This is a genomic window from Paenibacillus sp. FSL F4-0100 (assembly GCF_037993005.1).
Lineage (GTDB): Bacteria > Bacillota > Bacilli > Paenibacillales > Paenibacillaceae > Paenibacillus_AQ.
The window spans coordinates 1,180,344-1,411,029 of sequence record NZ_CP150303.1; the positions used below are offsets into that span (position 1 = coordinate 1,180,344).

Consider the following 230,686-nt stretch of genomic DNA (forward strand, 5'->3'; position numbering starts at 1 on the left):
GTTCCGGTTTGCGCGGCTCCTATTGGTTTCGGTTAAAATCACTCGAAAGCGTCGAGAATAAAGAAGCCAGCCCCGAAGGGGACTGGACGCGCTGATGAGGATATTATAGGTTGATAAAAGGATATGGCTCCAGCCTGAGGTAACAGACTGGAGCCTGCTGCATGATGTATGATGTTCGGATGATCACGCCTATGGCGACCTTCATACGTTTCTGCTAAACCAATTGTGTCAAATATCCTTCAATGATCAAGGAGACGGTGTTTCTGTGACTGACGGTACGGTTTAAAGTCTACCGAGCTACATAGATCAACGGCGACGTCTGCTTTTGCCGGACGGTCTGCGCGAGCCGGAGCGGCGCCGGCTTCCCGAGGAACGGCGGCGTCTTCTCGGTCTATATTCGTATTCGTCCTCATTCTGATCCGTAAATGCGCTTGGAGAGGATCCGCTTTTGCCTTTCTTCTTAAGTGCGCCTGCCAGCACGGAGAATATGGGTGCTAGCTGCTGGAAGCCCTGCATGAGCTTTTGTACCTTGCCAATGTTGTTGACGATGCCGTCGATGCCGCCCATCCGGTCGATGAGTCCCTTAACGTCGCTCATATTGTTGACCCCGAGCCCGCCGAGGAGCTTGCTTAATCCGCCTCCACTGCCGCTGCCGCTGCTGCCTCCTCCGCCAAGGAGACCTGCCAGGCCACCGCCGCCGGAATTCGTGGATGGAGCCAGAGCCGAAGCCGATGCCTCCATGTCCGTTACACCGTCGGTATATGGATATAACGCGGTTTCACCCACTTCCGGATAATCGCTGTATGGAGAGATGCCAGGGTATGGCGATGGCGCCTGCGGCAGTGATTCATTTTCAATGAGGGAGCGCTGGTTGGTGGATCGGCGGTGATAATAGTGAGAATGACGCGTCATGATATCACTTTCCTTTTTGAGTTAAGATACTATACTGTATGATGCGGGCGGGCGATGGGTTTAGGCGGATGTCCCGATTTTCGGGATAGGAGCGGAATCGGGCGATAGCCCAGGAAGATTTTGGCGAGCACTGGAGATGCGAAATGTGAGCGTGTATAAGGGATGCTGCCTCTGGGTAATGGTTGTCCTGTAGTGCGTGAAATCGTTAATGCTTGAAAATACTATATCCGCTCGGGTACAATGGGAGTGCGAGTGTTATACACAGTAACAATAGGGGATGATCATCCAGTGCAATTAAAGAAGCTAAATGATAAAAGCATCGATCAATTATTCGAAGCGATATTAACCCTGGGCAGTGTGGAAGAGTGCTATGTATTCTTCGATGATCTCTGCACCGTTAACGAAATTCAGTCCTTGTCGCAGCGGCTGGAAGTGGCGCGTATGCTGGGCAAGGGATGCACATACAACCAGATTGAAGCAGAAACGGGAGCCAGCACCGCAACGATTTCGCGTGTGAAGCGTTGCCTGAACTACGGCAATGACGGTTATAAAATGACGCTGGAGCGTTTAGGACGTTAAACTTATGACGAAGCCGGGTGTGCTGGTTATTAGTCATGGTTCACGTGAACAGAAATGGGTGTCGCTGGTGGACGAAGCCGTCCAGAAGCTGGCCTCTCATATGGATATACCAGTCGTAGCTTCGTACCTGGAGCTGGTAGAGGGCCGTCTGATTCAGGACGGCATTACGGACTTGGAAGACCAGGGTGTCACCGACATTGTGGTCATTCCTCTATTTGTCTCGTCCGGCAGCACACATGTCGACGAAATAGCTTATGCTATAGGAGCGAAGGACGCTCCGGACATGGAGACGGACCTGGCGCCGTTTCGGGTCCAGTCCCGGGTTCATTTTGGTACACCTATGGACGACGATCCCGAGATTGCGGCCATGGTATGGGATAAGGTAAAAGAGCTGTCCGTGAACCCGGCGAAGGAGGTTATTCTTCTCGTCGGACACGGCAGCCGGCATGATCTGTTTCGCAGCCGCTGGGAAAAGGGTATTAACTCTTTGGCACAGCGAGTTAGCGAGGTAAGCGGAACAAGCGCGGATTATGCCTTACTCAGTCCCGGCGATGTTCGGGACAAGGTGACAGCATGGATGGAGCGCGGCTGCGATGTGATCGTAGCTCCGCTTTTTTTAAGTGAGGGGTATTTTACGGAGAAGGTGATACCTGATCGGCTGGAGGGGCTGGAATGCCGATATTCAGGCAGAACCTTGCTTCCGCATCCGCTGCTGCCGCAGTGGATGGAGTCGCAGGCTAAACTTCTTCTTCTATCCTTGAAATCATAAGTAGGTGGCGTATCGTTAATGAGAAATGCAAGGTTAATCTATAACCCAACCTCCGGCCGGGAGGAAATGAAGCGTCGGCTTGCTGATATATTGAATCGTCTGGACAGTGCTGGCATCGAAACCTCCTGTCATGCAACAACCGGAGAGGGGGATGCGACCCGTGAAGCGGCGGATGCCGTCGAACGCGGCTACGATCTTGTGATCGCGGCCGGCGGAGACGGTACGCTCAATGAGGTCATTAACGGGATGGCTGGCAGGGATAACCTTCCGCCGCTCGGTATTTTCCCGCTGGGCACAACGAACGATTTTGCGCGGGCACTCGGCATCTCGAAGAACTGGGAGGAGTACTGCGATCTAGTGATTCGGGGCGAGACGCGCCCGATTGACGTGGGCAAAGCGAATGATCGTTACTTCATCAATATTGCAGGCGGCGGTACGCTGACCGAACTCACCTATGAGGTGCCAAGCAAGCTGAAGACGATGATCGGGCAGCTGGCGTATTATTTGAAGGGGATCGAGAAAATGGTCAGCCTCACGCCGCAGGAGCTCATCATCAACGCCAGCGGTCATCCGGCGATCCATGACGAATTCATGGTGTTCCTCATTGCGAACAGCAACTCGGTCGGCGGCTTCGACAAAATCGCGCCGGGCGCGAGCATCGACGACGGCTTGTTCGACGTCATTGCCCTGCGCAAGTGTAATCTGGCGGAGTTCGTGCGCGTGGCTACGCTAGCCCTGCGCGGCGAGCACATCAACGACAAGCGAGTCGTGCATTTCCGCACCGACTATATGGAGGTCGTCTCTCCGGGACCGGTTCAGCTGAACCTGGACGGCGAGTTCGGCGGCGTCCTGCCGGGCACGTTCCGCGTCCTGCCGCAGCATTTAAGGATTTTTGGCTGAGATGGGGCAGGTAGGGGCGATGGACCATTGAAAGAGATGGAACAGGTCGAGGATCGCCGCTTTGGCTCCGGGTTGTTGTAAGTAAATGAATGGATTTGCAGGCTGAATGGATTGAATAACATACGAGGCTCCCGTATAATGATGGACGTGAGCTTGTGCGCTAAGCTCCCTTGGGGGAGCTTTTTGTTGTTTAAGCGAATGAAGGTTAACGGAAGATCATCCGCTTCGATTATGGATAGGTCTCCGATAGGGAATATAGAGTAGTAGTAAGGGATAAGTTGAACGGAAAGAAGTGAACAGCACATCATGAAGAAGAACCGCAAGGGAAGCGACACGCGCCGCAGCGGCAAACCGGCGGCTTCGGCGGCCCTCCTGGACCTGCCGGTGGCGAAGAACGACGAGGTCGTGATCGATATTATAGGAATGAACCATGACGGGGAAGGGGTCGGCCGTGCCGATGGCTACACCCTGTTCGTTCAGGGCGCCCTGCCGGGCGAGAAGGCCCGGGTGAAGGTGCTCAAGACCAAGAAGCAGTATGGCTACGCCAAGCTGCTGGAGCTGGTCGAGCAGAGCCCGAACCGCATCGCGGCCCCGTGCCCGATCTACGACCAATGCGGCGGCTGCCAGCTGCAGCATATGAGTTATGCCGGGCAGCTGGAGTGGAAGCGCCAGCTGGTGGTGGACAATCTGGAGCGGATCGGGAAGCTGCGGGTGGTGCGTGAGGCGGAAGGTGCTGGGGAGACGCGTGTGGACGACGAGCGGAGTGGCACAGATGGTGGAGGGGACATTGAGATTTCTGAAACCAATGGGGCCAATCCTGCCGTGTCCGGCGTTGAATCAGATCAAGAGGGGATCCTCGTGCGGCCGACACTCGGTATGAGCGAGCCTTGGCGCTACCGCAACAAGTCCCAGGTGCCGATCGGCGTAACGGAAGGCGGCCTGGTCGGCGGTTTCTACACCCGGGGCAGCCACCGGATCGTGGACATGGAGACGTGCCTCATTCAGCATGAGCAGAACGACGAGGTCGTCAGCCGCGTCAAAGCCATCGGGCGGAAGCTAGGCATCACCGCCTACAATGAAGAGACAGGTCAGGGCCTGCTTCGCCATGTCGTGGTGAAGATCGGTTTTGCTACCCGGGAGATGATGATTGTGCTCGTCACGAACGGCGAGCGGATACCTCGCGTGAACGAGTGGATCTCTGCGATCCGTGAAGAGCTCCCGGCTGTAGTGAGCATCTGCCAGAACGTGAACACACGCAAAACGAACGTGATTTTCGGAGATGTAACCCGTGTCCTGTGGGGACGTGAGGTCATCCATGACTATATAGGCGATGTGAAGTTCGCCATTTCCGCGCGTTCCTTCTATCAGGTGAACCCTGCCCAGACCGAAGTACTGTACGGTAAGACGGTGGAGTATGCCGGATTAACCGGAGCGGAGACCGTGATTGATGCCTATTGCGGCATCGGAACGATATCCCTGTTCTTAGCCCAACATGCCAAGAAGGTGTATGGGGTCGAGATCGTGAAGGAAGCTATCGAGGATGCGCGTGCCAATGCGGAGCTCAATGGTATGAAGCATGTGGAGTTTGAAGTCGGCGCGTCCGAGGATGTGATTCCACGCTGGAAAGAACAAGGCATCGAGGCGGATGTGATCGTGGTCGATCCGCCGCGTAAGGGCTGTGATCTGCGACTCTTGGAGACCATTCTTGAGATGAAGCCGGAGCGCGTGGTGTATGTGAGTTGTAATCCATCCACGCTGGCAAGGGATTTACGTGTGTTGGAGGATGGCGGGTATCGCACGGTGGAGGTAACGCCGGTGGATATGTTTCCGCATACGGTTCATGTGGAGAGTGTGGCGGTGTTGGTGAGGGATGGTACAGAGGGCTGAGAATGAAGTGGTAGAGCGGTTGGGAAGTTGGACATATGAGATGGAAGTTTGAAATAGAGGCTTGAAAGATGTAGAGTTGACTGAATGTTGACGAAATAAATAGATTAATATGGAGATCCCTGATTCTTGAATCGGAGTGTTTTCAATTATTAGGACAGGGGTTCGACTCCCCTCACCTCCACCATGAGAACCCAGTCCGTAAGAGGACTGGGCTTTTCTATGTCTAATTTTTGTAGTCCAAATGTAGCCCAAGCTAAATCTACATACTTATATACTGCCTTGTCTGTAGTCCATTTGGCTACAGTCCATTCACTTACGTATTTCAATTGTACGTGCTACCATAGATTTGAGGTAGGGAGATCCCCTACGGTTAGAATGGAGAGGGTAGGATGGCAGGTAGCATTTCAAAGATCGGGACTAAGTTTAGGATTACCTTTGATTACGGAAGAGACAGCACCGGGAAAAGGATTCGGCAGTATGCTACGGCCTCAACAGAAGCTGAAGCAAAAAAAATTGCTAAGTGAGTTTGAATACAATCAACAACGTAATATTTTGGTCCAATCAACGAAAATGACGTTTTTCGAATTTTTAGAGCATTGGATGGAGAACTATGTTAAATATAACTGTGAAGACACAACGACATATGGTTATAACAATATAATCTACAAGCACATCGTACCGTTCTTAGGAAACTTCGAACTCCAGAAGCTACAGCCCGTGTTTATTCAGCATACTCCGAAGACGGTGATTACTGGCTATGCTTGAAGAATTATTATTTTGAGTAAAGTCTCTATGCTAAGAAGGAGATGTTGAAGTGAACTGTCAGAATGATGGGGTTATTTGCTTTGAGTGTACTGAATTAATTAAACCCTTGTGGTACAACATGATAAAAATTGAAGAGTTAAATCAAGCTCCAATTCATGTTGTGGGCTACAATCTGCCTACGGAGTACAGTTGCAAATGTTGTAATAGAAGCTTACAAAGCGGAGGTTTGTACTTCAATGATATTGTTGAGTATGATACTTTTATTCGGGGAGCCTTAGAAGCCATTGCATCCAGAATTTCAGAGGAAATTTACTCTTGTAATAATTGTACTGGAGGTACAATTCAAAGGCATGTTTACATGGTAAATAAAGATGAGCTACAAGATTTAATTGACGAAGAGAAGTATGGTACCTACATTGCTGCACTCCTAGAAGACAATTATCTCCCTGAGCATATGCATGAAGCTGTTTCCCAATTTCTTATTTGTCAAGAGTGTAGATATGGGACACCTGAATATCGCTTTGGAAATCCTGGAAATAACAAGTTTAATAAGTGGGATAAAATATATTATAAAGATGAAGTAAACGAGTTCTGGGGAAGTAACATCATTCAATTTGCAAGTAAATATGATATCTCTGTTAATGAACATGAACTTGATGAGTTTAAGGAATTCCTGATAAAGCAGCCCATGCTGGGTCTTCTGAACGAAACTGGAAAGAAGCTCTATGATGCTGTTAAGCAAAGTTTGATCTCAAAAGAGTTTATAGTTTTAGGGAAAAATGAAACTCTTTTTAGAGGAAGAGTACGACATCAGGATGAAACTATGTACTCAGTAGATGGATTATGGAGTCCTCCACAAGGTAGAGCAAGCCACGGAAGATATAATCCAATTGGTAAATCAGTTCTGTATTGTAGTGACCAGAAAGAAGTATTAGCATATGAGCTTCATCCAACCAATGGTCAGATAATTGACATTGTTAAATTTGAAACAAATTACGAATTGAAATTATTTGATATGGATAATGCTTTTGAAAGCTTTGAGGGGTTTATAGCCACGCAAAATGTAGAAAGCAACTTATTGAAACAAGCATACTTAATTACTAATTTTATTGGATCATGTTGTGAGGAAGTTGGTTACGATGGTGTTAAATATAGCGGTGTTGGAAATGATAAATTGAATTATTCTAACTATGCACTTTTTGAGAATGAAGAGCTTAGAACAGTTCTAGGTGTTGTAGATGATATTGAGCAATATAAGGTTAGAGTGGTTTACGAAAATAGTCAATATCGGCAAAAGAGTAACAGGAAATGATGAATTTGATAAGTTGAATTAAAAAGGATTTGATTGAACCATTCAATGATTGAAGTAAAGTCTCGTTAGCGTTTGACATCAGTTACCTAAGAAACATTTTAGCTGTGGCAATTAATGATTGAGTGCATCATCATCATGCTTTCATACAAGAGTTGGAATCATTTAATAAGAGGTGATATAAATGGATATTCGAAAGAATGCATTTGCCTTTTTAACGTTCGAAGATTTGTTTGGACGTAAATCTGATTATAATGAACTGGAACAAAAAATAGAGCGACAAGACAATATTGCGTATATGCTTCCGTTGTTATCACAATTAGCCTCTTTAAGGCCTAATTCAAATGACTATGCTTTAATAGTAAGTGACTTTATGAAGTACCTTGATTTTCTGATGAAAAGAGAATTGGATTCAGCTAAAGAACTATATCCTGAATTTGATGTTGCAGCTGGCATGAAGGAGATTCAAAGACGATTTAAAAATGTGATGAGGGAAAGGGTGTTTTCTTCACCACAAGTTAGCATGTTTTTAATGAAACATTTAATGGTCTTGGGTTCCTTTGATTCAGACAAAGAAATTGTAGATAGTCGCTTAGATTATATAGAAACAATTACAATGTTGCTGATGACAGCAGACCATACATCTCCACCAAGTATTAATGGAATCTTAGTTGAAGTATTTCGTTCATATATGTTTTACTCAATGAGTGAATTAGGAACTCATCTAAGTCGAACTCTGTATATTTACTGTGATTTAGCAAGGAAAGAAGAACTCTTTGGTAATGAGTTTGTTAATATTAATAAAAAGTTTGAAGAACAATTCGGTTGTTCTGTGGAGGATTATATCTTTATCCTTTTTGCCATGTATGTTTTGTTTCAAAAGAAACTCTTAGATAAGAGTCAGCTAACCTACAACTGGTTTCAAGATGTTGACTTTACCTTTAAACAAACCAAGCTTACAGAAGTTGCAAATGACATCGTAAAATCCATTTCATTTACATTTGAAGAAGCTAATGAGGAATTGAAGGAAACTTATAAGAACCCTTGGGAGTTTAAGTTTTTCATGGAGAAGCCACTGTTTAAGTTTAAAGATGAAGCTGTGTTTCCGGTTAACATGAAATTCCTTGAAGATAATTTTTATGAAGGACTCTTTTGGAAAATGAGAAGTTGTTATCCCGAAGATGATAGTTCATTTCAAGCCTTTTTTGGAAGACCATTTTGAGATGTATGGACAAAATTTAATTCATGAATCATGTAAGAAAAGCAATGTTCCATACGAGTTCATTCCTGAATTTGAATACACCAAGCCAGGTACAAGTTATAAGATTCTTTCTCCTGATATTATCGTTAGACTTGGAAGCAAATTGCTTGTAGTAGAATGTAAAGCTCAACGGATTAATTACACAGGCTCAATCATAAATGGAGACATGAATAGTATTGAAGCGGACAGAGTGAAAATGACTGTTAAACCCATGAAACAACTATACACAAGAATGACGGAACTATTAAATGGTGCTTCGGAGGAAGTTAAGTTTGATGGCATCAATGAGTTATTTCTGATTGTTGTAAATCAAGGCGTATTTCCAGTTCTCAAACCATTGCACGATAAGACACTTGAAGACTGGAAACAGCTTGAAGGTATCAATATAGAAACAAACCTCTATGTTATGGATGTTGAAGAATTAGAAATGCTCGCGTCAATAATTGAGAAGCAGAAGCCAATTTTCGGGATTCTCAAACATAAAAATCATTTTAAATATGCTCCGATTAAGAATTTCCTTTCTAAACAACATAGAACATTAAAACGTCCTCAAATTCTTTCTGAGGCATTAGATAAATTGAGTGAATTGAGTGAAGAAAGGTTTATTTGATGGTGAGCTGCTTAGTGTGAAGAGACTACTTTTTTAATTGAAGTGGTCTTTTTTATTTCCGCTTGACAGCCATTATTAACTATTAATATTATTTAGTTTTTGATTGGGGCGTTTGAAGCACTAGACTATAGAAATATAGTGACAGCTGTTTTTTTTATTTTGGTATTTGAATACCAAAATTAAATATTGATTGACTCGGAATATTCGCGGTGCTATATTTTATCTAATAATAGTGAGCTTTTTTGCAAGGGGGTTATAAAGATGCGTAACGACAAGCGGATAAACCATATTTGGAATCGTTATAATGCACTGAGGGGATATACTGCTCAGTCAGAGTTGCCTGGCGCATTGTTCCTTTTGAAAAAGACAAAAGAGGAGTTTGTATCAAATTCCAAAAAACCTACTGAGCACAAAGCTTATGAAGCGATGCTTTCAATAGCAGATAGTTACGGAATGAAAAATCCATATCCCGATTCAAGGACGTTTTTTGGTGCTTTTATGGCGATGGATGATGAAGATATTGATTGGGAAATGGCTCTTGCGTCTGTAGATCCTAAAGAGATGTTTTATATACCAAAAGTGTTGATTACCGAATTTGAAAAACACTTTAATCCAAACACTAACATGGTATTGATACCTGAAGCTGAAAAATTTGTACCTTACCTTACTGAATTAGTAAACCGACATTCTGATTGCGAATTCTTCATAACTACCATGAGTAGCGTGAGTAAAGTTCTTCTTGATGAAATGTTTAAGGAGCATGCGAATGTAATTGTCGAACAGACTAGTATTTATGATTACGAGTTTTCAGCAAGGAAGTTTGATTTAATTCTGGCGGTACCTGTATTTGGAGTAAGAGAACGCGGCGAAGTTAATGGAGATTTCATTTGTAGGGAATATGAAATGATAGCTGTAGAGAACTTGCTCTTACACTTGAATAGTTCGGGTGTATTAGTAATTGTACTTCCAGCTAGAATAACTTTTGCTGCTGGCTCGGTTAAGGACTTAAGAGATTTTATACAAGGCATGTATAAATTAGAAGAAATAGCTGAGCTACCAACTGGGATATTTGCATCTACCGCTATTAAGACCTATATGTTTACGATCACAACTGGCCGAACAGAAGATGTAATGATTAAAAGGTATGATGCTGATACAAGCAACATCAAAAAAAATGGAATCAATGAGCTGGTTCTCCTTGATGATACGTTTGTTATGCTGGAAGAGCTGAGTGAAATGGGTTATTGGAATGTCGATCATATCTTTGCAATGGTGGATGAAGATTGGCAACGGTATCAGAACTCAAACATAAAAAAAGAAGAGTTAGGTAATATTGCCGAAGTTTTTCGAGGAAAGGCGATCAACAAAAAAGATACTAATGGTAGCATTGGAGTAGTAAATATATCGAATCTAAATGATTTTGACATTGATTATGAGGGCCTTGATCACATCGATGAGGAAGAACGTAAAGTGGCGAATTACTTACTTAAAAATGGTGATTTATTATTGCCAGCACGGGGAACAGTGATCAGAATAGCAGTTTTCCAAGAACAGAGGTATCCTTGCATCGCGTCATCAAACATTATTGTAATAAGACCGAATGAAAAACTGCTTTTAGGGACGTACTTAAAAGTTTTCTTGGATAGTCCGATGGGGAACAAAGTCTTAGCAGGAAAGCAGCAGGGAACAGTCGTCATCAATATTAGCTATAAAGACTTGAAGTCGCTAGAAGTACCGTTGCTTAGGGTTGAAGAACAAAAAGTGATTGCAGAAGAATATGAACAGGGGCGTTCCAGATATGTAGAAAGCATTCGTCTTGCTGAGAATAGATGGAATGAAGTAATGGAGCGACTTCAAAATACTATTTTGAATGTGAAACAATAAAATATTTGACTTAGATAACTGTGATGTAATGGAAGAGTTATATAAATAGTCGGTAAAAAGGAATCGTATGCTGAGACTGACTTCGCGGCGAAAAGTATCAGCCCGGCACCAGGGGAGGAAATTACATGATCGGAGCTATAATTGGCGATATTGTCGGTTCCAGATTTGAATGGGATAATCATCGTTCGAAAGATTTTGATTTTTTAACATACAAGTGTTTTTTCACTAACGACTCGGTGATGTCATTAGCTATATGTGATGCACTTATGAGCTGTAAACGTGATTATAGAGACTTGGGTGACCAAGTTGTTAAATCCATGCAAGTTATTGGAAGACCATATCCAAATTGCAGGTATGGAGGGAGATTCTATAAATGGATGTATAGTGATACTCCTGAACCATACAACAGTTTTGGTAACGGTGCTGCAATGAGAGTAAGCGCCTGTGGTTATGTAGCTAATTCCATCGAAGAAGCTAAATTGCTTTCGCACAAGGTGACAGCTGTAACACATAACCATCCAGAGGGGATAAAAGGCGCTGAAGCTACTGCGGTTGCAGTCTATCTGGCTCGTAGCGGGAGAAATATCTTAGAAATTCGCGATTATATTGATAAGCACTACTACCCCATGAATTTCTCGCTAGATGGAATCCGGGAAACGTATCAATTTAACGAGACTTGCCAAGAAACAGTTCCGCAAGCACTTGTTGCATTCTTCGAGTCTTCCAATTTTGAAGACGCAATCCGTAACGCTGTCTCTATTGGTGGAGATAGTGATACGTTGGCTGCAATTACTGGAGGTGCGGCAGAAGCCTATTACGGAGTGCCGACAAATATCAGGAAACATGCACTGACATTTCTTGATGAGCGGCTTCTGAGGATACTGCTTGAGTTCGAAAACTTATATCCCGCAAAGATGGAAAAGATACAATCTTCAGGGAGCGTCAGCATTAAAGAAGAGGCTGTCGGAGCCAAAATAAAAACTGGAGGTAGAGAAGAAATGATCCAATCAGCAATGGATGCTGCTGATGAAGCACTAAAAAACAGTACATCAGAGTCTGAAGAAACAACAAGTCAAAAACTCTTTTCACACCTTTTTGAAGCCTGCAATATTCTGCGTGGTCCAATTAATCAGGATGAATATAAAAGCTATGTAACGCCAATTCTCTTTTTTAAACGATTATCAGATGTATATGATGAAGAAACTCAAGCCGCATTAGAAGAATCCGGGGGCGATGAAGAATTTGCTAGTTTTCCAGAAAACCATCGTTTCATTATTCCTGATGGGTGCCATTGGCAGGACGTTCGCGAAGTTAGTGAGAACGTCGGAGTAGCAATCGTCAAGGCAATGAATGGAATAGAACGTGCCAACCCAGATACGCTTAATGGCGTATTTAGCAGCTTTGACGATGCAAACTGGACAGATAAAACAAAGCTTTCGGATGAACGATTGAAAGACCTTGTTGAGCATATGTCAAAAATTAAAGTCGGAAATAATAACTATTCTGCTGATGTTATGGGCGACAGTTATGAATTCTTAATTAAAAAATTCGCGGACTTATCAAAGAAGAGTGCGGGCGAATTTTATACCCCACGCTCAATTGTAAAGCTTCTGGTTATGCTCTTGGCACCACAAGTTGGTGAATCTGTATATGATCCTGCATCTGGAACTGGAGGTATGCTCATTGAAGCTATCCATTATATGAAGGGTGATAAGCTCACTTATGGTCGTATCTATGGTCAAGAGAAGAACCTTGCAACTTCTGCAATTGCAAGAATGAACCTGTTCCTTCATGGGGCGCATGATTTCAAAGTTTCTCAAGGCGATACGCTACGATCTCCAAATTACCTGGAAGGCGGCAAGCTGAAGACCTTCGATTGTGTCATTGCGAATCCTCCATTTTCTTTAAAAAACTGGGGTGCTGAACAGTTTAGTACTGACATATATGGTCGCAATTTATGGGGATGCCCTACGAACTCTAATGGAGATTTTGCTTGGTTGCAGCACATGGTTAAATCCATGGATCCCAATAACGGGCGATGTGCAGTTGTACTTCCTCAAGGTGTATTGTTCCGTGGTGGTAAAGAAAGCGAGATCCGGAAACAACTTGTTGAATCCGATAAGTTGGAAAGCATTATTACATTAGTAGGTGGTGTTTTTTATTCAACAGGTGTTTCGGCTTGTATCCTACTTCTGAATAATAACAAACCGAATAAGCATAAAGGTCGAATATGCATGATTGATGCTTCAAGCATTTATACTCCTCAGCGTTCACAGAACATAATGACTGATAGCGACATCCAGAAGGTGTTTGATTACTACACTGACTACGAGGATGTAATCGAACACGTGAAGATAGTCAATATAGATGATATTCGCGGTAAGGACTATACGCTGGCAACCAACAATTATATTGAAAAGAAAGAAAAAGAGACTGTGTCGCCCGCTGAGGTTCGTAAAGAGTATTACGAAGCTTTTGACGAGATGGTTAAAGCCGAAGATAAAATGATGAAACTACTTCTGGAAGGAAGATATGTTAATGAGTAAGCGTATCACAATTGAAGAATTGCAGTCCTACCTTTGGAATTCTGCTGTTCTATTACGTACAAATATCGATGCTGGAGCTTATAAGCAGTACATATTTCCATTACTTTTCTTTAAGCGTATCAGCGATGTTTATGATGAGGAATGCGAACAAATTCTTGAAGAATACGGTGGAGATGAAGAAGCTTTAGAGTGGGAGGAGAATCACCGTTTCGTCGTGCCGAAAGGCGCTCACTGGCGTGATGTTCGAGCAGTATCAGAGAATGTTGGAGTTGCAGTTGTAAATGCTTTCCGAAAAATCGAAAATGCAAACTCTGACAAACTGCAAGGCGTCTTTGGCGATGGGGCCTGGACAAATAAAAATCGACTCCCTGATCGGTTACTGAAAGAGTTAATTGAACATTTCAGCACTAAAACGCTCTCTACTAGGAACTGCCCGGAAGATGAGCTCGGTCAGGGATATGAGTATCTGATAAAAAAATTTGCTGATGATAGTGGCCACACCGCGCAGGAATTCTATACGAACCGCACAGTGGTACACTTGATGACAGAAATGCTAAAACCCGAATCCGGCGAATCCATATATGATCCTACGTGCGGCAGTGCTGGAATGTTGATTTCAGCGATTGCCTACTTGAAGGAGCAGAAAAAGGAATGGCGCAATGTTGCGGTCTTTGGACAAGAGATTAATGCACTTACATCCGCCATTGGCAAGATGAATCTGTTTCTTCATGGTGTGAAAGATTTTGATATCGTCAATGGTGATGTATTAAAAACACCGGCTTTTATTGAAAAAGGTCAGCTGAGACAATTTGATTTGATCCTTGCTAATCCACCTTACTCTATCAGTCAGTGGGATCGCGAAGCATTCGCTAGCGATAAATACGGTCGGAATTTCCTTGGTATACCACCACAAGGACGTGCTGATTATGCTTTTTTGCAGCATATAATCAAGAGTCTTAACGAGGAGACTGGCCGCTGTGCAATTCTGTTCCCGCACGGCGTGCTATTTAGAAATGAAGAGAGTACAATGCGTGAAAACCTCATTCGCAAGGATAGGCTTGAATGCGTTATAGGGTTAGGACCAAATCTGTTCTATAACTCTCCGATGGAGGCTTGTATTGTTATTTGCCGTATGAATAAGCGGCCAGAACGTCGTGGGCAAGTTCTTTTCATCAACGCAGTCAAGGAAGTTGAACGCAAAAATGCGCAGAGTTTTTTGGAGGAAAAGCACATCCAAAAAATTGCTAAAGCTTACGACGATTATAAAACGGATAGCGATTTTGCTCGTGTTGTAACAATTCGGGATTTGGAAGAAAATAACTTCTCTTTGAGCATCCCGCTTTATGTTAAACATCCTGGTCAGGATATCGAAGTAGATGAGCGATCTTTGCAAGAATGCTATGAAGGTTGGAGAACCGCTTCTGAAATAATGAAATTACGCTATATGAAATTGAATGAAACACTTGGGAAGGAGGTTGGAAAATGATGAGTAGAGTACGCTTGGGTGATGTTGCCAAAGAACGTAGAGAAACTTGTAAGGTCAGAAAAGATGGATATCCGATTGTAGGCCTTGAACATCTGATACCAGAAGAAATTACATTGACAGCATGGGATGAAGGTAAAGAGAATACTTTTACAAAATTGTTTCGCAAAGGGGATATTCTCTTCGGGCGTCGTAGAGCTTATCTCAGGAAGGCTGCAGTTGCTCCGTTTGATGGTATTTGTTCGGGAGATATCACTGTTATCGAGACAATGCCTGAAAAGATACTTCCCGAATTACTTCCATTCGTAATTCAAAACGATGCATTGTTTAATTTCGCCGTAGGTAAGTCGGCGGGGTCCCTTTCGCCTCGTGTTAAATGGGAGAACCTAAAGAATTATGAATTTGAACTACCAAATATAGATAAACAGCGTGAATTGTCGAAGCTGCTATGGGCTATAGACACAACTAAAAAGACTTACTGTAAACTGCTGCAGAAGACAGATGAGTTGGTGAAATCTCAATTTATCGAGATGTTTGGGGATCCAACGAAGAATGAAAAAGGCTTTCCCTTACTTACTATAGACGATGTAATAAAATTTGAGGGAGGAAACCAACCAGAGAGAAAATACTTTGAAACTACGCCTTCAGAAGAAAATATTAGGCTTATCCAAATCAGGGACTATAAAACGGATGAGTACATTACTTATATACCAAAATCAATGGCTAAGAAATTTTGTACAGCTGATGACATTATGATTGGTCGCTACGGACCGCCAATATTTCAAATACTGAGAGGACTTGAAGGGGCTTACAATGTGGCATTGCTAAAGGCAGTTCCTAAAATAGGAAATTGCGACTTTGTTCGGGAATTTCTCAAACAAAAGCCTCTTTTTGACTACTTGGAGAGCTTGTCACAACGAACTGCAGGTCAAACAGGTATAGATATGGAAGCCTTGAAAAAGTACCCCTTTCCGTATCCCCCAATCGATCTACAAAACCGCTTCGCCGAATTCGTTCGTCAGAGCGATAAATCTAAATTTGAACTGGAACAAGCACTTAAAGAGCTGAATTCTACTTACAAGAGAATTATTTCCGAGAATCTCGGCTGACTGTAAAGCTATTTGATTTCCTCCTGATCTTGTTAATACAACATTAAGGAGGGAATTTTATGGTCGATAAGTTAATTGTAGGAATTAAGCAGGATCTGATCTAAACACTGAACTCCGCTCAACTTGAAGTGTTGGAAAAGGTGTTGAACAAGTCCTTAGCAACAGTTGTGGTAGATGAACACGCTGCAACTGAAAATGTACAAGCCGGGTTTCTGTCTTTGTTCATTGCTACAAACGAGTAGAAGGTTGCTCGGAGAAATACTCAAGATCAATGAAATATTATCAGCCATAGCGAAGCAGCAGTTCGACACATCAATATATGAAATGACTGAATGACCATAGAATATAGCAAGAATTACTGAACCAATATCGTCGACCATACCGTAGGTGACTCTTACTGGGAATACAATTATTTTCCGTGTAATCAATATCGATATTGTTATTAAGTTTGGGGGGCCCACTTGATGTTTAATGAGGACAATACGATTGAGCAAATGACGCTGACAACGCTCAAGAGCAACGGCTGGAAGTATATGACTGCCGAAGAATTGCAACGCGAATACTCCGATGTAATGGTTGAACCTATTGTGAAACAGGCACTAATTCGTCTTAATCCTGAAATTGCTGAAGAACCATCTCGCGCAGATGAAGTTATCTATAAACTGCGTACGTTAATATTGACGGTTCAGCCGCACAACCTAGTAACACAGAATGAACTCTTTAAGAAATTAATCTTTGAAGAGAATTCCTACCCGTTCGGAAAAGATGGACGCATGATTCCCATTCGATTCTTCGGAACGATGACCAAAGAAGATTTAGAGCTTAACGAATATGTTGTTACAAACCAATGGGTATATCCACAAAAAGAGAATGGTAAAAGGCTTGATATTGTTCTTTTGATTAATGGATTTCCTATGGTGATTGGTGAGTTGAAAACGCCGGTTCGTAATTCTATAACATGGTTGGATGCTGCTGGAGACATAGCTGCATATGAAAAGAGCATACCAGGCATGTTTGTAACTAACATATTCAATTTTGCCACAGAAGGAAAATGTTATAGATATGGTTCAGTTTGCATGCCAATTGGAATGTGGGGTCCCTGGCATACTCCGGATCATAAAAGTGAAGGGAGTCTTGCTGATGTAAAAAACAGTGTTGAAGATATGATTACACCTGAAAAGGTCATGGACATTTTTCAGTTCTTTACAGTATTTGCAACAGATAAAAAATATCGCAAATATAAAGTCATATGCCGTTATCAACAATTTGAGGGTGCGAATCTTATTGTGGAGCGTGTAAAGAGGGGATACCCAAAACAAGGTCTTATCTGGCATTTCCAGGGTTCTGGGAAATCATTACTGATGGTTTTTGCAGCACAGAAACTTAGAATGATACCTGAATTAAACAATCCAACAGTAGTTATAGTTGACGACCGAATTGATCTAGAGACACAGATAACTGCAACATTTAACGCATCTGATATTGCTAATCTCGTCAGTCTTGGCTCAAAGGATGATTTAGAATCCTTCTTTTTAGGGGATCAGAGAAAGATAGCAATTACAACAATCTTTAGATTTGGTGATATTGTAAAGGAATTAAACCCTAGAGACAATATCATTCTTATGGTTGATGAAGCTCATAGAACTCAGGAAGGTGATCTAGGTAGTAAGATGCGTCTTGCTCTTCCGAATGCATTTTTCTTTGGCCTTACAGGTACGCCAATTAATCGTATTGATAAAAATACTTTCAATACCTTTGGTGCAGTTGAGGATAAGAGTGGGTATATGAGCAAGTATTCATTTTCGGATTCAATTCGTGACAATGCCACACTACCCTTGAATTTCGAACCGGTACCAGTTGACTTGCATGTTGATAGAGAAAAGCTTGATGCTGAATTTGAAGCATTAACAGCGAGTTTATCAAAAGAAGATAAAGCAGAGTTATCACGAAGGGTCAACATGAAAGCAATTATGTATGACCGCAAGCGTATTAGAAAGGTATGTGAACATATATCAAAGCATTACCAAGGTAAAATTGAACCCAACGGATACAAAGGTCAAGTTGTTTGTTATGACAGACAGTGCTGTCTTATGTATAAAGAAGAACTTGATAAATTGCTAGGTCCGAATGCAACTACAATTGTTATGGACACCAACAATGACAAGGAAGACAAATATAAGGCATATAGACGTGATAGGGATGCAGAAGGAAAGATTTTAGATAGATTTAGAGAACCTAATGATCCACTGAAGCTTGTTATAGTAACATCAAAGCTTCTTACTGGATTTGATGCACCTATATTGCAGGCTATGTACCTTGATAAGCCAATGAAAGATCATAACTTGCTGCAGGCCATTTGTCGTACTAACAGAACCTATGATGAAGGTAAGACACACGGTTTGATTGTTGACTACATAGGTATTTTTGATAATGTAGCGACAGCTTTGGACTTTGATGAATCGAGTATGAAAAAGGTCATTTCGAATATTGAAGAGGTCAAAAAGCAGATCCCTGCACTAATGCGTAAGTGCTTGAGTTATTTCATGGGAGTAGACCGTACAATAGATGGTTGGGAAGGTTTGATTGCTGCACAAGAATGTTTGCCAACTAATAAAATCAAAGACGAATTTGGAGCCGATTATAAAGTGCTCAATAGAGCGTGGGATGCGCTATCACCAGATCCGTTTCTGAATACAATGAAATACGATTTTCAATGGTTAACAAGAGTATTCGAATCGGTGAAACCCACTGATGGAAGAGGCGGGTTGATTTGGGCTTCTCTTGGGGCGAAAACATTGGAATTGGTTCATGAGAACCTACATGTTGGAGAAGTACATGACGATATGGAAATTCTTACAATGGATGCAGATTTAATCGATGAATTTATTGAAAAACAGAAGGACTTAAGAAAGACAACGATTAAAGTTGAAATCGATTTGGTCGCGAAAATTCGAAAACACAGTAATGATGTTAAATTCGTTAAGTTGGGAGAAAAACTTGAAAATCTCCGTGAGAAATACGAACAAGGGCTAATAACCAGTATTGAGTTCCTAAAACTGCTATTAGAACTTGCGCGAGAAGCTGCAGAAGCTGAAAAAGAAGTAGTGCCTGAGGAAGAAGTGGACAAAGGCAAGGCCGCATTGACAGAGCTTTTTGATGGGTTGAGGAATTCGAAGACGCCAATTATCGTCGAGCGAATTGTTAGTGATATAGATGATATCGTTAAGATTATACGTTTTGATGGTTGGCAGGGTACAACTGCAGGAAAACAGGAAGTGAAAAAAGCTCTTCGGAGTGTTGTCTGGGTCAAATACAAAATTAAAGATAAAGAAGTCTTTGATAAAGCCTATCGGTACATTGAACAGTATTACTAATTCGGAGAAGTAAAGATAGAGAAAACGTGAACTTCCCTTATTTTGGTGAAACAGATCATTCAGTGATCAGTGGTGTTGTTGTTATTGAAGACTTGGTTGGAAGTCTCGAGGGTGTGTAAAATTTTCTGTGTAAACTCTCCAATCAATCTACTAGACTAATAGGAAAGGTTGGATTGGAAGGCTGAGCACAGTGGCCCCGAAGTTCTGCAAGGATCAAGTAAAAGCCTTCATCAAAGACAACGATCAAAAGACAATGGCGGATGTTCAGTCTGCTCTTAAGAGCTGTTTGCCGACACGTTGCAAGAGATGTTGGAGGCGGAGCTTGACCATGAACTTGGCTATGGGAAGCATGACGTAGCGAATAAGTTGACCACCAACAGCCGTAACGGAAAGAGCAAGAAGACGATTACCAGCGAGTACGGAGAGCAAGAGATTCGTGTTCCGCGCGATCCGATGATCGTGAAGAAGCATCAATCGAACGCAACCGGCATTGAGGACCAGATTATTGCGATGTACGCCAAGGGCGTAAGCACCCGAGACATTCAAGATCATCTGTCCAATGGGATTGAAGTGTCTCCAACGATGATCTCGAATGTAACGAACAAACTCATTCCCTTGATCAAGGAATGGCAGAATCGACCATTACAAGACGTGTATGCCGTCGTCTTTATGGACGCGATCCACTTCAAGGTAAAGCAGGATGGAGCGATCGTGAACAAGGCAGCTTACATGGTCATTGGAATCGATCTCGATGGAAACAAGGACGTCCTTGGGATGCGGATTGGCGAGAATGAGTTCTCAAAATTTTGGCTTAGTGTGCTCAAATAACCTCAGAAACCGAGGCGTGGGCGTTATTCTCATTACCTGCGTTGATAACCTCTCGGGTTTCTCTCAGGCCATTTCACATGTTTTCAGAAGACGGAGATCCAGAAGTGCGTAATTCATCAGATCCGTAATTCTACTCGCTACGTTCCGTACAAAAAGTGACGGCTGACCTCAAGCCAATCTACAAGGCTATTACAGAGGATATGGCCTTCGTTGAGCTGGATTGGTTTGAGGAAACCTGGAGAAGTAAATACCCGCTTCATCGTGCGTTCTTGACGCATGAACTGGGATGAGATTGCTACTTTCTTTAAGTACCCTCCAGAGATCCAGCTGATTTACAAGACCAATATGATCGAGAGCTACCACCGCCAGCTCCGAAAGGTGACGAAGGTAAAGGGTATAGGCGATGAAACAACTGATTGCTCGCGCACCTCGATCGCCACGACTGGATCTTTCATCGTCAATCTTTCGCATCCAATTATATCTGACGCCGGTTAATTTGATTCGCCGCACACCAGGCCGTTACTTTCTCGACGCTTTGTCGAAAGGCTGCAATTCGAGATTCCCAGAGCTGCCTTCGATCTGATTGCGTAGACATAAAAAAATCCTCCTCGCATCATTCTGAGGAAGATTATCTCATAGCTGTATCAGCAGCCATAGGTGGGGAGAGTTTAACGCTTACTTTGAAACCACATTACGATTGTAGTGTGGTTTGAACACACTCATTCTAATACGTCTGAAAGCCTTGATTTTATTGGGGTTTCGGGCTGAGGGGGTTTAAGTCGGGATTGAGTGCAGGAAGTTCTTAGGGGTAAATCTGTGGCTTTGGGAAAAGATATTAGTGAAACTGAGAACACGTATGGTTCGATCCTGAATTGTTAAGAAGCGGCCCCTTTTACCCAGAGGAATCCGCTTCTTATTATTTAGCAAATATAACCTTCAAATGGCTTCATAAGAGTAAGAAACATTATGTACGCCTTGAATAAGCTTAAGAGTTCGCTTGACATACGACTCTAATTCGATTTCGTTTATAGGTTCAGTATGTGAATAAGGATCTCTATCGTGGTGGAACCTTTTACTAAAGTCATTGATTTCTTCAAGATCAGTAAGATGAGGTTTCATTTGTAATAATGGCTCCGATGTAGCAGTTCTAACTTTTTTTATAAAATCCCCCAGCCATTCATTACTACTAAAATCTTCAGGAAATCTAATCCTAAGATTTCCTTCAATTAATGGACGAATGCTCATAGCGACAGATCTGAAATTGAGATCAGTTTTACCTCTTAAAAAATCCGCTAAAAGAAAATATCCTTGATAATAGTCTGAACGGGTTTCTTCCTCAACATCCCATGTATCGATCATGCTGTCGGAAAGACCATCGCGTTTAATACAAAGTTGGCTTAGTAATTTCTTTTCAGTATACTTTTCCCATAGCATTCTGGCAAAGTAAATATCATGAGTGAGAACTATAACTTGCTTAGCCTTGTTTGAATAACTTAATACCTGATCTGAAGTGTATCTTTTTCTATGCCTATCCAGGCTAGAAATAGGGTCATCAAAAACTATAGCCTTACTACTGATATCAGGGTCATTTTCCAGCTTTGCTAAAAAGAAAGCGAATGCAAGGCTGCTTTTGTCCCCCTCACTTAATGTATTTCGAAATGAAGCAGATGTTTGTGGTGTATTCTCTGATCCGATTTGAACAGTAACGTTATTTATTACGAAGGAAAAATTACTGCTAGGCTTACCTCCAAGAAAACTTGATTTGAAATCAGCTACTTTAAAATTGGCTCCGCAATTTACTAAATGGTGGTTAATGCGATGCTCATATTTACGGAAGATGGCTTCCGTATATTCCTTTAACTCATTACGGAGTTTCTCTTTATCATTATTATATTTGTTGATTGACGACGTTAGTTTATTATATTTATCTATAAATTCAACTTTGCTAGATTCATACCTTAACTTAATATTTTTAAGTCGCTGATGAGCAACTTGAATGTTTTGTAAGGTGTGTTGGTTTATTGAATTTTTTCTATCCTCGATGAGCTTGTTGACTTCATCAATATAATCATTGTAATTGGATATCTGTTGCAAACAGTTCAGATACATATCGATCTTTTGATTGATTTCATCAGGGACTATTATGCAATCAAAGGGAGAACGTTTTTTGTTTTCAATTAGCTCCCTTATTCCCGAAGTGAATTGTTTCCAAACGTCATTAAAATATTCTAAGTCTAAATTGTACAGATCTGGCAAAGTAATATACTGCTTCCAGAAGGTTGATAACTCAATATTAGTGTGTATTTTGGATTGAAAAGTAAGTAGATTCTCAATGTCGCATTTTTGATTAAACGCGACTGAGAGGCTTTCCACAAGTTTAATTGCTTTTTTATATTCCTCGCTAAAATAGGATTTAAATGCTTTAATAATTCCAATATCTGAAATGTCCTGCTCGCAGAAAGGACAACTATTATCATTAATCTTGTTGACACCATATTCTAGCCATTTTTCACCATTCAAATCTAACCTGTTTTTGATATGATTTTTTGTTGTTACTTCTGCTGTATCAAGAATATCACTAATCGTATGACCAGAAATACTCGATTTAAATTTTATTCGATCAAATGAAGGAAGTTCGACTTTAGACAAAAGAGCCTTGCTTTTAATTTCTGCTTCTTTAGAGTGAGCTAATAGAGTTTGTTGACATTTATGAAGTTCTTCATCGATGTTTTCTTTGAATGGAAGTTTTATAAAATCATCTATAGATAAAACTCCTTCTATTCCAACTCGAATATTTGTCTCAAACTCTTTTTTTGTACTGTTTGCTTTTTTTATTTCTGCATCAAGTTGGTCAAGCTGGTTGGCTTTTTCTACACCTGTTTTGCCGATTGTAAATAGGTAAAGTTGTTTTTTATGATCATGTTCTATAATTTTTGAATAAACATTTTGGCTTACAAATAACGAATCAAATATTTCAATTTCAAATTCTGGTTTGCTAAGCCAAGTATTGTTTTTGAATTGGTGCTTATTGGAATCTGAAAGTATTTCTAATGATTGCTCCCCAATACCGCCTAATGTTTTTCTACCAATAACAAGCTCAGGATTCTGTTCATTCAAGGAGCGAAGTACGGTTGAAAGTGTTGTCTTCCCCCTGCCATTTTCTGAATACACAATGTTCATTCTGTTAAATAGAACATCGCTCTTTGCAACAAATGATCTGAATTTTCCAGTGTTTTTTATGTTAATGATTTTTTTAATCATCGAATACGCCTCCGATAATCTTATTAAGATACTGGTTCTACAATATGGTTATATTTTCCTGCAAAAACGACACGGTTTTTGTGCTTAACAAGGAAAACAGACCTATCCTGTCGAATGAGTCCTTATAGAGCTATAGGAATAGGAAATCCAGGGTGAAGCTTGAAATGAGTACAGAATAGACCAGCCCATCGTGAGCATGCGGAAGTAAAACGTGCCGGTGGAATGATGTTTGAACGTAATCGTCGACGATGAAGACGGAGTGCCCACGATCCGCCGAGGTCAAGGCGTCCACTTTCTGCACGGTAGCCGTCCCGAGCAGAGTCAGGAAGTGACGCCAGGCAAAGCAGGTATGATTGAGAAAGCGATAAACGGCGTCCTTGCTGGGAAAGGAGTCATTTTCGCTGCTCTCCAACAAACGAAACTAGTTCTTCTGATGAAACAACAGCACGAAAACGAGTTGAAACAATCGGGCTGGGTTGAAGCCAAATCGTTTGCGAAATCCGGCTTGCTGCAGAAATTTCATGACGTTCAGTTCTTGAAAACAAGCTTTACTTCGTTTGGTAGTTGATTGAGACCGGGCTGATCGTTTATCATGATGACAAGACACCTCTTTTGTCTGGTAGTGATTGCTCGACACTCTCACTTTACCAAAGGAAGTGGTGTTTTTCTATTTTGCATGCCAGGTATCGAATTGCTTAGTATGCCTACCGCTGCAACGATTCAAGCCGATATTTGATCTGCGAAAGTAATAGTTAAGCAAGGAGAATGGCAATGCAGAAAGAATTAGACGAGATTTATGAGAAAATTGAGTCAGGGTATGAAAAAGTACAAGCAATGAAATAACCAAATTGGTCGAAATGATTAATCAGCGATTTACTCACAATGATATTATTTTGAACTCCTTATCTAAAGAGGAACTACTAAGAAATATTGATTATTTAACTAGGGCTACCTATGAGCTAACCAAAAAGGGAATAAATCGTTCAAAGCATTATATCCTCTCCAACTTATACAAGGGGAGCTATGGGCTAGATTCGAAATCAAGAAAGAAGATATTTGTTAAACAAAATATGATGGTTGAAGATGAGTTTGATTTTCGAAATAACTATATTAGTTTTAAATTTCTGATTCATGATAGAAACCCGTTATTGCTTATGAAGCATAATTACGGCTTTGGAAGTATAACAAACTGGGTTGAAAAAATTGTAGACCATATTGATCAACATTATTTGCAAGACTTAGGTTTTAGTGTAATTCTGGATAATTTATCGATCTACTATCGTGATGCTGTTCTTGGAAACGTTCCAAAGGTCTATGACAGGGTTGAATTCGCCGATAAGATTCAAGGGCCTGTCTGGACAGGCGTCGAAGCAGAATGGTTTGAGGCAATTTGGAATCAATATTCTATAGATGAAAACGTGATTAAAGAACCTCTGTTTTTTTTAGGTGATCTTGCATATAGTGCTAATAAGAAAATTAGAGAAATAATAATATCAGCTAAAAAAAAGATTATTATTATAGATCCTTATATTGATTCAACTATCTTTGAATTATTAGAGAATGCAAATAAAGAAGTAAATATTCAAATACATACAAGTAATTTAAAGGGGGATTCGGAATCTGTATATAAACTTTTTAAGAAAGAGAGAGGAAAAATTGAAGTATCAAAATATAAAAAACTCCACGACAGGTATATCATTGTGGATGAACGTAATTATTATTTATTAGGAGCATCAATTAACTCCTTTGGTGACAAAGCCACAACATTAGTACCTATTCACGAGCCTAAAATAAAAGATGAGATACTTTCGTTTTGTAATAATATTAAGCATGAAGGTAGCTCTTTATGAAGCACGAGTGCTAAAAGCGAGGTCATTTTATGATATTGGGCAATAAATTAAAAAAGCTTGAAGACTCTATTGATACACACGTTATTGATGTTTCAAAATATAATTATTCAGAAGTTCCAGTTGTGTTAGCCTTTTATGAGCTGGAAGGATATCCGAAACTTATCCTTGAATTGAATCGTGAAAGAAACGCATGCAAGTCTTATGAGGAAAAAGAACTTTTTCTTAATAAGTATAAAAAAGTTTACTTATCAGAAAGAAAGATGTACCGATGTATTCTAAAGAATTTGATTAATGGAACAGTTAAGATACGTTATTCAGAAACTCTTAGGGGGCAAGAAGAATATCTATTTGGAGCGCTGAACCGTTTCAAAAAGTTTGACAGACAGAAATCATTAAATGAAAATTTATGTGAATATATGAAAGCAAAACTGAGACAAAAAATTCATGATGTTAATCAGGAACTGTACAAGCTGCAAAATCATCCTGCTGACTATATTAATACTTTTAGCAAATTTATTGGTCCTAACTCAATTTCAAAATATCGGAAGGATATAATTGTTTATAAAGATGTGACGATTGCAGAAACTGAATCGAATAGTTATTCTGTCTTTTATAATGAAAACACTACTGAAGATACCAAGAATGCTTTGTTAAACATACTGGCATATTTCAACGGTAGTCCCTTTTTTTATTATACTGAGAACTACAATTTCAATAGAAAGCTTTTAGAACTCTATGAACAATTTGATTTATTAGATATGCTGAGGCTTAGAGAGAAAAACTTCTTTGACAGAAATAGAAAAGAGCCGTTCTATCTTGAACTTCCGATTTTAAAACAAAAGAATGATTACAATATCGTATCCATTCAAGATTCAGAACACGAAATGATTTTTGAATTATACCATGCATCACTGAAACAATTCGAGTCACTTCCAAGATGTGTATTTCTGTATAGGGTGATTGAGTTTGGTATTGTTAAGCATTATCAATCATTGATGAGACCCTCAGACTTCTCCCATGAAGAAGCTATAGAGTATTACGCTGATGAAATAATGGTTCATAGATTTAATCCTTTATATTATGTCGATTTTGGAACATATGAAAATGAAAATGGAACAGCGATTGTTAGAAAAAGGAGAGCAAAATACGTTAATTTAACTACAAAATTAAAAGAAGAAATCAAAAAAATTAAGTTAGAGTGGAGCAACCATTCTTATCTTAAAAATAAAAGTATCGGAAGTATTATCTATGGAACTGGGAGAAATGCAGTAGCCCATGGTGGGGGTGGTAGAGGGAATGCAAGGTATGACTATTCAATGAATTACAAACATATAAACGATGTGAATATATTTCTTGAACTAATTGCTAGGTATATTATTGAAAAGTTAAATCCACAGTTAATGAATATGGTTGAAAGAAGAACGAATTATTATATTCAGCATAATCAATATGGAGATATTTTTGTTCAAGAGAAAGATTAAGTGGATGAATTGAAAGAAATGTGGTTGGCTCTGCCTCATCTTTTGTTTAAAACGGCTCACCTGACACTTTTTAATGACCTGTCACTGTAATACTCTTACCCATTAAAAGGACACCAGAAGGGGAACCAGTAAATTTGATAAGGATAATTGAATCAAATATAGTGTTTCGCTATGAATTAAAGCTACAAAAGAAGCAGAGGACATCAAAACATTACGTGTATTATAGACGGATTTCCTGTCCGGTTTTTGTAGACGCATATAGACGGGAGCCTTAATACAAGGTGATTTTAGGTAGCGAGAGATAGGAAGATGACTGTTCAAAATCCTTATAGTTTAAGGCTTTTCGGATTTGATAACACGAATTAATAAAGGTTGAATTTTATGGGGATAGCAGTAAGACTCCTATCGGAGTATCCAATATTTGTTGACGCCTTGTTGACGAACATCGTCAACAAGCAATCAAACTCAATCCAAACTAACACATCCAAACTAACACATCCAAACTAACACATCTAAACAACGCCCGCTGCTCCCGCATACAGTGCATGTCCATCCTATGCTCCGTCTATATTTTGAAAATTATTTAATTGACCTCCAACTCCTTCTCATACCCCTCAATCAAAAGCCGAAGCCTAAACATGAAGCGCCCTTGTTAGCTTTCAATCGATTTTATAATCTTTGGTGATAACTCTAAAAAAGCTGATCGGAATCCGATCAGCTTTTTTAACTATTTCCATCAATCCGCCGAAAAATTTCAATTAGTATATTTCGGGCCATCTCAATATCTTTCGGATCTCGTTCTCTCAGTAAAGAGATAATATCTTTCATACCCGACTCCTCTGGCAATTCTTCTCGTTCTTTCAAATATGTAAAAAGCTCATACACTCCAACATCTAATGCACTAGCAATCTTCGCCAGATTCTTCATGGAAACATTACGTTCGGCACGTTCAATAAATCCTATATAACTTATATTGAAGCCAGCCTTTTCTGCTAATGCTTCTTGAGATAATCCTCTTAATTTACGAAGATCCTTTATACGTGCTCCGACTAATTTTAAGACATCAGGCATCGTTACACCTCTCTTTAATAGAAGTGTAGGGAATGTTTTGATTTGTAATAATACATAGATAATAAGTTATTTGAACAAATTACTACTATACAGTAATATTGTATGTAGTTTGTATTTATTTATTCATCCTAAGTGAGTTATTTATTTCTTTATGTTTACTCTTTTTGATGGATTGAGCTAGAACTACTTCTTATGCATCTGCAATTTTGGAAAGACCATTAAAGGAATTCAGTCGCAGTTGGGGTATCGCCAATAACCGAATAGGAGCTGACGTATGTGAATCATTTAACCTCCATCGATGAATGCAGAGATAGCAAAGATAGGCTGTTAAAAATTCAGGAATCCTCTATTCATTCCAAATCAATGATTAAGATGCAGCATTTCGTACAGATCTATATGAACTCAGCAGCCCGGTTGATGCACCCGATCTCTGCTCATGTATGTATCTTGTTTAGTGATCGCGCTTTAGGATGCATGCTCAAGGCATTGTATATGAAGGAGAATAATTGCATTTTTTCTCCATCTTACTTTTCGCTTCAGGATGTCATTCAGCTAACGGGACAGAATTCTATCCCGGATTTGGATAAGGTGATGTTTATTCATACTCTTAATTTTGTGGTCGGCTGCAATGATGTTTCAATTTTTCAACAAATGGACGCCTCGCAGCTTCAGAAGCTTCTGAACCGCGTGGACGATGTTCTGATTCACCTATCGGGTAGAGTAGCATCCAATCCTTCCGAGTTGTATCGCTCGATTTTTTAAAGATATGTCTTTAAATATTGAAAGCATGTTGAAACAAGATATCATTATACGTAGATACTGGAGGTATCTTCATTGATCATTCAACTTGGAAATTCTGAAGTGATTTCCGAATGAATGGTTGTCGTGTAATCAAAATATGAGGGGGATTTAGATGGGATGTCAGGGAGTTAATGAATTGCATTCAAGAAAGATTCTCTGATGTAGATAGATTTGAGCTTGAAGATCATCAAGAAATTAGAGATTTTGAAGATAGATTAGGGGTAAAACTACCACTATCGTTTTGTACTTTTCTAAGTGAATGCTCAAATGGTTTTTTTTACTTGCTTGTGAACCTATCGGTGGGATAAGCGAGGAATCGCCTTGTGGGGCAATATGTAAAAGTCATGTGATTCTTCTGGATCTCCCAGATAAAATACACATTCGAGAGAAAGATGAGCTCATTGATTCCAATCATCTAATTTCCTTTACTATGTTTGATGCTGTTGAGAACTCTAATGATCACTGGGCTTTCATATGTGAGGAAGGAATCCCTAATAACGAGTACAATAAAGAGCCAAGGCTAATGCAGCCATCAGCCTTGGCTTTTTTCTCCGTTCTCTAATTCACTGATATCCGATCACTCCACTCTCGAATAGATGTTAAGTTCATCTTGGGAGCCTTCAGCGGAAGTTAAGCTACCATAACACAAGAGCTCCTGCGAAGCTAAGGATGAATAAGAGTACCGCTAACTTTTAACTTATCTCGTATTTCAGCATACCTTTCTAGATCGTCATGATTTAGCTTAGACTGTATATGCTCAATGGTTGTGCAGCATCTTACGATGTTAATTTCAAAATTGATGGTGTATGAGAATTCTAAACTATCCAGTATATATTTTGATCCTTTTTGAATGTTACCCTTCCGTATATAATACATGCCGACATCGGTAAGGAATTTAGCAAATCGGTCATCAATTAGTTGTTCGTTATAACTGCCAACTGGTTCTCGTCGCTTGAGATGATCCCTGATCTGATGCTCAAATCTCTCGAGATATTCATCAATTTCAAAATGATACATATTAGCTGCTTGGATGATTTTAAATAAAGCCCTTAGTATTTCGTTCTCCCTGGAAGAGATATACTCGATGTATGGTTCAAGTACTTCTATGTTACCTTTCATTAGTTCATATAGATAACGGTTCCCTCTAGCCCATTCACGGAACTGCTCTTTGGTGCGTTCAGAGGATTCATCTGATTCTACAATCCAGGTTTGATCCTCATAACAGGATAAATAATAAAGTGCTTGATCATAATCATCGTTATCAGCAGCTATGGAGCCTAACAGCAAATCGGAGTATAAAATATATCCAAACAACGTTTTGGCTGGCTCTATAGGCTTCCTATGTGGCCTTTTTTTATTATGTTTTTGTGCATACAGCATTCTGGAGATGCGTCCCATTTCCTGAGCATAGTGCTTTGCTCTATTCCTTTTACGTAAGGACAACAACGTGTCAGTTAAGTCTTTTACAGCATCTAATTGAACCCCTTCAGGAAGTCGCTTGATATAAGTTTCAAATTGTATAGTACAGTTCAGATTATGCTCCTGATCCGAGTTTAGGGAGCAAGTAAATATCCTGTATTGACACAAACCTAATCTTTCGGCATGCTGGTGTTTTTCACTTTCGGCAACTTTTTTGTATATGATCAGAGCAGCTTCCCGATTTCCCTTGTGAAATAATGCCTCAGCGCTATCAAAGAGTAGGGAGGAATAAGCTGGGCTATCGATTATCAAATCCACAGCCTGATCAATGCAGTAGAGTTTCCCTAGCTCGGCACAACGCATGATAAAGGGGCCAAGTCGTCTCCAGTTCGGTGTTGATTCATTTACATATAGAGAATAAAAATATCCTTCTTCCAGATTCATGGCTTTAGTAATTAAATCAAGACTTGAAACGGAAAGGGGCTGGTTCCCATTGATAAAGCGGCTGAGGGTTCCAGAATTGATTCCCGATTTAATTGCAAAAGAGGAAATACTGAGTTTTTCCTTCTCCAAGTAACGTAATAGCTCCGTACTGATCGTTCTGTCTGTAGGTACCAAAGATATTCGCCTCCAGATCCACATACCATATTTAGGAAAACGACTTATATAAGTAAGTTAATGTATAAATATACGATGGGTCAATAACTTTGTAGTATGATTAGGGAGGCATCCTAAAATAAAGGGGAGAACGCAGCTAGTCATTAATTCTACTGAATGGAGTATACAGAGGAGTACATCGTCTCTTAAGGGAAGGATCGGATGAATCACCATTACATATAGAACGGAGCTCTCTTATGTTTGAAAAATTAAAGTCCTTGTTCAAATCTTCTGATAAGCCAAAAGGAAAGCCGGCTCAACAAACGAATAAAGCCAAAACATCAGGAAACAACGCCAAACCCAAGGTTCAACCTACCCGTATTGGTGAGCTGGGTGAGCATAAGATTAATATTCAACTAGACCAACTCCCCAAAGGATGTAGATATGTAAATGATTTAATGGTGACGAATTCGAAGTCCCGAACGGGTTATTCGCAGATCGACCATGTAGTGATCACGCCGCAAGGATTGTTCGTCATCGAGACGAAGAACTACACGGGAGAGATTAAGGGAACAAGAGAGAATAAGTCATGGACGGTAAGTAACCGGTTTAAAATGTATAATCCCTTTTTGCAAAATTACGGCCATATTCAAGCGATTAAAAGTTTGCTTCCTGACTACCAAAAGAGCCGGTTCATTTCACTGGTTTCTTTTACGATGCGTTGTAGATTCAGCGTTGATCCGGAAATGAGAAAAATCCAATCGGACGAATTGATTGTGTACGATGTTGAGCTGTCCGAATATATTCAGCGCAAAATGAATCGGATTCAAGCGGAGAAGGTGGATACCGTTTTGACAGAATCAGATATTCAGAAGATTTATCAATCATTGATCGAGGCTAATGTTACCGATCCGAAGATGCGGGCCGAACATGTGGATAAGGCAAAATTACGTTAATATCAGTGAAGATATGATAACACCGGAAATGAGGGCATATTTATGAAAGGCAAATTCTCTACAATGGCATTATTGCTTAGTTTCGCAGTTTTCTTTGCATTTACGGGTAGTGTCTCTGCTGCTGCAAAGAAACCTAAGGATATCCTTGCTGAAAAGTATCCTAATGAAGTGGTTAAGATCGTTAAAACCGATGACATTAACAATGACAAGAAAAAAGAATCGTTTATTCTCACTGAATCAGGTGATTTTTATCTAATTAACGCAAAGGGACATGTTGTTTTAATTAATACTGGCATTGTAAGTGATGAAGGCTTTGAACCACCGACGATCCAAGTGTTTACAGTATCGAAGAACGAGAAGCATGTGGCTGTTACGTACTCTTATTTCCCTCAAATACCCAGTTATATGTATATCGACTTCAGTATGGGACATTGAGTAAAGCTCTTCAATTAATGGGGGATCAGGGAGTTCACATTGATTCAAAGGGTAAAGTACATCAGTACTGGAAGAACTTCAGAGACGAAGGCGGCTGGGATCTGGCAGAGGGAATATTCACCTGGAGTACAAAGACCAATAAGTACAAAGGTTCGGGAAAATATGTGCAACAGGGTAATTCCTAAGGAGATACAGTGCATGTGGAATGTTGCTCTCTGTTCATCAGGAAAGACTAAGCGAAGCCTACACACTAAATACAAAATGAAAATACTAATTGATGTGGAATCCTTCGTTTCGCTCGGTCTTTCCATAGGGGGCTTCACTAAACTCGCCTTCCGTAGGTGTGAACGAACAGTGGATCTCCACATCCGCCCTTGAGGAACAGGTACATAAAGGCTTTTGTCCATCCGCAAATACGTGTTCCACCATCAGGTACATTGCCCCCAATTCATGAGAACGTGCATATGGGAAATTTGTAGAAATTTCGTTGATGTTTCGCCCTTTTCAGAAAAATTATAGCCCTATCGAGTCTTGCATGAAAAGTAGAACAGTCTTAGGTCCAGCATCCGTTCCAACATTGGTCGAGCTCCTCTAACCGACCATAGATCGATGATAAATTCATCTTGGTTTGTTATATTTGTTCGGTAAAGAAGCCGGAGCTAAAGGAGAAATGACTAGTGAAAGTTGTATTACGCATCACGATTTATCTCATCGTTTTTGTCGTTGTTGTGGGAGGGGCAGGAGCGATCGGATTCATCAACACAATGAATAACGGAATGTCGATTTACGATAAAGCCGTCCCCACATTAACGAATGTGCAGGTACCAAAATATGATGCCGGCAAACCGACAGTGGCTGTGCTACTGGCGAACGAAGTGACGGAAGTGTTCGACTTTCTCGTCCCGTACGAGATGTTTGCGATGACAGAGGCTTACAATGTATATGGCGTTGCACCTGACCGCGAAATTAAATCCCTAACCGGGGGACTCGATGTTGTCCCACATTATTCTTTTGATGAAATGGACGCGATGCTAGGCAAAAGTCCGGACATTATCGTCATTCCGTTTATGCCGATTTTGGATGATAATAAATATGTACCTGTCCGAGAATGGATTCGAAAGCACGCGGACGTTAATACGACATTGCTCTCTATTTGCAACGGAGCAGAAAATCTGGCGGATACTGGCTTGCTGAACGGCAAATCAGCCGCGACGCACTGGGGAGACATTAACCGGCTTATCAAAAAATATCCAGACATTCAGTGGGTGAAAGATCAGCGCTACGTTCCGCAAGGTAATATCGTATCTTCTGCCGGTCTGACATCAGGGATCGACGCAACGCTATATGTCATCTCTCAGCAGTTGGGCGATGCGGTTGCGAGAAAAGTAGCGGAAAATATGAATTATCCTTCTTACGATTACGTGACAAATCCGAAAATGGAGCCATTCAATGCCGGGTTGAGTGATATAACGTACGTACTGAATAATGCTTATCAATGGAACAAAGTCAAAGCGGGCGTGCTTCTCTATAACGGCGCAGATGAGCTGGATTTGTCAGCCGCATTTGACACGTATGCCGCTTCCGGTACGACAACCACACTAACGGTTTCCAGCAAGAATGAAGCCATCGTAACGAAACACGGCCTGAACCTGGTCGCGCGTTATCAAACAAAAGACGTGCCGAAGCTCGAGAAAATGATTGTCGTCGGTGCCGATGCCGAGTCTGAAGCTGCCGAGGATATCAAGCAGTGGAATAACAGCGGCAATAGTGCGAAGCTGATGTTCTTGCATCGTGATATGTCGGGCCGGTTTGCAATGGACCCTGCATTCGAGGATTTGGCAAAACAGGAGGATATCCAGACAGCGAAATTTGCCGCTAAGCGGCTTGAATATCGTGCCACCGACCACCTGAAGCTGGAGGGCCACCCTTTCTCCTTTGAAGCGTTTGGCATACCGATTTTGCTCGGTATCCTGTCTTTGCTTGTCGCTCGGTTCATCGATAGGCGTCTTATCGGCAGGAAAAAAGGATAGCTTGCGCATCGAGTGAAACGGTTCATCCGACAAAGGGCAGCCGGGGCAGGAGGCTGGTTGAAAGTCAGCGTTTCGTACATCTCAGCCAGATGGTTCGGTCTAAGCTATATGGGGTCAGTTAGAGCAACTGGGTTTCTTATGAGGGGAATCCGATATAGTGGGGGGAGCGAATAGTCCTTCCGGTAACACGAGTAAAACAACAAAAGCCGCCATGAAGAATCAGCCAAAGGATAGACTAGGACAAGCTGTAGTATCATTAATATTCGGTATATTCGGAATATTATTTTTCATAGTAGGAATGTTAAAGTTGGGCTTTGATTCCCAGTACAGCTACACGACTTCGACAGGTACTATGGCCACAATTCTCTTTGCTTTTATACTTAGTGTTGTTGGTTTTTTCTTAGGTATTATTGCAAGAAGATCTTCTAAAGGAAGAGGTATGGCGATAGCGGGGATTACCCTAACAACATTACCCGTTGTCGTCATGATCTTAATTATTGGTGGGGGACTGGTACTAAACTACATGAGGTGGTAAGGTGGGTCAAATTTTGATACACCCCCGTCAATTATTGAACGGACTATCTATCTACATATGACTAAAGGGCTTGATAGAACGGAGAATTTTGTTATGCAGGGGCGAATAGCTCCTGTAATTGTGCTTGCATTTCTGTATAATAAAAGGCGGCTATAGTTAGTCGCTCCATCATTGAGCAAATGCTATTCCTGTAATTTGTTATCACTGTCTACTCGTCACATGTGGAGTGTTGCGCATTGTTAGTGCGTTAGGTGTAGAACGCAATTAAGTCATCTCAAAGCCTATAAAGTCGTGTTATAGCCTAAAGTTGTGCCGGGCGAAATTCAGGTATCCACTCCTGTTTTTCCTCGGTTTTTTTATTGAATCCTTCCCCTTCATTTTTCCATAGTCTTTCTTCTGTTTTTAGCACGAATTTAATTGCCTGTTTGGTCCCGATCTTCATATCCTCCTACCGTATCATTAAAAAATTGTGGAATTAATTTAGAAAATGGAAATAAAGTAAGATAATAGTACAGCAAAAACCTGTGGCATGTCTCATGTAAGCGCTACAGATAAATAAAGAACAAGGAGGTTTGAAAATGACTAATAAAAGGTTTTCTTTTAAGCGCTTATCATTTTTGGTAGTTTTAGTAGTATTTCTATCCACATTTTTCGCAGCCTTACCGTCAGTAAACGCAGCCGCTAGAGGAGCATGGGCTCCAAATACTGCATATGCAGCAAATGACACAGTAACCTATAGTGGAAGCACTTATACCTGTCTTCAGGCACATACTTCTCTCGTAGGTTGGGAACCGTCCAATGTCCCTGCTTTATGGCAGAAAGGCGGTAGCGGCGGAACTACGCCACCGACAACAAACGGAGTGACGTTCTATGCAGATATAAACTATGGAGGAAAAGCAGTGACACTCGGGATAGGCAATTATACACTGTCTCAGTTGAACGCAAACGGAATTCCGAATGACTGGATGTCGTCTCTTAAGGTTCCAAGCGGTTGGACGGTTGAAGTATATGAGAATGATAATTTTGGAGGAACCAAGTGGACCTTTACTTCAGATTCTTCCTGGGTTGGCAACACGATCAATGACAAAATGTCATCGGTCAAGATTTATACGGGTTCGCCACCTCCTACAGTAACAAAGCCTGCCGAGGTTCCAAGCCATATATGGACATATGTCATGAATGCGGACAATGCCTATGGGAAAGGCGGAGATTTTGCTTTATTGTTAAGTGCTGTTATCAAAAAGGAAAGCAGCTTTGGAGCAGGTTTACCAGGTAGTCCATCGGCCGGCGACGGATTGATGCAGGTAGAACCAAACACACGCAATGCGTATTTATCTCAATTCAGCTCAAAATTTGGCCGTGCGTATAATCATAGCAGTGAACAAGATCAGGTATATCTGGGCGCGTTAATTTTAAATGAGAAGATTACGAAGTTTGGAAATATCTACAACGGATTATTACACTACAACGGTGGAGATAACTGGTATCCGGGAGCCACCGATTCTTATGGCCGTCCTATTCTGGCAGATCAATATGCAGATGCAGTTTACGCTACGTATAAGGGCTATGGCGGTAAGAATTAAGGTGTTACATTGATATGTAAATTGAAAAATAGCGAGACGTGAAAGGATTTTCTTGTTGAGTGGAAGGGTTTCCCTCGCCGCTCGCAAAAATGCTCAAAAGCCGACTAATCTACTTGATCATTAGTGGGAGCTTAGATTCTCCCTCCATTCCCTACATTCTATCAATATTAAGTATCCGTCCCATGTGGAGTGCCTAATATTGATAGTTCGCAAAGGAATAGATGAGATGCGGCAGGTAGTATTCTTTTCCCAAAACTGAGCCAACTTAGTGCAGGATCATCACATTAATCCATGAATCGAGAGAACGCCCCTTCAACTTCAGGGGCGTTCTCTTTTTAATGTAGATACTTTTCAAAAAAACCGATTTTCTGAACTTGATATGTCGGTCGCTGTAAGAATTATTCAAGGCATCCTGCATGTATATCAAAAAGATTAAGTCCTTATATGTTTTTCATATTTTTATTGTAGATAGCCACATGCTAACATATACAAATGCAGATTGAGGGGGAATTGGTATTCAGTTTTCAATTCATGGTTTTTATCCATTCGATATAGGTGGTCCTAAATGTTAAAGAAGTCAGCGTTTCCATTACTACTGCTCAACATGTTTCTCGCTAATCTAAGTATGGGTCTTGTCATTCCAATCATACCGGAACTTCTTGAGCAGTTTACGGCAAGCGGACAGGCCGCGGGCTATTTGGTCTCCTGCTTCGGCCTGACCCAGTTTCTGTTCTCACCCCTTGCAGGTAATTTGTCAGATCGATATGGCCGTAAACCCATGATTATCATAGGTTTGATCTTGTTCGCCATCTCCAACTTGCTCGCAGCGTTCGCGGGCGATCTAACTTTATTATTCGTATCGCGGTTGATTGGCGGAATAGGCTCAGCAGCCTTAATCCCGTCTATCATTGCTTATATTGCAGACATTACAGCAGATGAGCAGCGCAGCAAGGCCATGTCATGGTTAGGTGCGTCGATGACATCCGGGTTTATTATTGGACCGGGTGTCGGCGGATTGCTTGCGGAATGGGGCATTAAGATGCCCTTCTATGTATCCGCATGTGTAGGGCTGCTGGCGATGGTTTGCAGTCTATGGGGATTGCCTGAATCGCTGTCGGCGGATATTCGCCAGATGCGTCGTCAAGTGAAGGAGAAGAGCGAGAATGTATTCCGGCAAATCGTGCTTTCGGTTCGGTCTCGTTATTTTGTCCTGTTGCTCATTGTTTTCGCCATGACCTTTGGTTTAACGCATTTTGAAGCGATTTTCCCGCTTTTTGTCGTACAAGTCTACGGATTCACGACGCGTCAAATTGCTATACTGCTTACCGTATGTTCGCTCATCGGCACGTTGAATCAATTGTTGTTCACTGACCGGATCACACGACGATTCGGAGAAAAACGAATCATCGTTGCCATGCTGTTGTTATCCGCAGTATCCCTTGTATTCTTATTATTCTCAGGCCATTTCTATTATGTCATGGTAGTCACGATGTTGTTCTTTACGTTCAATAATATATTGCGCCCCACGATCAATACGCTGCTATCCAGAGTGGCCGGGGATGAACAGGGATTTGTTGCAGGGATGAATAACGCTTATACGAGTCTCGGTACGATATTTGGACCAATGCTGGCAGGTATTTTGTTTGAAGTCCATTTTGACTTGCCCTATCTGTTTGGTGGATTCGTACTGCTAGTGAGCAGCATTTTCACGGGAAGTCGATTGAGAAATATAATATCTTTTCAACGCGGCTGATGTGACCAATCCTCCACAAAGATCATCATGATCTGACTAATGAAAATGCCGACTTCATTGGACTGGATAAATATGAAGCAAAAACCGGAAGAGTAGTTGAAGAAAACCCTAAAGATCCCGGATCGCCATGATCCGAGGGTCTGCCTGGATGCAGTAGATGGCTTCCTACATACAATGGTTCGGGAAAATATGTACAACGTGGTAATACCTATTCTGTACGCTGTCGCCCTGAATCGTCGGATGAAACTTCGTCAAAAATGGAATCGGATCGACCTCGTTGCGGAGAAACGAATCGGGAGAGCTGAAAGGAGGTACTTAAAACGAACCAACATTCAAATAGCGTTACTGTTTAACGAATATTCCATTCTCTTCAACTATAACTTTCGTCGCTACATTAGTTTTGCTGTCATCATGCGCTATTTGAGAATCTTCAAGTTTAGAATAGTCGTAAGCGTCATTTCGTTTGAATTCACCGTATTCAGTTACAATTGTAGAGGCTTTATTTTCCAATTCAGTCAATTTTTCTGGTGTAACAACTTGTTGTTCCGAAAAACCGGGATTGGGATTGATAATGTCTTCTGCAAAAGTCTTCCCGCCTATCACAACTGAAATGCTAATAATACCAGCAGCAGTGACACCTAAAATCATAGACTTAGCCTTCATATGATTTGAATTCACCTCTCGATGTTAAAGTGTAATGTAACCGTTACCCATCATATCAACAGAACCACCAAATACATCGGCTTCATAATTATAAATTCTCACTTTGTAAGTACCTGCAGGTACGTTACTAAACGTATAAGAGTAGTTAGTGTGTGTGTAATTCTTGTTGACTATAACACTATCACTTATTTCGTTTCCTGTATCAACATTTACAAGAGTATAAAACGCTTTGACCGTCCCGTTTCCACCACTATATGGATATTGCACTAGTGTAAGTGTTGGTTTTGAACCAGCCGGTAACTTGAAAGAATTGATTGATGTAATTGTATTACCAGCAGACAACTTTTCAATGTTATAAGTTAATACAGCCGCTCTAAGGGAGATCTCGTTTGAATTGATCTCGTTAAAATTAGAATTGGTAGGGGCCAATTGTTTCAATTGATCCATTTTTTCTTCACGAATTTTTTCTTGAGGAGTGAATTCAGGATTTAAATTCGTTGTTTCATTTGATGGTTTGTTCAATTAGAAACACTTGAGGATTTGCTTGCTTTACAGAATAGATATGGACCATTGGAATTGACTTCTTCTTTTAATCATCATTTTAAAGTAATTAATATCCCGGATCATAATTAATGAACATTTACAAAGCAGACTTTTATGACAACAGATCGCATTATAATGGACGTTGTCTTTGTATTCACGATTATTATGGGAATTATAATAATTGCCATGATGTTTTATATTTTGTTACCTACTACGTGGTCTAGGTACGAAAAGAAGTTTGCGAGGTTATTCTCAAAGGATCGTCAATAATCAACTATATAAATCAGTAGCTGTTGTTTTTTTAAGACGACGAGGCGACAACCGAAAATCAGCAATCTGCTGGAAATCTTGTAGAAGACCTATTTAATATAGGAAGGAGAATCACTATATGAAAGTTTTTGAAACAATCTATGGAATGGGTGGTATAGAAACGGGCGGCTACTTCAGATCTTTAATCGCAGCAGACAGCGAGGAAAACATTACTGGGTTACTGTGCGAAGAACATGATGAGGAAGTGCTGATTACAAGAGTTAAGGAAATGAGTCAAACTACTGAGTACGAGCATGAGCATGTCTTGTCGACTAAAAGGGTTTAACTACACATTCCGAAAATTTAATGCAATAAGGAGGGGCGGTATGGCTTACGAAGCGCCTAAAAGTTGTGGAGTTAACATATGAAGTTGCTAAGATTGATTCCGGCCGACATGTTTAAGAGTAGACTTATTCGCACGTATAAAAGATGAAGATTTTCTATTTATTCCATATTGAAAGGCTAGGTGTCCTGTTTGACATTTGAAAAGCAAAAAGCTGAATTTGAAGCTTTAAAGAAGCTCCCGCCGTATGAAAGAAAGATGCTCCGCCTCCAATCTCAGATTGATTACGAAACCAACAAAAAGGGGTGGTTATTCGGGTTATCGATACGATGCTGAGCTGAAACTCGGTCGCTACACCATCGTTTGACTCTACATTTGACATTTGACTTACCAGCTATATATGCTCTCTAAATAATTCTGGAAATTAATAACTATATATGGTAGTATAATGCTATCACCAATATCTCCCAATAATGGGATAGGTGAATATCAACGTAAAATTGGAGGGAATGAAAGTGAGAAAATTCAAAAAGAGTTTTTTAGTTTGTTCCGTAGTAGTCGCATTAATGTCGTTGTCGTCCGTTTCAGCCCTTGCTGTTGAATCTCCACCACCATCTGTAACTACCGTAGACTCATCTCTTCCTGAAATCACACCATTCAGCGACACCTTAGTGATCGATAATGCGAATCTCAATAATGGTGGAAATTCTTGGACACAGCCATCTGGATACGATTATGCTAGAGTATTTATTTCCAATTCACAATCCCAAAAACTAAATGTCTACATATCATACAAATTAAATGGTAAGAAAGAAAATATCTATACTGGAACAGTTAGTGCAAACGGCACTTCGACTATTAATGTTACTAACGGAAGTGGGCATGTTTTTTATGTAGATTATAATACAGCTGATGGTACAGTAAGTGGAAAAATTAGCGTACGAGCATCTGACGTACCTCTTTAATTCAACTTCCAGTTTTTATAAACCAACTCAACTTTCGTACCTAATAAATCAATGTTAAAAAGAAGCTATCAGTCTGAACGGGGCTGTCCCAAACTACCATGGCCTAATAATGGCCACCACCATGAATGAAAATGTACTAGGCCTGTGAATCTGCACACTCCATAATGGAGTTGCAGGTCACAGGCCGTTACTTTTTTGCTAGGACGTACTCTGAGTCCCGAATCGGCCAACTGTATCCCGATTACACGGGAGCATTTGCCCCCTACGGCTACCGCAAGGACGAGCAGAACAAACATAAGCTGATTCCCGACGAACATACGGCTGCGGTTGTGCAACGTATTTTCAAGATTCGTATTGTACAATTCATCTCGTCATCTTCTCAATATAGAAGATGACGAGATGTGATATAATGCCGTTCCGTAAGGACAGAAAAACTTGTCATCTTCTATAAATGAGGGATTAACACATGTCGGAAATGTTTGATGTTTAACTTCAGAATCTTGATCGTAAAGGATTGGCCACTTCCACGATTAACAGTCTTGATATTTTATTGAATATTCTAGCTTTGGTGGACAGACGCGTTGGCAAAAAGCGGATGTAAACATGGCCAAGAAAATGAAGTTAAAGCATCCCATTTTGCAGTTTTTATGAACTACGGCTCAGTACGCTATGAAAATTACTGAATGTTAAGAAAAAGAATGCCCCGGTGAGGGCATTCTTTTTTTAGGCACCAAGGAACATGTTCATGTCATCTTCCACATTGGTAATGCCGCCGATCCCGAAGTTTTCCACAAGGACTTTGGCGACGTTAGGCGACAGGAAGGCAGGGAGCGTAGGGCCCAGATGAATATTTTTAACGCCAAGATAAAGCAGGGCAAGCAGCACGATAACCGCTTTTTGCTCATACCAGGCAATGTTATAGGAAATCGGCAAATCATTAATATCCTCAAGGCCGAATACTTCCTTCAGCTTCAATGCAATCACGACTAGGGAGTAAGAATCATTGCATTGACCAGCGTCCAGGACCCGCGGAATACCGCCGATCTCGCCTAGATCCAGTTTATTGTATTTGTATTTGGCACAGCCTGCAGTTAGAATGACCGTGTCTTTTGGAAGTTCAGCCGCAAAATCGGTGTAATAGTTGCGGGATTTCATTCGTCCATCGCAGCCGGCCATGACGAAGAAGCGGCGGATCGCCCCGGATTTCACGGCATCGACGACTTGATCGGCCACATTCATCACAGCGGCATGAGCGAAACCGCCGATGATCTCACCAGTTTCAAGTTCCGTTGGAACTGGGCATCCTTTCGCTTGCTCGATTAGTAGGGAGAAGTCTTTGGGAGCACCGTCTTTTCCTTCTTGAATATGGCGGACACCCGGAAAGCCTGTGTTGCCTGTTGTATAAATGCGGTCCTTGTAACTGTCTTTCGGCGGAACGATACAGTTGGTTGTCATTAGAATCGGTCCGTTAAAGTCTGCGAATTCGCTATTCTGCTTCCACCAGGCATTCCCGTAATTGCCTACAAAATGCTCATATTTCTTGAATGCCGGATAATAGTGGGCAGGCAGCATTTCACTGTGCGTGTACACGTCCACGCCGGTTCCTTCCGTCTGCTTCAGCAGCTCCTCCAAATCCTTCAGATCATGGCCGCTGATGAGAATGCCGGGCCGGTTTCTTACCCCGATATTTACCTTCGTAATTTCCGGATTTCCGTAAACAGAGGTGTTCGCTTCATCCAGCATCGCCATGGCGTTTACGCCGTATTTACCGGTTTCCATCGTCAAAGCTACCAGATCCTGCACTTCAAGGCTGTCGTCAAGCGTGGCGGCAAGCGCACGGCGCATAAAACGGTTTAATTCGTTATCATCCTTCTCCAGATGAAGCGCGTGGTACGTATAAGCAGCCATCCCCTTCAAGCCGTAAGTAATCAATTCGCGCAGCGAGCGGATGTCTTCATTCTTGGTCGAGAGGACACCAACCGTACGTGCTTTTTCATCAAAAGAAGCTTCGTTATCCGCTTGCCAGACGGCAGCATCAGGGAGATTGGCGGTTCCTTCCGGATATTGTTCGTTATAATAGGTGCGCACCTCGCCGCGGAGCTCTATCGCTTCCCGGATTCTTCCCACAAAAACCTCGCGGTCAAAGTTGGCGTTCGTAATTGTTGCAAACAAGGAGTCCATAATAAACAGCGATACGCGCTGTTCAAGCACCTCCGGCAGCTGGACATCCAGACTGAGAAAAGAGATACCTTTCAGCAAATAAATCAGTAAATCTTGCAGGTTTGCCACATCATGCGGTTTGCCGCATACTCCGACAATGGTGCAGCCTGTTCCTTTGGATGCTTCCTGACATTGAAAGCAGAACATGGACGGCTGATGATTTAAGGTCTCTTGGGCGTTGTTATTCATTATTTCTCCTCCAATTTCGTGATTATTTGTCGTAAGGTCAGTATAAGATTGCCTCGCAATTGGACTGTTGAAGACAGTATACTTCGCTCCCACAACCGACATAGTGATTGCAATCACAATTTTTTAAGTAGTGAGTTTAATCACAAACCCGGTCCGTTTCTTCTTTTAAACTGGAATTAATGAACTAAGAAGAAATGAGGAGAGAACATGTCGATTTTACCTCAAGAGAATGAACTGGGATTTTTCGAGATCCGTCTCGAATCCATCGGCGGGCTTGGCGCCAATCTGGCTGGAAAAATGCTGGCCGAAGCCGGGGTTACTGGCTCCGGACTTAACGGTTCGAATTTTTCCAGCTATGGTTCGGAGAAAAAAGGGTCGCCAGTGAAGAGTTTCGTAAGGTTCTGCGATTCCGAGGTGGAAATCCGCGATCACAGTCCCATTGAGCAGCCGCATGTCGTCGGCGTATTTCATGAAGCATTGTATAAGACGATAGATGTCATAAGCGGATTACAGCCTGATGGAACGGTGCTTGTGAATACGGCGCGAGACCTTTCCGAAGTGGCCGTTGATCTTAAAATGACGCAGGGAACGCTGGCCGTAGTGGATGCGCTGAAAATTTCCGTTGAGGAAAAAACCAAAGTGAATACGGCCATGCTGGGGGCTTTGTTCCGGATTTGCAGCTTCCTAAACCCGGACGATATGCGGCAAGTGATCCGCACAACATTTGAGAAAAAGCTGCCCCACCTCGTGGAAGCGAATTTGCGGACCTTTGACAGAGGATATAACGAAGTCCAGTTCCTTTCCTTGGGAGATGGCTCAGAGCTTATAGACCCAATCGCTTTTGCAAGACCGCAGCCGATTCTTGGATATGAAACGCAGGAGCTGGGCGGGATTCTGAACGTTACGGCGAACAGTGTCCTGAAGGATCTTAGCGGCTCCCGGCAGGGATATTTGCCAGAGTACAAGATCGAGGACTGCATTCACTGTGCCGCCTGCGATACGGTATGTCCGGATTTCTGCATCGTGTGGGAGAAGAAACCGGATAAGCGCGGCAACATGCAGATGTTTATGAAAGGTATCGATTATCAGTATTGCAAAGGCTGCCTGAAGTGTATCGAAGCTTGCCCGACCACCGCTTTGGCTGCCATGTTAGAAGAGCCGCAATATGCGGAGCAGCACCGTGTGCCGCAATCATTTCCCTATTTAACTGCGGAGGGAGTCAGATCATGAATATGCAAATTCAAGAAACAACGGAGAACAAGCTGGCTGCTGCTCAAACGGCAGTCTTCGAATCGGGCAACGAAATGGCTGCCATGGCGGCTGCCCAGATTAACTATCACATTATGGGTTATTTTCCGATTACACCTTCTACGGAAATCGCCCAATATCTTGACATGATGCGTACACGCGGCGAACATGACATCAAGCTGATTCCAGCTGACGGCGAACATGGATCGGCGGGGATTTGTTACGGTGCGGCCGCAGCCGGAGCAAGGGTATTCAATGCTACCAGCGCGAATGGTTTCCTGTATATGATCGAACAGCTTCCTGTGCAGGCGGGCACACGTTTCCCAATGGTCATGAATCTGGTGACGCGTGCGGTCAGCGGACCGCTGGATATTCGTGGTGACCATTCGGATCTTTACTACGGTCTGAATACCGGCTGGGTGATTTTGACCGCCCGTTCACCGCAGGCAGTTTATGACATGAATATCATGGCGCTGCGAATCGCTGAACATGAAGACGTACGCCTGCCGGTCATTGTAGCTTATGACGGATTTTTCACATCGCACCAGAAACGCCGGGTACAAATATTTACGAACCGCGAAACCGTTCAGGAGTTTGTAGGGGAAAAGGCGCCTGAATATCCACATGTGCTGGACGAGAACAACCCGATCGTTGTTGGGGCTTATATGAACGGCGACGATTTGATGAATAACCACTTCCAACAGTCAAACGCCATGTACCGTGCGGGCGAGGTGTTCGAGGAAGTGGCAGAGGAATACGCAGCTTTATCCGGAAGATCCTATTCGCCGCTTGATCTGTATCGCATGGAAGACGCGGAGGTGGCTTTATTCCTGCTCAATTCGGCGGCCGAATCCTCCAAAGACGTCGTGGATCGGCTGCGGGCGAAAGGAATTAAAGCGGGCGTAATCAGCCCGAATATTCTCCGGCCGTTCCCGGCGAGAGAAATCCGCGAGGCGTTGACAGATGTCAAAGCACTGCTGGTTGGCGAACGTGCCGATTCTTACGGTGCGCACGGGGCCAATCTGACCCATGAGGTCAAAGCGGCCCTGCAGGAAATCCGTGGTCCGCAGCCTATTGTGCTGTCCCGCATATTTGGTCTTGGCGGGAAAGACTATTACGCAGATGACGCAGAAGCTTTTTTTGCCTTGACGATCGAGGCCCTGGAGCTCGGTTATGCCAAAGTGCCGTTTGATTATTACGGCCAAACACCGGGAGCTGAGGAGCAAAGGTTGCAGCCGGTCATTGCCCCGATGAATGGAGACAGCTTTAAATCTGGCCTGATTACCGTAAAGGTAGATGAAGAGACAAGCAAACTATCCGTTAAAGTACCGCCGATGCGGGCGCTTGCCGCGAAACCGAAACGGTTTGCTTCCGGTCACGGAGCCTGCCCGGGCTGCGGTATTTTCCCGGCGCTGGAGCTCTTTTTCAAAGGGATCGAAGGCAATGTCGTTACTTTATTCCATACCGGCTGCGCTTATATCACAACAACGGGTTATCCGTATAACTCGCATAAGCAGAGCTTCATTCATAATTTGTTCCAGAACGGACCGGCTACTTTATCCGGCACGGTAGAAGCGTTCCTTGAGCAGAAACGCCGCGGGGAAATCGAAGTTCCTGAGGATTTCACTTTTGTGATGGTGACCGGCGACGGCGGCATGGACATCGGGATGGGTTCGGCCATCGGGACGGCGCTTCGGGGCCATAATCTGATCATTCTGGAATATGATAATGAAGGCTATATGAACACCGGTGCACAGCTTTCGTATTCTACGCCATTAGGACACATGACCAGTACGTCGGGTGTCGGCAAACAGCAGCAGGGCAAAGCGTTCCATCACAAAGATACGGTGCAAATGATGGCGGCGGCACATATTCCGTACGTATTCACGGGGACGGAAGCATTCCCGCAGGATCTTGTGAAAAAGGCGGCAAAAGCGCAGTGGTACGCTCAGAATGTAGGTACCGTCTACGGCAAACTGCTGATCACATGCCCGCTGAACTGGAAATCGAGCGACAAGGATGGGGAGAACATCGTCCGCGCGGCCGTGAATTCAAACTTCTTCCCACTGTATGAAGTGGAGCAGGGAGAAACGAATATTACGTACGATCCTGAAGCGAAGAAAAAACAGGTGCCGCTCAGCGACTGGCTGAAATATATGGGCAAATCAAGACATCTGCTCAAGGAAGAAAACAAAGAAATGCTTGGCGAATTTGAAAAAGAAGTGGAGCGGCGCTGGTCGATTCTGAAAGCGAAACACGAGAACCCACTGCTTTAAAATATTCAATTTAGCATACTAGGATTTACAGCAACGGAGCGGGCATTGTCCCGCTTCTTTTTTTGTTTATAAATTATGATTAGGGGCTTTGACCGGATGTGCGGAACGCAATTTGAGTCTGGTCTCATCGAGCAAATGGCTACGAAGAACTATAACCTAAGAGGTGCTTTTTAAGTTATAATAATAAAAAATTTATGAAAAAACGTGGGAGGGTTTTATCATGCAGAGATCCTGGTACAAGCGTCTATTGCTCTCCTATATGCCCATTTTTGTTATTGTGATTACCTTTATATTTTTTGTTTTCTTTCAGCTGTTCAGCGAACAGAGTCGCCGGGAGGCCCTTAACGCCAATAAATCACTTTCCTTGCAAGCGATGCGCATGGTGGATACGTCTCTGAAGGTGATCGACAATATGATCGTTCTTGAGGGCATCAATAGCAAGGCTTTGAACGATTTTTTTGAATCTTCTGCCGTGAGCGATCCATATATCAATATCCAAGCTGTTAAGAAGCTCAAGGAGATTATTAATTATTATCCCTTGATCGATTCGATTTATCTGGTGAGGAATTCGGACGGCTATGTGCTCAGCGATGCCACGAATGGATACATAAGTACATATCCGGACCATGAATTTATCGAGCAATATCAAGTATCGAAAACGCCGAAATGGACAGGCGCTAGAAATTTTGAACAATTTACAATGAAAGGCGGCAAACAGGTGGTCAGCCTGGTCAGAGGATCGCCTTATATGAAAAACGATTTTGGCATGATCGTCGTCAATGTGAGCGCGGAATCTTTGAACAAGCTTACCCAAGACATGCTGGATTCCAAGATGAGCTTCATTCAGGTTGAGGATGCTTCCGGAAATCATCTGTTCGGCACCTCGATGGATCGTCCGCCATCCCAAGTCAATTCCCAGTATGTATCAAGCTATACGAATTGGAAATATGGCAGCGGTTTGTTGAACAACAGTTTTGTAAGCGCTATCTCTTATTTGTATAACCTTTGGTTTATCATCGGTCTTGGCATGATTGCCATCGGCTTCCTATGGATGATTTATGTTTCCAGGCGCAACTCCAAGCCAATTGAAGCAATCGCCGCCCGATTCAGCAGCTATTCGCTTCCGGTGGTGAGCGGAGGTCGGGGGAAGCTGGATGAATTTGCTTTTATCGAATCCGCCTTTGACAACATACTGGAACAATTCAAGGAATATCAGGAGAAATACCGTGAGGATCTCCATGTCAGAACCCGGTATATGTTCCGTCAGCTGATCGAAGGGGACTCTCGTCTGTCTATTTCCGAATGGAAATCTGAAGCGGTTCGGCTGAATTTGCCGCTGCCGCTGGATCGATATCGTATCCTCATCCTTGAAATCGATAAGTATGGCGATTTCTGCCGGGACTATTCCAAAGCCGATCAAGATCTGCTTAAATTCACCCTGCGGACGGTCGTGGATGAGATCGCTTCGAAAAAGGACTGCCGGCTGTGGTCGGAATGGACTTCACCTTCCAATCTGTCCATTATGCTGTTTGAAGAACAGGATCAGGACAAGTTCGAGGAGGCCGTACTGGTCCCGGTTGCAGAACAAATCCTCGCATGGACGCACCAAAACTTGAAATTTACGATTACGATTGGCATAGGCAGATGCGCAGATCAGATTGGCGATATTCCGCAATCTTTTAAAGATGCGATGCAAGCCTTAAAGTATAAAATCGTGCTCGGTGAAAACCGGCTGATCCGCAGCGAGGATATTTCGAGCCATGGCATCGTCGAGGTTTATACGCATTTGGGAGAAATCCGCTCGATCATCCAGTCCTTCAGAATGCTGAAAGAGCATTGGAGCGATGATTACGATCAATGGTTTGAACAGCTGAAGAACAGCTTCCTGACCAATGATGAAATATTCAGCCTGATGAATTACCTTATTTATTATATCGGCCGCGAAATGTCGGGACTGGGCAAGGAAATTTACAACAAGTGGATACAGGAGGGATTGCCGAAGCTGACAGTAAAGGTAGACAATTCTTACTCCTTGGAGCAGCTGAGACAGGAAATCAAACAAGTGCTGACGGATCATTATGAACAGATGAAACAGATTCAGGATGGAAACCAATACTCCAATATGATCAGAAACATATGCAGCCTAATCGAGCGCGATTATGCCAATCCGGATCTTTCCCTTGAAATGCTGGGGGAACAGTATCAGCTGAGCGCCAAATATGTAAGTAAATTGTTTAAGGAAAACACCGGACAAAGGTTCGTTGATTTCCTGATCGATATTCGAATGAAGGAAGCGAAGCGGCTGCTGACGGAAACGGACTATTCCGTGCAGGAGATTGCAGAGCGGGTCGGATACGCCCACGCCATTTCGTTTACCCGCGTTTTCAAGAGGACGGCTGGAGTTACTCCGGGTGAATACCGGAATAACCGGAAGGCACAGCAGCGTGGAGAAAATGATTCAGTAGTAGAAAACGGTTAAGGCGGCGATCATGCATCGTCGTCTTTTTTGATTGGAAATGTACCCGTTTTTAAGACAGTCCGCTCGCCTCCAGTAAACCTTGATGCGTTTTTACGAGGAGACCTTGGCGAAAACGGTTAGCTGTTTTTATTTTTGTTTCTTGTTGCCGGATGCCATTGTTGTATACACTCGGTTTACATCGCAAGGACCTGAAAGTAGGAATGGATGAAAGGAGTTAACCAGCATGCCGAGACTGAACTCTAGGCTTCAAACTGAACCAAGCCTGGACCGGAAACACCCCCTACAATTGAAAGCGCTGCCAGAAGAGGGAAGAGGAAGGTCAAGAAGAAAACAAATTAAGCGTCATTGGCAGCTGTATCTCGTTCTGCTGCTGCCCGTTCTTTATTTGATCATTTTTAAATACGTACCGATGGCCGGCATTGTAATCGCATTCAAAAATTATAACGTCATCAAGGGAATCTGGGGAAGCGACTGGGTCGGACTGAAATATTTCCACCAGTTCTTCGATTCGCCGAACTTCTGGCTCTACATTAAAAACACGCTTGGCATCAGTTTCTATGGATTGATCGTAGGCTTTCCAGCACCTATCCTTTTGGCACTCGCGCTGAACGAAATTCGCAACGGTCTATTCAAGAAGACGGTGCAGATGGTATCTTATGCCCCATATTTTATTTCTACAGTCATCATGGTTTCGATCATTGTCGTCAATCTGACGCCAAACGTTGGGATGATCAGCAAATTTTTTGAGATGCTTGGTATGAGTAATACGAATTTTATGGGCATTCCGGGTCTGTTTAAGTCCATTTACGTCTGGTCGGATGTCTGGCAGTTTACAGGATACGGAGCGATTATTTACATTGCAGCGCTGTCCGGCGTCAACCCGGAGCTGTACGAATCAGCCAAAGTGGATGGCGCATCCCGCATCCAAAAGATTCTAAACATCGATATCCCGAGCCTCATTCCCGTATCGGTCATTCTGCTCATTCTCAATCTAGGCAACATCATGAAACTAGGCTTTGAAAAAATATACCTGATGCAAAATCCGCTTAACTTAAGCACGTCAGAAGTCATATCCACTTATGTGTACAAGGTTGGTTTGCTGGGATCCAGCTTCAGTTTCTCGACGGCAATCGGTCTATTCAACTCGGTCATTAACCTTATACTGCTGGTGTCCGTCAATTACATCGCCAGAAAGCTGTCTAACAGCAGCTTGTGGTAGGGATATCCCGCTTTTCGAAAAAACAAAACCAACTCCGGAAAGAGAGGAGACTTTATGTTCAATAAAACGGCTATACGTGAATCGAAAGGCGATCGCCTCTTCATGTTCTTGATCTATCTGTTCTTGTCATTGGTTCTTATTGCTGTAGCTGTACCACTGATCTACATTGTAAGCTCGTCCTTCAGTTCGCCTCAAGCAGTCGTAACGGGCAAAGTTTGGCTGTTTCCCGTAGATTTTACGCTGGACGGCTATAAGGCGGTGTTCAATAATCCGCAAATCGGCGTCGGCTATCTGAACTCCCTCTTTTACACCGTCGTCGGCACGATCATTAATGTAACATTAACGATTATGCTAGCTTATCCGCTGGCGAAGAAGACGCTTTACGGCCGTAATTTCTTCATGGTTCTGCTGGTGATCACGATGATGTTTGAAGGAGGACTGATTCCTTATTATCTCGTCGTCAAAAATCTCCATCTGCTGGATACGCGCTGGGCCATGATATTGCCGGGGGCGCTTGGGGTATTCCAGGTTATCGTCGCAAGGACGTTTTTCCAAACCACGATTCCCGATGAATTGGCGGAAGCCGCGGAGCTGGACGGATGCAGTGACATCCGGTTCATTTTCAGCATCGTCCTGCCGTTGTCCAAACCTATTATTGCGGTCATGACGTTGATGTATGCGGTCGGCCATTGGAATGCTTATTTTGATGCACTGATCTTTTTAAGAAAGCCTGACTTGTTCCCGCTTCAAATCATTCTCCGTAATATTCTAATCCTGAATACAGTCGATGCTTCCATGATGGCGGATGTGAGCCAGATGCAGGCGCAGCAGGGGCTTAAGGATTTGCTGAAATATTCCTTGATCGTTGTTGCCAGCGTGCCGGTGCTTGTCATATATCCTTTCGTCCAGAAACATTTTGTCAAAGGCGTCATGATCGGCTCGCTGAAGGGCTAATCACGAAGAACGATAATGACATCAAGGAGGTGAGGCTGTACATTATTCAGATACGGCAAAAGCTCGTGGCGGAACAGGAAAGGGGCCAAGCGCCCGAAAAACTGATGATAAGTGGGGGGAATGTTCAATGGAAAAGAGCATGAAAAAGAAAACCTGGCTAGGCTTCATCAGCTGCTTGATGGCTTGTATGCTGCTGCTTAGCGCCTGCAGCGGCACCAAATCGGCCGATTCCGGCGATCAGGCAAACGGCAACACTGCTGCAGGTGAAGATGTGTTTACGCCTGTCGGTTCCTATCCGATCGTGAAGGAGCCGATGACCATTAAAATGTTCGCACCGCAATACGCGTCAATTGAAAACATGGATACCAATTTATATACCAAATACCTTGAAGATAAGACGAACATCAAAATCGCCTGGGACCTTGTACCGGAAAATGCTTTGAACGACCGTAAGCAGCTCATGCTGGCCGGCGGCGATTATCCTGAAGTCATTCTCCATGGGAATTTGACCAAGGAGGAGCAGATGAAGTATGGGTCTCAGGGCGTTTTTATCCCTCTGAATGATTTGATTGAACAGTATGCACCTAATATCAAGAAAGCGATGGAGAATATCCCCTACCTGAAAGCCTCCATTACGAGTCCGGACGGCAACATCTATGCTCTACCGCAGGTCAATGAATGCTATCATTGTGACAATGCGCTCAAAATGTGGATCAACAAAAAATGGCTCGATAACGTGGGGCTGTCCGTGCCGACGACAACTGACGAATTTTATACTGTGCTGAAAGCGTTCAAAGAGAAGGATCCGAACGGCAACGGCAAACAAGATGAAATCCCGCTGACAGGCTCGGATGAAATGTGGGCAGGCAACGTATCCGCCTTCCTGATGAACTCGTTTATCCTTGATGACTATGTCGACAAGGGTTCGGGTACGTTCCTCCGCGTCATCGATGGCAAAGTCGACTTTACGGCAAACAAAGAAGAGTGGAAACAAGGCCTCATTTATCTGAATCAATTGTACAAAGAGGGATTAATCGATCCCGCGGCCTTTACACAGAATGCGGATGCGGTTCAACAAATGGCCAACCGCGAACCGGACAATATTATGGGTGCGCTTTCAACGGCATTAATCAGTTATGCTTACAGCATGGATGATAAGGCGCCGCGTCATAAAGACTATGTTGCCCTGCCGCCGCTGAAAGGCCCGAATGGTGTGCAGCAGACACTGAATTTTGCGGGAATCGGAGTCTCGCAATTTGCGATTACGAATAAAGCGACGAGCGAGCAGCAGATTGCCGCCATCCGGTTAGCGGATTATTTATATACGGAAGAAGCGATTGTGTTACAGGAATATGGTCCTGAGGGCGAAAGGTGGCGGAAAGCGGAGTCCGGTGAAAAGGATATCGATGGGAAGCAGGCTAAATATACAGCTATTCCTGACCCCGAGAAAAAGCCGACGCATAATGACGGTTGGGAACAGATCGGTCCATCGCTCAGAACTTATGCTTATCGAGCATCCTGGACATCTCCTCAGGATCCGCTCGCTCCCGACGGATACGGTACCCGTCTGAATCAGGTTTCCAAGGAATATGAACCGTACCAATCCAAGGAGCAATATCCAACAGGACTGTTCATAGCGCTTGAAGATGCCGAGCTCGTTGCGCAGATCAAGACAACGCTTGTCGACTACGTAAAATCCAATATGGCGCAGTTTATTACAGGCTCTAAAGATATTAATAAAGAATGGGACTCTTATGTGCAAGGGCTGGAAGGAATGCAACTTAGCCAGTACCTGGAAATCTATCAAAAGGCATTAGATGCGAGAAAATAATGCAAAATTTGTTCCCTGCACACGGACATTCCTTGTGCAGGGATGATGACTTAACCTTCATAGAAAGCAGGTGTATGATTCAATGAATGAACTTGCAAAGCCATCTCCACAGCAGCTGGCATGGCAGGATATGGAGATGGGCATGTTTTGCCATTTCGGTATAAATACGTTTTGCGATCAGGAATGGGGAGACGGAACGGATTCAGCGGAAATCTTTAATCCGGAGCAGCTTGATGCCCGGCAGTGGGCTAGAACCGCAAAACGGGCGGGCTTCAAATATCTGGTATTGACCGCAAAGCATCATGACGGATTCTGTCTGTGGCCAACGAAAACGACCGATTACTCCGTGAAGTCCAGCCCGTGGAGGAACGGTAAAGGGGATGTCGTCCGTGAAGTTGCCGATGCCTGCAGAGAGGAAGGGCTCCAGTTCGGGCTGTATCTGTCCCCCTGGGACCGACATGAACCTTGCTATCCTGATAAAGAGGCTTATGACGATTTTTACGCGGAGCAATTAACGGAGCTTCTGACCGGATATGGACCGCTGGTCGAAGTATGGTTCGACGGAGCCGGTTCCCAAGGCAGGGAATACGATTGGAACAGAATCATCGGTCTGGTGGATCAATACCAGCCGGATGCAATGGTCTTTAATATGGGACGCCCGACCATCCGTTGGGTAGGGAATGAAGACGGCGTCGCCCCTTATCCGTGCTGGAATACGGCCACCACGGCGAAGGAGAGTATGTTCACCAGCGATATGATGACCTGGATGGAAGGAAGCCCGGGCTGGGTACCGGCTGAATGCGATGTTCCGATCCGCAAGCTTCACTGGTTCTGGCATCCTGACGATGAAGCAAGCTTAAGAAGCCTGGAGGAAGTACTGGATATTTATTACCGCTCGGTCGGCCATGGCGCTACGCTGCTCTTAAATATATCCCCGGACAACCGCGGGCTGCTGCCTGAAGTGGATGTGAAGCGTGTCATCGAATTCGGAGATGAAATCCGCCGCAGATTCGGGCAGCCGGTTGGCCAAACGAGTGGAGAAGGAAGCGAGCTGCTTCTGAAGCTGGAGCATAGCCAGCCAGTAAATCACGTAATCATCATGGAGGACATAGCCCATGGGGAGCGTGTGCGTGAATACGTGCTTGAAGCATACAGCCAAGGCGAATGGAAAGAGCTTGTACGTGGAAGTGCGATTGGGCATAAAAAAATCGACCGGTTCGACACCGTCGAAACCGATCAATTGCGTGTCAGAATCCTTTCCAGTGTGGAGAAACCTTTGATCCGAAATTTGGCTGCATATCACGTGGAATGATTTTCATAAGTGAAATTAGTAACGAAAAACAGACTGCCGCGGCAGTCTGTTTTTCGTATTTAGTACTTCGTCTCCATTTCTTAAAAGGGAGCTTAGAAAATACTGTCTGGGTATCTTGATTCTACGCGCTAATCACGTTACCGCAATAGTCGCATTCCTTCTCATCGTTAGCATACACGATGATCCTGGCTCCGCAGCTCGGGCATTCCATGGATCTAGGTCCGCGCCCCCGATCCTCGCTTTCATCGTATTCGTCGTCTTCATACTCCTCATCACCATATTCGTCAACATATTCTTCATTGTAATCATCATCATATGCTTCATGATACTCTTCGGGCTCAAGTTCGAGGATGCCATTTTGGATTCGGCCGAAGGGCAGCATGTGCTCTGTGATCATAAAATCCAAGTCTCGAATGACGTGATTAGGAGATTGTTTCGTCTCTACGGCGATATGATCAATCTCTCTGATTCTTCTGTTTATAACAAGGTGGTAATACTGGTGCAATAATAAGCTGAATTTGCTATCTGCCCGGCTGCTCAATATGAAAAAAGAGATAGCCGGAATTAGAAGTATTATTCCATATAGCCAGGCAGAATCCCAGAAAAGTTGAACATCCTCAGGGTTGTTGAGGTCAAAAGCTAAAATAAATAATCCCATGATTAAAATATAAGTATAAACCCAAAGCCATCCAATCAGTCGATGATTTCTTCCCTTGCGAGAGTGATGAACATGAGTCGTAAGTACACGGAATAATGTCATCAAGAAACCGACGGGATATAATGTGAAGGCGAGTGTTAAAATGACACGGTCGAACTTGGAATATTTTGATTTATAAGGTAAATGATCTTCCATCCTTAGTACTCCTTTTCATACGGTACTATCTGGTTCTAATATACTATCATTGTATACGATTTGAAACCTTAGGCAAGGAAGCTTTGATGAGCTGTCTAAACGAACCTAGAAGCAGATATTCCATTCAATATGTGGGACATGTTATGGGTTGTTTTTTGGCAGGGGTTTATTCATACTGAATAAGATGTGCAGATTGATACCGCGCCCCTCAGGGTTTGAAAACATAGGAGGAACCATGTCCTGGAGCAAATTGAAGCAACAGCTGGAGAGTTTTCTCAGTCCTGCATTAGCTGGAAGAGTTGAATATCGCGCCACCGGTTATCGTTATTTACCTGATAAAGCAGGGCTTTGTTATATTTCGGTAGATAAAAAGAACGTACTCAATATGAGTGATAAAACCAGCTCCATCAGATGGTATCAGACGGAGCTGGAAATTAAGAATGATCCCCATATCCAAATTCCGATCAGCGATGATGAATTGGAAGCCGTCAGAAAGGAAACCAAAGGGACCGTTCCAGAGGATCGTCTAAACGTAATTGCAAGAAATAGAAAAGTATCCGTACTCGCCAAGGAGCTTTTGTCAGCACAGGCTGCATTAAGTAAATCCAATTTTGTCGCTACAGCGAATAAGTTCTTATCTACTTCTATAGAAGAAAGCATAGAGAGCGATGATATCTTATTGAATATTCTAGCTTTGGTAGACAGACGAGTTGGCAAAAAGCGGATTGTAAACATGGCAGATATGATGAAGTTAAAGCATCCGATTGTGCAATATTTTTATGAACTGCGGCGCAGTGCGTGATGAGCATAAATAATTTTCGTTGAAAGAATCATATTGCACTTGTGGAAGAGAGGGAATTTCATGTCTGAACAAACAAAGTCGGAAAGAGTTCATCAGGTATTTGAAAAGATATCGGATCAATACGACTCGATGAACTCGGTCATCACTTTTAGGAGACATATCGCATGGCGCCATGATGTTATGAAACGGATGAATGTGAAAGAAGGTAGTAAAGCTCTTGATGTGTGCACTGGAACCGGGGATTGGGCGATTGCTTTAGCAAATGCTGTTGGAACGCATGGAGAAGTCATTGGATTAGATTTTAGCCAAAACATGCTCAAAATAGCCCAAGATAAGCAAGAGCAACAAGCTTTAAAGCAGCTTACCCTTATTCAGGGAAATGCCATGGAGCTTCCTTTTGAAGATGATTCATTTGATTATGTAACCATTGGTTTTGGTTTAAGAAATGTACCCGATTATTCAACCGTGTTGCGGGAGATGTATCGAGTAACTAAACCAGGCGGACAAGTCGTTTGTTTAGAAACATCCCAACCCACAGTAATCGGTTATAGACAAGCTTCCCTCTTTTATGTTCGCTATATCATGCCCTTGCTCGGAAAGTTTATTGCCAAAAGTTATGATGAATACTCATGGTTACAAGAATCAGCCCGTCATTTCCCCAATAAAAATGTACTGAAACAAATGTTTTTGGAAGCGGGATTTTCCAAAGTAGATGTAAAAAGCTATAGTGGCGGTGTCGCGGCAATGCATATGGCTATAAAATAAATAATGGCAAGGAGGGGCCACGCCCCTCTTTTTTTATTGGGGGTATGCACCTCTCTGGAATATGATATATTCATTAAAGTGTCTACGATAACATATACTGCTGTTTGATATACATTGCTTAAATATGCTATAAGTGAAGAAAAAGCAAGAGCATGAACAAGATCAAGAACAGGTTGGACTTACTATTTCGGGATAAAGATTTGTCCTGGTATGTATAGAGGGGTATTGGATATGACAGATAATTTTTGGCGTGATTTACCACGACCTTTTTTTATACTGGCGCCCATGGAAGATGTGACGGATGTCGTGTTTCGCCATGTCGTAAGTGAAGCAGCCAGACCGGATGTGTTTTTTACGGAGTTTGCGAATACAGAGAGCTATTGTCACCCGGAGGGGAACCATAGTGTGCGCGGACGTTTGACTTTTACAGAGGATGAACAGCCCATGGTAGCCCATATCTGGGGAGATAAGCCGGAGTACTTTCGTCAAATGAGTATCGGCATGGCGAAAGAAGGGTTTAAAGGCATCGATATTAATATGGGTTGTCCTGTAGCGAATGTAGCAGAGAACGGGAAGGGAAGCGGCCTGATCTGCCGTCCCGACATTGCAGCGGATATTATCCAGGCCGCCAAAGCCGGGGGACTGCCCGTCAGTGTAAAAACAAGGCTCGGTTTTAGTAGCGTAGACGAATGGCGCGACTGGTTAACCCATATTTTGAAACAAGACATTGTGAATCTGTCCATTCATCTGCGGACAAGAGATGAGATGAGTAAAGTAGACGCTCATTGGGAACTGATTCCGGAGATTAAGAAACTTCGTGATGAGGTGGCTCCAGACACACTTCTAACCATTAACGGGGATATTCCTGACCGTCAGACCGGACTCCATCTCGCTGAACAATATGGAGTGGACGGCATTATGATTGGACGTGGTATTTTTCATAATCCGTTTGCTTTTGAGAAGGAGCCGAAGGATCATAGCAGTGAGGAATTGCTTGATCTGTTGCGGCTGCATCTGGATCTCCATGATCAATATTCAGCACAGGAACCACGTTCATTCAAAGCTCTTCATCGCTTTTTCAAGATTTATGTCAAAGGGTTTAGAGGGGCAAGCGAACTAAGAAATCAATTGATGAGCACGGCGTCTACAGATGAAGTACGTGCGCTTCTGGACGAATTTGCACAGCATATGGAGGAGGGTTAAATTGATATAAGATCCACCGAATGTAAGTCTAAAAGAAAAGAAGACAACAGGATTAAACTGGTCCCCATAGACTGGACACTTAGAAAAAAGTGTTGACTGCGGGGGCTTTTTTGTATACTGGTACTTAGCATCAGCGTACGACGCGTTATTGTTATTTATGCGAACTGCTCAACGTCTTGCGTTCAAACACAGGCACGGGTATGACGTAGCGTCATCTTCGGGTCTTGCTGGCATGCAATTACAAGGAGCAATGGCGATCTTTACTGTAAATTTGAAGAGAATATTCAAGCTGATGAAGTAAGAAACAAGATATAAAGATCTGGATTTATAACAAAAAAGACGACCTCAATTCCCTGTTACTGGGAAATGGTGGTCGTCTTTTGCTTCATGTTTTTAACTGCTCCGTCAAACTACGAGTTTTTCAGTGGTCTCGTACAATACAGGAATCATCTTTTTTCGGCAGCTTAACTCTTTTTTTAGGGTACTCGGATTTTGTGGTTGAAAACATCTATCCAAATTTCCAGTCGTCAACTTAATACGATAAATAACGATTCATGGCTGCCGATATAATCGGCGGCCTGTTTCGCAGGAGTCACTGGCAGATGGAACAACCATTGCATGAGCTTGCTGCTGTCAACGGGCAAGCATACTCATATGATCCAAATAGAAAACTGCACCGCGCGGCGAAAAAGGAAAAGCTGGAGCTTTTTCACAGCCAAGTTTCAAAATGATTTGTTTGATGCCATCGCTTCAGTTCCACCTGTAACAATTAATCTAAGCCCTGTCATGAAATTTTCTTCATCTGTACCGCCGACATTAATAGCTTCCATAATGTTTGTTATTTCACCGCTGTTTATTGTACGCTCGGGCAGTGTTTCCCAGTTTTGCTCGTCTGCCTGTTCCTCAATCACACAGCCAAAGGTATAACGAATAACGGTAAGCATAACACTTCTGGCTGTCCGTATATCCATTCCTGCACTGCGAAGGGAGGCAAAAGAATCTTCCAAAAACTTCGCTAAAGTTCCATTGGGAAAAGGATGCGCGCGGGCTATCACTCGGCCGCCATCAGGATAAGAAAGCATAGCCTTACGAAACAATGAGATATGCTCAATCAGCCAATCTTGCCAGGACTGCTCACTTTCCCTTGGAACGTAATTGCCCATCTTTTTGTGTAAGATATGCTCGGCCATGTAGTCCACAATCATGGCTTTGTTTTTGAAATGCCAGTAAATGGCCGGGGCTTTTACACCAAGCTTTTTGCCAATATCACGTATAGATAATTCGTCATATCCTTTTTCAGCCATTAATTCAAGCGCCGCTTCGACGATTTCCTGTTGCCTTTCGCTTGGTTTAAAACGATCTTCCATATTCGCACCTCTCTTTTTTTTATTATAGGACATAACAAGTGTGTTTAACAGTGTTACACAATTTTTGCGTAATCTATTGACACCACTCCTTAACACCGTTATAGTAAAAAATGCAATGTAACACTGTTAAGGGGGCGAAGATTTGGTGGCGATAGGAGCACATGGTTTAGTCAAAACATTTGGAGCGAATAAGACAGAAAGGATTGATGGGATATGATGTCTAAAAAAATCACTAATGTTCCTGTATTGATTGTCGGAGGGGGATTGGCCGGCCTTTCTGCAGCGTTATTCTTGTCGCGGCATAGCGTACCCTATGTACTCATTGAACGTCATCAGAAAACGAACATTCACCCAAGGGCGCGAGGCTTAAACTTTCGGACAATGGAGTTATATCGGGAAGTGGGGTTGGACGAAGCAATCGATGAGGTCGGTGCGCAATTGGCCAAAGGAAAAGGATGGTACACGGCCCATACATTAAGAGAGGCAGAGCTTGATCCGGAAAAAATGGATATCCCGAAAATACTGCCAGAGTCTGTGAAATCGTATTTTGCTACACTTAAAAAGATAAGTCCTGCTTCCAGCGTTCGTGCTACACAGAATGTGGTTGAGCCCATTTTGCTTGAAGCAGCGCGCGAACGTGGGGGGGACCTTCGTTTTCATACAGAATTGACTGCTTTAGAACAAAATGAAGACCATGTCAAGGCGACCGTTCTCAATCGTACAACGGGTGTTGAAGAAACCATCGTGGCAGACTATATGATTGCTGCTGATGGTGCCAAGAGCCCGCTTCGTCAAATGGTGAACATCAAGATGACGGAAATGAATTCGCACGGTCATATCATTAATATTTATTTTGAAGCTGATCTCGAGCATTTTGTAAAGGGACGCGAATTCAGTGCATGCAACATCACACGTACTGGGGCGGAAGGCGTGTTGCTTGCAATTAATAACCGTGACCGCTGGTGCTATCACGTTTCTTATGATTTTGAAGGCGGTGAGACTGCCGCTAATTTTACAGAAGAACGATGCAAAGAAATCATTCAAAAGGCGATTGATTTACCAGATCTCCAAGTGAAAATATTGAGTGTGCTGCCCTGGGAAGCAGCGGAAAGGGTCGCTGAGCAATTTCAGCAGGATCGCGTCTTTTTAATTGGGGATGCCGTTCACCTCATGCCGCCGACAGGAGGATATGGAGCCAATACGGGGGTACAAGACGCTCATAACTTAGCATGGAAATTAGCTGCGGTCGTTAATAAAGTGGCAGGCCCTGAACTGTTGAAAACGTATGAGGCTGAACGCCGTCCCGTTGCCCTAATGACCGTATCTGAAGCTGGGCGAGTCGCCGACACAGGTGTATTTTCGGCCATGAAAAAACAGACGGAGAAGAGAACATCGCCGTTTGATGATCTGATTGTATCGGTTGGCTATCATTACGAATCCAAAGCCATCCTTGAACAGGATGCCGCTTCTTCATCGCTCGAACATTTCGAACTAAAGGGGCAACCAGGTACACGGACCCCTCATATCTGGGGCGAATATCAAGGTAGAGAACGTTCCACGCTTGACTTGTTAGGTTTAGGATTTGTATTGTTTGCAGGGGAAAAAGCTGAGGGATGGAAGGATGCGGCGAAACACGTATCTGGGAAGTTTGGTGTCAAAATCAATACCTATAGCGTAGGGCAGAATGGAGATTTCATTGATAAAGATCTTGGCTGGCAGAATGCTTATCAAGCCACGGAAAAAAGCGTTGTTCTCGTTCGCCCAGACGGTTTTGTGTGTTGGCGTTGCGATGATCAAATCGAGCAACCGACCCTAACATTGGAAGAGGTATTTGCTCAACTTCTCGGCAAAGAAAAGAGCCTGTAAGAATAAACTGGGAAAGTAAAGCGTCAAGTAATCCCTACGACTTACGAGCAGAAATATGCCATTTAAAAGCATTGTTGATAAGGTCATCATTGCACGGACGACCATCCTGAGAAACCTAATCCGTACAAGTTGATGATTCCGGAGATTAAGAAACTTCGTGATGAGGTGGCACCCGATACACTGCTAACCATTAACGGGGATATTCCTGACCGTCAGACCGGCCTCCAGCTCGCTGAACAATACGGTGTGGATGGCATTATGATTGGGCGTGGGATTTTTCATAATCCGTTTGCCTTTGAGAAGGAGCCGAAGGAACATAGCAGTGAGGAATTGCTTGATCTGCTGCGGCTGCATCTGGATCTCCATGATCAATATTCAGCACAGGAGCCACGTTCATTCAAAGCTCTTGCCCGCTTCTTCAAAATCTATGTCCGTGGATTTCGTGGGGCAAGTGAATTGAGAAATAACTTAATGAACGCAAAGTCAACAAGTGAAGTACATGCGCTGCTCGATGAATTTGGAAGCAAGGATCATGATGAGGTAGATGAACACGGAAATTAAATGGACAGTCTGGAGAAACAACAGCGAGTGGCAAGGCTTTTTGAGAGTGACTACTCAAGCTTGGGCAAATTTCTCTAGCATAGCAATGTATTTGTTGAGTGGAGCAGGTGCTCCATGAGAACAAATAACATGTTTGAAGAACATGGCCGAATTGGCTGTGTTTTTTCTTTTTGAAACAGCAGAGAAGAATGATTAGCAGAAATACTGGTAGAGAGTGACTTATTGAACAGAAACCCCGTCAACAGCATACATTACCTTATTTGTTCTCAAATTTGATACTTATTCTTTCCATGATAGAGTATAAGTGCTCGTTATTGTACGATGGATATAGATAAGCCACCTAAAAGGATGGTTATGGATATCGAACAAGGAGAAACCTATGTCCTGGAGAAAATTGAAACAGCATTTGGAGCAATTTTACCGTAGTAGAGAGCATCCAGTCGTGCAGTATTTTTTTCTGCAAGGCGTCGATCCGTCCAATATGTCCAGATCGAACAATTCCGCCGGCAGTTCACTATTCGCCATTCCTTTCAATTCCTGAATCGGCATCAGGAACGGGAACGGAGGATTGTGGTTCTTGCGGTATACCCGCATCATTTGTGGGTCAATCTCTACATTCCCTAACATGCGATAACCTGCTCGCTTATATCCACAGTGGATCCACCACCGCATGCAAGGCAGCTGAACACCGTCCTGCCATGAGTCCCATGGACGGCCTTTTCATGACGACCCCGCCTGCAAAGACGAACCCACAACGCGGACATTTACCATCGAAATTCGATTCATCAAACTCGGGTACGCAAAAACTACGAAATAGATTCTTTCATCATAATAAGGATCACCGAATACTGCTTGATGTGTTAAATATTGCATTACACCCCCTCCTATATCTCCGATAATACATTTCGACATCAGGAAGGTTTTCCATTCTTCACCCATCGTCGTCTACTACAGAACCATTTCGATTCACTTACTTCAAACAACTGCAACTATCAGTCTGTTTCGAAATGAGAGAGTGTTGATTTATTACGTCTATAAGCGACATTGACAAATAAATAAACAGACTGGAAAAAATCCAGTCTGTTACTATCATTTATACGGGTGAGATTTCACACTATAATTCATTGGATTGAATTGAAAAATTAAGGAGCAGGGGGACCTATTTTGAAACTATCTCGTCAGCCCCATTTATCTCCTGGTTGTGAACCAAAAGTAATACCTGCTACACCTAAGGCCATATTAATCAAATTATTAGTATGTGCATGTGCATAAGCACTTGCAAATGCAGCTGTCTTCCCTTGGTCAGATACTGGAATTCTAACTTCTGTAGTTAGCGTTCCAATATGTTGGCCAGTAAGAGCACGAAGATCAACTTCAGCTTTAGTTCCTGTCAAGGAGGACTGATCGATACTTTTGAATCCAAAATCACTTCTTAAAGCTAAGTTTTGAACATAGTATTCACCAGTTGAATTTTTGGGAGTAGCATTAGTCTGCCAAGAATGCCCAATTGTATCTAAATAAGTATAGTTTGGTCTCTCATTAAAATAGAATCTATTATGATAAGTATAGATGTATTCTACACCATTAGAGGTTTTACCTTTGTAAACAGAAGTCCCGTAACCGGAATAAATACCATTATTAACGCCTAACGGAGATACCTCTCCGTTACTTTTCTTTAATTCTTCTTGCCTGAGTTTGTTTATTTCTTCTCGATTCTTATCTGTAACAATGTGATCCTTACCATTTAAATCCGTGTAGATGTGTACTTTGTCAGTAGTAACAGTATCTACTTTTATTCCGCCATCTTTTAGAAGAAGATCTTTAAACTGAGTGTCCATTTTTTCGATCTCTTGTTCATTAAAATTCATAAGTTTTAGAATATTGGTTTTTTGGGGATCGGTTAGTTTCTCTGGTGCATCAATCCCCTGAATACGACCATCTTGGTATTTAAATACCGAAAAGTTATTTACTTTTATTTCATTTTTTGGTTCAATAGCACCTAATTGATCATTTGATGCAACAAATATCAACAAATGGAGGAAAAAAACGAAAAAAAAGAGAGTCATATGGTTTATCATCCCTCTTATTGTCGTATGTGTCGGTTTTGTGAGTTACTACATTATTCAAGAAACCACTGATGTACTGGTGACAGAACATGCACTGTACTAGAAGTAAAAGATGAAAAGATAATTGTTAGGAACTACAGTGGCGAAGAAGAGATTGCAGTAGACACCACTACTAAATTGTTGTCAAATTTAATAGAAGAGAATAAGGATTACTATATTCACTACCACTATAATTTTTTTAAAAAACCAACTTTAAAATTAATTGATCCTATTTAATACCCACCTATTAATGATGGATCCCTGCTGTTTCTTAATGAAAGGCTCTTTTCGTAAAGATTGTTGCTTTAATTATAACAAGGAATAATTTACTTTTTATGGTATTATATAAAGAGAGGCTTATTCAGCTAACGGGCAGCAATGTTGAATAAGATAGGGTTTAATTATCCTTAAATAAAATATTTTCAAAACATCATAAAAGGAAGTGTGTAATATTGGGTAGTGAAAGTAAACTCATTATTTCTCCATTAAATAATGACTTAATAGAGGATATCAATATGACAAATGATTATTTTAAGTTATATGGTAGAGTTGTCCCCAGTTTACAATCAGGAAGGTGGTCTTATAAAGAAGTTCTTTTTGATGAAACTAGAGAAACACGTTTTCCAGATGACAAACTTGATTGGAGCCAATATATAAACCGAGAGGATAAAACTTTGTTTTTAGCTTATATGAATAATACTTGCATAGGACAAATTAGAATAATTAAGGATTGGAATCGCTTCTGTTATATTGAAAACATTGCTACTAAAAAAGATTATAGAGGCAGTGGAGTCGGAAAGTTGCTCTTAAATAAAGCAGAAGAGTGGGCAAAACAAAGAAAACTTATAGGAATGTCCTTGGAAGCACAAGATGATAATCTTGGTGCATGCAGATTTTATGTGAAACAAGGATTCATACTAGGTGGAGTTGACACACTAAAGCAGTCATATAATCCTAATATTGAAACCACTTTATACTGGTATAAGTTATTCAAGTAACGGGGGCTTTAGCGGAATAAGTAATACAGTCGTTCCAACATAGGAATGGCTGTTTTTTTATACCTCACGTAAGAAATTGACGGTAATGCTATTTGAATTTTGGCAAGCATTGAGGAGCATTTGGTTTATCTGCTCCTTTTCAGCCAACTTCTTACTTTGCTGAAGGAAGCTGAACCAGTAAAGATAATTATCCAAGTACTTTGTAGCCACTCCTTGGAACCCATCCATCCAGCCTTTTAAACGTTTATGATAGTTATTGACGTTTTGCAAATGGTAGATGCCCTTTTTGACATACCCCTCTTTGCTTAGGTTTATCGGCTCGTGTTTAAGTGCCTTGATTTGGGCGAATTTCTTGTAGTTCGTGGCTGTATCTGTGCATAACAAAGAAGACGGGTCAATATAGCTTCCGATAACTGCGTCAATTTCTTCTGCTTTTACACGACCATTTCCAGCCTTCTATGTCCACACTTGCACCCGCTCCTAGTAATGCTGTAACACGCACCATATAAACCTCCTACCATTATATTCATATATCTCTAAGCTACCATATATTTCAGTCGAGATCATAAATAAGAATTATCCTAGCTGTATCTGCAAAAGGATGTTACTCTCAATACTTAAAGCTGCTGCAAGAGTTGTCAAGGCATCACTCCTGACCTGCCTAAAAGAAACTATCGATAATCCCAAACTCCCCACAACTTATATATTCAAACCTACCTTAATTTTGACTGTAAAACTGATTTACTAAGTAAAAAAGGCGAAAGGAGGTACGCCTCGGTTATATGCCGCATTCATGCAGCCGTGCGTTTCATTCTCGCCTTTACCCGTGCCGCGCTAATGCTTCCTTGATTTCTGGCACCTCGCATGCTTCCCGGTTGATCTTCTTGCCGGTGAATGGCGAGGCCCCACGATACTTTGTTGCCCACCGAGTTTCGTTACCTTTTTCTAAGATAGCGATCAGCGTCGCCCAAGTATGACAGTATAGTATCCAATTCTTTCGCATCACCAACGTCTTCCTGTACGATTTCCTAGTCTAATTCAGTATCCATAGTAATCTCAGCCGTCATTCTTGCTATAGCTTTTAGCTATAACTAGTTATGTTCTTTTGGTATGTCTTCTAACCCCGCTCGTCGTGATATGATCATCGTATACAACGAGGGGGTTATTGACATGACTGATAAGTTCCAGATCGTAGGAAGTTTGTTGCGGCCTGAAGAGCTGCTGAAATATAAAACGCAAATTGAACATCGTGATGATATCCAGTATCCTTTTTATGAAAATTTCGAAGGGTATGCCGAGTGCGAGACAGAGGCGATCAAACAGGTCGTGAAAAAGGAAATCGAGCATAACCTGTCGGTTATTACGGACGGTGAATTCTCCAAATCGATGTGGCATCTGGATTTTGTATGGGGCTTTGGCGGAGTTGAGCGTTATATCGCGGACCATGGCTACTTTTTCCGGGATGTGGACGGAACCTCGAAATATGAAACACGCAAAGATATTGGGCTGCGCATTACTGGCAAACTGAGCGGAAAGAATCATCACTTCATTAAACTGTTCAAACAGCTACAAGAAACGGCTGGCGATCAGCAAACGAAACTTTGCGTACCGTCTCCTTCCCATATCTTCGGCGAACTCTCCTGGTCGGATAACATTGGCGGCACGGATGCGGTTTATCAGAACAAACAGGAGCTCAAAGCGGGCCTTATAAGCGCGTATAAGGAGTTTGTGGAGGAATTCGCTGCTGTAGGCGGCAAAATCTTGCAATTCGATGATTGCTTATGGGAGCTGTTTGCAGACGACAACCCGAACTCTCCGTTTACAGGGGAGCATATTAATCAAGCGGAAGTACAGGGTCTCGCCACCGAATTTATTGATATTAACAATACCGTGATTGACTTCGGTCATAGCCTCGGCTTGAAAATGTGGACACACAACTGCCGGGGGAACTACGATTCCCGCAACATGGGCGGTGGATCTTATGCGAAAATTGCCAACCTGTTCCTGAAGCAGTTGAAATATGATCGCTTCTTCCTCGAGTGGGATGATGATCGTGCGGGTTCGATTGAAGCACTGGAAGTTTTCAAGGACAGACCGGAAACGGAGATTGTTCTGGGCTTGCTGTCTTCCAAAACAAATACGCTTGATGATGAAGCACGCGTCATCCGTCTGCTTGACGAAGCATCCAAAATCATTGATAAGGATCGTCTGCTGCTCTCACATCAATGCGGCTTTGCCTCCTGTGATGGCGGGAACGAGCTAAGCGAAGCCGAGCAATGGGCGAAGATTGATCAAGGCCAGAAGCTTGCGAAGCAATATTGGGGTAGCTAGACAATAAAACGAGATATTGATATAAACGGCGACCTTTTCCCGGAATTCAATCAGGGGAGAGGTCGCCGTGTTTTTTTGCAGGATGATGGTTTCTTGTATATCTTGTATTATCCTTTTTTTGTTACCAAATCTCTACTCTTTGCTAAGCTGGGGATTGCCTTGGGTTTGGCAGAAGGACTTGTCCCTTTCGATTTCTCCACTTTGGAGAATAAGTTCATCAATTTATCTTTATAGATATATCCGAGTACGAAACCAATAACGGCAATGACGGATATGATAATGGCGATGCTGTATTGTTGCATATGAATTGTTGACCCTACCGCGGCAGAGGCAATAATCCATGGCAGACGACCAACCAGAAGTATCGTGAAGAATCTTAAAGAACTCATGGATGTAAGAGCGGCAACAAATACGAGCATGTCTTTCGGCAAACCGGGAATCACAAAAAAGATAAACAAAAAGGCAGAGAACTTCTTCTCATTATGAATAAACGACATCCACTTATAGTCTTTCTTTTGCAGCAATCGCGCAATAAAATTGCGACCGATAAAACGAGTGAAATAAAAAGCAATTGCTGAGCCCAATACCAAGCCTACTGTAGTATAGAATGACCCAAGCGTAACCCCATAGATATATCCGCCTGCAACCTGTACCACTTCTCCCGGAATAGGCGCAACAACGATCTGAAGTATCTGGAATAAAATAAACATGACCGGACCCCAATGTCCCGTTGAATGAATATACGCTCTGAAATTGTCCATGGACGACATGATTTTAATAATGGCAGGAGAATAATAGACCAGTAAACCAATGGACAAAATCGTTAACAGACCCAACAGTATTTTCATAACTGTTTTTCTCGAAAGTTGTGGCATAGCTGATGACTCCTTTGCGTTATGACCTTTACTGATTACAGTATAAAACGAAAAAATGAAGAGTCACCTACATAACTTCTGAAGAATTCTTAAGTCGATTGTATCTGCTGGTAGTGGCTGCTAACGCATATTATACTGAAATTGGACGGAGGGATCGGATGAGCAAGCAAATTTTAATTGCTGACGATAACAGTGAGATTCGTGAAATTGTAAAGATTTTGTTAGAGAGCGAGAATTATGAAGTCCTTGAAGCGGTAGATGGTCAGGACGCAATTGATAAAGTGAATGAAGAGACGGATCTCATTATCTTGGATATGATGATGCCGAATAAATCGGGGCTGAAGGCGTGTCTGGAGATTCGTGAAAAAACAAGTGCTCCGATCCTGTTTCTCACAGCTAAAACGCAGGATTCGGACAAACAATTGGCCTTCTCCTCCGGGAGTGATGATTTTTTGTCCAAACCCTTTTCCTATACAGAACTCGTTGCAAGGGTAAAGGCATTGCTTCGAAGGTATTATGTGTATCGTGGCAAGGAGAAGAGGGAAGAAGCGGACCAAATCATCATGGAGGATCTTACGGTCCATCAGGATTCCAAGACTGTTTTTGTTGGGGAGAAGGAAGTGGCTTTAACCGAAATTGAATACCAGATCTTGTTGTTGCTAGCGAAGAAACGGCGAAAGGTATTTTCGGCGGAAAACATATATGAGAGTGTCTGGGGGCAGCCCTACTTTTATACGTGCAATAACACGGTTATGGTTCACATTCGCAATTTGAGAAGCAAGCTGGAGGACGACCCACAGAACCCTAAATATGTGAAGACCGTTTGGGGGAAGGGGTACAAAATTGAATAGATTGCTAATGGGGAAAAAGCTGAAGATCAAATTGGTGCTGGCGGTTATGATTTCTTCAGTCATTTCCATAAGTACACTCGTTATTTTACAAGTTGTTGGTGAGACAGTACTGGATAATTACTTAAGCAAATCCACTTTTGTAGAGAACAGGCAGCAAGATGCGCTTGATCGATTCGAAACATTTGTGAATAGCCAGAACGTGTCAACCTCTGATCATGAGCGATTGTCCGCATGGGTAAGTGAGGAACGATACTTAAATCTGTATATTTTTGCAAAAGATAAATTGATCTATTCCTCCAATACCGGGATTGATTCTGCCATCAATGAAGAGCTTTTAACCCAATTGGTACCATCGAAAATACCCATCAAGACGATTAGTTTCGCGGATCAGGATGCCCAGATATATCTGGTCGGCTTTTATGAGTATCAATATTATACCCTCATTCTGATTATTGGTGTTTTCGTCGCGGCTGTTGTGTTCATTGTTTCCTTTCTACTCATTATTAACAGGAAAACATCATATATTGGCAGGCTTGAACAAGAGATTAAGATACTCGAAGGTGGAAATTTGGATTATTCGATTACGATATCGGGAAAGGATGAACTGTCGTCTTTGGCCCAAAGTATTGATGAGATGAGAAAATCATTTATTGAGCGACTCGGCAGCGAGGAGAGGGTGAGGATAGCCAATCGTGAATTGATCACGGCAATTTCCCATGACCTCCGTACCCCGCTTACGATTCTGTTGGGATATATGGACATTATAGAACTCAACAAATATAAGACGCAGGAGGATTTATTGCAGTATATTCATAACAGCAGGGAGAAAGCTTATCAGATCAAGGCACTGTCGGACAAACTATTCGAATATTTTACGGTATCCTCTGCTGCGGAAGAAGAGGAAGTGGAATTTGAAATCTATGAGGGCAGAGCGCTTATCGATCAACTCATTGATGAACAACTGGTCGTTTTGGATGATATCGATGTTCAGATTCAGGCCAATTCTAATCACGAGAAATTTCTGCTGGAAATCAATCTGGTCGCCATTCGCCGTGTATTCGATAACATATTTTCAAATATTCAAAAATACGCCGATCCATCAGAGCCCGTTCAGATCAGGGTCTACTTGAAGCAGCAATGGGTCTTTCTTGTTGTAGAGAATAAGATTAAACATGTCGGCAAAAAGAAAGATAGCAACGAAATCGGGCTCGTTAGTTGTCAGATAATGATACAGCAGCACAACGGAACGTTGACGGTATCTCAGGAAAAAGATATCTTTTCGCTACAAATCACGCTGCCAATCATCTTAAATAAAGCGGGGTAGAGCAGCGGGAATGCAGATGAGGCACACTTCCATACAGTATGGAGTTGATTCATCTCACTTTCATGACCATCCAACTATCCCCCGGCTGTGGCCATAGCACGAACAAACAAGAAGTTATATACTTCCAGGAGAGCTTGTGTAAATCGGTTACGTAGAAATTATAATCAGTTATAAGGACATGAGGGGAGAGGAAATGTTGACATATAACCATGATCTGATGAAAAAAGAGCAATTGCTCATGGAGCTGGATTCGCTGGGTTATTCAGACAGGATGAAGCGGATGGCGCTTCTGGGGCGCCAGCATAAAGGAGAAGCGGATTATTCCGCGCTGCTCGTATCTTTGCTCGAAAGCGGCACCGCCTATGAGGCGCATCTGGCTTTGACCGGTGCCGACGTAGTGCATGATGCTCATGCCGTTTTACTTGCCCTGAAGCATTCGAAGGCAGGAGTTAGGGGCCGGGCAGCTGGATTACTGCCAGAAGTGGTGACAGATCCGGACTTTTCGATTGAATCCGAAATCGCTCTGATGTCGTATCATTGCCGCCGCCAATTGCTGCGGAGCATCTTGAATACATATCGTCAGGATTGGGCGGAACGGCTGCTGCCGCTCGTGCTTGACCGGTGGGGCGCACAGGAAGCTTCCTTATTGTTGACCGTGTGCAGCGAAGAGACGGTTCGCAGCAGGCTTCCTGAGCTGGGGTATGCCCTGCAGAATTGGCGGCTCCTAACGAAGCACTATCCCGATCTGGTTGCAGCGTATTTCAAGAATGCTTTGCAGAACGCAACGCATCGGGAAAAGGCCAGTGTATGGTGGACGCTCTCATCGGCGATTGAAGTATTGAGTGTTACAAGACCGGCGATCGTATTGGAATGTGCGCTTACGCTTGGGCCGGCGGATATGATTCATCCTGTACTCAAGCAGCAATTGGGCATTCTGATTCAGGCCAGTCCTGAGGATGTATTCGAGCTGCTGACACGTGCGGAGACACGGGAATATCTTTTGAATCATGGCGTTCCGGCAGGCGTTTTGAAGAAGAGAAAATGGTTCACCACAGCGCAGTGGACCACACTGACTACCTTGCTCGCAGATCAGCCAGTGCATCTAGCCAAGGTGCTGGATACCCTTGCGCCGTCTTGTCGCGAAGCGATGTTTGATGCCGCTTATAAGGAAGACGAGCGGAAGACACGCATTTTCCCTATGCCGCTGCTGGATGTACTGCCGCATCGACTGCGCGACAAGGAAGCTGCCCGCATGCTGGAGCTTCGCGACATTCGTGATCATCCGGATGACATGCTCAAAACGACGGCGCGCCGTTTCATTGTTAACGCCAGGGAGAAGCTGGAGCAAGCCGTCCAGGTGTCTAAAGCGGATGAGCGTGCTGCGGCCTATGCCCACCTTGTTCGGAGTACAGCTCTATCCCGAAGCGGAATGGATGAGACGCTGCGCTTCCTGACTCGAATCAAGAACGACCAGGATCCGGTGCGCTGGCAAGTGATGGTCGAGCTCTCAAACTGTCCTGCTCCCATGTTTAAGGAAGAGCATGTGAACGATCTGACTGTGCTGGTGGATAGCGTTGTGGAAGCCAGGGACACTTCGTACGGGACAAGGTCCGCCACGGAGAAACTGGCTTTTGCCATACTGCGTGAACATGCATGGGAGCCGAAGGGCGAGCTATTCAAGTTCGCTTTGAGAACGTTTGGAAGATTGACGATGCGGGATGGTCAGTTTGCGTTGTTCTCGATGGATTGGGATAGCATACCAAGTTCTGCACTGGAAGCGTTGTTCGATGAGATTTATGCTTTTGGTGTTGAAGCGAACAAACGCGAAAACGTCAATGTGGTCCTGCGTATGGCTGATTTGTTCGGAAAAGCCGTGGATCGATTGCCGAAGCTTCAGCTTCTGCTGGAGGAACTGCTGCAGGCTAAGACGGTATCGCCGCAGGCGGTCCATTATTGGCTGGCACCGTATGGAACTCGGGATGGGAGGGTTAGAGAACTGCTGGACAGAGACCCATCCTTCATCTCATTCCACGATGTATTTATGCATCTGCATCTGAAGCGTCAGGAGTGGCTTACCCCGTTTATCTCGGGGAAAATCATCAATGGTAAGCATTTATCTGGAAAAACGATTTATGTTGTGCCCGCCCATAATGGGTTTCACCGGTGGCTGCCGCGCCAGCAAAAGGCATTAGCTTCCCTTCTGGAACGAGTGGCATTGGATGCCAAACGAAGTTTCCATGAACGTGCGGCGGCGATGCGGAGCTTGGCCGTCATGCCGGATTATCGCTCCGATCAACTGGAGGTCCTGCTGCAGGATCAGGAAGTGCATGTCGTCGAGGCAGCGCTTTACGCATTTTCGTTATGGGAAGAGCCGGAGAAGGCACTTCCTGTATTGCTGGGCAACCTGGATGGAGACCGTGCTCGGGTCGCCATGTACTCGATCCCCAGATGCATGCGCAAGGTGAGCCCGGTGATGTTGACGTCCATGCTGTCGGACCTGTTGAATCGGGAGAAATTGAAAATCACGGTCAGAAAAGAGGCCATCCGGCTGCTTGGGGCTTATAAAAGCAGTGAGGGCATGGCGCTGCTCATCCGAGAATACGAGAAACCGAATGTACACAAAGACGTGATGATTGCCATAGGTCACGCAACCAGACAATGGCTCGATGATGAACGCAGCTGGACTCTGATGCGTGCCATGGCAGCTTCACCGCAGCGTGATATCGCAAGAAGCCTGCTTAACCAGTATGCTGGCGGGCTTCCGGTGGAGGCTCGGCCAAGGTATTTGCAATTGATTATCGAGATCGCAAGGCATGCTGATGCTGTAGTGGCAAGAGAGGCATTCCAAGCCATGAGCTTTTGGGTGAATGGAAATGAGGAGAAGGTAGCGGCTTCTGCCAGCCAAGCGATTCTTGATTTGGAGGATAACGCCAGATGGAAGGCGGCGATGGATACTCTTATTGTGGCATGCCGTGACGGAAAGGTGAATGATCGGGTCATCAGCGTTTGCACACAATTGGCCGACATGGAGACAAAGGCGGACTGGAATGCTGCCCCGGAGAGAGATCTTCCAGAGCGACAGCGCCTGGTGGCATTGATTGACAAGTTGACCTCTTTGCCTCCCAATGCAAGATGGGTGCTCGTTCCTTTATATACGGGTATGATCGATGCTCTTAAGTCCCAAGAAACCCTGAAACCAGCCGTGATCAAGTTATATTTAGCGATGGTTGAATGGAAACAGGCGGATCAGGCTGCCTTGCATTTGGACCCTGTGATTCAAATGGTGGAGACGCATCCGCATCTGTTGGATTACGCCTACAGACAGATCGCTCGGGTAGCCAATGCCAGTCAGGCGTATTGGAGACCGGAGACTATTCTGGATCTGGTGGACCATTTGAGAGATCGGCAGCCATTTGCGGCCCAATATATCGGTCTTTCTTTGCTGAAGGTTGCGGGAACATCATTATTGTGGAACCAGACTTGTACCGAACGCTTGAGAGCGTACCGGAATCATGAGCATGAGGCGATTCGTCTGGCGGCATTGGATATTTGGACCGTGCTTGAATGAGGGGAGCGAGACGATGCTATATTTAAGTAACTTCAAACTCTCTTCTACCATTTCCAGCAACCCGAATATATATCCCGATCATGTGTTCAGGCACATTGCAGGGGAAGTTCTGCTGTTTGATCGAATCACGGTATTATACGGCAGTAATGGCTCCGGCAAATCCACCTTGCTGAATCTAATCGCCAATAAATTGGGTATCGCGGGCGCTGAGCGAATGACAAGCTATGGTCACAACATGTACGCGCAGCGGTTTATCGAGGAAAGCAGCTTTCAACTCGGGCATGATGATCAGGAGCGTCCCATATACAAGCTTCCCGACGGGAGCCGGTACATCAAGTCAGAGGATCTGTTGTATGAAATCAAGAAAATACAGCAGGAAAGCGTGCTTCGCGAAGGGCTGCTGCATGAGCAGTTCGTGCAGGGGAAGAGCAAGGCCGAGGTAGAAGAGCTGGAGCAGTCGTATGAGTTCAAAAAGAAGATGGATATCATTCAATTCGCTCAGGAGAAGTATTCGAACGGGGAGACGTCGATGCAGTTTTTTGAGGAATATTTGCTTCCCGGGCAACTGTATTTATTGGATGAACCGGAAACGTCGCTTTCTCCGGCGAATCAAATCAAGCTGGCCGAGCAAATGAACGATCTGGCGCGTTATTTTGACTGTCAATTCATTATTGCTACGCATTCTCCCTTTGTTCTGGGTACGCTTCATGCGAAGATCTACAATCTCGATGCCAAGATTTTGCAAACGGCAGAATGGTTTGAACTCGACAATGTACAATTCTTTTACCGGTTTTTTCATAAACATCAAAGGTTGTTTGAATGAATAGGTTCGAGTATCCGGAAGAGGTATCCTTCGAGTAAGGATATCTCTTTTTGATATGGGTTCCCACAAGGGTATGTACTCGACTCAGGTATTCAAATATGCAACAATAGAGGATCAGGCGTAAAGGGGAATTGACCCTAGGCACAGCAATGCAAGCCGCAAGATCGCTTACAAATTTGCGTTCCAATACTTTATACTATATAAGCTAGAATATATCTAAGGAGCTGCCGAATCCGATATGAACAAAAAAGAAGTCGCCAATATACGCAAGCAATTTAAGCTGGATCACGATTTAATGAATATTTACGATATTCTCAATGTCTATATTACGAAGGAAACGAATGAAATCTATCATTGGGAGCGCCTGCCGTTCGAGCTGGTGGATCGGGAGAAGCAAGAGTTATACATGGGTAATTTCAAAAAACTGCTGACCGGCGAACTGGATCAAAAATTGTTCGAATTGAGGTTTCAGGAAGCAGCGGAGGAACCGGCGCAGGTCATGCTTCACCAAGCTCTCGTGTCGGGTGATCCGGAAGAATGGCAGGACTTGATGCTGATGCTGGTGGATAGAATGCTGAAGGATGCCCAATATGAGCGGGATATGGTGGTCACGTTCGTTCGGGGACAGTATTATATGCCGACCAAGGCGAGAAACGATGAAGCGGAAGAGAGCGAGAAGAACGAGGTGTTCGCCCATCCGTTTATTTTATGCAGTGTGAATTCTACGGAGAAACAACGGAAGACGCTCTTGTTCGATTATGTGGAGCGGGAGTTCAAGTACAATATCATAGTAGATCCGATTATCAAGTTAAGCACGCCGGAGCAAGGATTCCTGTACCCTAGCGTGACGGACAATTATTCCGATGTGAATCGTATTTTGTATTGTACGGGAAAATCGAATTTTCCGGATCCACATTTTGTCGAACAGGTCTTGAACGGAGAAAGATCCGTGACGGCACTTGAAGAGCGAGCGATCTTCGAGGATATCGTCAAGGAAGTGGCCGGCGAACAGCTCGATTCAGCGACCATTGCCCAGGTGTACGAGGAAATTAACCGGGTGATCGAAATTAACGAAGAGACGAAGGAGGAAGAGCCTCCAAAGCTGGATTATAAAGATCTGGAGCGCGTACTGAACGCAAGCGGCGTAGAGGACGTGACGACCGAGAAGGTGGAGCGGGCATTTGAAACCATTGTGGACAACAAGAACTATGAAATGAAAGCAACCAGCGTCATGCCGAAGTATACTTCCAAATCCATTAAGATCGAAACCAAGGTAGCTACGATTTCGGTTAGCCCGCAGGATTTAAGGTATGTCAAACAGGTGAATTTCCAAGGTAAACGCTGCATCATGATTGAAGTCGATGAAGATGTCGCGATAGAAGGGTTTACGCTGGCTTCAGAGACGCTTTTATAGACTCGTTCATCGTACAAGCTTCGGCGTATTAGCAGACGATGTTGCTGAGTTTCGAAGCCCTAATATGCTGGGCTTAAAATGGATAGAAGAGTCTCGGGTTGCACTGTCAGATGAGTCATGTAGGTGTTTTTCACCTATATGGCTCTTTTTTGTGTTTATGATGCAAGCGGGAGAAGTGGCAACATATCTTTGTTTGTTTAAGACAAATGTAGAATATTAGGTAGACAATTGTCTTAAAGGAGTTCATAGAACGATGAAAAAGCTGCCTGATGCGGAGCTTGACATTATGAAAGTGGTGGCGGCCAAGGTTCGCCGTCGATGAAGAACATATTTTAACATCATGACAGCGGCAGGTCGGGAGAATTCCGACTTGCCGCTGTATTTCTGAAGGCAGGATTTTTTGTAGAGCGCTTTCATGATTGGGCGCTCGCTAATTTCTGTAAAAAGAAGGGTGAATCCCGTCCACTGTTTTGAACGCCCTGCTGAAAGCGTGAATGTTCGGGAAACCCATATTCTCGGCAATGGCGTTTATGGAATCGTCCGTGAACTGAATCAAATGTTTTGCACGCTGAATCCGGATGAATTGGTGATATTGAAGAGGACTCATGCCAAAGGCCTTTTTGAACAGCCGAATCAAATAATGCTTGCTAATGCCGGACATTTTAGAGATCTCTTCCAAGGTAACTTTGCGCTCTGGCGTGTTCATCAGGAAATCCTTTACCTTAAGCAAGGTCTGAAAATTGGTAACGAGATGAGGATGGAGATTCCAGTAATTCTCCCGCAAAATTTGAATCCATAACTGGATGAACAATCCTTTGATTTTGATTTCGAAGTAAGGCATCTTCATATCGAACTCATTGATCAATTGAATCAGCATTTGTTCGATTAGCAGCGGATTTTTGAGGCGGAGGTGACTGGATAACGGGACGGGCATTTGGTCCATGATATCTTCGCGAAACCATTGCTTCTCCTCTTCTGAAATTTTGTCCCAGGAGCGAAAGGAGACCTTGACCCCCGGACTGTCCTCTTGATAGAAGAAGTCGAAATGAATATGAGGCTGCCGCAATTTTGGGCTGGTTTTGCGGAGCGAATGGCGCTGTCCCGGGCGAAACAGAAAAATATCCCCCTGCTTTCCCTCATAAACATCATCTTCAATTGTTACTAAGAGCTCCCCTTCCATTACGTAAAGCAGTTCGTAGTCGAACAACACCCGCTCTTGTATAAACCAAGGTTCCGTATTGATGTCATCCATGGCGACACGGATATATGGCGACACGCTGTCGAGGATCATACGTTGGTACCTCCTACGTTGAATCTATTTTCTGGAAGTGAAACAAGAAGCAATTTTTGATAAATAATCCCTAACATCTGCTAAATACAACCGCTTTCATTCGTATTAGAATGGCAATGTAAAGAAGGGGACTAACCTTCCGTTTAGATTAATATTTGCACAATTCTTACGATTCTTCAACTATTAGGGGGGAATGAAAATGAAGAAAGCACTCTCTGGAATGCTTGCCATGTTGATGCTGATAACGTCATTGGCAGCTTGTGGAAGTCCTAAAAATGAAAGCGCTGTGAATGGAGGGGGAGGCGGTGCCGGCGAGGCGTCAGTAATCTTGAATATCGCGATGCACGTCGCCAATGTGAAGGATCAGGAACCGGCCATGTATGAGGCGATCGAAGCTTTTCAGGCCAAGCATCCCGAAATTATGGTCAATTTATCCGGAGCGGATACGAACGACCATATCAAAAAAATGAAGGTTCAGGCTCAATCCGGAGAGATGCCCGATATTTTCTGGATGCTGCCTGCCTCGGCCAAAGAGATGAATCAGGCTGGCCTGTTGCTGGATCTAAGCGAGATGATTAACGACACACCGGAGCTCTCCGCCATCGACCCGATGATGCTAAAAAACTACGAGGACAGCGGAAAGAAATTCGGTCTGCCTTATCAATCGCTGGTTACTGGCCTGTGGTACAACAAGGCGCTGTTCGAGGAGTACAACGTCAAAGTGCCGGAGACCTATGAAGAACTGATTGAAGCAGTCAATGTGTTTAAAGCGAACAATGTGGTGACAATCGCACAAGGCGCAAAAGACAACTACAGCATTTGGGCCTTTCTTGGGATGTTAACCCGCTATGGTTACTTTGATAAAATCGACGCGATATTGGCAGGAGAAGAGAAGTTTAACAATCCCGATTTCCTTCGTCTGTTTAATCAAATCGCCGAACTGCAGGAGCTTGGAGCATTTCCCGAAAACGTGACAACCATGAGCTATTTTCAGGCAGTGGAAATGTTCACCTCGGGCAAGGCGGCAATGTTGGATGCCGGAGCCTGGGAAACAGGCAAGTTGGAAGCAAGCCCGATTGCCGAGACGGTCGGATTCTCTTGGGGTCCAACCTTCAGTGACGGTGTGGGAAATCAGAAAATTGCCATGATTTCCGCTTCCGCACCGTTGGTAGCCAGTGCCAAGGTGAAGGAAGACTCGTTGAAATACGATGCTGTACAGAAGTTCTTCACCTTCTATTACAGTCAGGAGGGCATGCAAATCATGGTTGACAATCAACTGCCGCCGATCACCAACTATGAGGCCGATGTCGATAAGAATTCCCACCCGGTGTATGCCGAGTTGATCAGAGCGATGAACGAGCCAGAGTGGGAAAAACCGATTGCCCAACCAGATCTCGTGGTTTCCGATGCGATTGGAAATGCCATGTATGACAGTATTTACGGAGTCATTAACGGGTTCTATTCGCCTGAACAGGCTCTTGATTTGATTGACCAAAAAATCGAACAGCAGTGAAGAAGATAGGGGAGGGAGGAATCCAAAGAAAATGATCTGGTTAAGCAAAAGAAGAAATATATGTTTCATGTTGTTTCCCGCTTTGATTCTGTTTACTGGCTATATCGTCATCCCGATCCTCATCTCGTTTTACTACAGCATGACAAAATACACGGGTATCGGTATTCCGGAATTTGTTGGACTCGGAAATTACAAACGGCTTTTGACGGATTCATTTTTCTGGGTTTCACTGAAAAATACGTTCATTATACTCGGCGTATCGCTCATCCTGCTGATTCCGCTATCGTTTCTGTTGGCGCTTCTGCTAAACCGCGCATTCAAGGGCAGCGGCGCCCTGAAGGCGCTGAACTATACGCCTAGCATCATCGCACCGATCGTCGTCGGTTTGATCTGGGTATTCGTGCTCGATCCGCAAATGGGGCTGATCAATATGCTGCTGCTCAAGCTCGGGCTCGGAAACCTGACCCAGATGTGGATTGGCGGTAAGGCGCTGGCGCCTTACTCCATTGGCTTCGTGTTCGTTTGGCAGCAGATCGGGTTCATTGCCACGATTTTCTTGGCTGGCTTGAAGATGATTCCCCGGGACGTGTACGAATCGAGCGCGATTGACGGTGCAGGCTCCCGGCAGCAACTGTGGCACATCACGGTGCCCATGATGAACGAAACGAACAAAATCGTTGTTGTGCTGGTCATTACCAATGTGTTCAAGATTTTTGAAACCGTGTTTATGCTCACAGGGGGCGGGCCGAACCATCAATCGGAAGTGTTGGTCACCTATATGTACAATACGACATTTACCTCCGCTGAATACGGATACGGGATGGCCATTTCAACCGTCACATTTCTGCTGACCGTGCTGTTTTCCGTCGCCTATTTGAAGCTGAGCAAGTCCAACATAGAGGAATGAAGGAGAGATGGAAATGAGTACGGAAGCTGATATCTCGTTTCGTCGCCGATGGAAAACGCTGGGATGGTACGTGTTGGCCTATGGGGTGACTTTGCTCATTTTGCTGCCGGTGCTTTGGGTTTGCTTTCTCTCTTTTCGCAACAGCAGCGAGATTTTGAACAACCCTTTCAGTTGGCCCGCGTCGTGGAGCTTGGAAAATTACAAACGGGCTTTCGCCACACTGGATTTTTTCACTTTATATAAAAATACGATCTTCGTCGCGGTCATCACAATCGTGATCGAAATCGTCATCACGTTCATGAGCTCGTTCGCATTAACTCGTATGGTGTTCAAGTCGAAGAGGCTCCAAAACCTGATCCAGCTCTATTTTATTTCCGGCCTGGCCATTCCGGCGTTTATTCTGATCTTTCCCGTTTACCGAATCACGATCACGCTGGATTTGCTCAACAGTTACGGGTCGCTCGTCTTGCCCTATATCGCGACAGCGATCGCATTTAATACGCTGCTGTTTACCGGTTTTTTGCGGGGATTTCCAAAAGAAGTGGAGGAAGCTGCGATTATAGACGGGAGCGGCTTATACATGCTGTGCAAATCGATTGTGTTTCCGATTATCATGCCGGTTGTGTCCACGGTGTTTATTTTCAACATTCTGTATATCTGGAATGAGTTTCCGTTCGCCGTGACGCTGATTAGCGATGCGGCGAAATATACGATCTCACTGGGTATCTCCCAGTTTAAAGGGGCGTACAGTATCGATTATGGCGGCACGCTGGCCGCCGGCATCCTGATTATCGTCCCGCAGTTGATATTTTTCGGCGTGTTCCAGCGGTTTATTATCGAAGGCATGACGGCGGGAGCAGTTAAAGGATAGTTGCTTTTACCCTACTTTCAATGGTTTTACCTAAATTAATGAATAGATGAAGGAGAGAACTTATTATGAATCATCAAAGCGCTAACTTTTTAGGACAACTGACGCAAATCAAAAAGGTTCGTACAGCCCGGGTTTCCAGCTGGGATCAGGAAGGGAAAAACCAGGATTACTGGATGATCCCGGCAGGGGAAAGCGTCGTGCTGGGGGATATCGAAGGACCCGGCAGCATTTCGCACATCTGGATGACTTCCTTCTGCCGCCGGGTGCTGGGGCCAAGCGTCATGCGCCCGGACCTCGGAGCCAATATTGCACCGGTTAATGAAATTCACAACGCGCTTGGCGTCACGTGGGAGGTGGCCGATCCGGCTTGGTACCGTAAGGTACTGATCAAAATGACTTGGGACGATCAGGCTCATCCCAGCGTACTCGTGCCGCTCGGCGACTTCTTTTGCATCGGCCATTCCATGCCGGGGAACTTCGCTTCGCTGCCGTTTACCGTGTCCGTCAAACCGGAGGAACAGTTTAAATTCGGCGGCGTCGCTTCGGTCAACTGCTATTTGCCGATGCCGTTCAACAAGCGGGCCAAAATCGAAATCGTCAATGAAAACGATGTGCCGTTCGGTCTTTATTTTCACATCGATTATGAACTGTACCGCCAGCCGTTAGAGGCAAACACTGCTTATTTCCACGCGCAGTGGAGACGCGAATATCCGTGCGACGGGTGGGGCGCGAATTTGCAGGTCAACACGCCGGAGGTCAACCGCGTGGCCAATCTGGACGGCGCCGGCAACTACGTAATTCTGGAGACGGAAGGAGAAGGTCATTATATCGGCTGCAATTTATCGGTCACGCATTTCCAGGGCAGCTGGTGGGGCGAAGGCGACGACATGATTTTTATCGACGGCGAGGAACTGCCGAGCATCGTCGGCACCGGGGCGGAAGATTACTTCAATCACGCCTGGGGCATGCAAAAAAACGCGTTCCCGTTCTGCGGCTCGATCGTGCATGAAAGCGACGTGCCCGGTTACCAGGTGTCTTACCGCTTCCATATTACCGATCCGATCCACTTCTCGAAAAGCTTGAAGGTAACGATTGAACACGGGCATGCCAACCATCTGGCAGACGACTGGTCCTCGACCGCTTATTGGTACCAGACGTTGCCTTCCAAGCCGTTTGGCATCCTGCCGGTGGAGGAGCGAATCCAGCTGATGCCGCAGCTTGTCAATATAGCGAAGCTGCAAGGCGTGTCCTTGAACGCCGAAATGCAGCAGTCGCAGGAGATGGCCGAGGAGCGCATGAAAGAGTACGACCAAGGAAGAAAAGCCGAACTGCAGAAGAAGCTGGACCGTACGCCTTGGCACTCTGAAGGCAACGTGAAGCAAGCCAGACAAGTACGTCAAACGATGGAGGAATAAACATAATGGCTGTTCAGCAAGGAAGTAAAGAACGGCATGTGCAGGCCTTGGCGAAGGCCGAAGCCGCCATCGCTGCAATCAGGGAAGAGGCCGCGCGGGAACCGTCGCGGCACAAATACCACTTTATGTCGCCTGCCCGTTGGATTAACGATCCGAATGGTTTCATTCAGTTTAAAGGAGAATACCATCTCTTTTACCAGTATTACCCTTACGGAGACCGCTGGGGCGCGATGCACTGGGGACATAGCAAATCGAAGGACCTCGTGCATTGGGAACATCTCCCGGTGGCGCTCGCGCCGAGTGAGCCTTACGATCTGGATGAGCGGGGCGGATGCTTCTCCGGTTCGGCCGTGGATCATAATGGAGTATTGTACCTGTTCTATACCGGAACGGTTATTCGTGACGGTGAAGTGGTGCAAACGCAGTGCCTGGCCACCAGCACAGACGGCATTCATTTCGAAAAATATGAGGGCAATCCCGTGATTGCCCTCCCTCCCGAAACGGGTTCGAACGATTTCCGTGATCCGAAAGTCTGGAAGCACGAAGATAGCTGGTATATGGTCGTTGGCTCCTGCAAGGACGGTCGGGGCAAGGCACTGCTGTATCGTTCGCCTGATCTGCGGCAGTGGGAATATATCAATGTCCTGGCCGAAAGCGACGGCGGTCTCGGGACGATGTGGGAATGCCCGGATTTCTTTCCGCTGGGTGATAAGCATGTACTGATGTTCTCGCCGATGGGCATGGGAAATACGAAAACCGTCTACTTGGTGGGGGACATGGACTATACCACCGGAATATTCAACTGGGATGTGCAGGGCGAGGTGGATGTTGGCTTCGACTACTATGCGCCGCAATCGTTGCTGGACGACAAGGGTAGGAGAATTATTATCGCCTGGTTGAACTCCTGGGATTGGATGCCGTGGTTCAAGGATTTTGCGCCACCCACACAAAAGGGCTGGTGTGGGTCCATGTCGATTCCGCGCACGGTGGAGCTGGATGAAGACGGAAGGCTGAAATTTCTCTCGATAGCCGAACTTGCTTCTCTGCGGGAGGAAGGCCGGTTCAGAAGCAGCGAACAGCAGATTGGGGCAGACATGGAAATTATTCTGGACGATCTGGCGAGCGAGGCGTGGGAGATGATCGCCGAATTCGATCTGGAGGATTGCGATGCCAAGGAATTTGGGTTTAAGCTACGGGTTTCCGCAGACCGAACCGAGGAAACGGTGCTCTCTTACTTTCCAACGACAGGGATTTTGAAATTCGACCGCAGTCGATCCGATGGCTGGAGTGAAGGTATATGCGAATTTAAATTGGAGGCGTTTGGGCAGAAAAAGCTGAAGCTTCATATTTTGATGGATACCAGCGTTGTGGAAATTTACGGCGATGAGGGACGTACAGTGATGACCCACAATTTGTTTCCGCATCCGGACAATATAGTCACTCTTCTGTTCAGCCGAGGCGGATCCGTGAGCTTGACCTCCTTCCAGTCCTGGAAGCTACGTTCCGTTTGGTGAGGGGGGGGCCTAGTAGATGTTTGATGTGGTGACGATGGGAGAGTTGATAATTGATTTTACGCCCGCCGGGAACTCGGAACAAGGGCAGGCTTTGTTTGAATGCAACCCCGGCGGGGCACCCGCCAATGTAGCTGTGCTGCTGGCGAAACTGGGGATGAGAACGGCATTTCTGGGTAAAGTGGGAACCGATCGCTTTGGTGAATTGCTGCGGAACACTTTGCAGAAGTACGGCGTCAATACGGAGGGATTGAGGTTCTCTGAGGAAGTCCATACCACGTTGGCGTTTGTTCACCTGACTGAGCATGGGGAGCGTTCCTTCAGTTTTTGTCGTAATCCCGGTGCGGATCTTACTCTGGATGAGAACGAATTGAATTACAATCTCATCGAGAAGTCACGGGTGTTTCATTTCGGTTCATTGTCCATGACGGCGGAACCGGCAAAAACAGCAACTCTCAAAGCTTTGAAGCACGCCAAAAGCCAAGGGCTTCTGATTACGTTCGATCCCAATCTCCGTGAATCGCTGTGGAATTCGTTGGCGGACGCGAAGAAGGCAATCGAAGAGGGGCTGTCCTTTGCGGATATTCTGAAGGTATCCCAGGAGGAACTGATCTTTCTGACAGGAAGAATAGATCCGGGCGAAGGCACCTTGCAGCTGATGCGGAAGTTCGACATCCCCTTGATTTTTGTGACGCTGGGGGAACGGGGATGTTTTTACCGTTATCTGCATGCGGTTGGGACGGCGCCTGCCTATCCCGTACGAATGGTTGATTCAACGGGAGCGGGAGATGCTTTTGTCGGAGCGGCGATCGGCAAAATTCTGGGAATCCCCGACGGCTTTAACGGGATGACCGTTGACGATGTGGCTGAATGTGTCCGTTTCGCCAATGCTGCCGGCGCGTTGGCCACGACCCAAAAAGGAGGAATCCCTGCATTGCCGGATAGAGCCAGGATCGAACGCTTTTTTCGGGAATTAAAGTAATGGTATGCAACTCTCATATGAAGAAAAGCTCTTGTCTCTCTGGTCATTGCCCCGTCAAGTAGACAATGAAAAAAGAGATTCTATTAAGCGGCGACTTTTTCCCGGAATTCAATGGGGGAGAGGTCGCCCAGTTTGTTTTGGAAACGTTCCATGTTGTAAAACGAAATGTACTCCGTAATTTGACTTCTTGCCTGCTCCAGATTCTGAGGTTTCTCCAAATACAACTTCTCCGTCTTTAAGTGCGAGAAGAAAGACTCGATACAAGCATGATCATAGCAGTTCCCACGCCGAGAATGGCTTCCTGTGAGCTTCTTCTCTTCAAGCAACTTGTCATAGCTTTGTGTTGTATACTGAAACCCCTGATCCGAATGGAGCTAGGAAGGTCCACATTTCAGTTTCTTCACTGTGTCCGTAACCAGTTTTAAGTCATTTCGCTCGGAGAGTTCCCAGGCTACAATTTCGTTGTTGAACAGGTCCATCACCACCGAGAGATACGCAAAATCATGCCCAATTCGGACATACGTAATATCCGTCACAAGCTTTCTGCACAAGAGCTGCTACCGAGAATTCCCGATTTTGGACATTACGGAACAGAACGGACGGTTTCCGGCCAGCAAATGGACGTTTCTTGCGAATCACGGAACGAATCTGAAGTTCTCTCATTAAGCGGCGTACCTTTTTGTGATTCACCACAAGGCCTTCCTTGCCTAACGCGGTTCGCATACGTTTGTAGCCGAAATAAGGACGAAGCCGGTGAATGCCTAAAATATGTGATTTTAGATCCGCATCCGGATCTGCTCGTTTCTTTCGGAGGGCAGCATTTTTCATCCATTTGTAGTAACCTGCACGCGAGATTTCAGCCATTTTACACAGCCAGACCACAGGTGCCCGCTTGCTTATTTCTCGAACGGACTGGCACCGGGCTTCGAAATCCAGCTTCCCTCTCCGTGCAAATTTGGATTGAGCTTTTTTAGATATTCTACCTGCGCTTTCAGATAGGCATTTTCTTCTTCTGCACTACTAAAATGTTTCTTCGTCCAACGTCCCCGGTAATCCTCAAAACTCTCGCCGTTTTGGCTTTTACGAACCCATGTGATAATCTGGCTCTCGCTCTTAATCCCAAACTTCTCCATGATCCGTTTGTACGCCCAACCTTCTTCCACTCGCAGACGAACGGCTTCTTTCTTTGTTTCTTCACTATATCGATTAAAGGTTTGGCCTTTCTTTGCTGACATAACAAAAATCCCCTCCGGTATCCAGTGTTTGAGTTCATTGTAACATGTCCTCTTTTTTCACTGTCTACCCTGAGGAGATAATACCACTTATATGGCTCTTATTGTGTTCATGATGCCAAGCGGGAGAAGCGCGACAAAGACCCTTCTGAAGACCGATACGCAAATACATCGGCTGCAGGAAGAAATATCCATGAGGCTAGATATGATGGATATAGAATGAAACCAGCGGTTTAGTGAGAAACGGTAGTTTCTTCACAAGTGACCGGGAATGGCAGGCAACCCATTTCCGGAAAATCCAATACGGGGAGATGTAAGAAGTGACAACGTTAATCGAATTCAAAAACGTAACCAAGGCCTATTCAATCGGCGAGGTGACGATTCAAGCCCTTGCGGGCGTTGACTTCTCCATATTGGAGGGGGAATTCGTCGTGATTCTAGGGGCCAGCGGGGCGGGGAAAAGCACGATTTTGAACATTCTCGGCGGGATGGATACCGCTACCGCGGGACAAGTGTTTGTTGAAGATCAAGAGATTACGGGATGGAGCGAGAAGAGATTAACCGAATATCGAGGCGAGAAGGTTGGCTTCGTATTTCAATTCTATAACCTGATTCCGAATTTGAATGCGCTGGAGAACGTGGAATTTGCGACAGAGGTATGTAAGGACCATCTGGACGCCCGTGATATTTTACATAAGGTTGGACTAGCGGATCGTTTGAAGAACTTCCCTTCCCAGCTCTCTGGCGGTGAACAGCAAAGAGTTGCGATCGCAAGAGCGGTTGCCAAGAATCCCGCGCTTCTCCTCTGCGACGAACCCACCGGTGCTCTGGATTATGTGACAGGAAAATCGGTGTTAAAGCTTCTTCAAGATTTGAACAAGGAAACGAAGACATGCGTCGTGCTGGTCACCCATAATTCGGCCATCGCGCCGATGGCGGATAAAGTGATCCGCGTCAAGAGCGGGAAGATCGAGAGCATCACGATCAATGAGCACAAACAAAGCGTTGAAGGGATCGAGTGGTGATGAAGATTTTATCGTTGAAATTATTAAGGGACATGAAACAGTCGGTAGGACAATTCATAGCCATTGTTTTGGTTATCGCGGTGGGAGCTTTTTTCTACACGGGGCTTGTTACCTTGAGCGACAATCTTAGCGCCTATACGAAGGGGTATTTTCAAGAACATAATCTAAGCGATTTGAATGTTTATTACAGTCAAATTTCCGAAGAGGATGTGGCGGACTTACGAGACATTGATGGTATTCAACACATTGAAGGGCGTTATACCGTCCAGGCCGAACAGGCTTTTGAGAATGATAAAGCTACATTAACGGTGCATTCGATCCCCGTACCGAATGAAATCAACACATCCAGGATGATGGAGGGCAGGATGCCAGAAGGGCCGAATGAGATCCTATTGGACTCCCACTATGCTGAGGCGCATCATTACCGTGTCGGTGATTCCATCAGCATTCGTGTGAATGACAAGGATATGACGTTCACGATTAGCGGCCTGAATGAGAATGTGGAGCATGCCAAGAAGAACGAAACCCAGGACCATCAAGCTTTTGGTATAGCTTATATCCCCGAAGAGACCATATCTGAAATCGCAGGCGGCATGTTTTACAATGAGGTCATGATTACTGCCCAGGATGGTTACGATATTGACCAGTTAGGCCAGGCCATTGAGGCACATTCCCAGTTACTCCCTTATGTAAGCCAGGTCAGCAAAGAACGTACCTTCAATTATTCCCAGACCCAGCAAACGATCCATAATAATAAGCTGATGAGCAGGGTGATCCCGATCGTTCTCTTTTTGATTGAAGCGGTGATCCTGTTTCTAATCATGTCGAGGATTATAGATTCCCAGCGAAATCAAGTGGGCATTATGAAGGCATTAGGGGTGAAAAATAGAAGCATCATGCTGCATTACATGGGCTACCCCGTGCTGGCAGGTGTCATCGGCTCCATCCTGGGCTATGCCATCGCCGCCGCCCTGTTCATTCCACTCATAACAACGTCGATTGGAAGATCCTACTCCCTGCCTGACCTGACGTTCACCCTTTCGTTCTTTACGCTCCTACCTCCGATGATCTGCTCCAGTGCGTTTGGCATGCTGTCCTGCTATTTCAGCGGAAGAGCGATCTTGCAAGAACGTGCTGCGCAGGCAATGCGTCCGAAACCGCCCAAGAAGATGAAGAGGCTGCTCATAGAGAAAATTCCAGGGATGTGGAGTCGGCTGTCCTACAGCAACAAGATTATTCTAAGAAATATCTTCTTAAATAAACAAAAAGCATTCGCGAGCTCCGTTGGTGTTGTGGTCAGTACGGTTTTGTTGATCACGGCTTTCGGCACGCAGACGGCCCTGCTCAAGGTAGCTGGCCAGATTGAAGAGGTAAATACGTATGATTTACGAGTCGATTATGCGATCGGATCGTTCCCGGATAGGGCAGCACTGCCCTCCGGCATTGTAGACCATTATGGGTTGTCCACCTACCCTGTGGAACTCATCCAAGGGGAAAACAAAGAAAATGCTACGCTCGTGGTTACGGAGCAGGATAATGAGTTGATTCGCTTTTATGATGAAAAAGGCAATCGGCTATCGTTAGAGGAACATGGCGTGCTGGTACCGAAATCTTACGCGGATCAGTATCATATTGCAGAAGGGGATACGATTCAGATTCAATTTACGGCACCGGAGCTTAACCAAACCATCGTCGATATGAGGGTTCTGGATATATCCACACAGTATTCGAATCCGTCGTTCTACAGCACACCAAGCTATATGAAGAGTTTGGGAATCGACTACGATCCTTCTTCGCTGTTAGTGAGCGTACATAGCGCAGCAGATCTGGCGGACGTTCGCAGCTTCTTTGAACAAGATCCACAGGTGGATGCCATTGCAGACAAGAATGATCTCAAGAAATCAGCGCAGTATATGCTGAAGCAAAACAGCTTTATCTTCATCATGTTTATCATCTGCGCTATCATTCTGTCCTTCGGCGCCATCTACACGATCTCTTCCATCAACATTTACGAAAGGAATCGCGAGCTTGCCACCCTGAAGGTACTAGGCTATCCCAAACGTAAAATCAACCGGTTGATCTTCTCTGAGAACATGCTGTTAACCGCTTTTGCGGTCATTGTCGCTCTGCCGATCAGCGGTTATGTCTATTCCATCATCATCAAGGCGCTATCGAGTACGCATCAGCAAATCCCGGATCAATTAAACCTAGTGATCCTGCTGGCATCTGTTGTGCTGGCATTCTTACTGACCCTTCTCTCTAACCTCATGCTTCGAAAAAAGGTGACGCGGATTCATATGATAGAGTCGTTGAAGGGAGTGGAGTGAATTGTATTCCTGCTTAATTAACTTTTTGCGTGTTTATACTTGTTTAGTAAAACTCTAGAGGAATGGAGTTTATCGTGGATTGTCCATGGAATGAAAAGATCTTAGACGAAGCAACATCTGCAATGAAGAGGGCATCGAGGCTGCCGTTTGGTGTGATACAATATGGATACAAAATTAACCATTATAGAAGGAGATTTAGATGAAGTTAGTTTATTTTAATGATACGGGTAAGGAAATTAATATTCACCCAGGAACATTTTTGCATGGCAGTAAAACTTCCAAGGAACCTATTAAGCCCCTAGAGGAAAGAGTTTTTGAGCTACCAGAGGGAACATATCCTTGGATAAAGATGTGGGAGTATCAAGGACAGCTTTCTATTTTCGTATCCGGAGAAAAGGTCAATGAGCAAGAAAATGATGGGCATATGAAAGACTTTTGATGTGTTGGTGAAAGAAGATGTTTAAAGGTTGAGTTATTGAGAGGTATATTGAGAAGTAGAGTAATATAGTAGACGGTTTTCAGACAATAGGTGTAAGTAGGGATAAGCTCAAGAAGGAAGGCTTGAGGGAGTTTTCTGTTGGCAAGATTGAGGTAGTTGGTGACAAAAAAGGACGTGAGCGAATCGCGTCCTTTTTTTATTTGTGATTGAGGGATGCAGGATGTATTTCCATCCAATGAAGATCAATGATCATATTTCCGTTTTTTAATAATCCAGTCCGATAAGTCCATTGATTTGATCTTAATGAAGTTGCTAACTCTGCTTGCGATAAGGTGTATTTATCTCCGTCAACGAATCTATGGGGTGCACTTCAAGGTGTGCCCAGGGCCATTGTGTTTACCAAGTGCCTTCCTAAATGGTATACGAGATTACCTAAAATTCAATACTTTTAGTAGGATCAGTATTTAAAGAAATCAACCAATCTCCACCTTCTTTTACCAAAACAAACACATTTTCGCTTTCTATACCATTATCAGTTTTCATGTTTGTAAGAAATTTGTAGGTGCTGTCATCAACTTTTTTTGATTCAAGAATTTTAAATGATTTAATCGTTGGTTGATTTTCGATGGAATCAGCAAACAGTTCTTTATCCGGTAAGTTATCTGGATTCAATAAAGTATAAGCTTCATCAGACTTCTTTTCTTCTACTAGTTTAATATAATTTTTTAATACGCTCTCCGGATGATTTTTGTTACTGCAACCAATTGAAATTACAAAAAACAGTAAAAATAACATAATAATCCCAAATTTAATAACAACTTTTGTCATTATTACCTCCTAATTGCTTATATAGTATGGCTATATGTGTTATATTATACCTGTAATTATACTATTTTATCAAATTTTAGGAGGTATCATTGATGAAGAAAAAGTTAAGACTTGGTTTATCTTTGACATTGCTAGTCGGTTTGTTAGCTCCGAGCTCTGTATTTGCTCAATCATCTTATGAGGACTTGCTAAACGCACCTGAAAATGGCTCCGCAGTATTTGTAGAATCTGAACCATCTGAGATCACTCCTTTTGCTGCATATGGTAAAATTTATTATACAGCTGATTATGAGGTTACAACTAATTACCGGATTCCAAGGGATATTGTTGTACCTAGCTCAACATTAAATTCTATTAGAATATCCTCAAGTGCGACACCAAACACTAACCCTAGCACTAAAGATTATCAGGTAGTACTTGATGAATTCAGCACTTGGTCAGGTGGTTATATTGGAGTCCAAACCGTTACGATACCTGTCAATGTTAGTCGGTATGAATACTTTGAGAACCTTAAAACCAATACAGAGTATCGATTGAAAATTGTCGGAAACGTTAAAGGTACCATAACAGCTTACGAGCAAACGAGGTAAATAGGTACATAAGTTAACAGTGGACTAAATAACAAAGACCCTGCCAGCATTTAGCCGGTGGGGTTCTTTTTGATATCGACAATTTTTTTTCCGAAGGGATGAGCATCGAGTTTAGAATGGCAGGTACCATGACTTGAGAAAAGCACCACGCCCTTTTTCATGAGGCGTGGCGCTTTGATAATTGATAAAATAGAACTTCTAGCAACTAAAGTTTGAAATATGACATATCCTAATCACCACATTAGTTGGAAATAACTACCTCGGTGTAGAGTCTTCTCCACCAGCAACGTTAACCATCAACTACACTCATTTGCGCATATCCGGTTGTGCTGTGCGTACTCGCACGAGCCCCGTAGGCGGTGTTACGTTTAGGGTTCGTAAGATATATTTTTCCGCCTTGCTTAACGTTATTTACATAACCGAGGTCTGCACCAGTGTCAATATTCGTGAAACCGCCATTATAGCTTGTCCCTGGCAAAGAGTCGGCTGTCATTGTAACTCTGTTGGCGCTGGTATAAAAGGTGTAAAACGGCAGTGTCGCTGAAGAATCGGATGGTTCAAATAGGTAGACGAACCCTACATAATTCGCGGCAAGGATCTGAAAATCATAAGCTTTCAGCTTAGCTAACTGTTCATTGCGCACGTCCTCTTTCAATTTAGGAACCTCCCAATCCGGAAACAGGTCCGAAAATTCAGGAAGCTCTTCAATTGTTCCATCTGGCAGCTCATACGTAACCTGGCCATCAACAGTCCAAGAAGTGCTGTAAATTACAGAATTCCTTGCGTCCAAGATTTCGTCCTTCCATTCCTCGGGCGCTACGTCAATATCCTGATACGCGAGTTCCTGTTGTGACAGGGAGTTGTAGTCCTGTTGATCATTCGCAAAAGCAAGGCTCGGAGTGAGGAGAAGGAGAAGAGTCAGTACCGAGAAAAATAAGAGAGCGTTTTTTTTCATTGCCGATAGCCTCCATTCTAAAATTGGGAATTTGGGTTTCAAAAGTGCTGTATTATCAAGTGAAGTATTATGCTGTTCCACGTGAAGATGTACGTTCATTGTCCAACGGAACCACCTCCAATTCATGAGTGTTACATTGTTTGGCTTTCATTACATATATGTTTTAATGTAGCAATCCGGGGACAAGTTTCTTCAATAATTCAATAGCATTTTATGATGATCCAGATTTTATCTTGTTTGTTTAGTTTTGACATCTATATAAGACAAGTGTAGAATATTATGTAGACAATTGTCTTAAAGGAGTTGATTCACAAAACGATGAAAAAGCTGCCTGATGCGGAGTTTGACATTATGAAAGTGGTTTGGGCCAATGATCCCCCTGTAACGACCCAAATTATTATGCAACAGCTTGGAAACGAAAGGGGATGGAAAGCGCAGACGGTCATTTCCCTAATGTTACGGCTAATGGAACGAGGTTTCATTCGAGCTGAAAAAAAGGGAAGAGAGCGCACTTATTTTCCTCTTATTAGCAAGGAGGACTACCTGAAATTTGAAACGGGCGACTTTATGGAGCGTTTTCATGCGAATTCCTTCTTCAGCTTGGTTGCTACGCTGTATGCTGGTAACAAGGTAAAGGACAGCGACTTAGATCAACTAGAAAAGTGGCTGAAAGAAAAGAGGGAGTGATATGCAGGGATTTTTAGTAACCCTGATCCATTGCTCTGTTTCAATGTCGTTGATAACGCTTGCGTATGCGGCAATACGGCCCCTTTTATCAAAACGATATGCCGCAAAGTGGATGTATAGGGTTTGGTTGCTGATTGCGGCAGGCTGGATATTCCCCTTTCGTCCCCGGATCGACCAGTTAATTCTCCATGTGTCCATCCCGGATATTCCTGTAGCTTTTGCCCAATCAATGCCGTTCATGGACGTAAGCGATATGGGTAACGCTCGGGGAACAATCCCTTTGTGGTGGCTGCTTGCAGCGATTTGGGGATGTGGCGTTGTAAGCATCGTATTGTATCATGCCCTGCGGCATGGTCGCTTCATAAAGACGGTACGCCGATGGAGTGAGCCTGTTATCGATGCGAAGGTTTTGGGGATTTTGAACCGTGTAAGATCGGAACTGAGGATTACCAAACCTGTAGGGTTAAGCGTATGTGAGAGTGTTACAAACCCGATGCTCGTTGGCTTTTTCAGACCTGTCATTTTACTTCCGCCTATGAAACTGTCAGATGATGTATTGTCACTGATTCTAAAGCATGAGTTGATTCATTATAAACGGCACGACCTTTGGTATAAGGCCATGATTTTGACGGCAACCGCGATTCATTGGTTTAATCCGGTGGTTTATCTTATGGCAAAAGCGGCTGCGAAACAATGTGAAATCTCCTGTGATGCATTGGTTTTACAGAATGCAGATCATCAACGTCGAATGCAATATGGGGAGACCATTATTGCCGTTGTCAGGAATGGTGCGAAGCTCCAAACAGGATTATCAACTAATTTTTATGGAGGAAAAAAAGACTTGAAAAATCGGATATCTTTAATTATGGACCAAAAAGGGAAGAAGGCGGGCATTTTGATCTTTTGTATGGCTCTTGCGGGCATTATATGGACCGGATCCGCGCTAACCGATGAAGCTAATGCAGACGACCAGCAAGCATCTATTGGTACTGAGACTGTTACTTGGTCTTATGACAGCGAGAGCCCTATTGATAACGAAGTAACCCGCCTCAAGGAGTTGCTGCGCCGCTACGCAAATAATTTAGACTCAAGTAATAAATAAAGAGAAGGCAACTTTTTTGAACTGACTACCGCGAAGTAAACCGCCATTTAAAAGCTATGTTAAGCAACCTGAGTCCAGTTTCGTACGGGCTTAGGTTGCTTTCATTTTTCCGGATATTGTTTGGAAGGATTATACCTATCCACGTACTACAGCAGAGTCAATTCCCGGATCTTTCGCCGCCGCTTAATTTTCCATCCTGCCTTTCTAGATAGAAGTCCTCAGCTTTTTTTTGAATTTTGAAGAAATTGTTAAATCGCCCCTTTTAATCCGCTTATCGAGTAAACTATAAATACCAAATATTAAGAGATTATATAAAATAATACCTTAATTGGAGAATTAGTATGCGGAGAAGGTGGTGAGAGGATGATTCTAAATGATAACCAACGACGTGTTATTAAAGCATTATATTTGGAGATGTATTTTTTGTTGTTTGCATATGCACAAAACATGTTGAGCGACCGTTCACTAGCTGAAGAAGCCGTTCAGGACACATTTAGAATTGCGTGTGTTAAAGCCGACAAACTCTTATTTAGCCCCAATCCGAAAGGTTGGCTATTAAATACGTTAAAGAATGTTATTAAAAACAAAGTTCGCAGTCAGGTGTACCTCCGTAATTTCTTGGAGTTAGATGAGAACGTGATCCCTGGGAATAGTGATGCACTCGATATTGATTTTATGTACTCTGACTTAACCAATAGTGAGGACTATAAATTACTCAAAAAGATTGCTCTGGATAAGTACTCGATGTTGGAGGCAGCTAAAGAAATTGGGATTTCTGTAGAGGCTTGTAAAAAACGTGTTCAGCGAGCGAAGAAGAAGTTGAAGAAAAGTTTTAAAAAAATGGTTTAAACAGCTGGCAGCATACAAAAAAAGGGGCCATGCGCTCTGGTCCAAAGGAATAACGGAACAGTACCGTTTCTGGGTATATCTAAGTGTACGGGCGGCAGCACCTTGATCTATAATAGGGGACGTGGCATTCAATGGAAAACTTCAATCGTGAATGAATAGGAGAACAGGATGATTAAACAAAAAATGGCTGTCATCGGCTTAGGGCACATGGGCCGGCATATGATACACCGCTTACTGCCCCAATATGCAGAAAAGATCGAATTAGTCGCCATTTGCGACAGTGATGAATCCAGTCTGCACCGGGAAGTCGCAGAAGCAGAGATTCGTCCAAGGCTGTACACCGACTATCGCCAGCTGTTGGACGAGGTGCCGCTTGACCTGGTGTATATCGCGGTTCCGCCGTCCCTGCATTATGACGTGGCCCGGATCGCATTTGAGAAAGGCATCCATGTCTTCTGCGAGAAGCCGCTTGCGGGCAGCCTGACGGAAGCCCGGAGTCTGGTCGAGCTGGCCGAGAAGGCCGATGTGCTCCATGCGGTTCATTTCTCGCTTCCGCTCGACCCGGCCGTTCTGAAGCTGCAGGGATTGCTTGAGGAGCAGGCGATCGGCCGGATTCAAAGCATGGATCTGTACCTGGAGTTTCCGCAGTGGCCGAGGGCCTGGCAGCAGAATCCATGGATTACGTCAAGGCAACAGGGCGGATACCTGCTGGAGGTCGGCATTCACTGGATCCAGATGATCCAGCAGGTGTTCGGGCCGATTACGCATGTGAAGAGCGAGATCGAGTTCCCGTCGGATTCGAATCAGTCCGAAAGCCGTGTCCAGGCCGTTCTCAGATTACATAATGATATCGAGATTCGCCTGTCGGGAACCGACGAACGGGAAGGGGATGAGCGTGTTTCCCTGGTGGTCCACGGTGAGGAAGGCACCTTGGCATTGGAGAACTGGTGCAACCTGTACCGAAGCGGCAAGGATTTGGATATACAGCCCGTACCTGTGGACGACGTCGTCAGCCCGCTGCCAATCCTGAAGCAAATCATTCAGATGTTAAATGGAGAGTCCGGTCTCATTTATGATTTCTACGACGGGTATAACGCGCAGGTTATTTTGGAAGCCCTGCGGAGGCCGGGTGAGAGTTTTACGGATGTAAGGCCACAATTGATGGGGGGCAAAGCGGTAGGAATTATGTTAACGCCTTGATGGGTGATGTTCGGCTAAAACAAGGGAGCCATCTCAGACGGCGTCCCTTTGTTGAAGCTTAGGTTTCGCAACCTTAGAGTAGGTCTATGACAGGATGAAGATGAAGATTTCCGCATCCGGCTTTACGACAGGCAAGCATGGATCCATGTGCATGAAAATGCGACCCAAGTGGTGGATATTGGAACGATCGGCGGGCATATTAGCGAGTAATTTGGAAAGCTGCTGCACAGGCCCCGTATGCAGCTTATGAATAGCAGCGACAAACGCATCTTGATTGAGTGGTGCGTTTTTTGTGGCGTGCAGTGAGATCCGAAGACTTGGAAGGACAGGGCCAGCATATTTTGGAAGGGTATATTATCCTGGTGGGAAACGCTATGGCCGATTTTGCTTGCGAACCTGTGGAGTCACTGGTTGAAGCCCCGGTTGGAAACGGGTATGCTGTACAATGCAAATAAAGGAGTATACTGGTACGAGCTTTGGCTGGATGAGACTTAAGAACACACACTATCTTCACATCTTAGTTGATAATATATTTACAGGGGATAAATACCTTATTGGGGTTCTAACAAAAAATATTCGGAATTATAGATTTATCGAATGATGAAAGGGGAGCCCATGATCAAAAGCTTACCGCATGAAGTGATTGTTCCGATACAACCTCATGAGCCTTATGACGTTATCTACTGGATGTTATGTGATCGAAGTATGGATGGCGAAGGCTTCGCAAGTACGTATTTAATTCTAAGTAAGGAAAAGCTTTTCGTTGTGTCATTCCAAGGAGATACGGCGAATGTAGAGTCCATTGATATCAACAATATTGAAACCGTATTCACCGTCAATTTAATCGCCTCCGGTATCGTTGTTCTACAAGAGGATGAGGAGCGGGTCATCGGAGCATTTACGAATGGACAGATGGGGAGCGCTGCCAAGTTTGTCTCGATCTTTACTAAGATTAAGAAGAAAGAAGACATTAGCGATGAAGAGGTTGTAGATCGCCAGGAGAACATCACCTGTCCGAAATGTGGGATGAGATATCCCGAAGAAGGCAGGCAAATTTGCCCGAAATGTATGAAAAAGCATGCCATATTCTCTAGGCTGCTTAGATTTGCTGGACAGTATAAACTTCTGATGTTTTTCATTGTCCTGTTTATGCTGCTCAATTCCGCTACAGGTCTTGTCATACCTTATCTGCAAGGTACGGTATTGTTCGACCAAGCCCTTGGGAATACCGGAGACTTCGCTGGACGAATTGGTCTCGTGATCCTACTCATTTTTGTTTTTCGAACGATTTCCTTATTGTTCGGGATCCTATTTAGCACGATAAATGCCAGATTGGCGGCGAATGTAGTATTTGATTTGAAGGCAAGCGTGTTCGCTGCGATGCAGCGGTTATCGCTTAGTTTTTTTCAGAAAAAACAAACCGGTCAGCTCATGACAAGGGTTAGCAATGATGCGCAAGAATTGCAGTATTTTTTCGTAGATGGCATTTCTTACTTTATCGTCAATGCCATGAATATCATCGGTATTACCACCATTATGTTGATTATGGACTGGAAACTCACATTGATCTGCTTCATCCCGATTCCATTTGTCTTGCTGCTGATACGATGGGTGTTCCCTAAGCTATGGCGGTTGTCCTGGCGGAGACACAGACGTGTGAGCATGCTCAACGCCATGATCAGTGATACGATACAGGGTACGCGAGTTGTGAAGGCATTCGGGAAAGAACGTCAAGAGCTTGAGCGTTTCCAGAGAGCGAATTCATCCTACTCAGACTCGGAACAGTCCTTTAACCTGATGAGCAGTACAATCTTCCCGATATTAACGATCCTTACTCAATTTGGGGGCATCTTAATCTGGGCTTTTGGTGGTTGGAGGGTGATGCAGGGTAGTCTCTCGTTCGGTGAAATCATGACTTTTATAAGTTATATTTACATGCTGTATGGTCCACTACAGTTTATGAATAACATTGTCAATTGGTGGTCCAGTTGTATGAGTGCGGCGCAGCGTATTTTTGAAATACAGGATGCCGTCTCCGATGTTGTAGAAAAGGAGGATGCGATTCCTATAGAGCGCTTGAATGGCGATATTCGCCTTTCCCATGTCACCTTCGGTTATGAGCCGAACAAGCTGATACTGAAAGATGTGTCAATGCATGCAAAACCAGGCCAGATGATCGGTGTCGTGGGACGCTCGGGTGCCGGTAAATCCACACTCGTGAATCTGATTTCTCGCCTATATGATGTTACAGATGGTGAAATCGTAATAGACGGAGTTAACGTAAAAGATCTCCAAATCGACACGATGCGTAAAAGCATCGGGATTGTGTCGCAAGAGTTATATGTGTTTATGGGAACAATCGCCGAGAATATTGCTTACGCTGATCCTGAATGCTCGCTGGATGACATCATTAACGCTGCTCGAATTGCGAATGCGCATGATTTCATTGAAAAGCTGCCCGATGGTTATGACACGATCGTTGGTACTGGAGGTCATATTCTGTCTGGTGGAGAGAAGCAAAGAATATCCATCGCACGGGCGGTTCTGCATAATCCCCAAATTTTAATCCTGGATGAAGCAACGGCATCACTGGATACGGAGACGGAACTTCAAATTCAAGAAGCGCTTGAAACGCTAATTCAAGGTAGAACGACGATAGCGATTGCACATCGGTTGTCTACATTAAGAAATGCGGATTACTTACTGGTTATGGACGGTGGCAAGGTTGTTGAAGAAGGGACACATGAACAATTAATGATGATAAAAGGCGTATACCATGGCTTAGTACAAAAGCATGATGAAGCGCTGAGCATGAGAAGGGTGGGTTAATCTTTTAATGCAAATCACGGAACCTAATCAATCCGATTTGTCTGTCGCAGCGAGCATGAATTATTTAACGGCTGATAACACAGTGTTTACGAAAACGGAAGGCCAAATGCTTATGGTTCAAGTGAATGATGAGAAATATCCGGCGGTATATTTGCATTGCTCCTTCCCACACACCAATAGAAGAGAATATATATCGGTTCGCACAGGTGAGAATAAAGAAATTGGCATCATCAAGTCTTTGGATGAAGATTTTCCGAAGAATACCGTTAGCCTGCTTGAGGCGCAAATAAAAATGAGATATTTTGCTCCTGAGATCACAAAACTGATCGGAATTAAAGAAGAATTCGGGTACTCCTACTGGGAGACGGAAACCGTGTCCGGGAGTGTACGGTTTACGGTTCGTAGCGGCGGAGGGAATGTGAAGCTCGTAACAGATCGCAAGCTGTTAATTATCGATGTGGATGGGAACCGATTCGTCATCGAGGATATCAAGCATTTAAGCGAGAAGGAATATCGACTGGTAGAAATGTATATATAGGGGAGGCTGCGATGAACCTTCAATTTAAGCTATCAGAGCAAGATCTTCTAGCTGTTCAGCAAGCCTTAGGAGAAAATATTACGTATTGCGTCCCCGCAGATTTATCGTTTGACAGCCGTAGGACGAATGGTTACTTTGTGATTGGGGAGACCAAGTGGGTCCACGTAGACAATGGGACAGTTACCGAAACCTGTGCAATTCATGAGGCACATGATTATAAGGTTGTTCCTTTAATCGGAAATGTGATCATGGAGGCGACGCATATGCAGACCCCGAGGATCATCATCCGGTGCACGATGCAGCATGCGGCAAGGCTCTCCTACATTGCTCAAATCCTGAATTACATGGCTTCGAACAGTAAGATCCGGATCTACAACAATGAGAGCGAGAATGTATGTTCACAATGCGGCGGCTACCTTGTTAAAGGTACTAGGTTATGTCCGAAGTGTATGAATAAAGTAGCTGCCTTTAAGAAACTCTGGGATGTTTCGAAGTCACATTGGGAAATATTGGTCACGGCACTCGCCGTTCTATTAATCATGTCGGCTGTTACGCTAACAGGCCCTTATTTTCAAAAAATACTTGTGAACTCGGCTTTGCAGCCGCCAGACGGCGTAAACCCAAGTACGCGGATATTTCTAATGGCTCTCGCTGGAATTGCATTTGGTTTAGTAGCAGGAGAGTTGTTAGGGGTATTAAGGGGTAGGATTATGGCCCGTGTAAGTTCAAGAATTGCAGCGGATCTGCGTAATCTTGTCTTTGAGAAGGTTCAAAGCTTGTCGCTTGGATTCTTAACCTCGCAGCGTGCTGGCGATATCATGAACCGAATTAATTCTGATACAGATCGCATCCGGAATTTGATTCAAGAAGTGTTTTCGATGGCTATTTATCAAATCATCATGCTGGCCGCTGTGAGTTTCCTGCTATTTCACACAGACTGGCAGCTTGCCCTTATTATTATTTTGCCGGCGCCGATCGTTGTTTATATTCAATATTTTGTTTGGAAAGTCGTGCTTAAAAAGCTCTTTCGCAAACAGTGGCGGGTTCATGATAAAGCCAATTCATTCCTGCATGATGTGCTGAGCGGGATTCGAGTGGTCAAAGCATTCGGTAAAGAGGAGCGGGAGATTAAGCGGTTCAGAGCATATCATCGGGAGTATGCCTTAGCTACAATCCGAAGTGAAAAAGTATACAGTTATTTATCGCCTATTTCTCATTACTTGATCCAGATTGGACAATATTTTGTATTGCTAGTAGGCTGTAATATGATTTTGGGCGGGAGGCTGTCCCTTGGTGAATTAGTTCAGTTTACTGGTTACGCAGCCATGATCTATGGTCCACTTGGATGGTTAATGAATATGCCTAGATGGATCGCTAACGCCCTCATTTCTGTAGAGCGTGTATTCTCTGTCATTGATGAACAGCCGGAGATCACCGACACGGCGAACTCCACGAAGCACAAGATCGATGGGACGATAAGTTTTAGGAATGTTACCTTCGGATACCAATCATATGAACCCGTGCTCAAGTCCATCGATGTCGATATCAAGCAGGGGGAAATGATAGGTCTCGTTGGTCACTCGGGATCAGGAAAGTCTACGTTTATCAATCTCATCTCCCGCTTCTATGATGTCAATGAAGGAACGATAAGCATCGACGGTGTGGATATTAGAGATATCAAGCAGGAAGATTTACGTTCTCAAATCGGGGTTGTGCTGCAGGAGACATTTTTGTTCAGTGGAACGATAATGAATAATATCAAGTATTCAAAACCAGAGGCAACGATGGAAGAAGTGATACAGGCTGCAAAAATTGCCAATGCACATCATTTTATTAGCCAGTTCCCAGACGGTTATGATACCAAACTGGAGGAGAACGGGAATAATATTTCAGGTGGTGAAAGACAGCGGCTTGCCATTGCTAGAGCCGTGTTGAACAATCCTAGAATTCTAATATTGGATGAAGCAACGGCTTCGCTAGACATCGAGACAGAATCGGAAATCCAAGATGCGCTGCAGCGTGTCACCAAGAACCGGACAACAATTGCGATAGCACATCGATTGGCCACATTGAAAAATGCGGATCGACTTCTTGTACTGAATAAAGGAGTCATTGCAGAAATCGGGACCCATGAAGAATTGATCGAGAAGCAAGGAATATATTACAAGCTGGTAACTGCGCAGCGAAACATGTCTAAGACCCAAACCGAACGGGTATTGGAGCCAACCTTACATACTTGATGCATTCGGATTCTGAAAGCACGGCGGATATGTCGTTGTCGACCGGCCCTGATCCCAAAATGATACAACCTATCCCGAGCTTTGTCGGGATGGGTTTTTTTTATCCAAAGGAGGCATTCCAATTAAATCGGCGAGGCGAGAATAAACGATTTACATGGTACATAAAAAAGGAATTGAGACCTGCATGGCAAATAGTTAATTCTAGGAAGCGTTCTCACGAGAAATAGGCTCAACAAATTTCCAAATGCACGTGCCATAGCAACATATGGATAAGGAGGAAATGGAATGTATCATTTGCAGCAAAGGGGGCAGCTTTACGAATTACGGACGTAAACTTGAAGTAAGAACAAAAAATTGGCAACAGCACCGCTCGCTCTTAACCCGATTTTCAGAGATCATTTGAAAATTGAAAAGCCGATTTGGCATAAAGATACTGCTAGCAGCGAAGAGGCTATTGGGAGGAAGAAATATAGCATGAACATTCTAATCGTTGAAGATGATGAATCAATTTGCAATATATTACAATCATATCTGGTGAATGAAGGTTGGACGGTATATACCTCGGAAGAAGGTAATGATGCCCTGCAAAAAATTCATAACTTTAAAATTGATTTATTAATTCTGGATTTGATGATTCATGGCATACCAGGGGAAGAAGTTTGTCGGAAAGTGAGAGGGTCTTCCAGCATGCCGATCATAATGATCACATCCAAGGCTCGTGAAATCGATACGATTAATGGTCTTAATCTAGGTGCGGATGACTATATTACGAAGCCTTTCCGCATGAAAGAGGTCATCGCTCGAATTCGAGCTCTGGAGCGAAGAATGAAGATGCTCTCTATAAATAGCCGAACTGTGATGCGATTTAACAAAGGAAGACTTCAAATAAACTTTGAATCGAAGGAAGTATACGTAAACGGTAAACTCGTGAATTTAACGGTTACAGAGTTTAAGCTGTTAAGTGTTTTGCTCAAAAAACCAAATAAGTTATATAGTCGACAAGATTTATCTTATGAAGTTCAAGGTTATCGAGATATTGGTGATGGGAGAACGACAGATACGCATATAAAAAATATCCGCAAAAAAATTGAAGAAGATCATAAAAATCCAGTTTATATTGTAACTAAAATTGGTGCGGGGTATAAATTTACGTTCCATCCGGATGAAGAGTACTAATGGAATTGTGGAATAGATTACGCCAGACCCATTGCATTCTGTTTATCTCCCTTATTTTGACATCTTTGATCTTTTTGTTAGCGACCTATTTCTTATCCCGTCTTTCATTTGATCGTTCAATAGAGGTTTATAAGATGAAGTTTGTAGAGGATCAAACGCAGAAAATTGCCTTTACTTTGCGCACTCATCTAGAACCGGGCAAGCTATCGATCGAGAAGATGGACTGGCTTAAACAAGCAGTTAATGTATATTCGATGAGTATACGTTACTATGCTCCGGGCCATGAAGAAGTGCTGTATGATTCAGGGCTGGAAAGTCAGCAATATGGTCGGCCCTTCACGGCGAGCAGTCCGATTTATGTCGATGGCCAGTTAATCGGAATTTTGGATGCTACGGTTGATTTGGATAATGATTTCAACCTTCCTTCCGCGTCGTTTTTTTCGTTTGCTTTATTTGGAGGTAGCGGTGGTATTACCATCATCTTATTATGCCTTATGGTAGTTATTTGTTATCTTCTTGCCAGGCGATTGTCGAAGCCGCTTCGTTTAAGCAGCCTTCAGGCGAAACGTATTGCTGGGGGGCATAGGGATAATTTAATTTCCGAAACGGGAACGTTGGAGCTGAATCAGCTAATTACTTCTATGAATAAGCTTGTTGTAGATTTGAATAACCAAGAACACTGGCGGGAGCAATCGATGCAAGATTTAACGCATGAACTTCGTACTCCTCTAACCTCTATGCTATCCAGAATGGAGGCGCTTATTGATGGTATTTATCCAGCGAATGAAGAGAATTTAAATCGTATTTACGCCGAAATTGATCGGCTATGCCGCCTTGTGGATGATGTGGAAAAATTGTCTGAAGCAGAGGGAGCTAAATTCCAGCTTGATATTGAATTAATCGATATACGAAATCTGGTGAGGGATGTTTACGAGAATTTAATCTTCTTAGCTAAAGCCAAAGATATAAATTTTACTCTGCATACCATCTATACCCCTTGTCACGTGGAAGTAGATCCTGACCGTTTCGTTCAAATTATGACGAATATTATTTCCAATGCGATCAAGTATACGGCAATTGGAGGGAGCATCGATGTGGGAATCACGATTGATCACAAAGAAATGGTTACTATTTATTGCAGAGATAACGGCATAGGGATATCGGAGCAAGATTTGCCGCTTGTTTTCAACCGGTTTTATCGGGCAGATAAAGCACGTACTAGAAATACCGGTGGAATCGGGGTTGGATTAAGTATTGCTAAAGCACTGATTGAAGCTCATGGGGGAACTGTTCAAGCAGAAAGTAAGATAGGTGAGGGTTCGATGTTTCGAATTGATATTCCGTTAGTCCGAACGCCCAAAAACGAGTTGCTGGCGAACTCATATTCGCCATATAAGTTGTGACGGAGGTTTTACTTCATCATGAAAAAAACATTCCGCTTGCTATTCAAAAACCCATTAATTATTATGTATCCGATTATTTTGGATGCGTTATCATTCATTATTGGGCTTATCATTGTTGGTTTTATTGGTGTGCCTTCACTATCCATACGTCTTATTCTGGAGATGGGGATTCCATCGGTCAGTTATGTTAGTAATATTCCGCAGCTCATCAATCAAATGCAGTTTATGGGTGATACGATATCTGTGAGAGCGTGGATTCCTGTTATATTCATGCTGTTACTGATGGCTTTTGCTCAGGGGGGATATATCGCTTCTTTGCGTAATGTTGTGGAAGGCAGTCCAATATCAATCGGTCAATTTATGAAAGACGGCAAAAAATACGCGGTCCGCTTTATCTTCTTGTTTATGATCATAACCGCAGCAAAAACAGCCATTACAACGTTATTGGCAGCGTTTCTAGGTGTTATCGGACTGTTCTTGTCCCTCGTTATATTTGTAGTTCTCCGAGTCATCTTTATTTATGTAGAATATTGTATCGTTGTTAATCAATTGAATGTTGATGCAGCATTCCGTCAGAGCAGACGTTATTTTCAAGCGTCAAGTTTTAACACGTCAGGTATTATTATTGTCATGATGATTAGTTCAGGCGTCATTAGCTTGCTACTTCACTATTTATGGAGCCCCGCAGCAGTAATTATAGCGATACCTATTTGTGCTGTTGTCATGGGTGTTATTCAAATTGCTTTCATGCAGCAGTTGTTGTTAAACAAAGCATCTACATGAAAAATTGTAATGAATCCCTAATACATAATTAACCCCTTAAATAGCAGTAAGGACACTCGTTCTTACTGCTATTTATCGTTATGGATCATCACATGAAATACGCAACATCTTCACACCACCTTCACAACAGAATTGTTAAGATTAGAAAAAAAGTTGAGGGGGCTCTTTGTGATAACGAATTCGATGATTAAACCTACTCTTCGGCAATTAGAGTATCAGGGTTGGGAGTTCGGTATGTTTTTGCATTTTGGTCTGCGTACATTCTATGAGGGGTATGTTGATTTTGATAAGCGCTCGATGTCACCTTCGGAATTCAATCCCGTTCGGTTAGATTGCGAGCAGTGGATTCGAACAGCTAAAGAATCTGGGATGAACTACGCGGTATTGACAGCCAAACATCATGACGGTTTCTCTAATTGGCCATCGAAGTATAGTTCATTCACTGTGGCTGAGTCCCCATGGAAAGAGGGAACCGGGGATGTGGTGAGGGAGTTCGTCGCCGCATGCCGTAAGTATGATGTAAAACCTGGATTATATTATTCTCCATTTGACGGCTCGGCAGATTTTTATAATCAGGATGCCCGTGCATATGATGATTACTTTGTTAATCAAATTACGGAACTGCTTGGACATTATGGAGACATTGATATTCTGTGGTTTGATGGTTGCGGCTCTGAAGATCATGAATATGATTGGGCAAGGATTATGGGTGAGATTCGCCGACTGCAGCCGAATATTTTAATTTTTAATATGGGTGATCCTAATTTCCGGTGGGTAGGTAATGAAGACGGAATTGCGCCGATTCCTTGCTGGAATGTTACAGATGCAACGGAATTCTCGATTTTAACCCAGCAGAAGGATGCATTGGGTGAACATATATGGCTACCTGCTGAATGCGATGTACAGATGCGGGCGAATTGGTTCTACAGTGATAGTGATGAGCACACCATCAAGAGCCTGGATCAACTTATGGGCTTGTATTATTATTCGGTAGGTCGAGGCGCTAACTTGCTATTAAATATCGGACCGGATCGAGAAGGTCTGTTACCTGCGAAAGATACAGCACAGTTACAGGCAATGGGTAGTGAGATTCGTAGAAGATTCGATAATCCTATTGCTTCAATAGAACAGTGTTCGCAGAATAAGTCAGGATGGTCTTATGAGGCAACGAAACCTCATTTAATCGATCATATCCTGATTCAAGAGGATTTGGCGCACGGAGAACATGTGCGGGGTTTTCGGATTAACGTCACGACTGAAAAAACACATCGGTCCATCACGGTGTACGAAGGCAGAAACATTGGACATAAAGCAATTATTCGCATCCCTCCGATTAAAGTTCGAGGCCTTCAGTTAGAAATAACAGATTATGAAGATGTGCCTTCAATCCGCCAAATTGCTATCTACCATGTGGGGGAGACCTATGATTCCGAATAAACAATGAGGGGGAATTGATTGTGATTAAGAACCGAAAAATATGGAATGTGCTTATGATTCTGTGCCTTATGCTTACCATTTTTGTAACCGCTTGCAATAGTTCGGATAATACAGCTAATGAACCGGAAAGCCAGTCTGAAGCGACGGATACCAATAATACGGATACAAACACGGAGGAAGGTAAGGAAGAGGAACCGAAAGAGCCTGTCAAACCATTTAGCGATGAACCCGTAACGCTTAAGATAGCGACGCCTTGGGGAATCGACTATTTCACACCGAGAATGATTGATCCGATTCAAGAGCAATTCCCCCATGTGACCGTCGAGCATGTTGACTGGAACGGGACGGCTGAGAATATGCAGGAATTAAGTGCGCAAGGTATTGTTCCTGATATTGTATTAGGTTACACCGGTCAAGCACCGTTTGAAGAACTTGAGATGGTATTCGGTCTGGATGACATGATTGCCGAGTATGGCGTTGATTTAAGTGGAGTCAATCCACAGCTGCTTCAGGAATTACGTTCAAGGGACAAAGAAGGACGTCTGATTGGTCTTCCCGATGCTGGCGATGTCCTCGCATTGTACTATAACAAGGAAATCTTTGATCTGTTAGGTGTCAACTATCCATCTGACAATATGACGTGGGATGAACTTATTGATCTGGCGAAGCAGCTGACCGTCAAGAAGGACGGTGTTCAATATAGTGGCCTTGATCTAGGGGCCATGCCAACAGCGTTATTTAATCAATTATCGATGAACTATACAGACCCAGAGACGGGTGAAGTATTGTTTGATAAAGATCCTAAGTTTGCAAAGATGATGGAAGTTCTCAAGAAATATTTCAGTATACCCAACATCTACAATCCAGAAGAACAAAGTAAATTTGAAGGCAAAACCGCAGCGATGGTCGTGAACTGGCATGGCTTCCTAACTTGGTTTGGTGGAGAAGTGGAAGAGAGAGTTGAGTATGAGAAAAATATGGATATGGTTCCCGTGCCGTCGTTTGCAGATATGCCGGGAATCGCTCCTAAACCAGGCGCTCATCCTTGGATCATCAATGATTTCAGTGAGCATAAAGAAGCAGCATTGCAAGTGTTAACCTACGTGATCTCCCCTGAATACCAGATCCAATACCGGATGAGAATGGGGACTCCTTCCGTATCCTTAAGCCAAGAGGATGGGGAATTGTTCGGTGCAGATGATCCATCGTATACAGGCAAAAATGTCACGGCGATGTTCCAAAATCCATTTGCTGAACCACCTGCACGTAAAAGTCCGTGGGATCGGCATGTTGCGATCAATGAGGCACTCACGAAGTTTGCCACTACCGATTTGAACGTAGCGGAATTCACGCGTGTATTGAAGGAAGAGTCGGAAATTAAGATCAAGGAAGAGCAATCCAAGAAATAAACATGACATGCATTAGGGGGAGCGTTATATGAAGCTGAAACGCACATTAGTCCTGCTATCTGTGTTTATTTTATCGATTTCATTGTTGTTGTCAGGGTGCAGTACGGATGTTGGTGGCCAGCAGGAGGACACAACGGAAACGGTAGCCGTGGATACACCATCGACGAAAGAGTCACCGACAGATGCGAAAGCTCAAGACGAACAAGTCTTATCGACGACAGATGAGGTTACCATCAAGATTTTGTATCCTTGGGGACAAGAGGCGTTCGATAAACTTTTTAAGGATATTGATGAGAAGCTTCCTAATATTAACGTGGAATTAGTTGACTCCCAAGCACAATTGGAGCCCTTGCAAGAGCTGAACGCGAAACAAATCGTGCCGGATATCATATTTGCCAACTGGGGAATCGACGCGTTGCAGGAGCTGGATATGATCGAACCGCTCGATGATTTGATCGAATCCCACCAATTCGATCTTAGTGGTATAGACCCTTCCATTATAGCTTACTGGCGTTTAGTCGATTCTGAGGGCAGATTGCTAGGCATGCCTACAGCTAGCGACAATTATACGATGTTTTACAACAAAGAGGTTTTCGATCTATTTGGAGTGCCTTATCCAACAGGGGATCTGACATGGGATGACATGGTTGATCTTGCGAAGAAACTGACGGGTGAAAGAGACGGAATCCAATATCATGGACTTGAGATGGGCCCTGGATTCGCAGGTACGGAAGCCTTGGTCCCTTTAAAGCAATTAAATGTGAACCTGACGGATCCCGAAACAGGAGAGGTTTTAATTACGAAAGAACCGGCAATTATTAAATACCTTGAATTGATGAAGAAGTTCTACAGCATCCCTGGTATTTATAGTGATGATCCGGAAGTCAGAAAGGATTATTCCTTTCAAAATAAAAATGTCGCTATGATCGTATCTTGGCCGGGATACATTAAATGGGGCATTGGAGATCCGGAAATCACGAAACATATTCAATCCGTACCAGTGCCGGTATGGCCGGAATTACCGAATATTGCACCGGCTTCATTCTCGCATCCATTCATTATTAATAAATACAGTGAGCATAAAGATGAGGCATTTCAAGTCCTTGCCGAATATGTGTCTCCCGAGCATCAGGCCCAATTAGCGAGAATTGGGGATCGTCCAGTACTAACCGATCCGAAAGTTTACGAAGAGTTTGGCGCAGAACTTGAAGTTTATGAAGGTATGGATATCAACGCATTTTTCTCACGCCAACCAGTCATTCCAAAAACGATCAGCAAATGGGATCAATATGTGGATCTTTCAGGGAGCCTAATGAAATTCTCTGAGTCAGATATGAATATTCCAGAGTTTCTAAGAGTATTGCAGGAAGAATCTGAGGCGAAAATCAAAGATGCCATGGCTAAGGGAAAATAGATATTTCATGACCAAAAGATTCAAACCAAGGTATTGACTGGGGAAAATGGGATCGTGCAAAGGAGGAATTCTTGTGTCGAGAATTATATTTAATCATGTTCACAAACGTTACGGGAAATATAAAGAATACGCAGTGAAAGACTTTAACCTCGAAGTTGAGGATGAGGAATTTCTTGTCTTTGTAGGTTCTTCAGGATGTGGTAAATCGACAACATTACGTATGCTCGCGGGATTAGAAGATATCTCAGAAGGCGAAATTTACATTGGCGATACCATTGTGAATGATATGCCGCCTAAAGACCGTGATATATCGATGGTATTCCAAAATTATGCGTTATACCCGAACATGTCTGTCTACGATAATATTGCCTTTGGTCTGCAAATGAGAAAGCTTCCGAAACATGAAATTGAGTCATCGGTTAAACGGGCTGCCCGTGTGCTAGAAATTGAAAACTATCTGGACCGTAAACCAAGAGAATTATCTGGCGGTCAGCGCCAGCGTGTTGCACTTGGTCGGGCGATTGTTCGTACACCACAGGCATTTCTGATGGATGAACCGCTCTCCAACTTGGATGCTAAACTGCGTGTGCAGATGCGTTCGGAAATTATTCGGCTTCACAAAAAAATCGGTGTCACGACGATTTATGTTACCCATGATCAGATTGAAGCGATGACGATGGGTGATCGTATTGTGGTCATGGAGAAGGGGATTGTTCAACAGGTAGATACGCCAGAGGTTATTTATAATGAACCAGCTAATCTGTTCGTAGCTAACTTTATCGGAAACCCGCCGATGAATTTTGTGACCGGCAAAATTGAAGAGCGTGAAGGGTTCCTTGAATTCCATACGAAGCGCTTCGGGCTTAAGCTCACAGAGAAGCAAGCTCATGCGATAAGACAGATGAATCTCGTAGATCGAGGAATCATTATTGGAATGCGGCCAGAAAACATTAGCTTTGAGGAAATTATGTTGGAAGCGTATCCACAGTCGATTATTAACGGAACGATGGAATTAAGTGAATTTGTTGGATCTGACCGTTACTACCATATGAATATAGGGTTGGAGAAATATCTAGTTGCCCGTGCTCACCCACGCTATCACTTTGACGATGGAATGAGAACTGCTGTCGCCGTGGATATGAACAAAGCATTATTTTTCCATAAAGATACAGGGCTTCTATTAACAAAGTGATGGAGGGATACGAATGGTAAAGAGAAGTATTAAATTTCTTAACCGATTATTGCTCGTTATCTTATCCGTAGCCCTTATAGGTAATCCGGTGTTGCCAGGTAACGCACAAGGTGATCCCAAGATTGCAGAATCAAGCAGTCCGGATACACGTACTCAAGATTTTTCGAGCCATGAGCCTTATTTTTATACCATATCGAAAGAATGGGAGCAGAAGAAGGTTAAGGTGGGAGCGAAGGAGGCTCTGATTGATGCTAAATCGTATCATGCGAAGTCGGATGATGCTGTCGTCTCCGTGGGCTCTTATGAAGGCGAGCATGATGTTCTTCTATGGTCTCAGCCTAAAGGCTGGGTAGAGTACAAAGTAAATGTAGATCAAGAAGGCTTATATGAACTGGCTACGGATTATCACCCGTTTCTTTCAAAGGATGGGCTCGGGCGCCAGTCGGTGATCATGAGTGTCCGGATCAATGGAGAATATCCGTTTCGAGAGGCACATTCCGTTTCGTTGGAACGGCGATTCTCTGAGGTGAGACCTGAGAAATATGATGATGAGGGTAATCAAATCCGTTCATTAATTGACGAAGAAGTGGGTTGGAAAACGACTTCTTTTCGTGATTCTGAGGGGTCTTATAGCAAACCGTTGCAATGGCATTTGAACAAAGGGGAAAACACGATTCGTATAGAGACGATTCGCCAGTCGGTCGCGCTGAAATCATTCCGTTTACAAGTCCCTAAAGACATTGCCAATTATGAAGACGTGAGAAAAACGTATCCAACTCATGCAGCAAGCGGCAGTAAGGAAGCCATTGTCATCGAGGGTGAACAGTTCAGTCTTAAAAACTCTTCTTCGATTCAAACGCAATACGATCGGAGTCCGTTATCTGAGCCTAAGTCACTCGATCTCGTTCGATTTAATACGCTGGGTGGTACGGGCTGGAACAAAGGCGGTCAAGCGGTGACTTGGGACTTTGAAGTTCCGGAAGATGGCGTATACCATCTGACATTCCGTGTGAAACAAAATTTGCGTAAAAATGCTACGGTATTCCGAAATATTTATATTGACGGTGAAATTCCTTTTAACGAAATGAAAAACGTTCTGTTCCCATATGACAGTGACTGGAAAAAGGTATCGCTTGCTAATACGGATGGGGAATTATTTGATTTCTATTTCACAAAAGGAAAGCATTCGCTCAGGATGGAAGCAACTGTCGAGCCTTATATCCCCGTCATAGCCGACATCGATCAGATGTCGAAGGAACTTCGCGACGTTTCCAGAGAACTTCGTATTGCCACAGGGAATAGCACAGATGCGTATCGCGTATGGAATATCGAGAAAGATATCCCGGGTATGACCAAGAGACTTGAAGTATTAAGGGATAGCTTCAACAAACTTACGGATGAAATGCTCGCAATCAACAAGGTAAGGGACAATGTGTCACAATCCTTTAAATCCAGTGTGCGAGATTTAGAAGATTTATTGAAAGATCCGAATGAAATTCCTTATAGTCAGTTAACCATCGGAACGATGCAAGAGAAAATTGAGGCCCAGCGTGTGGATTTGATGAATACTCCGCTGCAAATTGATCGAATTTATGTAGCTGCCCCCGATACAAAACTGCCTAGAATAGAGGCAAACTTCTTCGAGAAATTATGGAACTCGATCGTTACGTTGTTCTATTCCTTCTCAAGCAAGAACCAGCTTGATCGGAATGCAGAAGATGAATTGAATATTTGGATGTTCAAAGGGCGTGATTACGTCGATGAGCTGCAGCAGCTTGCCAATGAACGATTTACACCAGAGCATGGCATTAAAGTGAATATCAATTTGGTCCAGTCGGCAGATTTGGTAGTTCTCGGTAAAGCAGCCGGGATATTACCTGATATAGCGATTGGGGTACCGAGTGCATCGATCTTTGATTATGCATTGCGCAATGCCATTTATGACTTTACAAAATTCCCGGATTCGGAGGAATTGTTAGATCAATTCCATCCAGGTATTATGCAGCCTTACCGTTATGACGGTGGTGTTTATGGTATACCGGAGACCAATAACTTTAACATCATGTTTTATCGCAAGGATATTATGAATCAGCTTGGCCTATCTGTTCCGGATACTTGGGATGATGTATACAAGATTCTGCCGACGTTATTGCAGAACGAAAGCAACTTCTACATCCCGCCGGATAACTTCTCGTATCTGTTCTTCCAAAATAACGTGGAGTTGTATTCGAAAGACGGACTGACGAGTGCATTGAATGAACCGAAAGCTTTTGAAGCGTTCAAAGAATGGACGGAAATGTTCAATGTGTACGGAATGGAACGACAAGTGAACAGTTTCTATCAACAGTTTAGAGATGGAACCATGCCGATCGGTATTTCAGATTTCAATACATACATGCAGCTACTGGTCGCAGCACCGGAAATTATGAATGAATGGGCAATCGCTCCCATTCCTGGAACAAAGCAGGCAGACGGTACGATTGCAAGATGGGCTGCCGGGGGAGCACCGACAGCGAACATTCTTTTCAATGATACGCCGAAAGAGAAACGCGATCTCGCTTGGGATTTTGTGAAATGGTATATGTCCGAAGATATTCAAACCGAGTTTGGACTTAATCTGGAGCAATATCGCGGTGAAACCTTCCGCTGGAATTCAGCTAATGTTCATGCATTTGCGAATATGCCTTGGAAACAGGATGATCTCAGCGTTATTTTGGATCAATGGCAGTGGATGCAAGAATGGCCCAATGTACCGGGAGGATATATGACGGCTCGAGAACTTGGTTTTGCTTGGAACAATGCAGCCATTGATCAAGTAAATCCAAGGATTGCATTAGAGAAGGCGGTTAAAGAAATAAACCGAGAGATGAAGCGTAAACAGCAAGAGTTCAATTATATCGATGAAAACGGGCAAGTGTTGAAGAAGCTCGATCTGATCCGAATTACGGAACCTTGGAAAGGAGCAATTCTGAATGACAGATAATGCAGCAGCTCTTTCTGAAAAGGTGAACGGAGCTAAGGCCAAGCTCGGTAAGACGAAGCCCAGCATTTCGGAACGGATCCATTATTTGTTGAAAGACATGTGGAAGTACCGCTTATCTTACTTGTTTATTTTGCCGTTTATGGCGATGTTCATCATATTTATCCTGATTCCTGTTGTTTCAGGCATTCTGTTAAGCTTCACTTATTTTAATGCCTTTGATTTTCCATCATGGCGGGGCTGGCTTAACTACCAGAATTTATTCTCGCAGGACATTATTTTCTTGCAGTATGTATTGCCTAACTCGTTTAAGTTTGCCGTATTCGTAGGCCCAGTCGGGTACATCTTAGCCTTCCTGTTAGCCTGGTTAATTGCTCAGCTGCCAACAACGATGCGCACTTGGTATGCACTTGCCATGTATGCTCCTTCGTTATCTGCAGGTGTTGCGATGGCAGTCGTTTGGACGGTTATGTTTACCGGGGACCGATCGGGTTATATTAACAGCTTTTTGCTCAAATGGGGAATCATTGATCAGCCGGTTTTATTCTTACTCGATAAAGACTACCTGCTCAATATTATGATCATTGTCTCGATTTGGTCTTCTATGGGTATTGGTTTCTTGGCCATCTTGGCCGGTATTCTCAATGTGGATAGACAATTGTACGAGGCAGGACGAATTGATGGTATATCAAGCCGTCTTCAAGAAGTGTGGTACATCACCATTCCAATGATGAAGCCGCAGATGATGTTCGCAGCCATTATGGCAATCGTTCATACGATTAAATCCGGAGGTATTGGGGTTCAATTGTCGGGTACGAACCCGACTCCGAATTATGCGGGTCAATTATTAATTGATCATATCAATGACTATGGATTTATTCGTTTCGAACTCGGTTACGCGAGTGCGATTTCTATCGTCGTTCTTCTGATGTGTTATGTGTTAAGTAAATTTTTCGGTTATTTATTCGCACCGAAGGAGGATGAATAATGCAAGAGGCACGGATGACTGCCATGCTGCGGAAATTAAAAATAAAATGGAGCGACTTTGTATTAGCTCTGAGATTGATCGATCGAGCACAAATATGGATTGCCATCTGTATCTTGCCGCTTGCCATTTTCATGCTCCTTCCGCTCATTTATTTGTTCAACCATGCATTTAAACCATTGCATGAGCTGTTCATGTTCCCGCCCACATTTATTGTTAGGGAGCCGACAACGGGGAGTTTCTCCGAACTGTTTGCCATGACGGCAAGCACCATTGTGCCGGTATCCAGGTATGTATTTAACAGTATTGTAGTTACCTTTTTGTCTAGCGTTGCCATGGTTATCACAGGAGCGATGTGTGCCTATCCTTTATCGAAGCATCCGTTCCCAGGTTCGAAAATTGTACTTGGTTTAATTATGCTGTCGTTGCTATTCGCAACAGAAGCCATCGCGATTCCACGCTTTATCGTCATTCAAAGCCTAGGGATTATGAACACTTATTTAGGTCACGTACTGCCACTTGTTGCCATGCCGGTGGGCGTATTCCTATTGAAGCAGTTTATGGACCAAGTGCCGAACGAGTTGCTGGAAGCAGCGAAGATCGATGGCGCGAAAGAATTCACAATTTTCCTGCGCATCGTTATGCCAATCGTTACACCTGCCATCGCAACGATTTCAATCCTTGCTTTCCAATCGGCATGGGGGAATGTAGAGACTTCAACTTTATTCATGCAGGAAGATTCCATGAAGACACTGCCGTTTTACATGAGCACATTAACATCTGGGCTAAGTAACTCGGTAGCTAGACAGGGAGCTGCGGCAGCAGGAGCATTAATCATGTTTTTACCGTCATTGCTCATCTTTTTGATCTTCCAGAGAAGAGTAATCACGACCATGGCGCATTCGGGGATCAAATAAGCAGTGGTATAGGGGAGGTGTACAATGCGCAACAATCCAAGCAAACCGAAATATGTGCTTTGGCTAGTCTGCTTGATTGCACTGACTGGATTCCCGATGATCGCAAGCGCTGATGTTCCTTATCGTACCTTCACGGAAGACAGTTATGAACGTACGATAATGACTCAATCTGCATATTCTCCAGTCGGCGTATTAGCTCAGGAGATTCCAGTCGTCAATGAGAAGGGTGAAGTAGAGTATACATCGCTGCAGCGTCCTCAAGATCTATTCATTGCAGACAATGATGATATTTATATTGCGGATACCGATAATAATCGGATTGTTCATCTGAATGAAAGTGGTGAGCTCATTCGATTAATCACGTTACCAGAAAGTCCGCTCAATCAACCACAGGGTGTGTTTGTTGCCGATAATGGCGATGTTTACATTGCGGATACAGGTAATAAGCGAGTTGTTCACCTGGATAAGAATGCGAAATTATTGACTGAAATTGGTCGTCCTACATCACCACTAATTAATGAATCCTTCGTATATGAACCGACGAATATGGTTATCGATAAACGCGGCTTTATATATGTTGTATCGAAAGGAAGTTATCACGGGATCATCCAATTTACTCCCGAGGGGAAATTCGACCAGTTCTTCGGAACGAATAAAACGGAAGTAAAGCTGATGGATATCATTCGGAGACAGTTTTATTCGAAAGAGCAATTGAGTCGGCAGGTTCGACTTCTGCCTGTAACGATCCGGAATATAGATATCGATGATCAAGGCTTCATCTATACGGTTTCCGGTTCCAAAACAGAGCAAGTCAAGAAATTAAACATTCGCGGTGAAAATATATGGAAAGAGATGTCGTTCAATGAACGGTTGTTTTCCTTAGCTACAGTAGAATCTGATGAATTGATTGAGAAGCAGCTTACCGATGTTTCCTTAGATCAGAATGGTAATGTAACGATTATTGATAAATCACGGAACATTGTCTCCCAATATGATGCAAACGGTACGATGTTATTTTATTGGTCAGGCCGTTCTGCCTTAGGTAATTCGCTGGTTGGTTTAACAGCGGCACCTGTTGCAGTAGAAACCAACTCAAACAAACACCTTTATATTTTGGATGAAGCGCTGGGCCTCATTCAAGAGTATGAACCGACCGAGTTTGGAGCAACGGTTCACGAAGCTTACAAGTTGATGGAGGAAGGCAAGTATGCAGAAGGGGAGCAGTATTGGAACAAAGTACTGAAGTTGAATGCTCACTTCTCTCCAGCTTATAAAGGAATCGCTCAGGCCGCATTTTCTCGCGGTGAGTACGAGCGCGCTAGAGACTTGTTCAAGCTTGCAGGAGATGGTGAGGGATACTCAGACTCATTCTGGCAGATTCGCCTGCAATGGTTCCAGAAAAACTTCTCGACCTTGGCGAACTCTGTTATTATAGCCAGCCTCTTATTATGGGTTTTTACCAGGCTAAAGAAAAAATTCAATTTCCGAATGATGCCGAAATCGAATAAGTTAAACAGTCAAACCTGGTTCCAGCAATTAAAGCATGTATTCTATATCTTGAAACATCCGATAGATGGATTTGGTGATTTGAGATATTTGAATAAGGGTGGCTACATCAGTGCTTTCGTTATTCTCATATTAACGGTAGTCATGCTTCTGGTGAAATCATTCTATACGAGTTTTACATATAATCCAGTGCCGGTCTATGCAAAGGGTTCAACTTACATGCTCACAGTCTTCTTGGCCGTATGGTTATCATGGGTGGTATGTAACTATCTGGTAGGTTCGATCAAGCAAGGTGAAGCAAGGTTTAAAGATGTGTTCGTGGGAAGCTGTTATTCCTTATTCCCGGTTGTGTTACTCGGGATCCCGCTTGCCCTTATTTCGAACATCTTTACACAAAGTGAAGCATCCATTTACAGCTCGATTGAGGTAGGTATGCTTTTGTGGAGTGGGTTATTATTCTTCTGGAACATTCAAGCGTTGCAAAACTACGGTGTTGGCGAAACGGTATTGAATATAACACTTACGGTCATCACAATGACCATTATGTGGGTACTTGTGTTCATCTTAATCGGACTTACATCCGAATTTGGTAACTTTGTTTACACGATCTATCAGGAGGTGTCGATGTGATGCGCTTATTACGGTCCAAAAAACGATTCATGGTAGCTGCGATTTGCGTATTATTCGCGTCGACGCTCGGCGGTTTCATCTTTGCTACATCCGCTTCAACCGATAAGAAGCAGACCGAGGTTCAAACTACGGTACAGACTGAAACAAAGACTGAAACTCAAACGGAGACACAGAGGGCACCTCAGACGAGTACGACAAAGGCAGTAACCCCTGCAAAATCAAATGGGAAATTGCCGGATGAAACCCAGTTCCAAACGATATCGGAGAATGAGAAATTATTGCTCAAAGCTGATAAATCCTCCGGTCATTTTACTGTAACAAGTAAAACCACAGGAGAAGTATGGCGCTCCTTTCCTAATCCGAAGGATTGGCAGGATAAGCTCAATACAGATGCATGGAAGCTGCATCTTGCTTCACCCTTTATGTTCCGTTATGTAGAGTTTAATCTGCGTAAAGACTTGCTGAAAGAGACTAACTTCTATGCACAAAAAGGGGGAATAAGCCAGTTCGAAGTAACAGATCAGGGATTTAAAGTTATGTATGACATGCCGGATCTTGGCTTCATCATTCCTGTAGAAGTCAAGCTTGGCGAAGATTTCGTTGAAACCAAAGTATTAGCTGAAGGTCTGGTAGATGAGAAAGTCATGCCGAAGGAAGAACCAGCGGCAGCAACGGTTGATAAGGATGGCAAAGAAGTCAAGAAACCGAAGCCCAAAAAAGATCCGATGGCTCGCCTAGCGTCCATTCGCTTATTCCCTTTCTTGGGTGCACAAACTTCGGATGACGAAGATGGATTTCTATACATTCCAGACGGGCCGGGCGCTTTAATTGATTTCAGAGAACGTCGAGCGGGTACACAAAACCTCTATACGGAACGTGTTTATGGTGACGATTGGGCATACAGTAACCGCAATACCATGTCTGATCGTAATCCGATTACTATGCCGGTATTTGGCATTAAATCGAATAAACAAGGACTTCTTGGAGTCATCACGGAAGGTGAAGAGTACGCGAACGTGGTTGCGGCGCCTTCGGGATCGTTCAGTCAATTCAACTGGGTTGCACCGGAGTATCAATACCGGTTCAAGTTCTTCCAACCGACAGATACGAAGAAGTTGAACGGTTACTTGACGTATAGCAAGGAAATAACGAAGTCAGATCGTGCGACCCGTTATTATATGATCGAGGAGAAAAACGAAGAAATTAGCTATGTTACATTAGCTGAACGCTATCGGGAATTGTTGATGAAGGAGTCGGCGATGAAACCGCTAGAAGGTGAGCAAGCGAAGCTGCGGCTGCAGCTGCATTTACTTGGCGGTGATACCGAAGACGGATTTTTGTGGGATTCATATCTACCGTTAACTACGACAAAAGAGGCGGAAGGCATCGTACAAGAGTTGTCTGCACTTGGTGTCGATCATATGGACATCACTTATCTTGGCTGGCAAAACGATGGATACAGTAAGTTTGGCGGTGACTTCCCCGTTCCAGATCAACTGGGCGGTAATAAGGGAATGAAGAAATTCACCGATTTTGCTCATTCGAAGGGCTACGCGGTTTATCTTGATGCCTCTTCCTATACGTATAACAGAGGCGGTGAAGACGGATTTCGAAAAAATCGAGACGGTCTTCGTGACCTAGCTTCTTCCGTCATAGAATCGATGAGTTGGGATAGCAGACGAAAGACTTTTGTCAGTCCTCAATTTATGAAAGGGGTTATAGAAGGAGATCTCCAAGAAGCGAAATCATTAGGAATCAATGGCTATTTATACGGTCAAGGAATCGGATCGTTATTGAATACGGATTTTAATGAGAACTATAGAGCGACAAGAGAACATTCAAAGGAAATTCAGAGCCAATTGTTTCAGATGACAAAAGAAACATTCGGCAGCGTAAGAGGGGCAGGAGGTAACGCGTACACCTTCCCATATATTAGCCATATGGACAGCATGGCCTCTAACTTCTCCTATGACATGTTTATCGATCGTGTTGTACCATTCGCCCAAATAGCTCTTCATGGTCTGACTACATACTCATTCGAGTATGCGAACTTGAGTGATGACTATGCGGACAATTTCTTGAAGGGAATCGAATACGGCGCAGTACCGTCGTTTGTCGTAACGAACGCTTCATCACAGGAATTACTTAAATCACTTTCTCTCCATGAATTCTACAGTACAAACTACAAGGACTGGCTTGCAGAGATCGTGTCACAGTATCAAAAATACGAAGAGGCACTTGGTGATGTGCAGAACGAGTTCATTACAGGCCATCGTGAAATCGTAAGCGGCGTATTTGAAACAACATACAGTAACGGAAAACAAGTCATCGTGAATTATAACGATAAAGAGGTTAGCGTCGGGGATGCTGTTGTGAAAGCCAAAGACTACATTGTAAGCAAAGGAGGTGCGTAGTATGGCCCCAAAGCGAATACTCTCTGCTAAGAGATCCCGAAAGCTGGAAGGGTCGTTATTTATTGCACCGTGGTTGATCGGCTTTATCGCTTTTTTAGGATTTCCGCTAGTCTTCTCACTCTTTATGAGCTTTCACACGGTAAAAATATTGCCGAAGAAAATTGTGTACGACTTTGTTGGCGTCAAATATTACCGTGAGATCTTGTTTAACAGCTCGGATCTATACGATAAGTTAATTCCATACTTCCAGGAAGTCGTCATCATGATCCCGGTTATCGTCATATTTGCCTTGATGATCTCTATTATGCTGAACCAAAAGCTGCCCGGTCGATTCTTATTCCGCGCCATCTTCTTCTTACCGGTTATCTTCTCTACGGGTGCTGTGCTGATGTCATTTATTAATCAAGGGGAAGGCAACCTAGGTTTCCTTGAACGATTTAATATTGGCGGTTACATGGATATGTTCCTTGGGGACAGTTCATGGGCGAAACCTGTAAAGACCGTATTGAATCAGTTTGTCCTTGTCTTATGGTATTCCGGGGTGCAAATTCTGCTCTTTATTGCAGGCCTTCAGACCATTTCAACGTCTGCGTATGAATCAGCTCGAATTGATGGTGCTACACCATGGGAGGTATTTTGGAAGATCACACTTCCAGCAATGTCACCGTTCATCCTGCTGAACTTAATTTATACGGTTGTAGATATGTTTACGTTCCCATCCAATCCTGTCATTAGTTTGATCAATACGGGGAACTACGGATTTAATAGTGCACTCGCATGGATTTACTTCGCTATTATTCTTGTATTTTTGGGAATTGTCGTTCTCCTCTACAGTAGAATTAACCGGAAAAATGCAGGAGTAAATCGTTAGTGAGGAAGGGAGGCAGAACATGAAGGTTGAATTAGCGAGGCGTGTGAAACTGAAACAGAAGTTCACAACGAAACGTGGATTACGGCAAGTGAAGTATACGATTCTAGGTCGAGAGATGAATCAAGGGCTCATATTTAAATTAGTCTTGTACGGAATATTCATCGTAACCTCCTATGTGTATATGAACCCAATTTTAAAAATGCTGGTGAAGATGGTCATGAGTGCCAAGGACTTGATTGATCCAACCGTGACGTGGATTCCATCTTCCGTTTACTTAGGACATGTGGTCGAAGCATGGAAGCTGCTGGATTATCCGAAGTCTCTCTCCATCAGTGTACTGATTGCGATTTCGACTGCTGTGCTGCATTGTATCTCGTGCGGGCTAGCGGGCTATGCCTTGGCAAGGCTCGATGTCCCATTCAAGAAGACGATTCTATTCCTCGTCTTCTTGGCATTCATTATTCCGCCTCAAGTTGTTATTTTGCCGACGATTATGGTGTATACAAAGCTTGGATTGAATGGTCATTTATTAACCTTAATTTTGCCTTCTATTTTTGGGTTCGGTGTCAAGGGCGCACTCTTTGTCATCATTTTCCGCCAATTCTTCTCCACGCAGCCTAAAGCATTGGAAGAAGCGGCCCGTATCGATGGTGCTAGTGCTTTGAGATTTTATGTACGCGTTATGTTTCCATTGGCAAGACCAGCCATTCTCGTCGTCTTGTTGTTCTCGTTCGTCTGGACTTGGAATGACACGTACTACCCTAGGATGTTCCTGGGTTCAAGCGGCGATATGCCGTTAGCACTGAAAATGTCATTTATCGATAGTCAGTTGACGACATTTATTACGAATGGAGGACTGCCGGAATATTTAGCTGAACCGATTAAAATGGGTGCAAGCTTCCTGGTTATATTGCCTCCGCTTATTCTTTACCTCTTTGCCCAGCGTTACTTTGTTGAGAGTGTTGAACGTACAGGTTTGGTCGAGTAGACCTAGATCCATAATTTAGGATAATAAAGGAGGATTATATATGAAGAGAAAATCGATTTTTCTAATCATTACTTTTGTATTCATGCTAACAACAATACTTTCAGGTTGTACCGGCAATGATTCGGTAAATAAAGAACCGGAAATTGTATCCGAAGCGAAGCCTGCTGGGACTAACGAAGAAGATGCACAGGAAGAAGAAGTGGATTGGACGAGTAAAGCTGTGACGGATTTCAGCGAGGAGACAACGATCACCATTCAACATGAATGGGGCATAGATCAGATTACTCCTCTCATGCAACCCATTGAAGATAAGCTTCAAGCAGAAGGTAAGAATATAACCGTTCATTGGATTCAAGGTGATTCCACCTCGGAAGCATTGCAAGAATTGAACGCTAGTGGTGTCGTCCCGGATATTATTTACAGTTCTAAGGGAATTGATGGTTTAAAAGATCTGGATATGGTTGAGCCCATTGATGACTTAATGAAGATATACGAAATGGATGAAACTAGTATCAATCCATCTGTAATATCCTTGCTCCGCTCCTACGATGATAAGGGTTCAATGGTTGGTGTACCCACGTTTGCTGATACCATTACGTTATTTTACAATAAAGAGATTTTCGATATGTTCGGCGTTCCTTACCCGACAGACCACATGACATGGGATGAAACCTTTGAATTAGCTAAGAAGTTGACCGGAGAACGAAATGGTGTAAACTACCGTGGTCTGGAGATGGGATTTACGAACAGTCTAACAAGCGAAGCGCTCGCACCTCTTAAAGAAATTATTACGAATGTAGTCGATCCTGAAACCGATGAAGTATTACTTACGAAGGAGCCGGCAGTCACAAGATATTTCGAATTGATGAAAAAGTTCTATAGCATACCAGGTATGTATGAACGTGATCCGGATAAACAAGCAAGCTTCTTTGCCGGTGGAACGGCTGCGATGTTAGTGTCTTGGCCGACATACTTGGAATGGGGAATTCCTGAAACCATTCGACCGAATGTTGATTCGGTTCTCATGCCCATCTGGGGAGGGGAAGAACAGTTAGCGTCACCTACGCAAGCTCATATGTATGTATTGAATAAGTACAGTGAGCAAAAAGATGCAGCTTTCCAGTGGATGAAAGAAGTCGTTGCGGAAGATATGCAGATGGAGTTCTCCGCTGCAGGATATCCGACGGTATTGAAGAGTCCTGAAGTTATCGCGACATTCGGCAGTGAAAAAGATATTTACGAAGGCAAAAATGTAAAAGCGTATTTCCCGGAAAACGCGAGAATAATTGAAGGTAGAAAATCGGAATATCAGCGATTAGCTGAAGGTATGATTACGGAGAAATTGAAAGACTTCGCAAACTCAGATATGAATATCGCCGAATTTTTACGTAAGCTGGAAGAGGAATTAACGATTAAGATCAAGGAAGAGAAACAAAAGAAAGAGCAAGGGCAATAAGAATCCGGACGTCTGCATAAGAGGTTGTTCAAAAAGTCCGCTTTTGATAAGAAAACCTCTATCGAGGCCACTTCAAGGATGAGCGACCGCGATGCATAGGTAGGTTTTCTTGCGATATAGAATTTCATCAGTTCCACTGATAACTCATAAATTCTATATCTAACACGAAGCAAATCAGGAAGTAGCTCGGTATCGAATCTTGAATTCAGCCGGGCCTAAGTAGAAGCTTCCGAAGCATGTTTCCTGCGGAAACATTTCAGGTGCTCACGTACCCAAAACGTACGCTCCGCTCCTGACGTCCCTTGCTTCATCCAACTGAAGCGTTTTGAAAAAACGCACATCGGAAGCATAAGCTTCGGTGCTGAAAATCGACCTTTTTGAACACGCACTATAAGTATTTTGTTAAGAACCTGAGGTCAGCGTCTCAGGTTCTTCACGCTTTGAAAGGAGAATGTCCCATGTCATCATTTGCAGCACCCGCGAATGTACCGGCTTACCTAATCAGCAACTATCTTCCGTTTAATCTGTTTCAAGCACAGCCCTATGGCAATGCCTTGTTCTCCTCTCACTGGCATGATCAGGTTATGGAGATTATCTTCGTCGTAAAAGGTCGGATGCAGCTTTTTATAGAAGGCTATTCGTATGTGGGAGAAGAAGGGGATATAATCTTGATTGAAGAAGGCCAAATTCATGGGGCGTACTTAATGGAGAAGGAAGAAGTCCCGGAGTATTATGCGGTTTTAATCAATAAATCCATTCTGTTAACTGCGGAATCGATGCACATCGTTCATGAACCGTTATTGAATGGGAAGCTGTCATTTCCCCGATGTTTACGAGCTGAGGATGATAACTATAATGACTTGAAAGAATTGATTCTAAATATTGCTGCTGAATATAAATCGAAAAAGAGTGGATATGAATTGGTCATCAAATCCTATCTCTATCGGCTTATCGTGACACTGACACGAGTATATGGTTATGAGGTTAGTAACAGTAAAGCGGAAGGAGTAAACCGAAGAAGGATCGAGGAACTTCGTGACGTCATGTTGTATGTAGAAGAACATTACGGAGAGCAGTTCACACTGAACGGTATTTCAAAGCTCGCTAGAATGAGCCCTTATCATTTCTGTAGGACGTTTAAAAAGATAACCGGACAAACGTTTGTAGAGTATGTTAATCTATGCCGAATCAGAAAAGGGGAGGAGATGATTATGAATTCTAGTTTACCCATTACACAAATTGCTCACCGGGTGGGATTTAATAATATTAACTATTTTAACAGAGTGTTTAGAAAATATAGGCTGTGCTCGCCTTCCGAATTCCGTAAACAAGCGGAGCAAGGTTTATATGCACCTACTGGACTCAACTAGTCGAACAACATATCCCCTCCAAGTTCACTCCACTCATCTCTCTTCACAAGAGGTTGTTAGAGTATCGACTTAAAGGGGATCACATCGTCCGTGTATTACTATTTCGTGTTTTCTAGTTGTGTTGTGGCCTCTGCAACTGCTGCTTCGCCTTCGTCTTTCGTAATTCTTAGAAATTCCTGTACATTCATATCGGAATCAGCGAACTTTGCGAGGTCAAGTTTGACAAATTGATCCCATAAGCTTTGTCTGCCACTATGGGTTGCTGGAGTTAGCTTAAACACAGAAGTGACATCTTGCCCAGCATAATTATCTATTCCGGAACCATACTGATCGGCAACCTCGGTAAGCACAGGGCCGGATGCCATCGATTGAGCGATTTTCGTCTGATTCGGAACAGATACATATTCCTTCAACACGCTGAATGCCGCATCTTTATGTTCGCTGGAGCTGGAAATGACCATCGGTGTAGTCCCTAAAACAGGGCCAATCGTTGGTTGATCCGCCCATACAGGCACAGACAGCATCGCTATTTTGTCCTTTAAATATTCTACATCTTCAAACGGATTTCCATGAACGAAGTATGCGGTCCAAGTAACGGTCATTGCAGCTTGTTTTTGCCCGAATAAATCGGCGTTCTTAGCTTCTTCAGATCTTACACCCGGTATACTATAATACTTCTTCATCAGTTCTAAATATTTTGTAAAAGCCGGATCTTTCGTAATGAGCACTTCGCCTGTGTCCGGATCTGTCTTATTCACGGCAAGTTCATTGAGCGGTACTGCGGCACCATCCCCTGTGTTCCCATAGCCGCCGAGTTCAAGTCCGAGATAAGAAACACCATTGCGCTGTCCTGTCATTTTTTTAGCCAAGTCGAATGCCTGGTCCCAAGTCATCGTCTCTGTAGGGTAAGGCACGCCGAATAAATCAAATATCTCCTTATTGTAGAAGAGGGACAGATAGCCTGTTCCATCAGGTATACCGATTAACCTTCCCTCAGAATCTAGTGATCGAATATAGGAGACGAGACTTGGATTTAACGAATGGATATCGAAATCGTGGCTTTTTGCTAATTCATCAAGTGGATAGATAACTCCTAAATTCTCTATTTCATGAATCCCATAGTTCGGAAAAATAATATCAGGATTCACTCCGCTTGCAAACAACTCCTGCAGCGACGCGGATTTGCACTCACATGCTACCATCTCAATATTTATATTGGGCAGCTTCTCATCAATTTCTTGGAACCGATTATTAAATATTTCTTCCCCCCAAGGAAATGCCACGGTTACTGTAACGGGGTCCGTGGGTGTTCCTTCTACTGGCGGTAAGTCTTCCGACGCCTCGGTTACATTGGTTTCTTGGTTCGGTACCGGGTTCTCTTCTACCGAGCTAACTTCTTTATTGATTGCATCGTGTTCGTTCGTATTTCCACAAGCGATGACAAGGGTGCATAACATCACAAATAGTAAAAGAATGGTCCAGCTTTTCTTTACCAATTTCATGTAGAGACCTCCAATTCATTTGAATGTAAGCGTTTGCCAAGATGAGTTCCATTCGATGCATAAGTGGAAATCCGGATGCCTTCATTCTATATTGAAAAAGAGATGGAGTCTCTACATAGCTTTGCGCACTTGTTGGACTATTTTGCTGATTATCAGCTAATATGTGAAGAAGGTGAAATCGTGATGTATGATAAGCTTCCCGTCTTGAATCCAGAGGAGACGATCCCCTTATTGCAGGATCAATTCTATTACCCACCTTATATTACGCTTGCCCATATGTACAAACCTCCAACGGGTTGGTTTATGATACCTCAACAAATTAGTCAATACCAACTTCTATATGGAGTCGATGGGAAGGCAGATAATATTATGAATGGCGTTAAATGTCCGCTTGGAAAAGGGGATATTTACATCATTCGCCCCGGTGCTGTTCGTTCATTGCAACCATCTAAGAATGAGCCATACGTGGGAATAACCATTTCATTTCATTTTGGACTGTCAAAGTCACCTATAGAATTCATGTTTGGAAATGACTACATTAGAGGGAGCGATCCAGATGGTTCGTTACTAGGCAAACTCATCCCCTTAATTCAGGCAATCCAGCAGCATACCTTGTCAAGCAATATGCTTGCGCAAGGACTATTGCTGCAAATATTGCATGATTTGGCTAAGCCTGTGGATGGAACAGCAAAGCTAACCACGAAAATCAATCCGAAAATGGTGAAAATCTGTAATTACATTAAAGAAAATTATAGTACACCAATCCGGTTGGAAACATTAAGCGAGATGACGGGACTGAGCAGGAACTATATTATACGCCAATTTCGCAATTGTTACGGTATGACACCGTCTGATTATCTGGCTACGATACGTATAGAGAAGGCGAAACAGCTCGCCATTGAAACCGATCTTACAATAAGCGAGATCGCGAACCAGGTCGGATATACGGAACTGCATTCATTTAGTCGAATGTTCAAAAAACGAATGGGAATCAGCTTAAGTCAGTTTAATGCAACGCTCATATCGTCACTCGATATCGTCTCCCCTCTGGAAGAATAGCAGGGGGGATTTTTGTTATAAAAGTGTTACTTTGAGCTAAATACTTCCAAGGATTTGCCGAGTAAACTATGAATAAAAGAACAAGTTGAAAACGCTTCCGAGGGCAAGTGGACAGTTCAAGTTTGATTCAGAATTAGCCTATTAAAATGTAAGAAGACCGGATCGAATGGCTTTTGGATTCATTTAATCCATTCTTTTCACATCGGTATTATGAATTTGATGTAGGAGGAGTTATATATGAAAAAAAGTAGTCGGAAAAGTCTAGGCCTGCTGTTAATGATGTGTCTCTTGTTCCTTCTCGTTCTGGGAGCATGTTCATCAGGAGGAGGCGGTGAAGCAGCAAGTGATAAGCCGGATACAACAGAGTCAACAGAGGGAACGAATACGAATACAGAAGAGCAAGAAGAGAAGCCCAAGCCTGTAGAAGTGAAACAATTCTCGAATGAACCCGTTACGTTAAAGGTAGCAACCCAATGGGGCGAAGAAAATTTCCAGAACAATTTTGTTCAAGATATGAAGGAGCTTGTTCCCCATATTACATTTGAATATGTCGATTGGAATGGAACGGCTGAAGGGATCCAGGAGATTAACAGCTCAGGGACGGTGGTTGACTTACTAACGCCCAACCTTGGGGTGGATGTGCTGCTCGATCTTGATATGGTACAGCCGCTTGATGAGATGGTAAAAGAGTATGGGATCGATTTGAGCACAGTGGACCCGTCGTTTATTGCTCTGATTCGCTCCCAAGACCCTGAAGGACGGCTGATCGGATTGACGGGTAACGGAGGGATTTATGGTCTCTTCTATAATAAAGAAGTATTCGACCTATTCGGTGTTCCCTATCCGACAGACAACATGACTTGGGATGAAATCATTGACCTCGCTAAGAAAACGACAGGTACCCGTGATGGAAATCAATACATAGGATTGGAGTTCGGCTCGGATACGGTGGATGCTGCTCTATTACAATTATCTATAACATTGACAGATCCAGATACCGGGGAACTGTTATTGTCTAAAGATCCGAAGTTTACGAAATACATGGAACTGATGAAAAAAATATATAGTATCCCAGGCATCTACAATCCGGAAGAACCAGATAAGTTTATGCAAAAAACAGCTGCGATGGAAATCAACTGGCATGGTTTCCTGACTTGGTTTGGAGGGGAGACCCCGGAGGAAAGAGCAGAATTCAAGAAAGACATGGACATTCTGCCGGTTCCATCCTGGTCCGACATCCCACAAACGGCTCCAGCGGTTCATACGGCGCCTACCGTAATAAACCCGTATAGCGAGAATAAAGAAGCAGCGCTGCAAGTACTTCAAGCCATTATTTCAATAGAGAACCAAACGAAGGCTACAAGAAAAGGCACAATCCCGGCTACCTCCGATGTGGAAATTCGCAAACAGTTTGGTGCCGACAATCCAGATCATCAAGGCAAAAATGTAATGGCGATGTTCCAAAATCAGTTTGCGCTCCCTCCTGCTAGAGCAAGTGTGTGGGATAAATACGTTGATTTGAATGGGGCTATACAGAAGTTTGCGACCTCGGACATGAACATCCCAGAGTTTATTCGGGTGCTTGAAGAGGAATCAGCGATCAAGATTAAGGATGCCAAGAATAAAGAGTAAGAGAGTTTCATTCAGACAAAATAGAGTACGGAATAGGAGCGAGTAAAATCATGACAGATATGTTGCATAAGGAAGGCTGGACCCTCGTATTTCATGAAGAGTTTGATGGGGAAACGCTCGACCAGACGAAGTTCTCACCCTACGGGTTATCCCATTGGAAGACGTTAGAGGAAGCAAAGGCGACCTATCAATTACGTGATAGCTGTATCGTGTTACAACTGCCTGATGAGCATAAGCGTGTATCCGCTATTGTTACGGGGATGCGAGATGGACTACACCGATACGGTGATAATCTCGGACTAAACCATCATGATCGTGCCTTCATGAATCTTGTGACGAAATATGGTTATTTCGAGGTACGTGCGAAGGTGGCGAGAGGGAGCGGGCTTAATTCAGCTTGGTGGATGATCGGGTTCGAAAATGAGAAGGAGCAAAATGCTGAAGTCGACATTTTTGAAATGTTAGGCAAAGACACACGTTTACTGAATACAACACTTCATTCATTGCGTGATACGAAGTTGAAGTACGCCCATATTCCGTATCGTACGGATGTAGACTTATCTGAAGATTTTCACGTATACGGCTTTGAGTGGGATGAATCCGGTATGAAGTTCTACCTGGATCATGAGCTATATTGGGAAATCGATCAGTCACCGGATTATCCGATGGTTACCTTGCTCCAGATTAATGATGGCGATGGGGGATGGATTGGCGACCTGGATCGATCCATTCCGTATCCGAAGGAGTTCCTCGTAGATTATTTAAGGGTGTATAAGCGTGAAGGGATGCCTATGGAGCTCATTCCGCTCGAAGGAACGGAAGGCAATCTCGCCCGGTCTGCCATTAGCGGGGTAGGTAACGATATTACATGGGGAGATTTGTACAATGCACAATCGCATATTTGTTATATCAATGACGGAGATCCGAATACCGCTTTAATCAGCAAACCGGAAGAGTCGTTACCTCACTATATTTATTTGGATTGGATGGAACCGCAAGCATTTGATACGGTATCGTTAACGACACGAGCTGGATTGAAGCAAGGTCCGACACAGTGGGATATTGAAGTATCTCCTGATGGTGTAACCGATTGGCGTAAAGTGGGTGAATCCGGGCAGGTCGCATGGAGCCATCGTGAGGATGAGCTAGAAACACACGAAATCACGCTTGCACAAGAAGAACGTGCGAAGTCGCTTCGAATTGTGATTCAAGCATTCAATGGGAGCCAAGAAACAGGAACGTATCTTATCCAGGACATAGCTGTCTATTTGAGCACAAAGGCGTAATGGATCAGAGCTGAATGCGTGGAAACTCTATGTGAAGGACGATGTGTTGATCGTGTTTGAACTCGACGTATCCGAAGCGGAGACGGATGAACTGTTGGCTGTACACATGGCCGGTAGGAAATGGATGGATGGCCTAAACTGAAGCGGTCGTAGTTACCTCAATGTAGTTTATTCGTTTATCACTTGTACATGTCTTTGGAATCAATGATTAACGCCGAAAGCCCCAATCCCATAAAATGGCGGTTGAAACGTATAAAATCAGGGTATTTGGGGATGAACAGATACCATCATCAGGAGGCGATGAAGTGAAGAAGAAGACCTACACGTTGAAACATATGGCCGGAGCATTTCTTGCTGGTGCCATGCTGTTTTCAGGATTTTCTCTGGCGGCTGCCAATCCCGAAGGAGCCGTAGATGCGATTAAACACGCAACATCTAAAATAAGCTACTACGTCAATGGCAAGGACCACTCTACACCTGCCGGTCAATTCATGAACCAAGGGACGGCGGCCCCGGATTCCATTATTCACAACGGCACGACTTACGTGCCTGTTCGCATGGTTTCTGATCTGGTCGGCCAGCCCGTGTATTGGGAGCAGGCTTCCAGGACGATCTCTTTGGGGTTTCCTGTAGTCAAGCTGTACAATGCGGCGAGTGAGACTGTTGGTTCCGCTACCTTGGAGCAGATCAATGATGGGGTAAAGGTGGAAATTACCGCATCCGGCCTCACACCAGGCAAGCATGGATTCCATGTGCATGAGAATGCGATCCAAGATGGGGATTTTAAATCTGCTGGTGGACATTTTAATCCGACCGACAAGCATCATGGCCTTGAGCATCCGCAAGGAAGCCATGTCGGCGACATGCCGAACCTGGTCGTAGGTGCAGACGGAAACGTGGAAGCGGAGCTGATCATTCAGCATGGAACACTTGAAAAGGACCAGCCGAACTCGGTGTTGGGGCGCTCGCTGATCATTCATGCCGGCGAAGATGATGGCGTAACCGATCCAGCGGGTAATTCCGGCGACCGTGTGGCTGGCGGGAATATTCCGGAGTAATCTAGTAGGTTGATAGTACATCGGTTTGCAGCATATGAAATCCAGTGAAAAACGCATCTCCACAGGGAGGTGCGTTTTTTTGATGGCTGTGCAACGAAGGTGATAGAAGGAACTGGTGGAGTAGTTTATATAAGGTGTAATTTTGGGGGGATACGTCGTTAACGAATGACTGCCATACTGTAGAGGATCATCGAAGTTCCGGTTTGGATCAGAACAGGTATACGGATTTTACCGTTGGGTTGTCCATGATTTAGAGTTTTTGATGGTTTTGGCCTTTCCGTTATTCGGACCGTTGTTGCTTTTTGCGGATATGCCGTAGAGGGTTAGTTAATTCTAATATCCAAGTACTCAGGAGTTTAGTAGTTTGTAGCAGACCACTAATTATAGTTGAAAAAAGACCGTAGATGTAAAATGTAGGACCCATTAGAATGGGAAATTTCGCATTAATTAAGTATCTATCTGACAGTTGCGGTGATTGTAAAAAAAGAACTCCCTTCTAGCTATTAATTCGTATAACGTCAGGAATGCTTCTTTGATATGATACAATGTAAATACATAATTAACCATGTAAAGGATGAGAATCTATGCCGGTTTACAACAAGCTAGTTCGGGATATGATTCCCCAAGTCATTGAATCTACAGGCAAAGAATTTCGCACACGGATCTTGGATGAGGAAGAGTATAAGAAAGAATTGATCATAAAGCTGAAAGAAGAGTCGGAAGAGTACTTTGCCGCTGAAAGTTCAAAGGAGTCATTGGAAGAACTTGCAGATATGCTTGAGGTTATCCGGGCATTGGCGGTGGTACATGGAGCAACATGGGGAGAGCTTGAAGCCTTGAGAGAGAAGAAGGCGGAAGCTCGAGGCGGATTCCAAGAACGGGTGTATCTAATCGATGTCGACGACAACGCTTAATGTCAAACTGATTACGGAAAACTTAGCAGACGATTTAATCACCGGGATGCAGAATGCTTCCGGAATCTATATAATGACTTCCTTCGTTATGCAATCAGGGGGGCGTTTATTGGCTCCCCATTTGAAAGGTGCGATCGAACGGGGACACCAGCAGAGACGCTGAACGATTGAACATTCAATTAATTAACGGGATCGCGCTCAAGAATAAGTTGATGCCTAGAGAAAGAAGAAACGGATCGGATAAATCATTAATACATAAGAATGGCGATGCATGTACATGAAGCGCCCTTGCAAGTGCATTAATCGTTAGCACGTAGGCGATTTTTTAACTTTCTCAATTTCAGTTATTTGCATTTGAGTATAATCTGTTTAGCAAATAATGGAGTGATATAAATGCCCAAAATCCAGGTTCCACCCGAGTTGCTGATTCAAGTCGCTGAGAAGTTCCGTATAGAGTCCCTGCAAATGGAATGGAGAATAAGTTCACTGGACCATCAAATGGATACCATGCTGATGTGGGAGGGAACGACGCGGCAGCGTTTTTTTGAAGATTTTCATAGAGCCCGCAGCGAAATGACCCAGACGATTGAATATATGAGATCAATTAGTGATGAATTAAAACGCATTGCTTATAGATTTATATTAGTAGATGAAGAACTATTACCTCTTGCCTTGGTAGGCAGCAAAGAGGAGCCCAAGACTTGGCTTGAAGAGGCCTGGGGCAGCTTGAAAGAATTAGGAAACGGAATAATGGCTGCTTCTAACGAGAGATATGATAAACGGTATTCTTCGGTGTGGAGCTTTTTGGATTACTGGACAGCTGGCATACCCAAAGGTGCTTACCAAGGTTATGTGGAAAGAGCTGATAAGCTTTTTGATTCCCCGAATGACTTCGCCAATGGTATGACCTTTGGAGTACATGGAACTATTAGAGAAGCTATTTTTCCTACAAATGCATGGTCTACAGAACATGTTGCCAGTATCATTGGAGCAGCAGGAATTGCTACAGGTGCAACAGTACCTCTTATGAAACCGAAAGATATATTGAGTCCATCTGTTAAATATGAAGTTAGAAAAGGTAATGATGGCTTGAAGCATGATTCGAATGGAGATGGAGGAGGAACGCCGAAGAAAGCTGAGGGGCCAGGTGAGGTTGGTAAAGTTATACCAACAAACAGTACTGTTATTAGTCCAGAAATGAAAGATAAGATATTGGAGGGACAACGCAAAAACCCAAATAAGAATGACTTAATTGGTGGGCATTCTCCTGAAATCACTAACCGTAATCCAAATTATGCAGTTGAAGAGATCTCGATTAACCCTGATGGTACGAGAAAAGTAAGGTTTACCACACAATTCCTAGATGGAAATCTTTCTAAAATTAAAACAAGTACACTCTTTCCAGAGTCTTGGACTGAAGAACAAATTCTAAATAGCATAACTAATGTTGGTAATGCACCAGCTATTTCTACCAGGTTAAGAGATGGGGCAACTTGGCATAGAGCTATTGTTAATGGTGTTGAAATTGATGTAATTAAAGCTGGTGAAAATGTGACCAGTGGTTATCCAACAGGAACAGTAAATGCATCTCGTCCAGCAGGTTTTTAATTCAACATTAATGGAGGCAATGTATATGTACAAAGAACTAGATAACCTATTATCTGCGGATACAACAGTAGATTCGTGGTACGATGATGGCTGTGTCATTGCAAACGAGATCCTTGCAGAATTTAGTCCAAGTGATTGGGATGAATTATCTAATCAAGTACTAAGTAAACCAGTAGAATGGCAAAGAAAATTGGCATATTGTTTAGATAATGAGTGCAATATGTATGAACTTAACATTTTAATAGCATTGCTGAGCACTAATGATGTTGAATTGTTCGAGATATGCATTGACACACTAAGAAGTTTTACAAATCAAGATAGTAAGAAAATGATACTAGATAATCCCATAATAATACAACGTGTTAATAGCATTTTATCGCAAACATCGAGCTTACCAGTGAAAAATATGCTTCAAGATTTTCTTTCAAAAATACATTCGTAATTTTGCGCTCTATACCTTGATTGGTTTTAGGTCTTTCAAGGTTTCTTTTTTTGAAGGGGGCTACCCAGTACTGTATGAACCCATCAATCATTAATGATCAATAGCGTTTTAGATCAGTATAAGACAAAATATTTAACCACAAGTCTACTTAAGTGAATTTTCGAATCGGTGGGCGTATATAGATTTCTCAGTCCTCTTTCCCGGATCTCTAAGTAACTATTTACGTTAGTAGCTGAAAAAAAGGACACAAAGTCCTCAATAGACTTCGTGTCCTCGAATGGTTCCACCCTAACGATTTTTACCTGTACTTCGCTCCTCTTAGATCTTCCTCAACGGCTTCACTTCAACGTCCTCACATCCACCGTATTGGATAGGACATCAACTTCATTCGGAATAATCCCTTTTTTAAACATATAATCGGCCACCTCTTGCCAACGTTGGCGGACGGTGTCATCAATAGGGTCTAGAGGGAATAAAGAGCCTTCTAACTGTTGACGAGCTATGGGCTCAGAGACTCCTTGGATATCTTGTATTAATTTGATAGTGTGATCGACGTCTTCGGACAGAAGCGCGGACTCTTCATTCAACCCTTCGAAAACTTCATACAAGAGTTCAGGATGTTCCTTCAGGAAGCCATTTCGAACAATATACACCGTATCATTGTCAGATTCAATGTCGCCTGCGGATATGACCAGCTCTGCACCGAAGTCGACGAGCGCAACGGCTGTAAAAGAACCCCATGTTGCCCAAGCATCGACTTGCCCGCTCTCAAAGGCAGGCCCTGCTTCCGTTGGCGGAAGATAGACAATCTCGACTTCGCTTGCATCGAGTCCACCTTTCTCCAGCGCTTTATATAGTAGGTATTCGCCGGTACCGCCGCGGTTGACGGCGATCTTCTTACCCCGGAGGTCGGAAGGGCTCTTAATGCCGGCTTCCGGCTTGGCGACAATGCCTTGATTATCTTGATCGCCAGGCTGCTTGGTAAAGATAGTGAATTCCGAGGAGCCCCCGACAAGGGCACTGATGGCTGCCGTGATCGAGCCAATCGTGATATCGATGGAATCTGCGTTTAACGCTTCGATCGCCGGAGACATGGCCGCAAAACCGCCGGTTTTTTCAACTTTCGCTCCGGCTGCTTCAAGCCTTTTATACAGGGGCCCGCCTTCATCGGATAAACTTAATGGCTGAGCACTGCGCAGTATGCCTAGACGAACGGGTACGGCCTCATCCTCAGGATTGGCTTGTTTCGCTTGACCGGCTTTACCACAAGCCGCTAATGTAACTAACAGAAGTATTAATAGTGCGTGTAAGCTTATTTTTCGCATAGGACACTTCCCTTTTTGCCTGATCATTTAGTGGATCTGATGAGCCCAAGTGAAAACCTTCTCCTGTTCTTCTTGCTTCGGCGTGGTTACCGCTTGATGGTCAATGCGAAGATGGGGCAGGATGTATTCTCCTACACGGTAAGCTTCTTCGAGCAATGGAACACCGGAGAATATAAAAGTTGAAATGCCAGCATCTTGATACTCTTTCAAACGCGCCAGAACGGTTGCCGGACTGCCTACGATCGTTGTGCCCGGACCTGGTCTTACCAGACTCATCCCGGCCCATAAATCCGGATAAATTTCAAGCTCCCGAGCGTCTTTAGGAATTTGGCCGTTGTGATTGCCAAGCATGCGCTGCTGCCCCACCGAATCGCTATTACGAAGGACCTTCTGCATATTTTCCACGGTTTGCGGATCCATCGTCTTTAGCAGCCGATCCGCTTCTTGCCAAGCTTCTTCGTCCGTTTCTCGAACGATCAGGTATAACCGGATGCCATACCGGATGGTACGGCCTTGCTCAGCAGCTAAAGCTTGAAGATCTTGAATCTTCTCTGCGACTTGCGGAGGCGTTTCCCCCCAGCTTAGGTACGTATCGATATGCTTGGCTGCCGTGAGGTGAGCCGCTTGCGACGATCCGCCGAACCACAGGGGCGGCGTTGGCTTCTGCGTGGAGGTGAGCTGTAAGGCTTTGCCTTCGGCGGTAATATATTTGCCATGGAAGTCCAGGCTGTCTCCGGCCACCGCTTGTTTCCATACTTCAATCCATTCATCCGTGTAGGCATAGCGTTCATCATGCCCAAGCGTTGAACCATAGGCGCGCATTTGTGCTGTGTTTCCATTCACGATGTTTAATAATACGCGTCCTCCGGAAAAATCATCGAAGGTCTGCGTCATTTTAGCGGCCAGCACGGGCGAAATCAACGGTGGATGAACAGCGATCAGAAAACGCATGTTGTTCGTGCTGGAAATGAGGGATGATCCAAGCACCCACGTATCATGCGGACCCGTTGCCAGCAATGCGCCGGTAAACCCTAATTGGTCGACAGCCGAGGCAATCTGCCTTAGGTAAGGCAAATCGATTTTGCGCGCACCCTCCGTGGACCATGGACTCCGGCCATCCGGCGCGGTTAAATACCAATACACTTCAACGTTGTCTTTATGTGCAGCCACTTTATTCTCCTCCAATTTCTACGGGTACGGACAAAACGGCATCTGAAACGACAATGTTCTTAGGCAAAATGTGCTGGCGTGCTAACAGATCGGCAACCCGCTGCTGTTCAGTGATGAATTCTTCGGTGATCGGCTGCAGCCCCCAAGGTCTGCGCCGCAGCGCGGCTTCCCATGAATCCATGGAAGGCCAATGGGGCAAGTCCCGGGCAAACAGCTCCGCCGCTTCGCGCGTATTTTCTTGAATCCATGTATCGGCCTGCTGCAACGCTTCGACGACGGCCTTGAGCAGCTGTGGTCGATTCGTTGCAAAATCTCGGCTGGCAAACCAGACGGAACGGTGAGAGATATGGGATTCAAGCGGCACCAGCGTACGAATGAGTCCTTTGTTATGCAGTTCCGTCAGCTGCGGATCGTTGCCGACCCAAGCCTCCACTTCGCCGGCCAGTAATGCCTTCGCACCCTCATTGCCTATATCCGCACGAGCGACATCATCATATAGAAGGCCTGCCTTATCGAGCGCGGTTGCCAGAAAACTCGTATGCCAGGACCCTTCGGACAGCGCAATTCGCAAACCCTTCAAATCCGCAACGGATTGCACTGACGATTCCTTGCGAACGACTAAGGCTCCGCTGGCTGTACGAGGATTAGATACCGCAACGTACACAATATCGATATCCGAAGCCTGCGCGGTTAACGGCGGCGTAGACCCTGTACCGCCAAAGTCGATTTCTCCGGAGGCGATACGCAGAGGCGTCTTCGCTCCATCGTTGTAGTCGACCCAGGCAACGGATGCATTATGTTCTTTAAGAATCTCTTCTAAAAAGCCTAAGCGGCGCAATACGAATAACGAATGATTATTGGGATGAACGCCGATGGTTACGTCTGCTTTACTTTGAGTCATGTGAGGGACACTCCTTTGGCAATGTTTTGTTCAGCCGCGGCTAACGGTTCTGGAAGGCTCCAGTCCCATACGTTCACGGGATTCGGGAGAAAACCATGTTCGAACAGGAACCTGCTCTGGGCATCAAGCGCCGTTAAATAGTCTTCGCGTAGTGCCGGTCGAAGCGAAATATTACGATAAGCGGAGGCTACATATTCAGATGAAGCGCCGGTTTCTTTTGTAACGACCCGAATGAAATCATTGGGATGATCTTTGGACCAATCCGCGGCGCGAAGCAGAGAAGTGAGAATCTGTTCAACGACATGTTCCTGCTCCGTCAATGCCGTGTCGACGGTCACGGTTCGGGGCACGCCATTGTTGACTCGCACCAGCGGATCCGGATGGAACCCAAGCTCGATCACTTCCTTCACGGCGACCGTACGGGCGGCCTCAAGCCCGGTAGCTCCTTTGACAAAAACGGCATCGATCTCACGTCGCTGCAGCGCCTCGATTTCGGTATTCCATGAATCCCTTCTTCCTTCAGGAAACGCCTCAAGATGAACGATGCTTACGTCATCCAGCGTAAGATTCGCAAGCGAGAGCGCATTATGAAAACCGCGAAGCGCTTGGGCAGCTCGAAAATCAATCTCTAAATAACGATGACGAGGAATCCCGATTCGTTTTCCACGCAAATTGCCAGGCTCCTGAATATCCGAGTCAGGAAGGGTAAGGATGGCTTGATATTCATCGACCCAGCTAAGTCCGATAAGCCGTGTATCACTCCCGGTAGAGCGCGCCCATAAAGCCGGAATATTTCCTCCTTCCCGCACCAGGAAAGGCAAGGTGTGATTAAAATGCGCATGAGGCAAAGCGTGATTGGCGTCTCTTGTCAGTTCCGCCGCCGTACATCCGGACTTTTCAAGCTCCTTATGAAGAAGCCCTAGGTCAAGGGCCAAACTGGCTGCTGTCGGAACCGGGCAGCGGGTAATCCTAATTTCCTTCACGATTTCTTGTGGTTTATCGATGTTAGGCATGCTTCAGGGCTCCTTTCTTTTTTCGGTTTCACGTCCGGTCATCGCTCGCTTTTGATCCACCTCCTTCAAGAAATGGTTATCCATTAACCCTTACAAGCGGGCTTATGCTACAACCTATGACCCTTTCTTTAAGGGATAGGGGAGGTCTTCTGCTTCATTTCGGCTTTCCACTTCGGTTATGCCCATGACCCGCTTAAGGATTTTATCGATGAATGCTGCCACCTCGGCATTTCCCCGTTGACGCGGACGTGAGAAAGGGACAATTCGATCCATAGCGATGCTGCCCTCTTCAATGAGCACCACGCGGTCGGCCAAGAGGACAGCCTCTTCGACATCGTGCGTAATCAAGACGGTCGTAAATTGCTGCTGCTGCCACAGCGATTCGATTAATTGCTGCATTTCAATACGGGTCAATGCATCCAGCGCTCCTAAAGGTTCATCGAGCAACAATAATTTTGGATGGCTGGCTAACGCTCTTGCTAAGGCGACTCGTTGTTTCTGACCGCCGGACAGCACGGATGGCCATTCATTGGCCCGCGCACCCAGCCCAACCTGCTCTAAAGCGGCTTCGGCTTTATGACGGTCTTCTTTTCGAAGTCCGATCGCAACATTATCGATGACCTTATTCCAAGGCAAAAGCCTTGCATCTTGAAACATCATCCGAGTTTCGGGATGTACATGCTGAACCGGTTGGTCATTGATCCATATTTCTCCCGACGTGGATGGTTCCAACCCGGCGATCAGGCGTAATAACGTGCTTTTCCCGCAGCCGCTTCGCCCGATAACGGCAATAAACTCTCCTGGCTTCACTTCTAGCTCAATGCTTCGAAGCACAGGTTGTTCGCCAAAACTTTTCTGTAATCTTGCAATATGAAGTTGTACACCATGGGTACAGGAGTTCAGGGTCGACACATCCTTTCAAACTTACTTTTGATAATTCGGGTTCCATTGTAAAAACCGCTTCTCTAACAACTTAGCTATGGAATCGGCCAACTTTCCAAATAAGGCATAAAGCAAAATGGTAAGAAGAATAATGTCGGTTTGCATGTATTCTCTTGCGTTCATGGCAAGAAAGCCGATTCCCGAATTCGTAGCAATCGTTTCGGAAACGATTAAAGTCAACCACATGATGCCTAAAGCGTAGCGTAGTCCGACTAAAATGGAAGGAAGTGCGCCAGGCAGAACGACTTTCCAAAAGAGCGAAGCTGAGCGCAGCCCGTATACGTTCCCCATTTCGATCAATCCGTTGTCTACGGAGCGAATGCCGTGCATGGTATTGATGTAGACCGGGAATAACACGCCGATCGCGACTAAAAATATTTTCGATTCCTCACCAATGCCAAACCATAGAACGACTAATGGAATCATCGCCAGATGAGGAACATTGCGTACCATTTGAATCGTCGTATCTAACAATTTTTCAGCGATGGAAGATAAGCCGTTGATGAAACCCAGCACAAGACCGATCCCCCCGCCGATTAAGAAACCAATGAACGCTCTTTGAAAACTAATTGAAATATGTTCGATTAATTCTCCTGATAACAGCAAATCTCTGAAAGAAAATAAAACGTCCTGAGGCAGGGGGAGGATCTTCCTGGATATCACATCTTGATTGGATAATATGGACCACAGAGCGATTAGTAAGATGGGGAGAACCCAAGGCATGCATTTTCCGATCATGGGATTGGAAATGAACTTTCGAATCACCTTCAACTCACCTAGCTTTCAATAATAGGATGGTAAAAATAAAAGGCCACAACTCCAGCAGAATATCCTGCTGAGGCTGTGACCTCCATTTGAATGGTCGGTATCTTTTAATGTTTAATAATTCCTATAAGTTTAATATGGGTTTGATTATACTTCTCCAGTTTATTTTCGTCAACCTGAATTTCAAATGCTTCCACGCTATAAAAGCGGGAAAGAGCTTGAGCTAACTAAAGCGGCCTCAGTACCATTTATAATGGGCCTGCAATGATGTCCTATTCCTAGGCACATCCTCGAATCTGCAGTATATTTAGAGAAGTAAATGATATCAAGGCGCATCCGAGGAGGTCGACTCAAATTAATGGAAGCGACAATCGAAGGACTTCTCCGTATATTGGGAGAGCATCACAAGGAGGCCCACGGCATTTCTGAGGGGGACATTCAAGCAAAGGAACAGAGCTTGGGTTTCCCGTTGCCGACGGTGCTGTGCGAATATTATAAGATTTTGGGACGATCCCCATATATCACCCAAGGGTGCAATAACCAATATGAACCGCTGCCGCTGCAGGATGTGTTCATTCCCGATGACACTTTTTTTACGACAGACAAAGCGTTTCTGGTTTTCTATCAAGTGGAGGAATCCGTAATATATTGCGGCATACGAATTCAGGATTTGGAGCAGGAAGATCCACCGGTCTATCTTTGCGCATGGAATTACCCCGACTGGCAACTGGAAAATCAGTCGCTTCAACGCTTTCTCGCTGGGAAGGCACTTGTTCAGTTGGGCGTCGAGGATCGGCTGCCGTATTGGGCTATTTTCGATGAGAGCATGTGGAGCTTGTCCGACTATCGCAGATGTATGCATCTAAAGGAGTCGGAGCATGAGATTGAGGAAGGGTCAGAACTGAATGCATGGAAAATCTACGTGAAGGACGATGTGCTGATCGTGTTTGAACTCGACGTATCCGAAGAGGAGACGGATGAACTGTTGGCTGTATACCTGGCGTCCTTTGAGCGAACTAGTTTGGAGAAGTTGCTGAGGGAGATGGGGAAGGCAAGCAACCTGCCTGCATTTCGATCGAATCTGTCAGAACAGTGATGGATTGAGGAAGCAAGTAGGAAGTGGACGTACGTAAGGGCTTTCTCTTATATTTTTGGATTACTGGGACTTTTCTGTGTTTACAATACTGGGTAATATTATGGTATAATATGTATATAATAAAGTGAAGTGAGGATGCTGCTAACACCCTCACTCCTAACAACAGCCGCTTTTAAGGGCGGTAGGCAGTTATAGGGACTAGAAATAGGTTGTTATCCCATCTACGGGCGGCCTATTTCTTTTTGTTTTGGTTCATTGCTAAGACAATTGTTACGACCAACCCGACCAGCGTGACAAGCAGCGATAAGTAGAGCGAAAATTCTGAGATTCTATTCGACTTGACTACAGTATTAACGTCTCAATTTCCCGATAATGGATACAGTATTAAGCTGGATTCCATTGTGGAGAACCAAACTGTTCGAGCTCAAGTGAGTACTGAGCATGGAGAACTCCAGGTTGTATCCAATGGCAAAGAGGAAATGGGCCACATTGAGGTGCCAAGCGTTTTTGGAGCAGAAGGCGACTTCACATTTAGAGGAAACTATAATGTAATATTTATACATGATGGTTCCGAAGAAGTGATTAAGGAATTAAATGATTTCATATTTGTACAGAAAACCGATAAAACCGTTCCTTTTGAGAAGATCAGTTTTGATAAGGTTGATATTTATCTTCTTACCCCGGAATATACCCCTTCCAGAGGATATAACTCATATGCATTTGCTATAGATAAGGAAAATGGAGAAGTTTTTCCATTAACATTTAAAACAAAGAATAACGACCGAGAAACTGTTAATTATGCAGTTGATACCTTCCCACAGAATGAAGATGGCAAGTTGGTTGTGTCTACTAGAAATACGGAAGGAGAAAACGATGAACAAGCTATTAAAAAAATAGTCTACTCATTGGATATATCCAAGAAGCAGTTCGTATCAGAATAGGTTAATTGGAAGAAAGTGCACTATCAACCTTGATCGTGCATTTTTTATTAAGATAATGGGCTTGGCGTATTGCTTGAACTAATATTCGAGGTTTATTAACATAAATTTAACTTTATTATTAAATATTGTTATTATTATGTAATTCATCTTCTTATTTGCTTTGATATAATTTCTGCTAGGTAGATGAAAGGGGCCCAAGGAAATTGAAAAAAGAAATTGGTATATTAATGTTGTTGAGTGCTGTTTTGCTTTCGGGATGTGGCTCAGAAAATAGCGGTAGTGATAAGCAAGGGGGGACGGGTGAGTCTCCTAATAAACAGGTAACAACGCAACCGATACAAGACACTAATGCAAAAGAAAAACTGATTATAGCTTCGGAAGAAAATGAGAACGTAAAACTTTATGCTGTCAACGAAACAGACGGCCAAGTTCAAGGAGTTAGGGTTGATGTTAACGGCAAACAGAAAGAATTCGATTGGAACATCGTAGATACAGGAACTAAACCACAGCTATTCTATACTGATCTTACGGGTGACGGTAAGGAAGAAGCTGTAATCCTGATCCAGACCGGTCGAGGGACAGAGTTTAATACTTATGACATTCATGTACTTAATGCGGAGGATTTGTCCGAAATTAAAGTACCTAATGCATTGGATGTTGCTAAAGAAGAAGTGGATTCTAAAGTAATTCAAAAAGCTGATGCGCTGGACATAACAGTAAACATCCAAGGTAAGGAGTATAAAACAACTTATCCTACACAAGATGATAACTATTCCGATAAGCTTATTTTTGGAGCTATAAATATTTATTCAATAGAGAATCAAAAAATTGTTGCCACTGTTGCTGGGAATGTTAAACAAATAGAATTTGTCGGTTCCGTTATAATCACTTATAGCTACGATAGTGCAAGCAACGAATTTAAAGCTGAGAAAATAGAATTTGATTCTGAAAAGTAAAAAAGAAGCTGGCAACCACCAGCTTCTTTTTTTTTTACTTAAGGCTCGACGATGTTGAAGAACATGTGGTCACCAACTTGTATTTTCGAAGTAACCTCTACCACGTCTACTCTGGCACCAGGCATTTTATACCAGAGTTTCCCTCCAGAAGTATAAGAGAGTGAATTAAAGAGCTTGGCTACTGTGTAATAACGTTTATCGTTAATCGGGTTCTTAAAGCTGCCTAGGTTTTGAGCAACGTTAACACAGTTACTCCATATGGCACTGTTTGTGTTTGGCGCAAGACATTTAGCTAAGTTATGATCCCAAAAACAACTAAAAGCACCTTGCTGGAGCACAACTGCTTCGATCGTATTTAGGTTTCCAAAAGGCTTGCCCGTATAATTTTTACGGTTCATAATGACGTAAGCAACACCTACACGTGAATCTGAGTCATTTTCCGTTTCACCATACAGTGTTCTTGCCAACAAATCGACACTGTCACGTCCGTAAAGCTGGTCTCTCGAAGTTAGTTTGTCACCAATCGCCATAAATGTTACCTCCATAAAGTTTTTGTAGATCACCGGCGTCTCACTATATAAAGAGAAATGAACATCTGATTTTACAACCGCTCTCGAATTTTATTTCAATTCACTAATATCCAAACTTTGTATAACCTCAATCATTTTTACATAGAGTTCTCTTCTCGATGATCGGCAGGTACTTGTAACAAAGAGGGCTATCTTTGGTGTGAAAGCTTCCACAATTTGTAGTGTTTCATCTCCTGATCGTCATGTTGCTGAGCTTGTACTAAAATCACTTCTTTACGTTTTTTTGTAATTCATTCTTCAATCCATTAATAGCCTCACTTAAATCAGATATTTTTTTTTCAAAACGAATAAGTAGATACGAAGTAATTGCAATGGGAAATCCTAAATTAGCTATAAAAGTAGCAAAATCAACTTCCGACATCATTCCTCCCCCTTTCGTTATTAACCGACGTAAATTAGCTAGTACTTTTAAGTGGAATTCAAGAGATTCTGTTGGGATACTCCGAAATCCGGGCTATTTCCTTTGTATTTATTTTTTGCATTTAAGCGTAAGATAGAATCATTTGTTGTTGGCTGGGAGGGATTCATAAGCTTAATGAAGTAAATGATCGGTAATGTGATCTGAAGAGATCACGCCTGCCTAATAAAGAGAGATGAAGCCCCATTTTTACAACCATTTCCCAAAATAGAATACAAATTCGCCCTTGCCTTGGAATGCTCTGTCAAATGGCCGTAAGATATGTGATTGAAACGGTATTCAAGAGAAAAACATGGTGGGCATCTTCTCAGACAATTGCAGTTGTTAGCGGGAGCAGTGAAAATGCGTATTAGGAGGTTATAGGAGAGGTCTCATCCTGGGAACGTCATTTTTTCGCGTCATGGTTATAACTTGGGCTTGGCGTATTACTTGAAGTGATGCTTGAGGTTTGTTAACATAAATTTAACTTTATTATTAAATATTGTTATTATTATGTAATTCAACTTCTTATTTGCTTTGATATAATTTCTGCTAGGTAGATGAAAGGGGCACAAGGAAATTGAAAAAAGAAATTGGTGTATTTATGGTGGTGAGTGCCGTTTTGCTTTCGGGATGTGGTTCAGATGATAGCGGAAGTGCTAAGCAAGGGGCGGGGGAGTCTCCAAGTAATCAGGTAGCAACGCAGCCCCAACAAGAGACTAAGCAAGGAACTACGGAGTCAGGGCAGGAAAATAAAATTTGGTCATCCGAAAATAATGAGGTGAAAGTTTCGCCCGTTAAGGTAAATAAGTATGGTACGCCAGAGGTTGTTTCTGTGGAAGTCAATGGAGTGAATAAAGAATTTAATTGGCAAGTCGCAGAAGAACCGAGGGTTTTTTATACCGATGTAACCGGTGACAATAAACCTGAAGCAGTTATACTCAGCAATATTGGTAGAGGCAGTGACACAAGTGTTGATGAACTACATGTGCTGAACAGTGAGGATCTATCAGAAATAAAAGTTCCGAATTATGAAGAAGTTGTTGCGGAACATATTGAAACGCAGGTTACTAAAAATGATGACGGCAATTTAGCGATTAAAGTTAAAGCGCAAGGTGAAGATTATGAATTCAGTTACGATGTAGATCCAGGTGTGAAAGTACAAAATAAACTAAATTTCGGTGGTACAGTTACTTATGTGTTAGATAATCAAAAAATATTTTCGTATATCGGTGGAAGTATTGGAACGTCTCCAATTTATGTATGTCGCTTTCATGTCACGTATAAATTCGATAGTTTGAAGAATGAATTTATTGTGGATCAAATTAAAGCTGAATCTTTTGGAAAATAACAAAAAAAGGCTAGCCAATTTGGCAGCCTTTTTTTGTTGGCGATTACATGACATAGTTAAAAAACATATGCTCACCAATCGAGATTTTAGAGCTGACTACAACCGTGTTTCCGCCTGGGAAATTATAATACAGTTTGCCGTTTTGAGTATAACTGCGTTGTGCAAATCTAGTGTTAGTATTGTAGAAACACTTATCGGCTATTGGATTTGAAAAGCTGCTTAAGTTTGCAGCTACGTTTACACAGTTTTTCCATTGGGGACCACTTGTATCAGGTCTAAGTACATCATCCAAGTTAGGATCACCATCGTTAAAGCAACTGAATTTACCAGGATCAAGCACTACTGCTTCAACCGTGTTGGTATTTTTAAACTCATAGTATGTGGAATTGTTTTTACGGTTCATTATGACATAAGCAACAGCAACACGTGATGTGGAATCGCCACGGGTTTCACCGTAAAGAGTTCTGGCCAACAGATCGACGCTGTCACGTCCGTAGAGCTGGGATTTTGAAGTTAGTGGATCACCAATCGCCATAAGTATTACCTCCATAAAGTTTTTGTAGATCACCGGCGTCTCACTATATAAAGAGAAATGAGCATCTGATTTCACAACCGCACTCGTATTTTATTTCAATTCACTAATATCAAAAGTTTGTATAACCTCGATCATTTTTACGTAGAGTTCTTGTTTTAAATCTTCTCGATGATTGGCTGGGACCTGTAACAAGGAGGTTTTTATCTTTGGTGTGAAAGATTCTAGAATTTGTAAAGTTGCATCCTGATCATGGTGTTCCTGAGCTTGTACTAACAATTCGGCCATCATAAAATCACTTCTTTACGTTTTTTTGTATTTCATTCTTCAATTCACTAATAGCCTCGATCAAATCAGATGTATTTTCAAAACGAATAAGTAGATACGAAGTAATTACAATAGGAATGCCTAAATTAGCTATAAAAGTAGCGAAATCAACCTCCGGCTTCGTTCCTCACCCTTGCGTAATTAACCGGCGCAATTTAGCTAGCGCTTTTAATCGGTGTTTCGAGATATTTTGTTGGGATACTCCCAATATCCGGGCTATTTCCTTGTCAGTTAGTTTTTGTACGTAAGCGTAAGATAGAATCATTTGTTGTTGTGCTGGGAGGGATTCATAAGCTTGATGAAGTAGATGATCTGTAATGTGATCTTTTAAATTTGGTGGTACAGATTCTGAATCGTAAACTGTAAATAATGCTGACTCTTGATTTTCATTGTTGTCTAGCATCAGAGGAAATCGGTTGTCCTTCATTCGTCTCTTTTTGTCGTAATTAATAGAGTTGTAGTAAATAAGATTGGCCATATACGTGATAAAACGACGATTTATATCCTCTTTCTTTTTCAAAATAAGACCCCCTTCCTTTTTTGAAGAGAACACTCCTACCTAATAAAGAGAGATGAAATCCCATTTTTACAACCATTTCCCAAAACAAGAACAAAAGTTGCTATATTTTATCATTAAGAACATTTTGATCAATGAAATAAAACACATATTTTACTTATAAATACAAAAGACTCCTATCAAATTACAATATATTCCTCTTTTTGATCGGTATTAATGAACGTCTCTCTAATTGGGTAGTTGACTGAGATTATGCAGGGGGATGGAATGGGATGTAGCTGTGCCGGCCAAGGTTCATTCTTATAAGGGGGGTAAGATTACTTTAATCGGGTTGGGGTGAAGATGACGCCAAATTTCAGGCAAGGTTCAGGGGAGATGGCGTTAACTACGGGCTGGACTCAGTCTCTGATGCTAAAGAATTCTAATCGCCCAAATATCGCTAATCGTTAATCCCATACAAAAAAACCACCCCCAAAGTCTACGACAAACGTAGTCTCTTTAGGGGCAGCTCCGTAAACCTTACATACAACTCCAATTGCCTCGCTCTACAACCTACTTCGCACTAGGCAGCAATTTATTCAACAAGATCGCTGCAAGCGAAGCAGCTAGAATTGGTGAGCCCAGCAAATATTGCACGAACGTAGGCAACGTGTACAAGAAATCTTTAGGGATGAGCACTAACGCCAACGTCAAAATCATCGGGATGGCGATGATGTACATTTCTTTTTCCCCGATTTTTTCGTTCTTCATGACCTGGATCCCGTTAATCGAGATGATGCCGCAGACGATGGCGAATACGCCGCCGATGACCGCGGTTGGGATCGAGGAGATCAGCGCGGCCAATTTGCCGGAGCAGCCGAAGAGGACAAACCATCCGCCTACCGCCAGAAAGACTCGACGACTGGCCACACCCGTGATGGAGATAATCCCTGCATTCGTGGAATAGCCGGTAACCGGCGTAGAGCCGAGTCCTGAAGCAATCAGGCAGCTAATCCCTTCACCAATCACCCCACGGTTAATGTTCTTATCCGTTAACGGTTTATCGATGACGTTGCTGATGGCAAACCATGTACCCGTCGTTTCAGCCAGCAGTACGAGATAAATGATGACCATGGTGATGATCGCTGAGAAGTCGAACGAAAAGCCAAAATCCTTAAACGGAATCTGCGGCATGCTGAACCACTTGGCGTTTGCGACAGCACTGAAATCCAGCACACCCATAAAGTTGGCCGAGATACACCCGATAATTAATGCGATCATCACGGACGTAACTCGGAATATCGCGCCTCTTGTGCGGAACAAAGAACCCAGGATCACGAACAGGATGAGTGCACCAGCTGAGATCAGGGCCAGCAGCACGTTCTGATTGATGGTAGCGTCTGTAGCGCCGTAAATATTGTCTCGGATGGCAACAGGCAATAACGACAGACCGACGATGAAGATGATCGTGCCCCCGACAATAGGCGGAATGAAGGATGTAACGATTTTATTAAAAATTCCCGTATACCCCAAAATAATCACGAGGATCGCGCCAATTAAGCTCGCACCCAGCACGGAACTCCAACCCATCTCCCCGCCGCCGCTGGCGGCATAAATGGCGACAATCGCACCGAGTGGAACATAGGAAGGACCTTGCGCCATCGGCAGCTTCATACAGAAATACGTTTGCACGATCGTGGCAAGTCCGGCGGCTATAAACGTTGATTGAATTAATGCGCTGGACTGATTAGGCGCCAAGCCGATTAACATGGCAATCAGGAAAGGGACGACATAGACGTCCATCGCGACGACATGCTGTAAACCGAGAATGGCGGATTTCCCGAATGAAATTTTGCCGTCGGGCGGAACCGTTAAATGTTGTGATTTTGTTTGCGTGTCATGTTGCTCTTCTGCTTGTGTTTTCACTCCGCTGGACACCTCGAATGTTAGGATGAATTGCTTTTTGAACAACCTCTATTTTTCTTAACGCGTATGAACCTTTTCCCCTTGCACCCACACCTCGCGGATATGCTCAGGCCGTGCCAGATACATGATTTTCTGAAAAATATCTTGTATGTCTTCAAACTCATCAAAAATCGGTAGCTTCGCGGAAGGAAGTCTCGTATCGATCACCTGCACATCCCATGCGTAGTTTTCTTGAATGCGGCCGATCGGCAGGCTCAGACTTTCACCGCCCCCGGCCGTAGCCAGATAGAATGCCTCGTGGACCGTAATCCGCGACTCGGGTACGCCACGAGCTTCCGCAGGAAGGGAGGTGTTCACGCCATCTTCCAGCATCCTCGAGGACATCACGGCTTGTCTTATATTATCGAAGAGACTGGGTGAGAAGCCTCCGGATAGATCAGAGCCTAAACCGATCTCGACATTTTTGGCGTGGAGGCGGGCGACCGGGATGACGCTATTGGCGAAATACGCGTTGGATATCGGGCAATGCGCGATCGCGGTGCCAGTGTCAGCGAATAATTCGGCATCCTGATCATCGAGAAAATTGCAATGAGCCATGACCGATTTATCGCGCAGCAGGCCAAAATCATGCAAGGCAAACGCATCGTTTTTCTGGAATCGATCTTTCACATAACCATGCGCCCAGTCGCTTTCGCTGCAGTGGGACTGCACATACGTATCGTATTTAGCTGCCAGCTCGCCTAGCCCCTTCAGCCCCTCATCGGTACAGCTTGGAATGAAGCGTGGAGTGACGACGGGATACACGCCTTGTTTTGTGGTCTTGGCGAGTTCCTGTACAGCAATAATAAATTCCTCCGTATCCGCCAGTGCCGTGGATGTGTCTACATCGCGGTAGTAATCCGGATTCTGCTCGGGATCATCCATGACGACCTTTCCGACAAGTCCGCGCTGGCCTTTGCTCGCACAGATTTGGGCTAACAACAAGCTGGCTTCTTTATGCACCGTGGCAAAATAAAGGGCTGTCGTTGTTCCGTTGGCCAGCAGGGTGCTTACCACATCGTCGTAAACCTTTTGCGCAAACTCCAGATCGGAGAATTTCGATTCCAGCGGGAAGGTATAGGTGTTCAGCCAATCATAGAGCGGAATGTCCAAAGCGGTTCCGGATTGAGCCCATTGCGGCGCATGAACGTGCAAGTCGACAAAGCCAGGCAGGAAATACTGTCCTTCCTCTAGTCGGTGAAAGCTGTCGCTCCCTTGATACGTATCCAGCAAGGATTGATAGTCGGCATCTTCCGGTGCCACGATTCGTTCAATTATGCCGTCCGCATTGATACAGTAAAGATAGTCTCTTAATACTTGAATTTCTTTGGGAGATTTGCTTGAAAAAGAAGTCCCTTGAAATAATAACATATATTTACTCATATTTACCGCCTTAATGTTCGTTTTTTAGAGCGCTTTTGTCATTATAGTCCGTTAAAAAAGAGATGTCCATAGTTTAAAGGCGAATAGATATGAGCTTGAGTCACTATTGAAAAATTCATCATGATGACAGGTCAGGAACTCGATTGCGGATATTCGAAATTATCCGGGGGATATAGGGTCGGCGTTCTTCATGAAAGATAACGCCCGCAGACTTTTATATATAGAGAGAGAAAAGGATATGAGGTGGTTCCCACAGAATAACTTGAAGCTGCAATCATTTTTGTGATTTGAAGGGGAATTGAAATGAAGACAAAGTTGATCATGGTCGAAGGTCTGCCGGGATTCGGCAAATCGACGACGTCCCGTATGATTTATGATATTTTAACCGAAAGAGACATCGAGGCCCGGCTTGTGATGGAAGGGGATGTTGACCATCCGGCGGATTATGAGGGAACGGCGTGTTTGACTGAAGAAGAATTCGAGCAGTTGCTGCAGGCCGCAGGCTCCTTTAAAGAAATATTGATCGAACGAGCCGCCCAAAAAGGCAGCTGGAAGCTCTTGCCCTACCAGAAGCTGAAGAACGAATACGGTACCTCTTTTCCAGATGACCTTTATCATTCCTTGTCCAAGCAGGATATTTACGAGCTCCCGCTGGACCTCAACAGGAGACTCATTACTGAGCGGTGGGAGGCATTTGCGGAGCAGGCGCTAGATGAGCCCGCCGTTATGATTTTTGAGTGCTGCTTCATCCAGAATCCGGTGACCGTTGGCATGGTGAAATATGATGCGCCGGAAGGCCAAGTGATGGACTACGTGCTGGGGCTGGAAAAGGCGATCCTTGGCCTGAATCCCGTATTGTTCTACATTGAACAGGACAGTCTGGAATACGCATTCCGCAAGGCCGTCCGGGAACGACCGGAGGCTTGGTCTACAGGGTTCGTCCATTATTACACTCAGCAGGGATACGGCAAACATCACGGTCTAGAGGGCGTTGAAGGGACTCTGCAAGTATTGGAAGCCCGGCGGGAGCTGGAGTACAGGATCTTGGACAGTCTCGGACTGAACAAGGAGCGAATCAATAACTCCCATTATGATCAAGAGACGTACAGAACCATGCTGATAGGCAAGCTGAAGCTGCATGGGGTTATCCAATAGTATTTTTTCGAACGCCTCATATCCCATAAAATAACGGCTTAGACGTATAAAATCAGGGGATTGGGAGATGAATGAATATCATCATTCAGGAGGAGGCGATGAAGTGAAAAAGAAGACCAACAAGTTAAAGTATAAGGCCGGAGCATTTCTTGCAGGGGCCCTGCTGTTTACAGGAATTTTGTACGTTGCTGCGAATCCCGAAGGAACCTTCGATGCGATTAAACATATGACGTCTAAAATAAGCTACTCCGTTAACGGCAAGGACAATTTCACTGCTGACAGCCCATTTGATAAACAAGGGACGGCGGTCTCGGATCCTGAGATTCCTACCGGCAGCAACGATGTGCCCGCTCGCACGGTTTTGAATTCAGTTAACCAACCAGTGTACTGGGACCAGGCTACCAGAAAGGAATCCATGGAGCTTCCTAAAATCAAGCTGTACAATGCGGCAGGCGAGTCTGTTGGTTCCGCTACCTTGGAGCAGATCAATGACGGGGTGAAGGTGAAGATTACCGCATCCGGCCTCACACCAGGAAAGCATGGTTTCCATGTGCATGAGAACACGATCAAAGATAGGGATTTCAAATCTGCTGGTGGGCATTTTAATCCGACCGACAAGCATCATGGCCTTAAGCATCCGCAAGGAAGCCATGTTGGCGATATGCCGAATCTGGTCGTAGGCGCAGACGGCACCGTGGAAGCGGAGATGATCATCCAGCATGGAACTCTTGAAAAGAACCAGCCGAACTCCGTGCTCGGACGCTCGCTGATCATTCATACCGGCGAAGATGACGAAGTAACCGATCCATCCGGAAATTCCGGTGATCGGGTGGCTGGGGGAAATATCCCGGAGTAACTTGACTGTTAGGAGCTATACAGAACAATCGGGCATCGGCAGAGATTTGGAGCTTAATGGAATGTTGTGCATTAGTGAGAAGAAGAGAACAAGCAGAGGGGCCAAGAATCTCCTAAGATTCTTGGCCCCTCTGCTTTATTTTCAATATTCGCTTAAATCGATTCACCGGAGCATCCCCCCTTCAGCCCTGCTGCTGCCGATATTCGAGCGGGGTTAGGCCGCAGTGTTTTTTAAACACCTGTGAGAAATAAGAGAAGTTGGAATAACCCACCTTGGATGCAATGAGATGAACCGGAATGTGCGTGCTCATTAACAATGATTTCGAGATTTCCATTTTCCGCGTGATAATAAAGTCATTCAGAGATATGCCCTTCGCTTTCTTGAACAACCGGGATAAGTATTCCGGGTTCAGATAGATGGCTTCGGCTACTTCCGCACGGCTGAAGTTCTTCTCGATGTTCTGATTGATGTAATCAATGGCCCGTTCGATGGGGGATAGTGCATGGTGAGCCTCTCCGGCATGCGCTTGAACATAATCAAGCGTGAAATGGACCAGGTCGATCATTTTATCCAGTGATGTATATGCTTCGATATAGTCGGCATAAGGATATTGCTCAAAAAAGATGTCGTTCACTTCCAGCTTCAGCTGGTTAACCGCTGTCAAGAATATTTGGATATAGTCCTGATGAAACCTGGCCAGAAATTCAGCGGACATAATCCCCAGCTGCTTTTGCTGAAGGAGGTAGCTATGGATCTGATCCCGCACGGTCTTAATGCTGTTATGGGATATGAGCATGGACCAGTTCTGCATGTTGGGAAAGGAGTAGGAACTATCCTTGATCTTGTTCAGATGCTGCATCGTAAAGACTTTGCTGTATAAAGCGACATTTTGCTGCCGCATATGGCAGAGTGCTTTGTAGTGCAGTTTAAGCTTTTCCGGTTCCCCGATATCGGAGATATAGCAGGCTGCTGAGCAGCCGAGCTCATTTTGTGCCATGTCGATAAATTGCTTCATCAATTCCGAGATGGGGGCATCGAATACACCCTCCGTATAAAGAAGTGTCAAATAATTCATCTGATCCAGCTGCACGAACAGCAGGTCGAGGTTATAAGGCTCTATGAGCTCCGATATGATGCTTCTCAGCTCATATTTTATGGTGTCTTTGTGCGGATTCGATTTCGTAAGCTGGATCAGGATGGAACCGAATTGAGCATGAGTGGAGACGGAAATATGGATATTGCTCAAATCTCGCAGCAGCTGCTGCGGATGCATTCGGGAATCCAGCATGAAGCTGCGGACACAGTTCTCGAGCAGCAATTCTTCATTTTGCCGCCAATAGGCACCATACTCATAAATTTGCTGCATGTGGGTATTGGCATGAATCTTATGGATCGCACGCTCAATGGATGCTTGAATATCTTCGTACCTTGCAGGCTGGAGAATATAATCGAAGCAGCCAAGCTGAATGGCTTCCTGCGCATATTCAAATTCGGAATAAGAAGACAGGAAGATACACTCGATGGCAGGGAATTGAGCTTTTACCCATTTGAACAACTCCAGTCCATTCTCCAGCGGCATTTCGATGTCACACAGCATAATATGTACATGATGATGATTTAATAGCGTTCTGACTTCGTCCGGGCCATACGCGGGATACACATCATCGATATGCAGCTCCTGCCAATTGACTCCTGCTATAACTCCTTGCACAACATCATATTGATCATCCACCACTAGAACGTTCATAAGCTTCCTCCTTGCCTTGTATTCTTGCATAGATCGGGATTATGATTTCGGCAACCGCACCTTTCTCTGTGTTGAAAAAGGCAAGCATAGCCCGCTCCCCGTACAGCATGGACAAGCGATGACGCACATTGCTGATTCCGATATGGATATCCTTATGGAAGCTGCTGTCCCCATGATTCAGCTGCTGCAGAATCGAATCCGTAAAGCCGTCGCCATTATCCTGAATGGTGATATCCGCATAATCTCCATCGTCACTCTCCAGCAGAATCGCTTTAATCTCGACCCGCAGCTGTTCATTCGGCTTCGTTGCATATTTGATGCTGTTCTCCACGAAGGCCTGAATGGATAGAGGCGGTATCGTAAAATCCTTCAAGGCGCTATCGACGCTGTATTCGCACAACGGCGGAACATGATGAGCAATTTGCTGAATCCGAATATAGTTCAGAACATGATCTAGCTCCTGCTGAAGGGAGACGAGCTGCAGATTATCCTTGAAATTGTAGCGTAGGTGGTTGGATATCGCCAGGATCATATGCTGAATGCGCTCGTAGCTTTGCTGCTGGGCCATCCCATACAGGCTTTTCAAGCAGTTTAGAAAGAAATGGGGGCGAATTTGCAGCTGCAAATGCTGCAGCTCTGCCTTCTGCCGTTCAATCTCATGTTCATAGGCGACAATCTTCAAGTGATTGACCTGGGTTGTCAAATGGTTAAATGCTGCACCTACCTGCTTGAACTCTTCGATGCGGTATTCTTCTCTTAGCTCCTGTGCTGAGCCTTTGCCAATGCTCGTCATCAGGCGATGCCAAGGAGAGAGGAGCGACCGGTTGAAGAAGAATAAGCTGATGATCACAAGTATAATGGTGAACAAGGACAGCGCGAACAATAGAGCAAGCCCTCCCTTGAATACATCCGGCTTCGGTACAGCAAAGATCAATTGGAGGTTCGTATTCTGAATGGGCTGGCTAATCATGATAAAGTTGTTGTTATATTCGTTTAATTGGAGCTCGTGGTCTGCGACGAATGGTTTATTCGTCAGCGGAGCGCCTTGGTTGTCGGCGTAAATCACCTCGGTTCCTTTTTGCACAAGATCCATCGAATGGATCTGATCAAAGTTCACCATGGCAGCGGCATACGTGCCGTTTTTTCCGAGCAGTCTGAAAAGATAGGCTTTACCTTCAACTTCGAAAGCGAGCCAACCCGCGTTATAATGGTTCTCTGCCTGCTGCGTCAATGTACGCATCTGCAGCCGAATGGCTTCTTTCGTTTCATAACTGTACCCGGTATCAAAAATGTCGCGATAAGTGTCATTGATAGCACTATATATAAAAAAAGCGTTAGCCAAGTCATACGAGTTCAGAGCCGTATTGAATTGCGTCATAATTTCATGAGACGCAACATGAGCCCGAAGCGCGCTGACAGGACTGCTCAGCGTTGCATAATTGTAATCGCTTACGGCAACGTTGGATAAAAAATTATCGATGGCATCCAGATCGTTTTGCAAATTTTGAGCATATAATGCGTAGGATTGCTGATTCGATTCGACAAATTTCGCATTAAACGCGTAATAGGAATAGAAGTTGAACGCAAGCAGCATCCCGATTAGCGGGAACGTAATCACCAATATTGCGCGAAATATATTCATTTTAAATGAAGCGCTGTACCTTCTTTTCATGATGTGGTCACCTAGGATTTAATATGTTTGTATATTATATCACGTAAGACACCTGGATCAGGCTGAACAAGTTATTTCCATGAAAATCATGATTTCAAAAAAAGGACAATAGGCCAGCAAAGTGATGAACATTCATGCTGTGCTCCTTGTCCTTTTTTGTGAGAAAGCAAGGTCTAACCTTTAACGGCTCCGACCGTAATCCCTTTTACGAAATACCTTTGGAAGAATGGGTACACCATCATAATCGGTAAAGCCCCGACGACGGCGATCGCCATCTTAATCCCTACGCTAGGCATATTGGATGCAATTTCACTAGCGTTGCCGCCAGCTCCCCCGCTTGCAAGGAATCTAACATCCTGCAGCATCGTATTCAGCATATTTTGTACACTGAACAAGCTATGATCCGTTAAGTAATACAGACCGTTTCTCCAGTCGTTCCAATAGTTGAGCCCAATGAGGAGCGACAGCGTCGCGACCATCGGCAGCGACATGGGGAGAACAATGCGGAAGAGAATGCGGAATTCTCCGGCACCGTCGATTCTTCCGGCTTCAATGACTTCGTCAGGTATGGTCGTCGTAAAGTACGTACGCATCATGATGACATAGAAGGCATTGAGCAGCAGGGCGGGAATGATCAAAGCCCAAATTGTATTATCAATGTTTAAATAGCGGGTCCACATAATATAGGTAGGTACTAACCCGCCGTTGAACAGCATCGTGAAAAAGACGAAGAAAGCGAATTTTCCGCGATGGGGCAAATCTCTTCTGGAGAGAGGGTAAGCCAGCAATACGGTGATTATCAGGCTGGTAACCGTACCGACAACCGTGACGAAGACTGTGATGCCGTAGGCACGTACAATCGTATCGAGTCTTTCATACATGTACGCATAGCTTTCCAAACTGAACTTCTCGGGAAACAGCGAGTAACCGTTCCGGATCAGTGTGCCCTCATCGGTAAAGGAAGAGACGACTAGCAGTACAAACGGAAACAAGCAGAATATCATGAACAAGAACATTAGAATATTCGCTATGATCTGAAACGCTCTACTATTATCAACCATGTTCGAATCTCCTTTGCGTCAGAATAGCGCGTTCTCTTTGCTGAATTTAATAACGAGTCGATTGGCGATGTAGACAAGCGTGAATCCGACCAGCGATTGGTACACACCTGCGGCAGAGGACATGCCCACATCGTTCAATTTGATCAAGCCGCGATAAACATAGGTGTCAATCGTATTGGTAACATCGTAAAGCGGACCGGAATCCATCGGTACCTGGTAGAACAGTCCGAAGTCGGAATAGAATATCGTTCCGATTGCAAGCAGCACGAGCGTAATCATCGTTGGCTTCAGAGAAGGCAATGTGATATGAACGATCTGCTTCCACCGGTTCGCCCCATCAATTACAGCCGCTTCATAGTAGCCCCGATCAATGCCGACTACGGTCGCGTAGTAGATGATGCAGCTATACCCGACGGTTTTCCATAGATGCACAATCGTCAAGATATAGGGCCAGTATTTCGGCTCCGTGTACCATGAAATGCTCTTCAGTCCGAGAGGCTCCAGAATGGAGTGATTGATAAAACCGGACTCGGAGCTAAACAGGGCGAATACAAGATAACTTACGACAACAATGGAAATCAGATAAGGCAACAGGATCATCGTTTGGTAGCTCTTTTTCCAAAACTTCGAACGAATTTCATTTAAGACTATGGCAATGGCAACGGCTAAAACAGTCCCCAAAATAATAAAAGCAAGGTTGTATCCCAGGGTGTTTCGGGTAATGATCCATGCCTCCTTCGTCTTGAAGAGATATTCAAAGTTGCTTAGGCCTGCAAACGGGCTATCGATGATGCCTTTATTCCAGTTAATATGTTTAAACGCGATGATGATGCCAGCCATTGGTACATAGTTGTTGATCAGCAGGTAAATAAGGCCTGGAATCATCATGATGTACATGGGAATAAAGCGTTTAATACTGGTTTTTCCAGCTCTTTTTACCTTTGGTGCCGCCATGATGGCCATTCTCCTTTCAGCCAATAATCGAAAAAAGATTATTTATTGTTAGCAGCCCACTTATCAAGTTGGGATTGCTTCTCGGCAATAATGTCGTCAATGCCGGCATCCTTCAGTTCCTTCTGGAAGATTGGCAGCGCCGTCTCAGGGTCAAGAACCCCGCACATCAAGGCTTCGTGATATTTAGCAACGACGTTGGACGCCGCCGTCATCTGGTTTCGTACACGGCTGGAATCAAAGGTGAAGCCATATGCTGCAGAGCGGATGGCAGTATTGTTAAATTCCTTCTGAACTTCCCAATAATCGGCCGGGTTTCCTTTCCATACATGACCAATGGTTTGGTTCGTCCAGATCCAGCCTCCAGTCGGCGGGTATCCACTGTTGCCGCCATTCACGCCTTCAGGGAAATCGATCATGGATTGTCCATTCGCAGCATCGCCAACCGTTACATAGTGCTTGTCTTGAATACCGTAGATCAAGAGATTCACAATTTCAGGATCGGTATACATCAGATTCAGCAATTTCATAGCGGCTTCAGGATGTTCGCTGCCGCTGCTGATCGCCCATGTAGCCATTTGCACGTCAGAGGTTGTTGTATAAGGAGGAATGATTTCGGATACGACGATTTCCGTGTTCCAATTTCTTGTCTCCTGAACGGCAAATCCAGGCTTCAGGTTGGCAAATCCACCAAATGCGCTGCCTGCTTTCATCAGCGTGCCGGCACTTTCCGTATTGTTAATCGCATCTTTCATGATGAGACCGGATTGATACCATTTGTGCATGCGTATAACAAAATCTTTGTATAAGTCCGTTTCATACAAGTTGACAACCTTTAATTCCTTGCCAAAATCCATCAATACGCCAAGGTTGGTCATATCGTCGCCGAGCGTATCCCAGCCCCAGTTACGAACCAGCTCACCATTCGATGGAACGACAGGGATCACGTCAGGTTCATTCTTGCGGATCGTTGTCAGCGCTTCTTCCAACTGATCGAGTGTTTTGATATTGGCGTAATCGATGTTGTATTGATCCGCCAAGTCTTTTCTCATTTGGAAGCCGTAGGCCTTGGCAAGGTCGCGACCTGTCGTAATGCCGTAAATGTCATCGCCTATGCGTCCGCTCTCGATGTACTCAGGACCGATTTCTTTAACGAGGTCTTGACCATACTTCTCAAGCAAATCGTTAAGCGGTATGATCTGACCGTTGTTGGCAACCGTGGCCAGTGGCGTCATGTAGATCGGAAGCAAGTCCACTCCCTTACCGGAGGCCATCATCATCGTTGTCTGCTGTACATAACTTCCGTAAGCAATGTACGTAAGGTCCATTTCGACGTTAAGCTTTTCTCTCGTGATTTTGTTAACGGCCTCCACGACCTCGGCGGTATCTTTCTTGTTATTGCCCATCATGACAACGTTGAGCTTCACGAGCTCCTTTTCCTTCAAGTCTCCTTCAGCGGCAGGTCCCTCGTTCTTAGCACCAGTTCCCGCATCTTTGCCTCCGCAACCAGCAAGAATTGAAAGCGCTGTTATAATGACCAGTGCGCATGACAGTATTCGTTTCATTTTGACAACACCCTTCTCTAGTAGAATCTTGTTTAATATCTTAACAAACAAGGTGAACGCGTATCTGTAAAAATAATGTCTTAAATGATTGAAAAAATGACTTGTTGTCCGGAAAGCCGCATTTGTTGATTCCCCGTAAACAGGTTTGTGCTAAGATGGTGCAGGATCTTTGCCATAACTTAACATCAGAAATGAGGCGGATTAGGCATGACAAATCTGAAGGTTGCGTTACAGCTGTATACTTTGCGCGATTACGAGCAGGAAGATTTCGCTGCGAAGCTTAGAAAGGTAAGCGAGAACGGTTATGATGGTGTTGAATTTGCGGGATTTGCTGATATTCCGGCAGAAGAGATGAAGTCGATGCTGGAGAAGGCGGGACTGGAAGCCATGGGCAGCCATACGCGAATGGAGGAGCTGCTGGATCATTTGGAAGAGGTTATTGCTTACAATCAAGTGATCGGTTCTTCCTATATCGTGATCCCTTACTATAAGATGGAATCGATGGAAGACGTACATAGCCTGATCGCGATCGTAAAAGAGATGGGCCCGAAGATCAAGGCAGCCGGTATGGAACTTCTATATCATAACCATGATCATGAGTTCACGAACGAGTTCGGTGATCAACCCATACTCGAAATACTGCGAGAAGCAACAACGGAAGCGGAGCTGGGCTTTGAAATCGACATGTTTTGGACAACGCATGCTGACCGTGAGCCTGTGGAGGTCATGGATCGTTTCGGCTCACGCTGCAAGACGGTTCACGTGAAGGACATGGTGAATAAAGAAGGCAAAGAGATGACCGAGGTGGGAACGGGCATTCTTGATCTGAAAGGCATTATCGAGAAGGCCAAGTCCTCGGGCTACGAGTGGGTCGTTGTTGAGCAGGACCGCATGAAGATCGATGGCTATGAGAGTGTCAAGATTTCGCTCGACCATGTGAAAGCAATGCTGTAGGGGGCATTGGTCGATAGGTAGGCTAAAATCTTTGTCTAATGGGTGTAAGTCTGACTGTAAAAAACGTTGTATTGAGGTGGCTCGGACACCATTTAAACACTTCCGATCATACGTGCTAAAATAGAACCATCATACGTTGTTATTGGAGGTATCTTCATTGAACATTCAACTGGGTCATTTTGAAGTGAATTCCGGACAATTGGTTGTGGCCGATCCTTGTTATGAATTGGACACGAACATTATTATTATGGGCGTGTTGGAAGCCGTATTGAATGGAATGTGGGTAGGGGAAGTGGAGAAGGTGGAGATCCCGGATTGGGGCGAAGCCAACGCCAAGCTAACGGCTTACCATCACTCGGCAGCTGAACAGGGGGCATTCCTGGAGTGGATCAAGTGTCCTTTTATAGCTGGGGTGGATAGCGGGCAGGCCGGGATATTTGATATTCAAAAGTACCGAATTCCTGATGCGGATCCGACCTCGGACAGCTCGGATACGGATACGGAATGGTATTATGCCTGCTGCGACATCACCGAGAGCGGAGAAGAAGCGGGTGTCCTGGATGGGGGCGTCGTTTCTCGTACCGGCATGGGCGATGGTGCATACGGCGTGTATAAGGCCGTGAATGAGCAGGAGCAGGTGGTCGGCGTAAAAATTGTGTTTATTAAGAGCTAGGATACATCCGCAACGACTAACGCATCGTAGGTCGGTACATGACGTTTACGTGTCTTTAGGCAGCGGGACAGTCGAAATTATTCTTATAAGGGGTGATTCCTATAGAAGCAATATGCATTAAACCGATTCATAAGTTCACGGATGAAGAACAATTGTTGGACTAACCGAACCTCCGCCGTTGTGCGGGGGTTCTTTGCATTGCTATTTTGTTGGAAACACGTGTATTTAGAGGTTAGAGGAGTGTGGTTAACGAATTATTCCAAGAACGAAATACTCACAGATATGGAGATAAAACAAATCTTTTTGAATTACATTACAGCAAGTACCTATTCAATGAGGAGGGTTGTCCATGATATGGATATGGCACTGGAGCTGTACCGCAAGCTGGGCTTCGTATGCCGGCCGCCTGCCTATCCGACAATGGCTGAACAAGATGGTGAAAGCCCTAAACCGTTTGGAGCAGCTAATGCTCATATCGACTTTGCCGACAATTTCATTGAGATCGTAACGATTGTGCAGGAGGGGGGGAGAATTCCTGACGATGCGCATTTCATACCGCTTACGGCACCTCCAGCCGTGCTACCGCGAATCATCGCCTCCATCAAGCGGACCGTTGCGACGATCTCTCGTTGTCTGGACCGCTTTGAGGGGACGCATATCTTGGTCTTCTCCACTTCAGAATCGGCCATTTCTGCGGCTCGACTGGACACGGGAAGGGTTGGACATGGAGGTGTCAACACGATACAGCGTCCCGTGGAGACCTCAACCGGTACCCAATTGGTTCCAGTACGCTTGCTGGAGATCGAGGACGAGCAAGTATCCGAAGGACGGTTGGCATTCGCTGAGAATCTTCCACTGGACACTGGGCTGAAACAGATCCATACGGATCATCCGAATGGGGCAATCGAGTTAGTCGAAGCGATACTTTGTGTGGAGGATGGGGAGTTCGATGCATATGTGACAAGGTATCAACTTTATTCGGGAACTCCGCCGGAACTAGAGGGGAAGGCGTGTGTGTTTGATCTAGGCGGCGGACGCATTATGATCATGCCTGAATCCCATATAACGGATTTGCTTCCGGGAGAAGTCTTTACGTCTTCACCGGGATTTGCCGGATATGCAGTAAAGGTGCGAGACCTTGCTTTTACAAGGCTTCATCTTGAATCCAATGGATTTCCGGTGGTTGAGACGGCTCGAGGAGATATTTGTGTTCCGAGCGCCTCCCTTCTGGGGACGGCACTCATTTTTACGGAAAGATAAGCATCCATAAGATTTTTTCGATCCCTGTCACTCTCCGCATCCCTTGCCCGTCGTACTGGTAAAAATCGACGGACGGCGGAGGCAAAGTCAAAGCGGCGCAAGTGCCTGTGGTTGGATTTGAGATCGTGCTGAAAATCCATCAATTCGTGATCAAAACGTATGCCAGCCGATTTACGTACTCTTTCCTCATGGTGAACGGACTTCCCGGGATCCAGTTCCTGTTGGATCCCGGGAAGTCCGTTCAATACGTGTATTCTTTCGCTTACCGCGATCATAGAATTCATGAGATCTATACCGCCTGGAACCCGGATAAGTTAAGACACCTATCTCTAGAATGATTTCTGCTTTTAATGCAGCATATTTTTGAATGGATTCCGCTAAGCGCGTTGTCGGGTTTTCTTTCGATCTCCCGAATACCGCTACTTTATTTTAATCGCCTGTAACAGAAGTAGGGGGCGCATCTGTTGCTCGACCGGCCTTAAATCCGGAAGCGAGCAGCAGGACCAAAAATCCCACGGCGACGCCCCACAAAACGAAGGCGTTCGAGCTGACCGCGTCCAGTCCGCCGAAGTACATTACTTCCCGCAGCCCTCCTGCCGCGAACCGCAGTGGCGTCCACGAATAGATCCAATCTCGCGTCGTCTGCGACAAGAACTCCTGAGCCATGTTCAGCAGCGGCATGGAGAAGAACATCAGCAGTACGAGCAGCGGTATTGCCCGGAATCCGATCCAATTCAGCAAGGAAGATTGCAACAAGAAGAACGCCGATCCAGCCAACCATAAGAACAACCACGACTCCCCCGCGTTCGCCAGTTCCATGCCGTACCACGACGAAGCCATCCATATGGTGAAGCACGAGGCGATGCCGACGATCGCAAGCCCCCCGATAGCTTGCAGCGCGCTGACTGTCCATCTCCTTGAACCCGCGGCGACCGCCTTCTGGCTAGCCAGGAACAAGACGACTCCGGTCACCATGCTGCCGATCCATATAATCTGGGTCAACAAACCCGGCGCATTCCCCGACGCATTATTCACTCCCGGTGGATGCACGACTTCCTCCTGAACGTTCACCGGTGTCATTAAAGCTTTAGCCGTTTCAACCGGAATTTGCTCCGTTTGCTGTCCGATCTGCCCAAGCAGCTGCTGCAACAGTTCCCCATTGATCATTTTCATAGCTTGCCCCATTGCCTGTCTCACGATCATCGAGGCTTGGGTGTTCATACCCTCGTTGGCGATGATCTTCACATTAGGGTGACTCGGCGAGTGAGTTGCTAACGAGAGTAAACCGCTGCTCAGATCCGCCGGAATCACCATCGCTCCGTAATATTCGAGTTTATCCAGTCCTTCCCGAGCCTTTTCCTCGGAATCCACGACATGCCAGACAAACGGCATTGCCGGGCTCGACAGCAACTTTTCCCGGATCATTTCCCCTACCGCAAGCGTTCCTCCAGTCGGCAGCTCCGCCGGCTGGTCAAGGATAACGAGGGCCACCGGGAGCTCCTTTGGCTGCGATCCAAGCACCGATCCCATCATCGCTAGCCCGAATACGGTCAACACGATCAGGACGAGCGCCATTCCCAGCCACATCATTTTTTGTGTTAGCATTTTCATGATCCACTACTCCTCGTCTCTTTATAATGAACATATGGTTGATTATCAACCGCAATGTTCATTTGTGAAAGGTTCACCATATAATATGGCTGCACCACACGGTCACTTCATTGCAATGAACAAAAATAGCGTTGCTGCAGCAACGCTTCTGTATCCATTTGTTTACAAAATTGATCACTCAAGTACATCCGTGAAGCGAAAGACATCACCGTAATTAAATTCGGCGATGTCTTTCTTGCATTCAGCCACACAAACTTCAAAATCTACGGTTTGAATTTTTTCGTTTTTCTGCTGGCAGTATGGCCTCGATTACGTCCCAATGCTCAGCGATCTTTCCATCCTGTACGCGGAACAAATCGTAGAAAGCAGTATGTTGACCATCAAATAGACCTTCGCTCACTGTAAGAACAAAATTGCCTTGTCCGATTACATGATGGACATGAGTATATTGAAACTCAATATTTTTCTCCTTCAGAGCCTGCAAAGCAGCGTGAAGACCGGAAAGACCGTCTGCAATATGCGGACTATGCTGAATGTAGTTATCTCCATCAAAGTAAGAGGCAAGCAGGTCAGGGTTCTTCCCGAGCAAGATGTTCTCAACATAGCTTTTGACAAATGCTTTGTTGGCATCCGTCTTGTCGATATCCTTAATCGTAGCCGGTCCGTCAATCATCGTATGATTGCTTGGTGTCTTCTCCACCATCTCTTGCAAATTGTCCCAATGCTCGACGATTAGTCCATTCTCAAAACGGAAGATATCAAATACGATTTTAGGGCCGTGAAAATGATATATAGAATGAAGAGCCACATAATTTCCGTCGACTAAAGTACGCTTAATGCTTACCTTAGTACCAATCTCCTTTAAATGATCAAGTGCGCCAAGCATGGATTCACGACCATCGAGTAAGGCCTGGTTGTGCTGAATATATTGATCTGGATGAACGTAAGCCGTAATCGCTTCGGGGTTACCGCTCTCGAAACTTTCCAGTACGGCGACTGCCTTACGAACAAGCTCATTTTGATGGTTGGATGTCATTGGAATATCCTCCTTGGATTTTTTTTTTTTTTTTTTTTTTTTGGTCATCAGATAAATAATGAACAATACGTTGTTTATTTATCTGTTGCTCATTATAATAGAGGCTAATATAACGCTCAATATTCAATATTTTTAGTTATGATGGATAACGGACAACTCATAAAACTTTGTCGCTTAAAGACCTAAATAAATTTAGGGGGAACGAAATAATGAACAAGAAAACCGACCTAAGAATACTGCGCACGAAACAATCGATTCGAAAGGCGTTTTATGAGCTTATTCAGGAAAAGGGATATGAATCGATAACGATCCAGGATATTGCCGATCGGGCTATGATCAATCGAAACACTTTTTATCTCCACTACCAAAATAAGCCTGATTTATTAGATACATGTATGAATGAATTGTTGAGCGAATTAAAGGATGCGGTCGTTCTTTGTCCCATCAGCATGAATCCTTTCAGTATTTCTCTACTCGAAACAGTCATGCAAACTATACTGGAACATATTTCTCTAAATATGACCTTTTACCATTCCATGTTGATTGAAGAGAATAGAATCTATCAGTTTCAAGCGAAAATGGAGAATATCATTAAAGATAAATTAATTGAGGGGTGGAAACCTGCTCAGGGAAACTCCCCATTAGCGATATCCAAGGAATTGCTGCTTGAGTACCTCGGATCGTCTTACATGGGGATTGTAATTTGGTGGATTAAAAACGATAAACCCCTTCCTGCAGATGAAGTTTCATCTCAGTTTAGTAGAATCGTTGCCCACGGGCATTTAAGAGCTGCCGGCATCGCCGTCGAGGAATAAAATTAGCGAGGGGTAGAAGGAGCAGGGTTCAGATCTGCCCTTTACATTTGAATGACATGGTGCTAATATTGATTTCGATAGTTATAGAACTGCGGAAAACATGCGGGGAGGTGGGTACAGTGGGAGAAAATCAAGAAGATTTCGGGCAAGCGGTTAAAGTGTATAAAGCTTTGGGGGAACCAACCCGGCTGAAAATCGCTTTACTGCTCGCGAAAGAAAGCAATTTATGCTTCACCGCTGTCGGTGAAAGGCTTGAATCGGTTGCAGGCTCGACGCTATCGCATCATTTAAAGCAATTGACGGACTCTGGCTTGATTGATTCTCGCAAGAATGGATCGTTTATTCACTATAACGTCAATCGAGAAGTAGCGGAAAAATTTGCGCCCTTTTTGTTGGCGTAATTTTTTTTAAAAATCATTTCTATATATCTAGAACAATAGAATTGATAGAACTTATACTTGAATGAAGTTTTAGCGAACGAGTCGATTTGGAATGATCATTCAACAGTTTTTTACTAATCATCCCTATTCCATAATAAGAAGGAGTGAATAACTATGAGCGGTCAAACGAATACGATGGAGATTGGAATGAGCACCTTCCTCCATGCAAATCCCGGAAATGGCGGTGTCTTACATGCCCAGAGGCTGCGCCAGGCGATCGAAGAAATCCAATTGGCAGATCAGGTCGGCCTTGACGTCTATGCCATCGGCGAGCATCATCGCATCGAATACACAAGCTCATCGCCAGCTGTCATTCTGGCAGCAGCTGCAGCTACAACCAAGCGGATCCGGCTCTCGAGCGCAGTGACGGTGCTATCTTCGGACGATCCGGTGCGGGTATATCAGGACTTTGCAACGGTGGACGGTCTGTCGAACGGGCGAGCGGAGATCATGGCCGGACGGGGTTCGTTCATCGAATCGTTCCCGCTATTCGGCTATGACCTGAAAGATTACGAGGAATTGTATGAAGAGAAACTGGAACTGCTGTTGAAGATTCGCGCTTCCGAAAAGGTGACCTGGCGTGGCGGTCATCGCCCTGCGATTGACAACATGGGCGTCTATCCACGTGCACAACAGGAGCCTTTGCCTGTCTGGATCGGCACAGGGGGCAGCCCGGAATCGGCTGTTCGGGCCGGTTTGCTGGGACTTCCGATTGTCTTCTCTATCCTGGGCGGAGCGCCGCAGAGATTCGCACCTTTAGTGGGGCTTTATAAAGAAGCCGCGGTGAAAGCTGGTCACGATTCGAATAAGCTGCAAATTGCTATACATTCGCATGGCTTTATTTCGAATACGGCACAAGAGGCAGTTAAGCGGTATTACCCTGTCATGGCTGGCCAAATGAACCACATTGGACGGGAACGAGGCTGGTCTGGCCTATACACGTGACTCGTACGATTCAGCCCGCAGCCTTCACGGCGCTCTTTACGTCGGAGATCCCGAATACGTCGCAGAAAAAATCGTGCTGCTGCATAAGAACCTTGGCTTGACTCGCTTCATGATGTACAACGATTTCAGTTCGTTGCCGCATCGCGACTTGCTGCGGACGATTGAGCTTCTTGGCACCAAAGTAGCACCGATTGTCCGAAGGGAGCTCGCCCGCCAGACGTCTGGCCATAACGACTAAAGCAGAGGGCGAACGCTTGAAACGGGGAGGCTTGATTGGGCCGAGAAATGAAGTCGGCGAATTGAGCATTATTTTTTAAATATGACTTCTATAGATTTAGATCTGTTGAAATGAAAAGAGGAGAAATAGATGGGGAATTCATGGAAAATTTATATTCTGGCCATAGTCAGCTTTTTAGTCGGAACTTCGGAGTTTGTGATTGCTGGCATTTTGGATATGCTTGCAAGTGATATTGGAGTGTCGGTAGCGGCGGCCGGGCAGTTGATTACTACTCGCTTGCTTATGCCATCGGTACCCCGATTCTTATTGCACTCACGGCAAAAATGGATCGAAGAAAGCTTATCCTGTCGGCTTTGGGATTATTTTTCGTTGGGAATTTGATCACTGTCACAACTACAGGCTACGGCATGCTGCTCGGAGCAAGAATTATTTTGGCGATCAGCACGGGGGTATTTATGGTCGTCGCCCTGACGGTTGCCGCTAAAATATCTCATCCTGGAAAACAGGGCAGCGCTATCGCCACGGTTCTAGTGGGCTTTAACCTCGCACTTATTCTAGGGGTCCCGCTTGGGAGAATCATTGCGGGCTCACATGATTGGAGAATCATCTTCACGGGAGTCGGAGCCCTGAGCCTGATCGCGATGTTGGTCCTTTTGCTGGCGATTCCGAGATCGGAAGGAGAGGCACCCGTTCCTATTCGGGAACAGCTTGCCTTATTCAAAAGCCCCCGAATCACTGTCGCGCTTTCCATCAGTTTTTTCTGGATATTAGGCTACACGATGCTGTACACCTATATAACGCCGTTTCTTCTGGACATTACGGGGATGAGTGAAGGGATGGTAAACGTCGGGTTGTTTGCGTTTGGGCTGGCCAGTCTCATAGGCTCCCAAGCTGGCGGCTACGGTGCAGATAAATGGGGTATCCCCCGTACGATGATTGGAGGCTTGCTCTTTCACTCGGGAATATTATTGTTACTGACGGCGTTCTCCCATTCGTCCATGATCGTGTTGCCTTTGCTTATGTTATGGTCCTTTTTCGCTTGGTCGACGGGGCCGGTTCAACAAGTTTATTTAATCGGCATGGCTCCTCAGGCTTCGGGGATCATCCTGAGTTTGAACAATTCTATCGTGCAGTTGGGAATGGCCGTAGGGGCTGTAATTGGGGGTATCGTTGTAGACAGCATCTCTCTTGCAGCAGTTGGTTGGTTTGGCGGAGTCGGCGTCGCAATTGGACTCATCCCGGCTATTATTTCTTTATCCATGCATCGCCGATCTGCAGGTGGCGGAACGAAACGGAGCGTAACCGACAAAACGGAGGTTTAAAAACCAAGTCTCTATATAAGCTGAACAAATGATATCAGATCAGGTCGCCGATTTCTTCGGTGGCCTTCTGTGCATGTTAGCTTGATTACAGCTTCTGGGTCGGGTATTAAAAAGGTAGGTAACTACGCGAGGTGACAAGCTTCTTTCGCGCTTTTCGCCGATAGACCCGTTGAGCTGAACCGTATCACAAGTGACGGTGAAATTTTTGGCTTCACCGTGTATAAAAAGGCAGGAGGTGCCCTTATCCTGCCTTTTTGCGTGTTTTAGGTTTTGGTTTCTACTGTACTAAACTATCAAAATCCGGCTGCAATTTGTTCCGCAAAACATACAGCATGATGGCACCGACAAGGAATGCGACGGCATCCGCAATGACGAGCGACCAGATCACCCCGTGGAAGCCGTTCATCCAATTGGCGATATAGAGCACAGGAATCAGAGTAACTCCTTGAATAACGGACATAATAAACGCGGCCGTTCCTTGCGCTGTTCCTTGGAAAATCCCCGTAAACAACGTGGTCATTCCTGTAATGAACAAGGATAAGAATGTCACATGCAAAATGTAGCTGCCCATTTCAATTAATTGCGGGTCATTCGTAAATAAACCGATTAAGTGATCGGAAATCAGATAGACGATGACACCGAATACGACGGCTAACGCCACAATCGTTTTGATCGTAAATCCAATGGTTTGCTTCATCCGTAATTTATTCGCTGTAAAGGAAAAGGCAATGAGCGGCACGACTCCCTCGCATAAGCCCATCAGAATAAACTCAGGAAATTGCAATAAACGTGATGAAATTCCGTAAGCCGCTACGGCCGGATCTCCATATTCAATAAGAAAACGATTTAAGATGAGCGACATTGCACCCAAAAAGATACTCATAATAAAGACGGGAACTCCGATTTTAAATACATTGCTCAGAATCTCCTTGGAAGCCTTGAACCATTTTACGGAAACGGTTAAGAATTGGCTCTTGTAACCAATATGGAAGGTGTAGAATGCACTCGCAACCAAGTTGGAAATGACCGTAGCAGACGCAACGCCAATTACATCCCAATGAAACACGAAGATGACGAACGAATCGAGAATAATATTGACGACCACACTGAGAATCATACCGATCATCGATGTGATGGCTGCACCCTCCGAACGCACGATATTCTCCAGCGTGAAGAATAATACGACGATTGGTGAACCGATAAGCATAATCGTGACATAGGCCTTCGTGAATCCGAAGGAGTCAGGCGTTGCCCCCAGGCCATAAACGATGGGATCGATCAACGGGAGACCGACGGCCATCACAATCAGACCGAGAACCAAACTGCTGTAAAAAGCGAATGACGATACTTGCTTTACGTCATCATATTTTTTCTCTCCCAGCAATCGAGAGATGAATGTACCGCTACCCATGCCAATCAAGTTGCCTAGCGCCATGATAATTGCGAATAGCGGCAAGGTTAGCGCGAGTGCGGTTAACATGGCGGTATTGTGAAGTGTACCAAGGAAATAGGCATTCAAGATGGAATAGATGACACTCATTGACGTGCCTAGCATCATAGGTACAGCGAAGTGAGCTACGGCTTTTCCGACCGGGGCTTTTTCAAAGTAATAGAGGTTTTCTGCATCCATGCGGGTCACTACTTTCTTTATTTATTTTGAGTTCAATCTTACAGTGTTAGGTTGAACCTTACAGTGTTAGATGATATCATGAACCTATGAACCTGTAAAGTATAAACTTACACTGTTAGATAAAAGGGCGGATAACGATGAAAAAACAACAACCTCAGATTTCGGAGGATAGGATTTTGGAAGCCTCGTGGGAGTTACTTGGTGAGGAGGGGATCGAGAAATTCAGCATGAGACGATTGGCCGTTAGGCTAGGGATTCAGGCTCCCTCTATATACTGGTACTTTAAGAGCAAGCAGAATCTCTACCAGCGTCTGGCCAACCAGGTATCGAAAATCATTCTGGAGGAGTACCACTCCGAGGGGGACTGGAAGGAGCAACTGAAGGGACTTGCGGTAACGGTCCGAAGCGTGCTCAGCCGGTATCCTTGCTCCACGCAGCTCATGATGTCGACGCTGCCCCACGAACCGGACATCATCCGGTTCACCAACCGTATGCTGCTCTGCGTGGAATCGACGCCGCTTGAGCAAGAGCAAAAAATACAAGCGGTTCTTACGATTATGAATTATGTCTTCAACTTCGTTCTGGACGATTATGAGCACCAGCGCAATGTCTCCGCGATTCTTAAGGACCATGGAGCGGGAGCGCTTCCGGGTGAGGAAATGACTCGCCTTCTGGATTCCATGAGCGAGACGGATGCAGGACTGTTCCGGAGAATGTTCACGAACGGGCTGTTCGAACTGATGGGGACCGACAAGGCGTTCGAGTTCGGCTTGAAGCTGATTCTGCTCGGGATTGAGCAGGTGATAAAGGAGCAGGAGAAGTAGGAAGTAAGAACCGCCCATCCGGTGATCGGATGGGCGGTTTCGAATAGGCTTACCGTTTAGTCGCACCAAAATTCGCGCTATAGATGATACGGGGAACTGTATCACAAATAGTGGTAAAGCGGAGGGTTGAAATTATGGTTGAAGCGAAATTACTAATGCCCTTTTTGAAGAAGAACCTGTTACTACTTAGGTCTCCCCAGAATAGGGGGGGGTTGCTACTTGTAAGGAATATCCGCCATCCGTGTAGAAATATTATACAACGTAAGCTCGTCGTGCAGAAACGTCGAGTGACGATACCATCAAATTTGAACAAGCCAGTTTGTAAAGCTATGGGCGCATCTTGCAGGAGCAAGAGATCGAAGCGGAAATTACGCCTGCAATAGGATACTGCATCGAAAATGAACTGGCGGTACGTTTATGATATTATCCCCTTTAGGTAGACAGATAAGAGACTGACTCTTATTGTTAACTTGGAGGGGATTTTTCATGGGAAGAATTCAACATACGCATTCAGCTGAAACAAAATATAAAGCTGTTCAGATGTACCTTGAACAGGGCTTCGGGTATAAGCGAGTTGCTAAAAAGTTGGGTATTCCAGAGGCCACTATAAGGCGCTGGGTTAAATTTTACGAGAATGAAGGATTGCCGGGGCTTGAAGAGAAACGTGGGAAAACAACGGGGATTAATATAGGTAGACCAAGAAAGAATCCGTTAAGTCCTGAAGAGGAATTAATTAGATTACGTACAGAGAATGAATACTTAAAAAAGCTTTGGGCGCTACAAAGGGGGCGAAGCAAGCTATAAGTAGAATTACTCAGTATGTCGTTATAGAGCAGTTGGCAGTTGTTGCGGGACATAAAATCTCAATGCTTTGTGAAATAGCTCAAGTTTCTAGGAGTGGCTATTACAAATGGCAAAGAAGACGTTTTACGTCCTCACCTAAACAACTAGAGGATCAAGCTCTAAAGGAGAAGATACTAGAGGCCCATCAACGCCTGCGAGGCATATTAGGCTATCCGAGGATGCAAATATGGCTGAATAAAACGTATGGACTACATATTAACCGCAAAAGGGTTTACCGCTTAATGAAGCAAATGGGCATACAAGCACAAATCAGAAAGAAGAAAAAATTTCATGGTAAAAAGGAAGTATGCGTAGTATCTGACAATGTGTTGAACAGAGAGTTCCATGCAGACCGTCCTAATGAGAAGTGGGTCACTGATATTACTTACATACCGTATAATAAGAAAAACCTCTACCTGTCTACCATATATGATCTTTATAATAACGAAATCATCGCGTACAACATAAGCACCAAAAATGATCTAGAACTTGTGATTGATACATTGGAGAAGGCTCGAAGTACCCGTAAAACAAAAGGAGTTCTTCTTCATAGTGATCAAGGGTATCAATATACTTCCAGACGTTTTAATAAACTGATGAAGCAATACAAAATGAAAGCCAGTATGTCTAGAAAAGGTAAATGTTTGGATAATGCATGTATGGAGAGTTTCTTTGGGCATTTCAAAACAGAATGTTTATACCTGGAATCATTTGAGTCGGAAGAGGCTCTTGTTACTGGTATTCATGAATACATACGGTTTTACAATTACGATAGATTCCAAGCAAAACTAAACAACCTTAGTCCTGTAGAGTACCGAACTAAGGCTGCTTAATGTTTTCAGTTTTAATACTGTCTACTTGACGGGGGTAATATCATTACACTAGAGCGTGTCTTTAAACTAAATTAGCCATAACGTAGAGGAATTTAAGGAATCAAGTTTTATCCCAACCTGAGGATAAGAACTTGATTCCATTGACATAAAGGACGGTGCTTGTTCAATCATCTACAGACCTTGCCTTAGCTGGGTAAGGGGGAGGCAGTTACACACCTCAAACGAATTACTAATCCGTAATGTTTCCGCACCAGCGAGTGATTCCTTCATTTATGGTTTGCATTGGATTCGGATCGGATAGAGGAATCGCCCAGGCAATATGTCCATCCGGCCGAATAAGCGCCGTGTGGACGTCGTTCCAATCCGCGTCTGCCTCAGCCAAAGAGGCATGTACAACTTGAAGATGGCTATACGTTTCCCATTGGCCGCTATTCTGTTCATTAGAATGGAAATGCAACAGAAGAAAAGTACCTTTGTGCAGGAGCGGATAGGAGTTCACCAATTGCCCGTCTTTCAGCTTTAAGCTGAGATCCTTGAACCGTTTCCCATTTAATGGATGGAAAGGCGCTTGGGCGTCGGGTGCATAATGTACATCCATTGCGGAAATTTGTGCAGCGATTTGATAATTAGCCTCCGGTATTTGAATCAGACCAGCCAGCATGCTTCGCAGTTCCGTGATGGGAGGAGTCACGTCCAGAAGCAGGGTTTGGACCTCGGTATTCCGGAGCAAGGCCGTATTCCATGGAAAACGTTCGGCATGATAACTGTCCAATAGCCAGTCCGGGGCCCAGCCTTTGATTGCTCCTGCAAGCTTCCAGCCTAAGTTCATCGCTTCTTGTAAGCCGACGTTCATTCCCTGTCCGCCAGCGGGAAAATGAATGTGCGCCGAATCTCCCGCCAAGAACAATCGACCATTCCGATAGCGTCCCGCTTGCCGCGTAGCATTTCCGAAACGGGACATCCATTTCACATCGTTCAATCCCAAGTCGCTTCCGGTCGTACGGATGAGCGATGAACGAAACTCTTCCAATGTAACGGTCTCATCCTTAGAGATGTTACGTCTCTCCATATCGATCATCAAGACTCGATAAATATGATCATTGATTGGCATGATGCTGACCAATCCTTTTTCTGTAATCCGGGATATGACACTCATAGGAGCTAAATCAGATAGAACGGCATCGCCCAGAATCGCCGTGAAGGTCGCATCTGTACCTTCGAATGAAATATTTGCATGTTTGCGAACCAAACTTCTAGCTCCATCCGTACCTACCACATAAGCTGATCTTAACGTTGTTTCTCCATGAGGTCCCGCGATCTTAACGTCAACCCCATCCTCATCCTGGTGCACAGATAGAGCCTCAACCTCTCTCCAGACCTCTGCGCCAAGGCTAAGCGCCCATTCCTCCAGCACCTTCTCCGTCTCACTCTGCGGTAAAAAGAGGGTGTGATTGGAAGAAGAATCCAACAGCGAGAAATCCAAAGGGGTTTCTAATCCGGCAAAATGTCCTCTCGAAAGTAAGCGGCCTTGACTGATTAATTGTGATTTCACTCCACGCATATCTAATATTTCAAGGGTTCGTGGATGCACGGTAAGCGCACGTGAATATGGAGTTGTCTCTTTTAATCGCTCAATAATGCAGACCTTTACACCGGCTAATGCCAATTCCCCAGCCAACATCATGCCGACAGGTCCGCCACCGATAAGGATGACTTCATATTTCATATAAAAAACCTCTTTTCTTAAACATTATGGGAAAATCACGATAGCGTCTATTTCGATAAGCCATTCAGGATCGGCTAGTGCTTGAACGCCTATATAGGTACTTGCTGTCTTCGGCCAGTTAGGGCCAAACACATGGAATCCTGCGTCAAAAATAATCGAAATCAGTTCCGAGTTGTGGTTTACCACAAAAATATTCATTTTTGCAATGTACAATGGATCCGCTCGCACGGCTTCCAATGCATACTTAAGATTGGTGAACACTTGAATCGCTTGCGCGTAATAGTCCCCTGAACCGACCAATGCTCCCGTTTCATCTACAGAAACCTGACCTGAGATGAAGGCCAGTTTGGAGACAGTAGTTACCACGACATGAGAAATTACAGATGTAACCTTATCCGTCAATGTCTTCGGATTCACGATTTCCATAGGCAGGTATGCTCCTCCTTCATTAAATATTGTTTCGTTAGAATCTTTTTTTATTGTTTGTTAAAAAGAGAGTGACAAAAGTTATATATAATTTTTGTTTCATATGAAACAATATTATTGTACTTGGTCACTCTTTATTCTGTCAACTCCAAGCTCAATATGAGTATGCCCGTTTGTTTCTCAGAGAACAATCTATGATATAATAAAACAAATAAGTCGAGGAGCCAGCATAATCATGGATACTGCCAGTAAGAACAAAACCGCCATTCATGAATTTTTCGTTCAGTTTCTTGAGCAAAAAGAGCAATATGAAACCCGAATAACTGCCACATACCTGGAGGATATCCGGAAGCATATTGAATCGGAATTCAGCTTGAATATGACGGAACTGCACACCATTGCGTGCATCGGAGAGCAGGAGCCGATCAATCTCACTTCCATCGCGGAGAGAATGAATTTAAGTAAAGGAAATACCTCCAAGATCGCAAATAAATTACTAAAGGCAGGTTGGGTGCGAAAAGCCCAGCTCAACGACAACAAAAAGGAAGTGTATTTTCGGCTAACGCCTGTCGGCAAAAAGCTATTTGCTGCTCATGATGAGCTTCATGCGAAGGAAAAGCAAAGAATGTACGAATTTTTGGAAAGATATAACGAAAGTGAGCTCGAATTTATTAAACGGCTGTTTGGAGATATGGTTGACTTCTATCGCTAACGTACCTTAACAAACTGTACATATGTTAGACATCAATAACAATTGGGGATGCAGTTCAAGTGAGAGGCTGCTTTTAGTTAATCAATCGGGCGGTCTATTAAAGTATGTATAGGATCGTCGATTTTTGGAAAAAAATACGCCGCGGTTTTAATGCAAGAAGCAATCCGGCCAAAGGTACCTTCAAGGTCCAGAGAAAGCCGCTCGTTCCCCGACAGGGGAACTGAGCGGCAACATGATGCAGGATCAGGGAATGACCGCGGTCCGTTGTACATTTCTTATTATCTGCTAGACAGAAGTGTATTTAGATTTGATTGATTAAATGAATCCACCATTAACACGGATGGTTTGTCCCGTACCCACTGCGATTCTTCGCTCGCAAGAAAGAGGATCACACCTGCAATGTCCCCGGTCTCTCCGAGACGTCCAAAGGCGTTCATGTTGGCTAGTCCCTGGATTTGTTCGGGTGTTTTGCCAACCGTGAAAAGCTCGGTATTTATAGGGCCAGGTGCTACAGCATTAATCGTTATTTTTCTATTTCCAAGCTCCTTGGCCAATTGTCGCGTGAATTGTTCAACGGCTCCTTTGGAGCCCGCATAAAGACTGTACGCAGGGAACATCTGACCCGCCACTGAAGTGGAGAAGTTGATAATACGGCCATTCGCGTTTAAATGCTTAGCAGCAAGCTGGCATGAAAAATAGGTCCCTTTGACATTAATCGCAAATAGCTGGTCGTAATCCGCTTCCGTAACATCGCCAACAGGTTTTGTAATGATGGTCCCCGCGTTATTCACCACAATATCAAGCTTTCCGAACGTTCTCATTGTTTCTTGATAGAGGATCTTCAACTCGCTCAATCGGCTGATATCGGCCTGAATTGCTGCCGCTTCTCCGCCATTCCTTTGAATATTCTGTACAACTTCTGCCGCCTGATCTGCACGATTCGCAAAATTGATAACCACCTTGGCGCCATGATTCGCTAAATACTCGGCAATTGTTCTGCCGATTCCTCTGGATGCTCCAGTGACCAAGGCAACTTTGCCTGCAAGCTTCTTATCCATTTCAGCAATCTCTCCTTTCTAATGTGTTTTAAAGGGGAACATTAAGCAAACGGGTAATCCATAAAGACGATTCCTTCAACAGACGGGCCAATGGATTGCAATAAACTTTGATGCAGGGGATGCTGAATATAATCTCGGCAAGCCTGTTGATCCTCAAAAGTGACACGTATCCCCAGCGTAAATCCCTGCATAAGCTCTATTTCCTCCGTAACGTTAATCCCGGCGCTAAGTTCCACGATCCCCGGAATGTTCCCTTTAAAGTCATGTGCGCGCTTTATTGCACTTTCTTTTACTTCAATAGAAACATCGGGCTTGAATTTCAATAGCACGATATGCTCAAACATCTTACTCCCTCCAAGGTTTCTGTTTATTTTTGACTTTGGAGCTGCTTCAATTGGGAGAGCTCCTTCATCCATTTCACGAAATTGTCGGTTACAAGATCAAGGTACTGAATGGTAGGTTCATCGGTCAGCTCACCCTTCTCATCAAGCTTCTCATGAACAAGACCAATGTACATTTCATTTCCAGGCAACAGCGGTGAGGAAATACCGGATGCGAACAGAATGTCACGCAGATGGCCCTGCGCTTTGACCGATCCCAACAATCCCATGGAAGATCCGACGATCCATGAGGGCTTCCCAATCATGACTCGATCCACGCGGGATAACCAGTCAATCGCGTTCACCATGACGCCGGGAATGGTCGAATTATATTCCGGAGTGATCCATAACACCGCGTCGGCAGCCGCGACTTTCGCCTTAAATCAATAACCGGCTGCGGTGGAACGGACTCGATATCCTGATCGTAAAAGGGGAGATCCCGAATGTTCAGCACATCCAACCTGAAAAAGATGCTGATAACGGTTTTGAATATAACGGGCTAACTTCAGGTTGTATGAATCTTTGCGAATGCTTCGGACTATGGCGGCTACTTTCATTTTCATCACCTCAATGATAGGGTCTGAATGGAGTTGAACAGGTGGGGCCGATCATCACTGTCTATCCATTCTTGCTATTCCTCCTAAGGAGGACATAAACTAGTCTAAATGGACCCGAAGAGGCTAGGAAGAGATCTAGTTATCGTAGGATTGGGAATCCTACGTTCATGAATGGGTAGGAGGCATGGAGAACATGGCAAACAGATTGGACCGTTATGAGGAATTGTCCCGTTTTTTGCGTTCGCGCCGTGAACGAATAACCCCAGAGCAAGCAGGGTTGCCGGATTCCGGACGCAGACGAACACCCGGACTTCGCCGCAGCGAGGTAGCTCTGCTGGCACACGTGGGATTGGATTGGTACACCTATTTGGAACAAGGGCGTCATATCAACGTATCCGCTGAGGTCCTTGACCGAATAGCGAAAGTGCTTCGGTTAGATGAATCGGAACGCAGGCATCTGTACCATCTGGCCCGTAAGCAATTTCCCTTGACCGGTACAAAGCAACGCTCTAAGGTAACTCCGGAACTTCAACGTTTTTTGGATAGCCAGAACCTTTCCCCAACGAATGTCATGGATGCGCGCATGAACATCATTGCATGGAATGAAGCCTACTGCGCATTGAATGGGAATCTCGCGGTTATGTCGGATCGGGAGCGGAATTTGGTCTGGATGACGTTTACTTCTCCCCGTTTCCGCTATGTAAAGGGCGACCAATGGGAACAGCATGCTCGGCGAATCGTTGCTAACTTCCATGCCGGGTATGCGCGTCACGTCGACGATCCTTGGTGGTCCGAGCATTTCGAGGCGCTTTCACAGGCTAGCAGGGAGTTTCGAGAATTTTGGGATTCCCATGAGGTTCTCGATGCTATTGATGCACCTAAGACGCTGCATTGTCCGAATCTCGGGATCTTGAATTTTGATCTTGTTTCGTTTCATTACTTGAACGACTCTAATTTGACCGTTTCCATTCATGTTCCTCATCCAGATGGCACGGTGGATAAGATGCAGCAACTGTTAATTGATTATCAGAGCCACCATTCAGAGCAGCTCGAATCTTCTTCAAGAGTTTAGTATAGGAAGGTAATCAGAATTCTTATTAGGCATGAATCAAGATCTCCGAGCGGATGTCTAATCATTTCGCTCTATGGTGAAACGGAGAACCGTATCGCAAATAACGGCAAGTTTTAAATATGCTCCCCTTTAAGTAAGCAGGTTTAATAAATAAACCGGCTACTTCAGAGGAGCATATCAGTTGCCGTGGATGTCGAATTCTTTGGTGTCTTTTAAAATTGTTTTACCACATCATCTGAATCAGTGGAGTAAGCCAGCTCTTTCTGTGCTTCCAGAGCGGCCAGTCTGTCCACCAGGGCTGCCCGGATTTGCTCATAAGCGTCACTGCCCAACGCCATACGTATCGGACCCTCTCCCTGGTCGACTCGGCGGATAATCTGCTGCGCCATTTTATCCGGATCGCCGACAACCATTTGATTGAACATGCTCATATCTATACCAGGCAGTTCTCCTTTCATCAGGCTAACGAATTGGCCCGCCTCCGTATCCCGGTATTCGTCCATCCGCTCGCCGAATACGGCGTTGCTTGTAATGAAATTCGTTCGGATTCCGCCGGGCTCCACCATAGTGGTCTTAATATTGAACGGAGCCACTTCCTTAGCTAGCGCTTCAAAGGCTCCTTCGACCGCCCATTTCGAAGAGCAATACAGTCCCATACCCGGAATAGAATAATGACCCGCCATACTCGAAATCTGTACCATGTGACCGCCGCCCTGCTTACGGAAAAAGGGCAGGACTGCACGCGCTGCACGTAGGGAGCCAAGCACATTGGTCATAAACTGATGCTCAATTTGCCTGTCGCTTGCTTCTTCCACTGCGCCATACAAGCCATAGGCTGCATTATTGACAAACACATCGATCGTGCCCAGTTCTAAAAATGCACGTTCCACCACTTCAGCAATTTGCTGAGAGTTTGTCAGATCTAAATTAGCCTGCCAAAGTTGTGAGCCATACTGTGCCTGCAGATCATCCAGCACCCCAGGCTTGCGTACCGTTGCGGCTACACGGTCCCCCCTATCAAGCAACCGGCGAGTTATACGTGAAGCCAAGCCTCCTGACGCTCCTGTAATGAACCATGTTTGCATACTAAATACCCTCCAATCGTTGTCTTCCACTGAATCATACAAGCAACTGGAGGGTGCTAGCCACAGCACGTCTATTCTATTAACAGGAGTAACAGTCTACGGTAGCTGCCTGTCCTGCTCAAGTAAACGCAATAATCTCTCCTCCGTGCCTGAACCGGGCACCGGAACAAAGAAACACCAGTGCAGTCCCGGGTCATTATCGATTACAGCCGCGGAATGGAGCTCGAACTCCATCTCCTGTGCGTCAGGAACACGGAATAAAGCGGTGGCTACGCGTTTTTGTTTGATTTCATATAGCTCCCAGAAATGTACGAACTCCACGCTTTCCCGCGTCAAGCGTTCAAACCGTTCCATATATAACGGGTTGTTCTTGTAAAGATCGAAGCCTGCCCGCAGAACGGCTACAGAGTAACGGGCAGCGCCTTCCCAATTCACCAGTCTGTTGCGGTAATCAGGCTTTAAAAACATAATGTCCATCATATTCCGTTCGTTGTCCGGCAGACTGCCGAAATCGGCTACGATCAGTTCAGCCGCCCGATTCCAAGCGATAACATCCGTACCTTCGTCTGTGATAAAAGAAGGATAATGCAGTTGATTTACGATTTTCTGCAGAACTCCCGTATCCGGCCCACCGTTATTTGGCACTGTGACGACGCTCGCCACATCTACATTGGCCAGATCGAATAGATGCTTCTGCTCGTCTTCGTCAAGCTGAAGCGCTTTGCTGATACTTAGCAGCACTTCCGGCGAAGGATTAACCTCCTTGCCTTGCTCCAGCCAGGCATAGTAAGTCACGCTTATATTGGCAAGATAAGAGACTTCTTCTCTTCGAAGTCCCGGAGTGCGTCTTCGTCCGGGCAGCGGCTGAATCCCGGCCTCTGAAGGCTGCAACCGTTCTCTGCGCGATTTAAGGAAGTCACCCAATGCGGATGAGGAACGATTCATTTTCAAGTGGGTCACCTCTATTTACTCATATGGAAGATACATATCGCTATTAACCAAATAGACCAAAAGCACTCTATACATGATTATTATAGTCTCTGTTGAATGCCGTTTCTACAAAAGAGAACCAACGAGATGCAATTGTCTCGTGAGATTCAAGGGCTTTTCCTTAGATAGGAAAAGCCCTTTCTACATCCTCGTGAATGCGAAATGAAAGTCTGTTACATTAATTCTCTTGTAGTAATGCTATTAATCCTGCCGTATTTATTACATTCCGAGGTGTATTTAATTCTGGCTGAAAGAAGAAATCGGCATAGGCCAATTGTTCTAATGTGCATCCGGTTTGAATCGCGAGGGAGACCGTATTGATATTAGCAGTCAAATCAACTTTAGGCATGATTTGTCCTCCTATAATCTCTAAAGTTGTTGGATCGTAAACCAGCTTGAACATAACGGTCGTCTCCGGAGAAAACAGGGCCGTCTCTTGTTCCAAGTAAACGGATTTTATTTCAATGCCTAACGATTGTTGATCATGTGGTGTTGCCGGCAATTTTATATTTTTCGAAACCGTGAATTCTCATCTGGAGCATGAATGGGTTAAACTTAACGGGTACAAGAGCTCAATAATCATAAAGCAGCGTAGTATTCATTCGGTTTGAAAAAAAGTCGAGTCTGTGCTATTATCAGAAAAATCCAAACATAGCGAAGAAGAGAAGGCTATGCAATAGCGTTTATGTCCAGAGAACGGAGGGTTTGCTGAAACCTCCGTCGTAACGCATGTATAGTGTCGTCTCGGAGCTGTTGACCGAACGCGGAAGGCGTGATAACACGCCCGCAAGTAGGATCAACCGGCCTGGCATCCGTTAACATGCTGCAGGTAAAGCATCGGCTTTACCTCATGAGACTGCAATTGCGAGGTTGCAGTAAACCTGGGTGGTACCGCGATTCCCCTTTCGTCCCAAGGCTTCTAGCATTTCTATGAGCCTTGGGAAGGAAGGGGTTATTTGTTTAATACCAACAGGCGATGAAGAGAAAGCCGGCAAGGGCGGTTATGCCCAGAGAGCAGAGGAAACGCTGAAACCTTTGCCTTAACCCTTTGTATGGTGTCGTCTCGGAGCTGTTAACCGAAAGCGCGGCTGGTCTCTTTCCGTCCCGCAAGTAGGCTTAACCGAAATGGTGCTCGTTAACGCGCCGCAGGTAAGGCATCGGCCTTACCTCATGAGGCTGCATTCGCGAGGGTGGCAGCGAACTTGGGTGGTACCGCGAAAAAATCCCCTTTCGTCCCTGTATGAGCTGACCGCTGTCAGTTTGCTCAGGAGGAGAGGGGGGTTTATTTTGCAAAGGAGGCTGCCCAAGTGGAACAGCAATTAGGAATGACGAATGAAACAACGACGCCATCAGAGGAATACATCACCGGTTCGGAGGTGCTTTTGCGCGGCTTGCTGCAGGAAGGCGTAGAGTGCGTATTCGGTTATCCTGGAGGAAATGTGCTCTATATCTATGACGCGATGGTACATCAGCCAGATTTCAAGCATATCTTGACCCGGCACGAACAAGGCGCGATCCACGCGGCGGACGGCTATGCCAGGTCGACGGGTAAGGTTGGGGTATGCATCGCGACATCCGGTCCCGGAGCAACAAATCTGGTGACCGGGATTGCAACCGCCTATATGGATTCGGTGCCGCTGGTGATCATAACGGGGAACGTATCTACGAATGTCATGGGCTCGGATGCTTTTCAGGAAGCGGACATCATTAGCATCACGATGCCGATTACGAAGCACAGCTACATGGTTCGCGATGTACACGACCTTCCTCGCATCATTCATGAAGCGTTCTACATTGCAAATACGGGCCGCAAAGGTCCTGTCTTGATCGATATTCCTAAAGACGTGACCAATCAGCGGATGGCATATCGTCCAGCGGACACGGTTCGGTTGCGCGGATACCATGGAGCACCGGAACCGAATCCGGCAGAAATGGATGCGCTGCTTCAGGCGATTGCGGAAGCGCGCAAGCCGGTTATTATCGCAGGCGGCGGCGTTGTCTATTCGAACTCCTCGCAGGAGCTGATCAAGTTCGTCCACACTACGCGGATTCCGGTCGCGACGACTCTGCTTGGCCTCGGCGGGTTTCCGAGCGATGACGAGATGTGGCTGGGCATGCTCGGACATCATGGCGTATATGCGGCGAACATGGCGGTGCAGAATGCGGATCTCATTATTTCGATCGGCTCGCGTTTCGATGACCGGGTCACGATGAAGCTGGACGGGTTTGCGCCTCAGGCCAAACGTATCGCCCATATCGATATCGATCCTGCGGAAATCGGCAAGAACGTCAAGACAGATCTCGCATGCATCGGCGATATTAAAAACGTGCTGGCTTATGCGAACACGAAAGCGCAAGCAGCCCAGACGGGCACCTGGCTTGAGCAGCTTCAAGAGTATAAGGTGCAGCATCCGCTTCGGTATACCGATTCGGATACAGTCATTAAGCCGCAATATGTGCTCGAGATGATTAGCGAGACGACGCAAGGAGAGGCAATCATCACCACCGATGTAGGCCAGCACCAAATGTGGACCGCGCAGTTTTACCGCTTCAAGCATCCTCGCTCGCTCATCACGTCGGGCGGTCTTGGCACGATGGGCTTTGGCTTCCCGGCCGCGATCGGCGCTAAAGTCGGAAATCCAGATCGTCTCGTCGTCTCGATCAACGGCGACGGGGGCATGCAGATGTGCGCGCAGGAGATGGCGATCTGCGCGATTCATCAGATTCCGGTCAAGATCGTGGTCTTGAACAACCAGGTGCTCGGCATGGTTAAGCAGCAGCAGGAATTGATGTACGAACGACGCTACAGCCAGATTGATCTGTCCGGCAGTCCGGACTTCGTCAAGCTAGCGGAAGCATACGGGATCAAGGGATTAAGGGCAACGAACAAGGATGAAGCCTCCAAGGTCTGGTTAGAAGCACTGCAGACGACAGGACCTGTGCTCGTCGAGTTCGTCATCCCGACCAACGAGAATGTGTACCCAATGGTGCTTGCCGGCACGCCGCTGGACCAAATGATTCTAGGGTACGACGAATAATTGCGCTGAAGAGCGTCGTTTAAGTCTCCGGACCGCTCCTGTGGTGCTCAGGCATGGAACGCGGTGGGGATAAGTTAACGGGGATGATAGCTCGGAAACATTACGGCAGCCGGCAAGGTGATCGGCTGTCGTTTCCGTTGAAGTAACGGGGAGGAGAGCGAAGTAGCGATACGTTTGGTGAACTTGAGGGAACACCCAGGGGCGTGAAAGAGTTTGGACAGTTCAACTATTAGTAATAGACCTCTTAAGTAAATAAAAAGCGGACAAGAAAAGGACTCGCATAATGATTGAACAATTATCTGGAGATGATTTGAAATCGTTTACTTTGGTGCTCCAATTATAGAAGATAGGTGAAAGCTAGCCCAGAAAAGTTACACTATCAACCACCTTCAACGTTGCCTTAGACAAGCAAGCCACTATTCTAGAAATGCTGCTGCATCAATTCAGACAATTGCCTACTCACACCTTGACATGTGGAGTGCTGTTCACTGTTAGTTCGGAAGGCAATTAAATCGGAGATGTATTGGCGGAAATAGCAAAGAGGGGCGGAACCCCTCTTTTTTCATCGTTGTAAAACTAGTGGGCTTTTGTCGTTGCTCTTCTCCTCGACGGCGAGTTGTCCGAGTACCAACTGATGCTTCACTTATGAAATGGCTTGCAAAATATTAACGATCTTCATTTCAATATTGGAATTGTCTATGATCTTCAGATATTCAGGTTTTAGCAATTGATACTGCTTCATGTAGTAGAAATCCATAATCGCTTGTTTCAAAGTGATATCATACTGAATCGAAAATGACGGCTCGATAAAGCGTCGCAGCACAGCGTCATCTTGAACCATAAACAACACGGCATTCAATCTGTTGAAAATCTGTTGCTCCATACCGGATTCAAAAAAAGTTTGTAAGCTTTTATTCCGATTTTGTAGGGCAACGGACAGATTCTCAAAATGGTGTGGATAAAATTCCTTAAGGTCTTGCAAGAACAAATCAGAGATATACGCGGCACACATCAAAGATTGCAAAAATGTTAATTGAAAACGATCCAAAAAAGAGACGGAATCGTCTTTGACAACGGTGTCAGCCTTCTTCGAATAATCAATGTAATAATCCACGACTTGTTCGATGATGTCGTCTTTGGAGGAAAAATGCTTATAGAGTGTCACTTTGCTGATATCCATATATTTAGCGAGATCGTCGACTTTCAGTTGGCTGAATTTTGTTTTTCTTATAATGGGTTTTATTTTTTCGACATATGTATCTACACTCACAGCTTTTCTCACGGATAAGTACCTCCCTTTGATGCCTATAAAACATATTATAACAAATTTGCGGCCCTTTATGTATAAAATTAATTAAATGAACTAATTTAATTAATTTAGTTTACTTATTAAATTTATTGCAGTATAATCGCTCCTGTACCTAATCATCCGATTACGGATTATACAAAGGGAGGACGATTTAAATGGAACTATTCAGTAAGGGCAAATTCTCTGACAAAAAGGTCGTGATCACAGGAGGTAGCAGCGGAATCGGCCTTGCGACGGCGAAGTTGCTAGTGGATGAAGGCGCACACGTTCTGATTACTGGACGTACTCAGGCGACGCTGGATGCGGCTCGTGAACAACTTGGAAACAACGCGATCGCGGTCTTAAGCGATGCCGCCTCAATGAAGGATATCGCCGCATTAGCCGATCAAGTGGAGGCTGAATTTGGAACAATAGATGCCCTGTTCGTTAACGCTGGTGTCACGGGGTTTGTCCCTTTCGAGACAATGACAGAAGAAAAGTACGACGAGATACTTACAATCAATGCCAAAGGACCGTACTTTACCGTGCAGAAACTCGCTCCGTTGCTAGGCTCAGGTAGCGGGGTAGTCCTTACCACCTCAATCGTGAACGTAGTGGGTCTCCCAATGCTCAGTGCTTACGCAGCTAGTAAGGCGGCGCTGCGCTCCATGACTCGAGGTCTGGCGCGCGAGTTATTACCTCGAAATATTCGCGTCAACGCAGTCAGTCCCGGCGTTATTGACACAGGCATCATGGAAAAGTCAATGCCGGAAGAAGCTGCCGAGCAGACAAAGGCACAGATGAGACAGCAGATCCCAATGCTGCGTTTAGGCGATCCAGTCGAGGTCGCCAAAGCCGTAGCATTCCTGGCATTTGAGGCCACCTATACCACCGGGGCTGAGTTCCCTGTCGATGGAGGCGGCTCCCAGATCTAAGCTCCTCAGTTCGCACACCTGACTATTAAAGCGAGGGCAGGGGGCATAGCTTCCCCTCATGACACCCTGCCTTCTAGTGAATTTTATAGTTTAGGAGTTCGTTGTTTTCCTTGGAAGGCCGTTCGAAATCACAGAGAACACGATTTTATCAGAGCAAAATGGAGGGAACATCACAATTACTCTTGGGGTGAAATCGGGTCAGACCGTACTCGTGCACGGAGCCGGCACCACGGTAGGGTTCGCGGCCGTTCAAATTCTCCTCATGCGCGGTGCCCGCGTGATCGCAACCGCTGGTCCCACCTACGCCGACAAGCTCCGCTCAATGGGGGCGTTGGTGACCTCGTACGGTGATGGAACGGTCGAACGAGTGACCGAACTGGCAAAGCAGCCGGTTAGTCTCGCCCTGGATACCGCGCCAATCAGCGGTTCATTGAAAGATCTGGTCCAAATCGTCAACGGGCATCCCCAGCATGTCCTAACCGTCAGCGATTTCGCCGCAGCCGCTGAACTTGGCGTTCGCAGCAGCTATGGAGAACTACATACCGCACGTTATGACGTTGTCGGCGACTTTGCCCAATACGCAGCGGGCGGCAAGTTCACGATTCCGGTCGCGAAGACTTTCGAACTCGACGAATGGCGTTCAGCTATCGAAATCAGCCAGAGCGGGGGTGCCCACGGCAAACTGATCCTCCTGCCCGACTCCGACTGATGAGAACATATAACCGATGAAATTCTGAATGAAGGAGGACATGCATTGAGTAAGAACCAACGAGAACATATTGCACTGATTACAGGCGCAAGTAACGGGATCGGGTTGGCATTGACCCGGAAAATGCTGTCGGAGAACTGGCAGGTGGTTGCTTTGAACCGGTCGGATTTTCCAGCAGACGATAGATTCCTCCAACATCATCTCAAGGACGGACGGCTCCGAGCCTATAAAGTGAAGGATCTCACCGACTATGGCAGCTTGAGACACTCTTTGGAAGAAATAAAAAGCAAGGAACAGCGGATCGATATTTTGTTTAACAACGCCGGAGGAGGCTTAAGTGAGCTGCGCTATTCGAAACAAGGCCGCGAATTGCATTATGAATTGTTGACGGTCGTTCCTTATATTATTCTGATGGAATTGAAGGAGCTGTTGAAGAACGGCCGCTTAAAAACGGTGATTAACACTTCATCGCAGGTGTTTAGATTTACGAAGGAGTTTACGATCGAAAAATTGGAGCATCCCAAAACCTTCCGCAAAATGTATGGACCCTATGCAACTTCAAAGCTGGCTCTTTCGTTGTGGACCCAAGCCGTCGCACCGCAGCTTGCCAAGGAAGGCATCAAGATCCGCAGCGTTGACCCGGGCATTAACAACACGCTAAGAAAAGGAAAAGATTCTGGACTGACCGCAGGGTTTGAACTGTTTATGAAGTTTTTTTCCTCTCCGCCTACTCATGGAGCCAACCTATTATATGAGGGAGCTCTGGGCAAAAACAGCAATGAGACCGGCGTGTTTCTGTTCAAAGATCGGATTGCGGACTTGAAATTTACAGAACATGCGCAGCGTGTGCTGGAAAAAATCTCCGATATATATAGCCATGATTTTCTTGGAGGGGGTTTTCAAGTTAATGGCTGAGTTCCAGAAGATTGTTGCTTACAAGGCCATTTTCTGAAGTTCGTTCTCACATTAGGCTGGAAGAGTCTCTCCAGTTGTTTTTATGGACGGCTGGATCGCTTGGTGAAAATGTTTTGGGTGTCGTCATACGGGGGTTATGAGCTCAGCCATTTTACTGGTTGAGCTTTTCGTTATGTGCCCAACATGCGCGTTATCTCTCGGGTTCAAGTCCCGAATGGTGAAGGCAGTAGTAGCCTCCTTGAACTTGAAACAAAATTGAGACAGTCTTTGTTCAATAGTTGTATTACACTTAATTGAAGATGTTGAAATTTATCAGATCACGGCGTGTTTCTATGACTCATCGATGATTGTACTGATGCAAAGGAGAAACCTGTTTATGAAAAAAATGTCCATCATTCTGGCAGTAACGCTCATTTTTTCGATGGTGCTTGCTCCCTTGGCTTCCGCTCTGTCTGTGGTTCGGGCCGGTAACGACTGGGTCCCGTCCGAAGCAGACGGTTGGGTGTGGGTTGGGACCGCAGAAGAACTGGCTTATATCAATCGGAATCAAGCATCTTACCTGGATCGGAATATCCGATTGACCGGCAACATCGATATGACCGGCTACGAGTGGGTCCCGATTGGTAATGAAGCAGCAGCCTTCAGCGGGATATTTGACGGCAAGGGGCACCAGATCAGGGGCCTTGTGATCGAAGGTGGAACGCTGCAGGATGTCGGTTTCTTCGGCCGCGTGTCGGGTACGATCCGTAACTTGGGCGTCACGGTTCAAGTGAACGGCGGCAGCTATGCCGGCGGATTGGTGAGCCAGCTAACGGGCGGCAGCATTATCAACTCGTATTCGCAGGGTACTGTTACGAGCGGAAATACGGTTTACGGGGGCGTGAGCGTAGCAGGCGGGCTGGCGGGGGCGGCATACGGTAATTCGAACATTATTCGTTCTTCTTCATCCGCTTCCGTTAAGAGTGGCGATTCCTCCAACCAATATGCCGGAGGGCTTGTCGGTTCCCAAGGTGCAGGCTCCATTAGCGACTCTTATGCCACAGGATCGGTTACCAATTCGGGAGGCGACCACTTTTTCTTTGGGGGAGGATTGGTGGGACACCTGGTATATGGGGCGATCGCCAATAGTTATGCGTCGACAGAAGTCACGCAATCCGGAAGATTCAGCCATGGTGCGATGGGCGGCTTTGTCGGATTCATTTTCGCCTCGACGAATCCTTCGATTCATGCCTCGTATTTCGATAACGTTGCTACCACACAAACCATTGGCGCAGGAGAGGGAGGTGGGCCAGGCTCGATTCAACTCACAGGCCTTACGACCAACGAAATGAGGGAAGCATCCAATTACCAAGGCTGGGATTTCACCGATATCTGGGCCGTCGATGCCGGTATTAATGGAGGATATCCTTATTTTCGTCCGGACATTTTGACAACGGATCTGCCGCGGGCGGACAAGGACGCTCCTTATTCCTTGGTCCTTGATGCTTTCGATGGCGCAAGAGGAGGACTGGTTTGGAGTGCCTCCGGACTTCCCGATGGCCTATCGATGACTGCTTATGGCACGATCGAAGGCAGCGCTACGGTGAGCGGTACGTTCCCGGTTACGGTTTCGGCAACCGATGCGGGCCGGAACACCGTTAATGCGGTGCTGACTTTGTACGTGGATGAAGCGGCACCGGACATCGACGGGCTTGCTGTTCGTCCAGGCAGTGCGAACGGCTCGACGAGCGTGACGGCGGTTCCGGGCGACCCGGGACATACGTTTGCTTATCTGCTCGGGTCAGATGCCGGTGTGCGACCCCTAGTGGGTGATGCGTTGCCTGGCGAAGCGGTCTTGTACTCGCTAGGGGCGGACATTGTGGATCCGATTCCGGGTCAGTATCTTCAGGTGTTTGAGCTGGATGCACAGCAGCGTATTCAGGCATGGAGCAGCGTAGAGGTGGAAGCGGTCCATATTCGAGACCAGGTCCGCGTGACGGGAGTGACGCTGGATCAAACGGAATTGACCCTTACGGTTGGAGGTGCTTCGCAGAAGTTGACGGCCGTCCTTATGCCGGTGAATGCGACGAATCAGATGGTATCCTGGACTTCCAGCGATTCAGCCGTCGCCCAGGTGGATCAGAGCGGCGAGGTGACACCAATCGCTGAAGGTACGACGGTGGTCACGGTGACAACTACCGATGGCGGGTACACGGCTGTCGCCGCTGTGACGGTACAATCGGCTCCAGCGAGCACGGGGACGGTGATCGGTGCAGTCTACGGTGCAGGTAACACACCGCTGGTTGGTGCAGCGGTATCAGTGGGCGGAACGAAGGATATGACCGACGCCGAGGGGAGATTTACGCTGAATAACGTAGTGGCAGGCCGCCATGCACTCACGGTGACAGCAGCGACGTATAACGATTATGCGACAACCGTGAATGTTTTAGCTGGGGAGACGGTCGACGTAGGACGCATCGATCTGAGAGCTGTCTATATCCCTAAACCGGAACCTCCAACCTATAGCTGGGTTCCTCCTGTTCCTGCTCCTATTCCTGCACCGGATCCAAGGATGATCGTAACGATCAATGGTCAACAAGTTCGGGTAACCGCCAAAAAAGAGCGGGAACATGAGGGTCGCACCGTTCTGAGACTGTTGCCGGGCTCCGAGCTGGTTCGGTCGTGGGCTGTTGTTGGCGGGGACGATATCATCATTGATATCGACAATGAGGATCCGGTGGTGAAGGTAGACCTTCCGGCTGAAGCGCTGCAAGATCTCCTTGCGGCGAAGCCGAATGCAGTCATTCGGATTGGGGTAAGCAAGGCAAGCTACAGCGTTCCGCTGCACGTGCTAAGTGACCTCCCGAACCGAGCGATCGTAACGATCGCTATTGCGAAAATGACAGATTCCGCAAGCCGTCAGCTGGATGAGGTATTGACTCGTCAAGGGCATGACATGCTGGCTACGCCGACGAGCTTTGAGCTATACAGCGACGGCGATGTAAGAATCGAAACGGAAGGCACATGCCTGGAGCGGACATTCTTGATGAACGCTGCGGCAGAACCCGACCGTTCCACCGTGGTGTGGGTGGATGATGCAGGGAAGCTGCGCTTCGTCCCTTCCGTTTTTGAAGGGGAGACAGCGACTTTTTATGGCGCATATAACGGCGTGTTCACCGCGGTTCGATCTAACCGAACCTTCGGGGATATCCAGGGACATTGGGCGCAAAGCGACATCGAGCGGATGGCGAGCAAGCTCATCGTGAACGGATCGGATGATAGCACGTTTGATCCTAACCGTACGGTGACCCGCGCCGAGTTTGTCGCGATGCTCGTGCGTTCGCTCGGACTCGCTGAGAAGCCGCAGCTTTCTGCTTATTCGGACGTGTGGCCGAAAGAAGTTTGGTATGCCGGTGCGGTTGGAGCCGCATCCGCTGCAGGCTTGATTGAAGGCTACGCCGACGGTTCGTTCCGACCGGACGCTGGGGTTACGAGAGAGCAGGTGGCGGTTATGCTGGGCAGAGCCGTCCAATATGCCGGCGAGCTTCCGTCGCAGGATGTCTCCGCGTTGGAACGTTTCGCGGATCATGCCCAGGTATCCGAGTGGGCTAAGGGACCGGCTGCTGAGCTGCTGGCCGCAGGCATGATCGAAGGCGTCGGCAATGCTGCGTTCGCACCGCAGGCGTTTGCCACGCGCGCCCAAAGCACCGTTCTCTTAAACCGAATGCTGCTCTACTTGAATTTCATGAACTAATTGCAGTTGAATAGCTGACGCGCACATTCTAACCAAGAATGTGCGCGTTTTTTTGTGCTTATTCCGTTATGGAGCCTATTCGTAGACTCGAAACATAGTATAGTATAAAAAAATAGCAGGTTTACTAGTTGTAAGATTCAACGGGCGAGAAGCGGATGGAGTGAGGATGTAACGGATGGAGAGGATTTCAAGACATCGCATCATCGGTTTGGAACGAGAAATAAAGAGTTTTGCGGATTGGTTGGAGGACTCCAATGCAGAGCCATCCATTTTTTCAATATCAGGGATTGGGGGCATAGGCAAAACAACGCTGCTGCTTCAAATGGCCCGCACGGCAAGGCAGTCCTCGGTGCGTTATCTTTGGCTGGACGGGCAAGGAGGCTTAACGACGTCGGGCGCTTTTCTGGCGAGTCTAGAGATGAGTCTTGCAACCGAATACGGTAGAACCAGGGATCCGGAATCCGCGCTGCTGCCATATATCGTTAACGAGCTTCAGTTGCAGCGTACCGTGTTGTTCATCGACAATGGTGAGGAGATCGAAAAGCTGGAAGGCTGGCTGTTCTCCAGATTTCTTTCCGAGCTGAAGTCTGCCCGCGTGTTGCTCGTCTGTGCCTCGCGAAATGGTCTGCCGCTCAAGTGGCAGACGAATCCGGAATGGAAGTCCCAATTGCGAAGGTTTCCTTTGCGGCTGTTTACGCGAGAAGAGGTCTACGATTATTTAGACGGCAGCGGATTGTCTGCGGAATTGCAAAGGGCCATTGCCGAGAAAACGGAAGGCCATCCGTTGTCGCTTGTCTTGACCGTGGATATGCTGCTTTCCGAACCAGCGGAAGAGAGGAGCGTATGGCGAGAAGTGCCCGCTGTTTTGAGCGCCGAATTTTTGCGGGAAGCGGCATCTCCTGGCGTATACCGTGCGTTGACGGTTTTATCGCTTCTGCCTGTAGCGGACGAGAACCTGCTGAACCGGTTATTGGACGCACCCTTGGAAGGGGCGGACTATTACCAGTTGAGGGGACTTTCGTTTGTACGGGATACGGTGGATGGAATATCGCTGCACCAGGTCGTAGCTCGAATGTTGCGGGATGATTTCGCGCGCAGAAATCCCGCACAATTCGAAGCGGTTCGCCATCAGGCGTTCGTTCTGCTGGCAGAACGATTCCATTCGGTAGATCAACGGATGCAGATGCGCCTGAGCGCCCACATCTTGGAGCTGTACCGCGAATTTCTGCCCTCGGCCCATGCCTATGCCAATTTCTCGTCAAGCCTGAAACCCGGCGAGCAGAAGCCGTTCGGGCAGGAGGATATGCCGTATTTGCAGCTTTTTTTGCAGGCGTCTATTCGGGGTTCCGACTGGCAGTCTGAACTGGTCGACTCTGTCGATTACCCGGTTTTGCTGGAGGAGATTGCAGCTCATTTTCCTGAAGGAATCTTTATCGTGCGGGACGAAAAAGGAACGCCGCTGGCGTTTTGCGTAGGCGTATGGCTGCATGCCTTAAGCATGCCATTGTTGGAACGATATGCGCCAGGATGCAGAGAGATGTTGGGGGAAGAAGCTTCTTTGCTGCATCGGCTTCCTCCGGAGGCGGCCGATACGATATTTGTGCTGTTATCTGCGGTAAATTCCGAACAGTCCCTGTATCGTCCTGAAGAGCTGGGGGCTTTGCTGATGCAGCAATGGCTGGTTCACATGACTGGCGGTCTGCGGGGGATTTTGGCGGCGGGGGATCCGCAGTTGAATTCCTTATTGTCGATCCTGGGATTCAAAGCGTGCGGGAAAGCGACGGGATATGCAGGCATCGAATTGACGACATGGGAGCTGGATTTTAGGCAAACGAGCTTTGATCAGTGGATTCAGCGGATCATCCGGCAAACGGAGACAGCAGCAGGACAACCGGCACATCAACGGGAGGATGAGTATCCCCGGGCTATTGATAGAAGCGTAATGAAGCAAATGCTGGAACGGCTGTTCGACCCGGACAAGCTGGAGGAATTCCCTGTCATTCGGCGATTGGGTTGGGACGGGATGCAGGTGAGGGATATCATCCAAGGGATTCTGGCCGACGGTCGTCCGATGGAACCTTTGACGCTGTTGGAGAAGGAGATTCTAATCGCGAGTTATCTGCGCAAGGACCGGAACAAAAGCCAGCTCGCAGCATCCTTCCATATGAGCAGAGCCACCTTTTACCGCCATACGCGTTTAGCAGAAAAGCATCTGGCTTTTGTGCTAAACGATTTGGTGAGGTCAGGGTTCTGAGCACACTAGATAAGATATAGGATCAAATAGCCCGTTTATGCGGGCTCCTGCATAGGATTCCCAGCGGAAAAACGCATCTCTGTAGGAGGTGCGTTTCTTGTGAGCTATTTTACTAGAGATACACGATACTGTTAAAACAGCAGGGAATAACCGATGGATTGCATACAGTTACTGTTTTTGGTGAGCCAATTAAAGTGTTTATTAGAAATGGAAATGTGGATTCTGTTTATGGACAAATATGTATGACTAAACGATTTATTAGATTAGGGGTGACAGGAAATGTTTACTATTTCCTTTAAAGCATATGATAATTTTGATGAGATTAAACAAATGTCTTCTAAACAATTTGATCAAACAAAACCAGATATAGAAGGGATCATAGAACTAAATTTTAATGGTAATAAATACGGATTGTTCTTTGATGATTGTCCTTTTGGCGGGGAAACCGTACAAGGAATTTAGATATTCACAATGGAAGGAAAGTATAATCAGCATAGTTTCTTTTGTTGAGGAAGTTAAGCTATTAAATTTTATATCTGTGTTGAATCCTCAACTATTAGAAAGTGAGAATATAAAAGTATTAGAGAATAAAATGCATCAACTAAGTTTGTATTGTTTTACAACTAACGAACCTACTGATCATTGATAAAAGGCTTATTCCTTAAATATGAGTTAGGAATGAGCTTTTTCGCATGTTTAATCCATGAAAATCCAAAATATGTATAGATTAAGCGATTTAATGGTACGGCTGTTCTAGCTGCAGGAATGCTAGATATTAATGGTCAGGGACAGCAATAAAACAGATGAATATACAAATTTTCAAAGAAAATTTATTGAAAACAATCGAGGAGATTTCAAAAAAGATAGGGTTGAAGGGGATAATATCACAATTTACGGCAAGTATTTCGTGTTTTTACAATACAGGATTTCGCGATTTTGTTACATTCGGCATAGGAAAACTTGTAATATCGGTTTTTTCCCATTCTGGAGAGAGAGGTAGTGAAACAATGAAACTGTCACAAATCAGATTGATCACCAATGATATTCATAAGAGTGTAGCGTTTTACAGAGATGTGATGGAGTTTGCATTAGGATACTACGCGGAGGGGATGGAATTCGCATCGTTTAATACCGGCGAAACCAAAATCGAAATCTTTTCACGTCATCAAATATCTGAAGTGATTGGCGAAAAAAATCTGCCAACCGACGTGGAGTCACCATCGAAATTCTTACTCAGTTTTGCGGTGGATCAAATCGATGAGGTTTACGTCGGTTTGAAGAATAAAGGGGTATTATTCCTTAACGAGCCACATGATCGACAGGAGTGGAATGCCAGAGTCGTCCATTTACGGGATCCCGATGGCAATGTGATTGAGTTATACAAACATCCGCTTTAATGAAACTGAATTACTAAGATTTATTCAGCTTGGTGTATTCTTCTGGAGATTTTCCAATGATGGATTTGAAATCTTTAATGAAATGGGCTTGATCGTAATAGCCAAGATCCAGAGCGAGTTTTGACCAATCGGGAATATCCTCGTGGTTCATTTTTTCTACCGCTTCGTGAAGTCGGAAGCGCTGAATGATCCATTTGGGACTGATCCCCACATACTGACGGAATAATAGTTGAAGCTGTCTCGTTGGAATGGAAAAGCGGTTTACAATATCCTCAACTTTGACAATGCTTCTATCGGAAATGACACATTGGATGATGGTATTGATGAAATCGATATGGATATCCGGTTCAGGGAGCCGTTTCCGAAGAAAAAACTCGGCATGAGGAATCATCTGTTCCGCAGTTTCCTGAGCAAAAAGCTGTTGTTCTAACGATTGACTGCCCATTCCGAAGGCTGTATGGAAAGGTACCGTACGGTTTGTTATGGATAAAACGGGATTTTTCAAAATAGGATAAAAGGCTCCGGGTCGGAATTTGACGCCGAAGACGGCACCTTGTTCCCGAAGAAGAACGGAAAATCGCCCTTTCACGACTCCCACAATTCGGGAGTTATCTTTTTCAAACACAAGATGAACGGAGGGGTGAGGCAAGTTTTCCTGAAGGTGCGGTTCTTGCCCCCGAAGATCCCAGCGGACAACCCAATAATGTTCGATGAAATGGGTTAGATCATCGGAGGGCGAGTGAAGGGAAATTGAAAATTTGGGTGTTTCCTTATTTACATTTAACAGTCCGACAGGTTTGCCGAGTTTTGATTGCATCAGTAATCCCTCCAAGATAGAAGAGTTTTGGGGAATTGTTACAAGTATAATAACATAGGTGTATGAGTCAAGTCTTCACACATGTGATTGTTGGCCAAATGAATTAATTGCTGGGATCTTATGATTACTTCTTGATCTCAGCCGACGTGCCCCTGGATTGCAAGCCGCTTCCTCATGACGAACGCTATGTTACGGCTGAGTTAAAGGATTCCAATCGTTCCTATCGGAATTATCACCGATATTGCTGGATAGATTATCGATCTTTTCCTTTTGCTTTCCCGCTGTCTATCATTACTTTTACCTATCTTCACCATAGAGGATCCGTATTGGCCTTTTCCATTTATTCTCCTTACTATGAAGGAACACCGGTGAATTATTTGCGTTAGGAGATTATTTATGAAATGGCTTCAAAACTCCGGGCCAGGGTTATTATTCGTGTTTGTACTCGCCCTATTTTCTACCTGGCTCGGTTCCTTAATGCCCATCATTGGCGGTCCTGTATTTGGCATCGTCCTGGGCGTTATGATCAACAATACGGTAGGCAAGCCGAAAAGTACGCAAGCGGGCATCCGGTTTTGTTCCAAAAAAGTGCTGCAGTGGTCCATTATTGCCCTTGGCTGCGGGCTAAGCCTGACGCAGGTATGGCAGACGGGCTCGGAATCGTTTTCACTGATGATGGTCAGTTTAGCTGCCTCTTTCCTCGCGGCTTACGGGTTCGGACGGATGATGAATATCCCGGAAAGGCTTAAAACATTGATCGGGGCTGGAACAGGTATCTGCGGCGGTTCCGCAATTGCGGCCGTTTCGCCGATTATCGAGGCCGAAGAAATCGAGATTGCCTACGCTATTTCGACCATATTTTTGTTCAACATTGCTGCGGTCCTTCTGTTCCCACCGCTCGGCCATTGGCTTGATATGTCAGACAACGCCTTTGGTTTGTTGGCCGGAACTGCGATTAATGATACCTCGTCAGTAGTGGCCGCCGGCTACTTATATAGCAATGAAGCCGGAGATTACGCTACCATTGTCAAGCTGACACGGACGACGATGATCATTCCGATTTCGCTTCTGCTGGCTGCCTTAATGGGGGTACGTAAAAAACGGGCGGCAACGGCGGGGCAAACCGTCTCTTACAGCTTTGCAAAAATATTTCCTTGGTTTATCGTATGGTTTCTTGCCGCTTCCTTATTAAATACGTTAGGGTTATTTAGTGAACAAGCGCTGCATGTTCTGGATATCTTAGCCAAGTTTATGATTGTCATGGCGCTGTCTGCGATTGGCCTAAGCGCGGATTTCCGCAAAATGATGAAGGCCGGCATCAAGCCTATTATTTTGGGACTTATCGTTTGGTTTGTCGTAACTGCGGTTAGCCTAATCATGCTCGGGGCGACTGGAAGGATATGAATAACAGCAGACGCGTAGAACAAGAAAGGAACAAGCAATGATCGTAGAAACACTAAAGGTATATGTAACGGTTGTGGAACAGAGCAATTTTTCGCGAGCCGCAGAGATTCTTAACCTCTCGCAGCCGAGTGTCAGCCAGCATATCCGCAATTTGGAAAATGAACTCGGGGTCAAGCTTATGCACCGTTCCCCCCACCGCGTAAAGACGACTGAGGCGGGCGATATCCTGTACAAACGGGCAAAACAGATTCTAACCACGTACGAAGCGGCCAAGGAGGAAATTCACCTTTTGCGGGGTGAGGTTACCGGGTCGTTAAAAGTCGGGGCGAGCTTTACGATAGGCGAATATATACTGCCCCATCTGTTAGCTGAATTCGTTCTTCAATACCCGCATGTTGACATTCAGGCAAAGATAGCCAATACAGATGAAATTGCTCAAGGCGTTCTTGCCAACGAGCTCGGTATCGGTCTGGTGGAAGGCAATGTCGAATATAAGGATATTTTGGTCACTCCCCCGTTTATGGAGGACGAAATGGTCTTGGTTGCCCCCCGCAATCATCCGTTAAGCTTGCAAAAGATCATTGAACCGGGTGTACTGCAAGACCAGGTTTGGGTACTCAGAGAAAATGGCTCCGGTACACGGGCGTTTAGCGATCAATTTATCGGAGAACTGGGCCTTTGCATCAAACGCTCCTTCATCTTTAACAGCAATCAGGGAGTGAAAGAAGCGGTGGTGGCCGGATTAGGTCTGGCCCTTCTCTCCCGGTGGGTGATACGGACGGAGCTCGAATCCGGCGAACTATGCAGCATTTCCGTTAAAGGGCAGCGTTTTGCCCGCTATTTTTCCATTTTACTGGACCCTAAGTCTTCTGACACGATGGCAGTGAAAATGTTCATTCAAAAACTGCGGCAATTCAAGATGTAATTCCGTTCTATGAACCCATCATGACGGGGGGACGTTAACGAATCGTTATTTTTTTTCTGACCCTCGATGCACAAGATTGGTATTTTGAAGCTGCAGCGGCAGCTTCTTTTTTATTTTCGGATGAGTGTCACCTCGAAAAAGTACTTTGTTTACTGAAAGGGGCTCCTGTCTGCTTGCTGTTATGCTGATCGTCTTATCCGATCCGGGCGAGGATGTTCTTTGCTAAGCGGGGCGAGTTGGCGAGTTTCTCCAAAGTATCAGAGTCACTACCTCTAACTCTACCTCTAACGCAGGGATCGTTGATTGTTGAAGAATGTACGGAATGTATTGCATGGTCACACTGGCGCCTGATCGTGGCATTTCTAGCGGGAATAGCACTTGGTTAGAAATTTGTGAGAATCGTTTGATACACTGGTGATGGTAGGGAAATAGGAGTGGTAATGGCAGCGTATATATGCCAAGAGGCAAAGACGCTGCCATTGTTTAAAAGGAGGAGCGATCATGCAGGTGGGCAAAATTATGGTTGTGGACGACGCAGCCTTTAAAACCCGATCTGGTCACCATGGATATTACGATGCCGGAGATGGACGGGCTAGAAGCCCTTAGGGCGATCAAGAAACATGACCCGAAGGCAAAGGTCATTATGTGCTCCGCCATCGGGCAGAAGAGTATGTTCATTAGTGCCATACAAGCTGGGGCCAAAGACTTTGTCATAAAGCCGTTCCATAAAGAACGGCTGCTGGAGACCGTAAGGAAAGTGCTGGCCCAATAATGGCCGGCTTCATAATACAAGCAAAGGTTGATGTATTCATCTATGTATCGAATCCTTTGCCTGGAAATTAGTTTTATTGTATATGGATTTCAGCAGGTCGCTCAATGCTTAATTTTAATCGTCGAATAGAGATTGTCAGTTATGATGACCGCTCCCCAGCGATCCTTCCATTCACGTCTCTTTGCCGTGGACTACCCTTTATTCAGCAGTCGATAGAGATTGAGTGCCAATTGAATCTGGAATAACTCGTCTGCGTTTTTTAAGTTGGAATTCAGCAGCTCTTTGATTTTGTCGATGCGATAGATAAAGGTGTTGCGGTGAATGAACATCGCCTTGGCGGCTTCCGTTACGTTCTGATTGTGCATGAAATAGTATTCCAGCGTAGAGATAAAGCTGGTGTTGAACGTTTGATCATGGTGATGGATGACGCCAAGCGTGTTGTGGAAGAACTCTTCCATCTCGGCAGGTTTGATATTGGAATCGAGAAAATGATAGACGGCATAATCCTCAAAATGGGAGATGATCCGAATGTCTTTGAATCGCTGCATCAATCGCATCGCTTCCTGGGCCTCGAAGAAGCTTCGATGAAGCGAGGAGAACGTCTTATACTGACTGCCAATACCGATAAGAAACTGCGTTTTCTTCATTTCTCGGGTCAATAGCTCGACCAGCTCATGCGCGAAAGCTTTCGTTTCGTTGACCGTTACCGGCGGTTTATTCTCATTCTTCCCGACTAATATGATGATCTGCTGGCTTCGGTAGTAACACGTAAGCTCCCCGTTCGCTTTACTGGACAAGCCGTGGATCAGGTTGACGCATTTCTTCACCATATGCTCCAGTTCGTATTTTCGGTACACGATATCCTTATAGCTTTCCAGAAGGGTCGGTTCGATATGAACGACCATGCAGTAATAGGTATAGTTGATATTCAGCCCGTGTAGATCCGACTGCGAGTGCAGCGTCTCGGTCGAGGTGATGCTGCCGGACAGCAGGTCGTCAAAGAAATCATGCCGGATTTTGAGCTTGACTTCCTCCAGCTCTTTCGCCTTCATGCGATCAAGGGCCAGAATGGTAGAGCCGTGCTCTAACGCCAAATTATCCATTGCCGTTAGCTTGCGAACGGTTTGGAAGACGACGATGTATCCGTACACATGGCTGGACACCGAGATCGGCATGATGCGGCATTTGAAGGTTTGATGCTTGTGATCGTAGTCGCGCTGGATCGATTTCTTGATTTCGCTTACGTATGTCGGGATCGCCTCGGTAAACTCGGACGGGAAGATGGGCCTGTTCTTCTGGAGCGACAAGAACTCATGCAGCTGCGTCTTATTATCCGGATGGTCTGTATAGCAGAGCAAATTCCAATCCCGATCAAGAATCAGGATCGGATTATGGACGATGTCGGCTAGCTCCGCCGAAATTTGTTCGATGCCGCCCCCTTCCAGCGGAATTTTGAACAGCGCATTATGCAGGTCGAGCGATCTGCGATTCAGCGCGTCATAATCGGCATTGGTCTTCTCATTAATGATCGCGATCACCTTGGACAGCGTGTATTCAAAAGGGAGCTCCAATAGCGGAAGCCCATACTTGTTCGCCAGATCAATCATGTTTTGCGGAATTCGGTCAAAATAGCGTTTCATTTTGATACACAGTCCCGCGCAATTGTTCGCGGCCAATTCATGAATGACCCGATTCTGCAGCTCCTCGCTATCTTTAAAAATATATCCGGTGGATAAGAGCAGCTCATTCGAAGCAAGCCAATCGAATACATCCGGATTTTCAATAATATTCACAATGGATATTTGGTGATCAATTCCTGCCGCACCTGCAACGAGTTTAATGCCTTCGATCGCTTTGATCTGAAGGATGTCCCTGATAGTTAGCATTCTTAACACACACCTTTGTTTTTGTTCTTCATTGTGCAATGTGCACAGCGAATACGCTAAGTTTTTAGTTTCGCTGTACAATGACCGGAGCGTAGCCCTGGATTACAATAAGGGTGTCAGGAGCGGTTTGCAACTTCAACTGTGATATAATTCACAAAACATCCTTTTGGCTGTGGAAAGTCATTCACCTGTTATACGTTCGACGTTTATATACCGGCTGAATTTGAATTCAGTATAGCATCTTAGGTCATTTATCCACAACTAAGGCATGGCCGATCCAAGGTGAATGAAGCCTTCAAAGGGATAGCCTGACAAAAGACAGCGTTTGTCCATTTGTAAGCTAAGGAGGCGATATAACGGGAAGCTGCGGGAATAGAACCAGTACAGAAGCGGTTTGTGTTGTAAGCGCCGCCATCTCTTGCGATGCGGGGTTCCTTCAACAAATAAGAAGCTTGAAATTCCATGGGACGGTACACAGCATCTTTGATCGAACGGTGAACCTGAGGTGCCGGACGAACGGTGAACTATATACACTTGCCACTGACAACGTGGACAACGCTCCGAATACGCTGGTCACGGACATCGCGAGTTTTTCCAAACGGGGGCTGACAATTGGAGATCAGGTCTATGCGGAGGGAGATCGGTTATGCGTAGGGAAGAATGCAGCCATTATGCTTCAGCAAGTCCATGTATGGCGGAGCAAGCTCCCATCCTATCCGAAAGACGAAGAAATCTTAAGAAACCATGTAGCTGCAGCGCAGTCATGGATTGAAGCTCACGGCAAGGCCGGCGGGATGAAGCGAGCGGCTGAGACCGGAAATCCTTTTGAACAGGAAATGGAGAGATTGCTGAGGGAACGCTCGACGGGACTTCTTGAAGCGCTGTCCAAAGGTGAAGTGAGTCTTGCATCTCATTATGCAATTCAACTAATAGGCTTGGGTCCGGGTCTGACTCCGTCGGGCGACGATTTCTTGGTAGGATTGTTTACCGTTATGAATCTAACGAATGGTCCGTTGTTTAAGATCCGCCATGTGTGCGAGCAAGTTGTGGCAGCATCGGCTGATAGGAGCAATCCGATTAGCTGCATGGCTATAAAGAAAGCCGCAAGCGGCCAGGTAAGGGAATCCATTGGAGAGTTCATGCACCATATGATCCATGGCAGTAAGACTGAAGTTATATCTAGCTTATCCAGGGTACTCGATATCGGTTCTACATCAGGAACGGATATCGCGCTCGGGCTCGTGAATGGCTTGAAGCTTAGCATAGAAAGAAATGGGAGGTAAAGCATGTCGACTAAAGTTGTGATTAAAAAGAATACGTACTTTGATTCCGTCTCATTGATGTCACTGTCAACCAAAGCGAATCAATTAGATGGCGTGGATCAGGCATTTATCGCAATGGGAACGCAGATGAACAAGGAAGTACTGGCCAATGTCGGTCTCATGACCCCGGAGCTGGAGGAAGCCAAGGGCAGCGATCTGATGATCGTCATTAAAGCGGTCTCTGAGGAGTTCCTAGAAAGCGCTTACGAAGGCGTTGAAGCCCTATTTAACAGCAAGGGAAGCGAGGCAGGAAACAGTGAACTCACGTTCCCGACGATCGACTCAGCCGCAAGAAATCTTCCTTCGGCCAAGCTGGCCGTCATTTCTGTAAACGGACTGTTCGCAGCCAGAGAAGCCAGAAAGGCACTGGAGAATGATCTCCACGTCATGCTGTTCAGTGATAACGTCAGCGTGGAAGAGGAGATCGAGCTTAAGAATATGGCGCATGAGCGTGGTTTGCTCATGATGGGACCGGACTGCGGTACGGCCATCATCGGAGGCGTGGGGCTGTGCTTTGCGAATAACGTGCGTCCAGGAAGCATTGGGATCGTAGGCGCATCCGGCACGGGAAGCCAGGAGGTCAGCGTTCGGGTTCATGATTTTGGCGGCGGGATCTCCCAGCTGATCGGCACGGGCGGACGGGATTTAAGCGAACGGGTTGGCGGCATTATGATGCTGGACGGCATGAGGGCGCTTAACCAAGACGAAGCGACCAAGGTCATCGTACTGGTCTCGAAGCCGCCTGCAAAGAGCGTGGAGGAGAAGGTGCTTGCCGAGATCAAGCACATGAGTAAGCCTGTCGTGGTGTGTTTTATCGGCGGAACGGAAGAAGCAGTGGTGAACGCCGGCGGTCATTTTGCCAAAACGACGAAAGAAGCGGCGCTGAAAGCCGTTATCCTGTCGGGCGTCGACGAGAGCACCATTGATAAGCACCCGCTGAATCTGCCTCTCATCGAGGAGATCAAGGCCAAGCTAAAGCCGGAGCAAAAATACATCCGTGGATTGTTCTGCGGCGGAACGCTGTGCGACGAAGCCATGTACCTGGCGATGGAGCAATACGAGGATGTATACAGCAATATTCCAAAGGATCCGAAGTATCGCCTGCAGGATATCCATGTGAGCCAGGGCCACACGTTTATCGATTTTGGGGATGACGAGTTCACCAACGGCAAGCCTCACCCGATGATCGATCCTTCTTCCCGGATTGCCAGATTCAAGCAGGAGACTAAAGATCCGTCGGTTGGCGTTATCGTAATGGATTTCGTTCTTGGATACGGAGCGCACGAGGATCCGGTTGGGGTCATGCTCCCGGCGATCGTGGAAGCCAAGCAGGCGGCCGAACAAGAAGGAAGACATCTGGAGATTATCGGCTATGTACTGGGAACGGATCTCGATACGCCGTCTGTAGAAGAGCAGTTAAATAAACTGGTATCTGCCGGAGTTACTTATGCCAGCAGTAGTACGAACACGGGGCTTCTCGCCAGAGGCTTCGTCGAGAAAGGAGTATGACATGAGCAGAATCAACGAGCTATTTAACAGCGAGCTTCACGTAATCAATGTGGGTCTTGAAATGTTTAAAGACGATATTTTGAAGCAAAAAGGGAAGGTTTCCCACCTGGAGTGGAAACCGCCGGGCGGCGGCAAGCCTGAAGTCATCGCACTGCTTGATAAGTTGGATCAGCCGGACATTCAGGAGAAAATCGAAGCGGCGAACCAGCTGGCCGTGGAACGGATCATCAACTCCCAGCCGGTATTGATCGGTTTCGATCAGGCGATCAATGTCGTGCCGGGCATGACCAAGAAGACGATTCTGCACGCAGGTCCGCCTATTACGTGGGAGCGAATGAGCGGTCCGATGAAGGGCGCGGTCACGGGCGCACTGGTATTCGAAGGCTTGGCCAGCAATCTGGATGAAGCGGCGGAACTTGCGGCATCGGGTGAAATCACGTTCTCGCCATGCCATGAGCATAACTGCGTGGGCTCGATGGCGGGGGTAACCTCAGCCTCCATGTTCATGCACATCGTGGAGAACCGGACATACGGCAATATCGCGTACACGAACCTGAGCGAGCAGCTGTCCAAAATACTGCGGATGGGCGCTAATGACGAAACGGTCATCGCCCGTCTGAACTGGATGAGGGACGTGCTCGGCCCGATGCTTCGGGATGCCATGAAGTTCTCCGAGAATGGCATTGACCTTCGTCTGATGCTGTCGCAGGCGCTTCATATGGGAGATGAATGCCATAACCGTAACAATGCCGGCACGACGCTGTTAATCCAAGCGTTAACGCCGCTGATTCTGCGGACGGACTTCCCTACCGAGCAGAAAATCAAGGTTTTTGATTTTGTGGCAAGCAGCGATTACTTCTCCGGCCCGACCTGGATGGCGCTCTGTAAATGCGCGCTGGATGCGGCGCATGGGATTGAATACAGCACCATCGTGACCACCATGGCCCGCAACGGCGTCGAATTCGGCATTCGCGTCAGCGGCATGCCAGGCAACACCTGGTTCACCGGACCGGCGCAAAAGGTGGTTGGACCCATGTTCGCAGGGTATAAGCCGGAGGATTCGGGCCTTGATATCGGCGATAGCGCGATTACGGAAACCTACGGAATCGGCGGATTTGCGATGGCAACCGCTCCGGCGATTGTGGCGCTTGTCGGCGGAACCGTGGATGAAGCCATGAATTATTCGGTCAAGATGAAGGAGATTACGACTACGGAGAATCCGAACGTCACGATTCCTTTATTGAACTTCAGCGGCATTCCAACGGGCATAGATATTCGTAAAGTGGCCCAAACCGGCATCATGCCGGTGATCAACACGGCCATCGCGCATAAAGACCCGGGAATCGGAATGATTGGAGCGGGTATCACGCATCCTCCGGTGGATTGTTTTGAACAGGCGTTACTAGCTCTTAGCCAGCGCATTCAGTCCTAGAATGGTGCCCCTTCAGGCATGCCTTAATGCCTGAAGGGTACCTGATGCTAGTTCTATAAGAGGTTGTTCAAAAAGTCCGCTTTGATAAGAAAACCAATCGAGGTCAATTCAAGGACGAGCGACCGCGATTTAAAGGTAGGTTTTCTTGCGATATAGAATTTCATCAGCGTAGCAAGATAACTTATAAATTCTATATCTAACACGAGGCAAATCGGGAAGCTGGTTCGGCATCGAATCTTGAATTCAGCCGGTCCTAAGTAGATGCTTCCGAAGCATGTTTCCTGCAGAAACATTTCAGGTGCTCACGTACCCAAAACGTACGCTCCGCTCCTGACGTCCCTAGCTTTATCCAATCTTCTCGGTGCTGAAAACCGACCTTTTTGAACACGCACTATAAGTGTAATGATCTAAGGAGGCAATTATATGGATCAGGTACTCATGAAAATGTTATGGAAAAAAGGAGATTGGGCTGCGTTCTTCGGCTTGCTTGCCAATAATCTAACCAATCTGCTGACCATGATTTCACTTTTGATTTTTGTTGTAGGTTTTCCGGAAGATATGGTCTACGGAAGAGTAGTCCCTGCCTTCGGATTCGCTATCTTTATCGCAAGCATGGCTTACGGTTGGTTTGGATATAAGCTGGCAAAGAAAACGGGCCGCAGCGATATTACCGCGCTGCCGTCAGGTCCGAGTGCCCCGTCGATATTTACCGTTACTTTTCTGGTGCTGATTCCGGTATTCAGACAGACCAATGATGCAACCTTTGCGCTCCAGATCGGTCTGGTATGGTGCTTCTTCGAAGCCATGATCCTGGTTGTGGGTTCCTTCTTGGGCGATTTGCTCAGAAAAGTAATTCCAAGAACCGTTCTCTTGTCCTGTTTGTCCGGCCTTGGATTGCTGCTGCTTGCCATGAACCCGATGCTGCAATCATTCGAAACACCGATCGTCGCTTTCATCGTATTGGTTATCATCTTTATCAACTGGTTTGGTAAATCTCCAATATTCAAAAAGATCCCGACCGGTTTTCTGCTGCTCATTGCCGGTACCGTTCTGGCTTGGGTGTTCGGGTTGCAAAATCCGGAGGCGATTACGACGGCGTTATCTACGCTGGGCTTTAATCCGCCTGAAGTACACATTACAAGCCTGTTCCAAGGAATACCTCATGCGCTGCCGTACCTGGCATCGGCTATTCCTTTGGGTCTCGCCAACTATATTTTTGACTTGGAAAATATCGAGAGCGCGCATGCGGCGGGAGATCCTTATAATACCCGGAACGTCATGCTGACGAACGGTGTGGCTTCCAGTATCGGCGCATTTACAGGCAACCCGTTCCCGGTTACCGTGTACATCGGGCATGCCGGCTGGAAATCCATCGGCGCGGGTTTAGGATATACGATTGCCTCCGGTTTTGCCATGTTAATCATCTCGCTCTTTGGAATCGGGGCGCTGCTCCTGTCCATCATTCCGGTTGTCGCGATTGTTCCGATCCTGGTCTATGTCGGCGTGGTCACGGCCAATCAGGTTGTCCGGGAAACGCCTAAGAATGAAGTACCCGTTATCTTCATCACTTTATTCCCTTGGATCGCCAACTGGGCTTTAACACTTGCCAATAACATCTTTAATGCCGCCGAGACGACGGCTTCCAAGGTTGGCATCGATTTGTTGTTAAGCAAAGGCGTTTATTATAACGGTCTGAATCATCTGGGGAACGGCGCGCCGCTCAGCAGTTTGATCTGGGGCTCAATTGCCATCTTCGCCATCCTGAATAAGCCGCTGCGGGCTGCCGTGTTCGCGGTCATCGCAGCCGTCCTATCCCTATTCGGCATTATCCATGCGCCTACGGTGGGATTTGCCCAAGAGGCACTGATGCCGTTCGTATACGCATACCTGATGGTTGCCGCACTGTTTGTTTATAAGCATTTTTCCGATCTACGCGATCCGGCAAACCAATTGCAGTCAGAGTAATGCTGGAATGCGGCTTGTCCAAATATGCAGTTTTGAATGACAAGGATTGAGAACATAAAATGAGGAGGTCACTCCATGAATGCTGAAGCGATGAATGACGAACTCATTCTGGCATGCGACCGGGGAGACTTGGCTGCGGTAGAGCAGTTATTGAAGCGTGGTGCCGATGTTCATCACAAGGACAGCCAGGGCCGGACGGCGCTAATGGCTGCAACACAGAAAAACCATGTCCCCCTTGCCAAAAAGTTAATCGAAGCCGGCAGTGACGTGAATGCAAGAGACATCACCATGTTAACCCCATATCTATGTGCAGGAGCTAACGGTTTTCATGAAATCCTGCGTCTGACTATTCAAGGAGGAGCGGATATCGCGAGCTTGAACCGGTTTGGGGGAACAACGCTGCTGCCGTCAAGCGAAAAGGGATATCTAAGAACCGTTCAGATTTGCCTGGAAGCAGGCGTTGCCGTGAATCATGTGAATAATCTGGGATGGTCCGCGCTGCTGGAGGCTGTCATTCTTGGAAACGGGGGCCGGCTGTACTCTGATATCATTCAGCTTCTGGTTGAAGCAGGGGCCGACGTGCAGCTGAAGGATCGTGACGGAAAGTCCTCACTCCAGCATGCCGTAGAAATGAAGCAGCATAAGGTAATCAAGATTCTCAATAAACAAAGCGTAAGTATCCCGGACAGCATTCTACGAGCGAAAGAGCTGGGTAAGGCAGAGAAGTTCGAGGAAGCCGTCTCAATCATAGACAACGTGCTGGGGGAAGAGGGGAATCCTGCCGACCTCTACTACTACAAAGGTTATTTTTTCGGAGAACTAGGACGTTATGACGAGGCACTGGCTGCTTATAATCAAGGGCTGTCGATTGATCCCGGCGATCTCGACTTCTATTTCTATACCGCCAATGCTTATCGGATGATGAAACGTCCGGAAGAAGCCATTGCCGAATATGACAAAGCGATTGAGCGTAAGCCGGAGGAAACGTTCTACCGCTATCATAAATCCAATTATTTAAGAGAATTGGGCAGGCACGAGGAAGCCGTCATCGTGATGAATCAGCTGTTAGCCGAGCAGCCTTGGCGTTATGATTTTTCCTTTCACAAGGCGAACAGCCTGAGATCGCTCGGTAAGCACCAAGAGGCTGCCGATGCGATAGACAATGCAATCACGCATGATCGGACCAATGGGCTATATCATTATCATAAGGGCCAATCCTTGAATTTGCTTGGTAACTATGCGGCGGCGATCGAAGCGATGGATCAGGCCATCCAATGCGGCCCGGATCATGCGGATTATTACTGCGAGAAAGCCAGCAGCCTGTTAGCGCTTAATCAGCCGGAGGAGGCCATGGCGCTCATTGAACAAGCACAGGCTATTCATCCGGATCATGGCAGAGCCAAGAGCTTGAGAGAAACAATAACAGCTTGTTTATAGAGGATCACTCAGCCAGAGTCATCGGCTGATCGACCAGGAGGTTAGTCATGGATAAATTTGTAGTTGTAGCCATTGGCGGTAATTCGTTAGTCAAGGATAATGGCCGCGAGTCGATTAAGGATCAATACGAGGCGGTATGTGAAATTGCAGCCAACATTGCAGACATGGTGCAAGCAGGCGTCAACGTGGTCGTTACCCACGGTAACGGGCCTCAGGTTGGATTTGAGCTGAGAAGGAGCGAGGTTGCTTCAGAGGTCATCGGCATGAATGCTGTTCCGCTCGTGAATTGCGTGGCGGACACGCAGGGCGGCATCGGCTATCAAATTCAACAGGCGTTAACGAATGAGTTTATCCACCGCAACATCACGAAAAAAGTAGCGACCATCATCACACAGGTTGAGGTCAGCGAAGCCGACCCTAATTTCCGGGATCCTTCCAAACCGGTGGGCTCCTTCTTCTCCCTGGAGCAAGCCGAGGAATTGAAGCGCGAGCATCCCGAGTGGGTGATGATTGAGGATTCGGGCCGCGGATATCGCAGGGTTGTTCCTTCACCTGCTCCCATTGATATTGTCGAGAAGGATGCCATCCGATCGCTGATCGAGTCCGGCTGTATCGTGATTGCCGTCGGCGGAGGAGGTATTCCTGTGATCAAGACGAAGGACCATATCTATGAAGGCATCGATGCGGTGATCGATAAGGACTTCGCCACGAGTTTATTGGCAGAGCAGGTAGATGCCGAAACGCTGATCATTACAACGGGCGTGCCCCAAGTATTCGTGAATTTCGGTACGCCGGATCAGAAGGCACTGGAAGAGGTCACCGTCGAAGAGATTAAACAGTATGTGAAAGAGGGGCATTTCCCGAAAGGCAGCATGCTTCCTAAAATTGAGGCCAGTCTTAATTTTCTAAAGAAACCGGGACGCAGAGTCATCATTACGAACCCGGAAAGCTTAAGCGATGCCATCAAGAAACAGGCTGGAACGCATATTGTGAGCTAACGGCTTAAGCTGTTGGCAAAAGAACCGCCAGAACCGCTATATTTACTTTTTTGAACATGGCCCGAGAGAGGGATACTTTGAAAAAAGTGCCTCTCTCGGGTTCTTTGCGATGATACTCGCATAATCGGGCTCCTCGGGTTTTCCGTTGAAGCCATCATTCAGGGAATCCTTGCAGGGGTCTTTGCTGTATTTGGTCACCAGGCAATCAAGCAAACGAAAGAAAGGATTCAGTCATGAAGAAGGTATGGATCAATGCCGGACATGGCGGTAAGGACCCGGGAGTGGTTGCAAATGGTCTGCAGGAAAAGGATATCGTTCTTACTCTTTCACACGAAATTAAAAAGCAGCTGGAACGTGATTATGGTGGCGTATAGGTGCTGTTCTCCCGGTCCACGGATGAGTTTTTTGAGCTTGATGATTGAACAGATGCGGCCAACAAAGCGGACGCTGACCTCCTGGTCTCCATCCATTGTAATGCATCCTGGCAGCCCTAAAGCCTTATCATGTGATTGATCGGGGACAGAAAGCGGCGAACCTGCATATGGTCTATGACCTTTATGTAAAGATGGAAAATGTAAATTTTATAATATACCAAAATTACTATTAAAAATTCATAAAACACATATTGTTAAAATAAAATATAACTTTCTTCATTTGTTAAATATTAGTAAATGATTTAGATTTTTAGGAGGTGTTATACAAAATAGATATTATAAGGAGATGGTTTTTTTGAGTTTTTGGCGCAGTATCAAGAAAATAGCTTCAGTTTTAGTTTTGGTAATGTTGTTAAATACAGTATTTGCTGCAATTACTGTATCGGCGCTCCCAGCACATAGCGAACTTCAGCAAATCCAAGATGAACTAAATCTAACTGAAAGCGATATTCAAGAACTTCTATTATTTATCCAAGAACACTCTAGCAGCATAGAGGAAGCAATCGAGGTAGACGAAAATTTAAAGGCGAATATTGAACAATATAACGAGTATAGCAAAGAGTTTGCTATGATACTTGCATTTGCAGATATAGCAACTAGCCAGACATCTACAGTCAGTCACTTGTCGGACTCCAGTATTCCGAGTGAAATTTCGCCAGCTATTTGGCCTATTGTTTGGGCTGTTGTGGCTGCTATAATAAAAGCAGCAGTAAAGAAGAAGATGGGGAAAAAAATTGTTCAACAAATAGGTAGACAATTCGATGATAAAGTATGGCCACAGATAGAACCAGGAATTAAAAGAGAATATGAAATTCATGGTTATACTAGGAGTGTTGGTCCAGAGGATGCTGCGCAAGCCAATGGAATTAAGCAAGGTGAACACATAATCTCCTTATATGGTCAAAATGGTTCGGAATATTTGAGGCTACATGTTTATACTTCCGATTCAAGAAATCATACTCGGTGGCATTATCATACAAAAGATAATTGGCCTGACCATAAGGGTAATGTTGATTTATACCATAATTCACTTCCAAAATGGGGTTCAGAATAAAGTTGGATAAACGACGATTTTTGTTAACGTTTGGTCGTAATTTAGACCATAGTAATATTGACTACTTGGTAAAGAGCCGATTATCAAAGTATAAGGGCGGGATCCAAGAGGATTATTTTAACCCCATTCTTCAAAAGGGGGCAGAAGTGATTCTCAACTACCAGATTATTGATACGAATTTTGATCGAAAATCTTCTAAGTATTATTTGGATGATTATCATATTACGGAAGCACAGAAGAACGGTTTTTTGCTTTCATTGAAAAAGCTAAAAGGGACTCACGTCTGGTGCGACCCGCGAATTCAAGGCCATGCCTTTTGTGTAGTTGATGGAATCGAGTACAGTTTCTATGTCTACCGCTCACTTGAAAGACAAGAATACCGCTTTCCCCAATATTACAATGATGACGGTAACGCTGATCCTATTGTGCATAGTCAGTTGCATAAAATGCCTGAGGAAGAACAATATTTACAGTTTCCATCCGATTTGAGTACAGAGGTCAAAGATGAAATAACGATTAAATGGATACAGGAATTGATTAAAATGTAGTAAGTAATTTGAAAAGTAAGACCCTGCACATTATATAGTGCAGGGTCTTTTATTTTTGCGATTATGGGAATTTATAATTTTCATATGAATTAAAGTCACTGGTTGTTTCCAAAGAAACTCAAGAAATAATTCGAGTAAAGAAAGAATTATATAAATGCCTGAGGTGTGCTCTGCACGGACAAAGATTCATCGAACAAGCGGGCATGGAAATCTATCTATGGATATCGACGGTCATCAAGGTCGCTGATATATTCTCTTAACATTTGGTCATATCTTGTACTTATATCCATATAATATACCATTATTAACCAAATTTGATATTTGCGAGGTGTGTTTTATGAATTCCGTTTATATCACAAGTGTAGGAAAGTTTCTCCCCGGTTCTCCGGTTAGTAACGATGAGATGGAAGACTATCTTGGCAAGATTGGAGGGAAATCTTCCAAAACCAAACGACTCATTTTGGAGAAGAATCAAATTCGGTCCCGATATTATGCCATGGATAAAGAGCAAAAGAGCTTATACACAAACGCAGAGATGGCTTCTTTAGCCATTCGGGATGCCTTGGAGCGAAACGGCAACGTAACCGAACAAGATATCGATTTCCTAGCGACAGGTACGACAAGAGCGGATCTGCTCCTGCCAGGGTTTGCGAGTATGGTGCATGCAGAGACTGGTTTACCCCCTATGGAAATTGCATCTCATTCCGGTTTATGCGCCAGCGGAATGCATGCACTCAAGAATGCGTATGTACATATAAAGGCTGGCGAGCACCGAGCAGCCATCGCCTGTTCCAGCGAGTTTTTGAGTCGCGAATTCAAACATACGAAATTTGAAGCACAGGGGATTTATAGCAATAATCGGGTGCCTTTTGACACGGATTTCTTACGTTTTATGCTTTCGGATGGCGCAGGAGCAGCCGTACTGCAAAATGAGCCTTCCTCCAAGGGGCCATCGCTGCGTATTGAATGGATCGATAACCAGTCCTATGCGAACCAGTATGAGGTCTGTATGTATTCAGGCATGAGTAAAGAGAATGGAATTCCTTCCTGGCTGGACTATCCCTCCATTCATGAAGCAGCCGATCAAGGAGCTCTGAATATGAAGCAGGATGTAAGGCTTGTCAATGAAATAACAAAGGTAGGCACCAATCGATTATTGGAGCTCGTGGAGGAAGGGAGAATTGATCCTGAGAGAATGGACTGGATGGTGTGCCACTATTCATCGCATTTTTTCAGAGATGAAATCTTCCGGTTATTGGAGCATGGCGGCGTGAGGATTCCGGAAGAGAAATGGTTTACGAATTTATATACGAAAGGGAACACGGGCGCAGCATCGATCTATATTATGCTGGAGGAGCTGCTGAATGAAGGTCATCTCACTGAGGGAGAGCAGGTGTTGTGTATCGTTCCCGAAAGTGGTAGATTCCAAATCTCGATTATGCTGCTGAGCGTAGTGTAAACATAAAAGACGCCATCGTCAGACGGCGTCTTTTATGTTCCTCATACAGACAGCGATCATCATGCACAGATTCTCCTTTTTAATAATAAAAAGAGGAAAAAACACCATGAATTCGAATATACTCTAGAAACTATACGAAGAGAGGGATACTCTAATGAATATGCAGACACTAGCAGAGAAGATGAGTGCCGGTGTGTTTAACGATATTCTAAAACGTGACTTTTCACAGGACATGATTTCTGAATTAGAACAGATGAACGCAGTCCAAATGGAAAACAAATTAAAAGACACATTAGCAGTGCCGATAGGCATATCCAAGGAGAGGGTATTCGAATATCTTCAATTGTATTATTCAGCATCTTGGCAGAATCTCTTCATGGAGCTGAATATGCCCCGTGCTTTAAGTCTTCTAGAAGTTGGTGCAGGTGATATTGTTTACATTCCAAAGGCTTTAGACGCTTATTCCAAAAACACGGGGACCTATGTGACTGCCAATCTCAACAGGGAGTTGACACAAAATTTTCAGGAGAAAACGAAAGGAATGGACATAAACATACAGGTTGTTGAGGACGATGCCGCAAATATAGGTTTATATTATCCAGCGTCTTCTTTTGATGTTGTCGCTTTTCATCACGCTATTAATGATATCATTCAGACCATTATCGCCAATCGTGAGGGCATCGATACAGTAAACAATGATTGGTGGACAATCGAACCTCAAATGTTACAAGCTGTTATGGATTATGACCGAAAAGGCATGTTGAAAGATGCAGCGTATCATGAGTTTATCCAAATCATTGACACAAGCTATAAGCATTTAGAAAGAGGAGGATACATGATATTCGATAATATTACTTATTCTGGATATGATGAAATGGGTTATTCCTCTGAATTTCACAGCAACTATATCCAACTGGCTAGAAGCTGGATTAGCGAAGCAAATCTAGGTCTGGAAGAGATTGAAGTCGAATCGTATGATAAACAATGGTGGATGATATTGAGAAAAGTGTAATTATAGTTTAAATTCTTGTAACAACATAGTTTCAACAAATAATCCAAATTCAAGTATAACTGTCAGGAGTTGATATGGTAGTGAGTAAGCCTGTTATGCAGGTCGCTCTGGTCGTTGGACCGGATTGCGATATGGAGAGCCAAGCCGTAAGGGCGGCTCTGGAATATTTCGGAGTGCGCGTTTTTACATATTGGATCGGGAGGCCGAATGATCTGATCTCTGTCTTGTCAGGTGATGATGTGTATGAAGGCACCGATATGATCCTGTTGAACTTTCACGGGGATGAAGGCAGCTTGATCATGCCGGAGCTCGGCGAAGAGGTATACGAGGAGGATGAACCGAGGGGCGACTTCGGACCAGGCGAGATTCAGCGTTACGCGAAGCTGAACGGAAAGACAGTAATTGCGAATGGCTGCTCGCTGGGGGATCCAGCACTGGCTGACGCTTTTCTGGAGCGGGGCTGCAAGATGTATATCGGGCCGGATGACTATCCGGACGGCAACGATGCGCTGATGTTCGTTCTGCGGCTGTTCTATGAGATCGTTCAGCAGGGCCGGGACGTAAAGGAAGCCTTTGCCCGAGCTGTAGCGATGAGTGATGAGCTATCCATGTACCGGCTGTATGAACGACAGGAATAATAGGTGAAATTCTACCCCGGGCGTGCACGGCTAAATGAATTCTATTTCGAAAAGGGACGTTGTACATAAATGCATTTGAATGAAAAGAGGATCGGTGTTATCGATCCTCTTTTTACTTCCTTTTTAGCGTCTGAATTATCCTTTTGTGCTACTTCTATGGCTTCTGAAGTTGAACAAGGCATGTCCCAGCATCACCCTTCTTAAAGATTATATGTTGATTATAGACTCCGTACAGTCCGTTTTCTATAATGTAATGAAGATCTGGCGAGTTAGTGAAGGAGAAATGATGAAACTACGTTCACGTAAATATTATATTCGGCTGCTAATGTTTAGTCTGCTGATCGGAACGCTTCCAGTCATCATTGTAGGGACGGTCTCTTACTATAAAGCATCGTCCATCGTGCAGGAAAAGGTCAATCAGAGCAGAATGGAAACACTGCAGCAAATGCAGCTTCGGATGGAACAGGTTTTAAAAACGATCGACCATTCTGTTACGCAATATATTAGTTTGCCAATTGTCGTGAATGCGATGTCATTGCCCTATTCAGGCGGGGATTATCAATTGTACCGTGAGATGTATCAAAGTATGATTCGCAGTCAAACGTTCGAGCTGGCTGTTAGCAATATGACCGTGCTTAATTTGAATGGGAGATGGGGGATTGATAACAACAATATTTTTACATTTGATGATGTCAAAGAGATGGAGAAACTACTTCGTTATGAGACGCTGCCATCGTTCTCTGCCTGGGTGACAAATGATACGACGACGGATTCACCGCCGAGCATCAGCTTGGTCAAAAAGATTCCGCTTAACTCGCTGAAGGCGGAGGGGCTGCTCATTGTGACAATCGCCGAGTCAGAGCTGGCTCGTCTTCTGGAGGCCGACAATCGGATTGGCAGTATGGTCGTATTTAATCAAGAGTACCAGGTCTTGACTCAAAGTCATCCGTCGTCATCGAAGTTTGAGGAGCTTGTTCCTTTGCTTCGTAAGCAGCATGAAGAGGAAGGGCATTATAATGTTAAGCTGGCAGGCGATGATACGAGTGTTATTATGCGCAAATCCAATTATAATGGCTGGACGTATATTTCGGCTATTTCGATTAAGGACATTACACGTGATTCACGTTCGATAGGCTGGATGACACTGGCGGTTTGTGGTCTGCTAGTGCTGCTGACTGCTGCCTTTTCTTTATTCAGCTCCAAGTCGTTTTACCGGCCGGTCCGCCAGCTAGTCCGTGCTGTTGCCGAGCGTTTTGGCGATGCTCCCCAAGAAGACAAGGGAGATGAATTTGCACTGATTGGCAGCCGAGTACAGGCGATGCTGCAATCGGAATCGAAGCTGTCGGCACAGGTCGTTGGTCAGATGCGTGAGTTGAGGCGGTTTTTTGTTATTAAGCTGATTCACGGTGAAGTGCGTGAAGCGCAGTTGAGGGATTATTTGGAGGAATATCATTATCCGCTCGATTGGTCGTGGCATGCTGCGCTTGCCATTCAGATTGACTCACTCGAAGATTCCCGTTACGAAGAGAGAGATCGTGATTTGCTGTTGTTCGCCATTGCTAATATTGCGGGAGAGCTGATTCCGGACAAAGAGCGGCTTGATCCCGTACTATTGGAGCAGTCGCAAATTACGATAGTTGGAGGGCTTGACGGTTCACAAGCACAACAAAAGGTGCAGCTTTTTGGTTGGGCAGAAGGCATTCAGCAAGCGGTACGCGAGTATTTGGGCTTGCAAGTAAGTATCGGCATTAGCCGTCCGCAGAAGCGGTTAATCGAGGCGGCTGATTCCAGCGAGCAAGCAATTGAAGCGCTTCATTATCGGATTCGTAATGAGATGGAGTCGATTTTATTTATTGATGATGTTACATATGGCGATCCGGTTGCCAGCGTGTTCCCTCAACGTGTCGCCAAGGAGCTGTACAATTCGGTAAAGTTGTTAGAGCGTGAGCAGGCTGATGCTTTGCTGGAGCAATGTGTCGGAGCAATTTTTCAGGAGCATGCGGATTGGCGGCAATATCAGCTATCACTTGTTCGGTTGTATGCCATGCTGACAGAGCTAGGGCAATCGGATAGCGAGACGCCAACGGTGCCGGTGCCGTTGGATCAAGAAAAGCAGCTGTTTGAAACGCTGCTCGCATTGAAAACTCAGGAGGAAATCAAGCTGTGGTTTCGGGAAACGGTAACGCATCCGATTATGCTGCAATTGGAGCAGCAGCGAAAATCGCACGCCAGGTATGTGTCCGATCAAGTGTTGGAGATGATTCATCTTCGTTTTGATACAGAATTGACGTTGGAAGCTTGCGCAGCGCAGCTTAATTATCACCCTAACCATCTTGGACCGCTTTTCAGCCGTGAGCAAGGGATCAGCTTTAGTGAATATTTGCAGCAATACCGCCTGGAGAAGGCGAAGCGGTGGCTAATAGAAACCGATATGAAGATCGGGGAGATTGCCGAAAAACTTACGTACACGAACCCGCAAAATTTTATCCGCTTCTTTCGCAAGATGGAGAACATGACGCCTGGACAATATCGGCAATTGCATCAACCGCATAACTGACCGTAACCTCCGACTAGCCGGATGTATTTCTCCGCTGCTGGCTGGAGGTTCTTTGTATGTGCGCATTGCCGATGATTATCGATGACGTTCTAATGATTACTCAGTACCGTACAGCAACCTCCCTGTCTATGGATTATATCCCGATTATAGACGCTTGCCGCTTTCGCCGATTATCGTGAGATTAGCACAAATAAACACGATATGAGGCAAAGGTGGAGTAGAGATGAATCATAAACAGGAGGGCCTTGGGGCGGTCTCCTTTTCGAAAGGATGGCAGCTGCGGCTGCTGCGTGACAAATGGCTGTATGTGATGCTGCTACCAGGCTTGCTGTATTTCATTTTATTTAAGTATGCGCCGATGTGGGGACTGCTGCTGGCGTTCAAAGATTATCAGCCGTTTCTCGGATTTTTTGGAAGTGAGTGGGTGGGTTTGAAGCATTTTGAACGGCTGTATGCAGATCCGCTATTTTGGATGCTGCTCAAAAATACGTTGATTTTGGCTTGCTACAATATTCTTTTCTTTTTTCCAGCACCGATTGTGCTGGCCTTAATGTTGAATGAAGTAAGGCGTGAAGCGTTCAAGCGGAGCATTCAGACCATTATTTATGTGCCGCATTTTGTGTCATGGGTTGTCGTAGTCGGCATTGCCTATACGTTCTTTACAGTGGATGGCGGGCTGATTAATGAAGGAATCGCTTCGATGGGAGGCAACAAAATCAATTTTCTCGTCAGCACCGAATGGTTTCGCTCGATGATTACGCTTGAGGTGATCTGGAAGGAAACGGGCTGGGGAACCATTATTTTTCTCGCCGCCTTATCTGGCGTTGACCCGCAGCTGTACGAAGCAGCAAGAATGGATGGCGCAGGGCGAATGCGACAGCTATGGCATGTGACGCTGCCAGCGATCCGCTCAACGATAGTCATTTTATTTATTCTCAGGCTGGGTACATTCCTGGATACCGGATTTGAACAAATCTTTCTCATGCTGAACGCGATCAATAGGGAAGTTGGAGAAGTGTTCGACACCTTTGTCTATACGGCAGGCATTACGCAGGGACAATTCAGCTTTAGTACAGCGGTTGGTCTGTTCAAGTCGGTGGTTGGTTTTGTGCTGATCGTTGGTTCGAATTGGGTTGTGAAAAAGTTTGGCGAGGAAGGGGTGTACTAGCATTGACCTATGACCGTAATTTAGCTAGCCGGCTGTTTAATGCGGTGAACATGACGCTGCTCGTCCTGATCGCTGCTATAATGATCATCCCTTTTCTGTACATTATTTTGATTTCTTTTGCAACGGAAGAGGAGGTACTGGCCAAAAGCTTTCTACTATTTCCGACTAGGTTTTCTTTGACAGGCTACCGGTATATTTTGTCAACACCCATTCTGCTCCGCAGCCTAGGGGTTACAATCGGGGTTACCATAATCGGAACGTTAGTCAATTTGCTCATGACAGTACTGATGGCTTACCCGCTGGCACGCAAAGATTTGTATGGCAGGCAACCGATCATGCTGATGATCATTTTTACGATGGTTTTTAATGCCGGCATTGTGCCGACCTTTCTCATCGTCAAAGGACTACACTTGACCAATACGTATTGGGCGCTCATCATGCCCGGTGCAATTAGCGCGTTCAATTTAATTATTATAAAGAACTTTTTCCAGCAGCTGCCGGACGGCTTGGAGGAATCGGCCAAAATTGACGGCTGCAGCGACCCGGGGATTTTGTTTCGGATCGTGATCCCGCTCTCGATGCCGGCAATTGCGACATTTGCGCTTTTCTATGCGGTCAATCATTGGAATACGTTTTTGAGTGCCATATTGTACATCAATGATTCTAGCAAATGGCCGATACAAGTGCTGCTGCGGCAAATCGTTATTCTCTCGGAAAAAGGGTTGTCCGATCTGAGCGAAGCGCCGCCGCCGCCGTCGAAGATTATTAATATGGCCGTCATCGTGTTTTCGACTGCTCCGATTCTGGCCGTCTATCCATTTTTGCAAAAGCACTTCGCCAAAGGGGTGCTGCTCGGCTCGGTTAAAGGATGAGCATGCTCATCTTTTAATAAACTAGGATCTAATTTGAAGGGGGAAACGAAAGTGGGAAAACAGAGGTATAAGCTCGCAATGGCTGGTCTTGCAGCAAGCTTGGCTGTAGCCGTGTTAGCAGGGTGCAGCAGCAATTCAGGTACTTCGGAAGCGGGCGATGTGCTGCATATTACGATGATGAATCAATATTCGTCACCGGAGCCGCCGCGCGCAGACAATCCGTTCGTGAAAAAAATCGAGGAATACACCAACACAAAGCTGGATATTACATGGATTCCCGGTTCGGCTTACAACGATAAAGTCAATGTATCGATCGCCTCCAACGATTTGCCGCAAGTGTTGATGGTACAGGATCCCAAGTCTTCCTCGATCATAAACGCTCAGCGTTCAGGCATGTTTTGGGAGGTAGGGCCTTACCTTAAGGATTATCCTAATTTAAGCAAATATAATGCCAACCCGCTCGTACTGAACAATATCTCTGTTGATGGTAAAGTATACGGTCTTTATCGAGCCAGAGCATTGGCGCGCCAAGGGATCGCTTTTAGACAGGATTGGCTGGACAATCTCGGTCTCAAGCAGCCGCAGACGATCGATGAGCTGTATAACGTGATTAAAGCTTTTACGCTGGATGATCCTGATAAAAATGGCATGAAGGATACATTCGGTCTCGTAGAGGCTGAAGATTCCAATAGCGGAATGGGGGCGGCCGGTCTATCGGGCTTCCGAACGATCGCTTCCTTCTTTGGTGCCCCGAACCAGTGGGAAGTGCGGGACGGCCAGGCTGTGCCTGAATTTATGACGGAGGAAAATATGGAGGCGCTCAAGTTCTATAAGCGGCTGTATGATGAGAAGCTTTTGAATCAAGATTTTGCTGCGACCAAAGCGGGCAAGCAGGGCGAACAGTTCTATCAAGGCAAAGCCGGCATGATGTTTACGACATTGGATTTTATCATTACGGGCGGAAATGAGATGAAAAAGGCCAATCCGGATGCGAAGTTGGACATTGTCAGCCGCATCAAAGGGCCGAAAGGCGAGCGTGTTTTTGCTACTACCGGCTATTTCGGCGTCTTCCTCTTCCCGAAAGCGACGGTGAAAACAGAGGCAGAGCTAAAGCAGCTGCTTGCTTTCTTCGATAAGATCGTGGATAACGAAATGATATTTAATTGGACATGGGGAATTGAGGGCGTTCATCATACGAAGGACAGTACGGGCGAACCGACGATCTCCGATCAGACCGCATATAGCAATGAAGTATCACCGCTGAAGCAGCTTCCCACTTATGATGGAGCGCTCATGATTTGGAAGGGCAAGGGCGAGGCGGATAACAAGTTCCGCACCATGATGAAGGACAACGAAGCGATTGCGGTAACCAATCCGGCAGAGCCGCTTATTTCCCAGACCGCAGTAGAAAAAGGAACGGAGCTGAACAAAATCATTACAGACGCCCGCGTCAAATTCATTACGGGAGCGATCGATGAAGCCGGATATAACAAAGAGATAGAACGTTGGCGTACGCAAGGCGGGGATCAAATTATTCGCGACTATACGGAATTGCTTGCCAAGCAGGGGAACTAAGCTTGCTGACAGAGAGGAGTATTACTAAGATGAATGGTGAAGTACAGCAGTTTGATATTGTCATTACAGGGGCAGGAGTGGGCGGCATTAGTGCCGCCCTGGCAGCGGCGCGGCTGCAATGCCGTGTCCTATTGATTGAGCAGCGGGCGGAAGTAGGCGGTACTGGGGTGTTCTCTAGCGTGTCGCTTATATGCAATTTTCGCGATTCGGGAGGAAGGCCGGTGACGAGTGGCATCCATCGGGAACTGTTTCCCGCTGGCTACACGCATTATAGCGAACAGATGGTTCCTACCTATGATGAGCGGGAGCTCAAAGCAACTTATGTGTCGCTGTTGGCGGCAGAGCCGACATTGTCTATCTGGACGGGAAGTTCAGTCGTTAAGGCAGATATGGAGCAGGGAAGAATCGCCCGTTTGCATATTGAGGGAGAGCGGCAAGCGGTCATTGAGGCAAAAGTGTATCTTGATGCCACTGCGGATGGCAATTTATCTTATTTGGCCGGGCTTGAATACCGGCTTGGCCGGGAAGGCGATGGCAAGCTGCAGTCTGCTACCGCTACCTTTAAAGTGAGCGGCTTTGCTCCGGCATTATTGAAAGAGCAAAATTACCGGTCATGGGCAGGAATCCATTCCTTGCGCAGTGAATTGCTGCCCTATTATTTGGCGCTGAAAGCAGAGAATCGTACGAGCAATCCCAGGCAATCGGTAACTTGTTTTCCGTATCCGAACGAGGACGCACTGCTGTTCAATTCAACCTCGGTGCTGGATGTAGACCCGACGGAGCCGGATTCAGTCGTTCGGGGAATGGAAGAAGGGAGCAGGCAGGCACGAGAGCTCTTTGCTGCGATTACCGGGCATCCGGCATTTTGCGCTGCCAGGCTGGACTATGTTGCGCCTAAGCTGGGTGTACGGGAAGGCAGACGCATTGTAGGTGAATATGAGTTGACGGGGGAGGATTGTCTCGGAACGAGACAGTTTGACGATATGGTTGCCGCTTGTGCCTACGCGCTGGACATTCACAATCCGGAGGGCGGGCCGACAAGACTGGAGAGCATCCCTGCTCCCGGCTATTATCACATTCCATACCGCAGTCTTATCCCGCGCGGCTGCAGCAATTTGCTGCTTAGCTCGCGCTGCATAAGCGGCACGCATGAGGCGCACAGCTCCTACCGGATTATGGCCTCGATCAGCGCAATCGGCGAGGCAGCCGGAACAGCGGCTGCAATCTGCGTCATGCAGAGACTACAGGACGTTCGGGAGGCGCGTGCTGCGCAGATCCGCTTTGTGCTGCAATTGCGCGGTCAATTTGTGGAAGGGGAGGTGGAGCGAATTGAGCTGCCGGTAGCCACAAAGCTATACCGTCAATAAGTATCCGTTGACAGTTCGGGAGCGGGAGTCCAATAAATGAACAGGAGGATAACTATGTTTTCCTATAAAACTGTATCATCTGTAGTTGTGCTTGCCTTATTGATGAATTTATTTATGCTGGGAGAGGGCTCTGTGGCTAAAGCCAATGGAGCTGTAGAGCCCCCTGCCGTGACTGATTTTGTTTATACAATCAGTGATTTTGAAATGGCCGATGACCAGTGGGATTATACATTTGGCGAGCAGCCGAATATACAAGGAAGCTTTGAGGTTATTGAGCTTGAGGATGCGTACACAGGCCAGCATGCGGGGAAGCTGAGTGCTGATTTTAGGCAGAGCAGCAAGGATAAGGCTGCGTATACAGCGATGCGCAAAGAGTTTGAAGGACTGGAATTAGAGCAATATGCGTTTTGGGTGAGAACATCGGAGCTCACGGCGGTGCGCATCCGTACGACCGATGCAACAGGTCAGACCTTTCAGCAAAAGATTAATTTGCAAGATACGGCAGACTGGCAGCAGGTAGTTGTCAACTCAGTAACTTCCAGCCAGTATTGGGGCGGCGCAGCTAACGGCAAATGGAATGCCCCTGCAAAGAAAATAGCGATCATGATAGACCGCAATGATATTAAGGACGGGAAGCTGACGGCGAGCATGCTTGTTGATAAGATGACAGCCAAGCTTAACCTACCGGATTTGAAAATCAAACAGTCGATGCTGGGCAATATTTATTTGGATAATGGACCTGTAACTTTTACCGTAGCCACCAGATTTCCGGAAGTGGCATGGCAGGTTTACAATTTGAACGGCCAGCTGGTTCATGAAGGCATCGTGCAGACTCCGAACGGAGGTGGGCAAATTAATTTACCTGACCTGGAGCTGGGATATTATACGCTTGAATTGTCTGCATTGTCAGGGAGTGAAGGGCCGGTAAGATTGAAGACGACGTTTGCCCTTCTTTCTGACTATGATTGGGACGCTGTTGGCGACTCGCCCTTCGGTATTGCTGCGCATTTGCATCGAGAGTCGTTTGGCTGGAGCGGCGAGCTGGCCCGGTTAATCAAATATGCAGGAGCAAGGACTGCGCGCGGAGGCTATGAATGGTCGATCGAAAAGTCGCCGGGGCAGTATACTTTTACTCCGCAGCCGGAACGGTTTATGTCCCATGTGCAAGCGGAAGGTTTGAAGAGTATGTTTGTAAGCGGATACAATAATCCGTTCTACGATCATAATGCGACGCCTTATACCGATGCAGGACGTGAGGGATTTGCCAATTATGTAAACGCTTATATTAATCAATACAAGGATCATTTGGTTGGCGTGCAGGTGTACAACGAATTTAACGGCGGCTTCGGCAAAAGAGGCAACAGTCCTGCTGACTCCAAGCCGGAGTATTATTACGAGCTGCTGAAAAAGACCTATGAGACCGTGAAAGCAAACCATCCTGATTTTACAGTCAGCGGCATGGTTACGGCCGGTATTGATCTGGAGTGGATAGAGGAAGTATTAAAGCTTGGAGGTATGGACTACCTCGACAATATTGCTGTCCACCCTTACCGCTATGGACGCGCTGTGGTGAAGGATCGCGAGCCAGAGGGAATGGCGGCTGAGCTGGAGCAATTGAAGTTGCTTATTCGTGAATATAACGGGGGAGAGCTGAAGCCGATCTGGATTTCCGAGTTTGGCTGGCCGACCCACCAGGCTGCTATTGGCGTAGACGAGAAAACGCAGGCCGATTTTCTGGCACGGGCTTATGTCATCGCCTTATCTCAAGGGGTTGAACGCATCGTGTGGTACAACTTGATGAATGACGGTCTGCAAGCCGATTATAACGAGCATAACTTCGGGCTGATCCGCTTTAAAGACGATCCACTTGGCGCACATACGCCTAAGCCGTCTTACGTGGCGTATGCCGCGATGGCAAGAGAACTGACGAATGCTGCATTTGTGGAGGAGGAGAGCTACGGAGGCGATATCAAAAGCTATTTGTTTGACCAGGACGGCAAAGCGCTCAGAGCGGTGTGGGCAGTTGAGGATACGAATGTTGCCGTCTTAACGAACGAACCGCTGCTGATTACGGATATAACCGGACATTCCGAGCAATTTGTGCCGCATAACGGAAAAATCTATTTAACGCTGAACGGAGAAATTTTATATATAAAAGGAAATTTGAGTGAGATCGTCGAGGATCATACCTTCTCGATTACTGGAGAAGAGGCATTTATTGGAGATGAAGCAGGCTTCACCGTTCAATTGTTTAACCAGGAATCAGCAGGTGAGTTCAAAGTTGCTTTGGAAGCTGAAGGCGTCAGTCAGCCAATTGCAGCTTCTCATGGCAGTAAGTCTCAGGAGCGCATTACCCTTTTGCCCGTGAGAGACGCTTCCTTCCGTTCAGTAGTTGTTTCTATCAAGGACGGGGAACAAACAATCGGCAGATTGCGCCACTCTATTACCGTCTTGGAAGCAAATGAAGTACAAGTCAGGCCGACATTGACGCTGAAGGAAGACGGCAGTTTGGACCGATCCTTGGAACTGGAAATTCAGAATTTTAGCAAAACAAAAAATCTAACCGTCAACGGAGCCGTGTGGTCGGCAGGCGATCAGTCCGGTCAGCAGCAATGGAATGAGCAGGTAAAGCCGGGGGAAAAGCGCCGTTTCATTATTCCGCTTGAGGCTGCCCCAATGGGAACGGATTTGCAGACTGCTGTCAAAGTCGAGTTCGGGTCGGGTTTACCGTTCGAGTTTGCAGGAAATATCAGCTTTAATCCTATCCTGCAAGGCAATGGGACGGCGGTTGACACAGAGACTGAATCAGGCCAAGCGGAAGTTCCTCCCACGATTGATTTGTCTAATGGGAAAAAGGTTCTGTTATCCGGTCAAAGCGGGAGTATCGATTTAACCGGCCATATCTCACTGCAGCACGATAAGGACAATCTTTATTTGCTGGCCGAAGTCGAGGACGACGTTCATGCCGCTCCTGAAGCGCAAGCCAATATTTGGAATAATGACAGTATTCAACTTGCAATCGCGCCGGGCATTCCTGGCGAGAGCCAAGGGTTTTATGAATTCGGCATTGCGGATACGCCGGATGGCGCACAGGTATACCGCTGGAGCAACCTGGAAGGGAAAATAGCGGAGGCCGTGCAGCGGGCGAAGGCCGAAGTGATTCGGGATGAAGAACAGAAGCGGACCACTTACAGGCTTGCCCTGCCATGGTCGGAGCTTACGCCGATCAAGCCTGATCGGGGCGAGGTCATCAGCTTCTCCTTACTGGTTAATGACAATGACGGCAACGGCCGGCGCGGCTGGGTGGAATGGGCATCCGGGATCGGGAATGAAAAGCGCCCAAGCCTGTTTCGCTCTATGCAGTGGATCTTTGACAAGCAGCAGATGCCTCCAATTGCAGCAGATGCTTCATTCATGGTAACAGCAGGCAAACGAAAGAAAGGCAACCTGCAGGCTGAGCATGCAGAGGGCGCTAAACTGCAATTCGAAATTGTGGATCGGAGCAAAAAAGGGGCTGTGAAGTTGATTGATGCGGCGGCGGGGCGCTTCGAATATGCGGCAGCTGCTGATGCAGCAGGCGAAGACCATTTTACATTCCGCGTGCGCGATGGAAGTCAAGTTTCGAATATTGCAACCGTATCGATTGTAATCGAATCAAAGCAAAAGCCAAACCCGAAACCAAAACCAAAACCGAAAAGTCTCGCTGATTGAGGATCGCGCGGAGCCAGAAGTAGAGCTGAAGCATCCTCTGCTACAATACCCCATTAGATCAATAATCACGCAATCGTTAATGAGATTGCGTGATTATTGTTCATCCAGACTATGCATCAGGATATTCTGATAAGATCAGGGTTTTTCTAATAGCTAACTAGATAATCTCGGGGAACCAATCGCCACAGGTTATTCTCATGCTATCCATTTTTCTCCTCGAAATACTCCTGATACTGACTCGGTGTCACGTGGGCGTATTTTTTGAAGATGCTTATAAAATACTTATAGTCACTAAATCCGATATCCTGCGCGATGGTATAGACCTTGTTATCGCCTGACTTTAGTAAATCGATCGATTTCTGAATGCGATAGCGATTGAGAAACTCGTTGAAGGTATAGCTGGTCTCCGCCTTGAATTTCTGGTTCAGGTAATAGGCGCTTAAGCCGATCTCTTCCACGAGGTCATGAATACTGATCTTCTTGGCATAGTTCTCCTGTACATAGGCGATCATTTTGGCCACGTATTTCGAGGTTTTGGTTTCCTTCTCCAGAAATTTGCTGTTTAGAATCTCTTCCTTTTCCTGCGGATGATTGGAGATCACTTCATATTTGCGGACTAAATCCACTTTGGCTTTGGCCGATTCGAGTGCCGCGACCAGCTGCTCATCCTCTAAGGGCTTCACCAGGAACTCGGTCACGCCTAACTGGAGTGCCTGCTTCGCAAGGTGGAATTCATTATATCCGGAAATAATAATGCTGCTGAAGGTATGCTGCTGCAATCCTTCCCGAATCATCGAAATGCCATCCATGATGGGCATGGTGATGTCGGTTATGACGATATCCGGCTTTAGCTCGCAGATCTTCTCATAGCCATCCTGTCCATTCAGCCCTTCTTCAATGACGATGCAATCGTATTGAAGCCAATCGATGCTGAACCGTATCCCCCTACGAATCATATCCTCATCTTCGACCAGCAGAACTTTAAACATGATATCCACTCCATTCGTAAGGAATCGTAAGTGCCACGCAGGTGCCTTTTCCTTGTGCGCTGTCAATGTGAATGCCGGATCCTTCGCCATATAGAAGCACTAAACGTCGGTGAACGTTGTACAGCCCGATATGCTGCGTCGTGTTTGTCTGGCTTTGCAGGAGCTGATTCACTTCCTGAAGCGTCTCTTCACTCATGCCTTGCCCGTTGTCGCGGACTTCCAGAATCAGCTTGTCTGTGGAAGTGTAGATATGGATCTCGATAAGCACATGGCTCTGATCCTGATACCCATATTTGATAGCGTTTTCGATAATCGGTTGCAGCAGAAGCTTGGGGACATATACATCCAGTGTTTCCTCCGCTACGGTAATCTGATATTCCAGCCGATCATTGAACCGAATTTGCTGCAGCTTCAGGTAATCCGTTACATAATTCATGTCATTCTTCAGTTGGACATTGCGATCAGGTCCAATGCTGTATCGAAGCAGCCTGGATAGGATCAGCACGATGTCCTGCGCTTGATTCGCATCAATCTTAATCGCATAGCGCAGTGTCTCCAATACATTGAATATAAAATGCGGGTGGAACTGTGATTGCAGCTGCTTCACCTCAATAATCGTGCTGAGCTCGGACAGCTCTTTATTTTTCTCGATCAACTCTTTCAACCGATCCAGCATCACATTGTACTCATCGCCCAGAATTTGAAACTCGTCATTCGTCTGAATGTCGACATAGCCATTGAAGTTTCCTTCGCGCAGCTGTGCCAAGGCATGAATTAATTTATCGATCGATTCGGAATTGCGGGTCGACATTTTGTTCGCCAGGAACTGGATCAACACCCACAGCAGCAGGCTGGCAGCAAGAACAAAGAAAGAGACCGTATAGTAGGTGTATTGCTCCGACTTATAGGAGTTCAGCGTAATGACTTGAATCGGCGTATCAGGGATCCGCTTGGCATACATGTAGTACTTGCCTTCATTTAGCAGAACATGTCCCTTGTTATCGAGCTTGGGGCTGAATTTGTTGAGAACGCCTTTGGTCACATTGCTGGTCGTGGCAATAATGGTGTTATGTTCATCGGTGATCATGGCGATCTCATTATTTTGTTCGAAAATCATCTTCTGAATGTCGGATTCGTACAGCTGGTAGATGATATAACCTATCGTCCGCTTGTCCTTAACGATGGCTTTGCCAAACGTATAACTTGTATCGCGATCATGCGAATAACGAAAGCTGTTCATTTCGGTTAGCGTGTTGCCGGGCCGCTGATCGATCCGATGAATGAGATTGCCGAAGGCAAAATTGGAATACAGCGCATCCGCTGGAGCGGAGCTTGCCAGGAAGACCCCATCCGTATTGACGACATGAAAAATGCTCTTGACCTTCTGCTGGTTGTTGAAATCATAAAAGGCAGAATACACTTGTTCGCTGCCCAAATGCGAGCTTACATAATTGATCACGGTAGGAGAGACGGCCATCCGATTAATCTCCTCGTAGTACTGATGATACACACCGGATATGGATTGACTGATAGACTGGGCGGCTTCGGTCGTTTTTTGGGTTAGGTTCATTCTGCCATTAATAATCGTGAATGCCAAAAACAATACGATTAAGATGGAGAACGGGATCATGGTATAGATGCGAAATAAATGACGGGTCGATTCCTTGAAGTTGCGATAATGTGTAGGTTTCATGCTGCCCTCCATCTGCGATAAGGCCCTCGACTCTATTATACTGACTGGCGGTATCCGCAGATCATCCAAATACATCCAAGCCGCCCCCTCTTGCTGCAGGTGCCGACTTGGATGTAGTCTACGTTATGAGTTCATCACATTTACATGGAAACTTCTTTTTGTCCGGAGAGCTTCAGGAAGACAAGCAGCGACACTACCGTAATGACGGTAAGAATCGTGGATAGAGCTGCCGCCACGCCGTAGTTACCGCGGATGACCTCGGTGTATATGGCAACCGTTACGGTCTTGGTCTTGCCTGTATAAAGAATGATCGAAGTGCTTAATTCGGTAATGATGGTAATCCAGCTCAGGATCGCGCCGGAGACTACGCCTGCCACCATCATCGGAAGCGTAATCTTGAAGAACGTCTTCATCTGGGAAGCCCCCAGACTGATGGCTGCTTCCTCGATCCCATCGTTAATCTGATGCAGAATGGCCGCGCTGGATCGAATCGTATAGGGCAGGCGCCTGATAACAAACGAGATGATCATGATGACGGCTGTTCCGCTCAAGGCCAGCGGCTTATTATTGAAAGTGATTAATAGAGCGATCCCCAGAATGGAGCCGGGAACGATATACGGGAACATCGTGAAGATATCCAGCGTGTTCGTTAATGCATTCTTTCTTCGAACGGTTACGTAAGCAATCAGTATCGCTAACAGGATAATGACGACCAGCGACACGATGGCCAGGAAGAACGTGTTCAGAATAACGCCGCCTATATTACTGAAGGCATCCCGATAGCTTTGGAGCGAGAACCCTTCGACGAAGATTCTGCCGTTGGATTTCAGGAACGAAGTATAGATGACATAGAGCTGCGGCAGCAGTGCGATTAACGTATACAGATAGATAACGGCATGAGCTGCGATATTGCCGATGCCCTTCTTCTTCTTGGCTTCAATCGGATGCAGTGCACTCATCGTAAAGGATTTACGATTGGCTACGAATTTTTGCAGCAGGAATATCGTTGTGGCGAACAGAACGACAATGACGCTGATCGCCGCCGCAAAGCCGTCATCGCCGCCGACCTCACTGATGAACTCGTTAAAGATCAGCACCGGAACGGTCTTGTATCCCTCACCGATCAGCATCGGCGTACCAAAATCGGCCAGCGCACGCATGAAGACGAGCAGGCCGCCCGCCAGCAAGGTTGGCGTAATGAGCGGGAGGAGCACTTTGCGCATTTTGCCAAAGCCTGAATAACCCATGCTTTCGGCTGCTTCCATTAGCGATTGGTCCATATTCTTCAGTGCGCCTGATACATACATGAAGATAAGAGGGACCATCTGCAAGGTTAAGACGACTAAGATCCCCGTAAATCCGTATATATCCGGCATTGTAATGCCGAATGTGTTGCTAACGAATTTCGTAATGACACCGCTTCTGCCTAGCAGCAGGATCCAGGAGTAAGCTCCAATGAAAGGAGCCGACATCGAGGAGATCAGAATCATGACCCGAATGGCCGAACTGCCTTTAATCTTCACCGTTGCCATGATATATGCCAGCGGCGTTGCAATAATGGCGGCAAGCAAGGTTACGCTGACGGTGACTTTAACGCTGTTGAACAGAGCGTTTAAATAGTAGGGCTTACTGAAAAACTTCGTGAAATAGGCGAGGGAAAAATCGCCAGTCGTACCGTTGTACACACTCTTGAACAGCATCGTAAATAAAGGCAGGGCCAGAAACAGAATGTAGAACACAAAGATCAGTAACGAAATGTTGGTCCAGACATCAAATCGTTTGCGCGTCTCTCTCATAGCCGAGCGCCCCTTGTATAGTTCAGTTCGCCTGCCGCATCATAGACATTAATCTTCTCTTTCTTGGCCTTGAGATAGATAACTTGACCAGGCTCGAGGATATATGACGTTTTCGATTCTTGTGTGATCTCCAAGCGTTGACCGGACGCCAAGTCTACAAAATAATGGGTGTTCTGCCCAAGAAATACGCTGTGTACAATCGTCGCTTCTATGCCGGTTTGGTCCTCGGTCAGAATGAACTCTTCCGGCCGAACCGAGATTTGAACGTTTAGCGTATCTGCCTTGGCATCGAATTTCGGAACCTCGATGTTAGACAGCTCTTCCATATAGCCGGAGCCGAGGTGCAGGACATAGCTGTCTGCCAATTTTGTTAAAGTACCCTCGAGAATGTTGGTACGACCAATAAAGGTAGCAACGAATACGTTCGCAGGACGTTGATAAATCTCCTGTGGCGTCCCCAGATGCTGAATCACGCCGGATTTCATGACCGCAATCCGATCGGATACCGCCATGGCTTCCTCTTGATCGTGCGTGACGTAGAC

Annotated in this window: 184 protein-coding genes and 10 pseudogenes (2 of these 194 only partly in view); 137 read left to right on the plus strand and 57 right to left on the minus strand. The window is 45.1% G+C overall.

The window, feature by feature from the left end; all coding sequences use genetic code 11:
* On the plus strand, positions 1-95 hold the end of the coding sequence (locus MHH48_RS05200; protein ID WP_076325558.1) for a YrhK family protein. The gene continues 271 nt to the left of window position 1, outside the view; the window shows 95 of its 366 coding nt (coding positions 272-366); the start codon falls outside the window, past its left edge; its stop codon occupies positions 93-95.
* Between the two features lie 211 nt (positions 96-306).
* Here the strand turns inward: MHH48_RS05200 and MHH48_RS05205 are convergent, their stop codons facing one another.
* Entirely contained in the window at positions 307-912 is a 606-nt protein-coding gene (locus tag MHH48_RS05205; RefSeq protein WP_076325557.1) for a hypothetical protein, read from the minus strand.
* A gap of 288 nt (positions 913-1,200) precedes the next feature.
* Between MHH48_RS05205 and MHH48_RS05210 the strand changes: the two genes are divergently transcribed.
* From MHH48_RS05210 to MHH48_RS05275, 14 genes and pseudogenes are all read left to right on the plus strand, one after another.
* The gene (locus MHH48_RS05210) at positions 1,201-1,491 is read left to right on the plus strand and encodes a YerC/YecD family TrpR-related protein (protein ID WP_053489879.1); all 291 of its coding nucleotides are present in this window, start codon (positions 1,201-1,203) and stop codon (positions 1,489-1,491) included.
* A gap of 4 nt (positions 1,492-1,495) precedes the next feature.
* The gene (locus tag MHH48_RS05215; RefSeq protein WP_076325556.1) at positions 1,496-2,260 is read left to right on the plus strand and encodes a CbiX/SirB N-terminal domain-containing protein; all 765 of its coding nucleotides are present in this window, start codon (positions 1,496-1,498) and stop codon (positions 2,258-2,260) included.
* Positions 2,261-2,278: 18 nt separating this feature from the next.
* Positions 2,279-3,160 carry a diacylglycerol kinase gene (locus MHH48_RS05220; RefSeq protein WP_076325555.1) on the plus strand — a complete coding sequence of 294 codons (882 nt, stop codon included), beginning with the start codon at positions 2,279-2,281 and terminating at the stop codon, positions 3,158-3,160.
* A 306-nt stretch (positions 3,161-3,466) separates the two neighbouring features.
* Positions 3,467-5,047: a 23S rRNA (uracil(1939)-C(5))-methyltransferase RlmD gene (rlmD, locus tag MHH48_RS05225; protein WP_076325554.1), complete on the plus strand. Its 1,581-nt coding sequence runs from the start codon at positions 3,467-3,469 to the stop codon at positions 5,045-5,047.
* Between the two features lie 600 nt (positions 5,048-5,647).
* Entirely contained in the window at positions 5,648-5,812 is a 165-nt protein-coding gene (locus MHH48_RS05230; protein ID WP_256720792.1) for an N-terminal phage integrase SAM-like domain-containing protein, read from the plus strand.
* 49 nt (positions 5,813-5,861) lie between these two features.
* Positions 5,862-7,124 (plus strand): RES domain-containing protein, encoded by a 1,263-nt coding sequence (locus MHH48_RS05235; RefSeq protein ID WP_076325552.1) that lies wholly within the window; start codon positions 5,862-5,864, stop codon positions 7,122-7,124.
* 181 nt (positions 7,125-7,305) lie between these two features.
* Entirely contained in the window at positions 7,306-8,343 is a 1,038-nt protein-coding gene (locus MHH48_RS05240; RefSeq protein ID WP_076325551.1) for a hypothetical protein, read from the plus strand.
* 1 nt (position 8,344) lies between these two features.
* Positions 8,345-8,992, plus strand: coding sequence for a hypothetical protein (locus tag MHH48_RS05245; protein WP_076325550.1), 648 nt, complete (start codon positions 8,345-8,347; stop codon positions 8,990-8,992).
* 261 nt (positions 8,993-9,253) lie between these two features.
* Positions 9,254-10,876, plus strand: a complete 1,623-nt coding sequence (locus MHH48_RS05250; RefSeq protein WP_076325549.1) for a restriction endonuclease subunit S — start codon at positions 9,254-9,256, stop codon at positions 10,874-10,876.
* A 125-nt stretch (positions 10,877-11,001) separates the two neighbouring features.
* Complete coding sequence (locus MHH48_RS05255; protein ID WP_076325548.1) at positions 11,002-13,422, plus strand: N-6 DNA methylase; 2,421 nt, start codon at positions 11,002-11,004, stop codon at positions 13,420-13,422.
* Positions 13,415-14,908, plus strand: coding sequence for a class I SAM-dependent DNA methyltransferase (locus MHH48_RS05260; protein ID WP_076325547.1), 1,494 nt, complete (start codon positions 13,415-13,417; stop codon positions 14,906-14,908). The genes MHH48_RS05255 and MHH48_RS05260 overlap by 8 nt, the downstream gene beginning before the upstream one ends.
* Entirely contained in the window at positions 14,905-16,014 is a 1,110-nt protein-coding gene (locus MHH48_RS05265) for a restriction endonuclease subunit S (protein ID WP_083659810.1), read from the plus strand. Before MHH48_RS05260 ends, MHH48_RS05265 begins: the two co-directional genes overlap by 4 nt.
* A 464-nt stretch (positions 16,015-16,478) precedes the next feature.
* Positions 16,479-19,388 carry an HsdR family type I site-specific deoxyribonuclease gene (locus tag MHH48_RS05270; RefSeq protein ID WP_076325546.1) on the plus strand — a complete coding sequence of 970 codons (2,910 nt, stop codon included), beginning with the start codon at positions 16,479-16,481 and terminating at the stop codon, positions 19,386-19,388.
* 253 nt (positions 19,389-19,641) lie between these two features.
* Positions 19,642-20,711 (plus strand): annotated as a pseudogene (locus MHH48_RS05275) (IS256 family transposase).
* Between the two features lie 441 nt (positions 20,712-21,152).
* Here MHH48_RS05275 and MHH48_RS05280 read toward each other — a convergent pair.
* Positions 21,153-23,477: an AAA family ATPase gene (locus MHH48_RS05280; RefSeq protein ID WP_076325544.1), complete on the minus strand. Its 2,325-nt coding sequence runs from the start codon at positions 23,475-23,477 to the stop codon at positions 21,153-21,155.
* A gap of 229 nt (positions 23,478-23,706) precedes the next feature.
* Between MHH48_RS05280 and MHH48_RS05285 the strand changes: the two genes are divergently transcribed.
* The 3 genes from MHH48_RS05285 (at position 23,707) to MHH48_RS05295 (ending at position 26,808) form a co-directional block, all read left to right on the plus strand.
* The gene (locus MHH48_RS05285; RefSeq protein ID WP_076325543.1) at positions 23,707-24,045 is read left to right on the plus strand and encodes a hypothetical protein; all 339 of its coding nucleotides are present in this window, start codon (positions 23,707-23,709) and stop codon (positions 24,043-24,045) included.
* A gap of 280 nt (positions 24,046-24,325) precedes the next feature.
* Complete coding sequence (locus MHH48_RS05290) at positions 24,326-25,327, plus strand: hypothetical protein (protein WP_076325542.1); 1,002 nt, start codon at positions 24,326-24,328, stop codon at positions 25,325-25,327.
* Between the two features lie 29 nt (positions 25,328-25,356).
* Positions 25,357-26,808 (plus strand): hypothetical protein, encoded by a 1,452-nt coding sequence (locus MHH48_RS05295; protein ID WP_076325541.1) that lies wholly within the window; start codon positions 25,357-25,359, stop codon positions 26,806-26,808.
* 723 nt (positions 26,809-27,531) lie between these two features.
* Here the strand turns inward: MHH48_RS05295 and MHH48_RS05300 are convergent.
* The gene (locus MHH48_RS05300) at positions 27,532-27,879 is read right to left on the minus strand and encodes a helix-turn-helix transcriptional regulator (RefSeq protein ID WP_076325540.1); all 348 of its coding nucleotides are present in this window, start codon (positions 27,877-27,879) and stop codon (positions 27,532-27,534) included.
* Between the two features lie 276 nt (positions 27,880-28,155).
* Between MHH48_RS05300 and MHH48_RS05305 the strand changes: the two genes are divergently transcribed.
* Complete coding sequence (locus MHH48_RS05305) at positions 28,156-28,641, plus strand: hypothetical protein (protein WP_076325539.1); 486 nt, start codon at positions 28,156-28,158, stop codon at positions 28,639-28,641.
* 702 nt (positions 28,642-29,343) lie between these two features.
* Here MHH48_RS05305 and MHH48_RS05310 read toward each other — a convergent pair.
* A complete protein-coding gene (locus MHH48_RS05310; RefSeq protein ID WP_256720780.1) occupies positions 29,344-30,672 on the minus strand; it encodes a helix-turn-helix transcriptional regulator in 1,329 nt (442 codons plus the stop codon).
* Between the two features lie 281 nt (positions 30,673-30,953).
* On the opposite strand from MHH48_RS05310, the gene MHH48_RS05315 reads away from it, so the two are divergent.
* From MHH48_RS05315 to MHH48_RS05330, 4 genes are all read left to right on the plus strand, one after another.
* Complete coding sequence (locus MHH48_RS05315; protein ID WP_076325536.1) at positions 30,954-31,652, plus strand: nuclease-related domain-containing protein; 699 nt, start codon at positions 30,954-30,956, stop codon at positions 31,650-31,652.
* 42 nt (positions 31,653-31,694) lie between these two features.
* Complete coding sequence (locus tag MHH48_RS05320) at positions 31,695-32,087, plus strand: hypothetical protein (RefSeq protein ID WP_076325535.1); 393 nt, start codon at positions 31,695-31,697, stop codon at positions 32,085-32,087.
* A gap of 677 nt (positions 32,088-32,764) precedes the next feature.
* Positions 32,765-34,117, plus strand: a complete 1,353-nt coding sequence (locus tag MHH48_RS05325) for a DJ-1/PfpI family protein (protein WP_076325533.1) — start codon at positions 32,765-32,767, stop codon at positions 34,115-34,117.
* A 157-nt stretch (positions 34,118-34,274) separates the two neighbouring features.
* Positions 34,275-34,652, plus strand: a complete 378-nt coding sequence (locus tag MHH48_RS05330) for a hypothetical protein (protein ID WP_076325532.1) — start codon at positions 34,275-34,277, stop codon at positions 34,650-34,652.
* A gap of 301 nt (positions 34,653-34,953) precedes the next feature.
* Here the strand turns inward: MHH48_RS05330 and MHH48_RS05335 are convergent, their stop codons facing one another.
* Positions 34,954-35,094 carry a hypothetical protein gene (locus MHH48_RS05335; RefSeq protein WP_179090721.1) on the minus strand — a complete coding sequence of 47 codons (141 nt, stop codon included), beginning with the start codon at positions 35,092-35,094 and terminating at the stop codon, positions 34,954-34,956.
* Between the two features lie 136 nt (positions 35,095-35,230).
* Here MHH48_RS05335 and MHH48_RS05340 point away from each other — a divergent pair, with 136 nt between their 5' ends.
* Positions 35,231-36,235, plus strand: a complete 1,005-nt coding sequence (locus tag MHH48_RS05340; protein WP_076325531.1) for a carbohydrate-binding protein — start codon at positions 35,231-35,233, stop codon at positions 36,233-36,235.
* A gap of 565 nt (positions 36,236-36,800) precedes the next feature.
* Entirely contained in the window at positions 36,801-37,988 is a 1,188-nt protein-coding gene (locus tag MHH48_RS05345; protein WP_076325530.1) for an MFS transporter, read from the plus strand.
* 342 nt (positions 37,989-38,330) lie between these two features.
* Here MHH48_RS05345 and MHH48_RS05350 read toward each other — a convergent pair whose 3' ends face one another.
* The gene (locus MHH48_RS05350; protein WP_076325529.1) at positions 38,331-38,651 is read right to left on the minus strand and encodes a hypothetical protein; all 321 of its coding nucleotides are present in this window, start codon (positions 38,649-38,651) and stop codon (positions 38,331-38,333) included.
* A gap of 24 nt (positions 38,652-38,675) precedes the next feature.
* Complete coding sequence (locus MHH48_RS05355) at positions 38,676-39,173, minus strand: hypothetical protein (RefSeq protein ID WP_076325528.1); 498 nt, start codon at positions 39,171-39,173, stop codon at positions 38,676-38,678.
* 409 nt (positions 39,174-39,582) lie between these two features.
* Between MHH48_RS05355 and MHH48_RS05360 the strand changes: the two genes are divergently transcribed.
* Positions 39,583-39,789, plus strand: a complete 207-nt coding sequence (locus tag MHH48_RS05360; RefSeq protein WP_076325527.1) for a hypothetical protein — start codon at positions 39,583-39,585, stop codon at positions 39,787-39,789.
* 512 nt (positions 39,790-40,301) lie between these two features.
* The gene (locus tag MHH48_RS05365) at positions 40,302-40,751 is read left to right on the plus strand and encodes a hypothetical protein (RefSeq protein ID WP_144023512.1); all 450 of its coding nucleotides are present in this window, start codon (positions 40,302-40,304) and stop codon (positions 40,749-40,751) included.
* Between the two features lie 723 nt (positions 40,752-41,474).
* On the opposite strand, the gene hcp is transcribed toward MHH48_RS05365, so the two are convergent.
* Positions 41,475-43,160 carry a hydroxylamine reductase gene (gene hcp / locus MHH48_RS05370; protein ID WP_179090720.1) on the minus strand — a complete coding sequence of 562 codons (1,686 nt, stop codon included), beginning with the start codon at positions 43,158-43,160 and terminating at the stop codon, positions 41,475-41,477.
* A gap of 207 nt (positions 43,161-43,367) precedes the next feature.
* Between hcp and MHH48_RS05375 the strand changes: the two genes are divergently transcribed.
* From MHH48_RS05375 to MHH48_RS05405, 7 genes are all read left to right on the plus strand, one after another.
* Complete coding sequence (locus MHH48_RS05375) at positions 43,368-44,390, plus strand: 2-oxoacid:acceptor oxidoreductase family protein (RefSeq protein WP_076325525.1); 1,023 nt, start codon at positions 43,368-43,370, stop codon at positions 44,388-44,390.
* A complete protein-coding gene (locus MHH48_RS05380; protein WP_076325524.1) occupies positions 44,387-46,684 on the plus strand; it encodes a thiamine pyrophosphate-dependent enzyme in 2,298 nt (765 codons plus the stop codon). The genes MHH48_RS05375 and MHH48_RS05380 overlap by 4 nt, the downstream gene beginning before the upstream one ends.
* A 220-nt stretch (positions 46,685-46,904) precedes the next feature.
* A complete protein-coding gene (locus MHH48_RS05385) occupies positions 46,905-49,163 on the plus strand; it encodes a helix-turn-helix domain-containing protein (protein WP_076325523.1) in 2,259 nt (752 codons plus the stop codon).
* A 223-nt stretch (positions 49,164-49,386) separates the two neighbouring features.
* A complete protein-coding gene (locus tag MHH48_RS05390; protein ID WP_083659809.1) occupies positions 49,387-50,382 on the plus strand; it encodes an ABC transporter permease subunit in 996 nt (331 codons plus the stop codon).
* 54 nt (positions 50,383-50,436) lie between these two features.
* Positions 50,437-51,336 (plus strand): carbohydrate ABC transporter permease, encoded by a 900-nt coding sequence (locus MHH48_RS05395; protein ID WP_076325522.1) that lies wholly within the window; start codon positions 50,437-50,439, stop codon positions 51,334-51,336.
* Between the two features lie 127 nt (positions 51,337-51,463).
* A complete protein-coding gene (locus MHH48_RS05400; protein ID WP_076325521.1) occupies positions 51,464-53,167 on the plus strand; it encodes an ABC transporter substrate-binding protein in 1,704 nt (567 codons plus the stop codon).
* Positions 53,168-53,249: 82 nt separating this feature from the next.
* Positions 53,250-54,479: an alpha-L-fucosidase gene (locus MHH48_RS05405; protein ID WP_076325520.1), complete on the plus strand. Its 1,230-nt coding sequence runs from the start codon at positions 53,250-53,252 to the stop codon at positions 54,477-54,479.
* Between the two features lie 121 nt (positions 54,480-54,600).
* On the opposite strand, the gene MHH48_RS05410 is transcribed toward MHH48_RS05405, so the two are convergent.
* Positions 54,601-55,332, minus strand: coding sequence for a hypothetical protein (locus MHH48_RS05410; RefSeq protein ID WP_076325519.1), 732 nt, complete (start codon positions 55,330-55,332; stop codon positions 54,601-54,603).
* 235 nt (positions 55,333-55,567) lie between these two features.
* Between MHH48_RS05410 and MHH48_RS05415 the strand changes: the two genes are divergently transcribed.
* The 4 genes from MHH48_RS05415 (at position 55,568) to MHH48_RS05430 (ending at position 58,833) form a co-directional block, all read left to right on the plus strand.
* Entirely contained in the window at positions 55,568-56,134 is a 567-nt protein-coding gene (locus MHH48_RS05415; protein WP_076325518.1) for a hypothetical protein, read from the plus strand.
* Positions 56,135-56,194: 60 nt separating this feature from the next.
* Positions 56,195-56,899, plus strand: a complete 705-nt coding sequence (locus MHH48_RS05420) for a demethylmenaquinone methyltransferase (protein WP_076325517.1) — start codon at positions 56,195-56,197, stop codon at positions 56,897-56,899.
* 231 nt (positions 56,900-57,130) lie between these two features.
* On the plus strand, positions 57,131-58,102 hold the full coding sequence (locus MHH48_RS05425; RefSeq protein WP_076325516.1) for a tRNA-dihydrouridine synthase: 972 nt from the start codon (positions 57,131-57,133) through the stop codon (positions 58,100-58,102).
* A 602-nt stretch (positions 58,103-58,704) separates the two neighbouring features.
* Complete coding sequence (locus MHH48_RS05430; RefSeq protein WP_256720778.1) at positions 58,705-58,833, plus strand: hypothetical protein; 129 nt, start codon at positions 58,705-58,707, stop codon at positions 58,831-58,833.
* Here MHH48_RS05430 and MHH48_RS05435 read toward each other — a convergent pair.
* Positions 58,825-59,469, minus strand: coding sequence for a TetR family transcriptional regulator (locus MHH48_RS05435; RefSeq protein ID WP_076325515.1), 645 nt, complete (start codon positions 59,467-59,469; stop codon positions 58,825-58,827). The two genes, MHH48_RS05430 and MHH48_RS05435, sit on opposite strands and share 9 nt — an antisense overlap.
* A gap of 213 nt (positions 59,470-59,682) precedes the next feature.
* Between MHH48_RS05435 and MHH48_RS05440 the strand changes: the two genes are divergently transcribed.
* Positions 59,683-61,335: an FAD-dependent oxidoreductase gene (locus MHH48_RS05440; RefSeq protein WP_076325514.1), complete on the plus strand. Its 1,653-nt coding sequence runs from the start codon at positions 59,683-59,685 to the stop codon at positions 61,333-61,335.
* A 132-nt stretch (positions 61,336-61,467) separates the two neighbouring features.
* Positions 61,468-61,896: pseudogene (locus tag MHH48_RS05445) on the plus strand (tRNA-dihydrouridine synthase); the annotation flags it as partial.
* A 459-nt stretch (positions 61,897-62,355) separates the two neighbouring features.
* Here MHH48_RS05445 and MHH48_RS05450 read toward each other — a convergent pair.
* Positions 62,356-62,585 (minus strand): annotated as a pseudogene (locus MHH48_RS05450) (DNA cytosine methyltransferase); the annotation flags it as partial.
* 489 nt (positions 62,586-63,074) lie between these two features.
* Positions 63,075-63,962, minus strand: coding sequence for a hypothetical protein (locus tag MHH48_RS05455; protein ID WP_076325513.1), 888 nt, complete (start codon positions 63,960-63,962; stop codon positions 63,075-63,077).
* A gap of 491 nt (positions 63,963-64,453) precedes the next feature.
* Here MHH48_RS05455 and MHH48_RS05460 point away from each other — a divergent pair, with 491 nt between their 5' ends.
* Positions 64,454-64,999, plus strand: coding sequence for a GNAT family N-acetyltransferase (locus MHH48_RS05460; protein WP_076325512.1), 546 nt, complete (start codon positions 64,454-64,456; stop codon positions 64,997-64,999).
* Positions 65,000-65,056: 57 nt separating this feature from the next.
* Here MHH48_RS05460 and MHH48_RS05465 read toward each other — a convergent pair.
* Positions 65,057-65,455 (minus strand): annotated as a pseudogene (locus MHH48_RS05465) (IS1595 family transposase); the annotation flags it as partial.
* Between the two features lie 714 nt (positions 65,456-66,169).
* On the opposite strand from MHH48_RS05465, the gene MHH48_RS05470 reads away from it, so the two are divergent.
* Complete coding sequence (locus tag MHH48_RS05470; protein WP_076325509.1) at positions 66,170-67,330, plus strand: cobalamin-independent methionine synthase II family protein; 1,161 nt, start codon at positions 66,170-66,172, stop codon at positions 67,328-67,330.
* Between the two features lie 107 nt (positions 67,331-67,437).
* Here MHH48_RS05470 and MHH48_RS05475 read toward each other — a convergent pair whose 3' ends face one another.
* Positions 67,438-68,040 carry a VTT domain-containing protein gene (locus MHH48_RS05475; protein ID WP_256720777.1) on the minus strand — a complete coding sequence of 201 codons (603 nt, stop codon included), beginning with the start codon at positions 68,038-68,040 and terminating at the stop codon, positions 67,438-67,440.
* Between the two features lie 323 nt (positions 68,041-68,363).
* Between MHH48_RS05475 and MHH48_RS05480 the strand changes: the two genes are divergently transcribed.
* The 5 genes from MHH48_RS05480 (at position 68,364) to MHH48_RS05500 (ending at position 76,185) form a co-directional block, all read left to right on the plus strand.
* Entirely contained in the window at positions 68,364-69,056 is a 693-nt protein-coding gene (locus tag MHH48_RS05480; RefSeq protein WP_076325507.1) for a response regulator transcription factor, read from the plus strand.
* Positions 69,049-70,380: a HAMP domain-containing sensor histidine kinase gene (locus MHH48_RS05485; protein ID WP_076325506.1), complete on the plus strand. Its 1,332-nt coding sequence runs from the start codon at positions 69,049-69,051 to the stop codon at positions 70,378-70,380. The genes MHH48_RS05480 and MHH48_RS05485 overlap by 8 nt, the downstream gene beginning before the upstream one ends.
* A gap of 193 nt (positions 70,381-70,573) precedes the next feature.
* Positions 70,574-73,948, plus strand: coding sequence for a HEAT repeat domain-containing protein (locus MHH48_RS05490; RefSeq protein WP_256720776.1), 3,375 nt, complete (start codon positions 70,574-70,576; stop codon positions 73,946-73,948).
* Positions 73,949-73,961: 13 nt separating this feature from the next.
* Entirely contained in the window at positions 73,962-74,771 is an 810-nt protein-coding gene (locus MHH48_RS05495; RefSeq protein WP_076325505.1) for an AAA family ATPase, read from the plus strand.
* 238 nt (positions 74,772-75,009) lie between these two features.
* Positions 75,010-76,185: a DUF4317 domain-containing protein gene (locus tag MHH48_RS05500; protein WP_076325504.1), complete on the plus strand. Its 1,176-nt coding sequence runs from the start codon at positions 75,010-75,012 to the stop codon at positions 76,183-76,185.
* Between the two features lie 430 nt (positions 76,186-76,615).
* On the opposite strand, the gene MHH48_RS05505 is transcribed toward MHH48_RS05500, so the two are convergent.
* On the minus strand, positions 76,616-77,476 hold the full coding sequence (locus tag MHH48_RS05505) for an AraC family transcriptional regulator (RefSeq protein WP_076325503.1): 861 nt from the start codon (positions 77,474-77,476) through the stop codon (positions 76,616-76,618).
* A 199-nt stretch (positions 77,477-77,675) separates the two neighbouring features.
* On the opposite strand from MHH48_RS05505, the gene MHH48_RS05510 reads away from it, so the two are divergent.
* The 6 genes from MHH48_RS05510 (at position 77,676) to MHH48_RS05535 (ending at position 84,675) form a co-directional block, all read left to right on the plus strand.
* A complete protein-coding gene (locus tag MHH48_RS05510; protein WP_076325502.1) occupies positions 77,676-78,989 on the plus strand; it encodes an extracellular solute-binding protein in 1,314 nt (437 codons plus the stop codon).
* 67 nt (positions 78,990-79,056) lie between these two features.
* Positions 79,057-79,896, plus strand: a complete 840-nt coding sequence (locus MHH48_RS05515) for a sugar ABC transporter permease (protein ID WP_256720775.1) — start codon at positions 79,057-79,059, stop codon at positions 79,894-79,896.
* Between the two features lie 13 nt (positions 79,897-79,909).
* The gene (locus MHH48_RS05520) at positions 79,910-80,767 is read left to right on the plus strand and encodes a carbohydrate ABC transporter permease (protein ID WP_076325500.1); all 858 of its coding nucleotides are present in this window, start codon (positions 79,910-79,912) and stop codon (positions 80,765-80,767) included.
* Positions 80,768-80,832: 65 nt separating this feature from the next.
* Entirely contained in the window at positions 80,833-82,182 is a 1,350-nt protein-coding gene (locus tag MHH48_RS05525) for a glycoside hydrolase family 172 protein (protein WP_076325499.1), read from the plus strand.
* Between the two features lie 5 nt (positions 82,183-82,187).
* Positions 82,188-83,696 carry a glycoside hydrolase family 32 protein gene (locus MHH48_RS05530; protein ID WP_076325498.1) on the plus strand — a complete coding sequence of 503 codons (1,509 nt, stop codon included), beginning with the start codon at positions 82,188-82,190 and terminating at the stop codon, positions 83,694-83,696.
* A 16-nt stretch (positions 83,697-83,712) separates the two neighbouring features.
* Positions 83,713-84,675, plus strand: a complete 963-nt coding sequence (locus MHH48_RS05535; protein ID WP_076325497.1) for a carbohydrate kinase — start codon at positions 83,713-83,715, stop codon at positions 84,673-84,675.
* An 83-nt stretch (positions 84,676-84,758) separates the two neighbouring features.
* On the opposite strand, the gene MHH48_RS05540 is transcribed toward MHH48_RS05535, so the two are convergent.
* Complete coding sequence (locus MHH48_RS05540) at positions 84,759-84,935, minus strand: IS3 family transposase (RefSeq protein WP_340390697.1); 177 nt, start codon at positions 84,933-84,935, stop codon at positions 84,759-84,761.
* Positions 84,927-85,910: pseudogene (locus MHH48_RS05545) on the minus strand (IS3 family transposase); the annotation flags it as partial. The pseudogene MHH48_RS05545 and the gene MHH48_RS05540, both read right to left, overlap by 9 nt.
* A 317-nt stretch (positions 85,911-86,227) precedes the next feature.
* Between MHH48_RS05545 and MHH48_RS05550 the strand changes: the two are divergent.
* From MHH48_RS05550 to MHH48_RS05560, 3 genes are all read left to right on the plus strand, one after another.
* The gene (locus tag MHH48_RS05550) at positions 86,228-86,932 is read left to right on the plus strand and encodes an ABC transporter ATP-binding protein (protein ID WP_076325495.1); all 705 of its coding nucleotides are present in this window, start codon (positions 86,228-86,230) and stop codon (positions 86,930-86,932) included.
* On the plus strand, positions 86,932-89,259 hold the full coding sequence (locus MHH48_RS05555) for an FtsX-like permease family protein (protein WP_076325494.1): 2,328 nt from the start codon (positions 86,932-86,934) through the stop codon (positions 89,257-89,259). Before MHH48_RS05550 ends, MHH48_RS05555 begins: the two co-directional genes overlap by 1 nt.
* Before the next feature lie 199 nt (positions 89,260-89,458).
* Complete coding sequence (locus MHH48_RS05560) at positions 89,459-89,698, plus strand: hypothetical protein (RefSeq protein WP_076325493.1); 240 nt, start codon at positions 89,459-89,461, stop codon at positions 89,696-89,698.
* 432 nt (positions 89,699-90,130) lie between these two features.
* On the opposite strand, the gene MHH48_RS05565 is transcribed toward MHH48_RS05560, so the two are convergent.
* Entirely contained in the window at positions 90,131-90,526 is a 396-nt protein-coding gene (locus MHH48_RS05565; RefSeq protein ID WP_076325492.1) for a DUF4878 domain-containing protein, read from the minus strand.
* A gap of 92 nt (positions 90,527-90,618) precedes the next feature.
* Here MHH48_RS05565 and MHH48_RS05570 point away from each other — a divergent pair, with 92 nt between their 5' ends.
* Entirely contained in the window at positions 90,619-91,116 is a 498-nt protein-coding gene (locus tag MHH48_RS05570) for a hypothetical protein (protein WP_076325491.1), read from the plus strand.
* 289 nt (positions 91,117-91,405) lie between these two features.
* Here MHH48_RS05570 and MHH48_RS05575 read toward each other — a convergent pair whose 3' ends face one another.
* The gene (locus MHH48_RS05575) at positions 91,406-92,071 is read right to left on the minus strand and encodes a hypothetical protein (protein WP_076325490.1); all 666 of its coding nucleotides are present in this window, start codon (positions 92,069-92,071) and stop codon (positions 91,406-91,408) included.
* 318 nt (positions 92,072-92,389) lie between these two features.
* Between MHH48_RS05575 and MHH48_RS05580 the strand changes: the two genes are divergently transcribed.
* The 23 genes from MHH48_RS05580 (at position 92,390) to MHH48_RS05690 (ending at position 124,447) form a co-directional block, all read left to right on the plus strand.
* Positions 92,390-92,758, plus strand: coding sequence for a BlaI/MecI/CopY family transcriptional regulator (locus MHH48_RS05580; RefSeq protein ID WP_076325489.1), 369 nt, complete (start codon positions 92,390-92,392; stop codon positions 92,756-92,758).
* Between the two features lies 1 nt (position 92,759).
* Positions 92,760-93,860 (plus strand): M56 family metallopeptidase, encoded by a 1,101-nt coding sequence (locus tag MHH48_RS05585; protein WP_076325488.1) that lies wholly within the window; start codon positions 92,760-92,762, stop codon positions 93,858-93,860.
* Between the two features lie 363 nt (positions 93,861-94,223).
* Positions 94,224-94,709, plus strand: a complete 486-nt coding sequence (locus MHH48_RS05590; RefSeq protein WP_076325487.1) for a sigma-70 family RNA polymerase sigma factor — start codon at positions 94,224-94,226, stop codon at positions 94,707-94,709.
* A gap of 168 nt (positions 94,710-94,877) precedes the next feature.
* Positions 94,878-95,909: a Gfo/Idh/MocA family oxidoreductase gene (locus tag MHH48_RS05595; protein ID WP_076325486.1), complete on the plus strand. Its 1,032-nt coding sequence runs from the start codon at positions 94,878-94,880 to the stop codon at positions 95,907-95,909.
* Positions 95,910-96,524: 615 nt separating this feature from the next.
* Positions 96,525-98,738: an ABC transporter ATP-binding protein gene (locus MHH48_RS05600; RefSeq protein WP_076325485.1), complete on the plus strand. Its 2,214-nt coding sequence runs from the start codon at positions 96,525-96,527 to the stop codon at positions 98,736-98,738.
* A 7-nt stretch (positions 98,739-98,745) separates the two neighbouring features.
* On the plus strand, positions 98,746-99,276 hold the full coding sequence (locus MHH48_RS05605; RefSeq protein ID WP_076325484.1) for a DUF1854 domain-containing protein: 531 nt from the start codon (positions 98,746-98,748) through the stop codon (positions 99,274-99,276).
* A gap of 11 nt (positions 99,277-99,287) precedes the next feature.
* Entirely contained in the window at positions 99,288-101,516 is a 2,229-nt protein-coding gene (locus MHH48_RS05610; RefSeq protein ID WP_076325483.1) for an ABC transporter ATP-binding protein, read from the plus strand.
* Positions 101,517-101,870: 354 nt separating this feature from the next.
* A complete protein-coding gene (locus MHH48_RS05615; protein ID WP_251035621.1) occupies positions 101,871-102,692 on the plus strand; it encodes a response regulator transcription factor in 822 nt (273 codons plus the stop codon).
* 134 nt (positions 102,693-102,826) lie between these two features.
* Positions 102,827-104,095 (plus strand): HAMP domain-containing sensor histidine kinase, encoded by a 1,269-nt coding sequence (locus tag MHH48_RS05620; RefSeq protein WP_179090718.1) that lies wholly within the window; start codon positions 102,827-102,829, stop codon positions 104,093-104,095.
* 18 nt (positions 104,096-104,113) lie between these two features.
* Entirely contained in the window at positions 104,114-104,878 is a 765-nt protein-coding gene (locus tag MHH48_RS05625) for a hypothetical protein (protein WP_076325480.1), read from the plus strand.
* A 168-nt stretch (positions 104,879-105,046) separates the two neighbouring features.
* Positions 105,047-106,315 (plus strand): alpha-L-fucosidase, encoded by a 1,269-nt coding sequence (locus tag MHH48_RS05630; protein ID WP_083659806.1) that lies wholly within the window; start codon positions 105,047-105,049, stop codon positions 106,313-106,315.
* A gap of 20 nt (positions 106,316-106,335) precedes the next feature.
* On the plus strand, positions 106,336-107,724 hold the full coding sequence (locus tag MHH48_RS05635) for an extracellular solute-binding protein (protein WP_083659805.1): 1,389 nt from the start codon (positions 106,336-106,338) through the stop codon (positions 107,722-107,724).
* A 28-nt stretch (positions 107,725-107,752) separates the two neighbouring features.
* Entirely contained in the window at positions 107,753-109,138 is a 1,386-nt protein-coding gene (locus MHH48_RS05640; protein ID WP_076325479.1) for an extracellular solute-binding protein, read from the plus strand.
* 73 nt (positions 109,139-109,211) lie between these two features.
* On the plus strand, positions 109,212-110,330 hold the full coding sequence (locus tag MHH48_RS05645) for an ABC transporter ATP-binding protein (RefSeq protein WP_076325478.1): 1,119 nt from the start codon (positions 109,212-109,214) through the stop codon (positions 110,328-110,330).
* A gap of 13 nt (positions 110,331-110,343) precedes the next feature.
* Complete coding sequence (locus MHH48_RS05650) at positions 110,344-113,313, plus strand: extracellular solute-binding protein (RefSeq protein ID WP_076325477.1); 2,970 nt, start codon at positions 110,344-110,346, stop codon at positions 113,311-113,313.
* Positions 113,314-113,410: 97 nt separating this feature from the next.
* The gene (locus tag MHH48_RS05655; protein WP_251035623.1) at positions 113,411-114,298 is read left to right on the plus strand and encodes a sugar ABC transporter permease; all 888 of its coding nucleotides are present in this window, start codon (positions 113,411-113,413) and stop codon (positions 114,296-114,298) included.
* Positions 114,298-115,212, plus strand: coding sequence for a carbohydrate ABC transporter permease (locus MHH48_RS05660; RefSeq protein ID WP_076325475.1), 915 nt, complete (start codon positions 114,298-114,300; stop codon positions 115,210-115,212). The genes MHH48_RS05655 and MHH48_RS05660 overlap by 1 nt, the downstream gene beginning before the upstream one ends.
* A gap of 24 nt (positions 115,213-115,236) precedes the next feature.
* Positions 115,237-117,348 carry a YIP1 family protein gene (locus MHH48_RS05665; RefSeq protein WP_076325474.1) on the plus strand — a complete coding sequence of 704 codons (2,112 nt, stop codon included), beginning with the start codon at positions 115,237-115,239 and terminating at the stop codon, positions 117,346-117,348.
* A complete protein-coding gene (locus tag MHH48_RS05670; protein WP_076325473.1) occupies positions 117,348-119,762 on the plus strand; it encodes a DUF5696 domain-containing protein in 2,415 nt (804 codons plus the stop codon). The genes MHH48_RS05665 and MHH48_RS05670 overlap by 1 nt, the downstream gene beginning before the upstream one ends.
* Before the next feature lies 1 nt (position 119,763).
* Positions 119,764-120,633, plus strand: coding sequence for an ABC transporter permease subunit (locus tag MHH48_RS05675; protein WP_076325472.1), 870 nt, complete (start codon positions 119,764-119,766; stop codon positions 120,631-120,633).
* A 19-nt stretch (positions 120,634-120,652) separates the two neighbouring features.
* The gene (locus MHH48_RS05680; RefSeq protein ID WP_076325471.1) at positions 120,653-121,621 is read left to right on the plus strand and encodes a carbohydrate ABC transporter permease; all 969 of its coding nucleotides are present in this window, start codon (positions 120,653-120,655) and stop codon (positions 121,619-121,621) included.
* Positions 121,622-121,661: 40 nt separating this feature from the next.
* Positions 121,662-123,077: an extracellular solute-binding protein gene (locus MHH48_RS05685; protein ID WP_076325470.1), complete on the plus strand. Its 1,416-nt coding sequence runs from the start codon at positions 121,662-121,664 to the stop codon at positions 123,075-123,077.
* A 458-nt stretch (positions 123,078-123,535) separates the two neighbouring features.
* Positions 123,536-124,447, plus strand: a complete 912-nt coding sequence (locus MHH48_RS05690; protein ID WP_076326523.1) for a helix-turn-helix domain-containing protein — start codon at positions 123,536-123,538, stop codon at positions 124,445-124,447.
* A gap of 98 nt (positions 124,448-124,545) precedes the next feature.
* Here MHH48_RS05690 and MHH48_RS05695 read toward each other — a convergent pair whose 3' ends face one another.
* A complete protein-coding gene (locus tag MHH48_RS05695; RefSeq protein ID WP_076326522.1) occupies positions 124,546-125,949 on the minus strand; it encodes an extracellular solute-binding protein in 1,404 nt (467 codons plus the stop codon).
* 75 nt (positions 125,950-126,024) lie between these two features.
* Between MHH48_RS05695 and MHH48_RS05700 the strand changes: the two genes are divergently transcribed.
* The 7 genes from MHH48_RS05700 (at position 126,025) to MHH48_RS05730 (ending at position 133,948) form a co-directional block, all read left to right on the plus strand.
* A complete protein-coding gene (locus MHH48_RS05700) occupies positions 126,025-127,008 on the plus strand; it encodes an AraC family transcriptional regulator (RefSeq protein WP_083659867.1) in 984 nt (327 codons plus the stop codon).
* A gap of 237 nt (positions 127,009-127,245) precedes the next feature.
* Positions 127,246-128,640, plus strand: coding sequence for an extracellular solute-binding protein (locus MHH48_RS05705; RefSeq protein WP_076326521.1), 1,395 nt, complete (start codon positions 127,246-127,248; stop codon positions 128,638-128,640).
* A gap of 50 nt (positions 128,641-128,690) precedes the next feature.
* Positions 128,691-129,926 carry a family 16 glycosylhydrolase gene (locus tag MHH48_RS05710; protein WP_076326520.1) on the plus strand — a complete coding sequence of 412 codons (1,236 nt, stop codon included), beginning with the start codon at positions 128,691-128,693 and terminating at the stop codon, positions 129,924-129,926.
* Positions 129,927-130,231: 305 nt separating this feature from the next.
* Positions 130,232-130,984, plus strand: coding sequence for a superoxide dismutase family protein (locus MHH48_RS05715; RefSeq protein WP_076326519.1), 753 nt, complete (start codon positions 130,232-130,234; stop codon positions 130,982-130,984).
* Positions 130,985-131,568: 584 nt separating this feature from the next.
* Positions 131,569-131,898 (plus strand): nucleoside triphosphate pyrophosphohydrolase, encoded by a 330-nt coding sequence (locus MHH48_RS05720; RefSeq protein ID WP_076326518.1) that lies wholly within the window; start codon positions 131,569-131,571, stop codon positions 131,896-131,898.
* A gap of 393 nt (positions 131,899-132,291) precedes the next feature.
* Positions 132,292-133,506 (plus strand): EndoU domain-containing protein, encoded by a 1,215-nt coding sequence (locus MHH48_RS05725; RefSeq protein WP_083659866.1) that lies wholly within the window; start codon positions 132,292-132,294, stop codon positions 133,504-133,506.
* A gap of 25 nt (positions 133,507-133,531) precedes the next feature.
* Positions 133,532-133,948, plus strand: coding sequence for a hypothetical protein (locus MHH48_RS05730; RefSeq protein ID WP_076326516.1), 417 nt, complete (start codon positions 133,532-133,534; stop codon positions 133,946-133,948).
* Positions 133,949-134,286: 338 nt separating this feature from the next.
* Here the strand turns inward: MHH48_RS05730 and MHH48_RS05735 are convergent, their stop codons facing one another.
* The 6 genes from MHH48_RS05735 to ssuC form a co-directional block, all read right to left on the minus strand.
* Positions 134,287-135,273, minus strand: coding sequence for an aliphatic sulfonate ABC transporter substrate-binding protein (locus tag MHH48_RS05735; RefSeq protein ID WP_076326515.1), 987 nt, complete (start codon positions 135,271-135,273; stop codon positions 134,287-134,289).
* A gap of 27 nt (positions 135,274-135,300) precedes the next feature.
* Complete coding sequence (locus MHH48_RS05740) at positions 135,301-136,443, minus strand: LLM class flavin-dependent oxidoreductase (RefSeq protein ID WP_076326514.1); 1,143 nt, start codon at positions 136,441-136,443, stop codon at positions 135,301-135,303.
* A gap of 1 nt (position 136,444) precedes the next feature.
* Positions 136,445-137,344, minus strand: a complete 900-nt coding sequence (locus MHH48_RS05745; protein WP_076326513.1) for an aliphatic sulfonate ABC transporter substrate-binding protein — start codon at positions 137,342-137,344, stop codon at positions 136,445-136,447.
* A complete protein-coding gene (locus tag MHH48_RS05750; RefSeq protein ID WP_076326512.1) occupies positions 137,341-138,357 on the minus strand; it encodes an ABC transporter substrate-binding protein in 1,017 nt (338 codons plus the stop codon). The genes MHH48_RS05745 and MHH48_RS05750 overlap by 4 nt, the downstream gene beginning before the upstream one ends.
* Positions 138,358-138,471: 114 nt before the next feature.
* Positions 138,472-139,269, minus strand: coding sequence for an ATP-binding cassette domain-containing protein (locus MHH48_RS05755; protein WP_076326511.1), 798 nt, complete (start codon positions 139,267-139,269; stop codon positions 138,472-138,474).
* A 12-nt stretch (positions 139,270-139,281) separates the two neighbouring features.
* On the minus strand, positions 139,282-140,037 hold the full coding sequence (gene ssuC, locus MHH48_RS05760) for an aliphatic sulfonate ABC transporter permease SsuC (protein ID WP_076326528.1): 756 nt from the start codon (positions 140,035-140,037) through the stop codon (positions 139,282-139,284).
* A gap of 385 nt (positions 140,038-140,422) precedes the next feature.
* Here ssuC and MHH48_RS05765 point away from each other — a divergent pair, with 385 nt between their 5' ends.
* From MHH48_RS05765 to MHH48_RS05775, 3 genes are all read left to right on the plus strand, one after another.
* Positions 140,423-141,160: an SMI1/KNR4 family protein gene (locus MHH48_RS05765; RefSeq protein ID WP_076326510.1), complete on the plus strand. Its 738-nt coding sequence runs from the start codon at positions 140,423-140,425 to the stop codon at positions 141,158-141,160.
* A gap of 401 nt (positions 141,161-141,561) precedes the next feature.
* The gene (locus MHH48_RS05770) at positions 141,562-142,101 is read left to right on the plus strand and encodes a hypothetical protein (RefSeq protein WP_144023534.1); all 540 of its coding nucleotides are present in this window, start codon (positions 141,562-141,564) and stop codon (positions 142,099-142,101) included.
* Positions 142,102-142,304: 203 nt separating this feature from the next.
* Positions 142,305-143,057 carry a hypothetical protein gene (locus tag MHH48_RS05775; protein ID WP_076326508.1) on the plus strand — a complete coding sequence of 251 codons (753 nt, stop codon included), beginning with the start codon at positions 142,305-142,307 and terminating at the stop codon, positions 143,055-143,057.
* Between the two features lie 38 nt (positions 143,058-143,095).
* Here MHH48_RS05775 and MHH48_RS05780 read toward each other — a convergent pair whose 3' ends face one another.
* Complete coding sequence (locus tag MHH48_RS05780; protein WP_076326507.1) at positions 143,096-143,587, minus strand: cell wall hydrolase; 492 nt, start codon at positions 143,585-143,587, stop codon at positions 143,096-143,098.
* A 265-nt stretch (positions 143,588-143,852) separates the two neighbouring features.
* Positions 143,853-144,011, minus strand: a complete 159-nt coding sequence (locus tag MHH48_RS05785) for a YvrJ family protein (RefSeq protein WP_306024482.1) — start codon at positions 144,009-144,011, stop codon at positions 143,853-143,855.
* A 613-nt stretch (positions 144,012-144,624) separates the two neighbouring features.
* Here MHH48_RS05785 and MHH48_RS05790 point away from each other — a divergent pair.
* Positions 144,625-145,395 carry a hypothetical protein gene (locus tag MHH48_RS05790; protein ID WP_076326505.1) on the plus strand — a complete coding sequence of 257 codons (771 nt, stop codon included), beginning with the start codon at positions 144,625-144,627 and terminating at the stop codon, positions 145,393-145,395.
* Positions 145,396-145,438: 43 nt separating this feature from the next.
* Here MHH48_RS05790 and MHH48_RS05795 read toward each other — a convergent pair whose 3' ends face one another.
* From MHH48_RS05795 to guaD, 6 genes are all read right to left on the minus strand, one after another.
* Positions 145,439-145,930: a cell wall hydrolase gene (locus MHH48_RS05795; RefSeq protein WP_076326504.1), complete on the minus strand. Its 492-nt coding sequence runs from the start codon at positions 145,928-145,930 to the stop codon at positions 145,439-145,441.
* A gap of 90 nt (positions 145,931-146,020) precedes the next feature.
* Complete coding sequence (locus MHH48_RS05800; protein WP_076326503.1) at positions 146,021-146,218, minus strand: helix-turn-helix domain-containing protein; 198 nt, start codon at positions 146,216-146,218, stop codon at positions 146,021-146,023.
* A 4-nt stretch (positions 146,219-146,222) separates the two neighbouring features.
* The gene (locus tag MHH48_RS05805) at positions 146,223-146,348 is read right to left on the minus strand and encodes a YvrJ family protein (protein ID WP_076326527.1); all 126 of its coding nucleotides are present in this window, start codon (positions 146,346-146,348) and stop codon (positions 146,223-146,225) included.
* 33 nt (positions 146,349-146,381) lie between these two features.
* Positions 146,382-146,774 (minus strand): sigma-70 family RNA polymerase sigma factor, encoded by a 393-nt coding sequence (locus tag MHH48_RS05810; protein WP_076326502.1) that lies wholly within the window; start codon positions 146,772-146,774, stop codon positions 146,382-146,384.
* A 549-nt stretch (positions 146,775-147,323) separates the two neighbouring features.
* Positions 147,324-148,676 carry a solute carrier family 23 protein gene (locus MHH48_RS05815; protein ID WP_076326526.1) on the minus strand — a complete coding sequence of 451 codons (1,353 nt, stop codon included), beginning with the start codon at positions 148,674-148,676 and terminating at the stop codon, positions 147,324-147,326.
* A 57-nt stretch (positions 148,677-148,733) separates the two neighbouring features.
* A complete protein-coding gene (guaD, locus tag MHH48_RS05820) occupies positions 148,734-150,098 on the minus strand; it encodes a guanine deaminase (protein WP_076326501.1) in 1,365 nt (454 codons plus the stop codon).
* A gap of 303 nt (positions 150,099-150,401) precedes the next feature.
* On the opposite strand from guaD, the gene MHH48_RS05825 reads away from it, so the two are divergent.
* Together MHH48_RS05825 and MHH48_RS05830 are read left to right on the plus strand one after the other, a co-directional pair.
* Positions 150,402-151,253, plus strand: coding sequence for a hypothetical protein (locus tag MHH48_RS05825; RefSeq protein ID WP_076326500.1), 852 nt, complete (start codon positions 150,402-150,404; stop codon positions 151,251-151,253).
* Between the two features lie 103 nt (positions 151,254-151,356).
* Complete coding sequence (locus MHH48_RS05830; RefSeq protein ID WP_076326525.1) at positions 151,357-152,109, plus strand: superoxide dismutase family protein; 753 nt, start codon at positions 151,357-151,359, stop codon at positions 152,107-152,109.
* 181 nt (positions 152,110-152,290) lie between these two features.
* Here MHH48_RS05830 and MHH48_RS05835 read toward each other — a convergent pair whose 3' ends face one another.
* The 5 genes from MHH48_RS05835 to MHH48_RS05855 all read right to left on the minus strand — a co-directional run bounded on the left by MHH48_RS05835 (position 152,291) and on the right by MHH48_RS05855 (position 159,105).
* Positions 152,291-153,856, minus strand: coding sequence for a helix-turn-helix domain-containing protein (locus MHH48_RS05835; RefSeq protein ID WP_076326499.1), 1,566 nt, complete (start codon positions 153,854-153,856; stop codon positions 152,291-152,293).
* Positions 153,834-155,528 carry a histidine kinase gene (locus MHH48_RS05840; RefSeq protein ID WP_076326498.1) on the minus strand — a complete coding sequence of 565 codons (1,695 nt, stop codon included), beginning with the start codon at positions 155,526-155,528 and terminating at the stop codon, positions 153,834-153,836. Before MHH48_RS05840 ends, MHH48_RS05835 begins: the two co-directional genes overlap by 23 nt.
* A gap of 173 nt (positions 155,529-155,701) precedes the next feature.
* Positions 155,702-156,589: a carbohydrate ABC transporter permease gene (locus MHH48_RS05845; RefSeq protein WP_076326497.1), complete on the minus strand. Its 888-nt coding sequence runs from the start codon at positions 156,587-156,589 to the stop codon at positions 155,702-155,704.
* 18 nt (positions 156,590-156,607) lie between these two features.
* A complete protein-coding gene (locus tag MHH48_RS05850) occupies positions 156,608-157,543 on the minus strand; it encodes an ABC transporter permease subunit (RefSeq protein ID WP_076326496.1) in 936 nt (311 codons plus the stop codon).
* 38 nt (positions 157,544-157,581) lie between these two features.
* Complete coding sequence (locus tag MHH48_RS05855; protein ID WP_076326495.1) at positions 157,582-159,105, minus strand: ABC transporter substrate-binding protein; 1,524 nt, start codon at positions 159,103-159,105, stop codon at positions 157,582-157,584.
* A gap of 207 nt (positions 159,106-159,312) precedes the next feature.
* On the opposite strand from MHH48_RS05855, the gene MHH48_RS05860 reads away from it, so the two are divergent.
* From MHH48_RS05860 to MHH48_RS05875, 4 genes are all read left to right on the plus strand, one after another.
* Entirely contained in the window at positions 159,313-160,059 is a 747-nt protein-coding gene (locus MHH48_RS05860; protein WP_076326494.1) for a sugar phosphate isomerase/epimerase, read from the plus strand.
* Between the two features lie 157 nt (positions 160,060-160,216).
* Positions 160,217-160,732 (plus strand): DUF4241 domain-containing protein, encoded by a 516-nt coding sequence (locus tag MHH48_RS05865; RefSeq protein WP_076326493.1) that lies wholly within the window; start codon positions 160,217-160,219, stop codon positions 160,730-160,732.
* 354 nt (positions 160,733-161,086) lie between these two features.
* On the plus strand, positions 161,087-161,992 hold the full coding sequence (locus MHH48_RS05870; protein ID WP_256720873.1) for a VOC family protein: 906 nt from the start codon (positions 161,087-161,089) through the stop codon (positions 161,990-161,992).
* A gap of 107 nt (positions 161,993-162,099) precedes the next feature.
* Complete coding sequence (locus MHH48_RS05875) at positions 162,100-162,330, plus strand: hypothetical protein (protein ID WP_179090750.1); 231 nt, start codon at positions 162,100-162,102, stop codon at positions 162,328-162,330.
* Positions 162,331-162,421: 91 nt separating this feature from the next.
* Here MHH48_RS05875 and MHH48_RS05880 read toward each other — a convergent pair whose 3' ends face one another.
* Positions 162,422-163,603 carry an ABC transporter permease gene (locus MHH48_RS05880; protein WP_076326492.1) on the minus strand — a complete coding sequence of 394 codons (1,182 nt, stop codon included), beginning with the start codon at positions 163,601-163,603 and terminating at the stop codon, positions 162,422-162,424.
* A 256-nt stretch (positions 163,604-163,859) separates the two neighbouring features.
* Positions 163,860-164,639 carry a nuclear transport factor 2 family protein gene (locus MHH48_RS05885; protein ID WP_076326491.1) on the minus strand — a complete coding sequence of 260 codons (780 nt, stop codon included), beginning with the start codon at positions 164,637-164,639 and terminating at the stop codon, positions 163,860-163,862.
* A 209-nt stretch (positions 164,640-164,848) separates the two neighbouring features.
* Here MHH48_RS05885 and MHH48_RS05890 point away from each other — a divergent pair, with 209 nt between their 5' ends.
* From MHH48_RS05890 to MHH48_RS05905, 4 genes and pseudogenes are all read left to right on the plus strand, one after another.
* Positions 164,849-165,454, plus strand: a complete 606-nt coding sequence (locus MHH48_RS05890) for a TetR/AcrR family transcriptional regulator (RefSeq protein WP_076326490.1) — start codon at positions 164,849-164,851, stop codon at positions 165,452-165,454.
* A gap of 119 nt (positions 165,455-165,573) precedes the next feature.
* A complete protein-coding gene (locus MHH48_RS05895; protein ID WP_076326489.1) occupies positions 165,574-165,855 on the plus strand; it encodes a metalloregulator ArsR/SmtB family transcription factor in 282 nt (93 codons plus the stop codon).
* A 153-nt stretch (positions 165,856-166,008) separates the two neighbouring features.
* Positions 166,009-167,077 (plus strand): annotated as a pseudogene (locus MHH48_RS05900) (Atu2307/SP_0267 family LLM class monooxygenase).
* Positions 167,078-167,206: 129 nt separating this feature from the next.
* Positions 167,207-168,399 (plus strand): annotated as a pseudogene (locus tag MHH48_RS05905) (MFS transporter).
* A 277-nt stretch (positions 168,400-168,676) separates the two neighbouring features.
* On the opposite strand, the gene MHH48_RS05910 reads toward MHH48_RS05905, so the two are convergent.
* Positions 168,677-170,029 (minus strand): MATE family efflux transporter, encoded by a 1,353-nt coding sequence (locus MHH48_RS05910; RefSeq protein ID WP_340390636.1) that lies wholly within the window; start codon positions 170,027-170,029, stop codon positions 168,677-168,679.
* Positions 170,030-170,166: 137 nt separating this feature from the next.
* Between MHH48_RS05910 and MHH48_RS05915 the strand changes: the two genes are divergently transcribed.
* The 3 genes from MHH48_RS05915 (at position 170,167) to MHH48_RS05925 (ending at position 172,529) form a co-directional block, all read left to right on the plus strand.
* The gene (locus MHH48_RS05915; protein WP_340390638.1) at positions 170,167-170,853 is read left to right on the plus strand and encodes a TetR/AcrR family transcriptional regulator C-terminal domain-containing protein; all 687 of its coding nucleotides are present in this window, start codon (positions 170,167-170,169) and stop codon (positions 170,851-170,853) included.
* A 486-nt stretch (positions 170,854-171,339) separates the two neighbouring features.
* On the plus strand, positions 171,340-171,657 hold the full coding sequence (locus MHH48_RS05920) for a helix-turn-helix domain-containing protein (protein ID WP_340390640.1): 318 nt from the start codon (positions 171,340-171,342) through the stop codon (positions 171,655-171,657).
* Positions 171,624-172,529: an IS3 family transposase gene (locus MHH48_RS05925; protein ID WP_076322661.1), complete on the plus strand. Its 906-nt coding sequence runs from the start codon at positions 171,624-171,626 to the stop codon at positions 172,527-172,529. Before MHH48_RS05920 ends, MHH48_RS05925 begins: the two co-directional genes overlap by 34 nt.
* A gap of 229 nt (positions 172,530-172,758) precedes the next feature.
* Here MHH48_RS05925 and MHH48_RS05930 read toward each other — a convergent pair whose 3' ends face one another.
* Positions 172,759-174,255, minus strand: coding sequence for a monooxygenase (locus MHH48_RS05930; RefSeq protein ID WP_076322701.1), 1,497 nt, complete (start codon positions 174,253-174,255; stop codon positions 172,759-172,761).
* Between the two features lie 24 nt (positions 174,256-174,279).
* Entirely contained in the window at positions 174,280-174,681 is a 402-nt protein-coding gene (locus MHH48_RS05935; RefSeq protein WP_076322702.1) for a RidA family protein, read from the minus strand.
* A 235-nt stretch (positions 174,682-174,916) separates the two neighbouring features.
* Between MHH48_RS05935 and MHH48_RS05940 the strand changes: the two genes are divergently transcribed.
* Positions 174,917-175,393: a MarR family transcriptional regulator gene (locus MHH48_RS05940; protein ID WP_076322703.1), complete on the plus strand. Its 477-nt coding sequence runs from the start codon at positions 174,917-174,919 to the stop codon at positions 175,391-175,393.
* 315 nt (positions 175,394-175,708) lie between these two features.
* Here the strand turns inward: MHH48_RS05940 and MHH48_RS05945 are convergent.
* From MHH48_RS05945 to MHH48_RS05955, 3 genes and pseudogenes are all read right to left on the minus strand, one after another.
* Positions 175,709-176,451, minus strand: a pseudogene (locus MHH48_RS05945) (SDR family oxidoreductase).
* A 41-nt stretch (positions 176,452-176,492) separates the two neighbouring features.
* The gene (locus MHH48_RS05950) at positions 176,493-176,795 is read right to left on the minus strand and encodes a Dabb family protein (protein ID WP_076322704.1); all 303 of its coding nucleotides are present in this window, start codon (positions 176,793-176,795) and stop codon (positions 176,493-176,495) included.
* Between the two features lie 23 nt (positions 176,796-176,818).
* Positions 176,819-177,388: pseudogene (locus tag MHH48_RS05955) on the minus strand (NADPH-dependent FMN reductase).
* Between the two features lie 193 nt (positions 177,389-177,581).
* Between MHH48_RS05955 and MHH48_RS05960 the strand changes: the two are divergent.
* Positions 177,582-178,460, plus strand: coding sequence for a helix-turn-helix transcriptional regulator (locus tag MHH48_RS05960; RefSeq protein ID WP_083659659.1), 879 nt, complete (start codon positions 177,582-177,584; stop codon positions 178,458-178,460).
* Positions 178,461-178,672: 212 nt separating this feature from the next.
* Here MHH48_RS05960 and MHH48_RS05965 read toward each other — a convergent pair whose 3' ends face one another.
* From MHH48_RS05965 to MHH48_RS05975, 3 genes are all read right to left on the minus strand, one after another.
* Entirely contained in the window at positions 178,673-179,545 is an 873-nt protein-coding gene (locus MHH48_RS05965; protein WP_076322706.1) for an SDR family oxidoreductase, read from the minus strand.
* Between the two features lie 96 nt (positions 179,546-179,641).
* On the minus strand, positions 179,642-180,490 hold the full coding sequence (locus MHH48_RS05970) for a helix-turn-helix transcriptional regulator (RefSeq protein ID WP_036659748.1): 849 nt from the start codon (positions 180,488-180,490) through the stop codon (positions 179,642-179,644).
* Positions 180,491-180,713: 223 nt separating this feature from the next.
* Positions 180,714-180,938, minus strand: coding sequence for a hypothetical protein (locus MHH48_RS05975; protein WP_340390644.1), 225 nt, complete (start codon positions 180,936-180,938; stop codon positions 180,714-180,716).
* Between the two features lie 922 nt (positions 180,939-181,860).
* Between MHH48_RS05975 and ilvB the strand changes: the two genes are divergently transcribed.
* A complete protein-coding gene (gene ilvB / locus MHH48_RS05980) occupies positions 181,861-183,573 on the plus strand; it encodes a biosynthetic-type acetolactate synthase large subunit (RefSeq protein WP_076323148.1) in 1,713 nt (570 codons plus the stop codon).
* A gap of 643 nt (positions 183,574-184,216) precedes the next feature.
* Here the strand turns inward: ilvB and MHH48_RS05985 are convergent.
* On the minus strand, positions 184,217-184,855 hold the full coding sequence (locus MHH48_RS05985; RefSeq protein ID WP_076322707.1) for a TetR/AcrR family transcriptional regulator: 639 nt from the start codon (positions 184,853-184,855) through the stop codon (positions 184,217-184,219).
* Between the two features lie 182 nt (positions 184,856-185,037).
* Here MHH48_RS05985 and MHH48_RS05990 point away from each other — a divergent pair, with 182 nt between their 5' ends.
* The 7 genes from MHH48_RS05990 to MHH48_RS06020 all read left to right on the plus strand — a co-directional run bounded on the left by MHH48_RS05990 (position 185,038) and on the right by MHH48_RS06020 (position 194,804).
* On the plus strand, positions 185,038-185,796 hold the full coding sequence (locus tag MHH48_RS05990; RefSeq protein WP_076322708.1) for an SDR family oxidoreductase: 759 nt from the start codon (positions 185,038-185,040) through the stop codon (positions 185,794-185,796).
* Between the two features lie 277 nt (positions 185,797-186,073).
* Positions 186,074-186,505: a zinc-binding dehydrogenase gene (locus tag MHH48_RS05995; RefSeq protein ID WP_256720535.1), complete on the plus strand. Its 432-nt coding sequence runs from the start codon at positions 186,074-186,076 to the stop codon at positions 186,503-186,505.
* Positions 186,506-186,550: 45 nt separating this feature from the next.
* On the plus strand, positions 186,551-187,420 hold the full coding sequence (locus MHH48_RS06000) for an SDR family NAD(P)-dependent oxidoreductase (protein ID WP_076322709.1): 870 nt from the start codon (positions 186,551-186,553) through the stop codon (positions 187,418-187,420).
* Between the two features lie 376 nt (positions 187,421-187,796).
* Entirely contained in the window at positions 187,797-191,153 is a 3,357-nt protein-coding gene (locus MHH48_RS06005) for an S-layer homology domain-containing protein (RefSeq protein WP_076322710.1), read from the plus strand.
* 175 nt (positions 191,154-191,328) lie between these two features.
* Positions 191,329-193,407: an NB-ARC domain-containing protein gene (locus MHH48_RS06010; RefSeq protein WP_076322711.1), complete on the plus strand. Its 2,079-nt coding sequence runs from the start codon at positions 191,329-191,331 to the stop codon at positions 193,405-193,407.
* A 279-nt stretch (positions 193,408-193,686) separates the two neighbouring features.
* A complete protein-coding gene (locus tag MHH48_RS06015) occupies positions 193,687-193,869 on the plus strand; it encodes a hypothetical protein (protein WP_076322712.1) in 183 nt (60 codons plus the stop codon).
* Positions 193,870-194,210: 341 nt separating this feature from the next.
* A complete protein-coding gene (locus tag MHH48_RS06020; RefSeq protein ID WP_256720536.1) occupies positions 194,211-194,804 on the plus strand; it encodes a VOC family protein in 594 nt (197 codons plus the stop codon).
* A 13-nt stretch (positions 194,805-194,817) separates the two neighbouring features.
* On the opposite strand, the gene MHH48_RS06025 is transcribed toward MHH48_RS06020, so the two are convergent.
* Positions 194,818-195,621 carry a helix-turn-helix domain-containing protein gene (locus tag MHH48_RS06025; protein WP_076322714.1) on the minus strand — a complete coding sequence of 268 codons (804 nt, stop codon included), beginning with the start codon at positions 195,619-195,621 and terminating at the stop codon, positions 194,818-194,820.
* 396 nt (positions 195,622-196,017) lie between these two features.
* On the opposite strand from MHH48_RS06025, the gene MHH48_RS06030 reads away from it, so the two are divergent.
* From MHH48_RS06030 to MHH48_RS06040, 3 genes and pseudogenes are all read left to right on the plus strand, one after another.
* Entirely contained in the window at positions 196,018-197,025 is a 1,008-nt protein-coding gene (locus MHH48_RS06030; RefSeq protein ID WP_076322715.1) for a putative sulfate exporter family transporter, read from the plus strand.
* A 37-nt stretch (positions 197,026-197,062) separates the two neighbouring features.
* Positions 197,063-197,950, plus strand: coding sequence for a LysR family transcriptional regulator (locus MHH48_RS06035; protein ID WP_076322716.1), 888 nt, complete (start codon positions 197,063-197,065; stop codon positions 197,948-197,950).
* 544 nt (positions 197,951-198,494) lie between these two features.
* Positions 198,495-198,722: pseudogene (locus MHH48_RS06040) on the plus strand (response regulator); the annotation flags it as partial.
* Between the two features lie 191 nt (positions 198,723-198,913).
* On the opposite strand, the gene MHH48_RS06045 reads toward MHH48_RS06040, so the two are convergent.
* Entirely contained in the window at positions 198,914-200,608 is a 1,695-nt protein-coding gene (locus MHH48_RS06045; RefSeq protein WP_076322717.1) for a PucR family transcriptional regulator, read from the minus strand.
* Between the two features lie 452 nt (positions 200,609-201,060).
* On the opposite strand from MHH48_RS06045, the gene MHH48_RS06050 reads away from it, so the two are divergent.
* The 20 genes from MHH48_RS06050 to MHH48_RS06145 all read left to right on the plus strand — a co-directional run bounded on the left by MHH48_RS06050 (position 201,061) and on the right by MHH48_RS06145 (position 225,666).
* On the plus strand, positions 201,061-201,891 hold the full coding sequence (locus MHH48_RS06050; RefSeq protein WP_083659660.1) for a DUF2877 domain-containing protein: 831 nt from the start codon (positions 201,061-201,063) through the stop codon (positions 201,889-201,891).
* 3 nt (positions 201,892-201,894) lie between these two features.
* Positions 201,895-203,439, plus strand: a complete 1,545-nt coding sequence (gene fdrA, locus MHH48_RS06055) for an acyl-CoA synthetase FdrA (protein WP_076322719.1) — start codon at positions 201,895-201,897, stop codon at positions 203,437-203,439.
* Position 203,440: 1 nt separating this feature from the next.
* On the plus strand, positions 203,441-204,871 hold the full coding sequence (locus MHH48_RS06060; RefSeq protein ID WP_076322720.1) for a DUF1116 domain-containing protein: 1,431 nt from the start codon (positions 203,441-203,443) through the stop codon (positions 204,869-204,871).
* Positions 204,872-205,294: 423 nt separating this feature from the next.
* Positions 205,295-206,836 (plus strand): xanthine permease, encoded by a 1,542-nt coding sequence (locus tag MHH48_RS06065; protein WP_076322722.1) that lies wholly within the window; start codon positions 205,295-205,297, stop codon positions 206,834-206,836.
* Between the two features lie 75 nt (positions 206,837-206,911).
* Complete coding sequence (locus MHH48_RS06070; RefSeq protein ID WP_076322723.1) at positions 206,912-208,273, plus strand: tetratricopeptide repeat protein; 1,362 nt, start codon at positions 206,912-206,914, stop codon at positions 208,271-208,273.
* Between the two features lie 47 nt (positions 208,274-208,320).
* The gene (gene arcC / locus MHH48_RS06075; protein WP_076322724.1) at positions 208,321-209,271 is read left to right on the plus strand and encodes a carbamate kinase; all 951 of its coding nucleotides are present in this window, start codon (positions 208,321-208,323) and stop codon (positions 209,269-209,271) included.
* A gap of 123 nt (positions 209,272-209,394) precedes the next feature.
* Positions 209,395-209,508 (plus strand): phage holin family protein, encoded by a 114-nt coding sequence (locus MHH48_RS06080; RefSeq protein ID WP_256720560.1) that lies wholly within the window; start codon positions 209,395-209,397, stop codon positions 209,506-209,508.
* Positions 209,505-209,645, plus strand: a complete 141-nt coding sequence (locus MHH48_RS06085; protein ID WP_256720537.1) for an N-acetylmuramoyl-L-alanine amidase — start codon at positions 209,505-209,507, stop codon at positions 209,643-209,645. Before MHH48_RS06080 ends, MHH48_RS06085 begins: the two co-directional genes overlap by 4 nt.
* Before the next feature lie 346 nt (positions 209,646-209,991).
* Complete coding sequence (locus MHH48_RS06090; RefSeq protein ID WP_256720538.1) at positions 209,992-210,759, plus strand: YpjP family protein; 768 nt, start codon at positions 209,992-209,994, stop codon at positions 210,757-210,759.
* Positions 210,760-210,761: 2 nt separating this feature from the next.
* Positions 210,762-211,307: a hypothetical protein gene (locus tag MHH48_RS06095; RefSeq protein WP_076322725.1), complete on the plus strand. Its 546-nt coding sequence runs from the start codon at positions 210,762-210,764 to the stop codon at positions 211,305-211,307.
* Between the two features lie 337 nt (positions 211,308-211,644).
* Positions 211,645-212,766, plus strand: a complete 1,122-nt coding sequence (locus MHH48_RS06100) for a beta-ketoacyl-ACP synthase III (protein ID WP_076322726.1) — start codon at positions 211,645-211,647, stop codon at positions 212,764-212,766.
* 154 nt (positions 212,767-212,920) lie between these two features.
* Complete coding sequence (locus MHH48_RS06105) at positions 212,921-213,778, plus strand: hypothetical protein (RefSeq protein WP_076322727.1); 858 nt, start codon at positions 212,921-212,923, stop codon at positions 213,776-213,778.
* An 80-nt stretch (positions 213,779-213,858) separates the two neighbouring features.
* On the plus strand, positions 213,859-214,416 hold the full coding sequence (locus MHH48_RS06110) for a delta-aminolevulinic acid dehydratase (protein ID WP_076322728.1): 558 nt from the start codon (positions 213,859-213,861) through the stop codon (positions 214,414-214,416).
* Between the two features lie 283 nt (positions 214,417-214,699).
* On the plus strand, positions 214,700-216,973 hold the full coding sequence (locus MHH48_RS06115; protein WP_179090634.1) for a helix-turn-helix domain-containing protein: 2,274 nt from the start codon (positions 214,700-214,702) through the stop codon (positions 216,971-216,973).
* Positions 216,974-217,029: 56 nt separating this feature from the next.
* Positions 217,030-217,152 (plus strand): hypothetical protein, encoded by a 123-nt coding sequence (locus tag MHH48_RS06120; RefSeq protein WP_256720539.1) that lies wholly within the window; start codon positions 217,030-217,032, stop codon positions 217,150-217,152.
* A 44-nt stretch (positions 217,153-217,196) separates the two neighbouring features.
* Positions 217,197-218,141, plus strand: a complete 945-nt coding sequence (locus MHH48_RS06125; RefSeq protein WP_076322730.1) for a sugar ABC transporter permease — start codon at positions 217,197-217,199, stop codon at positions 218,139-218,141.
* 2 nt (positions 218,142-218,143) lie between these two features.
* On the plus strand, positions 218,144-219,013 hold the full coding sequence (locus MHH48_RS06130; protein WP_256720540.1) for a carbohydrate ABC transporter permease: 870 nt from the start codon (positions 218,144-218,146) through the stop codon (positions 219,011-219,013).
* A 51-nt stretch (positions 219,014-219,064) separates the two neighbouring features.
* On the plus strand, positions 219,065-220,588 hold the full coding sequence (locus MHH48_RS06135) for an extracellular solute-binding protein (RefSeq protein WP_076322731.1): 1,524 nt from the start codon (positions 219,065-219,067) through the stop codon (positions 220,586-220,588).
* Positions 220,589-220,617: 29 nt separating this feature from the next.
* On the plus strand, positions 220,618-221,955 hold the full coding sequence (locus tag MHH48_RS06140) for an FAD-dependent oxidoreductase (RefSeq protein WP_076322732.1): 1,338 nt from the start codon (positions 220,618-220,620) through the stop codon (positions 221,953-221,955).
* Positions 221,956-222,009: 54 nt separating this feature from the next.
* Positions 222,010-225,666, plus strand: coding sequence for a sugar-binding protein (locus MHH48_RS06145; protein WP_076322733.1), 3,657 nt, complete (start codon positions 222,010-222,012; stop codon positions 225,664-225,666).
* A gap of 200 nt (positions 225,667-225,866) precedes the next feature.
* Here the strand turns inward: MHH48_RS06145 and MHH48_RS06150 are convergent, their stop codons facing one another.
* The 4 genes from MHH48_RS06150 to MHH48_RS06165 form a co-directional block, all read right to left on the minus strand.
* Entirely contained in the window at positions 225,867-226,655 is a 789-nt protein-coding gene (locus tag MHH48_RS06150; protein WP_076322734.1) for a response regulator, read from the minus strand.
* Positions 226,648-228,348, minus strand: coding sequence for a sensor histidine kinase (locus MHH48_RS06155; protein ID WP_076323151.1), 1,701 nt, complete (start codon positions 228,346-228,348; stop codon positions 226,648-226,650). The genes MHH48_RS06150 and MHH48_RS06155 overlap by 8 nt, the downstream gene beginning before the upstream one ends.
* A gap of 140 nt (positions 228,349-228,488) precedes the next feature.
* Positions 228,489-230,144 (minus strand): iron ABC transporter permease, encoded by a 1,656-nt coding sequence (locus MHH48_RS06160; protein ID WP_076322735.1) that lies wholly within the window; start codon positions 230,142-230,144, stop codon positions 228,489-228,491.
* On the minus strand, positions 230,141-230,686 hold the 3' end of the coding sequence (locus tag MHH48_RS06165; protein ID WP_076322736.1) for an ABC transporter ATP-binding protein. 564 nt of this gene lie beyond the right edge of the window; 546 of the gene's 1,110 nt are visible here — the last part of the coding sequence; its start codon lies off the right edge, out of view; its stop codon occupies positions 230,141-230,143. Before MHH48_RS06165 ends, MHH48_RS06160 begins: the two co-directional genes overlap by 4 nt.

Excerpts from the sequence above, each read along its gene's own strand:
- MHH48_RS05205 (WP_076325557.1), bottom strand. The coding sequence starts at position 912 with ATGACGCGTCATTCTCACTATTATCACCGCCGATCCACCAACCAGCGC.
- MHH48_RS05215 (WP_076325556.1), top strand. The coding sequence starts at position 1,496 with ATGACGAAGCCGGGTGTGCTGGTTATTAGTCATGGTTCACGTGAACAG.
- MHH48_RS05220 (WP_076325555.1), top strand. The coding sequence starts at position 2,279 with ATGAGAAATGCAAGGTTAATCTATAACCCAACCTCCGGCCGGGAGGAA.
- rlmD (WP_076325554.1), top strand. The coding sequence starts at position 3,467 with ATGAAGAAGAACCGCAAGGGAAGCGACACGCGCCGCAGCGGCAAACCG.
- MHH48_RS05230 (WP_256720792.1), top strand. The coding sequence starts at position 5,648 with ATGGAGAACTATGTTAAATATAACTGTGAAGACACAACGACATATGGT.
- MHH48_RS05240 (WP_076325551.1), top strand. The coding sequence starts at position 7,306 with ATGGATATTCGAAAGAATGCATTTGCCTTTTTAACGTTCGAAGATTTG.
- MHH48_RS05245 (WP_076325550.1), top strand. The coding sequence starts at position 8,345 with ATGTATGGACAAAATTTAATTCATGAATCATGTAAGAAAAGCAATGTT.
- MHH48_RS05250 (WP_076325549.1), top strand. The coding sequence starts at position 9,254 with ATGCGTAACGACAAGCGGATAAACCATATTTGGAATCGTTATAATGCA.
- MHH48_RS05255 (WP_076325548.1), top strand. The coding sequence starts at position 11,002 with ATGATCGGAGCTATAATTGGCGATATTGTCGGTTCCAGATTTGAATGG.
- MHH48_RS05260 (WP_076325547.1), top strand. The coding sequence starts at position 13,415 with ATGAGTAAGCGTATCACAATTGAAGAATTGCAGTCCTACCTTTGGAAT.
- MHH48_RS05265 (WP_083659810.1), top strand. The coding sequence starts at position 14,905 with ATGATGAGTAGAGTACGCTTGGGTGATGTTGCCAAAGAACGTAGAGAA.
- MHH48_RS05270 (WP_076325546.1), top strand. The coding sequence starts at position 16,479 with ATGTTTAATGAGGACAATACGATTGAGCAAATGACGCTGACAACGCTC.
- MHH48_RS05280 (WP_076325544.1), bottom strand. The coding sequence starts at position 23,477 with ATGATTAAAAAAATCATTAACATAAAAAACACTGGAAAATTCAGATCA.
- MHH48_RS05295 (WP_076325541.1), top strand. The coding sequence starts at position 25,357 with ATGATATTGGGCAATAAATTAAAAAAGCTTGAAGACTCTATTGATACA.
- MHH48_RS05300 (WP_076325540.1), bottom strand. The coding sequence starts at position 27,879 with ATGCCTGATGTCTTAAAATTAGTCGGAGCACGTATAAAGGATCTTCGT.
- MHH48_RS05315 (WP_076325536.1), top strand. The coding sequence starts at position 30,954 with ATGTTTGAAAAATTAAAGTCCTTGTTCAAATCTTCTGATAAGCCAAAA.
- MHH48_RS05320 (WP_076325535.1), top strand. The coding sequence starts at position 31,695 with ATGAAAGGCAAATTCTCTACAATGGCATTATTGCTTAGTTTCGCAGTT.
- MHH48_RS05335 (WP_179090721.1), bottom strand. The coding sequence starts at position 35,094 with ATGAAGATCGGGACCAAACAGGCAATTAAATTCGTGCTAAAAACAGAA.
- MHH48_RS05340 (WP_076325531.1), top strand. The coding sequence starts at position 35,231 with ATGACTAATAAAAGGTTTTCTTTTAAGCGCTTATCATTTTTGGTAGTT.
- MHH48_RS05345 (WP_076325530.1), top strand. The coding sequence starts at position 36,801 with ATGTTAAAGAAGTCAGCGTTTCCATTACTACTGCTCAACATGTTTCTC.
- MHH48_RS05350 (WP_076325529.1), bottom strand. The coding sequence starts at position 38,651 with ATGAAGGCTAAGTCTATGATTTTAGGTGTCACTGCTGCTGGTATTATT.
- MHH48_RS05360 (WP_076325527.1), top strand. The coding sequence starts at position 39,583 with ATGAAAGTTTTTGAAACAATCTATGGAATGGGTGGTATAGAAACGGGC.
- hcp (WP_179090720.1), bottom strand. The coding sequence starts at position 43,160 with ATGAATAACAACGCCCAAGAGACCTTAAATCATCAGCCGTCCATGTTC.
- MHH48_RS05375 (WP_076325525.1), top strand. The coding sequence starts at position 43,368 with ATGTCGATTTTACCTCAAGAGAATGAACTGGGATTTTTCGAGATCCGT.
- MHH48_RS05380 (WP_076325524.1), top strand. The coding sequence starts at position 44,387 with ATGAATATGCAAATTCAAGAAACAACGGAGAACAAGCTGGCTGCTGCT.
- MHH48_RS05385 (WP_076325523.1), top strand. The coding sequence starts at position 46,905 with ATGCAGAGATCCTGGTACAAGCGTCTATTGCTCTCCTATATGCCCATT.
- MHH48_RS05390 (WP_083659809.1), top strand. The coding sequence starts at position 49,387 with ATGCCGAGACTGAACTCTAGGCTTCAAACTGAACCAAGCCTGGACCGG.
- MHH48_RS05395 (WP_076325522.1), top strand. The coding sequence starts at position 50,437 with ATGTTCAATAAAACGGCTATACGTGAATCGAAAGGCGATCGCCTCTTC.
- MHH48_RS05400 (WP_076325521.1), top strand. The coding sequence starts at position 51,464 with ATGGAAAAGAGCATGAAAAAGAAAACCTGGCTAGGCTTCATCAGCTGC.
- MHH48_RS05405 (WP_076325520.1), top strand. The coding sequence starts at position 53,250 with ATGAATGAACTTGCAAAGCCATCTCCACAGCAGCTGGCATGGCAGGAT.
- MHH48_RS05410 (WP_076325519.1), bottom strand. The coding sequence starts at position 55,332 with ATGGAAGATCATTTACCTTATAAATCAAAATATTCCAAGTTCGACCGT.
- MHH48_RS05415 (WP_076325518.1), top strand. The coding sequence starts at position 55,568 with ATGTCCTGGAGCAAATTGAAGCAACAGCTGGAGAGTTTTCTCAGTCCT.
- MHH48_RS05420 (WP_076325517.1), top strand. The coding sequence starts at position 56,195 with ATGTCTGAACAAACAAAGTCGGAAAGAGTTCATCAGGTATTTGAAAAG.
- MHH48_RS05425 (WP_076325516.1), top strand. The coding sequence starts at position 57,131 with ATGACAGATAATTTTTGGCGTGATTTACCACGACCTTTTTTTATACTG.
- MHH48_RS05430 (WP_256720778.1), top strand. The coding sequence starts at position 58,705 with ATGGAACAACCATTGCATGAGCTTGCTGCTGTCAACGGGCAAGCATAC.
- MHH48_RS05435 (WP_076325515.1), bottom strand. The coding sequence starts at position 59,469 with ATGGAAGATCGTTTTAAACCAAGCGAAAGGCAACAGGAAATCGTCGAA.
- MHH48_RS05440 (WP_076325514.1), top strand. The coding sequence starts at position 59,683 with ATGATGTCTAAAAAAATCACTAATGTTCCTGTATTGATTGTCGGAGGG.
- MHH48_RS05455 (WP_076325513.1), bottom strand. The coding sequence starts at position 63,962 with ATGACTCTCTTTTTTTTCGTTTTTTTCCTCCATTTGTTGATATTTGTT.
- MHH48_RS05470 (WP_076325509.1), top strand. The coding sequence starts at position 66,170 with ATGACTGATAAGTTCCAGATCGTAGGAAGTTTGTTGCGGCCTGAAGAG.
- MHH48_RS05475 (WP_256720777.1), bottom strand. The coding sequence starts at position 68,040 with ATGTTTATTTTATTCCAGATACTTCAGATCGTTGTTGCGCCTATTCCG.
- MHH48_RS05480 (WP_076325507.1), top strand. The coding sequence starts at position 68,364 with ATGAGCAAGCAAATTTTAATTGCTGACGATAACAGTGAGATTCGTGAA.
- MHH48_RS05490 (WP_256720776.1), top strand. The coding sequence starts at position 70,574 with ATGTTGACATATAACCATGATCTGATGAAAAAAGAGCAATTGCTCATG.
- MHH48_RS05495 (WP_076325505.1), top strand. The coding sequence starts at position 73,962 with ATGCTATATTTAAGTAACTTCAAACTCTCTTCTACCATTTCCAGCAAC.
- MHH48_RS05500 (WP_076325504.1), top strand. The coding sequence starts at position 75,010 with ATGAACAAAAAAGAAGTCGCCAATATACGCAAGCAATTTAAGCTGGAT.
- MHH48_RS05505 (WP_076325503.1), bottom strand. The coding sequence starts at position 77,476 with ATGATCCTCGACAGCGTGTCGCCATATATCCGTGTCGCCATGGATGAC.
- MHH48_RS05510 (WP_076325502.1), top strand. The coding sequence starts at position 77,676 with ATGAAGAAAGCACTCTCTGGAATGCTTGCCATGTTGATGCTGATAACG.
- MHH48_RS05515 (WP_256720775.1), top strand. The coding sequence starts at position 79,057 with ATGTTGTTTCCCGCTTTGATTCTGTTTACTGGCTATATCGTCATCCCG.
- MHH48_RS05520 (WP_076325500.1), top strand. The coding sequence starts at position 79,910 with ATGAGTACGGAAGCTGATATCTCGTTTCGTCGCCGATGGAAAACGCTG.
- MHH48_RS05525 (WP_076325499.1), top strand. The coding sequence starts at position 80,833 with ATGAATCATCAAAGCGCTAACTTTTTAGGACAACTGACGCAAATCAAA.
- MHH48_RS05530 (WP_076325498.1), top strand. The coding sequence starts at position 82,188 with ATGGCTGTTCAGCAAGGAAGTAAAGAACGGCATGTGCAGGCCTTGGCG.
- MHH48_RS05535 (WP_076325497.1), top strand. The coding sequence starts at position 83,713 with ATGTTTGATGTGGTGACGATGGGAGAGTTGATAATTGATTTTACGCCC.
- MHH48_RS05555 (WP_076325494.1), top strand. The coding sequence starts at position 86,932 with ATGAAGATTTTATCGTTGAAATTATTAAGGGACATGAAACAGTCGGTA.
- MHH48_RS05560 (WP_076325493.1), top strand. The coding sequence starts at position 89,459 with ATGAAGTTAGTTTATTTTAATGATACGGGTAAGGAAATTAATATTCAC.
- MHH48_RS05565 (WP_076325492.1), bottom strand. The coding sequence starts at position 90,526 with ATGACAAAAGTTGTTATTAAATTTGGGATTATTATGTTATTTTTACTG.
- MHH48_RS05570 (WP_076325491.1), top strand. The coding sequence starts at position 90,619 with ATGAAGAAAAAGTTAAGACTTGGTTTATCTTTGACATTGCTAGTCGGT.
- MHH48_RS05575 (WP_076325490.1), bottom strand. The coding sequence starts at position 92,071 with ATGAAAAAAAACGCTCTCTTATTTTTCTCGGTACTGACTCTTCTCCTT.
- MHH48_RS05580 (WP_076325489.1), top strand. The coding sequence starts at position 92,390 with ATGAAAAAGCTGCCTGATGCGGAGTTTGACATTATGAAAGTGGTTTGG.
- MHH48_RS05585 (WP_076325488.1), top strand. The coding sequence starts at position 92,760 with ATGCAGGGATTTTTAGTAACCCTGATCCATTGCTCTGTTTCAATGTCG.
- MHH48_RS05590 (WP_076325487.1), top strand. The coding sequence starts at position 94,224 with ATGATTCTAAATGATAACCAACGACGTGTTATTAAAGCATTATATTTG.
- MHH48_RS05595 (WP_076325486.1), top strand. The coding sequence starts at position 94,878 with ATGATTAAACAAAAAATGGCTGTCATCGGCTTAGGGCACATGGGCCGG.
- MHH48_RS05600 (WP_076325485.1), top strand. The coding sequence starts at position 96,525 with ATGATCAAAAGCTTACCGCATGAAGTGATTGTTCCGATACAACCTCAT.
- MHH48_RS05605 (WP_076325484.1), top strand. The coding sequence starts at position 98,746 with ATGCAAATCACGGAACCTAATCAATCCGATTTGTCTGTCGCAGCGAGC.
- MHH48_RS05610 (WP_076325483.1), top strand. The coding sequence starts at position 99,288 with ATGAACCTTCAATTTAAGCTATCAGAGCAAGATCTTCTAGCTGTTCAG.
- MHH48_RS05620 (WP_179090718.1), top strand. The coding sequence starts at position 102,827 with ATGAAGTTTGTAGAGGATCAAACGCAGAAAATTGCCTTTACTTTGCGC.
- MHH48_RS05625 (WP_076325480.1), top strand. The coding sequence starts at position 104,114 with ATGAAAAAAACATTCCGCTTGCTATTCAAAAACCCATTAATTATTATG.
- MHH48_RS05640 (WP_076325479.1), top strand. The coding sequence starts at position 107,753 with ATGAAGCTGAAACGCACATTAGTCCTGCTATCTGTGTTTATTTTATCG.
- MHH48_RS05650 (WP_076325477.1), top strand. The coding sequence starts at position 110,344 with ATGGTAAAGAGAAGTATTAAATTTCTTAACCGATTATTGCTCGTTATC.
- MHH48_RS05655 (WP_251035623.1), top strand. The coding sequence starts at position 113,411 with ATGTGGAAGTACCGCTTATCTTACTTGTTTATTTTGCCGTTTATGGCG.
- MHH48_RS05660 (WP_076325475.1), top strand. The coding sequence starts at position 114,298 with ATGCAAGAGGCACGGATGACTGCCATGCTGCGGAAATTAAAAATAAAA.
- MHH48_RS05665 (WP_076325474.1), top strand. The coding sequence starts at position 115,237 with ATGCGCAACAATCCAAGCAAACCGAAATATGTGCTTTGGCTAGTCTGC.
- MHH48_RS05670 (WP_076325473.1), top strand. The coding sequence starts at position 117,348 with ATGCGCTTATTACGGTCCAAAAAACGATTCATGGTAGCTGCGATTTGC.
- MHH48_RS05675 (WP_076325472.1), top strand. The coding sequence starts at position 119,764 with ATGGCCCCAAAGCGAATACTCTCTGCTAAGAGATCCCGAAAGCTGGAA.
- MHH48_RS05680 (WP_076325471.1), top strand. The coding sequence starts at position 120,653 with ATGAAGGTTGAATTAGCGAGGCGTGTGAAACTGAAACAGAAGTTCACA.
- MHH48_RS05685 (WP_076325470.1), top strand. The coding sequence starts at position 121,662 with ATGAAGAGAAAATCGATTTTTCTAATCATTACTTTTGTATTCATGCTA.
- MHH48_RS05690 (WP_076326523.1), top strand. The coding sequence starts at position 123,536 with ATGTCATCATTTGCAGCACCCGCGAATGTACCGGCTTACCTAATCAGC.
- MHH48_RS05695 (WP_076326522.1), bottom strand. The coding sequence starts at position 125,949 with ATGAAATTGGTAAAGAAAAGCTGGACCATTCTTTTACTATTTGTGATG.
- MHH48_RS05700 (WP_083659867.1), top strand. The coding sequence starts at position 126,025 with ATGCCTTCATTCTATATTGAAAAAGAGATGGAGTCTCTACATAGCTTT.
- MHH48_RS05705 (WP_076326521.1), top strand. The coding sequence starts at position 127,246 with ATGAAAAAAAGTAGTCGGAAAAGTCTAGGCCTGCTGTTAATGATGTGT.
- MHH48_RS05710 (WP_076326520.1), top strand. The coding sequence starts at position 128,691 with ATGACAGATATGTTGCATAAGGAAGGCTGGACCCTCGTATTTCATGAA.
- MHH48_RS05720 (WP_076326518.1), top strand. The coding sequence starts at position 131,569 with ATGCCGGTTTACAACAAGCTAGTTCGGGATATGATTCCCCAAGTCATT.
- MHH48_RS05725 (WP_083659866.1), top strand. The coding sequence starts at position 132,292 with ATGCCCAAAATCCAGGTTCCACCCGAGTTGCTGATTCAAGTCGCTGAG.
- MHH48_RS05730 (WP_076326516.1), top strand. The coding sequence starts at position 133,532 with ATGTACAAAGAACTAGATAACCTATTATCTGCGGATACAACAGTAGAT.
- MHH48_RS05735 (WP_076326515.1), bottom strand. The coding sequence starts at position 135,273 with ATGCGAAAAATAAGCTTACACGCACTATTAATACTTCTGTTAGTTACA.
- MHH48_RS05745 (WP_076326513.1), bottom strand. The coding sequence starts at position 137,344 with ATGACTCAAAGTAAAGCAGACGTAACCATCGGCGTTCATCCCAATAAT.
- MHH48_RS05750 (WP_076326512.1), bottom strand. The coding sequence starts at position 138,357 with ATGCCTAACATCGATAAACCACAAGAAATCGTGAAGGAAATTAGGATT.
- ssuC (WP_076326528.1), bottom strand. The coding sequence starts at position 140,037 with ATGATCGGAAAATGCATGCCTTGGGTTCTCCCCATCTTACTAATCGCT.
- MHH48_RS05765 (WP_076326510.1), top strand. The coding sequence starts at position 140,423 with ATGGAAGCGACAATCGAAGGACTTCTCCGTATATTGGGAGAGCATCAC.
- MHH48_RS05780 (WP_076326507.1), bottom strand. The coding sequence starts at position 143,587 with ATGGCGATTGGTGACAAACTAACTTCGAGAGACCAGCTTTACGGACGT.
- MHH48_RS05785 (WP_306024482.1), bottom strand. The coding sequence starts at position 144,011 with ATGATGTCGGAAGTTGATTTTGCTACTTTTATAGCTAATTTAGGATTT.
- MHH48_RS05795 (WP_076326504.1), bottom strand. The coding sequence starts at position 145,930 with ATGGCGATTGGTGATCCACTAACTTCAAAATCCCAGCTCTACGGACGT.
- MHH48_RS05800 (WP_076326503.1), bottom strand. The coding sequence starts at position 146,218 with ATGATGGCCGAATTGTTAGTACAAGCTCAGGAACACCATGATCAGGAT.
- guaD (WP_076326501.1), bottom strand. The coding sequence starts at position 150,098 with ATGAGTAAATATATGTTATTATTTCAAGGGACTTCTTTTTCAAGCAAA.
- MHH48_RS05825 (WP_076326500.1), top strand. The coding sequence starts at position 150,402 with ATGAAGACAAAGTTGATCATGGTCGAAGGTCTGCCGGGATTCGGCAAA.
- MHH48_RS05835 (WP_076326499.1), bottom strand. The coding sequence starts at position 153,856 with ATGAACGTTCTAGTGGTGGATGATCAATATGATGTTGTGCAAGGAGTT.
- MHH48_RS05840 (WP_076326498.1), bottom strand. The coding sequence starts at position 155,528 with ATGAAAAGAAGGTACAGCGCTTCATTTAAAATGAATATATTTCGCGCA.
- MHH48_RS05845 (WP_076326497.1), bottom strand. The coding sequence starts at position 156,589 with ATGGTTGATAATAGTAGAGCGTTTCAGATCATAGCGAATATTCTAATG.
- MHH48_RS05850 (WP_076326496.1), bottom strand. The coding sequence starts at position 157,543 with ATGGCGGCACCAAAGGTAAAAAGAGCTGGAAAAACCAGTATTAAACGC.
- MHH48_RS05855 (WP_076326495.1), bottom strand. The coding sequence starts at position 159,105 with ATGAAACGAATACTGTCATGCGCACTGGTCATTATAACAGCGCTTTCA.
- MHH48_RS05860 (WP_076326494.1), top strand. The coding sequence starts at position 159,313 with ATGACAAATCTGAAGGTTGCGTTACAGCTGTATACTTTGCGCGATTAC.
- MHH48_RS05870 (WP_256720873.1), top strand. The coding sequence starts at position 161,087 with ATGGATATGGCACTGGAGCTGTACCGCAAGCTGGGCTTCGTATGCCGG.
- MHH48_RS05880 (WP_076326492.1), bottom strand. The coding sequence starts at position 163,603 with ATGAAAATGCTAACACAAAAAATGATGTGGCTGGGAATGGCGCTCGTC.
- MHH48_RS05885 (WP_076326491.1), bottom strand. The coding sequence starts at position 164,639 with ATGACATCCAACCATCAAAATGAGCTTGTTCGTAAGGCAGTCGCCGTA.
- MHH48_RS05890 (WP_076326490.1), top strand. The coding sequence starts at position 164,849 with ATGAACAAGAAAACCGACCTAAGAATACTGCGCACGAAACAATCGATT.
- MHH48_RS05910 (WP_340390636.1), bottom strand. The coding sequence starts at position 170,029 with ATGGATGCAGAAAACCTCTATTACTTTGAAAAAGCCCCGGTCGGAAAA.
- MHH48_RS05915 (WP_340390638.1), top strand. The coding sequence starts at position 170,167 with ATGAAAAAACAACAACCTCAGATTTCGGAGGATAGGATTTTGGAAGCC.
- MHH48_RS05920 (WP_340390640.1), top strand. The coding sequence starts at position 171,340 with ATGGGAAGAATTCAACATACGCATTCAGCTGAAACAAAATATAAAGCT.
- MHH48_RS05930 (WP_076322701.1), bottom strand. The coding sequence starts at position 174,255 with ATGAAATATGAAGTCATCCTTATCGGTGGCGGACCTGTCGGCATGATG.
- MHH48_RS05935 (WP_076322702.1), bottom strand. The coding sequence starts at position 174,681 with ATGGAAATCGTGAATCCGAAGACATTGACGGATAAGGTTACATCTGTA.
- MHH48_RS05940 (WP_076322703.1), top strand. The coding sequence starts at position 174,917 with ATGGATACTGCCAGTAAGAACAAAACCGCCATTCATGAATTTTTCGTT.
- MHH48_RS05950 (WP_076322704.1), bottom strand. The coding sequence starts at position 176,795 with ATGTTTGAGCATATCGTGCTATTGAAATTCAAGCCCGATGTTTCTATT.
- MHH48_RS05960 (WP_083659659.1), top strand. The coding sequence starts at position 177,582 with ATGGCAAACAGATTGGACCGTTATGAGGAATTGTCCCGTTTTTTGCGT.
- MHH48_RS05965 (WP_076322706.1), bottom strand. The coding sequence starts at position 179,545 with ATGCAAACATGGTTCATTACAGGAGCGTCAGGAGGCTTGGCTTCACGT.
- MHH48_RS05970 (WP_036659748.1), bottom strand. The coding sequence starts at position 180,490 with ATGAATCGTTCCTCATCCGCATTGGGTGACTTCCTTAAATCGCGCAGA.
- MHH48_RS05975 (WP_340390644.1), bottom strand. The coding sequence starts at position 180,938 with ATGTTCAAGCTGGTTTACGATCCAACAACTTTAGAGATTATAGGAGGA.
- ilvB (WP_076323148.1), top strand. The coding sequence starts at position 181,861 with ATGACGAATGAAACAACGACGCCATCAGAGGAATACATCACCGGTTCG.
- MHH48_RS05990 (WP_076322708.1), top strand. The coding sequence starts at position 185,038 with ATGGAACTATTCAGTAAGGGCAAATTCTCTGACAAAAAGGTCGTGATC.
- MHH48_RS06005 (WP_076322710.1), top strand. The coding sequence starts at position 187,797 with ATGAAAAAAATGTCCATCATTCTGGCAGTAACGCTCATTTTTTCGATG.
- MHH48_RS06010 (WP_076322711.1), top strand. The coding sequence starts at position 191,329 with ATGGAGAGGATTTCAAGACATCGCATCATCGGTTTGGAACGAGAAATA.
- MHH48_RS06015 (WP_076322712.1), top strand. The coding sequence starts at position 193,687 with ATGTTTACTATTTCCTTTAAAGCATATGATAATTTTGATGAGATTAAA.
- MHH48_RS06020 (WP_256720536.1), top strand. The coding sequence starts at position 194,211 with ATGAATATACAAATTTTCAAAGAAAATTTATTGAAAACAATCGAGGAG.
- MHH48_RS06025 (WP_076322714.1), bottom strand. The coding sequence starts at position 195,621 with ATGCAATCAAAACTCGGCAAACCTGTCGGACTGTTAAATGTAAATAAG.
- MHH48_RS06030 (WP_076322715.1), top strand. The coding sequence starts at position 196,018 with ATGAAATGGCTTCAAAACTCCGGGCCAGGGTTATTATTCGTGTTTGTA.
- MHH48_RS06035 (WP_076322716.1), top strand. The coding sequence starts at position 197,063 with ATGATCGTAGAAACACTAAAGGTATATGTAACGGTTGTGGAACAGAGC.
- MHH48_RS06045 (WP_076322717.1), bottom strand. The coding sequence starts at position 200,608 with ATGCTAACTATCAGGGACATCCTTCAGATCAAAGCGATCGAAGGCATT.
- fdrA (WP_076322719.1), top strand. The coding sequence starts at position 201,895 with ATGTCGACTAAAGTTGTGATTAAAAAGAATACGTACTTTGATTCCGTC.
- MHH48_RS06060 (WP_076322720.1), top strand. The coding sequence starts at position 203,441 with ATGAGCAGAATCAACGAGCTATTTAACAGCGAGCTTCACGTAATCAAT.
- MHH48_RS06065 (WP_076322722.1), top strand. The coding sequence starts at position 205,295 with ATGGATCAGGTACTCATGAAAATGTTATGGAAAAAAGGAGATTGGGCT.
- MHH48_RS06070 (WP_076322723.1), top strand. The coding sequence starts at position 206,912 with ATGAATGCTGAAGCGATGAATGACGAACTCATTCTGGCATGCGACCGG.
- arcC (WP_076322724.1), top strand. The coding sequence starts at position 208,321 with ATGGATAAATTTGTAGTTGTAGCCATTGGCGGTAATTCGTTAGTCAAG.
- MHH48_RS06085 (WP_256720537.1), top strand. The coding sequence starts at position 209,505 with ATGAAGAAGGTATGGATCAATGCCGGACATGGCGGTAAGGACCCGGGA.
- MHH48_RS06090 (WP_256720538.1), top strand. The coding sequence starts at position 209,992 with ATGGTTTTTTTGAGTTTTTGGCGCAGTATCAAGAAAATAGCTTCAGTT.
- MHH48_RS06100 (WP_076322726.1), top strand. The coding sequence starts at position 211,645 with ATGAATTCCGTTTATATCACAAGTGTAGGAAAGTTTCTCCCCGGTTCT.
- MHH48_RS06105 (WP_076322727.1), top strand. The coding sequence starts at position 212,921 with ATGAATATGCAGACACTAGCAGAGAAGATGAGTGCCGGTGTGTTTAAC.
- MHH48_RS06115 (WP_179090634.1), top strand. The coding sequence starts at position 214,700 with ATGATGAAACTACGTTCACGTAAATATTATATTCGGCTGCTAATGTTT.
- MHH48_RS06120 (WP_256720539.1), top strand. The coding sequence starts at position 217,030 with ATGTGCGCATTGCCGATGATTATCGATGACGTTCTAATGATTACTCAG.
- MHH48_RS06125 (WP_076322730.1), top strand. The coding sequence starts at position 217,197 with ATGAATCATAAACAGGAGGGCCTTGGGGCGGTCTCCTTTTCGAAAGGA.
- MHH48_RS06140 (WP_076322732.1), top strand. The coding sequence starts at position 220,618 with ATGAATGGTGAAGTACAGCAGTTTGATATTGTCATTACAGGGGCAGGA.
- MHH48_RS06145 (WP_076322733.1), top strand. The coding sequence starts at position 222,010 with ATGTTTTCCTATAAAACTGTATCATCTGTAGTTGTGCTTGCCTTATTG.
- MHH48_RS06150 (WP_076322734.1), bottom strand. The coding sequence starts at position 226,655 with ATGTTTAAAGTTCTGCTGGTCGAAGATGAGGATATGATTCGTAGGGGG.
- MHH48_RS06155 (WP_076323151.1), bottom strand. The coding sequence starts at position 228,348 with ATGAAACCTACACATTATCGCAACTTCAAGGAATCGACCCGTCATTTA.
- MHH48_RS06160 (WP_076322735.1), bottom strand. The coding sequence starts at position 230,144 with ATGAGAGAGACGCGCAAACGATTTGATGTCTGGACCAACATTTCGTTA.